The organism is Clostridium hydrogenum, assembly GCF_021432385.1.
Classification (GTDB): domain Bacteria; phylum Bacillota; class Clostridia; order Clostridiales; family Clostridiaceae; genus Clostridium_S; species Clostridium_S hydrogenum.
The window spans coordinates 346,029-576,714 of record NZ_JAEACT010000004.1 but is presented as its reverse complement, the minus strand read 5'-3'; the positions used below and the strand labels follow the sequence as shown (position 1 = coordinate 576,714).

Sequence of the window (230,686 nt, the reverse complement as noted above, 5' to 3'; positions counted from 1 at the left end):
AAAAATATTAATATTAGCATTAAAACTGGTGAATTTATAGGTGTTATAGGTGGAACTGGAAGTGCAAAATCAACTTTTGTTCAGCTTATTCCAAGATTATATGATGTAACGAGTGGATGTGTTAAGGTTGGTGGGGTTGATGTTAGAGATTATGATATAGAAAGCCTCAGAAATAAAGTTTCAGTTGTACTTCAAAAGAATGTATTATTTTCTGGAACTATAAAAGAAAATTTAAGATGGGGAAATAAAGAAGCAACTGATGAAGAGCTAATTGAAGCAAGTAGGCAGGCACAAGCAGATGAATTTATAGAAACCTTCCCTGATAAATACGATACTTTTATTGAACAAGGTGGTAATAATGTATCTGGTGGTCAAAAGCAAAGATTGTGTATTGCAAGGGCGCTTCTTAAGAAGCCTAAGATATTGATTTTGGACGATTCAACTAGTGCAGTAGATACAAAGACAGATGCCCTTATAAGAAAATCCTTTAAGGAAACAATGCCGGATATTACAAAAATCATTATTGCACAGCGTATTTCTTCTGTACAGGAAGCAGATAAAATTATTGTATTGGATGATGGTGAAATAAACGGATTTGGAACACACGAAGAACTTTTAGCTTCAAATGCTATATATCGTGAAGTCTATGAATCCCAAGTAAAGGGAGATGATGATAATGCCTAGAATGAACGGAGCACATGGAAAAGGTAGTAAAAATCCTATGAAAACTTTAAAAAGATTAATTACGTATGTATTTAGCAGGTATAAATTTTTACTTTCCTTAGTTGTAGTATTTATCATCATAAGTTCTGTTGCTAATGTTATAGGTACATTGTTTATAAAAAAATTAATTGATCAGTATATAACACCATTTTTAAATAAACCAGAAGTTAATTTTGCACCTCTTTTAAAGGTGATATTAACTATGGCAGTTATTTATTATATAGGAGTTTTATCAACTTACATATACAGTCGTTTAATGGTAACAATTGCGCAAGGTTCACTTAAGAGAATAAGAGATGACATGTTTGAGCATATGGAAAAGCTTCCTATTAAGTTCTTTGATATACATCCACATGGTGATTTAATGAGTCTCTACACAAATGATACAGATACTTTAAGGCAAATGATTGAGCAAAGTTTACCTCAAATATTTTCAGCTATCATAACTATTGTAAGTTCATTTGCTTCAATGATTTTTTTAAGTATACCTCTGACTATTGTTCAGGTTTTTATTATAATTTTAATAATATATGTTACTAAATTTATTGGTGGAAAAAGTGGTAAATACTTTGGATTGCAGCAAAAAGATTTGGGAATGATAAATGGATATATAGAAGAAATGATGGAAGGACAAAAGGTTGTAAAAGTATTTTGTCATGAAGAGGAATCAAAAGAGAAGTTTGACAAGCTAAATGATGCACTTTTTGATAGTTCCAATAATGCTAATAAGTATGCAAATATATTAATGCCGGTTATGGGTAACATTGGATACATCAACTATGTATTTGTATCTATTTTTGGATCCATTATTGCTATTGCTGGATTTGGAGGCTTTACGCTAGGAGCACTTGCATCATTTTTGCAATTAACTAGAACTTTTAATCAAACTATAAATCAAGCTTCACAACAGCTTAACTTTGTTATAATGGCATTAGCTGGCGCAGAACGTATATTTAAAATCCTTGATGAAACACAAGAAAAAGATGAAGGGTACGTAGGACTAGTTAATGCAAAGGAAGCTGAAAATGGTGAACTCACAGAAGTTAAAGAACATACTGGAACTTGGGCTTGGAAGCATCCACATGGAGATGGAACTATTACTTATACTAAACTTAATGGAGAAGTAGTATTTGACGATGTAGATTTTGGTTACAATGATGAAAAAATAATACTACATAATATAAAACTTTATGCAAAACCTGGACAGAAAGTAGCTTTTGTTGGTGCAACAGGTGCAGGAAAAACTACTATAACAAACTTAATCAATCGTTTTTATCAAATTCAAGACGGTAAAATAAGATATGATGGTATTAATATTAACAAGATTAAAATGGATGATTTAAGAAGATCGCTTGGAATAGTACTTCAGGATACACATCTTTTTACAGGAACTATTGCAGATAATATTAGGTATGGAAAATTGGGTGCAAGTGATGAAGAGGTTTATGCAGCTGCAAAACTTGCAAATGCAGATCAATTTATAAAGCATTTGCCAAAGGGATATGAAACAACGATTTCTGGAGATGGAGGAAGCTTGTCACAAGGTCAAAGACAACTGCTTGCCATTGCTAGAGCGGCTATTGCTGATCCTCCGGTTTTAATACTTGATGAAGCAACCTCTAGTATAGATACAAGAACAGAAATTATTGTTCAAGATGGAATGGACAAACTTATGCATGGAAGAACAGTTTTTGTAATTGCACATAGACTTTCTACGGTTAGAAATTCTGATGTCATTATGGTTTTAGAACAGGGACATATAATAGAAAGAGGAAGCCATGATGAATTAATAGAGAAGAAAGGGCAATACTATCAGCTTTATACTGGAGCTTTTGAACTCGAGTGAAGTAACAGTATTTCGAGACATTAAATAAAATTAATAAATCTAAGAGGGCAATTCTTAAAAGCCTAAGAGCTTTCAATAACTCACATTCGTTCAGACAATTGAAAACTCTAAGTCTTTTAAGAATTGCCCTCTAAGATTTATAAAATTTTATTTAAATCGTCTCTTCAATACTGTTACTTCATTCGAAAAGTGGCATTAAGGAAAAAATTCCTCCGTGCCTACGGAATTTTGAGGTTGATGCATGGGAATGTCCTCAAAAGCCTAAGAGCTTTCAATAACTCGCTGACACTCAGACAATTGAAACTTCTAAGTCTTTTGAGGATATTCCCCTAAGATTTATAAGATGCTATTTAAATTGTCTCTTCAACACTACACCTTCACTCGAAAATGGGTATTAAGGAAAAAATTCCTCCGTGCTTACGGAATTTTGGGGTTTGATGAATTATAGCATATTTCTTTATGTTGAGAAAAGTTGGAAATATAACTATAATTATTAATTAGTGAATAAAATGGTTAGTTCACATTTGTAAAATATTATGTAAGTTAAGGAGAAAATATATGGATATTGAGATTCTAAGACAAAGTGTAAGTACAAATTTAAATCAGATTGATTGTATTCTTAGGGAAGATATACAAAATCTGACTAAAAATTATAAAATCGAATTGAAATCTTTGAGTAAAATAATTGGAATAGATTATACATGGTTAAAAGAGTTTATGGATGGAAAAGATTATACCCTTGATTTTTTTAATAACTCAAGGAATCTTAATGAGAACATAAATAATTCGAATATTCCGAACCCTTCATATTTGTCAAACATGGTTTATATGCTTTCTGATGGGATATTAATAGTAAATGAAGACGACAGAATTAAAGCAGTAATAGATTTATTAATAAGTGAGTTTGAAATTAAATATGAATCTTTAGCAATATATGCGAAACTTGAGTTAGAAGATGTTCAAAATTTTATGAATGATACGAATTCCATTTCCATTGAGAAAAAATATAAGTTAGCAGTAGCAAGTCTATTTTTGCATTATTTATGTAAAAAATAACCTTATTAATTCGCAACTTTCATACAGTACGAACTAAATAATCTGCTTAATCATATGTTAATTTTAATATAAATTTTTGGTTTTTTGAGTGAGAGATTTATTTTTTTATATCAAAAAGCTGTTGCACTAATTTTTTTAGAGATAAACCGCTTGAAAATTTAAAATTAATTTGTATCAAAACGTTATATTTTTAATAGCTTACATTCGTTTAGGTAATTGAAGTTTTTAATGCATTATAGAATATTTTTATGTTGAGAGAAGTTGGAAATATAACTATAATTATTAATTAGTGAATAAAGTATTTAGTTCACGCTTGTAAATTATTGTGAAACAGTTTATTTATATGAAAATATAGGTGGTGAGTCTATGAAAAGCACTCCTTTTAAAAATATATATTAAAAATAAAGGGAGGATTTTATATTGATACTTAAAACAAAACGATTATTATTATTTCCATTAACAGGAAGACAATTAGAATTACTTATAACTGATATAGTTGAATTTGAAAAAGAAACAACTTATAGATATAGTGGGGAACCTTTAGAAGGAGAGATGTATGACATTATCAAAGGACAAATTAAACCTGTTCAAGTATCAGGAGAAGATTTTGTATGGCATACTTTTTGGATGATTGTGCTCAAAAATGATAATACTATTATTGGAAGCATTTGCTACAAAGATATCCCATCATCTAATGGAAGTGTTGAAATTGGATATGGAGTGAGCCAAGAATATGAGTCACGTGGGTATACAACAGAGGCAGTTAGGGCAATGATTGGTTGGGCCTTTCGGCAATCTAATGTTTTGCGAATAATTGCAGAGGTTGATAAAAACAATATCGCATCACAAAAGATACTATGTAGGAATGGATTTCGAGAATTCAAGTCTATAAATAATTTTAATTGGTATACTATTTCAAAAACAGTGTGAACAATAGATGATTTAATTCATTATGTTCTTATATTCAGTATTATAGGTGGACAATTCCACCTATAATTTTTTTATATCAAAAGGCTGTTGCACTAATTTTTTTAGAGATAAACCGATTGAAACTTCAAAATTAATTTGTATCAAAACGTTATATTTTTAATAGCTTACATTCGTTCAGGTAATTGAAGTTTTTAGGACATTATAGCATATTTTTTTATGTTGAGAAAAGTTGGGAATATAACTATAATTATTAATTAGTGAATAAAATGTTTAGTTCACATTTGTAATTAAGTGCGACTGAAGATAATTTATATAACGGAGGTATGAATCATGCAAGAATTAGTCATTTCAAATGTAAGGACAACACAATATAAAGATGTTAATTTGAATAAAATATTTGACCCTGATAAACAACATAAGCGTTGTTATGAATTTCAAAATAGTTATGTAACACAGCCATCTGTATCTGGAGAGGGAAAGTTAACTGTTGTGTTTTATACACTGCAACCAGGAAAAAGCAATTACCCATATCATCAACACACCGGAACAGAGGAAGTTTTCTATATTATTTCAGGGACTGCTACATTAAAAACACCTAAGGGCGATGTCATCGTTACTGTGGGTGATGTTATTGTTATGCCGCCAAATGAAAATGGTTCACATATGCTGACTAACAATTCTGATGAACCTTTTATATATCTTGACGTTCACACGATAAGTTCACCGGAAGTGATTGTATATCCGGATTCAGGCAATGTACGAGTTATGACTGGTAAAATGCAAAAATCTTACAAACTTGCAACAGAGGTAAATTATCTTGATGGAGAATAACATTGTATGTGCAGTATAAGCTAATTTAACTATAAATTTTTCGCTTTTTAAAGGAGAAATTTATTTTTTTATATTAAAAAGTTGTTGCACTAATTTTTTTAGAGATAAACCGTTTGAAACTTGAAAATTTATTTGTACCAAAACGTTATATTTTTAATAGATTACATTCGTTCAGGTAATTGAAGTTTTTAGGGCATTATAGCATATTTTTTTATGTTGAGAAAGGTTGGAAATATAACTATAATTATTAATTAGTGAATAAAATAGTTAGTTCACGACTGCAAATTATTGTGAAACAGTTTATTTATATGAAAATATAGGTGGTGAGTCTATGAAAAGCACTCCTTTTAAAAATATATATTAAAAATAAAGGGAGGATTTTATATTGATACTTAAAACAAAACGATTATTGTTATTTCCATTAACAGGAAGACAATTAGAATTACTTATAACTGATATAGTTGAATTTGAAAAAGAAACAACTTATAGATATAGTGGGGAACCTTTAGAAGGAGAGATGTATGACATTATCAAAGGACAAATTAAACCTGTTCAAGTATCAGGAGAAGATTTTGTATGGCATACTTTTTGGATGATTGTACTCAAAAATGACAATACCATTATTGGAAGTATTTGCTACAAAGATATCCCATCATCTAATGGAAGTGTTGAAATTGGATATGGAGTGAGCCAAGAATATGAGTCACGTGGGTATACAACAGAGGCAGTTAGAGCAATGATTGGTTGGGCCTTTCGGCAATCTAATGTTTTGCGAATAATTGCAGAGGTTGATAAAAACAATATTGCATCACAAAAGATACTATGTAGGAATGGATTTCGAGAATTCAAGTCTATAAATAATTTTAATTGGTATACTATTTCAAAAACAGTGTGAACAATAGATGATTTAATTCATTATGTTCTTATATTGAGTATTATAGGTGGACAATCCCACCTATAATTTTTAAGACTAAATTGCACCACTGTGTGATCGAAGCATTGTTACTTCGTATTTTTCTTAAATGGTTCATCAAGCGTAAATCTGTAATCAATGAATAATTGTAAGATTATGCAAAGTAATAGTGCTTATTTATCTAAAAAGTTAAATAGTAATTTGTAGAGGTGAATAGTGTGAAAGTATTAGTAATGAATTGTAGTCCAGTGAGAAATGGAGCAACTGCTGAAATAGTAAATATAGTCTTTGATTGTTTGAAAGTAAGATATGATGTAAGAAGTATATGTATTGACGATTTTGATATTGGTTTTTGTAAAGGATGTAGAACCTGTCATAATACTTCAAAATGTATTCAGCATGATGATGTTGATAAGATAATTGAACAATATGAATGGGCAGATATTATTATATCCGTATCACCTTCTTATTGGGCAGATGTTCCAGGACAATTTAAGGTTTTCATCGATAGGTGTACACCATGGTGTAATACACATGAACCACATGCAACTATAAGTAGTGGAAAGAAAGGATATTCAATAGCATTAAGAACAGGTCCAAATATGAAGGAATGTAATCGCATTATTGAAAGTATAGAGCATTTTTATGGACATATGGGAATTGACTGCTGTGATAGATTGGGTTTATGTTCAGTGGAATATAAAGAAGCGGTGGAACAAAGAAAAAATGAAATTATAGAATTTTGTAATAAAATATAGATAACCTTCAATTTGTAGAGTTGAATTAACATAATTTTAGGCTAAGTTAATTCACATATTTCGTACAGTACGAACTAAATAATGAGTTTAATCTAGTGGATAAAATGGTTAGTTCACGCTTGCAAACTAGTACGAAGAAAGATTTTTATATTATTGGATTTAAGTGAAGGGTGGGGTAAATGTTGATAGACTTACATATTCATACAAAATATTCTGATGGAACATTTACAGTTGAAGATATCTTAAAAGAAGCAGAAAGAAAGAATATTACAACCATATCAATAACTGACCATAATACCATCGAAGCATATAATCACATAAAGAAAATAAATGCTAAACAAATATACACAGGAGATATTATTTTAGGCACTGAAATAAACTGCGTGTTTCAAGATTTCAGAATAGAACTTTTAGGATACAATTTTAATAACTTTAATTTTCTTGAAAAATGGCTTAAGCTAAATTTTTCTAATGAAAAAGAATTGTTTTTTAGGACAAGAGAATACGAGAAATTGCTTCAAAAAATGAAAGATAATAATATAGTTAATAATTGTCCCACACAATATGATCCTAAAGGATATTTACCTCATACATTAATCTATAATGAATTGAAAACTAATGAACGAAATAAAATATACTTTTCAAAGGATGAGTGGGATGATTTTAGTGTGTTTTTTAGAACAGCTACAATTGATAAAAACTCTCTTTTTTATATTGACTATTCCGATATCCTTCCTTATGCTAAAGAAGTTTCAAAAGCTATAAAAGCGTCAGGTGGAAAAGTGTTTTTAGCACATGTATTTAGTTATAATATGGATAATCATATTGATATTATAGATGATTTAGTAAGCTGTGAAATAATTGATGGAATAGAGGTTTTTTATTCTACTTTTACGAAAGAACAAAGCAAAAAATTATATGACTATTGCAGAAAAAATAATTTGTTTATGTCAGGTGGTTCTGACTTTCATGGAAGTAATGGAAAAAGATATATTAATTTAGGAATTGGGTTTGGAAATTTGGATATACCAGATTATATTTTACGGGAATGGTGCATTTGATAATGTCTGTAAATTATTTGTAAATGATACTATTAAAAATCTAGGGAAGTGTGGCTCATTATGTCAAAAAATGATAATATGCTAGCAATCTTATGGATGCTGAATTCAGGTGCAAAAATAACTGCAAAGCAAATATCCGAAAGGTTAGAAATAAATATAAGGTCAGTTTATCGTTATATGGATGCATTGTGTGTTAGTGGAGTGCCAATAATATCGGAGCCTGGTCATAATGGCGGATATAGTTTGCTTAATAATTTTACCAAAGCACCACTGTTTTTTGACCTTGAAGAGAAAAAATCACTTTTACATGCTGCTATTTTTGCAATGGAAGCAGGATATCCTTTTATGGAAGCACTAAATAGTGCGACATCAAAGTTAAAGATGTTCTCGAATGAAGAACAAGAAAAAGTTCTTAATCGTCATTTAGTCGGATTTGAAGTAGTGAGTCGTATTTGCGATCCAGCCGTCAAACCTATATTAAGTGAGATTGAGCAAGCTGTTGCTAATGAATGTTCTATGGAAATTGAATACTGTACAGGTTATGAAGGGCATCAAAAGCATAGGGTTGTTGACCCATATGGTATTCTTTACTGGAATGATAAATGGTATGCTATTGCATTTTGCCATCTTAGAAAAGAAATTCGCAGTTTTAGGGTAGATAGAATAGTAAATATTATAAGCACTAAAAATAAGTTTAAGCGTCCTGAAGATTTTTCGGCACGTGAGTTTTTTATAAAAAACTTATTATCGAATGATGGAAGCAAAGAAGGACTTTGCACTTTAGTAATTGAGGGCAAGTCAGAAGCATTGAATGACCTTTGTTCACACTGGTTTTTAGGATATCATCTGATAGAACGAACTGAATGCAGAGCGAAATTTTTAATGGATAAAAACTCAATTCATACATATGTTCCTCATATTCTACTTCAATATGGTAAATCAATAAAGGTGCTTGAACCAAATAGTTTTAAAGATGCTATGGCAGCAATTCTTAGAGATTTGATGGACTATTATCTTCACTGACTGAATTTGTCAGTGAAGATAATATATAATAAATCGAGATGAAGTTTGAGACAATCTTGTAATAAATAGCAACAATAAAATTAATGTGGAGGAATAGAAAATGAAGAATACAGTATATCTTTATGTATTTGATACAATGGCAGACTGGGAAATAGGTTATTTAATCGCTGAAATTAATTCAGGAAGGTACTATAAAAAGGGATTAATGCCGCTAAAAGTAGTAACTGTGGGAATTACCAAGACACCTATTACTACAATGGGAGGCCTTACAATATTGCCAGAAATTGAACTTAAGGAGTGTAGTACTAAAGATACTGTTGCCTTGATTCTACCTGGTGGGAATACATGGACAGAAGCAATTCATGCTCCCATTATAAGAATGGTTGAAAAATATTTAGAGAAAGGTATTGTTGTAGGGGCAATTTGTGGCGCTACAATAGGACTTGCTATGGGGGGAGTATTGAATAAGCGCAACCATACAAGCAATGATCTGGGATATCTTAAAATGGTCTGTCCAGACTATGATGGAGAGATGTATTATAAGCAGGAATGTGCAGTAACTGATGGGAGTTTGATTACTGCTTCTGGAATAGCTCCTCTTGAATTTGCTTTGCATATATTGAAAACTCTAGATGTATTCTTACCTCAAACCCTAGATTCCTGGTACAATCTTTATAAAACCCAAGAGTCAAAATATTTCTTTGAGCTTATGAACTCAATTCAATAAAATAGCTTAAAGTGGGTAAGATAGCTACTGTTTACAACTTATATTTTAAAATTATATTGAATTTTATAAATATGGAGGCTTATATATGTCAACCAATAGAAAGTTAGTTTTATATATTGCAACAAGTTTAGATGGTTACATAGCTACAGAAGATGATTCCTTGGAATGGTTGTTTAAAACTGAAGGGGAAGGAGATAATGGATATTCTGAATTCTACAACACAGTTGATACTATTCTAATTGGTAGAAGAACTTATGATTGGATTATTAATAAGGAAAAGGGTAAATTTCCACATAAGGATAAAAAGTGTTATGTGTTTTCTAAATCAGAAAAGGGTAAGAATGAAAATGTAGAATTTGTTAATCAGGATGTAGTGGAATTTACAAACAAAATCAAAAAACTGGATGGAGGAAACATATGGCTTGTTGGCGGTGGTGTCCTTCTAAATTCCTTTATTAAAGAAAGGTTAGTTGACGAATTTATTATTACTATATCACCTACACTAATAGGTCATGGAATACCTTTATTTAAAAAAAATGATTTTGAGTTAGAACTAAAGTTAAAGGGTATAAGGCGATTCAATCAATTTGTCGAACTCCATTACGAGGTGAAATAAAACAATTAATGTTTAGTTCACATTTCTTAAATATTGCGAACAAAGGTGTAGTGCAAAACCAAATAACAAGGGACAGGTACATTAAAAATAATGTGGTCTACGAGTATCTCGAAATCTTAAATAAAATTAATAAACCTAAGTGGCAAATTTTCCGAAAACTTAAGAACTTTCAATAACTCGCTGAGAGGAAGCTCAAACAATTGAAAGTTCTAAAGTTTTCAAAAAATTCCCCACTAAGGTTTATACAATTTTATTTAAAATATTTCTTCGACACTCGTATACCACATCATTTTTTTAATGCACCTGTCCCTTGTTATTTTGATACTTGTACCACATCTTTATTTCCAATGTTTAAATAAGTTCGTATTACAAAGTTTAGATGCAGGAACTTTTGGTAGTTGAACTAGTTTAAATAGATATTAAAAACTTACCCAAACAAGGGTGTAGTACAAAAACTTAAATAATAAGTGGGAGCTCTGCATAAAAAAATGATGTGAGTAATAGCGTTGAAGAAACATTTAAATAAAATTTTATAAATCTTAGGGACTAAATCGCGAAAGTCTTAGAAATTTCAATTGTTTGAGCTGCCTCTTGCGAGTTATTGAAATTTCTTAGAATTTTGTGAGTTAGTCTCTTAGATTTATTAATTTTATTTAAGGTTTCAAGATGCTATTAATCACATCATTTTTATGCAGAGCTCCCACTTATTATTTTGTTTTGCACTACACCTTTGTTCGCAATAATTTTATAAGGAGTAATATTTTAAGGTTGCTAGTACAACCATTCTACATACTTTATTTTATTAAAAATGTAAAAATTGAAAAACCAAAAAGAAGTATTGCCGCACATAAACTAATGTTAGCAACTGATTTGTTTTTCTTCCAATACTGAATAGTTTGAATTAACATTGTCACACCCAACAATGGAGTGAATACATTTTTTGCAGTTTTCCAAATACCTAAAATCTGCATACATACCAATATTATTATGATTATAGAAAAAATATTGCTAAGTACATACAGCACTTTCTCATCTGTTCGTTTTTGACTCCATATACCTCTCATTTTTCCAATTGTACCTCCTATATATTCCGATTTATGGTTTACAATTCAAAATGATTGTCTAATACCATATATTATTATTATATATAATTTGTCGATCATAATTCTAGATGTTATGCAAATAAAATTAAATTTATACAAATGTAACATATTTTTTTAATGTTGAAAAAAGTTGAAAATGTAAATATAATTTTAATTAGTAATAAAATGTTTTGTTGAGGTGAAGTCTATGAATTATATAAAATCTATAATGCTAAAAGTAAGAAAGGGAGTGGACTATGATTACTATTTATGATTGGTTTGGTTATGAAATGCCCATAAAGGAACGTTATAAGCTAATAAAGGAAGCTGGATTTGATGGTGTTTTATTATGGTGGAGTGATGGCTTTGGTCGTGACTGCTTTGGTAGGAATGATTATCGCAACGGGCCACAAATTGCACGTGAAGCGGGTCTTTTTATAGAAAATATCCACACACCAGTCCAAAATCAGAACGACCTCTGGCTTGACAATCTGGATGGTGAAGCCTTAACTGATTGCTATTTGCAATGTGTTGAAGATTGTGCTAAATTCGAGATTCCAACAATGGTGGTTCACCTACCAAGCGAAGACAATCAATGTAATGCATTGGGACTTGATAGAATAAAGAAAATTGCTGAAAAAGCTGAACAGCTTGGCATCAAAGTTGCACTAGAGAATTTACGGAACTTTGCAAATTTGTCATACGTATTGGAACAAGTTGACTCCATGAGTATCGGATTCTGTTATGACTGCTGCCATCACAACAACTATAATCAGGGTTATGATTTATTATCCATGTACGGTTCTCGGTTGATGGCAATACACTTACATGATAATGGAGGAAGTCGTGCTCAACACCAGTTACCCTTTGATGGCAGGATTGATTGGTCTACAACCATGAAAAAAATTGCGCAAACGAATTATTCAGGTGCAACTGCATTAGAACCCATGAATTGGGATTATAAGGACTTATCAGCAGAGGAATTTTTAAAAGAAGCTTTTGAGCGAGCAAAAAGGCTGGAGGCATTGAAATTGCAGATACCAAGTTTATCCTGATAAATTACAATTTGTCGAGCAGAGTACAGATGACAGAGTACAGAGTACAGTGAATGATGATTTACCTTTCGCTTCTCTCAGGTAAATCTTAAACTTAATGTTGTCAGCTTCGCTGAGCACCATGTATGGCGCGATTGCGCAGCAATAAAAAAATAAGTTTTCAGATTTTTCGCAGTGTTAACGGAGAAAAATCATCCTTCGTTGTACTCTGTACTCCGTACTCTGTGTTAAATTGTAATTTAACAGGATGAATTTGGTACAAGCAAGTTTAACTTTTCAAATTGCTTATCTATAAATAAGTATGAACATGTGATTGTTTATATAAGGCAAGATACGTAAAAAGGAGTTGATGGCAGTGAAATTTAGTTATTGTCCTATATGTAGAGAAAAGCTTAGTGAAAAAAATATTGGTGATGAAGGGCTAGTGAAATATTGTATTTCATGTGAGAGACCATATTTTGATAGTCCTTCAAGTTGTGTTGAAGTTTTAGTTATTAATGAGCATAATCAGGTACTATTGCTAAAACAAAATTATATTTCTAAAACTCATTGGGGAGTTGTTTCTGGATACGTAAATAATGGGGAAACTTTAGAGGAGGCAGTAGTTAGAGAGGTTTTAGAGGAAACAGGTCAGCAGGTTGAAAAAATTCAATATGTAGAAAGCTATTATTTTAAGCCAAAAGAATTAATAATGGCTGGATATATTGCTTTTGTTAAGGAAAGACCATTTAATAATTCTAATGAAGTTGATGACCTCAAGTGGTATGAAATTGGGGAGATTAATAAATATATTGCAAGAATTAACAATATGTCAGGTATTCATTTTGACAATTCAATGAGACTACTAAATTTATGAATTGACAAACATAGGAACTTATTGTATTATTTATTTGACTGAACGTTTGGTTAAGTAAATGAGAAAAGGGAGGGTTATATGCCAAAAACTGATGGAGATATTACAAAAGAACGTATTTTACAAGTTGCTGAAAAATTATTTTCGGAAGATGGCTTTGATGGAACAGGAGTAGACAAAATTGCTAAAAATGCAGGCATCAATAAAGGTTCCATATATTATCACTTTAAAGATAAAAATGATATTATGGAGTCGCTGTTTAAAAAGATTATAGATGATATGAGTAAATATGTAGATTCTGTAAGTGATTTAACTGGAAAAAGCTTAGAAGATAAAATTAAAAGTGAAATTCAGTATTTATCCGATAAAAAGAGAATTTTAGCTATTTTATTTATGGAAACCTTGAAAAGTGGAAACAATACAGATTATTTTATACGATGTCTAGAAATTATTATAAAAAATGAACTAGATAGTACTGTAAAAAAAGAAGAATTATCTGATGAAGAGCTTCAAAAATATATTGTTTATGAGTTCTTTACAGGTATGATGCCTATTATATCATTTATTACGCTAAAGGATAAATGGTGTGAGTACTTTAAATATGATGAAAGAAAGTTTTTTGAATACTTTATGGAGGCATTTGTTAATACTCATATAAAATCGCATAAGTTTAAAGAGTAATTTTTTTTATGATTTTATTTAACCGTACGTTTGGTTAAATAAAATAGTCCTGTTTTTATAGATAAACCATTATAAAAAATAAGATAATATTTAGGAGGAATCACTATGAAACGTATTTTACCACCAATTTTGCTTTTGATTTGTATAGTTTTAATGAGTTTATTGCATATAATATTTCCTTTTGCAAAAGTAATTGCTTATCCATTAAATCTTTTGGGAATATTTTGTGCTTTGCTTGGAACAAGTATTGCTTTTATTGGTTCGAATAAGTTTAAAAGAGTAGGTACTACAGAAATGACATTTAATGAGCCAAGTATTTTAGTGACAAATGGAATATATAAAATATCAAGAAATCCAATGTATTTGGGTTTGACTACTATACTTGTAGGTGTTGCAATAATGTTTGGCAATATTACATCGTTTGTAATTCTAGTTGTATTTATAGTAATTATAAATCAATGGTATATAAAATATGAGGAAAAAGTACTTGAAGGAAAATTTGGAGAAGAATATTTGATTTACAAAAGTAAAGTAAGGCGATGGATTTAGAGATAAACTTCTTAAATTTTTAAATACATAACATATTTTTTTAATGTTGAAAAAAGTTGGGAATATAAATATAATTATATTTCCAACTTTCGCATATAAAAATTAAAGCTAAAATTTACAAACTATTAGTACTTCAACAAGATATTTAAAAATTGAAAATGTATATACTGATCCTAAAGCCCTGAAAACTAAGATAGCATCGTATAATTTACAACAATATCTTGCAGAACGAGAAAAAGAGCAAATGCAAAATAAATTGCATTACTCTATTTCTTTTTTATTTCATGTATAATTAGAACAGTTGAACTTGCTACTATTGCAGATAAACAAATTAAAGAAATTACAATTGAGTTTAGATATGAATTTTTTATTGAACCATTACTTAAAAGTTGACTTAAACTAATAGTAATAAATAGTACTAATAAACCTACTAATATCGCTTTAATAAAATGGTTTTTTACTTTTATAATTCCTATCACTAATGGAATTATAAATATATAAATAAAAAGTATAATCAAAAATAATCCTCCTATTTGAAATGCAGTTAGTGATTAAACTGGCATTGTACTTTGTACTTTGGCTTCTCCTCGATAAATTGTAATTTATCAGAATAAACCTAGTATTTAAACTCTGTATTTCCTATAGTAGAAGTAACTATCACTTTCCATATTGGGTTGTTTGTGTCCAATAGGTGTTCGTTTTTCGAATAATTCAAAACCACATTTTTCTGCAAAATGGCAAGAAGGTATGTTTGCACAATCAATAGTCAATATAAGATACTTTATATCTGATACATTAAAGCACCAATTTACTAAAGCATTTACTGCTTCTTCTGTGTATCCTTTTCTTTGATGCTTTTCTGACATAAAATACGCTACCTCAACTTCATTTAATGTATCTTCTAATCCCATACCAACCATTCCTATCATTTCATCTGTATCAGGTAATGCGATTACATATCTTTTGTTTTCATAAATATCTGTTGAATTTTTTTTAGTTTGGTGCCAATCAATATAGCCAAAATAGGATTGTGGAGAATTATGGTCTTCTGCCCAATCTGGCATGAAACGAAGAATATTCTTTTCTCTAACGGTTTTATAAAGAGTTTCTGCGTCTTTCCTCTCAAAATCTCGAATTGTTATGTGATTTGTTTCTATTCTCATGCTATTTTTGCCCCCTATCATATATAAATAATCGTTGTTTTAAATGATAACATTTTCCATATGAGCAAATCAACCTCTTAAATTTTTATGAACCAAAGATGCGCAAGTAACATTAGTTAAATTTTTATCACTCGGAAACTTCTATTGTATAGTGTATAATGGTCTATATAAATGCTAACGTTGAAAAAATTAGGGAGGTAAATTAAGATGAATTATACTGAAGATAACTTAAGCAAAGAATTTGAAAATGATCTAGGATATTTGAAGCTTTTATCAAAGCAATATCCGAGCATAGCAGATGCATGTACGGAAATAATAAATTTGCAGGCAATTCTAAACCTTCCAAAAGGTACTGAACATTTCTTGTCTGATATTCACGGTGAATATGAATCTTTTTCCCATGTTTTAAGAAATGCTTCTGGAGTTATAAAGCGTAAGATAGGTGATGTATTTGGAAATTCTTTAAGGCAAGAAGAGTTAAAAAGCCTTGCAACTTTAATTTATTATCCAGAACAAAAGCTAGAACTTCTAATAAAAGATGAAGAAAATGTTGATGACTGGTATAAAATAACATTATATAGGCTTATAGAGATATGTAGACATGTGTCCTCAAAGTATACTCGTTCAAAGGTAAGAAAGGCGCTTCCAAAAGATTTTGCATATATAATAGAAGAACTTTTACATGAGAAACCTAATAAGGTTGATAAAGAGGAATATTATAATGAAATAATAAAAACTATAATAAGGATAGGTAGAGCCAAGGAATTTATTGTAGCAATATCTAAGCTTATTCAAAGGCTGGTTATAGACACCTTACATATCATAGGAGATATATTTGATAGAGGACCTAGAGCGGATATTGTAATGGATACTCTTATGAATTATCATTCTGTTGATATTCAATGGGGAAATCATGACATACTTTGGATGGGTGCAGCGGCAGGAAGTGAGGTTTGTATTGCAACGGCACTTAGGATATGTGCAAGGTATGGAAATTTATCAACTTTAGAGGATGGTTATGGAATAAATTTACTGCCTCTAGCTACATTTGCTATGGAGGTCTACGGTGATGATGAATGCTTGCAATTTAAACCTAAAATAGAAAGTGATAAGGTTTATAGTGATAAGGAAATAAATCTTATAGCGAGGATGCATAAAGCTATATCTATTATTCAATTTAAATTAGAAGGGGAAGTAATTGATAGACGCCCATATTTTTGCATGAAGGATAGGGTGGTGCTAGATAAAATTAATTATGAGCAAGGTACAATTAATTTAAATGGTAAAACATATAAATTGAAGGATAATAAATTTCCAACTATAAACCCAAAAGAACCATATAAGCTTATTCCAGAAGAAAGGGAGTTATTAGAAAAAATAAAGAGTTCTTTTTTAAACAGTGAAAAGCTTCAAAAGCATGTCGGTTTTCTTTTTGCAAATGGAAGTATGTATCTTAAATATAATTCAAATCTTTTATATCATGGGTGCATTCCATTAAATGAGGATGGAAACTTTAAAAAGGTTAAGATAGGTGCTTCAAGAAAGGAGTATACTGGAAAAGCGCTTTTAGATAGACTAGAGATTTTAGTAAGAGAAGGCTACTTTTATAAAAATAATCCCAAAGCTAAATTATATGGCATGGATATAACTTGGTATTTATGGAATGGGCCTGATTCACCTTTATTTGGAAAGGATAAAATGGCTACCTTTGAACGATATTTTATAGACGAGAAAGAACTTCAAATTGAAAAGAAAGATCCCTATTTTGATTTGGAGGATCACGAAAGAATATGCAACATGATTTTTAAGGAGTTTGGATTGAATCCTAAAACTTCTCATATAATTAACGGTCATGTACCTGTTAAAATAAAAAAAGGTGAAAGTCCAATAAAGGCAAATGGAAAACTTTTAGTCATAGATGGTGGGTTTTCAAGAGCATATCAAGCACAAACAGGCATAGCAGGATACACGCTTATATATAATTCCTATGGACTTTCTTTGGTATCGCATGAACCTTTTGAATCAACTCAAAAAGCTATTGAAGAAGAAAAGGATATCCTTTCAACTTCAATAGTATTAGAACAGGAAGTTGAAAGAAAAAGAGTTGGGGATACGGATATTGGAGAAGAACTTAAGATACAAATAAAGGACTTGGAAAAACTACTAGATGCATATCGTAAAGGAGTAATAAAGGCGAAGTAATATTGCTGTTTAGCATTAAATAAAATCTATAAATCTAAGAGGGTAATTATTAAAAGGCTTAGAAGTTTCAATAACTTACTGAGAAGCTGTTCAGACAATTGAAACTCCTAAGCCTTTAAAAATTTGTAGCCAAGACTTATGAAATTATCTGTGTCAAAAAATGGTACTTTTTGCTAACATTAATTACACATACAGTATTAACATGAATTGCAATATGATGTAAAATGTATGGTGTATATTGTGGTTTTATATTATATGTTGGTAAAGGGGAGAAACTATTGAATGAAATATACTTTGGTAAAATCGTATAGAAACCCAATTTTGTGCAGTAAAAGTGGCATTATTACTGAAATTAATGCTGAGTTTGTAAGTTTTAGTGGATATTCCGAAAGTGAATTGATAGGAAAATCACTTACAGAAATAAGTAGTATGCTCCGTATGGATTCGCAAGTATACCTTGAAAATATAGAAGATGAGTATAAGTGTTATATATTTACGAAGGAACTGAAGCCAAGAGAAGTTACTATATCGTGCAAGTTCTTGGAATTTAATGATGAAAGAAAATATTTTTTTAAAGAAAGAATAAACTCTAGAATTGAGGATAGATTTTTATATTTAGATCAACTTGGAAGGGATAATAAAATTGCAGTTGCAATATACAGTGTTCCAGACCTTATTGTATTAAAGGCTAATACAAAAATTTTACACTATGCTAATAAAAAAAATATTATAGGTAAAAAATTAAGGCAAATAGCCGTAGAATTGAAATTGGGTGATGTTGAAGCACGTTTTCTAGAAATTATAAAAGCGAAGAAGTCTTGTTACAATATAAAGTTTAAGTACAATATACTAGGGTCTGGAACAACATATTGGGATGTAGAATTAATACCAATATATGTGGAGGAAAAAGTAAAATATTTAATTCAAACTATCCGTAATGAAACAGAAAAAGTATTGAATAGAAAAATAATTGAAAAGCAGTCTAAAGTTATTGCAGAACAGAAAGAAGAATTGGAGGCTATTATAGAAAATGTTTCTGATGGAATAATTATTTGTGATAAAAATGGGCAATATAAAAGATTTAATAAAGTACTTAGAAATACTTTTTTTAATGATTATACAGAGAAAATAACTCCTGATACTGTATTTGAAAAAGCTGAATATTTTGATAGATATGGGAAACTTATTTCTAAGGGAGAGTTTCCGTCGAGAAGAGTAATAAAGGGTGAAAAACTCTCAGGATATAGATTTGACATTAAAATTAATAATAAGTTGATTTGCAAAGAGGAAAGTGGAACTCCTATATATGATAATAAAGGCAATTTAATATTTGGTGTATTAATTATTCGCGATATATCTGAAAGACTAAAAAACCAAGAATGCTTATTAATAAAAGCCCAATATGATGTATTAAATAATCTAATAGAAAATTTTGCTTTGGGATATATAAAAATTACATTAACAGATTTTAAAATTAATTATATAAATACTAAAGGATATAATCATTTAAAGCTAGGTTATAATGGCATAGGAACAATAGAATCCATTATTGGGAAAAAATATTTTGATGTTTTTAATTGTGATGCAGAGGAAGAAATACAGTTTAAAACTGGTATTCAAGATTTAACAGATAGAAAAATTGAATCTTTTTCTATGTATAAAAAAGTTATCATATCAAAAGAGGAAAGATTTTTTAGATTTGTATTTCAACCCATATTTGGACTGAATAATCAAGTTACGGAATTGGTTAGTACCATAATAGATATTACTAAAGAGGTAAGAGCTAAAAATAAAATGGAGCGAACTCTTAAAGTTCAGGATGAAATATTTTCTAATATAGCACATGAGTTAAAGACGCCTTTAAATGTAATTTTTAGCACTAATCAATTAATTGAATTGTATTTAAAAAATGACTGTCTTGATGCTAATAAATTAAAAGTTGCTAAGTTTATAAGCATGATTAAGCAAAATTGCTATAGATTTACAAGGCTTATAAATAATATAGTAGATTTATCTAAAATAGAATCTGGAGCTTTTAAGTTAAATTTGTCCAATGAGAATATTGTTGAAGTAACGGAAGATATAGTTCAGTCAGTAGCGGAATATGTTAAAAGTAAGGGACTAAATATTATTTTTGACACGGATACAGAGGAAAAGATTATATCATGTGATCCTGATAAGATTGAGAGGATTATTTTAAATCTTATTTCTAATGCAATTAAATTTACAGATACAGGTGGTGTTATATATATAAATTTAATAGATAAAGGTAATGATGTTGAAATAAGTGTAAAAGATACTGGTATAGGAATGGACAAGAAACAATTAAATGATATTTTTAAAAGATTTCATCAAATAGATAAATCCCTTTCACGTAATGCTGAGGGAAGTGGTATTGGATTATCCTTAGTAAAATCGATTACTGAGATGCATGGTGGTGAAATAAGTGTTGAGAGTGAGGTTGGTAAAGGCAGTATATTTAAAATACAACTTCCAGTAAAAACTTTAAGAAAAACAGAAATCCATAAGGAAATAAAGAATATAAAAAGTAAAATTGAAATGATAAATATTGAATTTTCGGATATATACTCAATATAGAAAGCTTAATATTGTCCAGCCATTCTTATAATATCAATAAAATTTGTAACTATAGTTTGATATATACATATATTAAAACAGAGGTATAAAATTTTTTGGTTTAGATATAAGGATATACCATGCGAAACTTCAAAATTAATTTGTATCAAAATGCCGTCTTTTGGGCATTTTGATGCAAATTGATTTTGGTAGTTGAGCCGGTATATCTTTATAGGAATGGAGGGACATAAATGGCGGAGACTGCAATTAATAATTCGGCTAATATAGGGGGGGCTAGCTTCAGCATTGCTGCTGATAAAAATCAAAATATCACTATATTTACAGAGACTGATGGTGTTCAGTTTAATGTTACAATAACACAAAGCAATTTTAAATTATTTGTAGGTAAAAGCTTAACTTATACTATAATAATTCAAAATAATGGTCCAGTTGATGCTAGTGAAGTAAAGTTTAGAGATTACTTTACCAAAGGCATTAAATATGTAGTGGCGACATCAGGAGATACTGTATTTTATTATGATGCTAAGTCCAAGACTATTGAGGCTAATTTAGGAACAATCAGAGGTAACGGTGGGATAGTTGTAGTTACAATTAAGGCAAACTAACATAAAGCAGATTACAGAGTACAGAGAAGGATAATTTTTTCCCGTCATTGTACTCTGCTTTTTAAATTTATCTGGCTATGTTTTAAAGCTTAAACTTATTTACTTCTTTAAGCATTTCTTTAGTCATAGTGCTAAGCGTTTGTGAGGCTGTAGCAACTTCTTCAGTGGAAGCACTCATTTCTTCAGAAGATGCTGAAATTTCTTCAGAAGATGCTGAAACTTCTAGTGAAACCGTGGACACAGTATCTACTTTAGTTAAGATAGTGTTTTTATCATTTTCTATGTTCTCAGCAGAGGTTTTAACCGTGTTTATTTTTGGGATAATTTTATTTATTTCTTTTATAATCTTGTCAAAGGATAGTATTGAATTTTCTATAATCTTTACTTGATTTAATAGTTCTCCATCCATTTCAACAGAATCTTGAACTATCACATCTGTATTTTTAGATATTTCATTAATTAGAGTAGTAATATCTTCAGCTGACTTCTGAGATCCTTCAGCAAGTTTTCTTATTTCATCTGCAACTACTGCAAAGCCTTTTCCCGACTCTCCAACTCTTGCAGCTTCAATAGCTGCATTTAATGCCAATAAGTTAGTTTGTTCTGCAATACTGTTTATTATATTTGTTATTTCATTTATCTCATTTATATTTTTTCCAAGTCCAATAATTTTACTGTTAAAGTCTTTAAAGGAGGTTCCTACTTTTGTAACAGAGTGGTTGAGTTCCTCCATTTCAGCGCTGCTTTCTTTAGCCATCAAACTAATTTTTCTGGAATTTGTATCCACAGCCTGAATTTCTTCAACCATGTTTGACAATTTACCGCTAAAGTCGTTAAGATTATCGGTTATATCTATCAAATTTTCAGACTGAGAACTTGTACCCTGTGTAACGTCACCTATGGCTTCTGTTACACTTTGTGAAGAAGAGGCCATCTCTTCAGCAATTGAGGATAGGTTTTCCGCTTGGTTATCAATGCTTGCGGAATTTTGTTTTATTCGACTAATCATTGAACTTAACTGTTGCTGCATTACTTTCATTGATTTTGTTATATCACCAATTTCATCTTTTAAACCTAAATATTTCACAGAAACCTCTTCAGATAGATTGCCTTCTGCTAATAAACTTAAATGCTTTGAAGTCGATTTTATTCCTGCAGACATTATATTAGAAATAAAATAAACTGAGGCAAGTCCAATTAACATAAATATAGCAGAAAATAATATAACTAAAACTTTCAAGCTTGTAAGTTGTGACAAAATTTCGGCTTTAGGTACTTGAACTCCTATAAACCATCCTGTTCCTTTAACCGGTGCATAACCTACATATTTTTCTAATCCACCATAATAATATTGATCTAAGCCAGTCTTTCCAGCTGCCATTTTATTTTCAACGTCTGCCAATTCTTTAAGTTTTGAATCTTTTTTTGCTTCATTAATAGGATTGTACATTTTTAAAACAAGACTTCTATTTGGATTGGCAATTACTGTTCCATCTTTTTTTATCATAAATGCACTACCTGTTTTTCCAATCTTAATCTGAGCTATTAAGTTACATAAATAACTGCCATTCCTTACTTCAAGTAATACACCTATAATATCGTTGTTATTTTTGATTGGAACGGCATAGATAAGTGACAGTTTTCCTTCATCATTATCGATTAATGGATCTGACACATTGCTTTCACCAGACAATGCCTTTTTAAAAAATGATTTATCACTAATATTAGAGATAGTTCCATCTGGGTCTTTGACATTACCATCTGTATCTGCAAGCATAATTTTTTCACTTCCATCGCTTCGGCGTACTTCTGAAAGCAGTGAATTTTTACTAGCCCATGGATTGTTAGAATCTTTTATTGGAGTTTCTGCTGCAATAGCTTCTAGTGTATTTAGCTGTCCTTCAATTCGTTCTTGAACTTTGCCAGCTGTTTCCACTGCAATTTCAGGAAGCGTTGTGCTTAAGTTTGATTTTAGTGCATTTGATGAATCTATAAAAGATATAGCACCTAAGCCGATACAAATGACACCAATTAGTATTCCTAGAAATACCATCAATTTTGCTTTAATACTTTTCATATTTTTCTCCTTTGTTTAATAATATAGTGTAAATTATAAATAAAAAATTTAAAAAATTTATTTATTATTTATATAATTAAAAAAAACAATATAAAAATTACTAATAAATGTACATTTTTAATTCATAGCCACAACTTTATATTTCGTAAAAGAAAAAAATAACATAATATAAAATAAAATGTCAAAAAATAAATCTTGATTAATTAAAAAAACAATAAGGATATATTTAATATATTGTTAATCATAATCGCAAGCCTGATAATAATTAATATAATAGCATCAGTAAATTTATCAGTATTCTAATAGAATGATAGTGACGAATTAGAATATTAAGTTCAATTGATTTAAAATGCCTCAAATGTGGTATAATAGTATAATAGGTATAGTATTTCAAGTCCACTATTTACAATAATTAGCCGTATATGTATAATAGTATAAAGAATAATATTTGTAATTGCGTTGAAGGAGAAGAGTATATAGAAATTGATTCTTAGCGAGTTAGGGATGGTGCAAGCCTAATATTTGATTCTATAGAAGCAGGCTCTGGAGCATAAACTGAAAGCATTTTGCAGATGCATTAGTGTGTAGTAAGTTTAGGGTATTTTCCCCGTATAGAAATTGAGTGAAACCAATGTGAAGGTTAAATTGATTCTGTTCTAAAATGCTATGTTAAAAGAATTTTGGGCCATAACCAATTTAATAGTTGAACTGGTTTCACCGAGCGAGTGGGTTAAGTTTTTACTTAATCAATTTAGGTGGTAACGCGGAATTAACTTTCGTCCTATATTTTTTTAGGATGGAAGTTTTTTATATTTTACAGTTTTTGGGAGGAGTTAAAATGAGTTTCGAGAAATTAGCTAATATAATATTTCCGGATATTAAAAATACACCGCAGTATTATATTGAAAAGTATGCAAAAAGAAAATTAAAAGAGGGTGCAAAGGTTACTAGATATGCACCATCACCAACAGGTTTTCAGCATATTGGAGGGGTATTTGCAGCTTTAGTTGATGAAAGATTAGCAAGCCAAAGTGAAGGTGTTTTTTATTTAAGAATAGAGGACACAGATCAAAAAAGAGAAGTTGAAGGTGCAATTGAAGATACAATTCAAACAATGTATAACTTTGGAATGAATTTTGATGAAGGAATGACAGGAAAGGAAACCTTTAAGGGTGAATACGGTCCATATAGGCAAAGCCAAAGAGCGGAAATATATAATACCTTTGCTAAGGATCTTGTTATTAAAGGCTTAGCTTACCCTTGTTTCTGCACACCTGAAGAATTATCAGCTTTAAGAGAAAAACAGACAGCTGAAAAAACAACACCGGGATATTATGGCGAATATGCTAAGTGTAGAAATTTAACTTCAGAAGAAGCTATAGCAAAAATTGAAGCAGGAGAAACATATATATTAAGGTTAAGATCACAAGGAAACATAGAAACTAGAGTTGAGTTTCATGACTTAATAAAAGGAGATATATCCTTTCCAGAAAATAACCAAGATATTGTGTTAATAAAAGGAGATGGCTTGCCAACATATCATTTCGCACATGCCATAGATGATGCATTAATGGGAACAACGCATGTTATAAGAGGAGAAGAATGGCTATCATCTTTACCTATACATGTTGAACTATTTAAGCTATTAGGTTTTGGAAGACCTGAGTATGCACATATTCCAACAATAATGAAGAATGACAATGGCTCAAAGAGAAAGTTGTCAAAGAGAAAAGATCCAGAAGCTGCTGTTTCTTATTATAGAGAAGTTGGATATCCAGCAGTTTCAGTTATTGAGTACCTACTAAATATTATAAACTCAAGCTTTGAAGGCTGGAGAGAAGAAAACCCAACTTTAGATTATCATGAATTTCCAGTACATTTAGATAAAATGAGTAAATCAGGAGCTTTATTTGATATAGTTAAATTAAGCGATATAAGCAAAAATGTTATTTCAAAAATGAAAGCAGATGTGGTTTACGACAATTACATAACTTGGGCAAAAGAGTTTGACGAGGAAATGTATAAGCTTGTTACTGCTAATGAAGAAATGTCTAAAGAAATATTTAATATAGATAAAGAAGGTCCAAAGCCAAGAAAAGATTTTGCTAAATGGGATGAAGTAAAGGATAAAATTTTCTACTTCTTTGATGAATTATTTTACAAGGAAACAGCTGATCAGCTTGAATTGCCAAAGACATTAACATTAGATGCAGCAAAAGAAGTTATAAAAGTGTATAAGGACAAATATAAGGCTGATGCTTCAAGTCAAGAGGAATGGTTTGAAGATTTAAAAGCAATTGGCTTAGAATTAGGCTACTGCGGAAATAAAAAGGAATATAAAGCAAATCCAGATCAATATAAAGGTATGATTTCAGATGTTGCAGGCTCAGTAAGGGCAGCTTTATCACATAGAAGCAATACACCTGATATCTACACTATTATGAGCATTTTAGGACAGGATAAAGTAAAGGAAAGATTTGAAAAATTTTTATTAATATAGAGTGAGGTAATAATATGTCTGATGAAAATATTAAATCAAATTTTATAAGAAATATAATTATTGAAGACTTAAATGCTGGAAAATGCAAAGAAGTAGTAACACGTTTCCCTCCAGAACCAAATGGCTACTTACATATAGGTCATGCAAAATCAATAATTTTAAATTCTGGACTCGCAGAAGAGTTTAAAGGCAAGTTTAATCTAAGATTTGACGATACAAACCCTGCTAAAGAAGACACTGAATATGTTGAATCAATTAAAGAAGATGTTAAGTGGCTTGGCGGAAAATGGGATAATATATTCTTCGCATCAAACTATTTTGATACAATGTATGAAAAGGCAGTTCTTTTAATAAAGAAAGGCTTAGCTTATGTTTGTGATTTATCTCCAGAGCAAATAAGAGAATACAGAGGAACTTTAACTGAACCAGGAAAAGAAAGCCCATATAGGAATAGAACTGTTGAAGAAAACCTTGATTTATTTGAAAGAATGAGAAAAGGCGAATTTAAAGATGGAGAAAAAGTTTTAAGAGCTAAAATAGACATGTCTTCTCCTAACATAAATTTTAGAGATCCTATATTATACAGAATTGATCATGCAGAACATCATAATACAAAAAATAAGTGGTGCATATATCCAATGTACGATTTTGCACATCCCCTAGAAGATGCTATTGAAGGAATAACTCATTCTATATGTACCTTGGAGTTTGAAGATCATAGACCTTTATATGATTGGGTTGTAAGAGAATGCGAAATGGAAAATGTACCAAGACAATATGAGTTTGCAAGATTAAACATGACCAATACTGTAATGAGTAAAAGAAAACTAAAGCAATTGGTTGATGAAAAAGTAGTTGACGGTTGGGATGACCCAAGAATGCCTACTATATCAGGTTTAAGAAGAAAAGGCTATACACCAGAAGCTATGAGAAACTTCTGCAATGCAATTGGAGTTGCAAAAGCTAATTCAGTAGTAGATTCTCAGATGTTAGAGTACTTTGTAAGAGAAGATTTACAATTAAAAGCTCAAGCAGCAATGGCTGTTATGAGACCTCTAAAATTAGTTATTACAAACTATCCAGAAGGACAAACAGAAATGCTTGAAATAGAGAATAATTCTAATGACGAAAATCAAGGTAAGAGACTTGTACCATTTTCAAGAGAATTATATATAGAGAAGGAAGATTTTATGGAGGTTCCAGTTAAGAAATATTTCAGATTATTCCCTGGAAATGAAGTAAGATTAAAGGGTGGATATTTTGTTAAATGCACAGATTGTGTAAAAAATGACAAAGGTGAAGTTATAGAGGTACACGGTACTTATGACCCAGAAACAAAATCAGGTTCTGGCTTTACAGGAAGAAAAGTAAAAGCAACTATTCACTGGGTAGAGGCAAAAACAGCAAAAACAGCAGAATTTAGATTATTTGAACCTCTAATACTAGATGATGTAGAAGAAAATGCAGGAAAGAATTTCTTAGAGCAAATAAATCCAAATTCTATGGAAATATTACAAGGCTTTGTTGAGCCAGTAGCTATACAAAATGCAAAGGTACAGGATAAATTCCAATTTATTAGAAATGGATTCTTTACAGTAGATTCAAAGTACACTACTGATGAAAAATTAGTATTTAATAGAATAGTACCACTTAAAAGCTCATTTAAACCTCAGAATAAATAAGTACTTGGAGTTTATATGCAGATAAAGGTGCTGTTACACAAAAATATTTTATATACAAATAATAAATATTGCGAATTAAATCAATTCACAATTCACGATGCACAATTCACAATGAAGGATGATTTTATGTAGCAAAGCTACATAAAATCTTAAAACTTATTTTTTATTGCTTTCGCAATAGCACCATTTATGGTGCTAAGCGAAGCTTATAATATTTAAGTTTAAGATTTACCTGACGCAAGTTTATTAATATACAAAGTTTTATTGCACTACTATTGAAAGTACTTCTAAAAAGTTAAAGAACCTACATGGGCTTTACGCCCAAACCCCTAGTATGTGTATCCTTCATTGTGCATTGTGAACTGTGAATTGTGAATTGATTTAATTAGTTCACAATAATTTTAAGTTGTGTATTATTAAATTAAAAATGGGGTGTAAAAATGAAGGTATTACTTATTAATGGAAGTCCTAAAGCTAAAGGTTGTACTTATACAGCTTTAGCAGAAGCTGCTAGAGAATTAGAAAAGGAAAATATAGAAACAGAAATTTTCCATATTGGAAACAAGCCTATAAGAGGATGTATGGGCTGTGGGGGTTGCAATACAAGTAATAAATGCGTCTTTAATGATGATACTGTAAATGCAGCAATAGAAAAAGCTAAAACTTGCGATGGATTTATATTTGGTTCGCCTGTACATTATGCTGCAGCATCAGGTGCATTAACATCATTTTTAGATAGAGTATTTTGTGCTAGCGGAAAGAGTTTTTCATACAAGCCTGGTGCAGCAATTGTAAGCTGTCGTCGTGGTGGTGCTACAGCTGCTTTTGAACAATTAAACAAATATTTCACTATTTCAAATATGCCTGTTGTTTCTTCTCAATATTGGAATATGGTTCACGGTAACACTCCAGAAGAAGTTAAACAGGATTTAGAAGGAATGCAGACAATGAGAGTACTTGGCAGAAACATGGCTTGGCTTTTAAAATCTATTAATGCAGGTAGGGAAGCTGGAGTTAATTTGCCAGAAAAAGAAAATAGAGTGGCTACTAATTTTATACGTTAGAATAGTAAAAAAGCATTGATATTAATTTTATCGATGCTTTTTTTGTTTAGTAATTATTTATTTCACTAAAGAAATATAAGTTGTTTATTTTCTAAAGCTCCAAGACAAAACTAAGTAAGCATACTTGTATTGTATGATATATATATGCTAGAGTAGATATAAAGAATATTATATGAAGATGGAGAAAATAAATATGACAAAAGATATGACTATTGGGAAACCAACAAAGTTATTGCTTCAGTTTTCGGCACCAATGCTTATAGGAAATATGTTTCAACAGCTTTACAGTATGGTGGATAGCATTGTTGTTGGAAAAGGAATAGGTGTTAAAGCACTTGCTGCTGTTGGTTCCACAGGTTCGATTAATTTTATGATAATTGGCTTTATAACTGGACTGGCAAATGGTTTTGGAATATTGCTCTCACAAAGATTTGGGGCGGCTGATAAAGAAGGGGTAAAGAAAACATTTACCATGTCAGTATACTTGTCTATTCTTATAGCTGCAATTGTAACTGCTTTGAGTTTAATTGGTTCAAGATGGCTATTAAATTTGTTAAATACGCCGATGGATATAGTAAATGATGCCAACAGATATATAACAATTATTTACATGGGAATCATAGCAACTATATTTTATAATTTGCTTTCTTCAACTTTGAGGGCCTTTGGAAATAGTAAGACGCCTTTATACATAATGATTATTTCATCTATAGTTAATGCAATTTTAAATATTATACTTGTTATAGGATTTAAATTTGGAGTTGCAGGCTCGGCTATTTCAACTGTTTTTGCACAAGTTTTGTCATGTATTCTTTGCTATATAGTTGTTAGTAAACATGAAATGCTTAGAATGACAAGACAGGACTGGAAAATTGATTTTTTGGTTTGCAAAAGGTTGTTTATTTTGGGAATACCTGCAGCACTTCAGAATTCTGTTACTGCAGTTGGTGGCATGATTTTGCAATCAATTGTAAATGGTTTTGGTTCAATATATGTTGCAGGGTATACTGCGGCTATGAAGATTATGTCTCTAGCAGAGCAGCCAGGAGTTACCTTTGGTTTTGCAATGTCTACTTTTACTGGACAAAACCTTGGAGCTAAAAAGTATGATAGAATACGTGTTGGAATTATAAAATGTATTAAAATATCAACTACAGTAAATATTTTTATAAGCTTAATTTTATTTTTATTTAATAGGCAAATTGTTGGATTGTTTGTAGCATCAAGTGAAGTTGGTGTGTTTAAGGTTTCGGGTCAATTTTTAATTGTTATGTCCATGCTTATATGGGATTTAGGCTTGCTATTTATATATCGTTCAGCGCTTCAAGGAATGGGAGATACTATGATTCCCATGATATCAGGTATATTGGAATTAGCCATAAGATTGTCTGTAGCCATGATTTTGACAAAGTATTTAGGCTTCTTAGGAATTTGTATTGCAGAAGTATCTGCTTGGGCTGGGGCAGAAATGTTGCTTATGATTGCATATTACAGGTCTTATAGAAAGTTAATTAATGTATAATAAGAGTATAGATATAAATTAAGGGATGGTTATATGGATAAAAATAGAGTAAGTTTTATTAAATTCATGAGGGCGGCTTTATTTGTAGTGCTTGGAATAAGCATTATATGGGATATACTATGCATTTTTAGCGTTTTGCCATTGAAATATTATACTATAACATATGTATTTGTTTTGATTCCATCTGCTATTATTAGCTTTCGTAGTCTTTTTTTTCAAACTAGAGATATTTCTGTGTATATAGGGGAAGCAGCACAGAAAGAAAAAGCTAAGGCTGCTATTATGGTATTCATGATTTTTATATGGATAGTTTTAATGGGAATTTGTATATATTATAGGAGCATGTGAAAAGTATAGGTATTATTTTTTATGAGCAGCTCATAAGGCTTTATGTGCGGTATAGTAAAATCTATAGAATACTTTTTTCGCATCCGCTTATAAGCTAAAAATGTGGAGAGGATTAAGTGCAATGAAGGTATTAGAAATTAAGAACGTATGTAAAAAATATACTAATAATAAAAATGTTAATACGGTAGTATTAAAAAACATAAATTTAACACTTGAGAACAATGAATTTTTAGGTATTATGGGAGCTTCGGGAAGTGGGAAAACAACTTTATTGAACACAGCCTCAGGTGTAGATAAATGTGATAAAGGTGAAATAAATATTTGGGGCAAGGATATATGCAAAATGAAGAAGAATGAGCTATCCGTATTTAGAAGAAATAATATTGGCATGGTATTTCAGGATTTTAATTTACTTAACAGCTTAACCGTGAAAGAAAATATTATGGTTCCATTAATTTTAGATAAAAAATATGAAATTATGGAAGGAGACACTGTTAGTAAGCTTGCAAATATGCTAGATATAGATGAAATAATGGGAAAATACCCTTATGAAATATCTGGTGGACAACAGCAAAGAGCAGCCATTTGTCGTGCCATAATAAATAACCCTAAAATAATATTTTCCGATGAACCAACAGGAAATCTTGATTTAAAATCGTCTAAAAAAGTGTTGTCATATTTTGAATTGCTGCACAAAGAATATAATGCAAATATACTTATGGTAACACATGACCCACTTTCAGCAAGTTATTGTGATAGAATTGTGTTTCTGCAAGATGGCGTAATTATTAAAGAAATTAGAAAAAAAGCCAATAAAGCTGAATTCTTTGATAATATTTTGCAAGCATTACAGGATTTTAATGCAGATGATATATAGTAGGGGGGAATCACAATATGACCTTTAGTGAAATTGTATTTAAGATGTTTAAGGCAGATGCAAAAAAATACAAGCTGTTTATCCTGTGTAATTTATTTTCAATTGCTATTTTGTATAGTTTTATATCAATAGCATTAAATGGGCAGTTCATGAATTCGTCTATTGTTGACCCGATGATATCCCATAATATTTATGCACCAACCTTTTTAGTTATAGTATTCATGGCTATTTTTATTCCATATGCACAAAGTGTTTTTATGAAAACTAGGCAAAAGGATTATGGTATTTTGTTAACACTTGGCATGACGGAAAATGAGGTCACTAAAAGTGTTATAATAGAAAATTTCATAATGTGTACACTGTCTTTAATAATGGGATTAGTGGCAGGAACTTTTTTATCCTTATTTTTTTTAGGCTTTGCACGCAAGGTAATAGGAATTTATAATATTGATATTAATATTTCATTAAAAGCTTATGAATTAACAGCGGTATATGTATTAGCGTTATTTGCTATTTCGGTGATTATTAATATTTTTGGTATGGCAAAAAGTACTATATTGGATAAGATAAAATATGCAAAAAAAGCTGAGAGTGCAAAACATTACAGCCTTGTATTTTCCTGCATAGGATTAATACTAACAATATCTGCTTTTGTGCTTCTTTTTTTCTGCAAAAATATAGGATTAATTAGTTTTATTTTTTGTAATCTTGGCTCATTTTTAATATTTTTTAATGGTGAAGCTATACTTGAACGTTTTAAAAATAAACATTATAAGAGTTATATGAAAAATGTTTTTTTGTTTTCAGATACAAAATATTATTATGGCAAGAATAAAAAAATATTTTTGGTGAATACTTGGTTATTTTTTTGCATCCTATTTTTTGTTGTACTTAGTTCGGTTCAATATCCATCCATGCTTAAATATTCTAGTACTTATCATCCATTTAATATGGTATATGGAGATATTAAAGGTGACTTTAAACCTTTGGAAAACAAAGAAATTCAAGCAATAGTACATAAGAATAGCAATAGCATAACCGCAAATTATACTGTTAGCTTTGTAAGAAATAATACTTTTACGATATTTTGTGTAGATGATGTAAATAAAACCTTAAAGAAGAATTATAAAGTTCAAGAAAATTCCTTTATATATGTGCATCCCTACGATATAAATGATGGATATGCGCATGAGGATATTAATTCAAATATTCCTAATTTTAATATTAATTCTAAACAAGGTGAAAGAAAATTTATGCGTCAAAAAGTAATTGTAAATCCATTATTTGGTCAAGTAAATTGTATATCGCAGAATATAATTTTGGTTAATAAAAAAGATTATGAATGGATTAGGAAAAATAACATTGATTTTTATGTAGGCACATTGCATTTATATAATTTTAGTGATTGGCATAATTCTAATGGCATAGTAAATGAAGTGTGGAATAAGCTAGTTGAAAGGAATAATATTAAAAGTGGAGATGATTTTTATAAAACAAGTTCGAGAATAGAGGCATATAACACAGCTTTAAGAAGTTCTAATTTTTTAACTTTTCTTTTAATATATGTTGATCTGCTTTTATATTTTTCTGCCATAATAATGCTGCATTATAAATTGAGAATGGAATATGAAGAGGAAAAAGGCAAATACTTTGGACTTTATAAAATAGGAATAGAAGAAGTAGACATAAAAAAAATGATATCTCAAAAAATACTGGTGCTTTATGGTATATCTCTTATATATGCAATAATAATTAACTTTGGCTTTAGCTTTTATTTCTTTGGCTCACATGGGTGGTATGGGATACAAAGCATTTTAGCTACTTTTGTTGCTTCTACTGTTTTGCTTGGAGCACATTTAGGGGTAGGGAGAATGTATTCAAATGCATATTATACTGGTATTTTGGAACATAATTTTTAAATGAAAGAGGGTAATAAATGTGAAGTTGAACTTTAACTGTATTAAATGCAATGTCAATCAAGTAATACAGGTAATGGATTTGTTTAAGGCTGAAAGAAGTAAAAAAGAAGAAGCTATGAGAGAGGTACTTACTTATTTGAGTAAAACTGATTATGATAGGTGCAATCCGGAAGTCATAGAGGGAACTTGGAGAATTATATTAAAGCATATTGAAAAGGATGATCCATATAAAGATATAAAAAAATATTATAATTATGAAGTTTTAAAAATTGAAAAAGAAGTAGAGAAAATTATAGAAAACTCAAAAAATAAATTTAACACAGCATTAAAGATTGTTATAGCAGGAAACTTAATTGATTTTGCAGCAGGACATGAATTCAATATAAAAATGCTTGAAAAACAAATAGCTAATATAGAAAAAACAAAACTTGCTATAGACGATAGTGAGATTTTGTACGAGCACTTAAAAGGTGCAAAAAGTATTATTTATTTAGGAGATAACTGTGGGGAAATTTGTTTGGACAAAATATTTATAAAATATATAAAGAAGGAATTTCCAAACATTAAAGCTTACTTTGGAGTTAGGGGAAAGGCTATAGTTAATGATGTTACTATTGAAGATGCACAAATGGTGAATATGAAGGAAGTTGCTGAAGTAATAGATAATGGAGATGGTTCTTTAGGAACTGTAATCAGCAGAGTAAGTAGCGAATTTAAAAATAAGTTTTATGATGTAGATGTGATAATAGCAAAGGGACAAGGCAATTATGAAAGTTTATGTGAAGTGGATAGAGAAAATATATTTCATTTATTTATGGCGAAATGTGAACCTGTTGCTAAATCTTTAGATGTAAAGACTATGTCAATTGTATGTGTTAAAAATAAAAAGAGGCAAATTTGGGAGTGATTTATGCTATAATTAGGTTATATATTTAAAACATAGCCAAATTGGAAGGATTCGGTAACATGAATAGTTACAGTGTGATTAAAGTAGGTAACTGCTCCATCAAAGTAAATTTAATATCGGTATTACTTTGTCCGGAGCCTAATATAAATTAAGTTTTTAACCGAGATTTATATGAAAAAAAGTCATTTTTATATGGCTTTATTTTGATGTACTTTATAAGCCGCGGAGGAAGTTATGCCATCTGAGGCTTTTTTTGCGTGTTAAAAATTATGAAAGAAGGAAAAATTCATGTTAAAGGATATATTAAAGAAATACAAAAAAATAATATTTATATATATTTTCTTAGGGGTAGGTCAAATATTTGCATCATCAATGAGTGTCATATATTTTCAAAAGTTAATTGATAAAATCCCGAGTTTAAAAGGAATAAAGGGTTTACTAAGTGTATTAATTGCATATGGTGTGTTTATGATTTCAGATTTAATTATTTCATATGTAAATGAGTATCCAGGAAAAATACTTAATGAAGGTATATATCAAACAATAAAAATATTAGCTTTAAAGAAGGTATCAGTAATAGATTATAAGGAATACACAAATATAGGTACAGGGACTCTTGTAAAACTTATAGAAAATGGTGCGGATGCTGGAACAAAGATTATATTTGATTTTTATCTTTATATAGCAAAAGAATTGATTCCTACAGTTGTTATAAGTTTAATTTGTATAGGAGCTTATGATAAAAATATTGCAGTGGCAATAGTGATGGGCTATATTTTAATATTTATAATTACAAATTTGTTGCTTAAATATTTGTACAAGATAAAGGAACATGTACTTACAAATGAAGAGTTTATTTCAAAATATTTTGTACGTGGAATTATGGAAATGCTTGTATTTAGGGTAAACAAAAGATTTAAACATGAAATTGAAAAAATAAAAATCTCTGCTAATAATGTGGTAAAAGCAAAAGCTAAAATTGTAATGCTTCACGAGTTGTTTTTTACTTTGTTTGCTTTAATTGTAGTAGTTATAAAAATTTTAATAATTATTATAAGTGTAAGTAGGGTATCTGGTACCATAACGGTAGGAACTGTTGTTGCATTAATTTCCTTTGTTGATAAAATATATACGCCAATTGCCATATTCAATGTGATTTTTGTGGATTATAAGCTTGATAAATTAACCTATAATAGATTTTTAAAATTTATAAATTCACCTGAGGATAAAAACTTGAACTCAGGAAGGAAAATACAAATTAGAAATGCAGATATTTCTTTTAGAGATATAGAATTTTCCTATGGCGACCGAAAAATTTTAAGAAAAGTTTCCTTTGATATAAAGGGAGGAAGTTCAGTGGCAATTGTCGGTACAAGCGGTGCTGGAAAATCTACTATAATAAAAATAATTTTAGGTCTTTTGAAGCCAAGTTCAGGAGATGTTTTAATCGATAATGAGATGTTAAAGGATATAAAGTTAAATGACTACTATTCATATATATCTTATGTTTCACAGGCTTCACCAATATTTGATGGAACTATAAGAGAAAATATAGTCTTTAATGAAAAAATAGAGGATACTGAAATATTTAAGGTACTAGAACTTGTAAAGCTTAAGGAGCTAGTAACTAAATTTAAAGCTGGTTTAAACACAGAAATAGGTGAAAGAGGAATAAAGCTTTCAGGAGGAGAAAAACAAAGACTAGCACTTGCAAGAGTATTTTTCCAAGAATCTAAAATTGTCATTCTTGATGAGCCAACATCTGCTATGGATAGCATAACTGAAGAGATTATAACTAACAATTTACTAAAAAGGCTTAAAGGAAGAACAGTAATAGTCATAGCGCATAGGCTTAAAACTATAAAAAATACTGATAATATACTGGTTTTTGAAAATGGTGATATTAAGGAAAGAGGAAAGTTTGAAGAATTAATGAGGATAGAGGGAAGCTTTAAGGGGCTTTGGGAAAGGCAGGTTAAATAAAAGTTAAATCAGAGTACGGAGTACAGAGTACAGAGTACAGTGAAGGATGATTTTTCTACGGGAGCGTAGAAAAATCTTAAAACTTATTTTTTTATTGCTTATGCAATCGCACCATACATGGTGCAGAGAGAAGCTGATAATATTTAAGTTTAAGATTTACCAGAGCAAAGTGAAAGGTAAATCATCATTCACTGTACTCTGAGCTAAATTGTAATTTTTAAGGATAAATCCGGATTTAATAATTTCTATGTTTGAGATTGTTTATTAAAAATATGTTACAAAATAGTAACCTTTAATTTGGAATTTTAGTGTATAATAGTAAATGTCATTAACTGGAAAAATATATCAAAGCATAGAGTACAGATGACAGAGTACAACGAAGATACCCATACTAGGGTTTGGGCGTAAGCCCATGTAGGTTGTTTAACCTAATAGAAGCACTTTCAATAGTAGTGTAGTAGAACATTGTATATAGATATACAATTTTAAAGTTTCAAGTGATTTATCTTTAGTAATAAACCTTTCGTTAGGCAAATCTTAAAACCTAATTATTGTTAGCTTCTCATAAACACCATATATGGTGTTCATGAGAAGAATTAAGTTATAAGATTTTCTGTAGCAAAGATTATTAATATACAAAGTTTTATTGCACTACTATTGACAGTGCATCTACTAAGTTAAAGAACCTACATGGGCTTAAGCCCAAACCCCTAGTAAGTGTATCCTTCACTGTACTCTGTACTCTGTCAACTGTACTCTGCTTTACGTATTGGAGGCTAGAATTTTGCTTAAAAAGAAATTAGCTGTATTTACAGCCTTGGTTTTGCTCTTATCTGGATGCGCGGGAGCAAATAACCAAGATTTATCAAAACATAAAACTCCCGATAAAAAAACAAAAATAGCAATTAATAAAAAACATAAAGAAACACAAAAGATTACAACTGCACCAAAATGGTTTACCCCTGTAGTTGTAGCAAATCCCTTAACACTTAGCACTAAGGCCATAGCTTGGTCATGGATGTATTCACCGAGAGATAATGCAGCTTTACTATCAAAATACAAAGGTTATGGTTTTGGAGACACATCAAAAAAGTATATTTATCTTACTTTTGATGAAGGGTATGAAAATGGATACACTTCTAGTATTTTGGATACCTTAAAGGCAAATAATGTCCATGCTACTTTTTTTGTAACTAAGCCTTATGTAATAGGCAGTTTTAAAGGAGTAGAAGATTCTGAATTAATAAAAAGAATGAGCAAAGAAGGACATATAATAGGGAATCATTCTGTACATCATTTATCTATGCCTAAATTTACAAATGAGGCAGCTTATGATGCTGAACTCACTGGGGTGGAACAAGCTGTTGATAGTATACCAGGTTGTAAAATGTCAAAGTATTTTAGACCACCAGAAGGTACCTTTAGTGAATTATCACTGTATTATGCTCAGAAGCTTGGTTATAAATCTATATTTTTTGCACTTGCCCACGAAGATTATGATCCAGATAAACAGCCAAATCCAGAGCAGGCCAAACAATTACTTTTGAAAAATACAAGAGATGGCATGATTTGTTTACTTCATGCTTTATCAAAAACTAATGCTAATATTTTGGATAGCTTAATTAAAGAATGGAAGAGCAGAGGGTATGAATTTAAAACACTAGATGATCTTCCAAATTAAAAGGTAGGAGTGTTTAATTGATGAGGGGAAGAAAATTATACACAATAATTGATAAGAAAAGATTATCCTTCGGCGTATTAGTGTTTTTCATATTAGGTATTTTAATAATAAGCGGAGCATATCATTCGGATAGTAGTAATATTAAGAGCATAAAGAAAGCAGTAAGTACTAATAAAAACAGTAAAATTAATAAAATCATTAATTTTAGCAGAAATTCTGTATCAGCACAAACAAAACAGAAGTTTGTTGTATGTATTGATCCGGGGCATGGTGGGCATGATAATGGCACTAAAGGGATAAATGGCGTGTTTGAAAAAGATGTAGTTCTTAAAGTCGGCTTAAGGGTTGGCGAAATTCTAGAAAAAAATAATATAAAAGTTATATATACACGTAAAGATAATACGACAATATTAGGCTCAAATGTACTTGCGGATTTACAAAAAAGAGTTCAAATTTCAAACGACAGTAAAGCAAATGTATTTCTTTCTATACACTGTAATGATTATAAAAACCATTCAGTTAGAGGAATTGAGTTATGGTGCAATGATCCTAACACAAAAAGTGAAGAATTAGCTAAAAAAATTCAAGACCAGCTTTATCAGTTAAAATATACGGTAAAGCGTCATATTAAATATAGAAGTAATTCTTCCTTATATGTGCTCAAGCATAATAATGCACAAGCAGCGGCACTAGTGGAGATAGGATATTTAAGTAATAGAGAAGATTGCAAATTCATTTCTTCAGAAGATGGACAAGCTAAGTGTGCTGAAGCTATAGCAAAAGCCATTTTAGAATTTGCGGGGGTATAAGGATAAATTACAATTTAACACAGAGTACGGAGTACAGAGTACAGAGTACAACGAAGGATGATTTTTCTCCGTTAGCACTGCGAAAAATCTGAGAACTTATTTTTTTATTGCTGCGCAATTGCGCCATACATGGTGCAGAGAGAAGCTGACAACATTAAGTTTAAGATTTACCTAAGCAGCGCGAAAGGCAAATCATCATTCACTGTACTCTGTTTTTTAGTGTTATAATATAAGAAATTTAGTTTATTAAATGGGGGCTTATAATGCTTAAAGAAAATAAATTTGTTATATGGGGTACTTACTGTGAATGTAAAAATGAATGCAGTATTCTTCAAAATGAACATCATCCATGGGTTGATACTGAATTTACTGTTAAATTAAAATGCAATTGTTGTGGCAAGGAGATAACAATAGATAGGAAAAAGGCTGAAGAATTTTATAATAACAAAATTTATTCATATTATAATAGTTTGTACGGAAATATTGTTGATTTAGGCTGCGGAGATGGTTTTTTAAGTAGATTTTTAATAAAGCAGAATAAAGTAGAGAAAATTTATGGCTTGGATATAGATGATGCATGTTTATATGGAGTAGCGGATATAATCGGAGAAAAATTTCAGTTTATTCAGTCAGATATTAAAAGTATCGGCAGTAACTTTAAAGATAATAACATAGATTTTCTCGTTAGTAGAGATGTATTTATGTTTATTGAGGATACTGATAGATACTTTGATGATGTAACTAAAATTGTAAGTAAAGGTATAAGGCAAATGGGTTGGTACATAGAAGATAATGTTAGAATGAAAAATAAGCTTAAACCAGAACAAATTGCTAAGGAATATATTAAAAGAGGCTGGAAGGTTGAAATGGAGTATTTAGATTGGTATAAGTATGGATATTTCATTAGAGCAAATAAGGTATAAATTGATGATTTTAGTTGTAACATATTTAAGGTATAATAGGTTTATTCATAGATTTTATACAAGGAGAGATATTAATGAAAGAATTTAATGTTACAGGTTTGTGCATACCTCAAAAGCATTACATGGTTGATATAAGCCTTAAATTACATAAAATCATAGAAATGGTTGATAAGGGAACTTATTTTACTATAAATAGACCAAGACAATAAAGTAAACTGGTATACAAATGGATGTAAAACTTTTATCAAGAGAGATAAGAAATTTTACCAGTGGATATCCATATCTTGTGAGTAGATTGTGCAAAAACATAGACGAATATCTTGATAAGGATTGGACATTAGAAGGACTTAAAAAATCTATAAAAATGACTTTAAATGAATATAATACTCTTTTTGATGATGTCATTAAAAATGTTGAAAATTATGATGAAATAAAAAAAGTTGTTTATGAAATATTAGTAGAAGGCAGAGAAATTCCATATAATTCTTTTGCATATGAAAAAGCAATTATGTATGGAATATTAGCGGAAAGTAATGGAAAGCTTGTTATGCATAACAAAATTTTTGAAACCCTTCTTTACGATTATCTCATTGCAAAGGGGAATGTTCAGGATATAGCAGGCGATATTACACAAATCGATAAGGGTGAAATAATAGATGCTGGAAAATTAGATATGGAAAAACTTCTTTTGAAATTTCAAGAATTTATGTATGCAGAGTTAGGAAAAAAGGAATAGATCAACTTTGTAGCTATATGAAAGAACAGGGAGTAGAAAAGGGATACCTGCTTACTTTTAATTTTAATAAGGGTAAAAAATACGAGAGTAATTGGCTTGATGTAGGGGATAGAAAAATATTTGAAGTGACGGTTTAAAGTGGTGAAGAATTAATTTATAATATTTTGGAATAAAAAAAGTTATCTTACTAATTAGTAAGATAACTTTTTTTATTGTAAGCCTTGAGTCATGGAGGTAAATCCGCTCACCGTATATAATAAAATTAAAGAAAAACACAATAGGTTATAAAGTTACAGTTACCTGATATAGATTTGAGGAAGGCGGAGAGGGAAAATGGAAATTTTAAAAGTAGAAAATCTAAATAAAATTTATGGAAAAAAATCAAATAGAGTAGAAGCACTTAAGGGTGTCAATTTATCTGTTAATAAGGGTGAATTTGTTGCTATTGTTGGTGCATCAGGTTCAGGAAAAAGTACACTTTTGCATTTGCTTGGAGGACTTGATAGACCAACTAGTGGAAAAGTTATTATTGATGGTGAAAATATCTATGAATACAAGGAAGAAAAGTTAGCTATTTTTAGGAGGAGAAAGATAGGTTTTATATTTCAATCTTTTAATCTTATACCAGTTTTAGATGTGGAAGAAAACATAGCACTTCCAGCTTTAATGGATAATGATAAGGTAGATAAAAAATATTTGGCAGAGATTATTGAGGTTTTGGGACTTACAGATAGAAAGACACATTTACCATCAGAGCTTTCTGGAGGTCAGCAGCAGAGGGTATCAATTGGAAGAGCACTTTTAAATAAACCTGCAATAATATTTGCTGATGAGCCTACAGGAAATCTAGATAGTAAGAATTCAAGGGAAGTAATAGAACTGCTTAAATTTACGGCAAAAAAATACAATCAAACTTTAATTGTAATTACTCACGATGTAAATATAGCGGCTTTAGCAGATAGAACAATCACTATTCAAGATGGTGAAATAATATCAGATGAATATTTAAAGAATAACTAAAAATAAATCACTTGAAACTTCAAAATTAATTTGTATCAAAATCACATCTTGGGGGCATTATGATGCAAGTTATTTTGGTAGTTGAACAGATTTATCTATAGCAGGGAGGATCGGTTAAAATGATTAAAAGCTATAAACAGCTTACAGGAAGGTATTTAAAGGCAAACAAGAAGAGAAGTGTTCTCACTATTATTGGAATAGCTTTATCAGTGGCTTTGATTGCTACCATTGGATTTTTTCTAAAAGGCATACAAGCAGCGGAAACTCAAACAATGATAGATAATTATGGTTCTTGGGAGGTATCTTATCAAAGGGTAGATAGCAGTTTGTTATCAAAAATTAAGAGCAATCCAAAAGTTTCTATGCTTGGGCTTTTTCAAAATGGAGATGAAATTAAACTTCAAAAAGGAGTCACCCTTAAGCAGCAAATTGTATCAGATGAAGCATTGAAACTATTGCCGTATAAATTAAAAAGCGGCAGGTTTCCAAACGGTGGAAATGAAATTGTAATAGAAAATTGGGTTTTAAAATATTTAAAAAGTGGCACTAAAATTGGAGATACAGTAAACTTAGGCAATAAAAAATATAAGTTAGTTGGAATTTTGCAGGATTGTATTCAAAGTCAGGATACAAATAAGGGAATAATGTTTTCTAAAACTAATAATATAGATTTGGGTAGAGCAACACTACTTGTAAGGATAAGTCCAAAAACAAATTTAAAGAAAGCAGTTAACGAGCTAAATACTTTGGCACCTAAAAAAACTATTGCAGATAATACGTATGTTATAGATTTAGAAGGTGGTGGAAATGATTCTAATAGTAAAGCTATGTATGGAACTGTTGGTGTAATTATTGCAATAGTAGTAATTGCAACTATTGCTGTAATATATAATTCCTTTCAAATAAGCGTCGTAGAAAGAATAAGGCAATTTGGGCTTTTAAGAGCTGTTGGTATGACGCCAAAACAACTTAGACGCATGGTTTTGGGAGAAGCTTCTATATTGGCTGCAATTTCTATACCAATTGGATTAATATTAGGGGTTATAGCAATCAATTGTATAGGAATTGCATTTAAATTAATAGGTGGAGATAATCTTACTGTAATGAAAATTTCTATATCATCGTCGGTAATTGTAATAAGTGCAGTAGTAGGAGTTATATCTGTTTATTTATCAGCAATGTTGCCAGCATATTTTGCGGGAAGAATTTCGCCACTTGTAGCCATAAGCAGTAGAGCGGCTATAACTAAAGAAAAAATAAAAAGAAGAAAAAGCACAGTATTAAAGCTACTCTTTGGTTTTGAAGGTAATTTAGCATCAAAAAATATTAAAAGAAATAAAAAAAGGTATAGAATAACAGTTTTTTCTATAGTTATAAGTGTAGTTTTATTTGTAACCTTTAAATCTTTCATGGACATGGCTTTAAATTTAAATGGTAGTTCAAATGAAGTAGGAAAAATGCAATTGACTATTATGAATAATGATAAATCTAATCAAAATGCTGGTATAGACGATGAAGTTATAAAAGCTGTTAGCAAATTAGACACTGTAAAGAATGTTTACAAATCATACAATGTGTTTTGGTTTAAGGAATATTTTGATACTAATATTGAAATTAACGATGTTAAAAGGCTTGGAAGTTTTTATAAAAGAGAAAATTTAAATGGTAAGGAAAAGACTATGTTTAATCAAAGTTCGGTCAGTGTATATGATGATAACTCTATGAAGTCGGCACAAAGCTATTTAGATAAAGGTAAAATTGATATAGATGAATTAAATAAAGAAAATGGAGTTATTGTTATAAATAAAAATAATATATATGATGCAAAAACAGGTAAAATGTACAAGTATAAAATTTTAAATATAAAACCTGGGGATGAAATATATCTTAAGTATCTAGATAAAACAAAAGGTGCTGAAGCTGCAAAAAAGGTTAAAGTAATTGCGGTTTTAAAAGATGACCCCTTCAATCCTAACTTTAGTCCTAAGGGAGTAAAACTTATAACAACTGAAAGTGTGATTAAAAACTTGACAGGTATTTCAAGTATTAAGCCAGCTGGAGCATATATTAGATTAAAGGATGCAAAATCAGTGGAAAGGGCACAAACTGAAATTGAAACGGCGATAAAAAGTCAGCCTAGTCTTAAGGTTATAAATGATGCTGATGTTAATAGAGAAATGAACTCTTTAACATTGATGATTGAAATATTAATATATGGTTTTGTAATTGTGGTATCTTTAATAGGAAGTGTAAATATAATAAACACCTTAACTACAAATATAATTTTAAGAAAGAGAGAATTTGCAACTTTAAAAGCTATAGGCTTCACACAAAAAGGTCTTAAAAAAATGATTGTTTTAGAGGGAGTTTTGTATGGAATAGTTGGTACTATATATGGTTCTATAATAGCATCAGGACTATCTTATCTTATGTATAAAAGCATGATAAGTATACAAGAGTTCAAGTGGAATATACCTTGGGAAGCCATTGGAATAGCAGGTGTAGCAGCAATAATTATAGGATATGTATCTGTTCTTTCACCTCTTTCAAGAATAAAGAAAGAAAATATAATAGAGACAATAAGAGAAGAAAACTAAAATTTAAGGAGTATTTCATTTAAGATGCCGAAATGAAATACTCCTTGTGCTATAATTGGAAATAGGATTTAAAAGCAGAGTACAGTTGACAGAGTACAGAGTACAGTTAAGGATGATTTTCTTCCGCTTTGCTACAGAAAATCTTAAAACTTAGTTTTTGATTGCTTACGCAATAATTTTAAGTTACGTATTAAATCAGCTTAGTGTGATAACACATTAGAAATTAATATATCACCATATATAATGATTTTTGAGGGGAGGAATTAGAGTATAAAGGATTGAGTGTAGAGTGTAGTGAAGTATGATTTAAAGCTTTTGCGTTTGGTAATCTTTGACGATAGCCCATTAAGTTTTAAGATTTTCTGCGCTAGTAGAAAATCAACCATCACTGTACTCCGTACTCTGTACTTTGTACTCTGAATTATGATGTTTAGAATATTATTAGTAGAGGATGATGAGTCTCTTGCAATGGGAATTGAGTTTACTTTGGAGGAAGAAGGCTACAAGGTTTTTAGAGCAGGAACCTTAGAAGAAGGTAAAAGAATATTTGAAACTGAAGCCTTAGATTTAATTATTTTGGATGTAAATTTACCAGATGGAAGCGGATATGATTTGTGTAAATCCATAAGAGCTAAAAGTGAAATTCCAATAATGTTTCTCACAGCCTTAGATGAAGAGGTAAATATAGTACTTGGACTTGAAATTGGCGGCGATGATTATATGACAAAGCCTTTTGGTGTGAGAGAATTTTTGTCTAGGATAAAAGTGCTAATAAGAAGAAATAAAAAAAATCATGACATAGGCACAAGGCTTGTAAGTGGTGATGTAAAGGTAGATACAGCAACAGCTGTTGTTACTAAAGGAGAAAATAAAGTTGTACTTACAGCACAGGAGTATAAATTGCTTTTGATATTTATGAATAAGTCTGGTGTTCTTCTTAAAAGAAGTGAAATATTAAAAGAGCTTACGGAAGATGATGAGGTTTTCTTTGATGAAAATACGCTTTCTGTTTATATTAAGAGGATTAGAGAAAAGATAGAAGAAGACGATAAAAAACCTAAATATATAATAACAAAAAGAGGACTTGGATATATGTGGAACAAGCCTGTTTTAAAGGAGAAATAATATGGAAGGATATTTTGTAAATCCAGAAATAAAGAAAAGCTCAATAGTGCTTCTTTGTATAAATTTTATATTTTTACTTGGTACTTTAACTGTGACGAAGATAAACACTGATAATTTAAAAAAAGGATATATAAGAACACTTGGGGTGGTAACTACAAAAATAGATGAAAAAAATCCAGAATTATTAAAAGAAATAGTACCAGAGGTAACAAAAAAGGTTTCGGATAAGGAAGCTCGTGATGGAATAAAAATTCTAAGGGAATATGGTCTTACAGATGATTTGCAGGATGATTTGTTCCCATATGTAAATGAAACTATTTTAAGAAATACTTATTATATTATTGCTATATTTTTAGTTATGGCGGTGGTGTTTTTTATTCTCAACTATTTGCAGTGTACTTACTTTTATAAAGGAATAAGACAAATTACTCTAGCTGCAAAAAAAGTAATAGAAGGAGAATATGATATCTCAATCCCGGAGGATTCGGAAGGTGATTTTTCAAAGCTTGCAATTTCTTTTAATTCTATGAGAGGTATAATTCGAAGTAATATAGAGGATTTAAAAAAGGAAAAACAATTTCTAGTAGATTTATTATCAGATATATCTCATCAATTAAAAACTCCAATTTCTTCAATGATTTTATACAATGACATTTTAACTACCAAAGAGCTTTCGAAGGATAAAAGGAATACTTTCTTAGAGAACAATAAAAAACAGCTGTACAGAATGAATTGGCTTATAAAAAGTATATTAAAATTAGCTAGACTAGATGCTAAGGCTATTGAGTTTTCAAAAGAAAATACAAGCTTAAATGAAACTATAGAAAACTCTATTGATGCTATTGTGGAAAAAGCTGAGGAGGCAAAAATAAAAATTAAATTTAATGGAGAAGAACAAATAAATTTTTTGCACGATAAAGAATGGTTTGAAGAAGCACTTATTAACATAATTAAAAACGGAATAGAACATACTAAGTTAGGTGGTAGTATAAATATTATGCTTGTAGAAACACCGGTTTATGTGAGAATAGAAATTGCTGATACAGGTGATGGCATAAGCAAAAAAGATTTGCCAAACATATTTAAAAGGTTTTATAAGGCTCAAAACTCAAAAAGTGATTCGGTTGGCATAGGTTTGGCTCTTTCAAAGTCTATTGTTGAGGCGCATAATGGAGTAATTGAAGCTAAAAGCGAAATAGGCAAGGGAACAATGTTTACCATTACACTTTTAAAGTATTAAAAAATTATTAAACAATATTGATTATTGTTTATGAAATGTGTAATAATACTAATAAGAAGAAATAAAGATAAACCACCTTGAAACTTGAAATTTATTTGTACCAAAATGCCGTCTCCTGGGCATTATGGTGCAAACAAATTTCAATAGTTGAACTGGTTTATCTATACTAATAAAAAATAGTTATAAGATGTAAGGGGGAAAATAAATGAAATTTTCAGTAAATACTATTGAAATTGGAGCATCAGATGTTGTTATAGTCCCAGTAATACAGAAAAACTTTGAAAAATCAGAGGGATTTGAAAACACAATTAAATATTTATTTGATACTAAAAAATTTAAGGGGGAAATAGGTGAAATTTTTAACTTATCTTCTTTAAAAGATGATAAATATGAAAATATAATATTTGTAGGACTCGGCAAGGAAAAGGAAATAACAGGTGAAAAAATAAGAGTTGCATTTTCAAAAGTGATTAAGAAATGTAGAGAATTTAAGGCACAAAAAATATTTATAAATAACTTTAATGTAGATGGCCTGGCTTATGCAGAAGCTATAAATGCTGTAATAGAAGGAACTGGCTTTGCTGCATACAAATTTGATAAGTACAAGAGTGATAAAAAAGTTGAAAAGGATATGGAGCTTTGCATAGGTAATGTGCCTTTGGAAAAGCTTGAAGAGGTTAAAGGTTATATTGACGAAGCCTCTGTATTAGTTGAAGCAACTCTACTTGCAAGAACTCTTGTAAATGAACCAGCAAATATTATGACACCAAAGGTTCTTGCAAAAGCAGCTAGTGATGCAGGGAAGAAATATGGTTTTGAAGTAGACGTATTTGATAAGGCTAAAATTAAAGAACTTGATATGAAAGCTTTTTTAGCAGTGTCATTAGGTTCAGAAAATCCTCCAAGGCTTATTGTAATGAGATATTCTGGCGATAAGGATAATAGGCAAGTATTGGGTTTAGTGGGAAAAGGACTTACTTATGATGCTGGTGGATATTCTATAAAAACTAGTGATGGAATGTCAACAATGAAGTCAGATATGGGCGGCGGCGCAGCCGTTATAGGAGCTATGAGTGCAATAGCAAAAATGAAGCTTAAAGTAAATGTTGTAGCAGTAATTGCAGCTTGTGAAAACTTAATTTCTGGGGGATCATATAAGCCTGGCGATATTATTGGTTCTATGGGTGGAAAGACAATTGAAGTTATCAATACTGATGCAGAGGGAAGACTTACGCTCGCAGATGCTGTTTATTATACTATTTCAAAGGAAAAGGTAACAAAGGTAGTTGACATAGCAACTCTTACTGGAGCAGCTTTATCTGCACTGGGAATAACAACTACAGCGGTTGTTACAAATAATAAAGAATTTTACGGAAAGCTAGAAGAAGCTTCTTATAAATCCGGTGAAAAAGTATGGATGCTTCCTGCTTTCGATGAATACAAAGAACTTATAAAATCCAATATAGCAGATCTTAAAAACATAGGTGGAAAATTTGCAGGAACAATAACAGCAGGTCTCTTTATAGGTGAATTTGTAGGCGATAAACCATGGCTTCATCTTGATATAGCAGGAACAGCTTGGAGAGACAGTGAAAAAGATTATTATTCTATTGGTGGAACAGGTGCTGGGGTTAGAACACTTTATTATTTAGCAAAATTATAAATGCCAAATATGCCTTAATATTGCCGTTGTAGATGATTATTTGATATGGTATAATGATTTAGAAAAAATACTATGCTTAAATAAAGCGGTATTCTTAGGAAACTACATTTTAAGCATACACAAAAATCAATATATTATTCGACTTATATCCTTAAGTGGAATGAGAACGGAGGGAAAAATTGAATAAAAATTCATTAACCAAAACAAGATTTGAGACAAGACAGCTAACAGTTGTTGGACTTCTTTCTGGAATTTCAATGGCCCTAGGGCTTACTGGCTATGGATTTATACCATTTCCAATTGCTCATGCAACAATTATGCATATTCCAGTAATTATAGGTGCAGTTCTAGAAGGACCTATAGTTGGAGTTTTAGTAGGACTTATGTTTGGAATATTTAGCATGATCCAAAACATTATGACACCTAGTGTGCTTTCATTTGCTTTTATGAATCCATTAGTTGCAATTTTGCCAAGGGTGCTTATAGGAATTACTGCTTATTATTCTTATGCATTACTTAAAAAGTTTAACGAACCAGTTAGGATTGGTGCAGCGGCGATAATTGGAACACTTACAAACACTGTTGGAGTTCTTTCAATGATTTATTTCTTATATGCTGAAAGCTATGCGAAGGCTGTAAAAATAAGTGTGAGTGGTGCTGCAAAGGCAATATTTGGTATAGCAGGACTTAATGGTTCTATAGAAGCTGTTGTTGCAGTTGTTATAACAGTGCCAATTATATTAGCTATAAAAAAGATAAGAAAATAAAATTTAGATTATAATTGCACAAACCTTTAGGGGGATGTGCAATTTTTTTGAATATAGTATAAAATTGAATTTTGCAGCATTATTACGAACTATTAAATTAGAGTAAAGAGTAGAGAGTAGAGTGAAGGAAGATTTTTTTCCGCTGTCGCTACGAAAAATCTTAAAGCTTATTTTTGATTGCTTACGCAATAGCGCCATATATGCTGCTCAGCTAAGCTGAGCAATATTTAAGTTTAAGATTTACCTGACGTAAGGAAAGGTAAATCATCCTTAACTGTACTCTGTCATCTGTACTCCGTACTCTGAAAAATGGTTCATAATGGTTAAGTATTTTAAATAAAAAAATTAATGGGGGGGGGCAATTTATCATGATACGTGAAGCAACAGAAAATGATTTGATGGGAATCTTGGAAATTTACAATGATGCAATAATTAATACTACGGCAATATATGCTTATGAACCTCATAATATTGAAGAAAGAAAAAATTGGTATAATGAGAGAAAAGAAAATGGTCATCCAATACTTGTATTTGAAGAAGAAAATAAGGTAGTTGGGTTTGCTACCTTTGAGCAGTTTAGAGCTTATCCTGCATTTAAGTATTCTTTGGAGCATTCAGTATATGTACATAAGGATTATAGAAAAAAAGGCATAGGCAAAAAATTACTGGAGGAATTAATTAAAATTGCTGACAAGATGGAATATAAAATCATGGTAGCGGCAATTGATTCAGAAAATAAGGGCAGCATAGAATTGCATAAAAAGTTTGGCTTTGAGTATTCTGGAACGATAAAAAAATCAGGCTTTAAATTTGGAAAATGGTTAGATCTTGTTTTCTATGAACTAGAATTAACAGGACCTAAAAATGCGAGGTAAGTGTATCTTAGGATATTAAATAAAATTAATAAATCTAAGTATTTCAAGAATATTTCCCTTAGATTTATTGATGCTATTTAATGTTCCAGAATCCCCTTACTTCGCATTATTTTAATAGAATTTAGCGGCGAATCTGCATAATTCATTGATTTTATCAGTCATATTGTGTAAACTATAAAAATTAATTAACTTATACATAATATCGTTTTCTAATTTTGCTTGTGAATTTGATAAAGAAAGAGCTTCGATTGTTATATCATTTATTTTATCTATAGAATCAGAAGACAAATACAAATCAATTAAATTTTTTAATATATCCCTGCTCATTATTGAAATATTTTGCTTTTTAGTGAATTTTAAAGCTTCTAAGTAGTACATCTCAGCTTTTTCTAAGTCATTAATGCTTTTGTAAATATTCCCAAGTTGGAAGTGTACTTCCGGAAGATAACAACTATTACTTCTTATAAGAGTAGGTAAATTATTAAGTGCAATTTTTAAGCTTTCAAGAACTTTTTCTTTATCATCTAAATTGAAATAACATTCCGCCAAATTTAGTAATGATATTACAATAGTATCCATATTATCTTGTTTAGATGCTGTTTCAAAAACGTTGATAAATATATCGCGAGCTTTTTCATATTCATTTAGATGAATAAAACAGGTGCCCTTGGTATTCCAAACCTCAATAAGCTTGTCTGCATCATCTTCGTCAAGCAATGTTTCTATAACCTCAAAATTTGTTATAGCTTTTTTAAAAAATCCAAGCTTTTTTAACGAAATTGAATTGTTAAACAAAAATGTTGCAGCAAATTTTTTTGGCATACTAGGAAAGTGATTAAGCGCAAACTCTCCACATTCAATACTTTCAGAATGTCTATTTATATATGCATATGCTCCTGATAACTTTTTTAAAATAATCAGAAGTTCTGGAGTATAATTAAGCTTATCCATAAAACTAAAGGCTTTTTCATAGTATAATGTACCTCTATGATAATCATTTTTGCTGCAAAAATAATCACCTACAATTTCATATAGCTGTATTTTTTTTTCTTTAATATCCCATTTTATTAAAAAAGCCTCGGCATTTTTTAGTTCTTCATTGAAGTTTTCACTTTTATAAGTAAAAAGACTTTTTAGTTCATTAATATGAGAATCTAATATTTTGCTTGCTTGAGAATATTCACTTTCTAATAAATAATCAACAGTTTCGGTAATATCAAAATTGTATTTTTGGGAAAGACTTTTTAAATTGTCGAGTATTATTTCAGCAGTATTTTTCGTAAGTTTTACCTTACCAGTTTCAATTTCGCTTATTAGATTTCTAGTTATTTTGTCACCAGAAAGTTGCTCTTGATTTAATTTATATTTCTTCCTTAGCAATCTTAATTTTTTACCTGGAGACAATACTTCGATATACTCCATGTTAAAAACTCCTTCGTTATGTAAAAATAATATTCAATGTTTATAATATCATTTATGTAATTTGGTGTAAATGAATTTTAGCCATATTACAGAAAACTATTTCACAATTTGGATTTATTATTTTTTTAATATGCCTTAATAGAAATTAATGCATTTATTTATAGTAACATTTTCAATAGATGTAATATATAATATTAGTAATTTTAATATTTTTATGTTAAAATTTTATATACGATTGCGAAATGGTAACAATATTCAAAGGAGGTGTAGTAATGAAAATTTCACCTATTCCTGTTACTGTAGGTATAATTTATTTTATTAATTTCTTGTCAATTATAATTACAATTTACGTTGAAAGAAAGAAACCACTAACTGCTACCGTATGGATATTGGTGCTTACGTTAATTCCCGTGCTTGGATTTTTGTTGTATTTTACTTTTGGTAGAAATTTAAGACCTAATCAAAAAAGAATATTTAAGTTAAAAGGTGATTATGATGCTTTATATAATAAGTGGCTTATAGAGGAAAAGTATTTACTTAAAAATGATGATAAAGTATTTAATGATAAAAATATGTTAATGTATAAAGATATTATAGAAATGAACATAAATTCAAGTAGAAGTATATATTCCCAGGATAATGATGTTGATATATTTACAGATGGAAAAAGTAAATATGATTCACTTCTAAGGGATATAGAAAATTCTAAGGAAACAATAAACATTTTATATTTTATTATTAAAAATGATGATATAGGTAAAAAGCTTGTAGATGCACTTACGAAAAAAGCTAAAGAGGGCGTTAAGGTAAGAGTACTGTATGATCACATAGGGAGTTTTCATACGCCTTCAAGAATGTTTAACAAACTAAGGAAGGCTGGTGGAAAGGTTACAAGATTTTTCCCAGTTAGTTTTGGAACTTATTGTAGAATAAACTATAGAAATCACCGTAAGATAGTCATAATAGATGGAACTATTGGGTACGTTGGCGGAATAAATATAGGTGATGAATATATGAGTAGAGGAAAAAGCAAGAAGCTTAGGCCGTGGAGGGATACTCATCTTAGGGTTGTAGGTACTGCTGTTGCATTTCTACAAGAAAGATTTTTGATGGATTGGTATTATGCTGCAAAAGATGAAAGTATAAATGAAGATAGCATGTTAAAGAAATTTTTTAGTAATAAAGGTGGCAAAGGTAATATAGGAATGCAGGTAGTTGCAAGTGGTCCAGATTCTAGCGGCGAACAGATAAAAATGGGATACATTAAGATGATTAATTCTGCAAAGGATAGGGTTTATATTCAAACTCCATATTTTATACCAGATGATTCATTTTTAGAAGCAATTAAAATATCAGCTATGTCTGGAGTTGATGTAAGAGTAATGATACCTTTAAAACCAGATAAGAAGTTTGTATATTATGCCACGACTTCATATATTAGAGATTTACTTGAGTATGGTATTAAGGTATACTTGTATAAAGGTTTTCTACATTCTAAAACTATAGCTATAGATGGAAAAGTAGCTTCAATTGGTACAGCAAATATGGATATAAGAAGCTTTTCACTTGATTTTGAAATAAATGTGTTTATTTATAATACCGAGTTTTCAAAAGGATGTATGAAAATTTTTGAAGAGGATATGGTAAACTCAGAAGTTATGACAATTGAAAGATATAAGTCAAGGGGCATAATAGCTAAAATTTTAGAGGGATTTAGCAGGCTTTTTTCGCCTTTATTATAAAAAATTGTGATTAAGAAGAGAATAGGGAGTGAAGTAATGAATTCAGTTGCATTTTCAATTTTTGGATTTAGTATTAAGTGGTATGGTATATTAATAGCCACTGGAGCACTTTTGGGATTTTTTATTGCTAGTTTTAACTGTAAGTTTAGAGACATCGATTATGATACTATAATAGACATTGCACTTCTTTCATTGGTTATAGGTGTAATAGGAGCTAGAGTGTATTATGTTATTTTTCAGTTTAACACATACAATGGAAATGTTTTAGATATGATTAACATAAGAAAAGGTGGTCTTGCAATACACGGAGGACTTATTTTTGGAATAACAACTGCTTTTATAATGTGTAGACATAAAAAAGTAGATTTCCTTAAAGCTGTTGATACAGTTGCTCCTTCTATAATAATTGCCCAGGCAATGGGGAGATGGGGAAACTTCTTTAATCAAGAAGCACATGGTGGTCCTGTAAGTCAGGCTTTTATAAGTCACTTTCCTAAGTTTATTCAAACAGGAATGTATATAGATGGTACATACTATCAGCCAACATTTTTATATGAATCTTTATGGGATTTTGTGACTTTTTTAATATTAATGTTTGTAATAAGAAAGTGCAATAAAAAAGGAATTGTATTTTTCTTGTACATAGGTTTATATTCTGTAGGAAGATTTTTTATAGAAGGACTTAGAACAGATAGCTTAATGCTTGGACCTATAAGGGTTGCACAGCTTATGAGTTGCATAGGTGTGGTAGCTTGCATTGGATTTATATTATTTAGCTATAGAAAAGAAATTGTGAAGAAGTAATCTTACTTCAAATTATAAAATTATTGCGAACCATTAAACCAAAGTACAAAGTATAAAGTACAGAGTACAAAGAAGGATGATTTTCTGTAGCAAAGCTACAGAAAATCTTATAACTTATTTTTGATTGCTTACGCAATCGCGTCATTACTGTTGTCAGCGAAGCTAACAACAGTTAAGTTTAAGATTTACCTGACGTAAGAAAAGGTAAATCATCCTTCTTTGTACTTTGTACTCTGTACTTTGATTTAGTTCGCAATATTTATTTAGTGTGACAACCGCTTGTTTATAGAAGATTATTTGTTTTTTTTGGCATTTTTGGAGTCAATAAATACACCAATAGCTAATCCTACACACATACCTGTTGACATATATGGTAAAGCATTATGAAAAAAAAACTGACCAATAGCCAATCCAATACTCATGCCTAAGCATAATCCGGTTGCCATATATTTTCCGTTTTTCATTTCGTTATTATTTTTGCTATTCATGTATACTTCCTCCTAGCGATTTTTTTACGATAAAAGAATTTAAAAAAGTTGAAAATATTGATATATTTATTATACAATGGTAAGGCAAAAGTTTACAATGGAGATGTAGAAATTTAATTGTAAATAAATGGTTAAAAATATCAAATTAGCCTTTATATTATTCTTTTTATGATAGGCAGCTTCCTAAACATTGAAGCTACAAAATAAGTTACTAATATAGAAAGAATACTAACCAATAAAAACTTACCTAAAGCCCCGCCAATGTCTATTTTATCAAGACTGTATTGTATGCTTAGGACTATAGGAAAGTGAAAGATATATGCCGCATAAGAATTTTTAGCTAAAAACCTAGATTTAGGTGTACTCAAATTAACATGTTCTCTAAAAAATACTATTAGTCCAAAACATAAAAATGCACACATAAAGGACTCATAAATAGCCCAGTTTGAAAAAAATATGTTTATAATTTTAGGTGCAAGCTTGTATGAGTATATGATAATAGCCATTATAATACCTAAAATTAGTGCTAAATAGCCCGCCTTTTTACTAATTTTCGTAAACCAATTTTTTCTATAAGCAACTACTCCAGTGACAATAAGTATTATATATTGTGGTAAATGTGCAATTTCAGATTGTATAAAGCCGAACAGTGCAATCCATTTATCTATGGGATACCATATTCTAACTACTGCTGATGATACTGCTATAAGAAGGGCTATAATTAATATTGAAAAAAATTTAAAATCCTTTGTATCATTTTTTATAGTTTTTTTGAAAATTAATTTTCTTATAATAAAATAGAAAATAGAAAAAACAAGTAAATTTTCAACAAACCAAAGATGTCCAAAATTCATTTCTGGATATGTGACACCTGAATTTGTTTTGTACCAATTAGGTTTGCTACAAAGTCCTAAATATATGTTTTGAAAGTATTGAAAGAAATTCAAAGGTCTATTCCCACTATAATGCATATAATAAAAATACATCTCTAAAGGAGAAATGACTAAAAGACCTAATAATACAGGTATTCCAAGTCTAATAAGTTTATCTTTCAAAAAACTCATATTGTCTTTTCTATCATAAGAACCAGGTAAAAAATATCCTGCTATCATAAAAAATAATCCCATGAAGAAGGAAGCATTTACAGGAAAAAATAATCCAAGCCAAGGAAGGTTTTCATGCAAACTGCTTTTATATTGCCAAAATCCGCCTGTTGGACCATAAGCTTGCCCAACATGATGTACAATTACTAGGATAGTAAGAAATACTTTTAAATTATCAACAAAGAATAGCCTTTTGCTTTCTTCTTTTATATTAGTCAAAAAATTCACTCCCATCATAATTTTTAAAACTCATCTATAGATATACCGGCTCAACCATAGATGATTTTCAGTTTCAACTATAATGGAATTAAGTACTAAAGGAAATAGTATAAACGTACTATTTTTATCTGTAGTATACTTGTACTAAAAATAAATTTCTAGTGATTATGATATTTTGTAGAAATTAAATTTATTAATTCATATCTGTTTTTTATTCCTGTTTTTTTATAGATATTATATATATGATTTCTCACTGTATTTGCAGATATAAATAAATTTTCTGCTATTTCTTGATTACTAAGGCCTGATGATACTAATTTTGTAATCTCTATTTCTCTTTGAGTTAAATTATAAGTATTAGAAAAGTCATCAAAAAAATGAGTTTCGTTGGATATTTTTTTTTGTTCAAATTCTGCTTTAATTAGAATATTGGGAGTTTGTTGTAAATTTTTTTTGACAAAAATAAGTGCTGAAAGATTGAATAAAAAATATTCTATAGGTGAATATGCAATTGGAAGACTAGAAAAATGCCAATATTGAAGCACATTAGTAAGTATAGACATTGGTGTTATTATGCAAGTTAATATTATGAGCACTTTAAGGAATTGCCTAATTGAATTATTAAACTTGTCTAAATTATTTATAATAAAAAACACATCATAAATAATACCTATAGATGTAAATATATTAGGTAGAAAAAAGCATGAATGCACTGCGGCTAATTCTGAAATCAATTGTAAATGGTATAAAATATATAAGCTACTTATGGAGATTATAAAAAAAATAGATGATAATCCGAAATAAATAATTTTTTTATGTTTTGATATTTCAATGTTTAATATCGAATAAGCTGAAAGCGTAAAAAAATAGATTATTAAAATGCCAGATAGTGTCAACCCTAATATTTTAACTATATTCATCCAAAATGGGAACCTATGAATAAAAATATCAGTATAAAAATTTAAGTTGTCAAAAAATAAAAAACTGGTAAAAGCTATATCAGCTATAAGTATATATTTTACATAAAGACTTTTAGTTTTTATATAGAAAAATAATCCTAAAGTAATGGCACCTATACCAGAAGTATATGATATAAAATATAAAAATAATAAAAGATGTTTCATAATAACCTCGTAAAAAAATAAGTTGTGTTTGTATTAAATTTATCATAATTGCAAGGGAATGTCTATGATTTGATAGGGAAGCAGAATGGAAATAAAAAATTGTTTAAATACAAATTTTAAATATTGCGAACCAAAAATCAGAGTACGGAGTACAGAGTACAAAGTACAGTGAAGGATGATTTTCTTTCGCTTTGCTACAGAAAATCTTATAACTTATTTTTTGATTGCTTACGCAATTTTAATATTTCTTGTTTTTATATTAAAATTCCGTAGGCACACTAATATCTTTAATTAATTTATGTCTTTGAAATGGAGCACTAGAAATTAATAATATAGGTTCAAGAATTTTAATGGGCTTAAACCCAAGCCTCTGGTAAGTGTTCTTTCCTTTAAAACCATGTACATTGCGAAGTAAGTGTGTTGTAGGATGATTTAAATAAGATTTATTAATTTTATTTAATATCCTGCAATACACTTACTTCGCAATAATTTTAAAGTATGCATTAGCTAAATATACTAAATTGATAATAAAAAATAAACTATGCTTGCATATTGTAAAATTATTTGAAACATGATAACATATTAATAAAAATATGCATATATAATTAATAAAATACTAATTAATTGTGAAAAATTAGATAGGAGGATACGCACGAGCTTTGCCTTGGAAATATTAATATTTAGCGGATAATTATACACAATCAAAAATGTTTCCATAATTAGCTTGTTGATTAATGTTTAGCTTTTGTATATAATACAAGCAGTGAATAAATATTAATGTAAATGTGAATAAAAATACAAAAAATACATTTATAGATATACTATTAATTTTGAAGTTTTAGGCGGTATATCTCTATACATAAGAATTTTTAGGAGGAGAAGGGCACTATGGATTTTAGCATATTAAACAAACTTATACCAATTCTTTTAAACGGAACTTTGGTAACTATAGAACTTACGTGTTTGGCGATTATTTTTGGCTGTATTATAGCATTGATAATAGCAATTTTTAAAATATCATCTAATAAGGTTTTAAATACAATAGGAAGTTTTTATACTTGGATATTTAGAGGAACACCTCTTTTACTTCAGTTGTACCTTTTTTACTATGGATTTCCAATGTTAACAGGTATTAATCTTACAGCTATGCAGGCGGCTATACTTGGACTTAGTTTAAATTCTGGTGCATATGTTGCTGAAATTATAAGAAGCGGTATTCTTGCTATAGATAAAGGTCAGTTTGAGGCATCAAAGGCATTGGGTTTCACATATCCACAAACTATGAAGAGGATAATACTACCTCAAGCTTTTAGAGTAATTATTCCACCAATGGGCAATGAATTTATAGCTTTAATTAAGGATACCTCTCTTGTTTCTGTTATAACAATGGAAGAACTTTTAAGAAAAGCACAACTTTTTGTTTCATCTTCTGGTGATGCTGTTACTCCATACTTCATGACTGGTATTTTTTATCTAGTACTTACAACTGTATTCACTTTTTTATTCTCACGTGTAGAGAAGAAACTATCAGTTTATTAGTAATATAAATTAGGAGAGTGTTTTAGATATGTTGATGATAGAAGCTAAAAATTTAACGAAAAAGTTTGGCAAGCTTACCGTTTTTGAAGATTTAAGCATAAACGTAAATAAAGGTGAAGTGCTTGTTATAATAGGACCTTCAGGTTCAGGAAAAAGTACTTTCTTAAGGTGCCTTAATCATCTTGAAATCCCAGATGGGGGCAGCGTAGTGATTGAAGGAGAAACTTTGGACAGCAAAGATGGTAAGAAATATAGAAAAGTAATTGAAAAAATGGGAATGGTTTTTCAAGGCTTTAATCTTTTTCCACATATGACAGTACTTCAAAATGTTATGGAAGCACCACTTACTGTAAAGAAAGAAAAAAGGGAAATAGTAAAAGAAAGAGCTGAAAAGATTATTGATAAGGTAGGGTTAAGTGAGAAGCACCAATCATATCCTTCAAAATTATCAGGAGGACAAAAGCAAAGAGTTGCTATAGCTAGATCCCTATGCATGCAGCCAGATATAATGTTGTTTGATGAGCCTACTTCAGCACTTGATCCAGAACTTGTTGGAGAGGTTTTAAGTGTTATGAAGAGTCTTGCAGAAGAAGGAATGACAATGGTGGTTGTTACTCATGAAATGGGTTTTGCAAGAGAAGTTGCTGATAGAGTAATATTTATGGATGGTGGAAAAATAGTAGAAGAAGCTCCACCAGAAGAAATTTTCTCTAATCCTAAAGAAGCAAGAACTAAGGAGTTTTTAGATAAAATTTTATAATTAATAAACATTGAGAAATAAGTGTAGTGGATTAATCAAAGGACCTTTGTCAGGTGTAGAAAAATGATGTTAGTGAATAGCGGCTCAAAATCCTAAATAAAATTAATAAAACTAAGTGGCAAATTTTTTAAAGCTTAAGAGCTTTCGATAACTCACAAAAAGACGCTCAGACAATCTAAAGCTCTAAAGCTTAAAAAAATTTTCCACTAAGTTTTATACAATTTTATTTTAGAAATTTTTTCGCCACTATTCCCTAACATCATTTTTTTCTACACCTACCAAAGGTCCTTTGATTAATCCACTACATCTTTGTTTCCCAATGTTTAAATAAGTTGATCAATTAATATACCAATTAGCGTATTTTAACATATTATTTAGTAAAAAATCAAAGTTTCTGCACTAGCCCCAAATTGTGTAGGAACACTAATATTTTTGATTAATTTATGTCTTTAAAATGGAGCACTAGAAATTAGTAATATAGGTTCAAGAATCTTAATGGGATGACGCCTAAACCTCTGGTATGTGTCCTTTCCCTTAAACAACTGTCTGCAAAATCAAAAGTTGCCATTTCCTTTTCAATCTTTTCCTTTACACTAAGATTTTCCTGCTCATAATCGAATGGTCCATGTTCAAAAATAATATCTTCTTCTGCCACTCGGATATTCGGTTATTCACCTCGTTTCAATTACCCTACATTTATTATAAAGAAAGAGAGAGCGCGTTGCTTGATTTTACTTGTTGCTTTTTATTTATCATGTGGATCAGTATCAAAATCGTATAAACTTGGCTTAGAATAATTATGTTGTTTTTTTCTTCTTTCTTTAAGGTTGGCATCAGATTCTTTAATAAGATTATTAATATAAGTTGTTCCAGAAAGGTCTAAATAAATTTTACCTATTGAATTTACGGCTTTTTTTAAATTCATATTAATACCTTCTTTCGAATATATGATTTATTTATTATTCTATCCAATATTTAGATATTATTTTACCATAAATATAATTTTATTGAAACTAAATATTGGATAGTGTAGTCTAATAGGTATAAAGATAAACCACTGTGAAACTTGAAATTTATTTGTACCAAAATGCCGTTTTCTTGGCATTATGGTGCACATGAATTTCTATAGTTGAACTGGCACTGTACTCTGAATAAAGTTTGGAGGTGAATATTTTGAACATTGACGACCTTATTACAAAGGCTCAAAGTGGCAATACAAATGCTTTTGCAGAGCTTATGTATAGCAAGAAAGAAATGCTATATAAAACTGCATATATTTATGTTAAGAATAAAGAAGATGCACTTGATATAGTAAGTGAAACAGTTTATAGGGCTTATAAAGGAATAAAGAAGCTTAAAAATCCGGAATTTTTTAATACCTACGTAACAAGAATATTGATAAATTGTTCCATTGATATGTTAAAAAAGAAAAATAAATTTGTTTTGGATAGTGAAAGTGTTTTGCAAAGTGAAGCGTCAAAGGATGAAGGCATCGAAGAAAATATAGATTTATATAGAGCTGTGGATATGTTAAACGATAAATACAAGACGGTTATAATACTTAAATATTTTAGAGATATGACTTTTGAGGATATTTCAGAGACTATGCAATGTCCTATTGGAACAGTTAAAACGTATCTTCATAGAGCATTAAAGGTGCTTAGAATGGATTTAATTGAAGAGTAAAGGAGGAAAATCGTTTTGGATGATTTAGATAAAATAAAAAAGTTTAAAACTGATATGGATAATATAGAAGTTCCTACAGAAATAGATTTTGCCATAGAAAAAGGCTTGAAGAAAATCGAAAAGCCACATAGGTTAAAGAAGTTTAGTGTTTATTTTGCAGCGGCCGCAGCTGTTATTTTACTTATAGCTTTAAGCCCATTAAAAGCTTGGATTCAGGATTTTTATTTTGAAAAAACTACGCATGTAAATTCTAAAGGAATAGCTATTGTTGGTTCTTATGGAAATTTAGAGAGTATATTAAGAAGTTATAAAAGTAATATAATGACAAACGGGGCTATGAAAAGTGCTTCAAAATCAAGTGTATCAAATGCATCAAATGATAAACAAGAGATAGCACATTCATCTACAAATGTGCAGGTTAATGGAGTTGATGAACCGGATGTAGTAAAAAATGATGGTAAATTTATATATAGTTTAAGCTTTAAAAACAATAAACTTTATATAATAAATGCGTATCCAGCACAAAGCATTAAGGTTGAAGCTAGTGTATCAATAGACACTAAATTTCATCCTAGCAATATGATTTTAAAGGATAATTATTTAATAATATTTGGAGGTTATTCCATGAGTACTGATAACAATAATCAGGCGTGGTATATGTGGAATAATACTAAAATCCTTGTATATGATGTGAGTGATAAGAAAAATCCTAAATGTGTTAAAAGTTTAATAGCATGTGGTGAGTATAATGATGCTAGACTTATAGGTAATAGAGTTTATGTAATGTCTAATAAGGATATAAACATTGGCTTTAATGGTATGAAGAAAGATGATTACAAACCTTTTTATATTGATAGTAGTTTAAACGGTAAAGAAAAAAGAATTGATTATAAGGATATAGAATATGATCCAAAAGCTACTTATCCCAATTATATGGTTATATCAAGTATAGATCTTTCTAATATAAATAATGAAGCTAAGGTTACAGTAATGCTTGGAGATGACGGAAATATTTATTGCAATGAAAATAATTTATATTTTGCCTCAAGTGATGAAGATAACAAAACAATAATATATAAATTTAACCTTTCAGATGGAAAAGCAGTATTTCAAAATAAAGCAGAAATTGAAGGCAGTACACGTAATCAATTTTCGATGGATGAATACGATGGCTATTTAAGAGTAGCTGTTACTAAAAACAATAATGGATTAGTAATAAGTAAATCCAGTGGAACCTATAGTCCATCAAAAGAACAAATGTCCAGTAGTATTTATGTTTTAGATAAAAATATGAAAATTATATCTCAAATTTCTGGTATAGCAAAAGGAGAAGAGATATATTCAACGAGATTTATTAATGACAAAGCGTATGTGGTAACTTATAAGGAAACAGATCCGCTTTTTGTTGTAGATTTGTCTAACCCAGCAAAACCTAATATAACAGGAAAACTTGAAATGCCGGGATTTAGTACGTATTTGCAGCCCTATGATCAAAGCCATCTTATAGGGTTTGGTAGAAATTCAACAGAAGTTTCCGAGAATGGTACTGTTGTGGTGAAATCAGGTAATATAAAATTTGCTATGTTTGATGTTTCTGATATATCTAAGCCAAAGCAAATGTACAAAACAGATATTAAGGATACTGATTCATATTCAGATGTTTTATATAATCATAGAGCGCTTCTATTTGATAAAAATAAAGAAATTATGGCATTACCCATTTCAATGAGGGATAAGGATAACAAAATGACCGATGGAGTTTATGTGTATAAAGTTGATTTGAAAAACGGTTTTACTTTTATTGGTGAAGTTCTAAATAAATATGATACAGATGCATTAACCTATTATGGAGTTCAGGACGTTAGAGCTATTTATATAGGGGATACATTGTATACAGTATTTGATTCAAAAGTAGTTGCAAGTGACATTAATAATTTAAAGACGGTTAAAGAACTCATATTAAGGTGAAGTAATTGGGCTGTCGCATAAAGAATAAATATTGCGAAGTAATAGTTAAATTTTTTCGCCTAAAAAGAAGGCGAAAAAGCTAATAGTGAAGGGTTTTAACTTGCTTTGCTCGTTAAAAGGTGAACTTTTTCACTTATGTGAAAAGCAAAGGATGATTTTCCTCCGCTTTGCTACGAAAAATCTTTAATTTAAATTTATAATTTTTCCGTAGCAAAGCGGAGGAAAAATAACATTAACTTTCGGATTTATCCGAAAAGTTAACCTTTAACGTGCACAGCATCGTTAAAACCTTCACTTTTCACGTAAGTGAAAAAGTTAGTCTTTTAATGAGCAGGGCGAAATTAAAACCCTTCACTTGATTTAGTTCGCAATAATTTTAAGTTATGTATTAAATAATCTTAATGCAACAGCCACATTACTTCACCTCAGAACGAAAATTTAAGGAAAAAAATCCTCCGTACCTACGGAATTTTGGGTTGATACAGAAAAAGGAGTGAGTCACATTAAAAAAATAATTTGTATTATATTATGAATAAAGTGAAGGAATGAACTGAAATGAAAAGAGTAATATTCTTAATCTCTATTTTTATAATTATGAGCCAATTTCTAGTTGGTTGTTCCTCAAATAGCAATGTAAAATTTAAAGAGGTATATTCTGAAGTAATAGGTTTTAGTAAAACTGATGAGAAATTAAAATCTGTACCACAAAATGCAATTCTTATGATAAATAATGAGGAATTTCAAAAGTTTAAAGATAAATATTTTACTCCGAGAAAACTTTCAATTGAATCGCCAGCTAAAGATAAAGCAGTTTTATATTTGCAGTTTTCTGCAACGGGTTCTAGTATACCTATGTATAAAGTAAAAAGTATAAAAACAAATAAGAATACTTTAATTGTAAATGTAAAACAAACTCAAACTGCTGAGGTTAGTGTATCAAGAGGATTTAATGGTACTTTTAAGTGGGTAATGATTGTAGAACTTGATAAAACGAAATGTAAGACAGTAGTACTAAAAGGAGTTACTCTGAACAATGGCGCACGGTGAATTACACATACTAGGGGTTTGGGCGTAAGTCCATTAAGATTATTAACTAGTTATAACTAATTTCTAGTGATTTATTTCCCAAAAATGAATTACCCCAAAATGCTAGCGCGCCTACGCAATTTTAGGTAATAATGTAGAAATAACAATTGTTACCAAAAGCGTTGAAATTACAGTATTAGGTCGTTAAAAATAATTGTATATTGTGAAATAAAGATGTAGTGGATTAATCAAAGAACCTTTGGTAGGTGTAGGAAAAAAATGATGTTAGGGAATAGTGGCGAAAAAATTTCTAAAATAAAATTGCATAAAACTTAGTGGAAAATTTTTTAAGACTTTAGAGATTTAGATTGTCTGAGCATCTTTTGGCGAGTTATCGAAAGCTCTTAAGCCTTAAAAGATTTGCCGCTTAGCTTTATTAATTTTATTTAGGATTTTGAGCCGCTATTCACTAACATTATTTTTCTACGCCTGCCAAAGGTTCTTTGATTTTGCACTACACTTTGATTCGCAATATACAATATTTGTGCGACAGCCACGTTTTAGAAGGCTTTCGTATATATATCTTTAAGTTGACTTATAAGTGGATATCTAGGATTTGCTGCTGTGCACTGATCATCATAAGCAAGCTCAGACATTTTATCTAATGTGAGATAAAAATCTTCTTTGTCAATTCCAATTGCACTTATATTTTTAGGAATATTTATTTCCTTCTTTAAATCTGAAATAGCTTTTATTAATGCTGCAACCTTCTCATCATCATTGCTGCCTTTTAAATTTAAATAATCTGCGATTTCAGCATATTTTTCTTTTGCATTAGGATATTTATACTGAGGAAATGCTGCTTGTTTTGTTGGGCAATCTGTTGCATTAAACTTAATAACTTCTTCAATTAAGACTGCACAAGCAATTCCGTGAGGAACGTGATGCATTGCTCCAAGTTTATGAGCCATAGAGTGACATATACCTAAGAAAGCATTACCAAAAGCAATTCCTGCAATATTGGATGCGTGTGCCATTTTTTCTCTAGCATCAACATCTATTTTTCCGTTTTTATAGGCTAGTGGTAAATATTTAAATATCATTTTTATAGCTCTTAAACATAATGCATCAGTATAATCTGTAGCCATGCTTGAAACATATGCTTCTATGGCATGAACCAATGCATCTATTCCTGTTGCAGCAGTTAATCCTTTAGGCATGTTCATCATTAATTCAGCATCTATTATAGCCATCTTTGGTGTTAACTCATAAGAAGTTAAAGGATATTTCATTCCTGTTTCATCATCAGTTATAACTGCAAAAGGTGTTACTTCAGAGCCAGTACCAGCAGTTGTAGGAATTGCTACTGAAATTGCCTTTTTGCCTAGTTTAGGGAACTCACATATTCTTTTTCTTATATCTAAAAATCTTATAGCTAGATTTTCAAGGCTTGCTTCTGGATATTCATATAGTAAGTGCATTATTTTTGCGGCATCCATTGCAGAACCACCGCCAATTGATATTATAGCATCTGGTTCAAAGCTTAGCATTTTTTTTGCACCATCTTTTACAGAACTAATGCTTGGATCAGATTTTATATCTGAATATATATCATATTTAATATCTACTTCATCTAATACCTTTGTGATTTTATTAACATATCCGAGTTTAAAAAGATCCTTATCTGTTACTATAAATGCTCTTTTTATATCCATGTCTTTTAATTCTTTTAATGCAAAGCCAAGGCAGCCGTATTTAAAATATATTTTTTGAGGTACTTTGAACCAAAGCATATTCTCCCTTCTTTCAGCAACACTTTTAATATTTAATAAATGTCTAGGGGTTACATTTTCTGATATAGAATTTCCGCCCCAGGTACCACAGCCTAAGGTAAAGGAAGGTGCTATAGCGAAATTATAAAAATCTCCACTTGCTCCTTGTGAAGAAGGCATATTGATAAAGGTTCTTGAAGTTTTCATTGCAAGTCCAAATTTTTCAACCTTTTCTTTATTATTTTCAGAATCTATAAATAAAGAAGAAGTATGTCCATTTCCACCCAAGTATGCAAGTCTTTCTGCTTTTTCAAGAGCCTCATCAAAATCTTTAACTTTATACATTGCCAATACTGGTGATAATTTTTCGTGTGAAAATAACTCATCTCTTTCAACAGATTGAACTTCACCTATTAATACTCTCGTAGTTTTTGGTACTTCTATTCCTGCCATTTTAGCAATTGAACAAGCTGATTTTCCTACTATACCAGCATTAATGTTTCCATCTTTAAACATAATTTCTTTTGCCTTGGCGATTTCGTTTGTATTAAGTATATATGCTCCACGTTTTACAAATTCATTTTTGACCTTTTCATATATTGAATTTGGAACTAATATAGCTTGCTCGGAAGCACATATTACACCATTATCGTAGGTTTTGGATAAAATTATGGAGCTTACAGCCATATTTATATCTGCGCTTTCATCAATTATTGCTGGAGTATTTCCAGCTCCAACACCGATTGCAGGTTTACCCGATGAATAGGCGGCTTTAACCATTGAAGGACCTCCTGTTGCTAAAACTATATCAGCGTCACTCATTAATTCTTGTGAAAGCTCTATTGAAGGTTCATCTATCCAACCTATTATATCCTTGGGTGCTCCAGCTTTAACAGCTGCATCTAAAATTAATTTTGCAGCAGTAATAGTTGATTTTTTTGCACGAGGATGAGGTGAAAAGAAAATTGCATTTCTTGTTTTTAAAGAAATTAGTGATTTGAAAATTGTTGTAGAGGTTGGATTTGTAGTAGGGATTATAGCGGCAACAACTCCAATTGGCTCTGCAACTTTTGATATACCTAATGCTTCATCATGTTCTATTACTCCACAAGTTTTTTCGTTTTTATATTTATTATATATATATTCTGCTGCAAAATGATTTTTTATAATTTTATCTTCTACAAGACCTATTCCTGTTTCTTCTACTGCTAACTTAGATAAACTTATTCTCTCCTTAGCAGCAGCTATAGCGCATTGCCTAAAAATTTCATCAACTTGTTCTTGAGTATATGTTGCAAATTTTTTTTGAGCGTCCCTTAATTGATTGAGTTTTTGTTTTAGCTCTTTTGAATTTGTGACTTTCATTAATATACACCTCTTTTATAAAATTTGAGAAATAGTTTGATATTTAACAAACTATTGCAAATAAAATTGGATGTGTTATATAGCACACATTAGTATTTTATAAATTGAGAAATAAAATATTGTCATACTCAATGATGCGAATATAGTAAACTATTGATATATCAATGACCTGTACACTACTTTTTAAAATAAAACTGTTATATAACATGCTTGATTTTTACAATGTCAGTATATACCACCATTTTATTATTGTCAAACATTTAACAATATTTTTTAAAAATAATTATATTCTAAATTTTATTAAAAATTTTTTAAATTTCTGGATTTTGTAGAATAATTTTTTTGTGTGTGCTATAATTTATCTTAAAATTGGTCATACCAATATACCAATTTTAAAATATGGAGGGATCACAATGGAAATATTAGTATGTATTAAACAAGTTCCAGGTACTAGCAAAGTTGAAGTGGATGAAAAAACAGGAGTATTAAAAAGGGATGGAGTAGATTCTAAAATGAATCCGTATGACTTATATGCTCTTGAAACAGCACTTAGGATTAAAAAAAAGCTTGGAGGTAGCGTAAACGTCATAAGCATGGGACCACCGCAAGCAAAAGAAGTCATTAAGGAAGCTTATATGATGGGAGTAGATAGGGGAGCACTTATCTCAGATAGAAAGTTTGCAGGAGCTGATGTACTTGCTACAGCTTATACAATTTCCCAAGGAATTAGAAAAATGGGAAACTTTGATTTGATATTATGTGGAAAACAAACTACAGATGGAGATACCGCACAGGTTGGACCAGAAATAGCAGAATATTTAAAAATACCGCATATTGCAAATGTAATAAAAATAGAAGAAGCAAGTGAAAAAGCTATAACTGTAGAGATGGATATGCCAGATACAATAGAACTTGATAAAGTTACCTATCCATGTTTGCTTACAGTAGATAAGGACATCTTTCAGCCAAGACTTCCTTCTTATAGGCAAAAGCTTGAAACTAAGGATAGAGAAATACAGACTATTTGTCTTAATGATTTTGAGGATAAGGATGAAAACCAATATGGACTCAATGGTTCTGCAACTCAGGTAGAAAAGATATTTCCGCCTTCAGTAAATAATGACAGAGAAACTTGGACGGGCAGCAGTGATGAAGTATCAAACAAAATAATTGGAAAGCTTAAACAATTAAAATATGTTTAGTGGAGGGGATTATTATGGGAAAGTTAGTTGTTAATCAAAATAAAGTTACAAAAGAAAATATAAATGAACTTTTGAGTATATGTCCATTTAATGCTATAGAAAATCATGATGGAAAAATTGAAGTAAATGCAGGCTGCAAGCTTTGTAAGATGTGCGTTAGAAAAGGCCCTAAAGGGGTAATGGAGTTTGTAGAAGAAGAGGTAAAGGCAATTGATAAAAGCTTGTGGAAAGGAATCTTAGTATACGTAGATCATGTTGAAGGAAATATACATCCAGTTACCTTCGAGCTTATAGGAAAGGCAAAGGAACTGGCTTCAAAAATAAATCATCCAGTTTATGCATTATTTATTGGGCACAATATAAAAGAGAAGGCTGAGGAACTTTTACATTATGGCGTTGATGAAGTTTTTGTATATGATTATGAGGAATTAAAGGATTTTTCAATAGAACCTTATACCGCTGTATTTGAAGATTTAATAAACAAAGTAAAACCAACAGCAATACTTGTTGGAGCAACAACTGTTGGAAGATCTTTGGCGCCAAGAATTGCAGCAAGATTTAAAACAGGGCTTACAGCAGATTGTACAATACTTGATATGAAAGAAAATACAGATTTAGTTCAAATAAGACCTGCTTTTGGAGGAAACATAATGGCACAAATAGTAAATCCAAACAGCAGACCTCAAATGGCAACAGTAAGATATAAAGTAATGAGTGCCCCAGAAAGACAGAAAGAAGAAAGTGGAAAAATATCTTTATGCAGTATAAGTAAAGAAAAACTTGCTTCTAATATAAAGGTTTTAAAGGTAACTAAAAAGCTTCCAGAAAACAGTATTTCAGATGCAGAGGTAATAATTGCAGTTGGAAGAGGTATAAAAACTAAAAAGGATATGGACATGGTATATGAATTAGCAAATCTTTTGAAGGCAAGAGTTGCTGGAACAAGGCCACTTGTTGAAGCAGGCTGGATAGATGCTAAAACTCAAATAGGTTTAAGTGGAAGAACTGTAAAGCCTAAACTCATAATAGTTCTTGGAGTTTCAGGAGCAGTTCAATTTACAGCTGGTATGAACAGCAGTGAATATATATTTGCAATAAACAAGGATGAAAAAGCACCTATATTTAATGCAAGCCATTATGGAATTGTTGGTGATATATACGAAATAGTACCAAAGCTTATTGAAGAATTAAAACAAAATAAGAAAATAGAATCAGCTGTTTAGGAGGGGAAGCTTTATGGTTAATGTAGAAGATATAAAATATTTTAAAGAACTTTTAGGTGAGGATAGAGTACTTAGTGGAGATGAAATAAATGAGGACTTCAGCCATGATGAACTTGGCGGTGTAAGTAAAATGCCAGAAGTACTTCTAGAGGTAGAGACTACAGAGGAAATATCAAAGGTTATGAAATATGCCTATGAAAAAGGAATACCAGTAGTACCAAGAGGCTCAGGAACAGGACTTGTTGGAGCTTCTGTGCCAATGCTTGGTGGAATAATGATAAATATGAGCAGCATGAATAAAATTCTTGAAATTGATGAAGAAAATTTAACACTTACTGTTGAACCAGGAGTTTTATTAATGGAAATAGGAAAGTTTGTTACTGAGCATGATCTTTTTTACCCACCAGATCCAGGAGAAAAATCAGCAACAATAGGAGGAAACATCAGTACAAATGCAGGAGGCATGAGAGCAGTGAAGTATGGTGTTACAAGGGATTATGTAAGAGGTCTTGAGGTTGTACTTCCAAATGGTGATATTATGGAGCTTGGAGGAAAGGTTGTTAAAAACAGTTCTGGCTATAGCATAAAGGATTTAATATGTGGTTCAGAAGGAACACTTGCAATAATAACTAAGGCTATTTTAAAACTTCTACCACTTCCTAAGAAAACTATAAGTCTTTTAGTGCCTTTTAAGAATCTTGATACAGCCATAGGAACTGTACCCAAAATTATAAAATCCAAGTCAATTCCTACAGCTATAGAATTTATGCAAAGAGAAGTAATAATTTCAGCAGAAGAATATTTGGGTAAAAAGTTCCCAGATAACAGTGCTGATGCATATTTACTTTTAACTTTTGATGGAAATAGCAAGGAGCAGGTTGAAAAGGATTATGAAAGTGTTGCAGAAATTTGTCTTAATGAAGGAGCACTTGATGTTTATATAGTTGATACAGATGAAAGAAAAGAGGCAGTTTGGAATGCAAGAGGAGCCTTCCTTGAAGCCGTTAAAGCCTCAACTACAGAAATGGATGAATGTGATGTTGTAGTTCCAAGAAATAAAGTAGCTGAGTTTATAAAGTATACAAATGAACTTCAAAATAAGTTTAATATAAGAATAAGAAGCTTTGGTCATGCAGGCGATGGAAATTTACATGTTTATATTCTTAGAGATGATTTAAGCAAAGAAGAATGGGACAAGAAGCTTGAGGAAATATTTAAATGTATGTACAGCAAAGCTATTGAACTAGAAGGACTTGTATCAGGAGAACATGGTATAGGTTTTGCTAAAAAGAAATATTTGTTTAATCAGTATGGAGAAGAATATATTTCTCTTATGAAAAATATTAAAAAAGCTTTTGATCCTAAAAATATATTAAATCCTGAGAAGGTGTGTGAATAAAGATAGACCATTGTGAAACTTAAAATTCATTTGTACCAAATGCCGTCTTCTGGGCATTATGGTGCATATGAATTTTAATAGTTGAGCTGGTATATCTATATAAAAAAGTGTTATTATATTTGAAACAGATTAGATAATAGAATAAAGTTGAAGAGTTTGTTACATTTAAATATTATAAAGCAACTTAAGTGAAAGTTTTTAACGGTGCTTTGCACGTTAAAAGGTTAACTTTTTCACTATGTGAAAAGTGAAGGGTTTGACATAGCTACGCTTGTCAAAGGTGAAGGGTTTTACCTTTGGTAAAAAGTAAATGTTGATTTTCCTCCGCTTTGCTATGGAAAATCTTTAATTTAAATTATAATTTTCCGTAGCAAGGTGGAGGAAAAATAACATTTATTTTATATTTTTAAAAGTAAGCCAATATAGATTTGCATCATATTCAACTTCCTTAATTAAGGTAAAATATTTTCCTATAATATACTTAGCAAATGCTAAAGTCCAAAAGTATGTTTGATATTCATATATACCTTTGTTTGGAATATCATGAAATGCTTTATGAATACCACTGGATAAATCATAAGTTTCTTTTGAATCTCTTCCAGTTCTAATTCTGCTAATTCCGTCTTGGATTGTAATACAAAATAGACCGTTTGGAGTCAAAATATTCTTAAGTTCCTGACATAAAATCTCTATATCTCCATATTGAAATTCCACAATATTCAATGGAAATAATGCTAAATCAAATGAATTTTCTTTAAACTGCATGTCTAAGATATTCCCCTCAACAAATACGCAATGACTTTTTATATCCTTACCAATTTCTCTGGCAATTTCTAAAGCAACATCTGAAAAATCAATACCTGTTACTTTTGCACCCAATTCTTCCATAAGAAAACTATATTTTCCTGCATTACAGCCTAAGTCCAATGCTGTTATCTTAGCATTTATTAAGTCTTGCAGCAGTGGTTTAATAAGATTAAGTTTCTTGTGGTTGCTTTTATTTCGATAATCTATCATGGGATGATAACCAACTGCATTATATCTATCTTTCATTATTTTAGTATTCATAATCACTCGCTCCCCAATCTATTTGTATACTGAATCAAATTTTCGTAGCTTGTAAAAAGAAGTTTGTAATGTAGCAAATTTCGCTATCAGAGAATTCAATATAGTATTTACTATATAATGGCATATAGCTTTCTTTTACAAGAGTATATAGGTTTGAATTCCTTTCTATAAAATCTTCTTTATCAGGATATTCCACGGCTGCTTGGCCTTTTTTTAATCGGCTTAAGGAAAAAGCAATATGAAGGACAAGACCGATAAAAATATCATCAGTTAATTTGATGTTTAACTTGTGGTCAATTCTGCTAATAAATTGAGTTATGTCTTCATAAAGTTCCTTACCATCTATATTGTCTATATTTTCTTTAAGTATAGAGGACATTTTTTGAACCACAGATTTTGTATCTATTGATTCCTGCAATTCGTCCATAGCTTTCAGGCTAAGCACGTCATGCATGTTATATTGTTTTATATCTAAATCAATTGGAAAAGAAGTCACTATAAAAAGTATTTCGTATTTCTTTTGCAACTTTAATAATTTATGCTTAAAATGATTTCTATCTAAACAATTAAGACAAATTATTTCAAATAGATCCCTGTCATATTTCAAGTTGCTATTTAAAAAGTTTTTTATGGCAAGAGAGCCACCTTCGCCAGTTAAACATGCAGTAATTATTATGGTTTTCTTATTTTTAGTGTCTAAAGAGTTTAAGTGAGAGTCTATATGTTGATATGAATTTACTGATAGTATATCATTGTAAATTTCACCTATAGACAAACCTAAAAGAGATTTCCTTGCAGCTTCGATTACATGGAGTGTTGAAGCAAGTGGGTAAACCTTTACAGGAATTTTGAATTCATTTTCTACTATTTCACCGAAGGTAGTTAGGGATCCCATGTCTACAAGAAGTATATAACCGCTTGTAGTAAAATTACTTTTAATTGTGCTTCGTAATTTCTCTAGTACTACAGAAGGATTAATATCTAGAGGACAATCAATTCCAATAACAAAATTTTCTTCTAAAAGTTCGTTTGTAACTTCTGCCATTGAGGTAGCAGTAGCTTTTCCATGAGCGATTACTATAATGGTTACTTTATCCGTAATTTTTTTTGCTTGTTTTTCATCATTAACTAAAAATAATGTTATATAACCAGCTTCATCATCTGGAATTACGTGGTTTAAGTATTGCTCAAGCTGTTTTTTGGCATTAAGAGCTATTTCATATTCAATTGGATAAAGTTTTTTTATTTTATCAAGCTCTGGATTTATAATGTTTTGATTGCTATATATTCTAGAAAGCAAGGTGTTAATATGCAGAACTAAGGCAGTGTAAATGTTACTACTAATGCGTCTTTTTAAAGAAGTAACTATAGTATAAATTACCTTATCAATAAAATTTAAATTATCTTCTCCAATAATGTTTAAAAGATTTTTCTTGTTCATCTCTTCAGATATTCTGTTTATATACCTATTAAAATACTTTGTTATATCTTTTTCTAAAATATTTTCTATATCGATGTTAGAGATGCCCTTATATTTTAATTTTTCAAGTTTCTGTTCCATGAATTCGTAGATACTTTCGTTATTTTCAACCTTTGAAACTTCTGTATTATCATCACTGTTTGAAAACTTAAAAAATTCTATTTCGTCTCCCATTAGTTTGTTCCACAATATTCTATGTTCTTTTTCTTTATATAAACCTTCTTTAATGTACAGTGGAAGATTAAGACTAGTTATTCTAACATCACGTTTGGCATTAGTTAAAAATTCTGAATATGCCTTGGCACATATAAGTTGTACATCACTCTTTAATTGACCGATGTTATTGGGACAATTATAAGACAAAAATGCACGCATTGTATTTAAAGAAACGGAAATATCCCTATTTAATTTCTTGCTTTCTGTTTTAAAAAAGGATTTAATCAAATATAATCGTTCTTCAAGAGTTCTTTCATTAAGCGATGGAATGTTTATAATCATAGGTATTCTTCTTGTAAAAGTTTTCAAAAGTGCAGAATTAGGATTTTCTGTAGTAGCTGAAATTATTAAAACACTAGCTGTCTTTATTTCGTCATCACCCATTCTTCTAAAAGTCCCTTTGTCTAAAAAGGTAAAAAGTGATTCTTGACCTTCAGGTGGAAGCCTATGAATTTCATCTAGAAAAAGAATACCGCCATTAGCCTTTTCTATGAGACCAACTTTGTTTGTATCTGCACCTGTATAGGCACCTTTTTTTACACCAAAAAGTTGAGATGTTAAAAGTTGAGGATTATTGGAGTAATCTGCACAGTTAAATATTAAAAATGGTGAGCTTTTATCTTTAATATTCATTTCTACAGCATAATCATGCATAATAGATGCAAACATTGATTTTCCAACACCCGTAGGACCCAATATTAAACAGTTCATTCCATTTGGTGGATATAGTACAGCTGCTTTTAATTGTTCAACAGCCTGCTTTAAGCTAATATTGTTTTTTATAAATTCATCCAATTTAGATTTTTTTGATTTTGTGTTTGAAACATAAAATAAAACAGGACGTCCAGAAGTTTTAAACACTTTGCCTTCTTTAAACATAGTGTTTAATTCATGACTAACATTTGATCTACTTATATTTAGTATATCTGCTAGAGTTTGGGCGTCTACACCATCACCATTGGAATTTTCGAGTAATGCATTATATATAATTTCTCGATTATTCATTTTGCGCCTCCCATGGTTATATAGATGTACAACTTGGAACATTGAAATTGCAAATACCAAGTTTATCCTAACAGCAATATTTTTCAATTCACAGTTCACGATGAACAATTCACAATGAAGGATGATTTACCTTTCGCTTTGCTTAGGTAAATCTTAAATTTAAAGATTGTCAGCTTTGCTGAGCACCATATATGGCGCGAGTGCGTAAGCAATAAAAAAATAAGTTTTAAGATTTTTCTACGCTTGCGTAGAAAAATCATCCTTCATTGTGCATTGTGAACTGTGAATTGTGAATTGAAAACATTAGCATAAGGATACATTTGGTATTTATAATTTTGATGTTTCAAGTTATTTATCTATAATACTTATAGTATAATTGAAACATAATGATATTACAATATTTTTACGTTTTTGGCAATGTGTTTAAACACTAAAATGTTTACATTAAACACTAAGAGTTTTAGTTAAACACTAGAAATAAAATGTGAAAAATGTTAATAAATATAGGCTTTTATATTAATTTTAGTGTTTGGCACGGTAATTGCTATATAAAATGGTGTAAGAAGAAAACATAATTATTATCGGGGGTGAAAGAAGTGGACATAGAACAAATAGTGATGAATATAATAATATATTCAGGTGATGCTAGAGCTTATTTATATGATGCACTTAACAAGGCTAAGGAAGGAAAATATGATGAAATAGATGGTTTGATTGAGAAAGCAAACGATGCTATTGGAAAGGCACATGACATTCAAACAAATATGTTACAGCAAGAAGCTAGTGGTGAGCCTTTAAGAGTTTCTGTGTTATTTGTACATTCCCAAGATCATTTAATGACGACTATATCTGAAAAAAATATGATTTTGGAAATGATTGAAATGAGAAAGCTAATAAATACTTTATTAAATAAAAATTAATTAAATTAGGGGGAATTAATATGAAAATTTTATTGTTTTGTAGTGCTGGTATGTCAACTAGTATGTTAGTTACAAAAATGAAGAAAGCTGCTGCTGAAGAAAAAATTGAGGCAGATATAGATGCATTACCTCAAGCACAAATGATAAATCACGCTAATGATGCAGACGTTGTTTTACTTGGACCACAAATAAAATTTATGCTTCCAAAAGCAAAAGGTATATTTGATCCAAAGGGCATTCCCGTAGAAGTAATAAATTCAGCTGATTATGGAATGCTGAATGGCAAGAAGGTACTTCATCAAGCATTAAAGTTAGCTGAAAAATAGTAAATGTATTTGACTATAATGCTAAATAGAGTTAGGAGGAAAAAAATGAGATTTCCAAAAGATTTTTTCTTTGGTGCCGCTTCAGCTGCGTACCAAGTAGAAGGGGCATGGAATGAAGATGGAAAGGGAATTAGCAATTGGGATGTTTTTTCTAAAATTCCTGGTAAGACCTTTGAAGGAACTAATGGGGATGTGGCTATAGATCATTACCATAGATATAAAGAAGATGTAAAGCTTATGGCCGAGATGGGATTAGATTCTTATAGATTTTCAATATCTTGGGCAAGAATTATACCAGATGGTGATGGTGAGATTAATGAAAAAGGCATTGAATTTTACAACAATTTGATAGATGAATGTTTAAAATATGGAATTGTTCCTTTTGCAACTTTGTATCATTGGGATATGCCACAAGCCTTAGAGGAGAAAGGCGGATGGACAAATAAAAAAACTATTAATGCTTTTGTAAAATATGCAAAAACTTGTTTTGAAGCTTTTGGAGACAGGGTAAAGCATTGGATTACTTTTAATGAGACAATAGTATTTTGCAGTTCAGGATATTTAACAGGAACTCATCCACCTGGTATTTCTAATGATATAAAAAAATACTTTACTGCAACGCATAATGTATTTACAGCACATGCTAAGACGGTTATGGAATATAAAAAGTTAAGACAATATGGGGAGATAGGAATTACACATGTATTTTCACCAGCCTTTAGTGTTGATGAAGAAGAAGAAAATAAGTTTGCAGCTTATCACGCAAATCAGTATGAAATTGCCTGGTACTATGATCCGATTTTAAAGGGCAGTTATCCTGAATATGTTGTTAAGCAGCTAGAGGAAAAAGGATGGCTTCCAGATTGGAATGAGGAAGAACTAAAAGTAATAAAGGAAGCTGCAGATCAAAATGGTTTTATTGGACTAAATTATTATCAGCCGCAGAGAGTTATGAAAAATAAGGATTTATCAAGGAGTGTTACAAGGACAAGAGAAAATTGTACTGGTGCACCTGGTAATGTTTCTTTTGATGGAGTCTACAGGACAGTTAAAATGGAGGATAAGGTTTATACCAAGTGGGGTTGGGAAATAGCTCCGGAAGCCTTTTTAGATGGACTTAGAAATTTAAGAGATAACTATGGAGATATTAAAATATACATCACAGAAAATGGTTTGGGGGATGCAGATCCAATAATAGAAAATGAAGTAATGGATGTTCCAAGAATTAAGTTTATAGAAGCACATTTAAAAGCAATAAAGAATGCTATTAGGGAAGGAATAAACTTAAAGGGTTATTATGCATGGTCTGTAATCGATTTATTAAGTTGGCTTAACGGATATAAAAAGCAATATGGTTTTATATATGTAGATCACAAAAATAAATTACAAAGAAAAAAGAAGTTATCCTTTTATTGGTATAAGAGGGTGATTGAAGAAAGAGGAGAAAATATTTAATTTGTTCAGTAGGGTAACTCATGTTTTATAATGTAATAATATATAAGATTTAGTTAAAAATGGGTTATTCTTTGATAAGGTTTGCAAACTATACTTAGGTTTGTGAGCGTATAAATAACTATAATCAAAGGGGGATTATAAAAAAATGAGTAGTAAATCGGAAGCGATTCAAGAGAAGTTAATACCTGGCGTAATGAAATTTGCTAATTCAAAAATTATTATGGCGGTAAAAGACGGTGTTATACTTTCAATGCCACTTACAATTATTGGTTCTTTATTTCTTTTAGTTCAGAACTTTCCATTTCCAACTATAGCTAAATGGCAAGCTTTTATGAATGGAGTATTTGGGCCAAATTGGCAGCTGCCTTTTAATCAGGTTAATATGGGAACATATAAAATACTAGCTTTAGTGTTTGCGTTTGGTATAGCTGCACAGTATGCAAAAAATGAGGGATGTGACCCAATTTCATCTGGAATACTTGGAATTGTATGTTTCTTAGTAGTTTCACCAACATCTGTAGCATATAAAGTTGGAGATGCAATCGGTGCTGTTAAACTTAAACAAGCATTTTCTATAGCAGATAATAGTATTATTCCAACAGATTGGACTGGTACTAAAGGAATGATTACAGCTATAATTGTAGGTTTAATCGTTGGTTATGTATATTCTTTATTTATTAATAAGGATATTGTTATACACATGCCAGAAGGTGTACCTCAGGGTGTTGTAAATGCTTTCTCTGCACTTATTCCAGCAGCAGTACTTGTAATTGGTTCAGCAGTAGTATTTGTAATATTCCATGTATTGGGTGCAGGAACTTTCTCAGAATGGGTATATAAGACATTGGAGATTCCACTACAAGGTATAACAGATTCACTTGGTGGCGCAATTGCAATACCACTTATAATAAGTTTCTTTTGGTGGTTTGGTATCCATGGTGCAGCTCTTGCTAGTGGTGTTATGCAGGCTATATATACAGCAAACTTTACAGCAAATCAAGATCTTGTAAACAAGCATATTGCATTAGTAGCTTCTGGTGCAGGAAGGAATGCTCACATAATAGCTCAGCAATTCCAGGATAACTTTGTTGTATTAGGTGGTTCAGGAATAACATTTGGTCTTGTTCTTTCAATGATTTTATTTGGAAGGTCACAAAGATGTAAGACACTCGGAAAACTTGCTTTAGTTCCAGGTTTATTCAATATAAATGAACCAGTATTATTTGGTTTTCCAATAGTTTTGAATCCATTTATGTTTATACCATTTATAGTAGTGCCTTTAATTTCTGGTTTGCTTACTTATCTTTCTATATATTTTGGCTTGGTTCCATGCTTTACTGGTATATTAGCTCCTTGGACAACACCACCTATAATATCAGGTCTTATAGTTGCAAGCTGGCAAGGTGCTGTATTACAAATTGTAATAATGTTAATTTCAACAGCTATATATTTACCATTCTTTAAAGCACAAGATAAGATATATGTAGCACAAGAAAAACAAGGTGCAGAAGTAGAAGGTAATGGAGTAGATATGTAATTGCATAAAGTGGTGATTTTTTAGAAGAACAATTAAAATTGACGAAAAGGAGGATGAATATGGCTAAAAAGATGTTTAAGTTATTTGTTACAGGAGAGCCAGATAATTTTAATATAGAGTACAAGTTTTCTATAACTTTTGGTGCAAGTTATAATACTTGTACTTATGAAGGAAACGAGCAAGAAAGGTATACAAAATTTTGCGATGACCTCAAGGAGAATGGGGATATTCAACCTATAAATATTAAGGTTAATATGACAACACAGTCAACTGGTAGAGTTCTTCCTAAAAAAGACATATTTGAAATTACAGATGTCAATGAGTTTATAAAAAGATTAGCAAGATAGTTATAAAATTAGAGTACAGATGACAGAGTACAGAGTACAGTGAAGGTACACATACTAGGGGTTTGGGCGTAAGCCCATGTAAATTCACGAACCTAATCCTACTAATTTCAAATGTAACAAGCAAAATATATTTCCATTACTAAACTTAGTCTAGAGGTTTGGGCGTAAGCCCATGTAGGTTCTTTAACTTAGTAGAATTACTTTCAATAGCAGTGCAATAAAACTTTGTATATTAATAAACCTTACGTCAGGTAAATCTTAAACTTAAAGGTGTCAGCTTCGCTGATTGCGTAAGTAATAAAAAGATAAGTTTTAAAATTTTTCAAAGCGTAGCGGAGAAAAATTAACCTTAACTGTACTCTGTGATCTGAATAGATGCTATGGGGGAGATTGTATATAAATATAATTAGATTGGAGATGGCGTGAAGCTGTCTCTAATCTTTTTTTTTGGGATTTTAGGTTGTAAAAAAAGTAATTAAAGGATATTATTTAGGTAGAAAATTAATGGTAGAGTACAGATTACAGAGTACAGAGTACAGTGAAGGAAGATTTATCTTCCTTGCGTCAGAGAAATCTTTAAACTTATGGAATTCAGTTTTGGCAAATATGAAAAAATAGGTTTGGGCGCAGCCCATTAAGTTTTTAAATTTTCTGCTTTAGCGGAAAATTAACCTTCATTGTACTCTGTACTCTGTACTTTGTACTCTGTTACAAGGGGGGACATACAAAGTGATAAAAGCAGTAATATTTGATATGGATGGAGTTATAATAGACAGCGAGCCAATACATTTAAAATATGCAATGGAACTTTTTAAAACTATTGAAATTGATATGAGCATTGAAGAATATAATAAATTTATAGGAACTAATTCTTATTATATGTGGAATAAAATAATAAATGATTACAAGTTAAAATACACAATGGAAGAATTAATTAAAATGGAGAGAAATGGATTTTATGATTTTATATCATCACCTAATATGAAGATAGAGCCAATAAAATACATACCAGAACTATTGAAGGAGCTTAAAGAAAATAACTATAAGATAGCAGTTGCATCGTCATCACCAATGAGGCTGATAGAGTACATATTGGAGGAACTTAAAATAAGAAAGTATTTTGATAACTTAGTTACAGGTGATCTTGTGGAAAGAAGCAAACCTGAACCAGACATATTTTTGTATGCAGCTGAAAAGCTAGGTGCAAGGCCAGAGGAATGTGTTGTTATTGAGGATTCTCATAATGGAGTTTTAGCGGCAAAAAAAGCTGGAATGAAATGTATTGGATATAGAAATTTAAATTCGGGAAATCAGGATATATCAAAGGCAGATATTATAATAGATTCTTTTGAGGAAATAAACAGTAAGAATATTTAAACCTTACAACAATGTAACCTTGGAGTCTTAAAAGTGTAAGGTTAATAAATGGCTTGAATACATAAACTTTCGTATAATTAAATCAATGCACAGTTCACAATTCACAATGCACAATGAAGGAGGATTTTACGTTAATGCGTAAAATTTTAGGATTTAAAATTTCTTAGCAAAGCTAAGAAATTTAGATAAGTTTAATGATTTATCCACGTAAGTGTGGATGAATCTACATTCATTGTGAATTGTGCACCGTGAATTGTGAATTGATTTAAATGTAGGAGGGTTTTTTATGAATGTTTTAAGTGTAAAAAATGTGAAAAAGATATATGGATCAAAAGTTGGTGGAAGTATCTATAATGCTTTAGATGGAGTTAATTTTGAAGTTGAAAAAGGTGAATTTGTTGGTATAATGGGTCCATCAGGTGCTGGAAAATCCACACTTTTAAATGTAATTGCAACAATAGATACACCTAGTTCTGGAAGTATACACATTGGAAACGAAGATATATTAAAATTAAGAGAACCTAAATTATCTTCCTTTAGGAGAAATAAGCTTGGGTTTATTTTTCAGGATTACAATCTTTTAGATACATTAACTTTAAAAGAAAATATAATTTTACCTTTAGTACTTTCAAAGGTAGGTGTAAGAGAAATTGAAAGTTCGTTTGATAAAATAGCAGAAACGCTTGGAATTAAAAATTTAGCTGAAAAATATCCCTATGAGGTTTCTGGTGGACAAAAACAGAGGGCGGCAGCTGCTAGGGCTGTAATTACAAGTCCAGAACTTATTTTGGCAGATGAACCAACAGGAGCACTTGATTCAAAATCTTCAAGAGAGCTTTTAGAGTGCCTAGGTAATTTAAATGAAAAGAATAACTCTACTATTGTGATGGTTACGCATGATCCTTTTGCAGCTAGCTTTTGCAAGAGAATTATATTTATAAAAGATGGAAGACTTTTTGCAGAAATTGCAAAGGGAAATAGTAGAAAGGAATTTTACGATAAGATATTAAATGTACTCTCAACACTTGGAGGTGAGAGTAGTGAGCTTCTTTAATATTGCATCAAAAAATGTAAGAAAAAATATTAATAACTATACAACTTATTTTGTAAGTGCTGTTTTTTCTGTTATGGTTTTATACGTTTTTTTATCAATTGCTTTTAATAAGGACTTCGTAGAGCAAAGTGAGCATAGCATGAAAGTTAAAGTGGTTTTTGAAGCTTCAGCAATTATTATAGCATTATTTTCAGCCATATTTATATGGTATTCCAACAGCTTTTTTATAAAAAAGAGAAAAAAGGAAATGGCCATTTATTCAATACTTGGAATGACTAAAAAGAATATATCAAGAATACTTTTTTATGAAAATATGGTCATAGGTGCATTTTCTATAATTTGCGGTATTTTTTTTGGAATGCTATTTTCAAAGTTTTTCTCAATGCTGCTTGTTAATTTAATGAAGGAAGCAGTTACAATTAGATTTGTTATTGTACCTAAAGCAGCAATTATAAGTATATTTTTATTTGTAATAATATTTATAATAACTTCTGTTCATAGTTATAGTGTAATATATAGGTTTAAATTAATAGATCTATTTATGTCACAAAAAGAGGGGGAAAAGCCACCTAAAGTTTCTTATTTTGTTGGTTTATTATCTATAATTTTAATTTTGATAGGATATTTTCTTGTAACGGGGAAAACATCTATGGAAATTGTAAAATATGCTTTACCTGTTTTAGTTTTAGAATGCGTAGGTACATTTTTACTTTTCAATAGTTTTATAATAATGTTAATTAAGCTTATTAAGGATAACAAGAGCTATTATTATAAAGGGACAAATATGATAGGAACGTCACAAATATTATATAGAATAAAAGGAAATGCAAAAACACTTACTATTATAGCTATATTGAGTGCGGTTACACTTACAGCAGTTGGTACAGCATACTCCTTTTATAAAACTACAGAAGCAGACTTAAATAGTGATTATCCAGCGTCTTACGAATATATTAATTTAGATAACAAAGTTACACAAGAAATTGAAAGTACTATAGGAAAGTATAAGGACAATAATTTAATTTCAAAAAGCAGCCTAAAAATTATTAAAGCAGGTATTAATTTAGAAGCCTATAGAAAGGGCGATTTTGATGGATATATAATATCTGAAAAACAATATAACGATGCAATAAGGGCCAAAAATAGAGGGAAAAGTATAAGTTTAAAAAATAATGAATGCTTTTTTATAGAGAGAAATCAAGGCGATGGTAAAGATAGGAAGCTGGATGGAAAAACAGTTAAAGTTTCTGCAAATGGAACAGCTAAAAATTTTAAAATATCTAAAGCTTCAAATATTCAAGTTTTATATGTATTAATGAGCCAAGGAACAGTTGTTGTTTCAAATGATGTATATGATGAATTTTATAAAACTTCTGAGGATAGTATTTCTGCCATTACGAATTATACTGTAAAAAATGATTACAAAGCAAAAGCACTTACAGAGGAGTTAAATAAAATTGTACCAAAGCAAATGAGCATAATGACCTATTATGAGAATTACAATGGATATTATAAAAGTAGTGGTTCAATTATGTTTATTGGAGTATTTTTAGGGGTATTGTTTTTCTTAGCAACAGGCAGCATAATATACTTTAAGCAGATAATGGAAGCTAATGATGATAAGGATAGGTATCTAACATTAAGAAATATAGGTGTAAGTACTAAGGAAATAAAAGTATCTGTTGCAAAACAGCTTGTAATAGTATTTTTATTACCGCTTTTAATAGCTATTTGCCACAGCACAGTTGCATTGTTTATACTTCAGAAGTTACTTGGAGAAAAAATAATGCTATACTGTATTCAGATGTTTGCGGCCTATATTATAATGTATGTGATTTATTATATTATTACAGTTAATTCATATACGAAAATTGTAAGCGGGAAAAGATAAAACAAATTCACAAGGATGATGCATTGAATAAAGGGGTGTATTATGTTTAAAGTACTTGTAGTTGAGGATGATAATAAAATAAATGATATTATACTTCAAAACATAATTAAAGTTGGATATGAGGCAAAAGGTATAGAAGATTTTAATAATGTTTTTAATGAATTTGTGAATTATGAACCTGATTTGGTACTTTTGGACATAAATCTCCCTTTCTATGATGGCTTTTACTGGTGTGGAAAAATTAGATTAGTGTCTAAGGTTCCAATAATGTTTATATCTTCAAGAAATACAGATATGGATATAATTATTGCAACTAACATGGGTGGAGATGATTTTGTTGTAAAACCATTTTCGATTGAGTTACTTATGACAAAAATAAATGCACTTCTTAGAAGAACTTATTCATACAAAGATTTAAAGGCGGATGTTATAGAGCATAGGGGAGTAGTTTTAAATCTTAAAGATGATACGCTTATATATAAGGAAGAAAAATTAGAGCTTACTAAAAATGAGTTTAAAATAATGTACATCCTTATAAAAAATCACGGAAATATAATAAGTAGGGATAGAATAATGCGGAGTTTGTGGAAAAGTGAAAGTTTTGTGGATGATAATACTCTTACTGTGAATATAACAAGACTTAGAAAGAAATTAAAGGACATAGGGATTAATGATTTTATAGAAACTAAAAAGAATTTGGGGTATATAATTGAATGAGTATTTTAGATTATATAAGGAATAAAAAGTCTTTCGCTTTATTTTATTTTATAATAATTATGTTTATTTGGGGTATGGTTTATTTTGATAGTAAAACCAACTTGTTTAGTTATGATGTAAGCTATGTTATAGCAATTTTAATAATAATGTTTTTAATTTACAGTGTAGTTGATTATTTTCGAGAGAAAACATATTATGATAAACTAAATAAAGCTATGAAAGATGTAGAAATGGATTGGGTTAATAATCTTCCAGAACCTAAAAATTTTCACGAGAAAAAGCTTAATGAGGCACTTAAAAAATTATATAATGAGTCAAATATGCGAATTCAAAAATTTAGTGATAAAAGTAATGAGGATTTAGAGTTTACAACAGCCTGGGTCCATGAAATAAAAACGCCTATAGCTGCTTCAAGACTTATAATTGAAAACAGTATTGATAATCCAAATGAAATGACACTTTACAATATTGAAGAAGAAATTGATAAGGTAGAGGAATATGTTCAAAAGGCATTATACTATTCTAGAATAAATGATTTTTCCAAAGACTACTATATTCAAAATGTAGGGATTTGTAATGTTATAAAGGAATGCATAAAAAAAGAATCTTCAAGCTTTATAAATAAAAATATAAAACTTATGATTGAAAATGTAGATATGGAAGTAAGTACGGATAAAAAGTGGCTTGAATTTATTGTAAAACAAGTTGTTGATAATGCTTTAAAATACACAAGCAAATGTGGAAATATAAAAATTTATGCAGAGGATTTGGAAAAAGAAATCATTTTAAATATTGAAGATGATGGCATTGGAATTAAAGAAGAAGATATAGGAAGAGTGTTTGATAAGAGTTTTACAGGTTACAATGGCAGGAAAGCTAATAATTCTACAGGTATTGGACTATATTTAAGTCAAAAGCTGGCTAAAAAACTTGGACATTATATAACTATATCATCAGTGTTTGAAAGAGGAACTAAAGTTACAATACATTTTCCAAAGTTTTCAAACTATTTTTTTTAGACTATGGTTTATATTTATATGTGGAAAGTCCAGAAAAATAAACATTTAATAAAAACATCATAATTTATACATATTTTTTGTCTATAATATAGATACAGGGGTTACATACACTGTAACAGAAAAATTTCTATATGGAGGCGATAATATGTTAAATTTTATGTATGAACAATCCAGTGGATTAATAAATGGATTTTTTATGAGTGCCTTGATTATTGCAATATCGGTTGGTGCATATTTTGCTTTTAAAACATTTTATGCAACAAAGTTAAATTATAATTTAAATAAAAACTCATCACAAAGCTTAACTAACATATTAAATGAAAAATTTGCAAGAGGCGAAATAAGCAGAAAAGAATATAAAAATCAAATTAGTGGAAGAAGATAAAAAAGGGGCTGTCGCACTAAAAAATTAGTGCGATAGTCTTTTTTAATACAAAAAATAAATCTCTCACTCAAAAGAGTGAAAGATTTATGGTAAAATTAACATATGACTAAACACATTAATTTACATAAAAATTATACTTCAATTCAGGGAGATTATCAATTAAAACTTCCACTAAATATTGAGTACATAATTCCGGCTGATGATTCGGTGCGTTTGCTAAGTCAATTTATTGAGGAGATGGATTTAACATATTTGTATTCGACTTACTCTCGTATAAGGGAGAATCAAGCAACGCCACGTCAGATGCTTAAAATTGTACTTTATTCTTATATGAATCATAATTACTCATCAAGAGAAATGGAACAGTCCTGTAAAAGGGATGTTAATTTTATGTACCTTTTAGGAGATTCTAAAGCACCTGATCATTCTACATTTGCAAGGTTTCGCAGTATACACTTTGCGCTATGCGCAAAGGAAATCATGGCTGAAATGTCTAATTTCCTTTATGAAATTGGAGAAGTTATGGGAAATGATATATTTATTGATGGTACTAAAATAGAAGCTTGTGCTAATAAATATACTTTTGTTTGGAAGAAATCAGTATGCAAAAATTTAGAAAGATTGCTTTCTAAATTGGCTGATTTTGTAGCTGAGTGTGAAGAACTATATGGTATAAAAATTGTATATGAAAACAAGGTTAAAATAAAGCATATAAAAAAACTTAGAAAGAAACTTTATACTTTAAAACAGAAGGAAAATATAGAATTTGTACATGGATGTGGAAAACGAAAAAATCCAATTCAACGTTCTATTGAAACACTTGAAGAATACCTTGAAAAGCTAAAAGAATATACAAAAAAAATCTATACTTGTGGTGAACGTAACAGCTATTCAAAAACTGACAACGATGCAACATTTATGAGAATGAAAGAAGATGCAATGAAAAATGGTCAGTTAAAACCTGCTTACAATGTTCAACATGGAGTAGATTCTCAATACATAGTATGGCTTACTGTAGGCCCTCAGCCTACAGATACCACAACATTAATTCCATTTATAAAAAGTATGGAAAATCTTCTGCATTTTAAGTACTCAAACATAACTGCGGACGCAGGTTATGAGAGCGAAGAAAATTATGTTTACATTAAAGAAAATATGCAGCTATCATTTATTAAACCAACAAATTATGAAATATCTAAAACGAAGAAATATAAAAGTGATATAAGTAGGATAGAGAATATGGAATATAATGAATTTGGTGATTACTATACCTGTAAAAATAATAAGAAGTTAACTGTGAATAAAATAGTAAACAGGAAGAGCAAGACAGGCTATATAAGTGAAAAAACAATTTATACATGCGAAGATTGCAGTAATTGTAAATATAAGAGCAAATGCATAAAAGGACATAATTGTAAAACTCCATTAGAAGAAAGAACTAAAAATCTTGAAACTTCTAAACTATTCAATGAACTTCGTAAAGATAATCTTAAAAGAATTGTAAGCGAGGAAGGTTGTAAATTAAGGATGAATCGAAGCATTCAAGTAGAAGGTTCTTTTGGAGAGATAAAACAAGATATGGGATTTCGCAGATATTTAAGCAAAGGTAAAAATAATGTTTTGGCGGAAAGTATTTTGCTCGCAATGGCACATAATGTAAATAAGTTACATAATAAAATTCAATTGGATAAAACCGAAACACATCTTTTTCCAATCAAAAAAAGTGCTTGATTTTAAAATCTTAAAATCATTTTAATTCGAAAAAAGCCTCAATAGCAAAGGCTTATTAAAGTGAACAGTTTTTTTGATGTTGAACTTGCTATCAATCAGAATATTGCTAAAAAATAGCATAAACAGCTAAAAACAAGGGTGTCGCATTAGCATATTTTTTTATGCTAATGCGACACCCTCTTTTTTATTTTATGTGCGTGGAACAATTGTCTGATACCAAACAAATTCATCTCCGCCAAGGTCATATTCCACATTGTTTCCGGTGTTAGTTGCAGCAACAGATACATAATAATTTTCATTTGGATCTATCATTGTATATGATTTGTAGCCATTACTTAAAGTTGAATAGCCAATCAAACTCATACTGTGCCCTTCATATGAATTTCCATCATCATAGTACATAAGACTATTTATTGGGTCATTATTATTTATATATGAAACTACAGAATTATAAGTTAATGGGTTGTTATACATAACAGGGTTAAGCCCCCAATGTTTATAAGCATTCATAATTTGTGTTGGTGTTCCACCGTCATTAGTTAATTTTCCAAAAGTATAGTTTACTACATCTTCTTCAGTGATATTTGTGCTTTTATCGTAATCAATTAAAGAAGCAGAAGTTGCAGCCCAGCACCAAGGATGATCACCTTGTAAAATGATGGGTACGGGTAGCTTTTTGGATACCGGTGTAACAGAAGTATTAGTGTTGGTTCTATTTGGTTTATTGTTAGGATAAATATTAATATTTGACCAAGGTGTTAATTCTGGACTTAATGGTGGTATATTAAGAACAATATTTATGTATATATACCTTGGATTTTTGTTCTTTATAAGTTTATTAATTTCCCTAATTTGAGAAGATGTCAATGAGGCAGAACTTCCAGTAGTTTTATTTAAGCTTTTATGGATAAGTAGAAATTTGCTGCTGCCTACTGCAAATAAGTTTCCGTTTACATTTATAAGAGAAAAATTATCACTTTTTAGTGAATTTAATTTATCTGCAAATGATTTGGTTAATGTAGACGTAAACTGCCCGTTAGAATTTTGAATAACTGCAAATATTCCCTTAATTTCATTGTTGTATAAAACGGGATAGTAATAGCCTTTCATATCAGAAACTTTGTTATTTTTTAAATAATAAACAGAAAAAGCTTGCCCTAATTTAAAAGCTTGTACTTCATCTTTGTTAAATCCGTATTGCGAAGGGTTTGAAGATATAGAATTAAGTTGCTTTGGAAATTCTGCTGAGGCAAAGGTTGAGACAGATTCTGGTACTTGAGATGTACTTATATTGATTTTATTGTCTGATTTAGTTTTAGCTTGTACATTCATAGCTTTAGGAAAAAGTGTAGAAGAAACAAATATTGAACATAGACAAACAATTGATAATATTTTTTTTCTTTTAATCATAAAACCACCCCTTTTTTCTTCAGTGACTCTTTTATTAAATTATAGCATTTTAGTATAAATGCAATCAATTATGACAATATAATCACTTTGTGAATAATATGTAAATTCAATATATATGATGTAATTAAAAATAAACTTTATAAAAAGTTGAATAAAATTAAAAAAAATATTAAATATATATTGACTTGTACACGTAAAAAATGGTAAAATTCAAAATGTGTTCAAAATGTTTAATTTTAACATATGTATATTGACAACTATAAGTATATTTATATTGGAGGATTTTTATGAGAAAAATTAAAAAAAGTTTATCAGTATTATTGGTGCTATTGCTAATTCCAGCAGTTTTAGCAGGATGTAAACCAAAGGTAGCATAAGATGAATCTGCAAAAATTTTATTTGATTTTGCAGTTAAAGGGGACAAAGCAAATTTATCAAAAATTGGGGGAACTCAAAAAGATTTTGATGAAGGAAAAAAGGAAGAAAAAGATTCCTTTACTTCACAGGTAAAAAGCACTCTCTCATCTAGTGGGTTTTCAATTTCTGATGAGCAGGTAAATGGCATGTATGATGCACTTATGAATTCATTGAAAAAGGTAAGTGAAACTACAAGTGTAGTATCTGAAGATAGTAAAACTGCAGAAGTTAAAATAAAAACTACTTATATAGACTTAAAAGGTTTAGTTTCAAAAGCACAACAAGACGCACTTGCTCAAGCAAAGAGTAGTAATATTACTGATGAAACTCAGCTTAAAGCTAAATTTATAGATGTATATGTGAAAGATTTAGTAAGTGAATTAAATAATGCCAAGCCAGAAACGAATACAAAGGAACAAAATTTTAAATTCGTTATAAAAGATGGACAATGGCTTCCAGAAAACTTTTCTGATTTCTATAAACAAGTTGGCGGCTTAACATATCAAAGTTAATAATATGAAAATGTAAATCGTATTGGAGAAATCTGATACGATTTTGTTCAGTGGCTTTTTTGTGGTCATCGAAATTTTAGAATGTGATTTTGTTGGAGGATAATTTATGAGAAAAGTAAAAAAAAGTATATCTATAGTGATGATATTGCTAGCAAGTGTGACAATGCTAGCTGGCTGTAATTCAAAAGTAATAAAAAATGAAGAAGCTTTTAAGCAGGTTATGGCAACAGTGGATGAACATACGAAAGAAATTGTTCCAGGACAAGCAAAATTAACAGCAGATGAATCAGCTAAAATCTTATTTGATTTTCAAGTTAAAAGTGATAAAAGCAACATAATCAAATTTGGCTGGTCAGATTATTCTTATTCTGATAAAACAAAACAAATGGAAAAAGAAGCTTTTAATTTAGGTTTAAAGAGCAGTATTTCATCAAGTGGGCTTCAAGTAAGTGATCAACAAATAGACGGTATATATGATGCTCTCCAAAATGCCTTAAAAAAACTAAATGAAACTACAAGTATAGTATCTAAAGATGATAATTCTGCACAAGTTAAAATAAAAACAACTTATATAGATTTAAAAGGTATAATTTCAAAAGCACAACAGCAAGCTATTGACGATGTTAAAAGCAGCGGTGCTACAAGTGAAGCTGACCTTAAAAATAAGCTTTTAGATGCATATATTAAAGAAATAGGCAATGATTTAAATAATGCGACACCATCTAGTGATACAAGAGAAGACACTTATAAATTTGTAAAAAAAGAAAACCATTGGGTACCAGAGAATCAAAATGAGTTTTCAAAAGGGCTTTCTAATTTAGCATACATGCAATAAATGATGCGAAGCAAGTGTAGTCTAGGATATTAAATAAAATTAATAAATCTAAGAGTGGAATATTTAAAAGCCTAAGAAGTTTCAATAACTCGCTGAAAAATACGCTCAGACAATTGAAACATCTAAGGCTTTTAAATATTCCACCCTAAGATTTATTAAAATTTTATTTAAATCATCCTAAACTACACTTACTTCGCAATGTACATGATTTATCAAAGGTTCTTTTCAATTTCTTTAATTTTTTCTGCAAACAGTGGTAGATGTTTTTTGTGGGCAACAAGCATTTCATCTAGAAGTTGTTTAGCAATTTGACCACTAGGTACTAAGGGGTTAATTATAAATGCATGAAGTGCTTTATTATAATCACCAGTAACAGCTGCTTTTATAACTGTTTCCTCCATGCCTTTCATATGTTGAAGCAAGGCTCTTGGAGCTGAATCAAATTTACCCCAATTTATTGGCTGAGGTCCATTTGAGGTGATAACTGCTGATACTTCAACAATTGAATCGTATGGTAAATCTGAAATTGTACCATTATTTTGAGTACTTACAACCATTTGGGTTTGCTTGTTGTTATATATAGAGTTTATAATTTCACAAGCAGCATCGGAATAATAAGTACCACCGCGTTTTGTTAATTGTTCTGGTTTATAGTTTAAATTAGGGTCTTTGTATAACTCGAATAATTCAGCTTCTATGCGTTTAACATTTTCAGCTCTTGTTTCACCCTTTTTAAATTCTTCAAGTTCATTTTTTAACATGTCATCTGTAATATAGTAGTAACGATGATATGAACATGGCAAAATTCCAAGATCCTTTATTTGCTCATAAAGCATTGGTATGTCTTTTATGTTTTCCATGCCTTTTAATTTCTTAGTACTGCTTGGATTATAAACAATTTCTATAACTTCCTTCGTTCTTTCAACACCATTCTTGTCCCATACACGGTGCCAGTGAAAATGATTTAATCCTGCAAATTTAAAATTTAAATCCTCCATTGGAGTGTCCAAAGCTTCACTTGCCATCATCATGTAACGTATAGGAACGTTGCATAAGCCAGCAGTTTTTTTCCAGCCACCATATTTAATAGCAGCTTCCGTAATCATACCTGATGGATTAGTGAAATTTATAAGCCAAGCATTTGGACATAATTCTTTCATATCCTTAATAATATCGAGTATTACAGGAATTGTTCTAAAGGCTTTGAACATACCTCCAGCACCATTTGTTTCTTGGCCAATTATTCCATGGCTTAATGGTATTCTTTCATCTTTAATACGTGCATCAAGTAGTCCAACTCTAAATTGAGTTGTTACAAAATCTGCATCTTTCAAAGCTTCACGTCTATCTAAAGTTAAATGAACCTCACAAGGGTAACCAGATGCTTTCCACATACGTTTTGCCATAGCACCTACGATTTCTAGTTTTTCTTTTCCTTCTTCGATATCTACTAACCAAATTTCTGTAAGAGGAAGTTCGCTGTAGCGTTTTATAAAACCCTCCATGAGCTCTGGAGTGTAGCTGCTTCCACCGCCAATAGTAACAATTTTTAATCTTTTCATATATAAAACCTCCTTGTATAAGCAATAACTTTAAAATTAAATTTACAAGTTGATAATATCATATAATGAAAAGGTTTAACCCTTCAAAGTGCAAGTGTTTTTTTCACATTTTGAAAATTTTATATTAATTCATCCTTATAGTAGGTTAAGTAGTACCTGTTTAAAAGAAGTTCGACGAAAACCATGAGTTTGTATCGCCCGCTTTTGGCGGTATCACAGTTGCCCATATACAAAATTTCATCAAACATATTAGATAATCTTATTCTTGGATTTTGAGTAATTAAAATAAGCTTTTTTCCTTTTGCTTTTGATTCTACAATAATATCCCTTGAAGATTCTATGAAATTTCCATCTACTGAAAAAAACAAGGATAATGAATTTTCAGAGGATTTATTAATTAGATTAATATTAGAAAGATCATAGTATTCACAATACTTACCTAAGGAGAGCATAGATATTTGATAAAATTTTGCAAGAGAACCTGGTAGCAAAAATGCATATAATGACACAGAATCACTATTGTGAATTAATTCGTTTATTTTATCTATTTTTTTAAAATCAATATTATTTTTTAAGTTTTGAAGTGAGTTACAAATAGTATCTATGTAAGTGTTAAAAATAGCATCATCCTGTAGCATATCAAATTTTAAGTCTTCAATATTATCATTCATACTCATTAATCTATTTAGCTTGTAAGTTTTTGATACCTCTTTTAATTCAATGAAATTTTTGTAGCCAAGCATTCTAACAAATCTTGAAATAGTAGAAATAGAAGTAAAGGAAAGTTCTGCTAGTTCTTCTATAGTGATATGATTGAGATTTTGGAGATTTTCAATTAAATTTTTTGATATTATTTTATATGTATTATTAGAAGACGAATTATTAATTATTCGTTGCAATTTTAAGAATAATTGACTATTTGAGTTACTCATATAAACCTCCGTTAGTTTTATAGATTAATTATATTTTAGCATAGTTAGTAAAATTAATAAGCCACTTGTTATAAAAAAACTACCAGTTATCCTTAATTTGTAGTTTAAAGATAATTTGTCCTATATAATAAAATTATCAAAGGGGTGAGAAATAGCGTGAAAGTAGATTTAAAAATAGATTCTGAATTTAAAGAAGATAGAGCAATAATAGAAGCGCGAGAGATAACAGATGAGGTAGAGGAAATATTAAAATTTATGAAACATACATCTAAAAGACGTGTTATAGGAAGTAAAAATGAAAAAATGTATGTACTTAATCATGAAAATATATTCTTTTTTTATAGTGAAAGTAAAAAGATAATTGCGCAAACAGAAAATAGTACATATGAAGTTAAACAAAAGCTTTATGAATTAGAGGAACAATTTGAAGGAACAGCTTTTGTGAGAATATCAAAATCGGTCATAGCTAATATGGATAAGATTAAAAATTTTGAAATGTTCTTTAATGGAACTATGTGTGTTAATTTTACAAATGGTAAGCAAGAATATGTTTCTAGGCGATATGTTTCAAGAATAAAGAAATATTTAAGTATTGGAGGAAAATAAGATGAATTATAGTAAGGAAGCTATAAAAAGAGGAGTCATGGGTGCTTCAATAGGAGTATTTATTAATCAAGCGATATTTGTTTGTATAGCATTTAAAGACGGATTAAGTGGAAATGTTTCAGTTCAAATGATGGTGAATGAATTTTTCATTTCTGCAATATTAGGTTTTGGCATAGCAGCGGCGTCTATTGTATTTAGTATAGAAAAATGGAGTGCTTTAAGGAAAACAATAGTACATTTTATTATTATGAGTATATTTTATTTTCCTGCTTCTATCCTAGGAAGTTGGATACCAGAAGATGTGGCTGGTAAAATAGGATATGTGTTTATATTTATTTTGATTTATATTATATGTTGGTTTTCCTATAAAAATTATTGGACTAGAAAGCTTAGAGAGTTGAATTATGAATTGAAAAAAAGAAACTAATTATATTGATTTTTAACTAACAAGTGTTATAATCCTAATATAACAAGATTGGATTATTTTGGGGGGATTATAATGCTTTTTTTAATTTTTGCCATTGCCGGAATAGTAATGCTTATTTTAGGAGTTGTATTATACAAGTATAAAAAAATAGAGCTGCTTTCTGGATATGATTCAAGTAAAAAATACGATAGAGAAGGACTTGCTAAGTTTACAGGGATGACTCTTATGCTTATGGGAATAATACCTATAGTAGTAAGTATACTTTTGCTTATTTTAAATATAGATTATGGTGAACTTATAGCAACAATAATTTTTATAGTTGATGTAGTGGTTTTTACCATAAGTATTGTAATTAAATCACCTAAATATCAATTATCAGATGGAGTAAAAAGCAAAGATGCCAAAAAATTCAATAAAATAATAGGAATCGGATTAGGAATTGTTATTCTACTTGGCACGCTTCCGGTGATATTTTTGCTTGTAGCTGGGCATAATACAGAAACTAAGATTAATATAAGTGGCAACGAGTATGATATAAAATCTGGAGTTATTTCATATCATAATACTTTGGATGAAATAAAGGACGTTTATATGAAAAATACAATTCCCAAATTCCATAGGGTATCTGGATATAGTATGGATAATATAAATAAAGGAAGGTATACTGTTGATGGACTTGGTCACGGAACACTTTTTCTAAATGCAAATAAGGGGCCATACGTATATATAATAACTGATGATGGTTTTGTAATTATTAATGATAAAGATAAGACTAAAACGATGCAAATTTATGAAGAAATAAAAGATAAAGTAAAAAGTAAGGATTAGAGTGGTGATAAATTGTCTATAGGTTATGCATGTATTGCTGTAGGAGTTAAAAATGCTAAACTATCACGTTGTACATTAAAAAATGCTTCTGAAGATAATATCAGAAAAATAACAGAAGCAAATTTAAATGCTCTTGATGCAATGATTGATTATAATATAGAAAATAAAATTAAATTATTTAGAATAAGCTCAGATATTATTCCATTTGGTTCACATGAGGTAAATAAGCTAGAATGGCAGGTAGAGTTTAAAGATAAAATCATGAAAATAGGAAACAAAATAATAACTTCCGGAATGAGGGTATCGATGCATCCAGGTCAGTATACTGTGCTCAATTCAAATAGGCAGGAAGTAGTTTTAAATGCTGTACGAGACTTAAAATATCACAATTTATTTCTTGATACACTTGGTGTAGATAGTACGAATAAAATAGTCCTTCATATCGGAGGAGTTTACGGAGATAAGAAAAAAGCCGCGGAGAATTTTATAAAAAACTATAGGGAACTTCCAAGTGAGATTAAAAAAAGGCTTGTTATTGAAAATGATGATAAAAGTTATACAATTGAAGATGTCCTTAAGATATCTAGTGAAGTTCACATACCAGTAATTTTTGATAATTTGCACAATAAAATAAATCAATCACAAGAGAAAATATCAGAATTTGAATGGATAAATATTTGCAGTAAAACCTGGGATAAGTTTGATGGAAAACAAAAAATTCATTATTCTGAGCAAAAGCAGGGAGGAAGTATAGGATCACATTCAGATGCTATTTGCCTAAATGAATTTTTAGAATTTTACAATAAACTTCCAAATAAAGATATTGATATAATGCTTGAAGTAAAAGATAAGAATCTTTCGGCTGTAAAATGCATAAATTCAATGGTTCGTGGTATATAATATGTTTACCAATTTAGGCATCTTAAAGCAGTAAGTACACTGATTTTACGAATAATTATTGTTTTGCATTACCATAAAATTCCGTAGGCACGACAATATTTTTGCTAATTCATTTTTTCGAAATGGAGCACTAGAAATTAGTTATAACTAGTTAAGAATCTTAATGGACTTACGTCCAAACCTCATGGATGGGTTCTTTCCTTAGACCACTGTATTTGCAAAGTGAGAATATTGCAAGATGATTTAAATAAAATTTTATAAATCTTAGGTAAAAAACTTTAAAAACCTTAGATGTTTCAATTGTCTGAGCATGTTTTCAGCGAGTTATTGAAACTTCTTAGGGTTTTAAAGTTTTTTGCCTTAGATTTATTAATTTTATTTAATATCTTGCGATATTCTTCCTTTGCAAAATTTACTGGATTTTAAAATCTTGATGTATTGCTTTTCCTAAATGTATTCCATTTGTATCAGTTACTGAATCTGAAATATAAATATGATAATTTTTATTTTTAGAATAATTCCCTTTAGGGGTTACTGTTATTGTGTCGTCATTAACAGATAAATCGCAATCAACAATATTAAAATCATCATCAACAATCATAACTGTGGCATCAGTTACTGTTGAAGGGTCTATAGCTCTTTTAAACTTTATTTTCCAAGACTTTTTTGCATCATTTGAAGTTTTGCTTGTAAATTTTGAAGGATTATTTTTTATTTCCAATTGAGCTTTTCCTAATTCGAGGTCCTTTTGTGCTTTGTCTTGATTATCTTTTATGGATTGTGCAAGTATAGCTGAATAATCAATAGAATTATCTGCTGTAATGTTAGGCGCTTGTTCCATAGTTACAGAATTTCCTAAATCGGTCAAGGTGTTTGAAAAATCACAAGATATATCAATATTAGCATTTGCGAAGGCTGATGCAGCAGCATTAGCTTCTGAATCATCAACTTTAGCTTGATTTGAGAAATTTTTTGCATCTACATTTAAAGAAAATGTTCCAGCTTGTCCTGAAATATATCCTTCACTGCCTATAGTGTATTTTATATCTAAATTAAAGGTTACGCCGGATAGAGTCTTTTCTATTGAAGGAAGTTCCTCTTTTATTTGGTTTATGGAAGTTGTAAAAGATTCATTAAGCTTAGCTATATCGCTTTGAGTTAATTCTTTGCCACTATCCTTTGCAGATAATTGAGCTACAGATAGCATATAATCCTGTATTATTTTATGAGTTGCATCATCAGAGACAAATTGTTCTAATAAAGCATTTACAGATGAATTATCTAACTTTAATTCATATTCACTATCAGAATTTTTAGTTATAAGACTGCTATTTTTAGCTTGTGCATTTGAAACAATTTGACCAATTAATTTTTGCACAAAATCTGTTGTAAGGTCACTATATTGCCATGAGCTTGATGTTTTAGGTAATTTAATTGAAGTATCAGAAGCAAGTTCTGAAGAATCATAATAAATGTAATTCTTTGAGCCTAGCTGTGATAGAATATTAGCAGTAGAGGCATCATCACCAGCAGGAATTAAAGATAACATTGATTTTAAAGTGCTAGGTATTTCACAAATAACTTTTTGGTCAGGAATGCCACTGCTCATATCAGTGCTTGTCCATGTCTTGAAAGTAAGAGGAAATCCTGAGATTGTTATACTATTATTACTTTGAGTAGTTGTACCGGTTTCAGTGTTTGTAAATTTTGTATCAGATTGCATTGGAATATTTTTTAATGCACTGAGGATTAAATTTACATAAGTCATATCACTATCGGATATACCTAACTTTGACCAGTCTACATTACTTATATTTATCTTAAGAGTACTAGTATTCTTAGTTTCACCTGCTTTTATAGCTTGAGTTTTAGTCAAGGCACCTATAAAATTTAAAAAGTCAGAGCTATTGGCATTTGAACCAAGCAGATTTTTAGTTTGAGAAGAAATCATTATGCTTTGTTTTGGAGTATTTGTTGCGGCTGAAGCATTTAGACTAGTAGTTCCCAAAATACCTGATGATAAGCTAGCAGCAATTACGAATGAAATGATTTTCTTGTTTTTCATATATACTACCCCCATGTTTTTTTATATACCTAATATTATTATATCAGCTTCCATTGTGGAAAAAAACTTAAAATCCGAATTAGTTAGAAAAATAATACTAATTAACTATTTTTAAAATAGACAAACATATCCTTATGATATAATAGGGAGAATTATGCTAACAGTTGTTCCAGAATTAATTTTGCTTTTTATAGTTACACCATATAGGTCTCCATATAAAAGCTTGATTCTATCATTAACATTTTTTATTCCTATTCTTGAAAAATTCTTATGAGTTGAAGTTTTTGGTGAATATAAATTGGATAACACATTTTCATCCATTCCAATTCCGTTATCAATTATTTCGCAAAGAAGGTTGTTACCTTTTTCTGATATAAATACATGTATATGTCCTTCTTTTTTACCTGTAAATGCATGAAAAAAAGCGTTTTCTATAAAAGGCTGTAGTATAAGCTTTGGAAGTTTGTAACTAATGCATTGTGTAAAAATGTGGAAGGTGACTTTTATATCTTCACTATATCTTGTTTTATTTATAAATACATAATTTTTTAGATTAAGTATTTCTTTTTCAACAGTAACTGTTTCACTTGTATCACTTATGGTATTTTGAAGTAAGGAAATAAAAGCATCCAAGGTATTTGCAGCTACTTCCTTGTCACCCTTTAGTATTAGCCATTTAATGGATGCTAAGGTATTGTACATAAAGTGTGGGTTAATTTGCATTTGAAGGGCTGATAGTTCTGCCTTTCTTTGATTTTTTTGTGACAACATCAGTTCTTTTACATAGCTATTGAGATTATCTAGCATATAATTAAATGAACTGCTAAGTTTTGCTGTTTCGTAATTTCCTTTAAGATTTATGTGGTTATTAAAGTTGCATTCGGTGATTTTTGACATCTCTTTTACTAATATTCTGAGAGGATCAGTAGTTTTTTTTGTTACTAAAAATAAAATTGAAAAAGTTATAAAAATTATTATTGAGCAAATTAATATAATTTGTTTTGTGTTATACATATCGCTTAAAGCTTTATTAGTATCTATTATATTTACAATATAGAAATCATATGTTGGCATATACTCTGATAATATAGTGTATTTCTTTTTATTTAAAGTTAAATTTATATATTCGCTGTGATTCTTTTGGATTCTTTTTGCTGCACTTAAAAAATTTAAATTTTTATTTCCAATTATATTTTCAATGCTAGAAGAAATGATTGTCCCATTAGAAGATATAATTGCAATATCATTTCCAGGAGTAGCTGCGAAATTTGAGTAAAGATTTTTAATGGAGTCTTCATTGATAATTGCATACAATACGCCTAAAGGTTTTTTTGTTAATTCACTAATCAAAACCTTCGTACCTATTAATACATTATTATTATTAGTTACACTTGTAAAACCATAATTATTATATTGATACAGAAGTTTAGTAGGATTTTTAAGTGCGGCTTTTGTTATACTACTATTTTTAATAACCTCAATAGGTGTTGTAATTGATGACTGAGTATTTTTATAAGTAGTATTGTTATTTCCTATAACAAGCATATCAACATAATTGTCATTTAAAATTTCAGCGTTAGTTTTAAATTGTTTACTTAAATTGTATATTACATAAAATAAATCTGGCTGATTAGTTATATTTTCAGTAAGATAACGCCTGAAAGCCCAATTGTTGTCCATGGTGTTTACTGCATCTATTATTTTATTATTTAGATTGTAAAAATTAAACTCAATTTGTTTTAAAGTTTTAGCATTTGAAATACTGAAATTATTTATAAATATTTTCTGTGAAATGTCCATAATGCTTAATGCAGTAATAATAGAAATACTCACACTACTTATGAACATTATTGTAGCTAAAGTAAAAAATAAACTTCTGTTTTTAAAAAAATTTATTAGTCTATACATATGAACCGTTGCCTCTTTTATTTTCTAAAATAAATTTTCTATATTTACTTGGAGTTATTTTCTTTAATTTTTTGAATACCTTACAAAAATAACTATGGTCTGAATATCCAACCATATAACTGATTTCAGAAACGGGTATATTTCCATCAGATAAAAGTTTGGATGCTTTTTCTACACGGATTTTATTTAAGTATTCACTAAAACACTCTTTATTATGAGCACTAAAATAAGATGAAAGATAATAATAATTAAAATGAAATCTATCTGATAATTCTTTTAGGGAAAGCTGATCAGAGTAATGAGCACATATATATTCTATAATTTTGCCTATCATGTGGTTATTAAAGGAGGTCTTTTGAATTTCTAATAATTCATTGAATTTCTTTTTTAAAATATCAACAAAGTTAAGCAATTCATCAGCATACTCTACATCATCTATTTTTTGAAAGTATTCTCTTTTAGAATTATTTATTTCTTCTACGTCAAAGTTAAGCTCATCTAATATATTAATAATGCTATAAAGTGAATTTTCAAAAAGCGTTTTAAGCTCGAATTCATCTGTGGTTAGATTATTTATACAAAATAAAATGTGATTTTTTAAGTAGTTTAATGCGGCGTCAATATTAAGCATATAAACTTGGTCTGAATAATATTTAAAATCAAATTTATCTTTTGAATTACTTTTGATAATATCTTTAGAGTAAATTATAGTTTTGTTTCTTAAATAGAATTTATAGCCTAATAAAGGTTTAAAATCGTGAAGATAGATATCTCTAAGTTTATATATGTTATTAAAAGTTTTACTAACTACAAAAAACATTTCAGAAAACTTATTGGGGCTATTTTTAAATATAGTATTTATTTTATTTAAAATATCGTGTTCATTTCCAAAATTAAAATTTATAAGAAATAAAAATAAATTAGTATCTGTAGTTATCTCATAGTAAGTTACAGTTTCAAAATTATGTTCACAAGTTTCAGAAAAAATGCTCCTTAGCAATGAAGAATTATTGTTAATTGATTTTTTTAAATTGGTACCCAGCAATAAAAAAGATTTATATGGGAAAAATTCATTGATTTTTTCTTCCTCCATTGTTATGTCAAATCCCGATATTAATTTAGTTAAAAAACTTTTTAGATTTAATTCTTTAATATTTTTGGGCGTTGAAAGAATAAAATTTGGAATATTGGCAGCTGTATTTTTTAAAAGGGTAATAAGTTCTTTTGGGTTTAACTTTGGTTTTAATATATAATCGTTTACACCAAGTTTAAAAGTATCCTTAACATATTCAAAATCACTGTAACTGCTTAAAATTATAATTTGTATTTCAGGATACCTTGCTTTTATTATTTTTGATAGATCAACACCATCCATAATAGGCATGACAACGTCTGAAAGGATTATATGAGGTTTAAGCTTTTCTACTAATTCTATAGCTTCCTTTCCATTTGAAGCTTCTCCCACAATCTCAAAGCCTTCCATTTTCCAATCTATAAGATGCTTTATGCCTTGTCTTAATAGGTATTCATCATCTACTATTAAAATTTTGCATAAGTTATCCAACAAGATCCCCCCCACTTGAAGTATATAAATATTATAATTTTATATTTTTATTATAAGTTAATAATCCATTTATTTCAAATTGAAGAAGGCTAAATCACAATAAATACAAAGATATATATAAATATTTTTAGAATCTTAAAAAAGTACAAATTTGTAATTTGAGTAAATCATAGCGGGTTAAAATATAACAAGTTTATATAAATATATTTCTAATTGCTTAAAACGATTTCAATTATAATTATGTTAAGGTTAACAATTAGGTTACCAAAATTAAAATTAGTTTTTAAGGGGGAATAGTTAATGAAGGCAAAAAAAATAATGGCTGTTGTTTTAAGTGCGTTTATGGCAATAGGCTTAGGCGCTTGTGGACAAGACAGCACATCAAAGGATAGTACAGCTAGTAATGGAAGTAAATCACTAGTTGTATGGACATGGGATGAAACTTTTAATGTTCCTGCCGTTAAGGAAGCAATGGCAATTTATAAAAAGAAGCATCCAGATGTAAAAATAAAAATAGTACAAATGGCTCAAAATGATCTAGTTCAAAAGCTAAATACAAATTTAAGTTCAAATACTACTTCGGGATTACCGAATATAGTTTCAATTGAAGATTATAGGGCACAAAATTTTCTTACATCGTATTCAGATTGGTTCGAGGATATGTCTAATAAAATAAATAAATCTGATTTTATGAATTATAAAATTAAGCCAGAAAGTTATGAAGGAAAACTTTATGGAGTTCCTTTTGACAGTGGTGTAACTGGATTGTTTTATAGAAGTGATTTAATAGAACAAGCAGGATATAAACCTTCAGACATGCAAAATATTACTTGGGATAAGTTTATAGAAATAGGTAAGGCTGTAAAAGCAAAAACTGGAAAAGCAATGCTTACACTTGATCCAAGTGATTTAGGAATACTTAGAGTAATGATGCAGTCAGCTGGGCAATGGTATGTAAAAGATGATGGTAAGACTGTAAACTTACAGGATAATCAAGCTTTAAAGGAAGGAATTAAAATATATAAACAAATGATAGATGCTGGAATTGTAAAATTGATTTCAGGTTGGGATCAATTTGTAAGTGCCTTCCAGAAGGGTGATGTTGCAGCTGTACCAACAGGATGCTGGATTTCAAGTTCTATAACTAAATCAGCCGATCAAAGTGGAAAATGGGCAATTGCACCAATACCAAGAATTAGTTCAATACCTACTTCAGTAAACTTTTCTAGTAGTGGAGGATCAGGTTGGTATGTTTTAAAGAAAGTTGGAAATGGTGATTTAGCAGCTAACTTCCTTGCAGAAACCTTTGGAAGCAATAAGGAACTTGCAAATACTCTTGCCGATAAGATTGGTCTTGTAAGTACACTTAAAGCCGCAGCCACTACATCAAACTACCAAAAACAATTTGAATTTTATGGTGGTCAAAAAACTTTACAGGATTTCTCTAATTGGTCACAGCATATACCATCAGTAAATTATGGATTATACACTTATAATATAGAAGATATTTTAACAGAAGCAGTTCAATCTGTAGTTAAAAAAGGTACTGATGTAAACACTGCTCTTAAAAATGCTCAAACTCAAGCAGAAGCAGCTGTATCAAAATAGATAGAGATAAACCGATTGAAAATATAAATACAAAATTTTAGAAGGGGATGTTGCATAAAATAACTTCATGCGGCATCGCCTTCTTAATAAAGAGGAGGTTTAAAATTGAGTGCTAATAAGAAAAGTGCTTTAGAGAAAAAATATAACACTGTAGGATGGCTTTTTACAATATTAAGTATAGTACTCATAGTCATGTTTGTTTTTTATCCTATGGTTCAGGCGTTTATTATTTCCTTAAAATCAGGTATGGGAAATAATTTAAAGTTTACAGGACTTTCAAATTACAAAAGACTTTTTAATGATGAAACCTTTAAAAGAGCTCTTGGAAATACTTTTATTTATTTGGTGGTACAAGTACCTATAATGATTTTACTAGCTTTGTTTATATCTGCTCTTTTAAATGATAAAAAACTTAAAGGAAAAGGATTATTTAGAACAGCAATATTTTTACCTTGTGTAACATCCTTGGTAGCATATTCTATAATATTTAAAAGTTTATTTGCAGATGATGGACTAATGAATAAATTTTTTATGCAAATTCATTTAATATCTACCCCAATACAGTGGCTTACAAATCCAACTTGGGCTAAAGTTGCTATAATTATCGCTATAACCTGGCGTTGGACTGGATATAATATGATTTTTTACTTAGCAGGACTTCAAAATATTGATGCGTCAGTTTATGAAGCAGCCAAAATAGATGGAGCATCAGCAACAAAACAGTTTTTTAATATAACAATACCTCTCTTAAAACCAATAATTTTATTCACTACAATTACTTCCACTATTGGAACACTGCAATTATTTGATGAAGTTATGAATATAACACAAGGTGGGCCAGGAAATGCAACTACTACAATATCGCAATATATATATAATTTGAGTTTTAAATATAGTTCTAATTTTGGATATGCGTCTGCAGTTTCTTATACTATTGTTGTTATGATTGTAATATTATCAGCAATACAATTTAAAGTGGCGGGTGATAAAAAATGAAAAATTTTAAGAAAATACTTGAATATATATTTTTGATTATAGCATCTTTAATTTCAATTTTTCCATTTTTGTGGATGATTATAAGCATGACTAATAAATCAATAGACGTTACAAAAGGTTCTTTAATTCCGGGAAGTAATTTTGTTAAAAATATTAATAGCCTTTTTAACTCCGATTTAAATTTTACTACATCTCTATGGAATTCGGCTAAAATTGCAATTATTACAACAGTACTGGCTTTGGCTGTGTCATCTTTAGCAGGATATGGATTTGAAATATATAGAAGTAAGGCTAGGGATAGAGTATTTGCCATATTATTATTGTCTATGATGGTTCCTTTTGCAGCACTTATGGTACCTTTATTTAAAATGTTCAGTACCTTTAAAATTGCAGGCTTAAATACAATGGCTTCCGTAATAATTCCTAGTATATCAACGGCTTTTTTAATATTCTTTTTTAGGCAAAATACAAAGGCATTTCCAAAGGACATTTTAGAAGCAGGGCGTATAGATGGTTTAAATGAGTTTCAGATATTTACAAGAATTTATGTTCCAATAATGAAATCAACTTATGCAGCAGGGGCAATTATTACTTTTATGAATAGTTGGAATAATTACATGTGGCCTCTTATTGCACTTCAAAGTCCAGAAAAGAGAACAGTACCACTTATTATTTCAACTATGGGATCTTCCTATACACCGGATTATGGAATGATTATGACAGGAGTAGTAATAGCCACGCTTCCAACAGCTTTGGTATTCTTTTTAATGCAAAAACAATTTGTAGCCGGAATGGTTGGGTCTGTTAAAGGATAATTCGTATTGATTAAATACTAAATTATCCTTAAGCTTATGACATTGTTATTTTCTTTAAGATCCCTTATTTAATTAATAGCTTTAATGGAATTTATAATAGTTGGAATCTGTTTTTGCAAATTTATAAAGTCTTTAAATTCAGGGTTGTCTTCTGGAAAGTTTACGTCCGTAGGGCCCCCTAAGAAGTATGAAGTTCCGTTAACAGTGACCTCTCTTTTACCAGCTACGGAGTCGAACATTTCTTCATTTAAGTTAGCAGTTTTCTTAAGAATACAGAAATATAAACCAGTTCCATCACTTACTTTATTTACTGGCTTAAAATAAACTGATATACCATTAGAATTTTCTTTCACAGTATATTTATTGTTCCAATTTGATGGAAAAGTAATTGATAAATTTAAATCTTTATTTTGATAAACTTCTGCGGTAGGTGCAGCTGTAGTAGTACTAGATGGCTTAGTTGTGGCACTTGTTGTGTTTTCATTTGTTGCACTTGCAGTGGTTGTTTTTGGTACATTGTTTTTTGCATTTTTATCAGCTATAGGTGCAGTTGTGATGGTTTTGTCTGTAGTATTGGGTTGCGTATTTTTGCTGGTAGTAGGGACTTTATTGGTGGATACTGCCTTTGGAGGTTGTGGTTCATAATTTTTTAAATCTGGATCAATAGTTGAACTGCAGCTAGTAAGACCTGTTACTGCAACTGAAGCTACTAATATTAGTGAAGCTGTTACTGTTATCCATGATCTTTTTTTAAATCTATTAATCATAATAATTCTCCTCTTATAACTAGATTTATTTTTTAAAATTCCTGATGTTACAGGGATAAAGTTTGATTCTGAAAAAAGCTTTAATAATTTTATTATTGTTTTACCATAATCCTGATATTCTGATTTGTTTAGATAGTTTAATACAGATGCATCACATGATATTTCACAATCCTCATGCATTTTGTAAAAAGCATACCAAATTATAGGGTTAAAAAAGTGAACTATTTGAAGTAATACAATAGTCCAATTTAAAATTATATCTTTTCGCTTATAATGAGATAATTCATGAAGAAAAATATATTTTATCTGACTATTACTTAAAACTTTAATATGTGGTTCATAAACCAGTATTTTAGGATTAAAAAATCCGTATAAAGAAGGAGTTCTTGGTTTATTTGAAGCAAATATTGTTATATCATGCTTTATATTCATAATATTTTTGCATTCTTTTAGTACAGAATTTATTCTTTCATCATTTAGGCTTTTGTAACATCTAATTTTTAGGATAAAGGATATATTTACGAATATAGTGTAAAATAGCAGAAGTAATATACCAGTTATCCATACACAAGTTAATATGAGTGTTATAAAATTATAGTTTTTATATCTATTTGTTTTTGGTTTTAAAGTATTGGAATTAGGCAAATTTGATTGCTTTGAAACTATAGTAGTGTTGGTTTTTGGTGTTAACTTATTATTGCCATCAATAGGTTTTACTAAAAATGAACTATTAGCAGTATTTATATTTCTCACAATATTATTAGGTAAATTAATTTTTTGTGCTGTAGGATAAAATAAATTATATATGCTAATATGGCTTTCCATATAAAATGGAACTAATAATCGAATAATTAACAGAACCCATATATAGTAATGCCATTTTGGTGTTAATGCTTTATTAAATAATTTTTTTACTAAAAGTATAATCAAAGCAAGTACGCTTGCATTAAGTCCTAAATATACAATTTGTTTAAAAATCCAAACAATATTATCCATAATAAATTACCTACTTTTTTTTAGAATCTAACAATTTTTGAAGTTCATCTATTTCTTCTTCTGATAATTTGTCATCTTTAATGAAATTAGCCATCATAAGGTTAAGTGAGCCATTAAAGCATTTTTGAAGAAAAGATTTTGTTTCTTCTTGAACACATTCATTTTCTGATACAGCTGCATAATAGCTATAATAAGTTCCGTTTTTTTCTGCCCTTAAGGCACCTTTTGCTACTAAACGTCTAATTAAAGTGTGAATAGTCTTAGGGTTCCAATCTGTTTCTTGTATTAAGGCTTCAACTATTTGGCTAGCTAGCATGGGGGATTTATTCCAAACAATTTTCATGACCTTCCATTCGGAGTCAGAGATATTTTTCATAATCAATTCAATCCTTTCGTGTATTACAATTGTACTACAATATTATATTACGTTTGTAATACGGTTTTGTCAACAGAAAAATTATGAAAATGAAGGAAATAAAAAACTAGCCTGCTGAGTTTAAGCCCAGTAGGCTAGTCCTTTAATTAGTTACTTTTAAACGGCGAGTTCCGCATAGTAATGAGGAAACTACACCAACAAAGGCATAAGGAAAAATATCCCTATATGATGTTCGCATTTTAGACTGAATATAACATCCTATGCAAAGAAAAACGAAAGAAATCACTGCAATTTTAAGGCTGTCATCTAATTTTAATAGTGTTGCTATTCGCTCTGATAAATTTGTAAATTGATTTATTATATCGTATAAGAAAAAAGCTATAAAAAAAACGATAAGGTTTATCAGAGTATCAACAGTAAAAACGCTGCTCATAGAATTCACTCCCAATTCATGGTATTTATCTTTAATCAATCAATAATTATATCATTAAGTTTTAGTATTTGTAAATAGGCAAAGTTTCATATAAAAATTATATTTTGAAACGCCCTATATTTTGGTTAAGTTTAGTTGATAATGAAGTAAATTGATCTATAGAAGTATTTATTTCTTCAAGGCAAGCAGATTGTTCTTCTGTTGCGGAGGATACTTCTCCTATTAATTCTACATTTGAATTTGTGATATTTGTTATGTCTAGCATTGATTTTTTTACACTTGAAGTATATTTGTTTAAATCATTAGCGTTATTTGAAACATCAGTAATTTGATTAGCTATATTAGTAGAAGCTTTAAGTATATTTTTGAATGCAAGGCTTGTATCATTCATTGCAAGTTCTTGATCAGTAATTACTGTATTTGCTATACTTATATTTGATACTGATTGATTTATGCTGTTTTGTATATCTTTTATTAATGAAGCTATATTTTTCACAGAATCACTAGACTGTTCTGCAAGTTTTTTTACTTCATCAGCAACTACTGCAAAGCCTTTGCCAGCTTCGCCACAGCGGGCAGCTTCTATAGCAGCATTAAGAGCTAATAAATTTGTTTGTTCTGATATGGAGCTTATTATATCAACAATATTACCAATTTCTTGAGATTGCAGTGATAAGTGATTTATTGAAGTATTTATATTTTCAAAAATTTTCTTATTTTCCTGCATTTTATTTTTTTGATATTCAACAGTTTTTGCACCTGTCTCGGAAACGCCTTTAGCCATAATTGCCATTTTCTCTGAGTTATTAACACTTTCAGAAATAATGTGTAATCTATCTATAATATCAAGTACTGCATTATTACTAGTAGTAACTGAAGCTGATTGTTTTGATGCACCATTTGATATATGGGACATGGAATTTGCTATTTGCTCTATTCCATCACTAACATCATTGGAAGCCTTTAGTATTTCATCTGAGGAAGTAGCTACATTTAAGCTCATTTCTTTTGTTGATGCAAAAAATTCTCTAATGTTAGAGATAAATTTATTAAATAGAGAGAGGATTTCACTTAATTCATCATTTGAATTAATATTTCCTTGAATAGTTAAATTACCGGCTCCAACCTCATGTATTAAATTTTTCATCTCTCTAATAAAATTAGATATATTTTTATACGTATTGATAATTAAAAGTGTTAAAAATACTATTAGAACAATACTTGCTAAAATAATAGCTACTAAAATTTCTATATTTCTTGTACTCTCATTTTTTGATTGCTTTATCATGGCAACTGATAATGCATTGGAGTTATTTTTAATCTGTGTTACTAATTTGTCAAGATTATCAGTTGGAATTCTATCCATTCCCTTTACCATGGTATCAACTACTTTATAACTTTCTGCATTACTGGAAGAATAACTTTTTACGGCTTCTGTGTATTTAATATACATATCTTTTTGAGCTATTAATGATTCATTAATTATGGTCATGTCTAACTTATCTTTTTTCATTAAACTTTTTACAGTTTCTAATTTATTTAAAGTGTTTTTATATTCAGTTTGAAATTCATTGTAATATTTATTGTATGCTTGAGGATTTTGACCTCTTAAGAGTAAATCCTTCCATGCTTGTACCTGCTTTTTAAAGTGAACTTGAGCATCTCTTGTTTCATCTACTAATACTGTGTATTCACTTATAGTTTTCAAATTATCATTTGATTCTTGAATTAAATTATTTATTGAAATCCATGAGAAGGTACCTAAGGTTAGAGTAATTAGTATAGTTAAAATTACAAGTAGAGATAGATTAAATTTAATTCCTATTTTTTTCATTTAGCAATTCTCCTTAGTCAAATTTTTAAGTAATAAATTAAGTATACATTATAGAATTAATTTCGTTACTATGATTAATGAACTTGAAAGGGAATGTAATCATTAATTACCATAGTATGTATACAGGGCATGATGAATAATTTGCCAAAGATAAGTAAACCATATTTACAATTAAAAGTCTATATTTAGACCAAAAGAAAATAGGCTTTTTTAGTTGCAATATAGTGTTTAGTAATTTATAATAAAATAGTATTAGTAATTATTAAATTAATAATATTTAACAGTAAGGGGAAGTGAATATTTTGTTTGAATCCTTAAGCATTGGTAAAGTAGCAATGCTATTATCCTTAGCTTCTGAAAGTGATGAAGAGAGTATTAGAAATAAGGCGGAAAGTTCGGGATATAAAGTTTTTAAAGGTTTTGTTGGTGCAATGGATTCTTCTAAGATTTTTGCTTCGATAGAAACAGCTGCAAAAAGAGAAAAATTTATAAAGAATATTTACAGAGAAGAACATTCGCTATATCATGCTGTTTTAGAAGCTTATGAAGGTGTATGTCGTGGACAGATTGGACTTGGAAATGTTCTTAGGACTGCTGGACTTGTATTTACTATTGTTAAAGGTTCAAGACTTCCGGGTGATTCTGAAGATGGTGATTGGATAGCGGTTGTTTTGTATGGAAATATGGGGGCACCAGTTAAAGGATATGAGCATGAAGTAATAGGACTTGGTGTATATCCAGTTTAAATTGCTGATTTAGTCAGGATATATCAAGCTTCATGGGATTTTTCGTTATTTAATATTTTATTTAAAGTGATTTAATGCTCAGAGTTTAAAGTACAGAAATGTATTTTATATAGTTTTTTAGGGAGCAAGATTCATTGTAGTGGGTCTTGCTCTTTTTGCGTTACAGAAAAAATTATTATTATTGTGCAATATGAACTGTAAATTGTGCAGTTATTGGGAGGAATATAAATGAATACTATTTTAATTGATGGAAAAAGTTTAACATTAAAGGATTTAGCATTAATTGCAAGAGAAAATTATGAGGTAAAAATTACTGATGAAGCTAAAAAGAAAGTTGAAAAATCAAGAGCTATCGTCGATGATATTGTTGAAAATGAAAAGACTATATATGGAATTACTACTGGCTTTGGAAAGTTTGCAAATGTAAGTATTTCAAAAGAAGACTGCAAAACGCTTCAAAGAAATCTTATAATTTCACATGCATGTGGAACAGGAAATAATTTTCCTGCTGAAACTGTAAGAGCAATTATGCTTTTAAGGGCTAATGCACTATCTAAGGGCTTTTCAGGAATAAGACTTAGTACACTTGAAACTTTAATTGAAATGCTTAATAAAGGAGTTCACCCTATAATACCTGAAAAAGGTTCCCTTGGAGCATCTGGAGATTTAGCACCTCTTGCACATATGGTACTTCCTATGATTGGAGAGGGTGAAGCTGAATACAAGGGTGAAGTAATGCCTGGAAGAAAGGCTATGGAACTTGCAGGAATTAAAGTGGTAGAACTTGTTGCAAAGGAAGGTCTTGCTTTAATTAACGGAACACAGGTAATGACAGGTGTTGGAGCACTTACTGTTTATGATGCAATTGAACTTTTAAAGGTAAGCGATATTGCCGCTGCATTAAGTCTTGAAGCTTTAACAGGAATTACAGATGCTTTTGACAATAGATTAGATATGGTTAGACCTCATCAAGGACAAATCAATACTTCAAAAAATATTTTAAGCTTAGTAAATGGAAGTAATTTAACAACAAGACAAGGAGAACTTAGAGTTCAAGATGCATATGCCTTAAGATGCATACCTCAAGTTCATGGTGCAAGTAAAGATGCGGTTAATTATGTAAGAGAAAGAGTTGAAATAGAAATAAACTCAGTTACAGATAATCCAATAGTTCTTGAAAATGGAGATGTAATTTCAGGAGGAAACTTCCATGGTCAGCCAATGGCATTAAGTTTTGATTTCCTTGGAATTGCAATTTCAGAGATAGCTAATATATCAGAAAGAAGACTTGAAAGACTTGTAAATAGTCAGCTTAGTAATGGTCTTCCAGCATTTTTAACAGAGCAAGGTGGACTTAATTCTGGTTTTATGATAACTCAATATGCAGCAGCTTCTTTAGTATCAGAAAATAAAGTCCTTGCACATCCAGCAAGTGTGGATTCTATACCATCTTCAGCAAATCAAGAAGATCACGTTAGTATGGGAACAATTGCTGCAAGAAAAGCTAGACAAATCCTTGAAAATGCTAAAAGAGTTTTAGCAACAGAGCTTATGGCAGGATGCCAAGCAGTTGACTTCAGAAAAGAAGCAAAATTAGGAGAAGGTACTTCAATTGCATATAAGACTATAAGGGAAAAAGTTGATTATATTAAAGAAGATAAAGTAATGTATAAAGAGCTTGATAAAGTAACAGATATGATAACAAGCGGTGAAATTGTTAAGAATGTTGAAAGTAATGAAAAAGTAAAAATTATTGTGAAGTAAGTGTAGTTCAGGATATTAAATAAAATTAATAAATCTAAGGGTGGAATATTTAAAAGCCTAAGAAGTTTCAATAACTCGCTGAAAAGATACTCAAACAATTGAAACATCTAAGGCTTTTAAATATTCCACCCTAAGATTTATTAAAATTTTATTTAAACCATCCTAAACTACACTTACTTCACATTTACAGTGGTTTAAGGAAAAAATTCCTCCGTGCCTACGGAATTTTGATTATAAGGTATATTTAATACCATAATCTAAGGCGTGGTGTGTTTTTAGTATAGAAACTGATTGTAGAAAATGTTTGGGTTGTAAGCATAATTTAAATATGCTACAATTTACCTAAGAAAATACAAAAACTATTATTTTATAATTGAACAGATAAGGGGGGAATACTATGAAAAAAGTTGATATTAAAAGTGCGGCTTTAGGTTTAATAGTAGGCGTAGTAGGAGTTGTTATTATTTTTACAGTAGTAGTAAGAAAACCAATAACTGCTAACAGCTTCAATAATGAAGCGGCGTATTCATTAAAACAAAGTAGTAAAACTAGTAATAATCAGAATACTTCAAAAGACTCCGTGATTACATATAATACTTCAAACACTGAAACAAATGATGAAACTACAAAGAGAATACAAAAGGGTATGGAAATTACAGCTGATGACTCAGACAATGAAGTGGATGCAGAAGCTATAGAAACTATGAAGAAAACAGGAAATTGGAGTTATGTTGAAAAATCGTTTCCTAGAATGACGAATGATGGTATAGGAAAAGTTGTTGAAATATATAACTCAAAGCATTCCGATACATCTCAATATAAAAATGCATCGGATTATATAAAAAAATAAGGCTATGTTTTAAATAAGTGTGAAAATCAACACTTATTTAAAACATAGCTTCCTTTAGTAAGTTTAGATATTTTATTTAATATCCTGCAATATACTTACTTCTCATTATCTTTATTAGCAAGCTTTGTTAGGTTTTCACTTGAAGCTTGTATCTTTTTTATGTGCTCATATAGTTTTTGAATTGATGCATTTTGATTTTCAAAAGTTGCAAACATTTCTTCTGTGGCAGCGGAATTTTCCTCTGATATGCTTGCTACATTTTCTGATTCTGTACGTAATTTTTCAAATATAGATTGTGTATTATTAACCATATTTAATTCTTTTTCAATATAATCGTCAATTGTTTGGAAAGAAGTTTTTATATCTTTAAAACTACTACCAACTTCTTTGCCCATTTCTGTTCCTATGGCAACAGCATCATTTCCGTTTTGTGCTGCCGTAATAACGTCGCTTACTTTGTTTTTTATATCTTCTATGATGTTATTTATTAGCTGAACAGTGTTTGTACTATCTTCGGCAAGCGTTTTAATTTCATTAGCAACAACGGCAAATCCCTTTCCATGTTCACCAGCTCTAGCTGCTTCAATTGAGGCATTAAGTGCAAGTAAATTTGTTTGACCAGCAATTTCGGTAATGCTTACTAAAAAACTGTTAATGCTTTCAATACTTTTTTCAAGATTAGTTATTGTAGCTACAGAAGTTCTTACGGTTGAATCTATTATCTGCATTTGATCGCCCATTTTTGTCATTTTATTTGCTGCAGTAATAAGGGTTTTAGTAGATTCCTTTGATACATTGGACATTTCATTTGAAAATTGAACAGTTTTATTAAGTTTATCATCAGCATCGTTGATAGCCGCATTTATTTCAGAGGTACTTTGAGCCTGAGTTGTAACCCCATTTGCTACTTCTTGAACTGTAGCAGTTAATTCTTCGCTTGATTTCTTTGTAAAGTCAAGGTCATTCATTCCAGCAGTGATGTCATTATGTAGGTTTAGAGTATTATCACTAAGAGAGTTAAGAACCTCTTTTAAATTATCTGAGATTTTTTTTGCATTTTGTTCTTTTTCAGAAGCACTCTTAATTAATTCATGCCCCCATTTTGTTACAAAAAACAATAATACCATACAAACATTTAATATACCAAAAGTTAGAACAAAATCAGGAAGCTTCGCAAATTTAGTGACAAAGTATAGTATAATAGCACAAATGTCATATATCACGGCTGATATTGTAAGAAATTTTTCACTAAGATAAAGTGCCGCGTAGCAGATAATTATAAATAAATATATCAAGTGAATAACTCCCATGGTTGGTCCCATTTTCATTATTGAGTTTAAGTACATGGCAATAAATTTAGAAAGACACAGTATACCAGCTATTACATAGTCATTCTTTTTTAAATAAAATAGTATGCTAGCAAATATAATACCTATAAGTTCTATTGTAAGTTCAAAGCTTGAAGCAATCATAAACCTTGAATTTGTAAAAAATTCAACTGCACCTATAAGAACAATAATCCAAGATAGGATTACTAGTATTCTATTTACCTTTTGTATATGAGTTTTTAATACATTCTTGTCCATAGTATCACATCCTTAGAGTTTGATTTTATTATTTAAGCTGGGATTATGTATAAAAAAGATAATTTGAGTGTTAAATTTTACATAATAGTATCTCAATACTTACTATACAACATTTTTATGCAATTTCATATATTTTTCAATAAAATTATTTTATCAAAATGTGATATTATTATTAATAAAGTTTTAAGTAATATATTATTTAAAAATTAGAGGTGTGAAATGAATATTCAAATTTTTGGTACTAAAAAATGTTTTGATACAAAAAAAGCAGAAAGATATTTTAAGGAAAGAAAAATAAAATATCAATTTATAGATTTAAAAGAAAAAGCCTTGAGTAAAGGGGAACTAAGCAGTGTTAAAGCAAATGTTGGATTAAATAATCTAATAAATGTCAAAGCCAAAAAGTATTTAACTTTAAATTTAGATAAAATAAGATCTGAGGATATTAAAACAGAAATACTTTTAAATAATCCAGAAGTGTATGTTACTCCTATAGTTAGAAATGGAAAACAAGCTACAGTTGGGTATAAACCGGAAGTTTGGGGAACTTGGGAGTAAGATGGTTAGAGATATAGCGTTTCAAATGGTTTATCTCTAATTAAATTAATTTAAACTATAAAATTATTGCGAAGCGTTAAATCAGAGTACAAAGTACAGAGTACAGAGTACAATGAAGGATGATTTACCTTTCCTTACGTCAGGTAAATCTTAAACTTAAATGTTGTCAGCTTCGCTGAACAACATTAATACCTCGATTGCGTAAGCAATCAAAAATAAGTTTTAAGATTTTCTGTAGCTTTGCTACAGAAAATCATCCTTAACTGTACTCTGTACTCTGTCAACTGTACTCTGAATAAAGTTTAGCGTTTCTATTTTTTTCAAAAGTTCATAAACAGAATTCACAATATATGTAGCTCCAGATTTCTCTAATTCATCATAAGATCCGTAACCATAAGTAACTCCTATAGCTGCAAGACCATTTTCTTTAGCACCTATCATATCATGTTCTCTATCACCAATCATTATTGCCTCACTGGTTTTTATTTTACATTCCTCTAAGGCAAATTTTATTACATCAGCCTTTTTACTTCTTGAACCATCTAAAGTGCTTCCAACTATAGCGTCAAAGTATTGAGCTAAATTAAAATGTTCCAATATTTTTTCTGAAAATACAGTGGGTTTTGAGGTGGCAACAATTAAATGAAGACCAGTTTCCTTTAGCTTAGTTAACATAGTTTCTACGCCAATATAAACTTCATTTTCAAAAAGACCTCTTTTGCTGAAGTTTTCTCTATAATATGCTACTGCTTCAGCTGCTTTAGATTCACTAAAATTATAATATTCCATAAAACAATCCTTTAATGGCGGTCCTATAAATTTTTCAAGGGAGGTTAAATCATCTACTGATACTCCTAGTTTATTTAAGGCATATTGAACTGATTTTGTTATACCTTCTTTAGAGTCTGTGAGTGTTCCGTCTAAATCAAATAATATGTATTTATACATTAAAGCGCCTCCAATATTAAAGATTAAGTGCATATGAGTAACCATTTTCAGTTCGTTTATATTTTTTAAAGCCAGCTTTTTCAAAAGTTTTTTCTGATCCTATATTATATGAATATATTTCTGCAACATATATTTCGTGAAAGCCTAAAAGTTTAGCCCTTTCAATTAAAGCTTTAATAACCTTCAATCCTATGCCTCGTCTACGATAATCTTTATCACCAATTACAATAGGCATATCCTCATGCCAAAAGGTTACATCACCTATTGGAATAAATTTATCACATTTTTTAACTTCTATAAAGTATAATTCGCCTTTATTATTAAGATAATTATACATTCTTGCTAATTTATCATTGTCATAGAGACTAGAATTTTTGCCATCTACAAGGTCAACAGTTTCTCTATTCTTGTACCATTCTAGAGCAAAAGCATATTTATTATCGAATTTTCGTAATCGCAAGGTTTCATCAATATTTATATAGTCAGGTTGAGGATTTTGTGAAATATCCATAGTATTACTCCTTTATTTTGTTATATAATATATTATATAACAAAATAGTGTAAAAGCAGGGTGAAAAATGAAAAACAATATAAATATTTTGATTGCAGAAGATGATGTTGATATAAATAATTTACTAAACAAGATTCTAACAAAGGAAGGGTACAATGTAAGATGCACATATTCTGGTTCAGAAGCAGAAATGTGTATGGAAAGATATGATTTTCAGCTGATTTTGCTTGATTTAATGCTGCCAGGAATAACTGGAGAGGAGCTTATAGCTAAAATAAGAAAAGTTAAAACTATGCCTATTATAGTAATATCAGCAAAAATGGGACAAGAAGTTAAAATAGATGTACTAAAACTTGGTGCAGATGATTTTATGTCTAAACCTTTCGATGTTAAAGAAGTACTTGCAAGAGTTGAGGCTCAGCTTAGAAGATATATGGTTTTTTCTAAGTCAAATGAAAGGCAAAATATTTTGAAATATAAAAACTTAATATTAAATAAGGAAACCCTTAAGGTTGAGGTAAAAGAAAAAGAGATATATTTAACTGCAAAAGAATTTTCTATACTTGAAATGCTTTTAAGCTATCCTAATAAGGTTTTTACAAAATCCAATTTATTTGAAACCGTTTGGAGAGGAAATTATGTAGATGATGATAATACCATAAATGTTCATGTTAGCAAAATTCGTTCAAAAATAACCGAGGTTGATTTGGATACTGAATATATCCATACAGTTTGGGGAATAGGTTTTAAGCTTGGCAGTTAGATTTAAGACTTTCTTAATACTTTTTTAAAGCTTTCTTGTATTAAGTATTTTAATATACAAGAAAAGGAGTTGATTTAAATGCCAGAGGTTATACTTAGAACCTAAAATTTGACTAAACAATATGGAAATCAAATTGCGGCTAATAATTTAAATATTGAAGTAAAAAGAGGAGAAATTTACGGACTTGTTGGGAAAAATGGTGCTGGTAAAACTACTTTTCTTAGGATGATAAGCGGTCTTTCGAGTCCAACTAGTGGGGAAATTGAATTATTTGATGAAACTTCTAAGGAAGGCTTGAATAAAGCGAGAATGAGAAGTGGCAGCATAATTGAAACACCGTGTTTTTTCCCATATTTATCTGCAAGAAAAAATCTTGAATATTACAGAATACAAAGGGGGATTGTGGAAGTAAATTCAGTTGATTTTGCACTTGAATTTGTTGGACTTAAGAATACAGGAAGTAAAAAGTTCAAAAATTTTTCAATGGGCATGAAACAGCGTTTGGGTATGGCATTAGCTATTATGGCAAGTCCGGATTTACTTATATTAGATGAACCAATTAATGGACTTGACCCTGAGGGAATTAAAGAAGCAAGGGAAATTTTATTGAAATTAAATAGAGAAAATGGTACTACTATAATTATTTCAAGTCATATATTAGGTGAATTATCACAGCTTGCAACTAACTATGGTTTTATTAATAAAGGTGAATTGATAGAACAGGTATCTAGTAAGGAATTGAAGAAAAAATGCAAAAAGTGTTTATCAATCAAGGTTAACAATATTGAGAAAGCTTCAATTATAATTGAAAGAGAATTTCAGTGTAACAAGTATGAAGTTCTAAGTGGCAATGAAATAAGATTGTATGAGAAAATAGACAAGCCTGAAATTATAGCTGAGCTGCTTATGAAAAATGGAATAAAGTTATTCTGGATGTATGAAATTGGATTTAATCTAGAAGATTATTTCATTAGCTTGATTGGTATTATGCAGATAACGGTAAGTCCATATGGGTTTAATTTTCCTATAATAGTGATTTTAATGGTAATAGATATGATTAATGTTGAAGAATATAAAAATGGAACGTTTTTTGGAGTATTTGCTGGTATACCTTTAGTAATTAAATTTCTTTCTTTTTTTATTGGTAAGGGAATTCTTAGAATAAATGATTTTCTTATAACTGGATTAATTACTGTAATGTCAGATTTTAAAGCTACAAGCGAAAATATGATTTATGCCAATGTTTATGGAATGATATATATTGCTATATTTGTAATTTTAGGTTTGGTATGCTTTAACAAAAAAGATATTAAATAAGGAAGGTGAGTTTTATAAATAAAACATTAAAAAGGTGTTATGGGCTAGTAATTGTAACTGTAATAATTTTTATTTCAAGTGTTTTGATATATATATTTTGCCATTCTACGCCAGAAAGAGCTATTAGAGAAGATTTATTTAAGCAAGGTTATTTTATTGGTGCTTTTAACACAAAAATTTATAAATCAAGGTATGATGAACAATACGGACAATCATACTCATGTAAGCAGCCTGTGATAGGTCCAGATTTTTATTCCGTAACTAAGGAAAATGGATTATGGTATATAAATCATGACGGAACAGGGGGAGGCTAATGAGAGCTTTAGCGATTGTTAGTTTTATTATAACAATAATATTTTGTATAGTATGTATTTTGCTTATCCATGATATTAAGGATATAATAAATAAATTGAAAAAAATTAATAACACTGATACCAATTCTAAGGTACTTATTTCGTCGCCATTTAAGGTTATTAGAAAATTAGTTTTGGAAATAAATAAAAGTATTTATGAAAAGCTTGAAACTAAAGCGGAATATAAAAAAATAAATTCTGAAATAAAGCAGTCCATTGCAAATATAGCACATGATCTTAGAACTCCGCTTACATCCATAATTGGATATATTCAGTTAATAGAAGACGGTAAAATATCTGATAGTGAAAAAATGGAGTATATTAAAATAGTAAAAAAGAGAGCTAAAAACCTTCAAGTTTTAATAGAAAGTTTTTATGATTTATCTAGATTAGAGTCAAAAGAATATAAATTTCAATTAGAAAATATAAGCTTGTCACAGATTTTATGTGATACTATAGCTTTATATTATAATGATTTTATAAATAATGATATAGAGCCTGTAATTGATATAGATGAGAAACTTCCGCTTATATATGCAGATAAAAATGCTGTAACACGAGTAATTTCTAACTTAATTTTAAATATGATAAGGCATGGAAGAGAAAAGGTTGAAATACAGTTAAAAAAGCAAGAGGATGGTATCATAACTGTTTTTAAAAATTCTGCACCAAATTTGTCTAAAGAGGATGCTGAACATTTATTTGATAGATTTTTTATGGCGGATAGAACTAGAAATGGAAACAATACAGGGCTGGGACTTACAATATCAAAAGGATTAGTTGAACAAATGGGAAATTCTATTTTTGCAGAATTGGCAGAGGGAAAGCTTAGTATAATAATTAAGTGGAAAATATGTATGGTGAAGCAATAATATTGTAGGACATTAAATAAAGATCACAAGAGAAATATTCAAAGTGCATAAAGAAATTTTAAAGAATTTTTTTAAATAAAAGTGTTGACACTAAACAATGAAAATGTTATCATAAGTACATAAAGTTAATACAAGGGATTGTAACTGGTAAGCAGGCAAAACCCAAATTGAAGTAAATTATATGTAATTTATTTTAATTTGGGTTTTATTTTTTTAAAAATTTGAACTTCGTATATAATATATTGTGGTACAATTTTAGTGAGTTTATTTTACTTTTGCGGAGTGATAGAAATGATTATAAAAAAAATACTAAATAATAATGTAATTACAACCTTAGATGAAACTACAAAGCTTGAAAAAGTTGTTATGGGTGTTGGAATTGCTTTTCAAAAAAAAGCTGGAGATGTGGTAAATGAAAGCAAGATAGATAAGGTATTTGTAATTGAAAATGAGAATGAAAATTTAAAGTTTCAAGAACTTGTACATGAAGTACCTATGGAATATGTGAAGGTTTCAGAAGCAATAATAAGCTTTGCAGCCAGAAAATTAGAAACTAAATTTGATGATCATATTTACATAGCTTTAACAGATCATCTAGCCTTTGCTATTAAGAGACATCAAATGGGTATTGAAATTAAAAATAATATGCTTTGGGATATACAAAGGATTTATAAAAAAGAATACAACATTGGTTTGTGGGCTTTAGAATATATTGACAGGGAGCTTGGAATAAAGTTTAAGGTTGATGAAGCTGGTTTCATTGCTATGCACCTTATTGATGCATCACTTAAAGAAACCATGGACAATACCATAAGTATAACAGAAATAGTTGAAAACATTTTAAACTTAATAAAATATTTTTATTCAATAGAATTTAATGAAAATGACATATCATATGATAGATTGCTAACGCATCTTAAGTTCTTTGCACAAAGAGTTGTTTCTAAAAAGAATATGAAAGATGATGGCGATGAGCATTTTCTAAAGGTCGTTAAAGAAAGCTATAAAGATGCATATAAATGTGTGATAAAAATTAAAAGTTATGTAGAAAAAAATTATGATTACAATGTGAATGATGGAGAGTTAGTTTATTTAACACTTCATATTCAAAGAATATTATCAAGTTTGAAACATAGAGAAAGTTAATATTGAGGGATTGTTACTGGTAAAGATAAACCAACTGAAACTTGAAATTTATTTGTACCAAAATGCTGTCTTCTGGGCATTATGGTGCAAGTAAATTTCAATAGTTGAAGCGGTTTATCTATGTAGGGGCAGGCAAAACCTAAATTGAATTTGTACTTAAGGTTAGTAAAGTACATTTAGTTCAATTTAGGTTTTTTTTATACACTAAAATAAATTATTAATATAGATATACCATTTCAACTACCAAAATCAATTTGAACCATAATGCTTAGAAGATAGCATTTTGGTACAAATTAATTTTGAAGTTTCAATCGGTTTATCTCTATAAAGATTAAGAGGAGGAAAAGATTATGGAGTATAGTAAAGTCGCAAAAGAAATATTAGAACTTTTAGGCGGAGAAGCAAATGTAATAAGTGCAGCGCATTGTGCTACAAGACTTAGAGTGGTTGTTAAAGATGATAAGAAGGTTCAGTCAAAGAAAATTGAAAAATTAGATGATGTTAAAGGCATATTTACAAGTGCTGGTCAATTTCAAATAATAATAGGTCAAGGTAAGGTAAATAAAGTATACAAGGCTTTTGTTGAAGGAACTAATATTAATGAAGCAAGCGTAAGTGATACAAAACAAGCTGCAATGAAAAACATGAACCCTTTTGAAAGATTTGCAAGAATGCTTTCTAATATATTTGTTCCAATAATACCTGCAATAGTTGCAAGTGGTCTTCTCATGGGTCTTTTGGGAATGTTTAATACTTTCCATTGGGTAGATTCAAAAAGCGGAATATATATACTTTTAGATATGTTTTCAAATGCTGCGTTTGTATTTTTGCCTGTATTAATAGCATTTAGTGCAGCAAAACAATTTAATGTAAATCCTTTCCTCGCAGCTACATTAGGTGCTATAATGATTCACCCAAATCTTCAAAATGCTTGGACATTAGGAGATGGAATAAAGCAAACAATTAATGTTTATGGACTTCATGTAGGAATGGTTGGTTATCAAGGAACAGTTCTTCCAATACTTATAGCTGTATGGGTTATGGGATATATTGAAAGAGGAGTAAGAAAAGTTGTACCAGAAGTATTAGATATTTTAGTAACACCTTTTGTAACATTAATGGTTACAGCCTTCTTTGCTATGATAGTAATAGGACCTGCTGGAAGACTTGTAGGTGATGGAATTTCATTTGGACTTCAACATTTATATAATAGTGCAGGTGTTTTTGCTGGAATATTATTTGGTGGTCTTTACTCTTTAATAGTTATAACAGGTGTACATCACAGTTTCCACGCTATAGAAGCAGGACTTCTTGCGAATAAATCAATAGGTGTAAACTTCCTTTTACCAATATGGTCAATGGCAAATGTAGCTCAAGGTGGAGCAGCACTTGCAGTTTACTTTAGAACAAGAGATAAGAAAATAAAAGCTATAGCAGCACCAGCATCTTTATCATGTTTACTCGGAATAACAGAACCAGCAATTTTCGGTGTTAACCTTAGATTTGTAAAACCTTTTATAGCAGGAGCTTTAGGTGGAGCTATTGGTGGAGGTTACGTAGTATTTACAAAGGTTGGAATGACAGCCGTTGGAGTTACTGGTATACCAGGTACAGCAATTGTTAGACAAGGAAATATACTTAATTATTTAATAGGACTTGTACTTGCTTTTGGTTCAGCATTTGTTATTGCAAATGTTCTTGGAATTAAGGAAAAAAATGAAGAAGCAGATGATACAGAAGATGATGCTATAGTTGATGAAGCTTCAAGTAAAATTGAAATGTTAGCAGCACCAGTTAGTGGTAAAATTGTTTCTCTTAAGGACGTTCCAGACCAAACTTTTTCAGATGAGCTTCTTGGAAAGGGAGCAGCAGTTGATCCAGTAGATGGAGTAGTTGTTTCACCAGTAGAAGGAACTATAGTACATTTATTTGAAACTAAACATGCTGTTGCAATAAAAACAGAAAGTGGAATGGAAATTTTAATTCATATAGGAATAGACACAGTTAAAATGAATGGAGAAGGTTTTGAAGGCTTTGTAAATGATGGAGACATAGTTAAGAAGGGTCAAAAGTTAGTTGAATTTGATCTTGAGCTTGTAAAAGAAAAAGCAGTATCTACAATAACAATGGTTATAGTAACTAATTCAGATGATATGAAATTTGTAAAAACAGAGAAATCCGGACAGATTAAAAATGGTGAAGACTTAGTTAAGGTAGGAATTTAATATGTAACTTAAAATTATTGCGAACTATTATTCAGAGTACAGAGTACAGATGACAGAGTACAGTTAAGGATGATTTACCTTCACTGTACTCTGTACTCTGTCAGTTGTACTCTGAATAAAGGTTCGCATTATTTAAGATTTGTGTATAAAATAAATTTTGTGCGGCATCAACTTATATTTAATTATACGAGGAGGATAAATATGAATAACGTTTTATGTATAGGAGAACTTCTTATTGATTTCATATGTTCAGATATAGATACAACACTAGTACAAGGTGAAAATTTTAAGAAAAAAGCAGGAGGAGCACCTGCAAATGTAACAGCTGCAATTTGTAAACTTGGTGGAAGTGCAGCATTTATTGGAAAGGTTGGCAAGGACCCTTTTGGTTATTTCTTAAAGAACACTTTAGATGAAGTCAAAGTAGATACTTCAATGTTAGTTATGGATGAAAATTCAAAGACTACGCTTGCGTTCGTATCATTGCAGGCTAATGGAGAAAGAGACTTTGTATTTAATAGAGGAGCAGATGGTCTTTTAAGATACGATGAACTTGATTTAGAAAAAATATATTCAAATAAAATGATTCATTTTGGGTCTGCAACGGCACTACTTGGTGGAGAGATGACGGACACATATGTTAGAATTATGAAGGAAGCAAAAGAAAAAGAAATATTTATATCTTTTGATCCTAACTTTAGGGAAAATTTGTGGGGAGATAGACTAAAGGAATTTATTCAGATTTCTTTGGAATGTATGGAAAAAGCTGATTTTATAAAGTTAAGTGATGAAGAACTTAAAATAATTACTGGTGAAGCTGATGTAAAAGCTGGAGTAAAAAGCTTAAGTAGTGGAAACAATAAAATTATTGCAGTTACTCTTGGAAAAGAGGGAACTTTAATTTCAAAGAATGGTGAAATGGAAGTAGTAAAAAGTATTAAGATTAAATCTATAGATTCTACAGGAGCAGGAGATGCTTTTGTTGGGGCGCTTCTTTACAAATTATCTTTAATTGAAAATGCTAAAGTAGCAACACATGATTTTGAAAAAATAAAAGAAATAGTTAGCTTTGCAAATAAAGTAGGAGCACTTGTATGTACAAAACTTGGTGCTATAACTTCCATTCCAACTCTTGAAGAAGTAGAAAATTTTTAGTTGGTGATTATAAATGAATAATAAAGAATTTTTAGAACTAGTTAAAAATGTTGAAGTCAAATATGAAAAAGATGTGGGCAAGGATCATTATAGGCAAAACTATCACTTAATGCCGCTGGTAGGTTTTATGAATGACCCTAATGGATTTATTGAATTTAATGGAGAATATCATTTGTTCTATCAGTATAATCCAGTATATCCTGAACCTAAAAAGGTATGCTGGGGCCATGTTAAAAGCAAGGATTTAATAAATTGGGAGAAGCTTCCCGTAGCTTTAGCGCCTCTTGATTGGTATGATAGTCATGGCTGCTATTCTGGAAGTGCCGTAAATGATAATGGTATATTTACTATAATGTATACTGGAAATGTAAAGGATGATGATGGAAACAGAGAAACCTATCAATGCCTCGCAAAAACTTCTGATGGTATAAATTTTACAAAAGATGAAAAAAATCCGGTTATAAGCAACCAGCCTAAAGGATATACGAGACATTTTAGAGATCCTAAGGCATGGAGACACAAGGATTTATGGTATATGGTACTTGGAGCACAAACAGAAAAAAAACAAGGAACAGCAGTAGTATATAAATCCAAGGATTTGTATTCGTGGTATAAAGTTGGGGAAGCAGCAGGCTCCAACTTGCCTGATTTAAATTTCTTAGGATACATGTGGGAATGTCCTAATTTATTTAACATGGGAAATAAAGATATTTTATTGTTCTGCCCACAAGGCGTTGAAGCAAAGGGAGATTTATATAATAATATATATCAATGTGGGTATCTAAGTGGAAAACTAGACTATGACACAGGAAAGCTAAGTTATGGTAAATTTACTGAAATCGACAGGGGCTTTGAATTTTATGCACCTCAAGTAATGGAAGACAGTAAGGGCAGGACACTTATGGTTGGATGGATGGGACTTCCCGATGAAGAGAATAGCCCTAGCATCGAAAGACATTGGCTTCACTGTCTAACTATTATTAGAGAGCTTCAGTTAAGAAATGGCAAAATAATTCAAAAGCCAGTTGAAGAAATGAAACTTTTAAGAAAAGAAGAGATAAGCTATAACGGAATTGTTTTGGAAAATGGAGAAGTTCAATTTCAAAATATAAAAGGTGATAGTTATGAACTCTTATGTGATTTTTCTTATGAAAAAGTCCAAAGTTTTGGTGTAAAATTAAGGTGCAGTGCGGACAGAAAAGAAGAAATTTTATTTTATTACGATGCTTTGGAAGAAAAACTTATTTTAGATAGAAGTAAAGATGGCTTTCATAAAAGTGGGGTTAGGAAATGCAGTGTTGAAAATAGTGGCAAATTGAGATTTAATATATTTATGGATAAGTCTTCTGTAGAGATATTTGTAAATGATGGTGAAGAAACTTTTACTTCAAGAATTTACCCAAGGCAGGGCAGTGAAGATGTAATTTTTTTTGCTGACAATGGTACTGCAGAGTTAAATCTGAAGTATTGGAAAATTTAGGATAAGGATTTGCACGGCAAGGTAACAAGTGTGACACAGGAATATGGACCTTAAATTTTGATAATTTAATTAAAGTCTGAATTTAATGCATTATATATGTAGTAGATTCAGACTTTTTTTATATTCTTTAAAAAGTAATGTCAATGTGCTTATGACAACATATGATTATGTTTAACTTGAATACTTCATGTAATCGATTGTATAATAAATATGTAAATTAAATATGTAATAAAATTACTTATATGTGCAATAATACTATAAGGTAAATCTAAGAAATAATTTATTTTAGTTGGGTGATTCGAAATGATGAATTTAAACTCAAGAGAGCTTAGACTATTAAATACACTTATAGATAATGAGAAAATTACTATAGAAGATTTTTCTAAACATTATCTTATAACAACTAGGACTGTTTATAGAGAGATAGCAAGTATTAATAAAAGCATTAAAGGCTTTAATGTAAAAATTATAAACACTGCAAAAGGTTTAGTTTTAAAGGGGGAAAACAATGACATAATAAATTTAAGGCTAATTGTCCCATGTTTTAAGTTTACTATGAAAGCTAAAACTAGAAAGAATTTGATTTTAATAGAGCTTTTGCAGTCTAAGGACCCAATAAAAATTCAATATTTTGCAAGTAAGTTTAGAGTATCTAGTGCAACAATAAGTAATTACCTTAAGGATATAAAAAATTGGCTAGTGAGTAAACAAATAAAACTTATATCAAGGCAAGGTGTTGGGGTTTATGTTGAGTCTGAAGAAAAGAATATAAGGCATGCAATTATAGATCTTTTATATAAAAATTATAGCATGGGAGAATTAGTTAGTTTTATAGAAAAAAGTAACTATATAAGAGATGAAGAGCAATGCAGGACTAGTGATGAGCTTAATATTAGATTGCTTAACATAATTGACTTTAACACTATTTCTATTATTAAAAAGGTACTTACAAAGGTTAAAATAACAATGAATTATGAAATTGAAGATAGGCTTTATATTGAAATTATAATACATCTAGCACTTGCTATTAAGCGGCTTGAAAATAATGAAAAAATTAATATTGATAAATTGACGCTTGCAAAACTTAAAAATTCTGAAGAATATGATTTATCAGAGAGCATAGCAAATTATATAGAAGATGAAATTGGAATTAAAATACCTGAAGAAGAAATTGGATATATAGCAATACATCTTCAAGGAATTAGGTATGGCAGTGAAAGTTTAAATTTAAACGAAGAATATATAAATACAATGACAGAAAAAATTATAGAAAATGCATCAAAAATTTTTAATATAAATTTAAAAAAGGATTTAATCTTAAAAAAAGATTTAAGTATGCATCTTTTATATTCAATATATAGGATTAAATGTGGATATTCAATAAGAAACCCACTGATTGCAGAGATAAAGGATGAGTACGAAGATGCTTTTAATAAAAGTAAAAGAACACTGCAAATACTAGAAGAAGAGATTAAGGAAGACATAAGTGATGATGAAGTAGGATATATTACAATGCATTTTGCGGCATCTATTGAAAGAATGAAAAGTAAATTAATAAAGTTTAATGCTCTTTTAGTATGTTCCAATGGAATAGGTATATCTAGGATGCTCTCTGTAAAATTAAAAAAAGTTCAAGAACTTAATATCGTAGCGGTTTCATCTATATTAAAGCTTGATGAGATGATAAGAAATAATAGCATTGATGTGGTTATATCTACAGTTCCAATACAAAGAAATGATGTTAAAGTTGTGGTAATAAATCCTATGTTTAATGAAGTGGATATAAAAAAACTTGAAGATGAGTTGAATATTAAAATATCAATAAATGAGGATAAAGATGAAACTTACTTTAATGAAAATATGGAAAAGTTAAAAGCAATAAGTGTTTATAGTTCCGAAATAAACAAAACAGTTAAAAATACTTTTTTTGCAGAGGTTTATTCAAAAAAAGTAGGAGATATAATTAGTGAACTTTTAAATTGTTTAAATGAAAACAAAATAATTAATGATAAGCAGCATAAAAATGTGCAGGCACTTTTAGAGAATAGGGAAAGGCAGGGAACTATAATACTTCCCAATAAAAATTTTGCAATATATCACTGTGTAAGCAAAGATGTAAAGGAACCAACTATTGTTGTTGGAAAACTTAAAACACCAATAAATATGATAAATTTAATGGATAAAAATGAAAAGGTATGTACAGCATTTTTGATGATTGCGCCGTTTGGCAAAAAGGAAAGTCTTGAGGTAATAGGAGATTTATCTGCAGCAATGATAGAACAAGCTGATTTTATACAAAGAATTAATGCAAGTTCAAGTATAGAAGTTTGTGGAAAAATTATTGAGGAGGCACTTTTAAAAAAGCTCTATTATCAAATCGAAAGAATTATGAATTAGGGGGGATAAAATGAAAAGTAAGCGTTCTTTGTATACATCTAGTAAATTGATAAAATTCTTTTTCTGTATAGTTGCATTGATTTGGATAGTACCAGCTGGAAAGTTGTTTTTTAAAGGACAGATTTCTTCTGGATTTAAAGTTTTAATATTAGGAATTATATATATATTAGCTGTGTTTGTTGTACAAACTTATTTTATAAAAATGATAATGTTGTATCAAAAAAATTTAGATAAAGCTACTAAAAATTATAAAAATAGAAAAGTGATAAAAAATAAGGGAGGTTATTTAAAATGAAGGCGATTATTTTATGTAGTTGGGGGGCAACCTCAAGTTCTCTTGCAAAGGCGGTTTCAGATGAGGCTAAAAAAAGAAATTTAGATATAACTGTTGATGCAGGTGGAACTGGTGAATTTAAGAAAAAGGCTCAAAATTATTCTGTTGCATTACTTGAACCACAAGTAAGACATCTTAAAAAGGAAGTTGAAACTGCCGCAAGTAAATATGATATACCAGTTGAAATAGTGAATATGCAGGCTTTTGCAATGCTTGATGGAAGTAAGGTGCTAGATCAGATAATCGATTTAGCTAAAAAGGCAGGAAAGATGTAGGGATACTAAAGTCATTCAACTTGAATTAAAGTTAGTCTTTTATTGCATTTAAAGTTTATTTGCAATAAAGGACAAACTTTAAAATATATAATATTTAGAAAGGATGAATTATAGTGGAATCAAATAAGTTTATGAAATGGATGGATGAAAAGTTAATGCCTGTCCTAGCAAAAGCAGCTCAGAATATATACCTTCAATCTATCCGTGATGCTTTTTGTGTTTTCGCCTTACCACTTATCATTAGTGGAGCTCTGTTTCTAATTATAGCAAATCCACCAACTTCTCTTCACTGGGGAATTATTGATGCTTGGAGTAATGCGATAAAGCCAATTCAAGCTCAAATTGAAATTCCATTTGATTTAAGCTTTGATATTATGGCTATGGCGGTTGCTTTTGGAACAGCTTATAGTTTAGCATCTAGATGGGATATGGATGATGCTTTGTGTGGTATGCTATCATTAATTTGTTTTATAATTGTATGCTTCCCAGCTTCAGATGTTAGTAAGGTTAAATTTGGTGATGTACTCAACTATTTGGGTTCTCAAGGATTATTTATAGCAATAATTTTAGGTATTATAACTACAGTTGTAATGAAATTATTTACGCAAAAGGGGCTTGTAATTAAGATGCCTGCAGGCGTACCACCTTATGTTGTAAGAACTTTTAGGGCACTTGTACCTTTCTTTGTAATGATTACTGCTTCGTGGTTAGTTGAATGGATAGTATGGGCTAACCTTCATATTACATTACCACAGTTGGTACTTGATGCATTTAAACCTCTTGTTGCCGTTTCTAATACTTACCCAGCAGCAGTTCTTGAAATAGTATTAATGATGCTTTTATGGTCACTCGGTATTCATGGAATGAATGTTGTATCTTCAGTTGCATACCCTTTCTGGACAGCACAGCTTGCAGCAAATAGTACAGCACTTAATAATCATCAAGCTTTACATGGTATAATAACAGAGCCATTTTTCCATATGTTCACTCATATAGGTGGTTCAGGGTTAACATGGCCTCTTGTAATAATGTTCTTATTTTCAGCATCAAAACAACTTAAGAGCATTGGAAAAATCGAACTTATACCAGCAATATTTAATATAAATGAACCTCTTATATTTGGTGCTCCACTTGTATTAAATCCACAATTATTTATACCATTTATACTTGCACCAGTAGCTGCGGTAACTGTAAACTATATAGCTTTTGCAACTAATATAGTACCTAAAATTGTTATGCAGCCGCCATTTACCGTCCCAGTTTTCTTTGGTGGAGTAATTGCAACAGGTGGTTATTGGCAAGGTGCCTTGCTTCAACTTGTAAACTTAATTATAGCAGCGTTAATTTACTGGCCATTCTTTAAAGCATATGAAAAACAGCTTGTAGCTAACGAAAAAAAAGCAGCTGCAGAAACTCAAATAGATAATGGATTAACAGAATAATATAAAAAACATTTAAGGAGGCATAAAAGTGGAAGAAAAAGAAAAGCCAACTTTAGAAAATATAATATTTAACTTAGTATTGCATGGAGGTAATGCTAGAGGAAAAGCCTATGATGCACTTGATGCTGCAGAAGAAGGAAATTTTGAATTAGCAGAAAAATGCCTTGATGAAGCAGACGAAGAATTTTATGCAGGTCATGATTACCAAAATATGCTCATTCAAGGACAAATGGACAATGAAACTCCTAATTTTCTTGTAATTCATGCACAAGATCAGCTGATGACTGCTCTTTCTGAAAAGAACCTTATAAAAAGAGAAATAGCTCTTTATAAAAAGGTATATGAATTAGAAAAAAAATTGGAGAATTTGCCACAAAAATAAAAATATATTCTTTGAAATTATTTTACAACTTATAAATAAAAAAAACAATATTATTAAAGGATTGTCGCATGCTAATTTTAGTGCACAATCCTTTCTTATTTAAAATATGTTTCCTTTAAATCCTTCACCGTGCACTTCAGAAATATCAATCACAGATATAAAGGAATTTTCGTCAGTTTGTTTAACTACTTGTTTTAATAGTGGAAGTTGATTAAGACCTATAACACAATATATAACCATTTTCTTCTTAGAGGTGTAGGCGCCTTCGCCATATAAAAATGTAACACCCCTTTTCAAATTATACATTATATTATCACTTATCCTTTTTTCTTCATCAGTTATTATCATAACTAATTTTTGTCTATTAAAGCCTTTTAAAACCTTGTCAATTACAAAGGAAGATATGTATATTGAAAAAAGCGTATATAGGGCACTATATATTCCAAAAAAAACTGCTCCAACGGCAACAATTATCATATTTATAATAAAAGAACTTGTTCCAAATTCAAAATTTTGATGTTTCTTTTTAATAATTGCAGCAACAATATCAAGTCCACCAGTGGAACCATAATTGCTTAGGACAATGCCTGTGCCTAGACCGTTGAGAACTCCTCCGTATACGCACAAAAGAATATTATCATGAAGTTTCAATATGTTTTGCATTGGAGCTGTTATATCGATTGCTACAGAAAATAAAACAGTACCTAACATAGTCATAAGCGTAAACCTTTTCCCCATAATCTTATAGCTAAGTAATAGAAGAGGTATATTCATAACTAAAAATGAAATTCCAGCAGGAAATTTAAGCGTATATTGAAGTATAAGAGCAATACCCGAAAGACCTCCGCTTAATAGATGGGCATTAACCAAAAACATATTTATGCCTATTGCAGTTATAAATACACCTATGGCTGTAAAGAGCAAGTTTAACCAAGTTTGTTTTGTTACTATCTTTTTTAGATGTTCAGACAAAGTAACCATCCTTTCTAGGTAATTTTAAACCTAATATTAATCTAAACTGCTTTATTTGTTATTATATTCAATATTTTTATTTTTAGCAATTTGTCAGATTAAAAGGGTATGTGAAAAAAGGTAGTCTATAGGTTTTGTATGCTGATACATATCAACAGGTGTGGATAATATGTGAGTGTATTGTGAATAAAAACAGAACTTATCAACAGAAATATTTAAAATTGTGAATAAGCTGTTGATAAAGATATAGTACAAAAAATTAAAGGAAATATCCATTTTATGTAAAAACATAATCTATATATATGTAATTATATTTTTTTAGGGGGAATGAGTGTGGATAATAGTATATTAAGAAAATATATTATAAATGTGCTTAATGTTGATAAAGAAAGAATTGATATTAATTATTATACGTGCATTAAAAGAATAAGAAGAGCTGAAAATAAAATATCAAGGTACATGTTACAATATTATGGGGTAAATAACAAAACCCCCAAATTTAATAAAATGAATTTTGCAATAGGAAAGTAATTGAAAATAGAAAATAACATTTTAGAATTTGATAAGCTTTGCAGTGATGCTAAAAGTGGGAATACAGATGCTTTAAAGCTTATTATGGAGAAGTTAAAACCTTTTATTATAAAAAAGAGTTTAAATATACATCTTAAAAATTATGATATTGAGGATTTTATAAGTATATCAAATATTTCCCTGTATAAGGCAATTAAGTGCTTTGATTTTAAAAGAAAAAGAAATTTCTTCCCTTATGCCATTATGACTATAAAGAATAATTTAAATATGGAAATAAGAAAAGCTTCAAAGAATTGGATGGAAAGCAGTTTGGATGAGCATATGGAAAAAGGTGAAAATGTTTTATTATCGAGTACTGAAAGGCTAATGGAAGATGTTTTTTTAAATAAACAAGAGGTTCTTGAACTTATGAAAGTTTTAACCTTAGAGGAAAAGAATATAATATTAGGGGTATACTATAAAAACATGAGTTTGGCAGATTATGCAAGAATAAGCAAAAGAGATTATAAAAAATGTAAAAATTTAAAATTAAAGGCAATAAGAAAAATGAGAAAGTTCATTTGATAAAAAAAATACCACATGGGAAAACATGCGGTATTAGGGGAGTAGGGTTATTATTTGTAATAAGGAATTATTATATTTATTATATTAGAATATTGCAGAAGATATTATATTTATATAATATTCATCAACAAAATTCGACTTAACTTACAATTTTATTTTAGCAATTTTGATATATAAAGTCAATAAAAACAATTCGACATTTAAACATAGTGAAATTATAGTTGACCCAAATATAGCTGGAAAGTACTAATTATAGGAGGTAAGTTTATTTTAAAAATTTATTAGTTTATTTAGTTAATATATTGTTTACAATAGAGTTAAATTTAATAATATGATATAATATTGCTATAATCTAATCATATTTAGACATAATTTATTTAATATGTTTTTTATGCGTTAAATAAATTATGTGAAAATTGTGGGTTTTAAAAAATGGTCTATGTTACAAAAATTGAGGGGAGAGAATTTTATGTCAGAAAAATCATTTAGCATTGGAAATGTAAAATTACAAGATGTAATCGATTTGAATTTTTTACAGAAATTCCAAGACGATTTTGGCGAGAGTTTGGAGATAGCTAGCATAACGGTTGATATGGATGGAAAGCCAGTTACGAAGCCTACAAGGTATACAAGATTTTGTTCTGCTTTAACACAAGGAAGTCAAGCGGGAATAAATAGATGTGCAGCATCTCATAAAAGAGGCGGAGAAGAGGCAGCAAGAACAGGTAAACCATATATATACACATGTCATGCGGGATTAATTGACTTTGCAGCACCTATTATTGTAGATGGAGAGCAAATAGGTACTATTCTTGGTGGACAAGTTACTTATGATAAACCAAATGAGCAAAATGTATTAAAGACGGCTAGTGAACTTGGAATAGACAAAGAACAATATATGGAGGAAGCTAGTAAAATAAGAAGTATAGCTGAAAATAAGGTAAGAGCAGCAGCAGATATTTTATACATTGTAGCAAATAATTTATCAAGAATTGGTTATGAACAGATTAAAATTAAACAAGTAACAAATACTCTTTCAGAAAATTTTAGCCAAATATCAGCGGCTATGGAGGAACTTGCAGCTTCTTCTGTAGAGGTTACAGCAAATCAGGAAAATTTAAATAAAGAAATATTAAAAGTTCAGAAAATATCTGGAGAGATAAATAATATACTTGGATATATAAAAAGTATAGCTGATGAGACAAGAATGCTTGGTTTAAACGCGGCGATAGAGGCAGCACGAGCTGGTGAAGCGGGGAAAGGCTTTGGTGTAGTTGCTTCTGAAATACGTAAATTATCTCAAAATTCTAAAGAAACAGCTGTTAAAATAAGTGAATTAACTGAGAAAATACAGGGTTCTGTAAATAAAACATTAGAATCGGCAGATTCAACATTAAATACAACGCAGCAACAATCAGCTGCCATACAAGAAACAAATGCAAGTGTAGAAGAAGTTATGAATTTAACGGAAGAATTAAAGAATTTAGCAAACATTTAAAAAGATAGTTTGAATAATTATGGTGCAAATAAAGTAAAGCCGTGACAATGTTTATGTCACGGCTTTGTTTTATATGTTTTGTTTCAAATTTTTAGGCCTAAACATTAAAAGTTCCTTTTCAAGCTGTTCAGAAAGTTTTTCAAGCTCAGATGAATAATTAGCAACTTCTTTCATAGATTTAAGTTGACTATCTGCGCTTGCAGCAACTTGTTGTACTGAAGCTGACGTTTCTTGTGTTTCAGAAGAAATTTGTGAAATTAAATCAATGAGAGAATCTTTTTCAGTTGCCATATCTTCATTTGCATTTTTTATTTCACCTACAACAGCACTCATTTCAAATACTACATCTGAAATATCTGTAAAAACTTTTTTTGTTTCAGATGATGATAAATTTTCTTCCTTAACAACTTCAGAAGCGCTTGCTATAGCAGTTACAGCCTCACCTGAATGAAGTTGTATTTCTTTTATTAGGCTTTCAATTTCAACTATGGATGAAGTAACTTGTTCTGCAAGTTTTTTAACTTCATCAGCAACAACAGAGAATCCTTTGCCAGCTTCACCTGCACGAGCAGCTTCTATTGCTGCATTTAAAGCAAGAAGGTTTGTTTGCTCTGCTATTTGAGAAACAGTTTTTGTTATATTGCCTATGTCATTAGAATTTTGATGAACTTTTAAAACTATATCATTAACTTTAGATGTTGACTCTAAAGCTTTTTGAGATTTATCTGTTAAATTAGAAATAGTTTTAAGACCTTGATCTATTAAGCTATTAAAAGTTTCTGCTTCTGAATCCATTACCTCTGTACCAACAAGTACTTTCCCTATTTTTTCAGAAAGAGAATCTCCTTTTTTACAACATTCTTCAGCATTTGCTGATTGTATTTCAGAAGCTTTAGCAATCTCATCTATTGCAGCAGCAATTTCATTTGCAGAATCATCAGCTTTTAAAGTTAAGTTTTTTAGTGATGATGATGTTTTTAAAACTGTGTCAGAAGATGTTTTAACTTGACTAGTTAGAGAATTTATCTTGCCTAATATATTATTAAAACCCTGAGATATAACACCAATGTCATCTTTAGAATTAGAAGTAAGAGCCTCAACGGACAAGTCACCAGAGGATATTTTTTCTAATTTATCTTTTAATAAAGAAAATTTTGAAAATAATGCTTTATAACAAAACATTATTATTGCAATTGAAATAATTAAAGTTACAGCAATAGTTATTGTTATAAAGATACCTATAGACGAAATTGTTTTAGAGAAAACAGCTGAACTTACAGTGGATTTTATAGAGTTATAACATTTAAAATAAATTAAAGACCCTTCAATAATCAATAAAATGCATTCAATAACTAATAAAATAAATACTGGTAAAGCTGTAATCAAAGAAAGTTTTGCTTTTGAATTAGAGTTAAAAAATTTTTTCATTAGATATCACCACCCAAATTAGTGTAAGTTATGGAACATATTATAAATTAACTTTCTCTATAAATCAGAGAAATACTTTGACTTGAAATTCCTGTTTCATTACCTGTAAAACCGAGACCTTCCTCAGTAGTAGCTTTTATATTTATTTTATCGATATTTATGTTTAATGCATTAGAAATACTTTCTCTCATTTGTGGAATATAATTACAAAGTTTTGGCTTTTGGGCTATTATAGTGGCATCTATATTACCTATTTTATATCCCTCATTCAATAAAAGAGCGTTAACTTCTTTTAGAAGTTTTATACTTGAAATACCTTTATACTTCTCATCTGTATCAGGAAAATGTTTACCTATGTCACCTAGAGCAGCAGCACCAAGAAGGCTATCCATTATGGCATGAACAAGTACATCGGCATCTGAATGACCAAGCAATCCCATATTATGAGGAATTAATACTCCACCTAATATTAAATCTCTATTTTCAATTAATTTATGTACGTCGTAGCCAATTCCAACTCTCATTTGAAATCCCCCTATTAGATTTTAAAATAAAAAACCGGATGCTCCGGTTTTTTATTTTGATTTAACATATATTTTAATTATTTTATGGAGAGTGTAAAATGAATTTCTAAATTTGTAACTTCTTCTATTATAAATGTATTTTAAAAAAAAATAAATAGTTTTACAATAAATAATTAAATAAAAGTATAACTTATTCATTTTTTTTAATACAACGGTTGTTGATAAATTTACAAATATAAATTAAAATCATATATTTTGACTTTATTGTACAAAACTAATAACGGTTATTGAAGTGAAAATATATTTATTAATTAAAGAATATTTTTATTTTTAGATCTGGTGTTAGAAAATTGATTTCCTGAAGGCTTAAAACTTCTCTTTTTTATCCTAAGTGTAGTTTTTATAAAATTTAAGAGTTTAGTAAATACATTGTTAGATTTACCCACCCTAGTTTTATTAAAAAAATCTACATAAATAACATTATTTTTCATTTTAAACACCAACCTTTCACTTAAGATATCGTTTTCATTTTTTATAGTTTTAGTATATCACAATTTTCAAAAATTGTTAATATAATTATTAATTTTCTTAAAATAATTTTTAACTTTAATAGCCATAAATAGTATAAAAATATGCTTATTAAATAATTTAAATAATGGTATAATTTTATTTGAGGTGTCATTGATATGGGAAAAAAATTAAAAATATTTGGATTAGCATTAATAATCATTGGACTAGCTATAATTATAGGAGCTTTTTCTATTAAACTTTTTGTAATGCATAAACAGAATACAATGATTAAAAATTATGAGAAAAAAATTGAAGAAAGGAAAAATGCCAAGAAGACAGATGTAGGAAAAACTGATGATTCTGGAGATATGGGGGTTGTAGGTTTACTAAAAATACCTAAAATTGATTTAAAAGTTGCCATAGGTGAAGGTGCGGATTTAGAAACTCTAAAATTTGCAGTAGGACATTTTAAGGGAACAGGGATGCCGGGAAAAAACGGAAATTTCTGCGTTGCTGGACATAGGAGTTATATTTATGGTGAATATTTTAATAGGCTTAATGAATTAAAAATTGGAGATGAAATAACAGTTGAAACACTAAATGGAGAATATAAATATAAGGTATATAGCATTCAGGTTGTTCTTCCAAGTCATACTGAAGTTCTTAATCCAACCACAGATGCAACTATGACTTTAGTTACTTGTACACCTTTAAGAGTTGCTACTCATAGGCTTATAGTAAAGGCACGGCTGGAAAAAAGTAAAAATTTGAATTAAAGTTTTAATGGACTTTTATTCCAACTTATGTTATGCACAGGTTATCAACAGTGTTGTGGATAATGTGAATAAATATAGTAAGAGAAGGTGATTAAAATTAGAAAACTTAAGAAGTTGCTAATAATTATTATTACAGGTTTAATATTATGCATATGCGGATTTGTATTACTAAATTATTATAAAGACTATCAAAGAGTGGCGTATAGTAAAGAAGTAAGCTCTTTGAAAAATAATGTTTATGATAATTCTAATAAAAAATCTAATAATGAGAGTGTGCCTGTGCTTATGTATCATTCGATATGCGATGATAATGATGATAATATTATGAAAGTACCAAAAAAGCAATTCGATGAGCAAATGAAGTACTTAAAGGATAATGGATATCATACACTTTCTGCAAATGAATTTTATAATTTTTTAGTAAATGGTAAGTCCATACCAAAAAAATCTGTACTTATTACGTTTGATGATGGTTATCAAAATCAGTACGATAATGCTTATCCAACGCTAAAAAAATATAATTTTAATGCAGTATTGTTTATCATAACTAATTATTTGGACAAGGGTACCTTATATTTAAAATCAAGTGAGCTAAAAGAGATGAGCCAAAACGGAATAGATATAGAATGTCACACTTTAAATCATGCAAAATTAGATAAATTATCATATGAAGATCAACTTAAAAATCTAGAAGAATCAAAAAATAAGCTTGAGGGGATTACTGGAAAGTCGGTTAGAGCAATTGCATATCCATATGGAGAGTTTAATGTTGATACTGTGAAAGCAGAAAAAAAGGATGGTTATCTTATGGCATTTACTACTAGTGGCAAGTGGGCAAGCAATAGCAAGGGTCTTTATGCAATAAATAGAATATACATATTTCCACAATACAATATGAAGAACTTTATAGATAGGGTAACTAACTCAAATTACTCACTTTTTTCGCAACCTATAAAAATGATAAAAGGAGCTTATGACTCATTTGTGAAGTAATAGTATTTCGTGGCATTAAATGAATTGCATAAATCTAAGAGCCTAAATATTAAAATACTAAGAAGTTTCAATAACTCGCTGGATGCTCAGACAATTGAAACTTCTAACTATTTTAATATTTAGGCTCTAATATTTATTGCAATTCATTTAAATCGCCACTGAAATACTATTACTTCACAAAAACAGTGGACCAAGGAATATTTCCCTCCGTGCCTACGGGAAATGGGGATTTAATAAATATATAGAGAAACTACTTCCAAAATACAAATTGCAGATGCCAAGTTTATACTGATAGCATTAGTAAAATTCACAATTCACCATGCACAATTTACAATGAAGGATGATTTTCTGCTGAAGCAGAAAATCTTAAAATTAAATGTTGTCAGCTTTGCTGAACATTATGAATGGTGCGACTGCGTCAGAATAAGTTTTCAGATTTTTCGTAGTGCTAGAGGAGAAAAATCATCTTTGTGTAACGAAGAAAACCACTTGCTAAGCAAGTGGAAGAAAAAAGGCTTATGACGTTGAGGAGAAAAAAACTCCTATGTTAAATAGATGCATGTCTAGCCAACCGCAAATATGAAAACATAGGAGGATGTCTAATAAAAGACACAAATAGTTTATCTCATATAACATGTAATTGCAAGTATCACATAGTTTCTGCATTAGCTTAAAATTCCGTAGGTACGGAGGAATTTTTTCCTTGATTTATGTTTAGAGAGAGTAATGATATATTGGAACGATTTAAATAAAAATATATAAATCTTAGGGGGATATTTTTAAAAGACTTAGAAATTTCAATTTGTCTGAACGTTAGTGAGTTATTGAAATTTCTTAGGATTTTAAGAATATCCCCCTTAGATTTATTAATTTTATTTAATGTTCCAAGATATCATTGCTCTCTCAATTTTCTCCATTTACGTTTATTTGTAAATTTAAAGAATTAGTTTTTATGTATTTTTTTAAAGAAGATAAATCTACATTTTTACCAGAAATATATAGTCTCATAGTTTTATTTTTATTTTCATAATTTGGATTTATAATATTATCTTTTTTGCATTGATTTATTATTTTAATTAGTGAGTCGTTTAAATTGGCGTTTTTTATATTTATTTCGTTCAATATTTTATAGCCCCTAGAATCTTCTGATGAAATATTAATAACTTTATTAGAAGAGTTACATTTAATTTCGAAAGAAGGACTAACATCTAGTATTGCAGAATAACTTGGCGAAAAATAATTATATATAAAGCCTATTATGCTAATTAAAAATACTATAATAATGGATATAAATATATACCTATATGGATGGACATGACCTTTTATTAAAGAAAAACCTGTTGATTTTCCTGTATATTCTTGTCCTATATTTGGAATTTCATGAGCTCGTATTTTAACCTTTTTAAATTCACCTTGTTTGGTTAAAACGAAAGCTGTATGCTTACTGATGTCTAGTACAATTCCTGTTATTTTCATTTAGTATCACCTACGCATATATTTAAATAGCATTTTAAATAAATAAGATTTTTATCTGAGAATATTATTATTAAAATAAGAAGATAGTTTTGCCACCTTTCAATTAAGTTAAGATCACATTTTGTGAATAGCGATATTTTTTTTACAGGAAGCATTTTTTTTTCTTCAATTAAGTTTAGTATAAATAGCTCATTGCTGCACAAAAAGGCTATATTTAAAAGTTTATTTTTTATAGTGTTATTGTGAGGACAATTCTTTGCAAGATTACTGTAATTTAAATTAAAATTAAATAAAAATTCGTTTAAGGCGATTATTTCATTTTGATAAATTTTAGCTTCAGCTTCTTTTTCGGCAGCTGTTATTTGTATGTTTTTATCATTGAATGTATTTAAGTTGTTGCTAAAACGCAAAGTAGGTGTATATGATGCTTTAGTGAAATAGTCTAATAAATGTGAATGTATTAAAACTTTTGCATAATTGAAAAAGTTGCCATTTTCTAGCTCGTTAAAATATGAATTGCAAGCATAGTTAAATGCAAATACACCTATGTTTAATTCTTCTGACTTTTTCCAATCTAAATTAGTATTTACCATTTCTAAAACGGTATTGTATATAAAATTTTTATTAGATTTTATAAATTCGCTTCTGTTTTTTTTTGATAGAGTATAAAAATCCATTTTACCACCACTTTAATATATATCTATATCTATATAGTATCACAATTTTAATTGAATTTTAATTAAAAAAATTTATATTAAAATTCGACATTTAATATAAATAGCTTGCAATTTTATACAATATATAAATTATAGGTAACGTTTTATACTAAATGAAAAAAGTTATAAAAACGTTAAAAATATAAACATTAAAAATGTTGTCAAAATTTAAGGTATTCTTATTATTGTATTTTATTATAAATAGTAAGATAATATTTAGTGGTCAAAACTACAAGGATAAGGGATAGTGAAATTTATGAGTTGTTTATTTGAAGGGCTTCTGTGTAAGGAAGATGAGATATATAATCATGTTTCCGAAATTGAGAATAAATACGATGTAGATAAGACAATTAGGCATAAAGACTTTTGGATTGATTGCATAAATATAATTAACAAAGAAATGGTTTCGGCGCATTCTAGAAGTGTAGTTGAGTCTGCACGTAAAATAATTTTAACGTGTGCTAAATGGTACAAGCAGGAATATCTGGACTCTATAGTGTACAAGGTTATAAAATGTCTAGAAATTGGGTATAAGAGATATGTCTTAAATAATGTCATTGGTAGGGATGAACTTTGTCAATGGATAGGGGAGTTAGATGATTTTTTTTATAATTATGAAAATGCTATTGGAAAAAATAGAGACTTGCTTGAGAGAAATGATTTTATTATTAAAAAGCAAGAAATTAACTACATAATTGATAGCATTCCTGTCGTAATTATATTAAAAGATAAAAACGGTAAATGGTTAGCGGCAAATAAGATGGCTAAAGAGGTTTATGAATTAAATTCTGATTATATTGGAAAGACAGATAATGAAATAGCTAAAAACAATAAATATATAAATGACTTGCTTAAAGGCACATTTAATTATGATGACGATATTTGGAAAAGCAAAAGTTCGTACTTTTATCCAGAAAAATTAGTTAAGAATAATAAAGAAATGTGTTTTTTTGTTACTAAAATTCCCATGGTTTTTAAAAATGGAGAAATGGTACTTATTGTAATTAAAAACGATACAACGAAAATTAAGTTAGCTCAAAAAAGAGTAAAGGAAAGCGAGAAAATATACAAAAATATTTTCTCAAGCATTAATGAACCAGTATTTGTTGAATTAGGCGATAATATAGTTTATTTAAATAAAAAGGGTATGGAACTCATGGGGGTAAATGATGAGAGTGGTGTTATAGGCAAAAATCATAAAGAGTTAATAGAAATTTCTCCAAAATCTTTAGAACACAAAAAATACAATATGGAGAAATTAATTTACGATGGTGAAAATGTAGAAATGTTCAGCAGCATAAAAAGAAAACTAGATGGAAAAGTATTTGATATGAAAATTATAAGTACTTTATTTCCATATGAAAATCAAGAGGCTGTTTTAAATATAGTATGTGATGCAGAAAAAAAGTATAAATGTTTCTATAAATTAGATAATAAAGATAGTATGGCTAAATTAGTTACATATAATATGACTAGGACACAATTTATGGGTACAATATCACATGAACTTAGAACTCCAATAAATATAATATTAAGTGCTCTTCAAGTTGTAGATTTATATAAAAACTATGATGATAGCGGAGAAAAGTGTAAGGTATATGAAAAATACTATGCTATGATGAAGCAAAATTGCTATAGATTATTAAGAATTGTCAATAACTTTATGGATGTAAGCGAAATTGAGGATGGAGTTGCAAAACCTAATTTGTCTAGAGAAAATATAGTAAATATTATAGAGGATGTAACATTAGCAGCAGCTGCATTTGTAAATGATAAGGGTAAGAATATAATATTTGATACTGATGTTGAGGAAAAGATTATGTTTGTTGATAAAGAAAAAGTCGAGAGGATGATATTAAATCTTTTATCTAATGCTATAAAATTTACTGGTAGTCACGGGAAAATTATTGTAAATATACATGATGAGGTTAGCAGTATTAAGGTTTCAATTAAGGATAATGGAATAGGAATTCCAGAGGGTAAGGAAAAGATAATCTTTGAGAATTTTGGACAAGTTGACAAAACCTTTACTAGAAGAAGAGAAGGCAGTGGAATTGGATTATCTATAGTAAAAAAAATCGTAAAGCTGCATAGGGGTGACATTTGCGTAAGGAGTAAGTTGAATTATGGAAGTGAGTTTATAGTTACGTTGCCTGTAATAAATTCAGTTGATGGTAATAATGCATATTCTGAAAATGTAATTAAACTTAGTAGTGAAGAGAAAGTTAATGTTGAATTTTCAGATTTACTACTATAGATACAGAATGCATTTTTATATTTTGAATAATGGCTCTATATACAAATTTTATATAGAATAGTATAATTTTAAATAATAATAAAATGATATGGAGGCTACTTAGATGCATAAGTTTTTTATGATTGATGAAAAAGAATTAGAAGGTAATTTTCAAAAATTGCTAGATAGAAAAATAAATTCTCCAGAAGATTTAAAAAAATGGTTAGTAGATGAATCAAAATTATATGATGGTGTAAAAGAAAAGCTCAGCAGAAATTATTTCGCTACTAATTGTTATAGTGATAACAAAGAAATAAAAGCTACATATGAACACGATAATGAAGTAATTTGGCCTTTATTAAAAAAATATGGTGAATTATTAGATAAATTTTTTTACAATAGTGAATACAGAAATCAGCTTGGTAGTTACTATGATAATTTAGTTAAAAAAAGAGCAAACTCGATTGAAATTTTTAGAAAAGAAAACATAGATATAGAAGTTAAGGAAGATAAACTATGCACTAAATATTACGATATAACAGGAAACATGTCTGTAATGTGGAACAATGAAGAAAAAACATTACAACAAATGTCTGTTTACATGAAAGATTCAGATAGAGAAATGCGTAAAAATGCATGGACACTTGTACAAAATAGAAGACTTAAAGATAGTAAAGAATTAGATGAAATAATGGATAATCTAGTAAAACTGAGAAATGAAAAAGCTTTGAATGCAGATTGTAAAGATTTTGTGGAATTTATGTTTAAAAAGCTTGAAAGATTTTCATATACACCAGAAGACTGTATAGAACTTCAAGAATCAGTTTTAAAATCTGTTGTGCCGATTGTAAATGAAATAAGGGATAGACATAAAGAGGAAATTAAAGTTGAAGATTATAGACCATGGGATGTGAGTGCTGTAAAAGAGGGGCAAAAACCTTTAAAACCATATAATAATGTAAACGAACTTATAGATGGTGTATTAAAGATATTTAAGAAAAAAGATGAGATATTTTTTAATACGTTAAATAAAATGAAAAATTCTGAAACTCTTGATCTTGAAAGTAGAAAGGCAAAGTCACCTGGTGGATTCTGTGATGTTTTTCGTGTAAGTAATACATCATGTATATTTATGAATGAAGCTCAAAGTCAAGATGATCTTGCGACTCTTACTCATGAGGGAGGACATTCTGTTCATAATACATTAACTTCTAATATTGAAATCGCTGATTATGCAGAAATGCCAAGTGAGACTGCTGAACTTGCTAGTATGAGTATGGAGCTTATATGCATGGATAGCTGGGATGTTTTTTACAAGGATGAAGAGGAGTTAAAAAGAGCTAAAAGAGAACATCTTGAAGGAATAATAGAATTTTTACCTTGGGGAGTTCTTGTAGATAGATTTCAGCATTGGATGTATTCGCATCCAGAACATTCTGCGGAAGAAAGAAATGAAAAGTTTGCTGAAATGGCTAAGCAATTTCAATTTCAAACAGTAGATTTTTCTGGTTATGAAGATGCTTTGAAGAATTTTTGGAAAAAGCAATTGCATATATTTGAAGTCCCTTTTTACTATATTGAATATGTTATGGCACAATTGGGAGCACTTCAAATATGGAGAAACTATAAAAAAGATCCAAAGAGAGCAATAGAAAGTTATAAAAAGGCATTGTCTCTCGGAAGTTCTGTATCGATACCAGAAGTATATGCGGCAGCAGAAATAAAATTTGATTTTTCTGAAAATATGATAAAAGAACTTATGGAATTTGTTAAGAGTGAATTAGATAAACTATACTAAAGGTAGAATAATTGAAATTTAATAGTATGAATTTCAATTGTTGAAGTGATTTAGTTATAGATAAAAAAACGATAGATAATGTTTTGTTCTATCGTTTTTTCATATTGTTTTGGGAGGAGTTTGAGCCACTATTCCCTAACATCATTTTTTTAAACATGCCAAAGAGTTATTTGAATTAGCACTGCACTTTAGTTTACAATGCTAATTCAGAGTTTTACTTTTTAATCCTTTTGCACCTTCAACTAGAAAGGGAGCAGGAAACTCAAAAATTTTTTTATGACCACATTCACTACAAGCACATTCGCATATATCAAATGGTTCGTTATCAATAAATCCAATCCCCTGTTCAGTTGCTTCATAATTTCCACCGCATACATCACAGTGTATTGTGTTTATTATTGTATATTCACTTTCAATATATTTCATAATATCATTTGCATTCATATATCCATCCCCCTTTAATAGTCATTATTATGTTGAAACTAGCAAAATCAATTTGCATAATAATGCCTAGAAGATGGCATTATTATGTAAATAAATTTTAAGTTTTACAGTGGTGTATCTCTAATTAAATGTTAACACTAGCTTAAGGCAAATGCAATAAAATAGGGACAACTATTTGCAGAATACTACCTAGAAAGTAATGTTATAAAATATATATATTAATAATAAAAATAGTTAAGTGTAAATGCTAGAAACAATTACTTTTGATTTTAGTAAAATTAGTATCCATATGATATAATGTGTTTAGAAATTATGGATAATTACTTAATATAATCAAAGTTTAAGAATAAGGAGATGATATTAATGGATACAGTACTTTTGGTAGATTCAAGTAGTGATTTACCATTAAAGTTTATAGAAGAAAGTGAAGTTGAAACTATTGGACTTATGTGTCACTTTAAAGATAAAGAATATGAGGATGATTTTGGTAAGTCACTTAAATATAAAGAATTTTATGATGGGATGCGAAATGGTGAAAAGCCATATACATCTCAGATTAATTCATATAGATTTGAACAAAAATTTAAGGAACTCGTTAAAAAAAATAAGAAGGTTATTTATCTTGCATTTGATTCAGCTATAAGTGGTACATTTGGTAGTGCAGAAGTTGCAAGAGAAGAAGTAATTAAGGAATATCAAGATGCAGATATAAAGATAGTTGACACTAAATGTGCAAGTATAGGTGAGGGAATTTTAGTATATTATGCATGGAAAATGCTTGAAGCTGGGAAAAGTGGCGATGAGGTGATAGAATGGGCCAAGAATAGCTGTTTAAAAGTAAATCATTGGTTTATAGTAGAAAATCTATTTCATCTAAGTAGGGGTGGAAGGCTTTCAATGTCAAAAGCAGTTGTTGGAACCTTACTAAATATAAAGCCAATAATTTGTATAAATGATTTAGGCGAATTGGTAAATGTTATAAATATACGAGGTAAAAAGAAAGCAATTAGATTTTTGACAGAGGAATTAAGGGAAAAAGGATCAGATTATGAAAATATGATAGTTGGAATAAGTCATGGTGATTGCATAGAAGAAGCTGAATATCTTGCTGAAATTGTTAAAAGTGAATTTCATGTTAAAAAGATTATAATAAATCATGTTGGTCCTGTGATAGGGTCTCACGTAGGACCAGGAATGCTTTCCTTATGCTTTTTTTCTGAAAAAGGAAGAATGTAAAAAACATACTTAAAAATATTGACTTAAGAACAAGCGTTCTGTATAATGTAAATATAAGAACGTTTGTTCTTGTTATTGATGTTTTGAAGGAGTGTATACCATGGATGAAAATAATATATTTGTGAGAATAAGTTATAAGGCTAACGAAGGTAAAGGAAATACTGAAACAAATAAAAATGAACATAATTTTATAGAAACAAAAACTACCGTTAGAAATTTTTCAACTGAAGCTAAAAAGTATTTAATTGGTGGTGGTGTTTATAATAGGCATGGAGGAAAAGTATTTTTTAGTGCAAAAAGCCTTAAAGAAGTTAATGATGTTACGTCTTGTGAAAAAGGATTTGTTAAGAATTCATTTGTCAAATATGATATTTTTATAATGCCTAAGGCTTTAATTGGTAGGTAAGGAGAGATATGCATTGATATATAGAATATAGCCAAGCAGCGTTTTGTACAATTAAAGCTACTTGGCAATATTATTTATTAGTCTCTAATGCCAGTTTTCCATGGACGAGGTTTTAATTTATTTTTTACGTGTTTAACACTTTTGATGTTTTCGATTATATCAACAATTCTGTTAATGTCATTTTCATTTTTGGCATATCCATTTAAAGTAACTTCATTTCTAGCAACAGTGTAAGTCATATCAGAAGTATCAATACTTCTATCGGCTAGTTCTTCAAAAATTACATTAGCTAGGCTTATATCTTCGCTGTGTCCAGTTACGGCTATATTATTAACTACATCTTTTATTCCGTAAGTTTTAGAAGCTTCAACTAATGCTGATTTTCTAAGACCTTCTGTATCTGTTTCACCAACAAGAATAGCTGAACCTCCATTTACTTTTCCTGTTATACCAACAAAGTCGCTTTTGTGAGGTTCGCTTCTTAAATTTTTATTTAATAATTCAGTAAGTTCTTTATCTGAAGCACTTCCATCTAGAGTTATTGCAATATCATTTTCAATTTTTGTAACTCCTTCAACTTTTTTTGCAATATCCTCACATCTTAGCTTTTCATATAAAATATTAACAACACCTGTTAGTATAACGCTGCCTTCTCTTGTTTCAACATGAACATCCTTTGATGAATCAGGCATTTCTTTTATAATTTGATTTTTTATTGAGGTTGATATTGAATGGTCAAGAGATGTCATCAAAATCACCTTCTTTTAAATTTTTAATATTAAATATCTTTTCCTATATAGTTTATACAAATTTCATCATATTATATTATTTAAAACAACTCTCATATTGTATAAATAAGTATTTGATAAAATAAATAGGTTATATGTAAAGTTACATATAACCTATTTTGGAAAAAATTTAATTTTGCATGGATCCTATTTATCAGAAATACTAGATTTATTAATATTATCAACTTCGATATTTGTTTTAACTTTTAAGGAAGGCGTTTTTGATGACATAATAAATTGAGTTGGATAAATACTTTCATGTCCAACAATTATGTAGCTTATGCCAATAGCTATTGCAGCATATATTCCAACATTATTTCCAAAAAGCTCCATAGCTATTACTATAGATGCAATTGGAACATTTGAACAAGCAGCCAAAAATGCAGCCATACCTATAGCAGAATAAAAAGCTACATTAGATCCTAATAATTGAGCCCACGTATTTCCAAATGCAGAGCCTATAAAAAGCATTGGAGTTAATATACCGCCACTTCCACCACAGCCTAGAGTAAGCGAGGTTGTAAGGGCTTTAGTTATAAAGGAAAACTTACTTGGAGCATTTCCCATAATAATTTTATTTATAGTTTCATCGCCAATTCCAAGAGAAGTAAAAGAATTGGTTGTATAAACTAAAGCAATTATTATAATACCACCTATAATTCCTTTTAATGGTGGATAAATTTTTATTTTTTTAAAAGCAATTTCAACAAATTTAACTAGTTTTATAAATAAAATAGCTAGAATTCCAATTGAAACTCCAAAAAATAATATTTCTATAAATGCAATTATTTGATTATTAGGCACATATTTTATTTTAAAAATTAAAGGCTTATTTCCCATGTATAATCCAACATAGTAGCTTACAAAGGAAGATATAAGTGAAGGAAGAAGTGATATATAAGAAAGCTTTCCTATATATAAAACTTCACATGCAAATATGGCAGCTCCAACAGGAGCATTAAACACTGAAACAAAACCTGCACTTATTCCGCATACAACAAGTCTTCGTTTATCCATTGTGTTCATTTTAAAAGTATTTCCTATAAAAGATGAGATTGCACCACCTATTTGTGTTGCAGGACCTTCAAGACCTACAGAACCTCCAAATATTATAGTTATAAAAGTTGTTAAGAGTTTTACTGGAACTACTGATATTTTCATATTTCCATTATTTTTATTTACACTTTCAATTGCTTTTTCGGTGCCATGTCCTTTTGCATCAGGAGCTAGCTTAATTATCAGGAAGCTACTTAAAAAAAGTGCAATAGGTAAAAATAAATAATAGTAATTAAACTTTGTAGTAAAACTAGTACCAATATTTATAAGCCTTATAAATAAAGTTGAAAAAGAACCAACTACTAGGCCTATTATGATTGATAAAAAAGTCCATTTGAGAGCACTCCCAATAAATAAGGACTCATAAACTGATAGTCTTTTTAATGATTTCAAAAACAGTCACCTCTTTAGTAAAGATAAACCATTTGAAACTTCAAAATTAATTTGTATCAAAATGCCGTATTGTGGGAATTATGATGCAAATTGATTTTGGTAGTTGAAACGGTATATTTAGATATAATTCACTTTAAATTATGAAAGCAAAAAAGAGGTTTGTCAAATTGCTTTGTCAATTAATTTATCTGTTTTATGTGAGTATGAGAGTTTTAAAAGTATTGGAGTTACTATAGTCGAAAGTATAACAACTACAATTGTTGGAAGAAATATTTCTTCGGAAATAATATGTTTACTAAGTCCTATATTTGCAGTTATAATTGCAACTTCACCTCTTGAAACCATACCAACGCCTATTTGCAAAGCTTCGCTTTTTGACATTTTAAATAATCTAGCTCCAAGACCGCAGCCAACAACTTTACCAATAACAGCAATTACAAACATAGTTAAAGTTATAAGGATAACTTTGGTATTAACTCCTTTTATACTTGCAGATATACCAACTGATGCAAAAAATATTGGAGATAAAAATGAACCAGAAATTACTTTTATTCTTTTTTCAATGTATTCTTTATGCTTTATGGGAGATAAAACAAGTCCGCAGATATAAGCACCTGTAATAGAGGCTAAACCAAGTTCTTCAGCGCCAAATGCACAAATAAGTGCAAAAGCTATTGATAAAAGTGCCAAACCCTGCTGTGGTTTAAATTTTTGAGTTATTTTGTCTATAAATTTAGGTAAAAATAATATAGCTGCTATGGCAATAACGCAAAATACACCTATTTTAATAAAAGCACTTATAAGCGATGAATTACCGGCACCAGATGAGTTTGCTGTGGCTAATATTACTGAAATTAAAATAAGTCCTAAAACGTCGTCTATAACAGCAGCACCAAGTATGTTAATTCCTGAGCGTGTGTTTAATTTCCCAAGTTCAGTTAAAGTTTGAACTGAAATACTTACGCTTGTTGCAGTTAATATTACGCCAACAAATAGGTTTTCCCAAAAATTATTGAAAAACATGTAAGCAGCTACTGTTCCAAGGATTAGAGGAACTATTACTCCTGCACATGCAATTACAAAAGAGCTTTTTCCAGCCTTTTTAAGTTCTTCAAGATTTGTTTCTATACCAGCCAAGAACATTAGCATTATAACCCCTAGGTTTGATAAAAGTGTCAAGTTATCACTTGGCTTGATTAAATTAAATACAAATGGTCCTAAAAGAACGCCAGCGACAAGTTCGCCAAGAACACCTGGCATTTTGAAATGTATGCTTATTATTGAGCCTAGTTTTGTAAAAATTAAAATTAAAGCTATTTCTAATAAAATTTTTTCCATTGGTAACCATACCTCCTTGAATTTTATATGCAAAAAGGGCGGAAAAACCCTTTAAGGAATTTTCCACCCCGAAAATTCAATTCTCTTGAAAGCAAATTTAAGTTTGCCCAACCGAAAAATTAATAAAAATATTAAATTTAATATTATCTTAACAGAATTGTTTTAAAATATCAACAATTTTAGATTTAGAATATGGAATATGAAAGTTGCAGGGTTTGGGCTTATCATTACAAATTACAATTTGTCGAGGAGAAACAAGAGTAAAGAGTAGAGAGTAGAGTGAAGGGTGATTTACTTTTCGATTCTCTCATGTAAATCTTAAACTTAAATGGTTTCAGCTTCGCTGAACGCCATGTATGGCGCCATTGCGCAGCAATAAGAAAATAAGTTTTGAGATTTTTCGTAGCGATAGCGGAGAAAAATCAACCATCACTCTACTCTCTACTCTTTACTCTCTACTCTGATTCAAATTGTAATTTGACAAGATGAACTTTATATTTGCAAATATTCCTGTTGAAAGGATTGCATAAACATATAATGATATTGTTGACAAATATACAAACGAAAATATATAATGTTTGTATAAACTTAAATTAGGAGTGAATTGACATGGATATTTCGGAAGTGTTTTGGAGTTCTTCTATAGAAGATATTAAAAGAGGATATGTATATGATGAGAAAAAAGGTATTTATATCTGCATTATATGTGGAGAGAGTTTCGAAAAAGGAATAATTTATAAGGATGCAGATAATTTTTATGAGGCTGAAAAGTACATGAAACTTCATATAAATCAAAAGCATAATTCTGTTTTTGATTATCTTATAAATATGAATAAGGTTTACACAGGGCTTACAGATATACAAAGTGAATATTTATCATATTATAAAAATAATGTTTCAGATAAAGAAATATCTGAAAAAATGGGTGGAAGTCAATCGACTATAAGAAACTATAGATTTAAATTGCGAGAAAAAGAAAAACAGGCAAAAGTGTTTTTAGCTATCATGGATATAATTAAAGAGGAAAGAGAAAATTTAAAGCAAGACAAAAATGACGAACTTGTAACGGTTCATAAGAGTGCAAATATGACAGATGAACGCTTTGCTATAACTGAAAGCGAAGATGATAAGGTTGTTAAGAATTACTTTGATAAAACAGGTCATCTAAAGGATTTTCCATCTAAGGAAAAGAAGAAAATAGCAGTGCTTAGGCATATTTTACGAAACTTTAAAAGTGGAGAAAAATACAATGAAAAGCAGGTTAATTTAGTGCTTAAGAGGATATATGATGATTATGTTTCTATTAGAAGAGCACTTATAGAGTATGGATTTATGGATAGGAAAGATGACTGCAGTCAGTATTGGGTTAAAGAATAATGGTTTTCTTGTGACATTAAATAAAATTCATAAATCTAAGATTGGAACTCTTAAAAGACTAAGAACTTTCAAGAATTGCAATCAAGATTTATTGAATTTTATTTAAATCGTCACTTCAAAAACCATTATTCTTTTAAACAGGGATTAAGGAGGCAACTAAATGGTGGATGAATATTTAGATGTATTTGATGAAAATGAAAAATTAATTGGAAAAGCCTTAAGAAAGAATGTTCACAAAAATGGATATTGGCATAGAACTTTTCAGTGTTTTGTTATAAAAAAAGAAAATGATAAAAAATTTCTCTTGTTTCAAAAAAGGCATCCGTTAAAGGACACTTCACCTAATCTGTATGATACAAGCTCAGCAGGGCATCTTGTAAGCGGGGAAAGCTTAGAGGATGGGGTAAGAGAACTTAAAGAGGAGCTTGGAATTGATGTGAAATTCAGTGAACTTATTCCTGCTGCAGTTTATAAAGAAGAATATGATGGAAAAACATATATGGACAGAGAGCATTGCCACATTTATTTTTATTTAAGTAATGAAGAAATTGAAAATTACATTTTACAGCTTGATGAAGTGGTGGGGCTTGTGCAAATAGACCTTAAGGAGCTTATAAAATTACTTAAGGATGAGGTAGATAGTGTGCAAGCAGATGGTTTTGAGGTTGATGGTGCCGGAAGTAGGAGAGAAATTCACAAAAAACTTTTTAAAAATCAATTTGTACCTCATGGTGATGAATACTACAGGAAAGTGTTTGAAGAGGCGGAAAAATACTAAATGTAGACATACGAATTTGAATATTAAAATTAGTACGATCAAGCGAATGCTAGAAAACTGGAAGTTGAATCGGTTCACAATTCACAGTTTAAATGGTTCCTAGCTATAGGAGGTGCAAAGTGCATGTTTTTTGAAACAGAAAAATTTAAAGTTGAGTTAGCTCGTGCTGAAGATGCTTATGAAATTGCAGATGTATATAACTCTAATAAGAAATTTTTAATGAATCATATAGGAAAAGATAAAATAGATGGTAATTGGGTTGTTAAAGAATTAGAAGATATGAAAAAAATCGATTTTAATCCCTGCAAAATAATAGAAAAACAATCAAATAAAGTAGCTGGAGTATTGGATTTTAAAGTTGAAGAAGAAACGTATTTGGCAATATTAATATTAAAAAGTGACTATAAAAATAAAGGAATGGGAAAGCTCTTATATGGCGCTTTAGAAAAGTATGCAAAATCACTTGGAAGTGAGACTATGAGGATAGATGTAGTTACAAATTATGATGCTAATGTGCTTAAGTTTTGGAATTCAAATGGATTTATTAAGTTTAAAGATGTTAAATTAAGTTGGGGAGAAAAGGAACTTCCAGCGGTTATTATGAAAAAAGAAATATGAAGGTGATTTTATGGATAAGGTAAAAGAATATATTGATGGTTTTATTGATTTTGATAATAAACAATTGGAGGAAATCTGTAAGCAGGAAGAAAAAAGAAATGATATCAGACCATCTATAGGCTTAGAAACTGGTAGATTCTTGGGTTTATTAATTAGATCAATGCAGGCTAAAAGAGTAATGGAATTTGGTACATGTCTTGGGTATTCTACTGTTTGGATAGCACAGGCATTAAAGGAGACAGGCGGTAAGCTTACATCGATTGAGTGTGACAAGGAACTTTATGAAACTACTAAGAGAAATGTTGAATTAGCTGGATTATCAGATATTGTGGATTTAAGATTAGGTAATGCAAGTAAGATAATTAATGAGGTTGAAGGGCCTTTTGATATAATTTTGCAGGATTCCGATAAAGCTTTATATGTACCAATGTTAGAAAAATGCATAGAGTTAACCCGTAAAAATGGACTCATAATTGCTGACGATGTTCTTTTTAAGCCAATGGGAATACCAGAAGTATTTAGTGCTCCTATGGATCAATATGCTAAAAAAGTTTTCTCTGACAAGAGACTTTATACAACGATACTTCCGATAGGAGACGGGGCTTCTATAAGCACTAAAATTTGTGATTAAAATAAAATTGGAGGTTTATATGGAGAGTTTAAAATTAAAAAACAATTATGAAATTAAAATACTTGGTTTAGATAAAATAATAAGTGTTTATAACTTATGTGTAGCATGTTCAGATTATTATATATTGTCTGATGGTGTAAAGCCAACAAATGAAGATGCAAAGGAAATATTTGCAGAGTTGCCTCCCGATAAGAATTACGAAGATAAATTTGTATTTGGTGTATTCAATAATAAAGAGATGCTTGTTGGAATTGTAGATATTGTAAGAAATTTTCCAGAGGATGGAGAGTGGATGATTGGTCTAATGATACTTGAACCTAAAGAAAGAGGTAGTGGATTAGGAAAAGAAACTCATAATGCAATAGCTCAATGGTCAAAGCAGTTAGGAGCAAAAACTTTAAGAATAGGTGTAATAGAAGAAAATTATAATGGAATTAAATTTTGGACAAAGCTAGGTTATGAAGAAATTAAACAAACTGATATGGAATTTAAGTCTAAAAAGCATATTATTAAGGTTATGAGATTTAATATTTAGATGGTAAATTAGGAGAATAAAATGAAAAAAGGAATTTTGGATATAGTAGAATTAGAAAAAATAATTGAAGATAACTATGATATTGGTGAAATTAAAGAGATAAAGCCAATTTTAGAGGGAGCTTCTTCTGAGTGTTTTCACATTACTGCTGAAAGTGGAGAATATTTATTTAAAGATATAGAAATGGTATTTATGAATCATCCTGATAAAGAGCCATTAATCAATGATGTTTTACTAAAAAATGGAATTGCGGTATCAAAGTTTTATAAAACTAGGCAAGGAAAGTATTTAGGAGAATATTTTGAACATACTTTTCATTTGCAAAGTTTTATAGAAGGTAGGGTTTTAGAAATGAATACAGCTCCTCAGTGGTTTATGGAAGAAAGTGCGGTTATGCTTGGTAAAATTCATAAAGCCTTAGAGGAAATTCCACCATTAAGTGAGGGCATAGGAGAAAACTTTTTTAAATTTGTAAATGTAGATAGTGCAAAACAGTCATATAAAGAATCCTTAGAAAAAGCAATAAAAAACAAGGAAGAACAAAATATTATAGATTTAGAATATAGAATTCAATTATTAGATAAGGTAAAAGATATTAAGCTTGATATTAACAAGTTTACGTACAAGAATACTCATGGTGATTATTTTATAAGTCAAATTTTATGCGGAGAGAATTCTATTAATGCAGTAATTGATTTTACCTCTGCTTGTGTTCATCCAGCCTCGTGGGAGCTAATTAGATCATATAGTTATGCAGATTCTAAATGTGCTAATGGAGGCATAGATTTTGATAACCTCAAAAAATATATATGCAATTATATGAAATATAGTGAGCTTAATGCTTATGACATAAAAATGATGGGATATTTGTACTATTACCAGCTTGCCGTATCAGATTATTTTAGTCAGTACTATGAATCAGAAAATTCTAATAAAAATGTGCTTTGTAGATATGCCAATTGGTCTACAATGCTTTGCAGGTGGTTTGAGGAAAATATTGAGGAATTAACAAAAAGGTTGGTAAAGGAATTTTGTTGTAAATAGTGAACTTTTACATCGCTAATTTTTATTATACGTATTATGTTGGCAAAGTCTAGCATTTTCCAAATGTTTTTTGTCAACTATGGGTTGCAAGTCATAAGATTTTGTATAGTAAATTTAAAATTTTTAAATATTGGTAATATTTTTTGATTGGTAAAAAAAACTTCATAGCGGCTTATCTAAAAAGGCTTACAAATTTGTAAGCTTTTTTTAAGTATAATAAATTTAATAAATCCTCTTAAATATATAAAATTATAGATAATACAATTTTTATACGAATGGAGGATAAAATATTGAACAGATTAACTAAATTTTCTCTTAAAAATGTTTTTGTAATATTTCTTATAATAATACTCATTACAGTTGGTGGATTATATTCAGCAAAAACTATAAATATGGAATCTATGCCTAACATAAGTATACCAGTTGTAACAGCGGTAACTGTATATCCAGGAGCATCACCAGAACAGGTCGATAATGATATATCAAGTCCAATTCAAAAAGCAATTTCAGGGGCTAAGGGAATACAGGATGTAAAAACTACTTCAAATGAAAATGTATCTATTGTGGTGGCTGAATTTGATTATTCGGCGGATATGGATAAGGCAGAAAAAGATGTAGAGGATGCAGTAAATAAGGTTAAGCTTCCAGACTCTGCACAAAAACCAACAATATCAAGAATAAGCATGGGAAGTACACCTATAATGACCTACTCCATAGAAAGCAGTAAGAGTATGGATGAGTTGACAAAGTTGGTGAATGACAAAATAGAACCAAAGCTTAGTGGAATTTCTGGAGTTTCAAGCGTAGATGTTCAAGGAACTTCAAATGGGGATGTATATATAAATGTGGATAATGATAAGTTAAAGAGCAATGGGCTTACTCTCTCAGATGTAAAAACGGCACTTCAAGGTAATAATATATCTTTTCCAGCTGGAAGTGTGAATATAGGTAATAATACACTTCCTATACAAATGACTAAAAAACTTTATACCATTGATGATATAAAAGCTATGCCAATAGCAGTTCTTCCAAATCAAAATAAGGTTGTAGGTGATGCTTTTCAAAAGGTACAAGGTGGAATGAGCCAATTAGGACAAGCAGTTGGACAGTTAGCACAAGGCGAGGGACAATTAGGACAAGCTGTTGGACAAATAGGTCAGGGAGTAGGACAAATGGGCCAAATGCTTGGAGGAAATACCCAAGCTATTGCAATATTAAATCAGATGCAAAAAGCACAGTCAATGATACTTTCTGAGCAATCAATTTTAAGTAATCCAAGTTCTTCTGCTAAGGATAAAGCTTTAGCAAAGGCAACAATAACAAAAATGCAGGCAGGACTTCAGCAGGCACAAGCTCAGCTTGATACTCTTATGAGTCAGCAAGAGGCGGCAGGAAAATCATTATCTAGTGCAGCAGGAGGTTCTAAGTCTTCAGCAACAACTAGTTTACCTCAAAGTAATAATTCAAGTTTAAATTCAAGTTCCCAAAGTTCCAATAGTTCAGTAGCACAGGTTAAAGTTGTATATCTTAAAGATGTAGCAACAGTAACAAGAGGAAATTCTAATGCAACTTATTTTGTTAGATCAAATGCCAAAAATTCTGTAATAATGAATATTTATAAAACTGATGATGGCAATACTGTGGATATTGCAAAAAATGTGCAAAGTGCTCTTACCGATTTGGAAAAGTCTAATAGTGGAGTTAAGTTCAACAAAATAAGCGATTCATCAGAGGCTATTAAACAATCTGTAGATGGAATGGTTAGAGAAGGAGTTTTAGGTGCGCTTTTTGCTGTAATAGTTATAGCTTTGTTTTTGAAAAATATAAGGGCAACTGTAATAGCTGTTGTTTCAATACCGCTTTCAATACTTATAGCACTTATATTACTACCTAGCTTTGGAATAACTTTGAACATAATGTCACTTTCGGGAATGGCAGTAGCTGTAGGACGTATAGTAGATGATTCTATTGTTGTAATTGAAAATATACACAGAAGGATTATAAAGCATGATGTAGCAAAAGAAGAGGTGGTCCAGACAGCGGTAAGTGAGGTATCTTCAGCAATAACCTCATCTACAATAACAACCGTTGCAGTATTTTTACCTCTATCTATGATAAGCGGAATGGTTGGAAAAGTATTTGTTCCTTTTGCTATAACAGTTGTAATATGTATCTTAGCATCGCTTCTAGTTGCATTAACGGTAGTTCCTGTCCTTAGTAGGGTTATGATATTAAATGAGAAACCAAAACCTGAAAAAGGTGAAGGAATTGTGGTAAAGTCATACAAAAAAATATTGAATGGAGCTCTTAACCATAGAATATTAGTTGTTGCAGCTTCAATTATACTATTTGTTTTTTCGCTTTTCCTTATAAAGGGTATAGGAATTCAGTTTTTACCATCAGATACATCTAACACACTGAATGCAACAATAACTATGCCTCCAGGAACTTCAGCAGAAAAAACCAATGAAGAAGCTTTAAAGTTTGAAAAATACGTGGCAGGCAGAAGTGATGTAAAAACTATAGCAAGTACCATTGGAGACAATAGTTCAAGTTCAACCTCGGCTTTGTTTATTCAAGGGAGTAATTCTGGTAAGTTTACTATAGTACTTAAAGATGGTGTTGATTATGATAAATCAGGAAATGAAATTATAAAAAAAGCGCAACAGATGTCGAATAGTGATGCTAAATTTTCTGTTACGCCTCAAAGCTTTACAAGTATGAGTAAGGATAATGTTCAGATATTAGTAAATGGAAATAATATTAAAGATATAACTACAGCTGCTAATAAAGCAACAGATGTGCTTAAGGGCATGAGTGAATTATCTAATGTAACTAATACGCTTTCAGCTAAAAAACCAGAAATTTCTGTTTCAATAGACAGCAATAAGGCAGCAGCAGAGGGAATTTCACCCCTTCAGGCAGCAGGAATGGTTGAGGGAATGATGAACTACACGAATGTTACTACAATGCAATCAGGAAATGATAATGTAAATGTATATTTAGGATATGATAATAAGGACATTAATTCTTTGGATAAGGTTAAAGATATTCAGCTTAATGGAGCACAAGGAAGCTTTAACTTAGGTGATATAGCAGATGTCAAAGTTGATAATGGACCTGTAAGTATAACTGAACTTGATGGAAATGAGTATGCATCTGTTACAGCTGATATAAATGTAAAAGATACTGGGGCAGTATCACAAAAAGCTATGAATAAAATAGAAGCACTTAAAGGAATTCCTAGTGGAGTTACTTTTACGCAAAATGGAAGTGCTAAAAATATAAGTGATAGCTTTTCGCAGATGGGTATGGCAATCCTTGTAGCTATATTTATGGTTTATATGGTAATGGTTGTTACGTTTGGAGAACCTAAAGCACCTTTTGCAATATTGTTTTCATTACCTTTTGCGGCTATAGGAGCAATATTTGCATTATTTATAACAAGGCAGCCTTTAGGAATTCCAGGACTTATAGGAATGCTTATGCTTATAGGTATAGTTGTTACTAATGCAATAGTTCTTTTAGATAGGGTGCAGAGCAATAGAAAGAAAGGTATGAAGGTTAGAGATGCCTTATTAGAAGCAGGTTCTATAAGAATTAGACCTATATTTATGACAGCAATAGCAACAGTAATGGCACTCACTCCACTTGCCGCAGGTTTTTCAGATGGAGCTGTAATTTCACAAGGGCTTGGCATAGTTGTTATTGGAGGACTTGTTGTATCTACAGTACTTACACTTATAATAGTTCCTGTAATGTATAGTGTTTTGGAAAGAGATTAATTTACAGAGATTAAAGAAAACTAAATTTTAATTGTAAAACAGCAGGTTTAATTGTAATCTGCTGTTTTGCTGCTAAAAGTACACCCAAAACGGACAAACACATATTAAATGTAAAATTATTAAAGTTTATTTAGGTTTAATATAAAATAATAAACGTTTGTAAATAGTAAGGTGTGTCTAAGGAAATTTTAAAAATATTAATCTTTTATAGTTTACCTTGAGAATTTAATAAATTATTTTTAGTAACTATTTGTAACTGTTCATCAGATGTGAATCCTGCAAATATTACATCTTGTAGATCATTCACTTTTTTTAAATGTAGTTGAGCCTTTAACCACTCACTATCCTTTCCTGCTAATTTCAAATTTGTTTCTATAATTCTTCCATTAACAATCAAATTTAAAATTAAACCTTTATATGGTGTAGATATATTTAAGTCTTTAGGGGTTGCTGCATTATAGGGTGACTTTTTTAATACACTTAATTCTCCATCGACTTCTAACAATGCAAATTCCACCTCCGATAAATTAAACACATCTTTTTTGCGGAGTTGCATTAGTAAATTGTCAATATTATATCTTGCTTTTTTTAAATTTAAATCATTTACAATTCCATTTTTTATTAAAATTAAAGGTTCACCAACAGTAAGTCTTCGATGTGACAAGCTTTTCGTATTTATATATGAAATAATCATTGGAACAATAATCCAAGTTAATAGACCAACAATACCATTATAGATACTTACATTTTCATTAACACTTGCTGTACCAGCTATCGCTCCAATTGTAATTCCTGATATATAATCATAGTAAGTTATTTCGGATAAATGTTTTTTTCCAGTTATTTTAATAAGTATAAAAAGTACTATAAATATGATTAAAGAGTTATAAAGTGCTGTTATAGATATACTCATAGATATTTATTACCTCCAATTTTTCACTGTAAAATAAATATTATAAATATTATATCCTTCTTGAAGATAACGATTCGTTATTTCAAATATATCTATAGATAGCATAAAACTTAAAGTTTTAGTTGCAATTTTAAGTTGTTTAAACATATACTGAAGTTTATAATATAAAGAAAAAACAATTTAAATCTCAGTATTATAAATTACGTGATTATTTCCATAAGGTGTAGATTAAAGCTATGCACAGTTCGAAGTGGAGGAAAGTTGTCAACGATAGATAAAAGTATTAAAGCAAGGGGAGGTGAAAAATCCTGATTTTTGGATAGTATTAGATGTATAAGTTTGGCTAATATTTAGAAATCAGAAAGCTATGTACAAAATTTTAGTAGTAGAGGATGATAAAAAACTTTATGAATTTACAAAAGAATATCTTGAAAGATATAACTATGAAGTTTTTGGCATAGAAAATTTTAAAAAAATAGAGGAAGAATTTGAGGAAGTAAAACCGGATATTGTGCTTCTTGATATTAATTTGCCTTACTATGATGGGTTTAATTTGTGCAGAATATTTAGAAGAAAGTCAAAAGCACCAATAATATTTATGTCTGCTAGAAGCAGTGAAGTCGAGCAGATAAGAGGGCTTGAAATTGGGGCAGATGATTACATAACAAAACCATTTAGTCTGGAATTATTACTTGCAAAGGTTCAGGCATCCATTAGAAGAGTGTATGGTGAGTATTCAGAAGAAAACCTTGAGATTTTTAGCGTTAACGGTATAACTATAGATAAAAATACTTTTAAAATGACATATGGGAATAAGGTAGTTGAGCTTACTAAAAATGAATTTAAATTAATAAGTAAGCTATTAAAAAACACGGAAAAGGTGGTTACTAGGGAAGAACTTTTAGAGGAACTTTGGGATGAATCCTCCTTTGTAGATGATAATACACTTACGGTAAATGTTACAAGGGTAAAAAATAAATTAAGTGAAATAGGAATAGAGAATGCTGTAAAGAATAAACGTGGTGTTGGATATTACATAACTTTTGAGAAATAAATATTATATTAGGCATTATATTTCTCAATTTGAGCTTATTAAAGGGTAACTGTACCGAAACTTAAGTCATACATGTTTCAAAACGCCATGGTCTGGGCATTATGAAACATGTATAACTTAATAGTTGAGTCGGTAAACCTATATTTTATTTAAAATGCCTTAAGTTAGGAGTTTTTAAATGTATAAGAAAGTTTTTAAAAACTTTTTAAAGGAAAATATTTTCTATAGTATAAGTTTTTTTTTTAGTGCAGGAATAGTATTATTTTATTTTTATGTTTCAATGGATATAACGGATTTTTTTTATCCAATTCTTCTTACTCTTTCAGTATACCTTATATTTATAGGTACTCAGTGGTTTAAGTATTACAGGTTTAATATCAATTTGACTAGAGGTATAGAAAATGAGTACTATAATCTTGAAGCAGTAACCCCAGAACAAAAGATGGCTGAACAAGTTATATTTAAAATGCATAAAAATTATGCTGAGAAAATTAGCAAAATAGATTATAAAAATTCAGATATAAAATACTTTATTTCTCAATGGATTCATAATATGAAAACGCCTGTTTCTGTAATAAACTTAATAATTCAGAGAGAAAAAAATAATATAGATGAGGAAACCATAAAAAACCTTGATGAGGAAAATTACAAAATAAAAAATGGACTAGAGCAAGTTCTTAATATAATAAGGTTAGACCAATTTTCAAGGGACTATGAACCAGAGGTGGTTGACCTTGTAAGTCTCATTAAGTCAATAATAAATTCAAGAAAAAATCAATTTATATATGCAAATGTGTTCCCTAAAATTGAATTTATTAAGGATAAAGTTTTAGTGCTTACGGATAAAAAATGGAGTGCCTTTGTGATAGATCAGGTGGTGTCAAATTCAATAAAGTATTCTAAGAAGAATGAAAAAGGATATGTTTATTTTAATATAGTTCAGTATATGGATAAAACTCATTTGATAATAAGAGATGAGGGAGTTGGCATACCTAAGTATGACTTAAAGAGAGTTTTTGAGCCGTTTTTTACAGGTGAGAATGGAAGAAAATTTGAAAGCTCCACGGGAATAGGACTTTACATGTGTAAAAAAATAGCAGATAATCTTGGACATGAAATATCTATTGAATCTGAGGTTGGTAAAGGCACAGCTATTAAGATTACATATATATCTAAAGTTGATTTTTGATTAAAGCTTACAAAAACGTAAGTGAATATTAATATAAAAAGATTTTTAATGTATACGGAGTTTTTTATAATATTTATATAGAGGACTACTTGAAATTTGAAAATTGCAAATTCTAAGGTTATCCTGACAAATTACAATTTAACACAGAGTACGGAGTACAGAGTACAGAGTACAACGAAGGACGATTTTTCTCCGCGAGCGTAGAAAAATCTGAAAAATTATTTTCTTTATTGCCGCGTAATCGCGCCATATATGGTGCTCAGCGAAGCTGACAACATTAAGTTTAAGATTTACCTGAGAGAATCGAAAGGTAAATCATCATTCACTGTACTCTGTACTCTGTCATCTGTACTCTGCTCTTCAAATTGTAATTTATAAGGATGCACTTGGTATTAATAATTTGGATATTTTAACTGGTATATCCATATAAAAGGGGGTGTAAGTTTTGTATGTACTTCAGGCAGAAAATATAACAAAGGTTTATGGTGGCAAGTTTGAGATTAATTCAAATAATGCGTTAAATGGCATAAGTTTGAATATTGAAGAAGGCGAGTTTACCGGAATTATGGGACCGTCAGGAAGTGGAAAGACAACCCTTTTGAATATATTAAGTGGATTAGATGAGGCAACTCTTGGAAAAGTTAAAATAATGGGTAAGGATATAGCAAGCTTTACAAAAGACGATATAGCTATTTTTAGGAGGGAAAACTTGGGCATAATATCTCAAGATTTTGATTTGCTTGAAGATTTGACTTTGGAGGAAAATGCCATATTGCCTTTATTTATAAAAGATGATATTGATGAAAAAGGCATAAAGGATAAAGTCCAGGAACTTTTTAGATTCTTTAATATATGGGAACAAAAAGATAAATATCCTCACAATGTATCTGGTGGACAGCAGCAAAGAGCAGCTGCCTGCAGGGCACTAATTACAAATCCTAAAATCATAATGGCAGATGAACCCACTGGAAATTTGGATTCAAGGGCTTCTACAAAGTTTATGAAGTATATGCAGATGATAAATGAAAATAAAAATACAACTATAATGATGGTTACACATGATTCTTATGCAGCAAGTTTTTGCAAAAGAGTTCTTTTTATAAAGGATGGAAAAGTGTATACGGAAATTTATAGAAAGGAAGGAGGAAAGGAATTTTTTAATAGAATATTGGATTGTCTTGCTATAATCGGTGGTGAAATAGATGAAATATAAAAATGTTTTATTTAAGAGTTTGAAAATTAATTTTTTTGGATATATAAGTTTTATTTTGTCTTCAAGCTTTGCAATAATGATAAATTTCATATATTCTACAGTAATATTAAACAAGTACATTTTAAAGAATAATGAAAGTACCCTTATAAAGTATGTTGTTAATTTTTCTGTTGTATATATAATGGTAAGCATATGCATATTTATCGTATACTCGTATGATAATTATATGAAATGGAGAACTAAGGAATTTACTACGCTCATTTTACTTGGAACAACAAGGAAAGAGTTAAAAAGGTTACTTTTGATAGAAAGTTTTATTTTGCTAAGCTCGGCACTTATTTTAGGCACATGCTTTGGTATGGTATTTTCTAAAATATTTTTTCTTTCTATAATGAAATTGTGTGGAGTTAAAAATATTCCTTTTGAAATTACATATAAAAATTATCTTAATATTGCAGTATTATTTTTACTAATATATTCAGTAATGCTTTATAAAATATGTAGAATTTTTAAGTTTCTCAATGTTAAAGATATATTAAAGTATAAAAATAAACCAATGATTCTAAAAGGCAACAATAGAGGGCTAAAATCTTTAGTAATAACGATAATAGCATGTGTAATTTATAAAAAGATATCAATAAATATTCCTAAAAGCATGGAGCTTTATGTTACAAATATTTTTATAAGTATGATCGTAGCATATCTAGTTTTTACGCCGTTTGTAATGTTTATAAATATAGTATTAAAAAAATTTAAATTTAAAATTTATATACAAATAAAGAGTATGAAAAGTATTTTGTGTACAAGTAGAAAACTTACATTTTTATTGTCCTTTTTAAGTTTTATGCTTATAGAGTATATTAGAATTAACTACAAGTATAATTTACAATATAAAACTATGGGAAGTTTATTTGTAAGCAGCAAATTTAATTTTATAGTTTTTATATACTTTTTTACTATGGTTTTGTGTTTTATTATTTTTTCAACTATAATTTTTTACAAAATATCTTTTGGCATACCTATGATGAAAAAATTATATAATACATTATTAAAAACAGGAATTACTGAAAATGAATTTAAAAAGCTCATTAAATTTAATTTACATGCAGCTTTTGGGGAACCATTTATATTAAGCTTATTTATGAGCGCAGTGTATATAGAAATTTCTAATGTACTATTAAAATTTTCCTTGGGAACAGTACTCATATATTTAGTGTATTTTTTTGTACTTATTGTTGGATATTTTGCAGCTAAAAGAAAATGTGAAGATGAAATTTTTAAATAAGGCTATGTTTCAAATAAGTGTGAAAATCAACAATTATTTAAAACATAGCCTTATTTAAAAATGTCGGAAGCTTGATTTAGTATGAATAATTTTTTTTATTGGTAAAATACTATCTATATGAATTAAATAAAGTGGGTGAAATATATGATAGTTGTTTACCATGACGTTGGAGGAGCACATTCAACAGCAGCAGCAGCCAATATACATATAAACAGATTGCCAATAGATAGAGTTGCAACTGAAGAAGAATTGTTAAATGTGCCTACCTTCGACAAAGTTACAAAGGCGGATATGGGACACCTTATTTATATTGGTGAAGATGAATTGAAAAACAAAGTATATACATTAGGACGACAATATAAGCCTAATTTAGTTATACCGGCAGTTAAAGATATGTATTCTATTGTAGAGCCGAATAAGGATGAACTTGTTTTAGTTGATACTATGCCAGCTGTAAATTTACTTATGAAAATTGGCGGCTTTAGTTCTAGAAGGTTACACTTGGTTAGTTTTGGAAGACCTATTGTAACTAAGGGAACGCAGCAGGCGTATATGGACATCGTTAATATAGTTAAGGGAGTTAAAAATAGCCTTAAAAATCAGAATTATGGAAATGTTAAGCCGATGTTTCCACATGCTCAATAATTAAACATTGCGAACCTTTTTCCAGAGTACAGCTGACAGAGTACAGAGTACAGTGAAGGATGTTTTTCTTCCGCTTTGCTACAGAAAATCTTAAAACTTAGTTTTTGATTGCTTACGCAATTGTAGTATTTCTTGTTTTTATCTTAAAATTCCGTAGGCACGCTAATATTTTTGATTAATTTATATCTTTGAAATGGAACACTAAAAATTAATAATATAGGTTCAAGAATCTTAATGGGCTTACGCCCAAGCCTCTGGTATGTGTTCTTACATTTAAAATCACTATAATTGTGAAGTAAGAGCGTTTTGGAACGATTTAAATAACAGCTTATAAATCTTAGAGGAATATTCTTAAAAGACTTAGAACTTTCAATTTGTTTGAACGATAGTGAGTTATTGAAAGTTCTTAGGATTTTGAGAATATTCCCCTTAGATTTATTGATGCTATTTAATGTTCCAGAATGCTCTTACTTCACAATAAATTTGTTGACAAGTATGAATTACAGTTGTAATATGTAGTTATGAATTACAATTGTAATATATAAAATAGATTCTAGAATTTATATTTATGGAGAGTGATATCATGTCTATATTGCCGCAGATATCTGATGCTGAGTGGAATGTAATGAATGTCGTGTGGGAAAATGAAAAATGTACAGCAAACAAAATTGTTGATGTTTTATCAGAAACAACCACATGTAGTCCAAAAACAATCAAAACTATGATAAATAGGCTGGTTAAAAAAGGAGCACTTTCTTATGAGGTAGATGCCAAAGATAAAAAAACTTATCATTATTTTTCAAAGGTGTCGGAAGATGAATGTGTTAGAGAGGCTAGCAACTCATTTGTGAAGCGAGTTTTTAAAGGCTCACTAAACGCTATGATGGTTAATTTTGTTAAAGATGCAGAACTTACAGAAGAAGATATAAAAGAATTAAAAAATATTCTTGATAAAAAGAAGGGGTAAGGGTGTAGGCAGGTATGGATTTTATTATAAATAGTTTTCAATTGGTTTTAGGTTCATCAATTATGGCAACTTTTGTAGCAATAGCTATACTTCTTATAAGGGTTATTTTTAAAGGCAAGATTGGCGTTAAGGGAAACTATTTAATATGGCTAGTCCTTATTTTGAGACTAGTTATGCCATATACACCCAAGAGTCAAATAAGTTTTTTTAATTTAATTAATAATAACAAGAGTATTAGTAAGGTTATAAATGTTTCAGAAGCAAAGATAAATAATAAAGTAATACAACCAAGTATTCAAACAGCTAGCGTAAATAATCATAATAATAAAATTAAAAGGGATATAAAGGATACTACAAATGAGTACTTAAAAGTGGCTGCCTTTATTTGGATTTTGGGAGTGATTATATTAGGACTCAAAACAATGATTACAGCTATTTTATTTTCACATAAACTTAGTTTTTATAAAGAACTTAGAGATGTTGAAATTTTGGATATAGTGAGAGAGTGTAAAAATAAAATTAAGATAAATAAAAATATTAGGGTATACAAAACAAGTCTTGTTAAGGTTCCGGGTATATTTGGAGTTTTTAAACCTAAGCTTTTGTTGCCAATGAATTTGGACAAACAGGTAGAATTGAATGAATTGAGATATGTAATATTTCATGAAATTTCTCATATTAAGAGAAGAGATATTGAAATGAGCTGTTTTGTTTTTATTATTCAAACAATACATTGGTTTAATCCAGTATTATGGTATTCTTTTTATAAAATGGGTACTGATAGGGAAATTGCTTGTGATGCACTTGCGATATCAGCTTTGGGAGAAAGTCAAAGTTCAAATTATGGAATGACAATTTTAAAGCTTGTGAGAGGTTTTAAAAGTTCAAGAGCAATATATGGGATGGAGAGCTTTATAAATAGCAAAGATGAGATTAAAAGGAGAATTAAGATGATTTCAAAATTTAAGAAAAAAACATATAGAATATCAATAATAGCAGTAGCAATAATAGCGATATTAGCAGCTGTTATGCTTACAAATTCAAAGGATAAACTATTAACTGAAAATAATACTCAAAATAAAAAAGTAGAAACGCAAAAATCAGAAGTTAGTAATAACGAAAAAGCAAAAAATGATAGTACTGAACAAGTAGCTACATCAAAAGAAAATAATTCGGCAGTACAAAATAAAGTAGCAAGCCAAAATGGTAATAAAACAAATAAATCTGAACAAAGTAAGCAAGCTGCTAACACACAAAAATCATCATCCGTAAATCAGACAAGTTCAAAGGAAGCTTACTATGGAAATTGGCATCTACAAAAAATTGTAGCTACTTCACCAGTTACAGCTATGGATGAAAATCAAATGCAAAGTTACATGGGAACAAAGATAAGTATTTCAAAAGAGAGCTTCAGTAATGCAAAGGTTGGAACTGTAGCAAATCCTAAGTATATAAAAAGTACAATTTCTAATGATGAATTTTATGTAGAAACTAAAAAAGATTTAAAGGATATAGGAGTGGAAGGTAATTCTGTACAAAGATTAGAAGTACAATCAAATGATGGGTCATCGCAAGGTTATATATATATCCGAGATAATGGAAGTATGGTAGCTGGCATAGACGGAGTATTTTATCAAGTACAGTAATTATTAATCAAAATGGAGCTTAAGTACATTATGGCTATTTTCATGGATAATACATTTGGAAAATTGAAATTGCAAATGCCAAGATTATCTGACGAATTACAATTTAACACAGAGTACGGAGTACAGAGTACAGAGTACAACGAAGGATGATTTTTCTACGCGAGCGTAGAAAAATCTAAAAACTTATTTTTTATTGCTGTGCAATTGCGCCATCTATGGCGCTCAGCGAAGTTGAGGAAATTTAAGTTTAAGATTTACCTAAGCAAAGCGAAAGGTAAATCATCATTCACTGTACTCTGTACTCTGTCATCTGTACTCTGCTCTAAAAGTTGTAATTTAACAGGATGAATTTGGTATAAGCAATTTTAATTTTTGGCTATGCTTTAAAATTGTATATCTATAAGCATAGCCTAAATATAAAAAGTAAAATTAATATAATAATCGCTATTGACAATGATTATCAATTACGATAAAATGTAATTAGAGATAAAAAGAGACGATTTTTATTATTGCAAATAAATTAAGGGAGTGGTAATGGAGGTGAATAATATGAGCCTATACGATTTAAATCTTAATGAAGTTGGAGAAATAAAAAATATATCAGGTGATGAGAGATTAGCAAAGAGACTACTTGCTCTTGGATTTATAGAGGGTACTAATGTTAAAGTTAAAAATTTTGCTCCATTTGGAGATCCAATATTAGTAAGTGTAAGAGGATATGACGTTGCAATAAGAAAGAATGACGCAAAAAATATTTTCTTAAGGGAGGCTTAAATATGATAACTGCTGCACTTATTGGTAACCCTAATGTTGGTAAGACATCATTATTTAATATACTTACGGGGTCAAATCAATATGTAGGAAATTGGGCTGGAGTAACTGTTGATAAAACCGTGGGATTTTTAAATGAAGGTGTTCAAATTGTTGATTTGCCTGGAATATATGCTATGGATACCTATTCAAATGAAGAAAAGGTGTCGAAAAACTTTTTATTAAATGAAAAGGTTGATGTAATAATAAATATAGTAGACGCATCAAATTTAGATAGAAATTTATATCTTACAACTCAGCTAAAAGAATTTAAAAAGCCTATTATATTAGTCTTGAATATGATAGATGTTGTAGAGAAAAAAGGAATTATTATAGATTATGATAAATTGTCAGAAGAATTAAAAGTACAGGTTATACCTATAGTAGCAGCAAAAAGTAAAAATATAGATAAGGTTAAAAATGCCTTAACTAAGGGAGAGTTTTTGCAATTTGGAAATGATAGTGATTGTCATTTTCATTCAGAAGAAGAAGCATATAAATACATAGAGGAAATATTGAGCAAATGTATAGATAAGTCATCAAAGATACAAAAATCTACTACGGAAAAAATAGATAAAATATTATTAAATAGATTTTTGGCATATCCTTTATTTGCACTCATTATTTGGATTATATTTAAGTTTACTTTTTCATGGATTGGCGGACCACTTCAAAATTTAGCCGATGGTCTTGTAAATGATTCTTTAATACCATATTTACATTCAATATTAGCGTTTACTAGCCCATGGTTTAGTTCTTTACTTATAGATGGAATAGTTGGAGGAGTTGGATCAATAATTGTTTTTCTGCCAATAATACTTACCTTATTTTTCTGTATATCAATATTGGAAGACAGTGGATACATGGCAAGAGCAGCTTTTCTTATGGATGTAGTTATGAGAAAGATGGGGTTATCAGGTAAAGCCTTTATACCTCTTGTAATGGGCTTTGGATGCTCAGTGCCTGCAATAATGTCAGCAAGAACACTTGAAAGTGAAAAAGATAGAAAATTAGCAGCACTCTTAGTACCGTTTATGTCATGTAATGCTAAGCTTCCTATCTATGCATTACTTACAGCAGCACTATTCCCTAAAAATCAAGGTTTAGTTATTGGATCACTTTATTTATTTGGAATAATTATTGCATTTATAATAGGAAAGATATTTAAGAATTCTTTATTTAAAAAGAGCGAAGAACCTTTAGTAATTGAATTGCCAGAATACAAAGTACCTGGACTTAAAAATTTAATTATGCACACTTGGGATAAAGGAAAAGGCTTTTTAAAGAAAGCAGGAACTATAATATTTTCGATTTCGGTAATAATCTGGTTCCTTTCACACTTTGGTTTTACTGGTATGGTAAGTATTAAAGATAGTTTCTTATCAGATATTGGTCGTATACTAGTCCCAGTTTTTTCACCTTTAGGTTTTGGAACTTGGCAAAATTCAGTTGCATTAATTAGTGGACTAGCTGCGAAAGAAGTCGTAGTAAGTACAATGAGCGTATTATATGGTGCAAATATTTCGGCAGTGGTGCATACGGTATTTACCCCACTTACAGCATATGCATTTTTAATTTTTGTACTTTTGTATCCTCCTTGCATTTCTGCGCTTGGAACTATGAAGAAAGAATACGGAACAAAAATGATGTCCTTCTTGGTAGTTTACCAAATAGCAATTGCATGGATTGCAGCGTTTTTAGTATATAGGATTGGAAGCCTGATATAAAAACAGAGTATAAAGTACAGAGTACAGAGTACAGTGAAGGATGATTTACCTTTCGTTTCACTCAGGTAAATCTTAGAACTTAAATGTTGTCAGCTTTGCTGAACAACATTAATATTGCGATTGCGTAAGCAATCAAAAAATAAGTTATAAGATTTTCTGTAGCTTTGCTACAGAAAATCATCATTCACTGTACTTTGTACTCTGTACTCCGTACTCTGCCTTAGCTTTTTGGTTTTAATAATAAGTATTTTAAAGCAATTATAACTATATATGCATAAAAGAAAAATTGAATAATAAATACATAGGTTACTTTTATTCCGCCGGCGAGACCTATTAAGTAGGTTAAAAACATTGCACCAAGATAATTAAAATTCATTACTATAACAGAGGCAGCTGGGACAGCTTCTTTTGATACATGCTGCATAATGTAACCTTGAAGAGCTGGATATATTAAGGAAATACTTAAACCTATAATTGCAATTCCAAGTACAGCTTGAAACCTTGTTTTACCAAGTAATAATATGAGTATGCCCAAGGAGGAGATTATTGGGGCAATAGAAAGAAATTTAAGTTGACCAACTTTTTCTAATAATTTGTCACCCAAAGCTCTTCCTAAAGTGAATAAAATCCAAAAGCCTAAAAGAATATTTGGAACATCTATTCTACTTAATCCATAATACCTTTCAAGAAAATTTCCTGCCCAGCTTGTTGTTGAAATTTCAGCACCTACATAAAAGAATATTGCAATTGCAATAGATAAAACTAGAGGATTTTTTAATACAGTAAGAGTACTAATATGTTTTGATGTGGTTTTGTGTATTGATATAGAATCAAGCCTAGAAATTAATACTAAAAATAAAGTTAAAGCTATAATATGAACTAAATAAGTATAATTAAAATTTATTTTATTTTTTAAAATGAACCTATCTATTGGTAAAATTAAAATTCCACCTAATCCAAAACAAGCATTTAAAAGACTAAATTTTTGATATTTTTTTGGAAGAAGTGAGATATAAGTACTAAGTAATATGGAACTTAATCCACAAGCCAAGCCTGAAATAAAATATCCAATTAAAAGTACATAAAAAGATTTTGAAAGTAAAATTACAAAACTTGTGCAGATTACAAATAAAAATGATAAATAAAGACCTCTTTTTAGCCCAAAGGTTAACATGAATTTTACTCCAAAAATACTTATAATAAATGAAGCACAATATACAACTGATGGAAGCATTGCTATAACGCCATTTGATACATTATATGTGTTTTTTATTGTAGTTATAAAGGGAGATAAAGTATTTGAAAATAGCGATATAAGAAAGCAGCCTAAAAAAATTATTAACGTGTTTTTTAAGTTTTTGTCCATAAAATCCTCCTTGAAATGTAAATACATATTAATTTTAAACTGCTTTTAATAATTATTAAAGGGGGAAATTATAATTAAGGCATTTTTATAGTTTTATCCTTCATTGCACCCTGATGGCATAGAATATTAAATAGTTTAAAAAGAACTGTATCAAGGAAAATTCATTACGAAAATTGCTATTTAAGCAATTTGAAAATTTATATTAACCAACAGTTGAATTATTCTATAATAATTCGTTTGAATATGAGGGTATATAATGATACGCTTATATCAGTAAATATTTACTTTTATTATTAATTACTGCAGTATAATTAACGGAGGTATTTATGAATATTAAAGTTGGTAAAAAGATATATGAATTAAGAAAAAGTAGGGATATGACGCAGGAAGAATTGGCTTCTGAAATGGGGGTATCCATAGCGGCAGTTTCAAAATGGGAAACTGGCAATTCTATACCAGATATTTTAATGTTATGTTCAATTGCCGACTTTTTCGATGTATCAACAGACGAATTACTTGGAAGGACAAAGAATAGGAAGAAAGTAATAGTTGTTGATGATGTAGAATTTATTAGAAATACACTGAAAAAGGTATTATCTGAAAACGGATGTGAAATTATCGGTGAAGCTGCGGAAGGAAAGGAATTATTAAATATGTTAAAAAAGAAAAAAGCAGATTTAATATTTCTTGATATAAAAATGCCTGGTATGAATGGGATGAAGACACTGGAGTATGTTATGAAAGATTACCAGAAGATTAAAGTAATTATGTGTTCAGCAGTAAAAGACAAAGAAGTTATTGATTCGGCAATAGCATTAGGTGCAGCTGGGTATGTTACTAAGCCATTTTTACCAGATGCAATTATAACAAGTATAAACATGATTTAGGAAAGTTTGTAATCTTTTATATAGATATACTTTTTCAACTACCAAAATCAATTTGCATCAAAATGCCCAGAATACGGCATTTTGATACAAATTAATTTTGAAGTTTCTTAGTTGTATTCATATCGATACGCTCATTGATGCATTTTAATTCAATATATGAATTAAGTGCAAAGACCTTCTATATAGTAAGCCTAAATTGTATACTTCAGGCATTTTAAAGAAAATAACGTTATATAAAAATAGCCAAAAATAAAAATCGATAGAAAACTTTCTATCGATTTTTATTTTATTACTCTAATTCCGCACTAGTTTCTTTAGGTTTAAATAATAAATATTTTCCTGCTACCAATACTATATAAGCATAGAATACTATTTGGATTATGAAAACATAAGTAATTTTTATTCCAGCAGCAAAACCTATAACGTAAGTTAAGGTTGTAGCACCTAAATTATTAAATATGTTTATAATTGCTGAAGCAGCTGGTACATCGTGCTTTGAAACATGTTGTACAATATATCCTTGAAGAGCAGGGTATATTAAAGATATTGTTATTCCAATTATTGCAACACCTAGTATAGCTTGAGTTTTAGTTTTACCAGACAATATTACAAATATACCTATGATTGCTATTAAAGGAGAAATTGTAAGAAATCTAAGTTGTCCGATTTTTTCTAAAATCTTATCTCCTATTGCTCTACCAAGTGTAAATAGAATCCAAAACCCAGAAAGAATATTTGGAACTTCTGTCTTGCTTAGTCCATAGTATTTTTCAATAAAGGTTCCAGTCCAACTTGTAGTTGAAATTTCAGCACCAACGTAAAAGAATATTGCTATTGAAAGCAATAAAACTAATGGATTTTTTAATAATTTAAAAGCACCACCATTTTCTTCTGTATCACTGCTTTTAGCAATTGGTATTGGATCGAGTTTGATTGCCAAAATAAAAAATACAACTATAGTTATAATGTGTATTATATAAGTTTGGTTAAAATTTATACCTGATTTTAAGATAAATTTGTCTATCGGTAAAATTAAAATTCCACCTAGACCAAAGCAAGCATTTGAAAGACCAAATTTTTGATATTGCTTTGGAAGTACTGAAATATAAGTGTTTAATATTAACGAACCCATTCCAACAGCTAATCCAGAGAAGAAATAGCCAACTAAAAGCATATAAAATGATTGCGAAAATAAAATTATTAAACTTGCTAAGATTACAAAAGAAAGACCGAAATACAATCCCTTTTTTAGTCCAAGCATTGGCATTAGCTTTGCTCCAAGCATAGCCATTATGAACGAAGCACAGTATACAACAGAAGGTAGTACTGCTATAAGGTCATTTGATACATGATAAGTGTTTTTTATAGTGGTTATAAAGGGTGACATTGTGTTAGAGAATAAAGACAAAAAAAATAACCCTATAAAAATTATTATCATGTTTTTTAAGTTTTTATTCATATTTTCCTCCTTGGGGGTTTTTATTTGCCATAAGGAAAATATGTACGTTTACATATAACATCATTTAAATTCCCGTTTAAATTGTTTACAATGCATATATTATACCACATCTACAATAAAGTTAAAATACAAATTCAAAAATAAATGCACAAAAAATAATTGAAATGAGCAAAAATGAAAGTAATATAACAATATATTCATATATAGGTTAAGTTATCATTTTTAATAAAATAGATTCAATAATTAATCAACAAATAATTATTGACAAAATATGGAAACGAGAATATAATTAATCATGAAATCGGTTGCATGTAAAAATATGTATGGGGGAATTGTTATGAAAAACTTAAAAAAGTTATTAGCAATTGCATGTGTTTTAGCGATGACATCAACTGTATTTGCAGGATGTGGAAGTAGTGCTGGGACAAAAGATTCTTCGGACAAAAAAGTTACCGTAGATATATTCCAGTTTAAGGTAGAGTGCAAAGATGCTCTGCAAAAGGCTACAAAGGAATATATGGATGAGCACAAGAATGTAACTATCAATTTACAAACTGTAGGTGGTGGACAGGATTATGGTGCAGCATTAAAAGCAAAGTTTGCATCTGGCGAGGAACCAGCAATTTATAATATTGGTGGACCTCAGGATGTTCAGGATTGGAAAGAAAAACTAGAGGATTTATCAGATCAACCTTGGGTATCTAAAGCATATGATGGAACTCTAGATGCAGTTAAGGATGGCAGTAAAATATATGGTTTGCCATTCGATATGGAGGGATATGGGCTTATATATAATAAAGCAATACTAAAAAAAGCAGGTATTGATGCAGATTCAATAAAGACATATGCAGATTTAGAAAAAGCTGTTCAAACTTTAGATTCAAAGAAAAAGGACCTTGGACTAACAGCAGTATTTGGTACAGCAGGAAAGGAAACTTGGGTTGCTGGATTACATGATTCAAATTTACCATTTGCTTTGGAATTAAAAGATGGAGTATCTGCATTTAAAGCTAAAAGCATTAATTTTACTTATGCAAATGGATTTAAAAAATTATTGGATTTACAAAACAAATATGCTTATAAACCTGATGGAACAGATAAATCTATAAACAGTGTTGATTATTCAACTCAAGTTGAAAAGTTATTTTCTTTAGGTAAAGTTGCCCTCATAGAACAAGGTAACTGGATTTACTCAACTGTTTCTGGAATAGATAAAAATATAGCTGACAACATGGGATTATTACCAATGCCAGTTGATGGAGGAAAAGATGGATGCATAGCAGTTGGTGTTCCTATGTATTGGTCTGTAAATTGTAAAAAAGATGCGGCAACTAAAAAGGCTGCTAAGGACTTTTTAAATTGGCTCTATACATCTGATAAAGGTAAATCGATGATAATCAATGATTTTAAATTTATACCTGCATTAAAAGGATATGATGCAGCAAATTTGCAGCCAGTTGATCCAATATCAAAAGAAATAAATAAATTCTCTAAGGCAGGAAATACAATTCCTTGGGTATTCATGGGATATCCAACAGGTTGGGGACAAAATAAATTAGGTGTTGATATACAAAAATATACTGCAGGAGAAATGACTTGGGATAAGCTTGTTGAAGATGCAAAATCAACATGGGCAGACTCGAGAAAATAAAGTATACTTTTTAAATATTGCGAATTAAATCAATTCACAATTCACGATGCACAATTCACAATGAAGGTAGATTTTCTGTAGCAAAGCTACAGAAAATCTTAAAACTTATTTTTTTATTGCTTACGCAATAGCACCATTTATGGTGCTAAGCGAAGCTTATAATTTAAGATTTACCTGACGCAAGGAAGGAAAATCATCCTTAATTGTGCATTGTGAACTGTGAATTGTGAATTGATTTAATTAGTTCGTAGTAAATTTATTTTGTTTACTAAACCAAGATAAGGGGGGAAGTATTGTGAAAAAGGTTAAGTGGTCTTTTTGGGCTTTTATAGCTCCTATTTTTATAGCATATGCCCTAGTCCAGCTTATTCCATTAATATTTGGAATATATTATTCCTTTACAAATTGGGATGGCATAAAATCGAATATTAGCTTTATTGGGTTAAAAAATTATGCTGAAGCTTTTAGTGATAAAACATTTTTGAACTCATTTGTTTTTACTTTTAAGTTTACAATATTATCAGTTGTTGTGTTGAATTTACTTGGTTTTGGTTTAGCGCTTTTGGTTACAAGAAAATCCAAATTTAATAACATATTTAGAACGATATTTTTTATGCCGAATTTAATTGGAGGACTTATTTTAGGATTTATATGGCAATTCATTTTTACTCAAGTTTTTGCAGGACTAGGTCAAGTAACCGGTCAAAAATGGATGCTAGGATGGCTGTCTGATGGCAAAACTGGATTATATGGGTTGGCAATTTTAATGGCTTGGCAAATGGCTGGATATTTAATGGTAATATATATAGCGGCACTTCAAAATATTCCACAGGAGTTAATTGAAGCTGCTGAAATAGATGGAGCGAATGTTTTTCAAAAAGTTAAAAGTATAATAATACCACTTGTTAGACCAGCTTTTACTGTAAGTGTATTTTTAACTTTATCAAATTCATTTAAGTTATATGATCAGAATTTATCTTTAACAGCAGGTGGACCGGCAAAATCAACTGAAATGCTTGCTATGAATATATATAATACAGCATTTCAATTTAATAAAATGGGTACAGCACAAGCTAAAGCGGTTGTATTTTTAGTAATGGTAGGGGTAATTTCTCTTACGCAGGTATACTTATCTAAAAAAGGGGAGGTAGAGGCATAATGAGGAAACATAAAAAGGTTACACCCAAAATTATAATTACTTCAATATTAAGTATAATTTTAGGACTTGTTTTTTTATCCCCCTTTTATATTATTGTTGTAAATTCATTTAAATCCAAGAAAGAACTATTTGAAAGTACACTTGCTTTGCCTCATCAATTTATTTTGGATAATTACAAGGAAGCCTTGAATGAGTTAGAGTTTTTTAAATCTTTTAGCCATTCTTTAATTATAACTGTTGCGAGTATTATTTTGCTTTTAATATTTTCGTCTATGGCAGCATGGATGTTAGAGAGAACGAAAAGTAAGCTTAGTAACATAATTTTTATGATTTTTGTATTTTCAATGATAGTTCCTTTTCAATCAGTTATGCTTCCACTTGTAAAACTTATGGGGCAACTAAATATGTTAAATATGGTGGGTATAGTATTTATGTATTTAGGATTTGGTTCATCGATGTCAATATTCCTGTATCACGGATTTATTAAAAGTATACCTCGTGAACTTGATGAAGCAGCAATGATAGATGGATGTAACAAGTTTCAAACTTTCTTTTATATAATATTCCCACTGTTAAAGCCGATATCCATAACAGTAGCAATATTAAATACAACCTGGATATGGAATGATTATCTGCTTCCTTCACTTGTAATCAATAAGCCAAACACGCTTACAATACCGCTTAAAACCTTCTTCTTCTTTGGGGAGTATACAAAACAGTGGAATTTAGCATTAGCAGGATTAGTACTTGTAGTAATTCCAGTAATAGTATTTTATTTTATAGCTCAAAAATACATTATAAAATCCATAACAGCAGGAAGTATAAAATAGCATGTTCTGGTAAAAATGCAGTATATAGAATTAATAGTTTCTTAACAACACCCCATGATATAATAATTATGAAAGGCGGTGGAAGGATGAAAAAGAAACATTTAAAAATCTATATTACTGCATTATTTGTTATAATTGTGCTTGCTTTTGGAGTATCCTTTTTTGTAAGGAATAAGAAGGTATATGGCAGCAGTGATGAGGCGAAAAAATATACATATGATTTACCGTTTAAGCATTATGAAATTAAGGAAACTAAATTTAAAAATAAGGATTTTAATATAAAGAATTATGGTGCTGTAGAAGGCAATAATGTAAAACAAAATACAGAGGCTTTTAAAGAAGCAATAGAGGCATGCACAAAAAATGGTGGTGGAAGAGTTGTAGTTCCAAGCGGGAAATTTATAACAGGTCCAATTGAGCTTAAGAGTAATGTTAACTTGTACCTTGAAAATGGATCTACAATAGAATTCAGTACAAATCATGCTGATTATCCAATTATAAAAGATGAAGGTTCATCAAAATATGTTGTTGCATCTCCTATTTATGGGTACAAGCTAAATAATGTTGCAATAACGGGTAATGGAACTATAAACGGTAGGGGGGATACCTGGAGACCTGTAAAAAAGGAAAAGGTAACAACAGAAATGTGGAACAGCTTAGTTAAAGGCGGAGGAGTAGTAAGCGGTGATGTATGGTGGCCATCTAAGGAAGCAGAAGATGGAGAAGCGTATTTAAAGGAACATAAAAATAAACTTACTATTGATGATTATAATTATTTGAAGGATTATCTAAGACCATATATGATATATCTTAAAAATTGCAGTTCTATTTTAATAGATGGGCCAACTATTGAAAATTCGCCAAACCTTTGTACAAATATAACAGGTGCTAAGGATGTAATTATAAGAAATACTAAGGTATATAATGAACTATATGCTCAAAATGGTGATGGTATAGATATAAGTAGTTCTAGTAATGTTCTTATATATAAATGTAACGTTAGCGCTGGTGATGATGATATAGCACTAAAATCAAGTAAGAATAAAAATGAGAAATTTGCCCTTCAAAATGTTGTTATTGCAGATTGTACGGTAAACTGGGGACATGGTGGTTTTGTGGTTGGCAGCAATACAGATGGTGGTATGGAAAATGTTTATGTGCATAATTGCATTTACAATGGAACCGATGCAGGAATAAAATTTAAAAGTGCAATTGGAGAGGGCGGTACTGTTAAGAATATATATGTTGATGGAATTAAAATGAAAGATATAAAAACAGATGCAATATCTTTAGATTCTTTTTATGAAAACAATGCACTTGGTGAAAATAATATTTCAAATTCCCAAAAAGATCTTATTCCTATATTTGAAGATATTCATATTAGTAATATAACTTGTAATGGAGCGTTAAATGCAGTTTATATGAAAGCACTACCTAATGCACCCTATACAAATCTATATTTTAATAATGTTGAAATCAACTCAGATAAGGGATTTGAGGCTGAAAATACAAGAAATATAAAATTAACTAATGTAAAAATAGTACCTAAAAATAAAGATATATATACGCTAACAAAAGGTTTAAATTATGAATTTAAAAATGTGTTGTGCCCAAAGAATACAAATATTTTTGTTAAGCTTTATGGTACTGCAAAGGATCAGATTAAACTTGTAGACACAAATACATCAAGTGCAAAAGAAGGAATTAAAGTAGAAAATTAGGATTTGACTCAGAGTACGGAGTACAGAGTACAGAGTACAATGATGGATGATTTTTCTACGCGAGCGTAGAAAAATCTTAAAACTTATTTTTTATTGCTTACGCAATTGCACCATAAATGGTGTTCAGCGAAGCTGACACCATTTAAGTTTAAGATTTACCTGAGAGAAGCAAAAGGTAAATCATTCTTCACTGTACTCTGAGTTAAATTGTAGTTTATCAGGATACATTTTGTATCTGTAATTTCCATTTTTGATGTAGTACATATATATACTTTTTTTCATATACGCCAATAGATTAGCTTGAATTTTTTTTATAAATAAAGTATAGTGACTATATAAACACGGGTTAATTAAAACTTATAGGACGTGATGTTGTGAATAGTAATGATATAGCAAAGCTAGCAGGGGTTTCTAGAAGTACGGTTTCTAGGGTAATTAATAATTATTCAAATGTCCCAGAAGAGACAAGAAAAAGAGTTTTAGAAGTAGTAAAAAAATATAATTATGTTCCCCACGCTTCAGCTAGAATGCTTGCAGGAATAAAAAATAAAACAATAGGCTTATTTATGATAGATATGAGAGAAGATTATAAGGGAAAGCAAGTTTCAATGAGCTCGTATTTTACACCGTTTACAAGTGCTATAATAGATAATGCAAATAAAAAGGGATATAACATACTTGTTTCAATGGTAAGTAATGAAAATGATTTTAAACGAGTTAAAGAAACATTTTATAATAAGAGTATTTCCGGTGGCATATTTATAGGTGTTAAGGATAACGAATTTGCTATTAAAGAAATAATAAAAGAAGGATACAAGGTTGCAATTATAGATCAGGCTGAAAAATCTGATGAAGGTATTTATAGTAAGAGCATAATTGTAAATGCAGATAATTTTAATGGTGCATATAAAGCAACTCAATATTTAATTGATATTGGACATATGAATATAGCTCATATAACTGGAGAAGAAAATCAGTTATCTTCAATTGAGAGATTAAGTGGATACAAAAAGGCTTTATCTGATAATAAAATTAGTATAAATGAAAAGTTAATTATAAAAGGAAAATTTACAGTTGATAGTGGTTATAATGCAACAAAGAAATTATTATCAAAAGAAAAACCAACAGCAATTTTTTTAAGTAATGATAGCATGTCTATTGGTGCTATTCAAGCAATTCAAGAAAGTGGACTTAAGATACCAGAAGATATTTCTATTATAGGATTTGATGATATTGAAATTGCTAAGTATTTAAAGCCTCCACTTACAACTATAAGATTGGATATACCAGAAATGGCAGCGTTAGCAGTAAATGCACTTATTTTATCCATTGATAATAATTCAAATTTTTCAGCAAATTATATAGTAGCTGTTAAATTAATAGAAAGAGAATCTTGTAGGGCTATTAAAAAATAGCCCAATATATACTTGAAAAAAAGAATTCTGTATAGTATAGTATAAAATATAAACACGAGTTTACAGAAAGCTTTTTTAAATTAATGAAGTAAACGTTTTATAAATCAATTGTATGAAATATATTGCAATTTATTTATGTGCATAAACTATATTTATAATGAAAGAAATACTTTTTATAGATATATTACTTGAAAATAGACTATTTTTTATATTTACAAATAAACACGAGTTTACAACTTATATTATAGTAAAGGTGGGAAATTTCAATGATTGAAAAAGAAAAAAAGAATTCATGGGAATTTGAAGGTAATGATGGAGAGTTTGTTTTAAATAATCCAGAAAAAACAAGTGGGTTATATTTTCCACTTGCTAATGAGGCAGGAATGATGAGTTCAATAACTCCTTTATTAAATGGAGATATAAAAACAGGTCAAAATACGTTTTTAATGGCGCCTGTGTCAGTTGATGACTTGCATAATTGCAGAAATAGCAGAAACTTTTGGGTTAAGATTAATAATCATGATGTGTGGTCTGCTTCAGGTAATTCTTTAAGGCAGAAGAGTTTATGTTTTGAAGAGGATAGTGAAGAAAGTGTTAAATTAGAAGCTGGTTTCCTTTGGCAAAAGGTTATACGTGAGAATAAAAACCTTGGAGTAAAAGCTGAAATAACAAATATTGTGCCAGTGAGTGATGATACAGTTGAATTAATGAAAGTAACTATAAAAAATGTTAAAGCTGAGGAAATCTTAATTACCCCTACAGCAGCAGTACCTATTTATGGGCGTTCAGCAGATAACATAAGAGATCACAGGCATGTTACCTCTTTGCTAAACAGAATTTATACTAGGGATTATGGTGTTGTAGTAAAACCTACATTAACTTTTGATGAGAGAGGACATAAACTAAATTCAATGTACTATTCTGTACAAGCTACTGAGGAAAATCAAATAGCTCCACTAGGATTTTTTCCTACAATAGAGGGCTTTATAGGTGAAGGAGGAAATCTTGAATGGCCTGAAGCTGTAGTTAAAAATTTGAAAAACTATTGTGAAAAAGGAAAGCAGATAGATGGTTATGATGCCATTGGAGCAATAAGATTTAAGGATACTATTTTAAAGCCAGGTGAAAGTAGAACATATGTAATTTTAATGGGAATTAGTCAATCTGAAAAAGCTACAGAAGAATACGTAAATAAGTATGGTAGTGTTTCAAAATTTGATTTAGAATTTAAAAAGAATAAAGAATATTGGGATAATAAATTATCAGGTTTAGCTTTTAAATCATCAGATAGCAAGTTTGACTTATGGATGAAATGGGTTGAAATGCAACCGTTTATGAGAAGAATATATGGATGTTCCTTCTTACCACATCATGATTATGGAAGAGGCGGAAGAGGTTGGAGAGACTTATGGCAAGATTGCTTAGCCTTGTTATTAGTTGAACCAAAAGAAGTTAGGCAGCTTTTATTAAATAATTATGGTGGAGTTAGATTTGATGGAAGTAATGCAACAATTATTGGAACAAAGCCAGGAGAGTTTATAGCAGATAGAAATAATATTGCTAGAACCTGGATGGATCATGGCGCATGGCCATATTATACTACTAGACTATATATTGATTTAAGTGGAGATTTGGACTTCTTGTTTGAAAAACAAGTATACTTTAAAGATAAACAGTGTAGCCGATCTAAACAAATAGATGAAGCTTGGACTGAAACTTATGGAAGTAATCAAAGAGATATAGAAGATAAAATCTACAAGGGTACTATACTTGAACATATCTTATTAGAGCAGATAACGGTATTCTATAATGTGGGAGAAAATAATAATATAAGATTAGAAGGTGCCGATTGGAATGACGGCTTTGACATGGGAAGTGAAAAGGGTGAAAGTGTTACTTTTACAGCATTTTACGGCAGTAATCTTATGGATTTAAGCAAGTTACTAAAGAGTGTAAAGGAAAAGTTAGGAATTGAAGAGATTGAAATTGCAAAAGAAATACTAGTTTTAATAGACTCTATTTCGAATAAGATAGATTATAATTCCGTTAAGGAAAAAAATGATTTGTTAAATAAATATTTTGAACTTTGTGTTCATAATATATCAGGTGAGAAAGTTAAAGTTAATATTGATGAGCTTTCAAAGGATTTAGAAATGAAAGCTGCTTGGATAATAAACCATATTAGAAACAATGAATGGGTAAAAAATTCAGAGGGCTATGAATGGTTTAATGGTTATTATGATAACGCTGGAAAGGCATTGGAAGGAGATTTCCCTTCTGGAGTAAGAATGACGTTAACTGGTCAAGTATTTCCTATAATGGGTGGAATAGCCGATGAAGAGCAAATAAAAAAAGTAATTTCATCAACTAATAGATATCTAATGGATACCAATATTGGCGGTGTGAGATTGAATACAAACTTTAATGAAGTTAAGTTAAATATGGGAAGGTGCTTTGGATTCGCTTTTGGACACAAGGAAAATGGAGCTATGTTTAGCCATATGGCAGTAATGTATATCAATGCTTTGTATAAAAGAGGATTTGCAAAAGAAGGTTATGAAATTTTAAGTACTATATATAATCATTGTACTAACTTTGAAAAAAGCAGGATTTTCCCTGGAATTCCAGAGTATATTAATGATAAGGGAAGAGGAATGTATCATTATCTTACTGGTGCTGCAAGTTGGCTCTTACTTACAATGTTAAATGAGGTATATGGAGTAAAGGGTTTGGTTGGAGATTTGATTATAGAGCCTAAGCTTGTTAAGGAGCAGTTTGATAAAAATAATTCGACAAAAGTATTCACTAATTTCAGAAATAAAAAGCTAAGCATAGAATACAAAAACATAAATAATTTAGAGTATGGTGAATATAAAATTGCTTCAGTTACTATAGATAGTGAAAATTTAAAAATGGGTTTACCACAAGTTTGTGTTACTATAAGTAAAGAAATTATGGATAAGCTTGAAGATAATAAGGAACATGAATTAATAATAGAACTTGCATAAAATTTTTTGGTTATGTTTTAAATAAGTATTGATTTTAACGCTTATTTAAAACATAACCAATTTTTTTAGGTTTAAAAAAATTACGAGCAGTTATTCAGAATACAAAGTATGGTGAAGGATGACTTGCTGTTATGGCAGGAAATCATCCTTCATTGTGCCTACTTAAATAGAATATCTTTAAATTTAGGCTACATATGTAATATATTAAGTAAGGTATGCAAATCAGAGGCTGCAATTTGACCTGGCGCTGATGCTTTTTTTGCTGCACCAAAGGTTAAAGCAGATCCGAAAATTTCGCCAGATAAACGACTTATTACACCGATTTTTGACATAGACATAGTGATTATTGGACGGTCTGCATACTTTTGAGCCATTTCATTTGTAGCTGAAAGCAATGTTAATACATCGTTTTGATTTTTAGGCATTACTGCAATTTTAGGTAAATCTGCTCCAAGTTCTTGCATTTTTCTTAATCGGTATATGATTTCCTCCTCTAATGGTGTTTTCAAAAAATCATGGTTAGAAATTATAACTTTAATACCAAAAGTATGAGCTGCAGCTACGATTTCTTTTACAACTTCATCACCCGTAAAAAGTTCTACGTCTATTAAATCTACTAATTTTGTAGCTAAAACTTCCTTATTTAATTTTACATAATATTCTTTTGAAATTTCTTTTTCTCCACCTTCTTTTACGCTGCGAAACGTAAATAAAATAGGTGTATCCATTAAAATTTCCCTTAAGCTTGCAAGTAATTCTTTAACTGCGCTTATATTTTCTACCTTTTCATAATAGTCAACACGCCACTCAACTAAATCTAAATTTATATTTTTTAAATCTTTAATTTCTTTAATAATCTCTTCATTTGTATTCCCTACGATTGGAACACATATTTTTGGTATACCTTCACCAATTGTAACATTTCTTACCTTGACTACATTTTTCATAGTGTCCTCCTTATAAACAACATATTATTATATATAAGTATAAATTATAAAATCAATTTCGGGTACAAAAAATTAATAAAATATATTTAAAACATAGCTAAAAGTTGGACTTGTTATTTTCTTTAATATGCCTAAGTATATGTAGCTTGAAACATTTTTTAAAACCATGCTACAATAATTACAAATTAATCTATCAATAGTTAGCAATTTAAGACAGGATGTAAATAAGTTTTAATTTTATAATAAAGTAGAAAGGGCAGGGAAGATTATGAATTGGATTGGTGATATGAACGATGTTCTAAAATATATTGAAGAAAATATTTGCAATGAAATATCAACTGATGATATTTGCAAGATTGCACACATGTCAAAGTTTCATTTTTTAAGAATATTTAATATTTTAACAGGGATAACGTTGGGGGAGTACATTAGACAAAGAAGGTTGTCATTGGCTGTTAAGGATGTTGTATCAAGTGAACTTAAAATAATAGATATTGCATACAAATATGGCTATGAAACCCCAGAGGCATTTACAAAGGCTTTTAAAAAGCTTCATAAAATATCGCCATCAGAGGCTAGAAAAAATAAAAAGAATCTTAAAGCAATCCCACCCTTGTCTTTTCAAATAATAGTTAAAGGAGAAGAAAGAATGAATTATAAAATTGAAAGCAAAGAGGCATTTAAAGTAGCAGGGGTATCAAGAAAAATTACAACAAAGAATGGAGAAAACTTTAAAATAATACCTAAGTTTTGGAATGAAGTGTGTGAAAGTGGTCAATATGATATTTTAGAAAAGAGCCAAGGTAAACTTGGAGTTATTGGAATGTGTTACGATTTTAAAATGGAAGCTGAAGAATTTAAGTATATGATTGCTGTTGAAGGCACTAAGGTTGAAGGTTTAGAGGCTTGTACGGAAGTTCAAATACCAGCTTTAACTTGGGCGATATTTGAAAGTGTGGGACCAATGCCAACTGCAATTCAAGAAGTCACAAAGAAAATTTTTTCAGAATGGTTTCCTGCAACAAAGTATGAACATGCTGATGGTCCAGAACTTGAAGTTTATTTGCCTGGAAATCCTAATGCAGAGGATTACAGAGCAGAAGTTTGGATACCAGTTGTAGAAAAGTAATAGCCAGAGTACAAAGTACAGAGTACAGAGTACAATGAAGGAGGATTTACCTTTCCTTACGCCAGGTAAATCTTAAACTTAAATGATATCAGCTTCGCTGAGCACCATATGGTGATATTGCGTAAGCAATAAAAAATAAGTTTTAAGATTCTCTGTAGCTTTGCTACAGAAAATCATCCTTCACTGTACTTTGTACTCTGTACTTTGAATAAAGGTTCGCAATGTTTAATTTACTGCTTCTAGCTTAAATTTCTGGCTGTCTGTTCCTTTAAAGTGCTGCTGTACTATAGGTGCAAAATCACTGGAAGTATTGTGTTCAACTTCTAAGCATTTTTGGCTATGCTTAGCAACTATATTATAATATCCTCCACCACAAGGTACTAGTTTAAATCTAGTGCTATTGCTTTTTATATTAGTGCTGGATTGAAAAATTGGTGCTAAATCAGAAGTACTGCTATCCTTAACTTGTAAGCATTTTTCACTGTGTTTAGCAATAATATAGAAATATCCACCACCGCAAGCTACAAACTTAAATTTTTGACTATCATTATTATATGAGTGAAATTGAATTAAAGGAGCAAAATCATTAATATTGTTGTTTTGAATTTGTAAGCATTTTTTACTGTGTTTAGCTATTATACTATAATATATGGTTTCGGGTATATAAGAATTTATAAACCATATAGAATTATCTAATTTAGATGAAGTAGTTTTTAAATAGTAACTTCCATTAAGATATTTATAATAAGCCATGTAAGGTTCATCGGAAAAGTACCTATTTTTTATATAAACAGCATCTCCAGATCGTATTATATTATCTACAGAGCAATCAACTTTTTCTATCTCCCATTTTTGTTTATTGGTGTTGAAATCTTTTTTGTAATAGTAAAAAGATAATTTTGTCCAAGCACCAAGGTAACAATATTCTCCTAATGTGTGATCATTTGTTTTAATTTTGACTATATCTCCGGATTTCAAAACATCCCTATTGGGTTTTATTATAGAAAGCATAGTGCCCGCTTTCCTCATTTTAGGATATATGAGATAATTATTGTCTGAATAACCTATAAACTTTCCGCTTTTATTTTGCAAGGTTACATTTAAAATATTCTCTTCTGGTATTTCGTCTATATATATATGATCCTCTTTTAAACTATTTTTAACAAATTGAAAGTGTAATAATGCAGATAAATTGAAATTATAGTAATCTGTTGAAGTTTTTTCACTAGTATTTCTTGCTTCACCTAGCCATTTATTTGCATTGTAATCTTCAGGTACTTCAAGTGAAGCTCCGTTTATTTTGATTTTACTTATATTTTCTTTCCAAGCGTTACTTTGATCATGTTTTTTTGTAGATAAGATTTGTTTTAATATAGTTTCCGTTTCCTTATTTAAATTAGCATATGAATTAACAAAAAATTTTAAGTGATTTTTTATGCATTTTAGTGCTGTTATCATTTGTTTAAAGGCAGTAAGAAAATCTGAAAGGTTATCTCTTTCTATAAAGGAATCTAACCATTGAGGTTTGTATTTGTACTTTATATATGGATAATCTGGTATATGCCCAATTCTTCTATGGCCAAAATAAACATAAGAATTATATGATGGTTTATCAGGGCTGGCTTCCTCACAATCCTCACATTTACTTACGGTAGTTAGCGGCCAAGAAGTAGTTAAATTAACTGGATTACTGACGGAACTTGTATCGTAGACAGTTTCAGATACATTATTAATGAACCAGGCAGGCATTCCAACAAAATTTGAATGTGCAAAGGTATCTGAAATTACATGTAATCTTAAGCCTATCATATGAAGTAAATAATTTTTTTCACAATGATTGTATACGATATCATTTATTGCTTTTTCAACTAAAATACTGTTCGGAAGGCAAAGAAGTTTAAATTGTTCTTCACATTCAGAATCATATTTAAAAATATAGCCAACATGGGAGTTATCATATATTTTACCGGAATACGATATTTTATTTATATTAGAGCCATAATTGCCTGGCAAAAAGTGAAAAGGAATATATATTCTTGCAGTTTCCTTTAAATGTTCACAAGACCAATTCCAATCAAGATCATAATCAGCAAGTTCATTAAAAGTCTGAGAAGTTGGGATGGGTGTGAAATTAGGAGTACAACTAACATCAAGTTTTTCGCGGCTGGAATCGTTAACATACTGCGCAGCATAGGCTATTGTTTTTGCTTCATCAAAAGTGTAACCAGCTAGTCTTGCAGCGACATAGGTTCCATAGTAGTGAAAGTCCATATCCATGAAGAATTCCCCCTTAACAAATTAAATAGACCCCTATATTTATTCTATTTAAGGTATGTTGAAAATATTACAAATAAAATATAATTAGTATTTAAAAATTTTTCTTGGATATATTGATAATGATGGATATAATAATACTATATGGGTAAAATTACTGTGTAAGGTAGCCTAAAGAAAGGCTATGTTTTAAAAAAATGTTGATATGAGATTATGGCATTAATGCACTCTAAGAATTACTCGTTTATAATTTGCTACCCATTTAGATGCATCATCCTGATGCCTAAATGGCTTTGACCGTCCTAGTCAAAATTACGCAAATTATAAATGAGCAATCCTAAGAGTCCATAAAAGTCAACACATCACATCAACATTCTTTTAAAAATAGCTAAACTTACTAAAGGAAGCTATGTTTTAAATAAGTGTGAAAATCAACACTTATTTAAAACATAGCCTAAAGAATGGAGGAAGATGATTGGAAAAATATAATTATAAGGAAGTTACTAAAAAGATACTGGAAAATAAAGAGGAGTTTAGTGACATAGAAGAAGAACTTATACATGAACTTATACAAGGTAAAATTTCAAAAGATGCAAATATAGTAGATGAGAGTAAGCTAAGTGTTGGCGACAGAATGGCAGATAAAATTTCAGCTTTTGTTGGAAGCTGGCCATTTATAATAGGGGCGGTATCGCTCATTATTATTTGGGTAATAATAAATGTTTCATACATAATAAAGCCATTTGATCCATATCCTTTTATCCTTTTAAATTTATTTTTATCATGTATTGCAGCAATACAGGCTCCAATAATTATGATGTCTCAAAATAGGGAAGGAGATAAGGATAGAATAAAGGCTAAGAATGATTATAAGGTAAATTTGAAATCAGAAATAATTATAGAAGATTTGCATTTAAAAATGGATGAAATTATAAAGAGTCAAAAATTCATAATGGAAAGAATTGATAAGTTAGAGAAAAAATAATGCAAAGTAAGAGTGTCACAGGATATTAAATGAAATTTTACAAATCATCCTGTGACACTCTTATTTTGCAAATACAGTGGTTTAAGGAAAGAACACATACCATAGGTTTGGGCGTAAGCCCATTAAGATTCTTGAACCTATATTATTAATTTCTCGTGCTCCATTTCAAAGGCATAAATTAATCAAAAATATCAGCGTGCCTACGGAATTTTGATGTATTGCAGAAACAAATCACTTCTATACGACTTTTGTAATTTAAAGTCATTCTAGTATTCGCGAGTTGCATTTCCTTGTATTATACAAAATAAATTTATACCTTATGTGATATTTTATGGGAGGAGAAAATATTATTAGTATATAGATAAATAATCTGCAAAATTGAAACTGTTAATACCAAATTCATCCTGTTAAATTACAATTTGTCGAGGAGAAGCCAAAGTACAGAGTACAAAGTACAAAGTACAATGAAGGACGATTTTTCTCCGTTATCACTACGAAAAATCTGAAAACTTATTTTTTTATTGCTGCGCAATGGCGCCATCTATGGCGTTCAGCGAAGCTGACACCATTTAAGTTTAAGATTTACCTGAGAGAAACGAAAGGTAAATCATCCTTCTTTGTACTCTGTACTTTGTACTTTGTACTTTGTACTCTGCTCCCCAAATTGTAATTTATAAGGATAAACTTGGAGTTTAACTCAGACTACGGAGTACAACGAAAGTTAAATCCTCCTTCACTGTACTCTGCATTTTAAGTGGGGTGGTAAATTGATAAACTACATATGGTTTTTATTTATAGCTTTTGGAGCTCTTTTTGGTATTGCTAGTGGCAGGGGAGAAATTTTATCTAAAGCTATAGTTAATTCTTCTGGTTCAACGGTTGAACTTGTAATATCACTTGCTGGAATAATGTGTCTTTGGTGTGGAATTATGAAGATTGCTCAACAAAGCGGACTTACGGACAAGCTGTCAAAGGTGCTGAGACCTATATTAAGATTTGTATTTAAGGAATCAAGTAAAAATGACAGCGTTATGGGGCCAATGGTTATGAATATAACTTCAAATATGATGGGGCTTGGTAATGCAGCAACTCCTTTTGGTATAAAGACTATGGAGGAAATGGAAAAGGTAAATAGAAATAAAGGGACGGCTACAAACGATATGGCAAAATTTCTTGTACTTAATGCTGCGTGTATTCAATTTGTACCAACTACAGTACTTTCAATAAGAGCTGCTTGTGGTTCTAAAAATCCAGCAATTATAATAATTCCAGCTATTATTACTACAGCTACAGCGGCAATTTTAGGAATAGTTTACTGCAAGATATTAGAAAGATACTTTTGAAAGTGAAACGCGATAGTTTTTTTTGCATTAAGCTATCGCTTTAAAGTATATAATTATGCACTTGAAAAAGATAATTTTTATTGTATTATGAATTTATATTTATCGATTGGAGGAAATTAAAATGATATGTTATTTTTCAGGAACTGGAAATTCAGAATATGTAGCTAAGTACATTGGAAATATATTGTCTGAAAAAGTGTTATCAATTGCTGAAGAAAATTTAAAAACTAAAAAGGAATATTTTTTAGAGGAGAATGAAACAATTGGATTTATTTATCCTATTTATGCATGGGCACCACCTAAGTTGGTAATTGATTTTATAAAAGATATAAAGCTAAAAAATTATAATAAAAATTATATCTTTTCAATAGCTACTTGTAGAGCAAATATTGGAAACACTATGGAAATAATGAAAAATGTTTTAAAATTAAAAAATTTAACGTTAAATAGTGGCTTTTCTTTGAGCATGCCAAATAACTATATAATTATGGGGGATGTTGATTCGAAGGAAGTTGAGAATGAGAAGCTTAAAGCTGCAGAACTTAGGCTAAACAATATAAGTGAAATTTTAGTTGAAAGAAAAAACAAGGTAATAGATGTAGAAAAGGGTGCTATGCCTTGGATTTTAAGCAATATAGTTAATCCCCTTTTTATTAGATTTGGCATAAATGCTAAGAAGTTTTATGCTGATAGTAAATGTATAGGATGCAAAATTTGTGAAAACGTATGTCCTACGAGAAATATAGTTATGGACGGCGAAAAGCCCAAATGGGAACAAAATTGTATTTCTTGTTTAGCTTGTATTAATAGATGTCCAGTTAGAGCTATTCAATATGGAAAGGCAACTCAAAATAAAGGTAGATATGTAAATCCTAATATATAGTTTTATTAAGGAATAGATAGTGGGGTATTGAAAATGGATTATATTATAAAAGCATTAATCCCTATAATTATAGTTTTGATAGTTGTTTATGGAATGCTAAAGGGTGTTAAAGTTTATGAGTGTTTTGTAGATGGAGCAAAGGATGGTCTTAAAATTTGCATCAATATATTTCCATATCTATTAGCCATGATTTTAGCTGTTACTATATTTAGGGAATCAAGAGCCATGGATTATGTTATAGCATTTGTTAAGCCAGCAGCGCAGATTATAGGTTTTCCACCGGAGCTTGTTCCGCTTGCAATAATAAAGCCGCTATCTGGCAGTGGAGCTTTAGGTGTTTTTGCGGAGGTGCTAAAAAAATATGGTCCTGATTCTAATATTGGACTTATAGCATCTATAATGATGGGGTCTACGGAAACAATTTTTTATACAATAACTGTTTATTATGGAGCAGTGAAAATAAAGAAAATAAGACATACCCTTTGGGCGGCTATAATGGCAGACTTAACTGCACTTATAATGGCTACTATTATGGTAAATTTTATAACACTTTAATTGCAATTTGAGCTTGAAAGATATATCATATAAATAATTGAATAATATGTAATAAATGGAGATGGAAAAATGGAAGGGAATTTAGAGCAAATAAAAAAAGAAGTATGTAAAGTTTTAATTCTTATTTTTTCAATTACTTATTTTATGGGAATAGTATTATTTTTAGTGTATAAAAATATGGACAAGTCTGCAGGACAATATTTTGCGTTAGTTCAAATGCTTTATCCAGCATTTGCTGTAATTTGTATGAAACTGTATTTTGAAAAGGATAAAATATCAAAAGAAATAGAGAAATTTTTTAAAGCTTATATTGTGTTTTTTGCAATATGTATGATTACTTTGATTACCGGGGTTTTTGCATATAGAAAGTACGTAATGGTAGCATTATATATAATAGTTGGAGTATTTAGCCTAATTTCATTTTTTAAAATTATTTCTGATAAGAAAAAGAATTTTGAGAAAATTAATATGACTTTTAATAAGAATATGAAAGTTATTGTAATAATGGCATTGATTTTTATTGCACTTAAGTTGATAAGTTGGGGGATTTCAGTTGGCATTTCAGGAGTTTCAAATAAAGAAATTGTAAGCCTTATAACATCTATTTTAACTTTACCAGTAAGTTTAATCTTTGGTGTTATATTTAGTTTTATAATGTTCTTTGGTGAAGAACTTGGCTGGAGAGGATATTTACAGCCAAGACTTCAAACTATATTTGGTAAAAAAATGGGGGTTGTATTATTAGGAATAATATGGGGTATGTGGCATTTACCACTTTGCATTACTTTATATGGACCTAAGACACCTATTTATTGTATAATAATGTATCCTTTTATATGCACATTTCTTGGTATATTTTTGGGACTTGCATACATGAAGACAGGAAATTTGTGGTCTACAATAATTCTTCATATAATAAACAATTCTTTAGCAGTATCGGCTAATGGTGGGCAATATGATATGGTAATAACAATAAAGAGCTTAATAATAGGAATAGCAATAGAAGCTATTTTATTTGTACCATTTATATTTGCTAAGGAATATAAGAATAGTGAAAGTAATGAAACCACTCAATTATTACAATAATAGGAGGAAGTTGTTTTGGAATTTACAGAGTTTAAAATTGAAATTTATGTACCAGATGAATATGTAGTCAAATTAAGAGATGAGCTTAATAAGGTTAATGCATGCAGGGTAGGAGATTATGATAACTGTATGTCTATAAATAAAACCAGAGGATATTGGAGACCACTTGAAGGTTCCAATCCTTTTAATGGTGAGGTGGGAAAAATATGTGAAGGAGAAGAATGCAAAGTAGAAATAAGGTGTAAAGGTGAGTATGTTAAGGAGGCACTTAAAGTTATAAGGAAAGTTCATCCTTATGAAGAGCCAGTAATTAATGTTATTCCAATTATGAATGAATTATTTGAATAAGTCATCTTAAAGAAAATAAGAAGTCAAACTTTCGGTTATTTCTTTAAGATGCCTAATACTTAATGGAGATGGTTAAAAATGTACTATGGAGAAAAAGTTTGTTTAAGAGCATATAAGGAAGAGGATATAAAGGTAGCAACAGAGTTTGTAAATGATGCAGAATTGCAAAAATTTTTAACGCCAAGAATTCCTTTTCCTATGAGTTTATGGGTAGAGGAAGAATGGGTAAAATCACAGAAAGCAAATCAAAATGGTGAGTTTAATTTTGCAATAGAAGACATAAAGACAAAGAAATACATAGGTGGCTGTAGCGTTCAAGATGTAAATTGGCTTGTTCGCAAGGTGGAAGTTGGAATAATGATTGGAGACAAAAATTACTGGGGGGAAGGCTATGGAACTGATGCAATGAAGGTGCTTTTAAAGTTTATTTTTCAAAATATGAATATAAATAAAGTAAAATTAAATGTTTTTTCTTTTAATGAGAGAGCCATAAAGTCTTATAAAAAATGCGGCTTTAAAGTAGAGGGGACTTTAAAAGATGAAATATTTAAAGAAGGAAAATATTATGATGAAATACTTATGGCTGTGTTTAAGGATGAATTCGAAAAATAATTACCTTGCAATATCCTGCATAAATTACAATTTGTGACTATAGGAAAACTGAAGGGGCTACATTTCCGTATATGTTATGTGTAGTGGAAAATCCCAAAAGCATAATTGGAAAGTACAAGGAGATAGAAGTCCCAGCATCAACATGGGCTATATTTACAACTGAAAAATCTGAAATTGAGAATGATAGTGGTGAAAGTATTCGAGCTTTAAATGGGTGAATATACTCTGAATGGCTTCCAACTTCTAATTATGAAAAAGTAGATGGATATGACCTGGAAATGTACTATGGAGATGGAAATGGAAAAGGACACTGCGAAGTGTGGATTAGGGTTGTATCTAAATAAAGATAAACAATCTGGAACATTGAAATTGATAATACTAAATTCATTCTGATAAATTACAATTTATCGAGGAGAAGTCAAAGTACAAAGTACAGAGTACAAAGTACAATGAAGGACGATTTTTCTCCGCTAACGCTACGAAAAATCTCAAAACTTAATGCTAACGCAATCGCACCACAAGTGGTGTTCAGCGAAGCTGACATTATATAAGTTCTAAGATTTACCTGACGCAAGGAAGGCAAATCCACCTTCATTGTACTCTGTACTTTGTACTTTGTACTCTGCTTTTCAAATTGTAATTTAACAGGATAAATTTGGTGCAAGTAATTTTAACTTTTCAAATTGCTTATCTATAAGAGTCTTATCTTCTGGCTTTTCCAGAAATATGTTCTATACTAATTTTTATTACTTTAGTAGCATCCCCTGCCTTTTTCAAATATTCTTTTCCTTGTTCAATATAATCTGCTGAATATTTATTTAATATTTCTAATAGAACCGCATTTTTTTCGGTATCAAAAACTTCGGTTGCCTTTCCAAACACAATTACACTCTCATAATTTGTACTAAATTCATCAGGTAAAATGCAAGTTTCACCAACTACACAAAAAGATACTTTATTATTAATTAGTATATTATCTATTTTATGTCCCTTAATAGCACAATGAAAATATATTGAATTATTGAAAAAGATATAGCTTATTGGCAAACCGTAGGGATATCCGTTTTCACTTATGGTTGATAAAATACCATAAGTATTATCTTTTAAAATTTTAATAGCATCCTCATTTGTGAGTTCTCTATCTTTTCTACGCATTTCTTTAAACATGATAAATCTCCTTTTTATTACCTTGACATCTCTTTTTCAATTATAGTTTTAATCTGATATAATGAAAAGTGTAAGTTTTAATATTTTTGTAGTATCAGTTATTCAATCAAATTCTAAGGTTAATACAAAAAAGGAGTAATAAAAAATGAGATATGTCTTAGCTTGCAATATAAATGGAGAAGCAGCAAAGTTAAATGCAAAACTAGCTTCTGAGCTTAAATACAAATTTAATGCAGGACGTTCAAAATTAGGAGCTCATTTTACCATAAAGGCGCCTTTTGAAACTGATGAGAAAAATATATTAAGTTTAAAAAGTACTTTGGAAAAGTTTAAAGATAATTTTAAAAGTTATGATATGGAAGTGAAGGGATACTCTAATTTTAGAGAGGATGTAATATATATGCCTGTTACCTTGTCTAAAGAGGCTAAAGAGGTTCATGATAAATTAATAGATGAACTTAAAAAATTAGATTGGCTCGAATGGAAAAGAAATGAGGGGAAGGAAAAAGTTTTTCATTGCACAATTGTTAGTAAGAGAGTTAAAGAAAATTTTAAGGAAATGATGGATTATGTAAATAAGTATAAATGTAATTTTAAATGCAGCTTTGATAACATAACTTTATATAGATGGGATAAAAATACTTGGGTTTTAGAAGAGAACTATAAGCTAATATAAGGTATCTTTTCAATTTGGATTTATAGGAGGAATCAAGATGAGGAGCACTGTACAATGTTAATTTATCGAATTCAAATCAAAAATATTAAATTTTTTAGGAGATACAATAAATGAATGAAATAAATTGCAAAGTTAAATTTTTAGAAGCAGAAGATATTTATCTTAGACCATTTGAAAAAGAGGATGTGGGCTTTTTTAACCGATGGTATAATGACCCTTCTACAAGAGCGAAAATTGGAGAAGTTGGGCCTACTAGTATTTTTCAAGCAGAAAAAATAATTGAAAGAAATGATAAGGATAGCGTTTGGTTTGCTATCGTCAGGAAAATAGATGACAAGGTTATTGGGGAAACAGGACTTTTAAGAATGTTTTATGCGTGGGGAACTACGGATTTAACAATTATAATTCCTGACAAGGAAGATCAACATAAGGGGTATGGCAAGCAGACAATTAATATGATAATGGACTATGCTTTTGGGTATTTAAATTTTAATAGAATAGCTATAGGTGTAGTTGGCTTTAATGAAAATGCTTTGAAGTTTTATGAGAAGGTTGGCTTCAAAAAGGAAGGAATTCAAGAAGAAGGGTACTACTATAATTATAAATATTATGATTTTGTTATGATGAGAATTTTAAAAAGGGAATTTGTGCAATTAAGTAGGAATAATACGAAATCCAATTAGAATCATGGTGGAGAATATATAATTATTGCGAACCATTAAACCAAAGTACAGAGTACAAAGTACAAAGTACAAAGTACAGTGAAGGATGATTTTCTTCCGCTTTGCTACAGAAAATCTTATAACTTATTTTTGATTGCTTACGCAATTGTGTCATTACTGTTGTCAGCGAAGCTAACAACAGTTAAGTTTAAGATTTACCTGACGTAAGGAAGGGTAAATCATCCTTCTTTGTACTCTGTACTTTATACTTTGTACTTTGAAAAAAGGTTCGCAATGTTTAAAAATTGTGATTGCATTAATTGTTATGAACTGGTAACAAGCTTTTGCTTTCTCTAAAGTGTATTAGTGAGAAAATACCAGTTAAAACTATGGTTATTATACTAGGCAAAAGGAATCCAGACCTTCCTCCAAAAGAATTCATAAATGATCCAACAATTAAATTGCCTATAGGCACACTTCCGGCGTTAAATAAAGTATATATACTCATAACTCGTCCACGGTATTGATCCGAAGAGTTGAGTTGAAGAAGAGAATTACTTCCATTCAAAAATGCTAAATTTGAAAAACCAGCACCTAGAACAAATAAGGCACAAAGATAAAAATTGTTTGAAAATGAAGCTGCAACTTGAAAAATTGCCGTACTAAATCCAGCTATTCTTAAAAGTTTAATATTTAATTTTTTTCTCTTTATTCCTGCCATTTTGATAGTACCGATTAAAGAACCAATTCCCATAGCAGATAATAGATAAGTGTATCCATTTGCACCCATTTTTAAGATCGTTTTTGAAAATACAGGGGCAATTACATCGATATTCATAGAAAATGTACAAACTATTGCCATCATAATAAATGTTTGTACTAATTTAGTATTAGATTTAATGTATAATAGACCATCTTTAACTTCGCTAAGTAAATTATTTGGATGTTTGTTTACTACTTTGCTTTCAGCTGATATGAAGAATAGACCTGTAAGAACAGCCAAAAAGCTTAAAAAGTTTAAAAAGAAACAAAACTTTATACCAAATTTAAGCATAATAATACCAGCGATAGAAGGTCCTATTATTTTTGCAATGTTGAAGATTGAAGAGTTAAGTGAAACTGCATTAGGTAAATCTTCTTTTCCAACGAGTTCTACAAAGTAAGACTGTCTTGTTGGCATATCCAAAGTTGTAGCAAATCCTGAAACAACTGCTAGGATAAAAATAGACCAATAAGTTATATGGTTTGTATAAACTAATAAGAATAATATTAGGGCTTGAATCATATAGGTTGTTTGAGTAAAATATAGCAGTTTCTTTTTTGGAAATCTATCGACTATGGCACCTGAAAATGTTGATAATAAAAGTGTTGGCCCGAATTCAAACACTCCAAGTAAACCTAAAAGAAGTGGAGATTTCGTTAAGGTATATAAAAGCCAAGTTTGTGCTGTTTTTTGAAGCCATGTTCCTATAACTGATATGCCTTGGCCTATAATAAAGCATCTGAAATCTCTATGGCGCAATGATGAAAATGTTTTTGTATTTACTAAAAGCATTAATGTTCCTCCGTTCGATTGATATCTAGTAATATAACAAGCAAAAATCATGCCAATTTTAAAGAAATATAGTGATAAAACGTTTGAAACGTTAAATATAAGTTAAATTAAACAAAGTATAATTGAAAAGAATTCTGTGAATAAGAAAGGAATATATGTTACGTTTCAAAAATGAAATAAAATTATATCAAATTTTGTAATAAAACCATTAAATAAAGAATTATAAGCTATGTTTTATAAATGAAACTTAATTTTTAGAATTAAAACATATAGTATCATGATTAAATATAATTTGTTAAAAATATCGATTAAATTGTAAAAAGTTGAAGTTTAATGATAATTAATGTAAAATTAATAATAAATAACACAATAAGGGGGAATTTTCAAATGAATTTATTACAAAATTTAAAAGGTATAGTAATTAATTTTAAGTTTTTACCTAAAAAAGCATTGTTGAATTCATATGGTGCAGCTGAGAATAACAGTACAAGCATTGTCATGTTTATTATTCTTGCTGTGCTTAGTGGAATTGGCAATGTTTTTTTTAATAATTATTTAGTATCTAAAGCTTTTGCAATTTTAAGTAACTTAGAAAACTCTATAATAGGAGGAAGTAATTCGTATGGAGTAACCTATACAAAAGCTTCACCAAAATACTTTATTATTGGAGTTATAGCTTTTTTTATAGTATATATAATTTGTACATTAGTTACGTATGCTGTAAAAACTAATGTATTTAAAAATTCAGAGGATTTTATTGGGGTTGCGAAGATTACTTTAGTTTCATTAATACCAGCTACTATTCTTATATTCGTGGCTAATGTTGTAATTAATTTAAGCATTATGGCATACTTAATTTTTATGATTATTTCTGTTATAGCATTTGCGGTGTATTATTACCAACATATACGTAATGTATCACCAAACTTATGTGATGGAATTTGTTTTGCGTGCTCAGTATCATTTGTAATAGTGATGATTATATTGGTTAAATTAGATATGAGCACATTTAAAATGAATCTTTTTTAAGCAAGTAAAGGGGGAAACATTATGATATTAGACTTATTAATAAAGCCATTAAATGCTTCAAAGAAACTATTTGATAACATATCACAAAATTTACTTATAGGGTTATCAGTGCTAGTACCATTTTTGATTGTAGTAATACCTGCATTTATAGTAAAACAAACGATACAAGCAGTAGCAAAACCGTTTCAAAGTATTAGTTTAGGACTAGGTGAAAATATAAGTAACGGAGTAAATTCAGTATCATCAGATATAAGTTCGTATATTTTTAAATATTTAATTTCTAGGAATTTAATTTTTGTAATAATAGTAACTGTATTAATTTTTGGAATATTAGTTATAGGATTTAATATAAAAAAGATAGCGGTGGATTATAAATTTATATGGAAATCCATGGTGATAGCTGGAATACAAATTGTATATTATTTGGTTATTGGAGCAGTTTTAAGTTTTGCGTCATATTACTTTATTATAATTTGGTTTATAGGAATAATTAATTCGATAATTTGTCTTTACAGTTTGCTTTTTGATTACTTGGAAATTGGTGAAGCTGTTGTAAGTCAGGAAGCGTATGGAGAAATAGCAGCTCAAAGTGTAGTTTTAGGAAAGGAAGAAAATACCAGTGATGTATCAGAGCCAAAGGCTGCAGTGCTTCAAGTATCACAAGGAAGCAGTATAAGTGAAAGAGTACAAAAAATTAGTTTAAAACAAAAAAAGATATATGGTACTATAGCAACGGTAATATTAATTGGTATTATTTTGCTTTCTATTGGAGCAAATATGACAAGCAAAGGACATGTATCAGAGAAATTAATACAAGCAATAAAAGAAAATAATTATGCTGAAATGTCTAAGTATATAGTAGCTTCTAATCCTAATTTAAAAGTTGATAAAAACAATATTAAAGTGTATGCGGATTTTTTAAATGCTAATCCATCTTATAAGTCTCAAGTTATATCGTCAATAAATGAGGAAGGAAATGGCAATAGTAGTTCTTTTGACAATATAAAACTTATTACGTCAGGAAGAAAGTTTTTATTTTTTACTAACAATGTATATCAGCTTCAAACCTATTTTATTAAAGTAAAAACACCATATAAAAATACTAAGGTGGCATTAAATAAGCAAAATATTTACACATCCAGTGAAGATAATGAAGAAAAGGAATGTGGACCGTATTTACCTGGAAAGTATAAAATGAATTTTGAAATACAAACAAGCTATGCAGACGTTGATAGTAAACAAGATGTTATATTAGATCCTCAAAATACTAGTATAACCGAAGTCAATGTAGAACCTGAAATTGATAATGAAAAGGTTAGCTATCCATATGATTGTGATGATGCTGAAATATTTGTTAATGGAAAAGATACAAAAACGACAGTTAAAGATTCTGATAATATAATACCACTGCCATGGAATGGAAAATACAGTATTCAACTTGAAGATAAGTTTCCATGGGGAAAAATGAAGTCTAGTAAATTAATGCTAAAAGCAGGTAGTGATGATGGGTTAAATTTCGACAAAAATAATGATGAATTAATCAAACTAATAAAACCAGTATTATCTAATTTCTTAAAATCCTATGAAAGTGGAAACAAAGCTCTTGATTCAAGTAAATTTGAAAATGTAACTGATAGGTATAAGGGAGATTTAAGTAATGATATTGATCAATATAAATCTAGTAATCAAAGTTTTTCAGGAACAATAAAGAGTATAATAGTGGATCCAAGTTCGTTAGAATTAAATAAGATTGAGGACAATTATACTCTAAATGTGAATGTTACCTTTAATGCTGATTTGTCAATTGGAGCTACTAAATGTTTTGATGAAAATAGCTATGGTATAGTTTTAACTTATGATACATCTCAAAATAAATGGCTAGTAGATGGGATGGAATCAAATTATTTCACAAGCAAAATACAGGATGGAACAGAAATTGATATAAATTAAGGTGACTATTTATTTTGAGGACACTAATACTAAAGTGTAGGTGAATCTTTATATTTTTTAGGAGTTAAACCTGTAAACTTTTTAAATATTTTTGTAAAGTGACTTTGATCGTGAAATTTTAAAAATTCACAAATTGCTATTATAGAATAATTGGTTGAGGTTAACAAAAACTTAGCCTCTTCAATTTTTTGCTTTTGAATATATTCTGTTAAAGTGATCCCCATGCTTTTACTAAATAAACTAGACAAGTATTTTTTACTAAGACCAAGAAAATTTGAAATATGTGAAAGTGTGATATCATCATATAAATGTTTAGAAATATAGTTTTGGCATAAAAATATGTTTTTGGGGTATTTAAATTCCCTAAGCTTATGAACTTTATCTGCAAAAGCAAAAAGAGCCTTATTTTTCAAGTTTTCAATCTCAGGTATGCTTTCAATTCTCTCTAAGTTTTGTATATATGCATCACTTAAAGAGTATGCAAGTTCTGCGTCTAAACCTCCATCCATTGCAGCTCGAGTGGCTAAAGTAATTACGCATATAACAAGATTCTTTTTATTTCTGAGGGGGTTTATTGAAAGCATACCAGGTTTACCTTGGGGATTTGCATTAATACAACTAAGTAAGCCTTCTGAATCGCCTTTTTGTATGCATTTAAAAATATTTTTCTCATATTGCAATGAGTGGTGAAAAAGTGTATTTTGGCGATTTTCTAAAAAAATTTTGTCATTGCTATTTTTAATCTTTTGTTCCAAATTTTTTATTGAGCTATTTTTTTCAATTACAGTTGAAGGTTGTAGCATTTTATTGTAGATGCAATAATAGAATAGCAGGCTTGCATTTACTAAAAGAAGGTAGTCCATTTCTTTAAGTGAAGAATAAAATTTTATTAAGTTAATCTTGTAATTTAGTTGTATATTATTAACTAATATTATTTTATTTATGGTTTCTTCATTTACTGGTGAAAAAACTGAGGGACCAACTACAAATTTACCTAGAAAATTATTATTGATTTTTAGGTTTATTGAAAAATAGTTTTCTAAGCATTTAGTAGATTTTATGATTGGGAAATTGCAGCTATTTTCGTTAAGAAAGAGTTTGGTAAATATCTCCTTGTTATTTGATAAAGGATTGTTGTTATATTTTTGCTCAAATGAAATTATTAAGTTATTGCTTTCATCCAAGAAATATACTGGGATTTTTAATATATCAAACATCATTTTTGAAATAAATTTAATTTCTTCATATATATTTGTGTTGTTTTGAAAAATCATATAAAAAACCCTTTCTAAATTATAGTAGATATTGTTATATAAATAAGGAATATATACAAAAATTATAGCATAAAAAATGATAGTATAAAGTCAAAATTTAAGGGGAGTGTTTTGTTATGGAGATTTTAGTTTTAGATGTAGGTGGTACTTTTATAAAATATGCTGTTATGAATGAAAACGTTAAGATTATTGAAAAAAGTAAAGTACCAACACCTAAGGATACCATTGAGCATTTTGTGGATGTTATTGGAGAAATTTTTGATAAATATAAAAATAGAATTGAAGGAATGGCCATGAGCTTGCCAGGAAGAATAGATAGTGATAAAGGTTATTTATATTCTGGTGGATCATTACAATACAATTGTGATAAGAATATTGTACAAATACTTCAAAAAAGATGTCCTGTGCCAATAACTATAGAAAATGATGGAAAATGTGCGGCACTTGCTGAAGTATGGGTTGGAAATCTTAAAGATTGTGATGATGGAATAGTTGTTATTTTAGGAACTGGTATTGGTGGGGGAATAATTAAAGATAAAAAACTTCACAAGGGAAAGCATTTTATGGCTGGAGAATTTAGTACGATTTTTAGTGACAGTAAGGAGTTTAATTGTGATGTTAAACAGTTATGGGGAGGGCAAAATGGAGTCCCAGCGTTATGTGCAGCTTTTGCAGAAGCTAAAGAACTTCCTATTGAAGCTGTAGATGGATATAAGGTTTTTGAATATATAAATAGCGGTGATAAAGAGAGCTTAGATATATTGGATAAGTTCTGTAGTAATATGGTAGCACAATTATATAATTTGCAATTTATATATGACCCAGAAAAATTCGCAATTGGTGGAGGTATAAGCCAGCAGAAGATCTTAATTGAATGTATACAGAAAAATATTGAAAAGTATGCTGAAAAATTAGGACCATTCTTAATGGAAAAGCCTAAGGTTGTTCCATGCAAATTTTTTAATGATTCAAATTTAATTGGAGCGCTATATAATTATCTTGTTATGGAAGGAAAACTAAGTGATAAGTAAGCAACTCTCTAAAAACACCCTAATAAATCTTGGTTAAAAAATTATAAAATGCTTAGATATTTTAATTGTCTGAGCATTTTTTCAGCGAGTTATTGAAATCTCTTAGTATTTTATGATTTTTGAACCTTAGATTTATAGGATTTTTTTAATGCGACGAAGCATTGTTACTTTACAATTACGTAGACATTTTTCTCCACAAAGTTGTTCTTCCTATCCCCAACCTTTCAGCTGCTTTTCCGTGGTCATTATCACATCTTATAACTGTTTCTTTTATTATTTGCTTCTCAACGTCATTTATTATATCCTTTAGAGTTCCAAAGTTAGATATATTTAATTTTATTGTATATTTACCTTCATCATTATTTATAACCGTTTGAAGTATTTTTTCCCATTTTATAGGTTCATTGTTTTTAATAAATAGAGAGACCCTTTCCATTATGTTACTAAGTTCTCTTACGTTACCTGGCCAATTGTAGGTTATTAAAATAGGGGTTAAATTTTTTAAAACGGCATCGTAATCAACATTTATTGTATTTAAAGCTTCTAAAAAGTGAGTTGCAAGAAGTTCAATATCTTCGTTTCTGTCACGTAAAGGTGGAAGTTTAATATTAAATACATTAAGCCTGTAGTACAAGTCTTTCCTAAAGGTTCTTTTCTCAATATGAGTGCTTAAATGTTCATTTGTAGCACTTATTATTCTTATATTTACTGGTATAATTTTATCTCCACCTATGTGCATAATTTCCTTTTCTTCAAGGACTCTTAGAAGTCTGGCCTGTAGAGGTTTAGAAAGTTCACCTATTTCATCCAAAAATATTGTACCGTTGTGAGCTAATTCAAAAAGACCTTGTTTTCCTTCTTTCTTAGCGCCAGTGAAAGAGCCACCTTCATAACCAAATAACTCACTTTCAAGTAATTGTTCTGGAAGTGCAGCACAATTTATAGCTACAAAAGGACCATTTTTTCGATTGCTGCTGTTGTGTATACTTTGGGCAAAAAGTTCTTTACCGGTACCAGATTCACCTTGTATCAGTATAGAAGAATCAGTTTTAGAATATAAAAAGGCTAACTTTTTTAGTTCCTTCATGCGTTCGTTTTGAGTTAATATATCTTCAAAATGGTATCTTGCAACAAAGCCTTTTTCGTGAATTTTCTTTCGTATCATTTGCTCCAAGGTTTGTATTTTGGTAACATCTTCAAAAGTATTTACAACTCCTATTATTTTACCCTCTACTTTTATAGGAAGTCTACTTGCGGCAATGGTTAAACCGTGCAAATTTTTAATGACCTTTGTTTCAGTTTTGCCACTTTTTAATATGCTATCTATTTTATAATTTGGAATTATACAATGAATGTTTTTATCTAATATTTCCTTGGTAGTTTTATTAAACATTTTATTTGCAGAAGGGTTACTTGTAATTATTTTTTTATGCTGATCTGTAACTATTATTCCTTCACCTATTGAATCTAGGATTGCCTTAAAACGTGCAGAACGACTGAGTTCTGTTCTTCTTACTTCTATTAAGCTTAAAGCCTCGTCTACAGCTTGTCTAAGGGCTTCTTCACCAGTTTCTACAGTTATACCTATTAGACCATTTGCTATTGCAACATCAGTAGAAGCCATTCCACCAACAATTACCTTAAAATTATTTTGTTTTACTTTGGCAATAACATTATTAATTTCATATTCAGTATCAAATTGAAATTCAGTTAATTTAACATTAAGCATATTTTCTACTTCAAGCTTATTTAGTCTGCTTTCTTTATAAAAAACTAGAGCAATGTTATCGCTAACTTGTTTTGCTCTATAGATAGCTCTAAAAACGTCCATAGATGTTATAGGAATAGAAACCGCAGGAATGTTAGCAACTTTTTTTATTAATTCACCTGTTGCACCTCGACTTATAATTGCATCTACTTCATTTTCTAATTTTAGTGCAATTTTACGGGCTTTTGTAAAGGAAGCTGGTTTTATTATTGAATTAAAGCCTCTTTCTTTAGCGACTATAGGAAATAAATTTGAGAGAGTTTCGTTTTGGGTTATAAGTGCTATGTTTATAGGCATTGCGTCACCTTCCTTTATTTTTATGGACATGCTTTAAATAAGTGTTTCTATGAAGTCATAAACCTTTTCGTCTTCATATCTAGAAATTTTTATATTTCCAAGTTTTTCGTTTTCAGATGAAAAACTCAAGAAATCATTTAAAGCATTATAATTTTTTTCTCTATCGATTTTAGTAGAACTTATTATAATTTTTTGACAGCAGGGTTTACTATTTGCATCAGAAGGCAAGCAGAGAAGAGAGATGCCGCCAACATATTTGCTTTTATTAAGGCTTGGTTTAATCATATTAATATATGCAAAGCCGTTGGTAGAGCTATATAAATTGAAAAATATTAAATTTTCACAAATGCTGTAGCTACCCTTAAATTCTTTAATAATCGTATTTTCACCTAATATTTTAAAAACAGCAATATCTTTAGAAATTGAAAGTGTTCCTTCATGTATAGAACCTTCTTTTGAAGAATTTGTAACGAAAAAGTAGCAGTAATAGTTTTCTTTAAAAATAGAGTTTGAAAGGTTCATGCTTTCTGATATTTGTTCAAAATAAGAGGAGGAAAGTGGTACAGTTAAAAAATTATCAATGCTGATATGGTAATTATGGCACATATAAATAAGTGTTTCAATGGAAGGAAAGGTCTCTCCAGATTTATATTTAGATAATAAGTCTTCCGAAACACCTATTTTTTTAGCTAGATTTTTTTGAGTTTCTTCTAATTGAATTAGTTTTTTTAAGTTATGTATAAAAACTTCAGAGGCTTTTTCGTATATATTATTTTTTATTATTTTTATTTCAAGGTTATCATTTTTCATTATTAAATATCCCTCCATCAAAAAGTTGAATATTTTTCAAGATTCTATTACTATATTATATTTAAAATATGGTTATTTGCAAGATTGTTTTTAATTATTACATAAATATTGAGGTTGAGTTGTATAAGGATTATCATAGGCAAAGAATGAAATTATGGAGGGAAAAGATTATGGTTAGAGAAATTCCAGATACATTAAAAGCAATGTTGAATGAATATGTGTTTAACCTAAAGATTTATTTTGGAAGTAAGGTATATGGAGTTTATATTTATAATTCAGTTGCATTAGGGACTTTTGATGAAGCCAAGAGTGATATTGATTTTGTAACTATTATAAATGAAGAATTTACAGGAGAAGAAATAGAAGCACTTAAAAGGCTACATAAGCAGCTTAACGCAAGATTTAAATTTGCTAAAAGGCTGGAAGGCATGTACATAAGAATAGAGGATATTGGAAAATTAAATTCAGACATAAAGCCATACCCATATTTTGCTGACGAAAAGCTTAAGATAGGATACTATGATATAAACGCTGTAACCTGGTGGACTTTAAAAAATTACGGTATAGGTGTTAAGAGTTCAAGTATTTCTAAGTTAAACATAGAGGTTTCGTGGAAAGAAGTTGTAAAAAATATGGATTATAATTTGAATTGGTATTGGAAAGGAAAATTAAGTTCAAAAATTATATTTCTTTCTGATTATTGGGTTGAATTTTCTGTGTTAACTTTGTGTAGAATTTTGTACACGCTAAAAAAAAGAGATATAACCGCTAAGGTTAAAGCAGCAGATGAAGCATTAAAAGAACTTCCGGATGATTTTAAATTGATAGTTAAAGAAGCTTTGAGAATAAGAAATTGCAGTAGTAAGAAATCTTTATATAAATTTAGAATTATTAGAGCCATTGAAGCTAAGAAACTCATTGAATATGTGATTCGTTACTGCAATAATGCATATTTTCAAATTTCTAATCATGAAGAAATAGCTGAAAGGAGCTGATGCTTTGAACCTTCAAATTTTATTAGTACTAATATTTAATTTTATCATTGCAATTATAGGAACCCTTGCTTATTCAGTTAGGCTAGTTGGAGTAAGGACTGGTAAAATAGCTATATCTTTTACTGTATTTAATATATTATCGTTAATATCTAGAACAGCAGTAACTTTTCAGGAACCTCTTTTAACAAATTACGTTGAAAAAAATTTATATTATGGTAATTTACTACATATATTTGATATAATAATATTAAATTCTGGAATAGCAGCTGCTATTGGAGCATTTTTAATACCAACTTTTCAAAAGATATTTTCTAAAGGAGTAATGAGTTTTTCTGTGGAAAGATCTATTCCTAGATTGCTTTTAAACAGCATTTCTAAAAGTGGAATGTTTACTATGAAAAACTGTATAACAGCTCCGTGCAGGGAAAGTGTAACTGAGTTAAATTATAGAAAGCTGCCAAGGAGAGTAGTGGTTTATAATTTTGCGGCTGTTGCACTTATAACAGTTGGAGCACTTGCACCAATATATGCATTTAGATTAGCACCGGATTTGCGAGCAACCTGTGGTACGCTATCTTCAGTTGTAAATGGGATAGCAACAATACTTATGACACTTTTTATAGACCCACAAATGTCTATTATGACAGAGGATGTAATGGATGGAAAATGCACTCAAGAGGATTTTAAAAGTTGTGTTGTAGCAATGGTTGGAAGTAAAGTACTGGGGACATTTGCAGCAGTATTTCTATTAATACCTGGAGCTTATGCCATAGTATTTGCGGCAAGAGGCATAAACTTTATTTCAAGGTTTTAAATTATAGGGGGGTTGTGTATGATTAAAGCTATTTTATTTGACTCTGGCAGAGTTTTAAATGAACCTGTTTCTGGACATTGGTTTATACCACCGAATTTTTTTAAATATGTAGATAAAAAAACATTTAAGTCTATACCAGCTTCAAATAGAAAAGAGGCATTTAATAGGGCAGGAAACTATATTAATAAGCAGAAATTTATTTTCACTGAAGAAGAGGAATATAAGCATTTTGTTGAATACTATAGGATATTATCAGAACAACTACCAAGGTTGCAGCTAAAAGATAGCGATGCAAAGGCTATTGCAAAAGATATGGTTTATAACTATGACAAATACAGTTTTTATGAAGATGCCATTAGATTAATACCGGAATTAAGCAAAAAGTACAAGCTCGCTGTAGTAACAGATGCATGGCCATCTTTAGAGAAAGTTTTTGAAAAAGCAGAGCTTAGAAAATATTTTTCGTCATTTGTTATATCTTCCATAAAAGGAGTAACAAAGCCAAATGAACTCATGTATAATACTGCCTTATATGAACTTGATGTTTTACCAGAAGAAACAATATTTATTGATGATCATGCAAAAAACTGTGATGGAGCTAGTAGTCTAGGTATTAAACCCGTTGTTTTATGCAGGAATCTTAAGGAGTACATTTATAATAAACTAGTTAGTACAAATTATGATGTGATTAGAAACTTGGATGAGTTAAAGATATTGTGAAGTAAGAGTGCTCTGGAACATTAAATAGCATCAATAAATCTAAGAGGAATATTCTCAAAAGCCTAAGAACTTTCAATAACTCACTAACGCTCAAACAGATTGAAAGTTCTAAGTACACATACTAGGGGTTTGGGCTTTGACCATGTAGGTTCATTAACCCAAGCTCATTAATTTTTTTTGAAACATTTAATAATTTTGTGTACTACTAAAAGCTTGGTTATTCCTCTAAGATTTATAAGATGTTATTTAAATCGTTCCACAACACTCTTACTTCACAATATACGGTGATTTAAGGAAAAAATTCCTCCGTACCTACGGAATTTTGGATATGTTAAAGGATGCTAATTGATTAACTTATTTAAACATTGGGAAACAAAGGTTCTTTGATTTTGCACTACACTTTGCTTCGCAATATTTAATTCTCTCTGAAAGCTATTGCATCAACCTGAAAGTCAATTCCATCTCTAATAAACTTTGTTTCATATGCCTTTCTTGCAGGATATTTTCCTTCAAATCTTTCCTTAATTATTTCTCCTAAAAACGATAAATCTTTAATATCTCTAAATAAACAATCCATTTGCACTACAGATTTTAATGTCAAGCCTACCTTTTCAAGTCTTTCACTCAAAACATCAAATGCACCATTTATTTGGTTTTCAATTGATTGTCCCTCATTCTTCATGCAATAGCTGATATAAACATAATCTCCTGCTTCAACAATCGCAGAGTGTGCCCATTCTTTGTCTATTTCTGTTCTTATAATTTCTTTCATTCTAAATTCTCCTTGTATTCTATTTTCGTTACAAATTCCTATTTATCGATCACCATATTTTACAATTGTAATTTATTTAATTATATACTATATAACAACTAATATTTAATTATTTGCATAATCACATATAAATTATTTCTTTAAATATGATTGACATTAATTGTATATGTATTAGAATTAAAACATAAATAAAGTTTTATAGAAGTTTTAAACGGAGGAAATGTAAAGTTGAGAAAAATTTTAGGGGAAATATTTTTCTATTTGTCTGTATTGACATGTGTGTTTATTTTTATAGCTTTATGTTTTTATAATAGCAAACTGGAGTTTTTGGGCATACCCATTCGTGTTATTATGTTTTTATTTTTTGTTTTTTATATAATATATGGGGTAATTTCTCATACGCTCATTATAACTAAGGAAAACTATAAAAATAAAAAACTATATGCACTTACAAGAAGTCTTTATGTTATTGTAGCAGTTATACCACTTTTTATATTAGGGCATCCAATACATTCTAAAATTTTTGTAGGAGTAATTGGAATCGTATTTATAGCTATAATGTTTATAAATAAAGGCAATGTTTTAAAAGAAAGTTGATATGAGCTTATGAGAGTAGGCATTTTAAAGAAAATAACAAGTCCAATAATTCAAAGGTTATTGGACTTGCTTTTTTATTTTAGAAAGCGAAATTTCTTCAGTTAATGAAATCACTTATTTCGTTTGAGTAATAAATTTTTTATATTCATTTTACTGCCTCTATTTAACATCAGATTTATAATAGTACAAAACACATAGAGAAAGAACTACAGCAAAAACTAACAAATCTACAATTATGCTTGAAGAAGATAGTGGGAAGCTTGTTGAAATTATATGTTCATTGCCTTTTGATTGTTTGATACAATTTGTAAGAGAAAGTAATGGATGATAGGTTGGAATATAATTGCATGCACTTTTGAAAAATAATCCCATTGAATATAAATGCCGTGCTGATATACCAGACCAAATAAACATATTGGATACAGAAATTACAAATGCATAAATTAAAGGTATTATCATGTTTTTGCATAGTAAAGTAATAAATATAGTAATTGGTAATATTGCATATAAACTTAATATATGATATAGATTTATTTTTAAATGAATAAATAAAATTTCACTTGTAAATTGTTCATGGTTAAGAAAAAATCCACACAAAATAGTTAGAAAAAGTTGAAAAAATATGGTTACAGCTATTAAGGCAGCTGCAGCTATTAATTTTGAAAGAAATATTTTTGCTTTGTTAATTGGATAGCAAAATAAACTCGGCATTGTTTTATATGAAAATTCTCGTGAAAATATATAAGCTGTAATTAAAGTGGAAAGCGGCACAGTTAAAAACAGAAAGGTTAGTTGTTCTATTTGAAATATATATTCATGCCAAACTACATAATGTCCTTGAAGCTCCCAGCCTAAAAATAAAGTTAATGGCATAAAGGATGTAATTAATATTATGGAGGAATAAAAATGAGATTTTCTTAGTTTAAAAAATTCACAGTAAATAGAATTAATCATTTACAGCACCTCCTGTTAGCTTTATAAAATGATCCTCAAGGTTATCTAAACTAACAGACATTTCATATAATTCTATACTATTTTCAGCAAGTGTTCTAGAAATATCAGCACTTCTATCTAGCATTCCATAAATTCTTATAATGTTTTTTTCAGTAACTTCGTAATCTTTAAAGTTAAGTTTATTTTCAAGAAGGAAGCAAGCTTTTTTATCGTCATTTACTTTTATTTTTAGGTATTTTCTATTTTTCCTTTGAAGTTCTTTGTAATCTATTTCCTCAAGTAGACGGCCTTTGTGTATAATTGCTATTTCAGTTGCAAGGTGTTCTATTTCACTTAATAGGTGGCTTGATATTAGTATGGTTATACCCTTTTTTTGGGATAAGTTTATAAGTGTTTCTCTCATATTTTTGATTCCAATTGGATCTAGACCATTTGTAGGTTCATCAAGAATGAGGAGTTCTGGCTTGTGAAGAAGAGCTCTTGCAAGACCTAATCTTTGTTTCATTCCAAGTGAGTAATTTTTAACTTTTTTATTTTTTATTGAACTAAGGTCTAAACCAGCGGTATCTAATGCATTCTTAATGTATTCCTTATTTTCTATTTCCATCATTCTTCTGTGGATTTCAAGATTTTCTTCTCCAGTAAGGTTAGGATAGAAACCAGGATATTCTATTATTGAGCCTACTTTCTTGAACACCTCTCTAGAAGGATTAATTTCTCCAAATAATTTTACTTCACCGCTTGATGGTTTTATGAGATTTAAAATCATACGAAGGGTTGTTGTTTTACCAGCACCATTTTGTCCTAAAAATCCATATATTTGTCCTCTTTTTATATTTAAATTTAAGTTATCAACTACGTTAGTATTTTTATAGGTTTTTGTGAGATTATATGTTTGTATTATTGATTCCATAAGCTTCACCTCGGTATATATATTACAGCATTATAATTACATATAAATAACACATATCTTACACATTACTTAACTTTTTTAAGAGAGTTACTTTAAAAGTTGTTTTTTCATAAGGTTTACTTTCTACTTCTACAGAACCATTGTGTTTTTCTACAAGTTTTTTTACTATTGTTAAACCTATGCCACTACCTTTTAAATTGCTGTTTCTAGATTGCTCAACAGTATAAAGTCTTTTGAAGATATAGGGGAGATCTTCTTTTTTAATTCCCTTCCCCTTGTCCCATATTTCTATTGTTATCTTATCTTTGTTTTCTTTTAAACTTATACCAATTACTTTTCCGCTATTGCCGTATTTTAAACTGTTACTTATAATATTTTGAAGTATTCTTAAAATAGATTTTTCATCAGCATCAATGTATATTTCTTTTTCTGGAATTTCGATTACAGGATTAATTTCTTTAGACTCAAAGTCCTTTAAAAAAGAAATAAGGCATTGTCTTATAACTTCAGTTATATCTATTTTTTTTATTTCAAGTTTTATATCGTCAGAATCGATTTTGGAAAGTTTAAAAAATTCATCAATCAAGTTTCTTAAGGTTTCACCCTTATTTTCAATTACCTCAAGGTATTCTTTTTTTTCATTTAAGCTTAGAGAGGTATCGGTTTGAAGCATTTCAATGTAACCAAGCATTGAGGTAAGAGGAGTCCTTAAATCGTGTGATATATTTGAAATCATTTTTTTCCTATCCTCTTCGTATTGCTTATTTAAGGATACGACTTCCTGAAATTTATCAATTAAGCGATTTAAGTTTATAATAAGCAGTTTGACTGATTTATTGTAATCTCTAAATTTAATTCTTTCATTAAAATTTCCATTAGTTATTTCAATTAAAGCTCCTGAAATTTTATTTATTTTGATATTTTGAAATACAATAATTGCAATTAAAATAAAAATAATAAATAAAAATAAGTACATCATTGTATTTTACCTAGCCTATAACCTATTCCCCACACAGTTTCAATATATTTTGGAGAGTTTGGATTACTTTCTATTTTATTTCTAAGTCTTCTTATATGAACCATTACGGTATTATCATCCCCAAGATATTCTTCTCCCCACACAGAGTTAAATAACTGCGCTTTTGTAAATACTTTATTGGGGTTTTGAAAAAATAATTTTAGTATTTCAAATTCTTTTGGTCTTAGATCAATTATGGTATCAACTTTAATTAAGGTATAACTTTCTAAATCAAGTTTTATATCACCATGCTCAAGTACAGAGGAGGTCTTACTATTGGTATTTAAATCATAATACATAAATCTCCTGAGTTGTGCCTTTACTCTTGCGATGAGTTCAGCCACAGAAAAAGGTTTTACCAAATAATCATCAGCACCAAGACCAAGTCCTATGATTCTATCGCTTTCTTCGGCTTTTGCAGATAAAATTAATATTGGAACAGTACTTTTTTCACGTATCCTTCTCATAACTTCTATGCCGTCTATTTTGGGAAGCATTAAATCCAATATGATAAATTTAAAATCGTCTCTATTCCAAATATCCAAAGCTTCTTCGCCATCAAAGGCGTTTCCTATATCAAAACCTTCTTTTAAAAGGGCCTTACTTATCATAGTATTTATAGCTTCATCATCTTCAACTATGAGTATTTTTGTATTTTGCATTAAAATCACCTCTTGAAGATAATTTTAACATATTTTAGGCAAGTAATGAAAATGGGGATATATATAGAACTTGGAACATTGAAATTGCAAGTATTGGGTTTGCCCTGATAAATTACAATTTAACATAGAGTACGGAGTACAGAGTACAACGAAGGATGATTTTTCTCCGTTAGCACTGCGAAAAATCTGAAAACTTATTTTTTATTGCTGCGCAATTGAGCCATATATGGTGCTCAGCGAAGCTGACACATTTAAGTTTAAGATTTACCTGAGCAGCGTTTATTAATATACAAAGTTTTATTGCACTGCTATTGAAAGTAACTCTACTAAAGTTAAAGAACCTACATGGGCTTTACGCCCAAACCCCTAGTATGTGTATCCTTCTTTGTACTCTGATTTTCAAATTGTAATTTAATAGGATGAATTTGGTGCTAGTAATTTTAAGTTTCACAATGGTTTATCTTTAATAAAGGCAGAGAGATTTTAATTGAAAAATTTAATTTTGTGGTATAAGATGTATAAAGATATACAAGTTGAAATAATAAAATTGCCAATACCAGATATATCCTTATGCTAATGTTTTCAATTCACAATGATTGATGATTTTTCTCCGTTAACACTACGAAAAGTCTTATAATTTGTTATTTTTAAGATTTTCTGCTTAAGCAGAAAATCATCCTTCATTGTGAATTGTGCATCGTGAATTGTGAATTTTAACAATGCCAACAGGATAAACTGGGCATCTGCGATTTCTAGTTTGAAAGTAGTTTCACTATATAATGTGATGATATATAAAGGATGGTTTTATGGATAGTTCTGAAAAAGTTTTCCCAAGAGTATATATAAGAAGATCTAAGGTAGTTGAGTTAACTAGCATTGTTTTGAGTATTTTTAGTTCTACAGAAAAATTTAAGCTGCTAGTAGAAAAAAACTATGGAAAGAATTTTGTAAATAATATTATAAAAAAGTATAAGAAAATAGGAAATATACTAACTAAAATCAATGATAGAGGATTTGCCTTATTAGAATTCTTGCTTCTCAATAGAGAATTTGATGAAATAAAAATATATGTAGATAAGATAAAGCAAATGAATGAAATTGACTTCTTTTATTGTTTTTGGGGAAATGATATAGATAGGAAAACTATTATAGAAATTTTAAAAAGCCATAAAAAGTTAGAGGAATTTTGTAATGAACATAATTCTTGGTATGGTGACTTAAAATCAATTCAAGGTATAATGGAAAACAGAGAAGAATTCTTGGAGGAATTTTTGAGTTGTGCACTAGAATTTGATAATAGTGTGTTTGATAATTTAATGGAGGATACCTATAAAACCTATAAAGAGGAACTTTTTGAATTAGAAAATAAACTTAAAATAAATGATCCTCTTGAGATTTCACAGAATATAATGGGAAAAAAGTTTAGAAGGAGAGGACCGTACTCGGAATTTATATTTATTCCAACCTTTTTTCTTGCAGTAAAATCTGTGCGATTCATGGGCGATATTCAGCTGTTACTTTATAAAATGGAAACTAATGATAATGAGGAAACAGAAAAAATGTTTGAAGTTTTAAGGGTAATATCTGATGGAACACGTTTTGCTATCTTAAAACTTCTAACAAAGGAGCCAATGTACGGAAAACAAATTGCTGAGCAAATAAAATTAACGACACCTACAATATCTCACCATTTAGATCAACTTAAATCGGTTGGTATCATAAATGAGGAAAGAGTTAAAAATATAAAATACTTTAGTGCCAACGGAAATGAAATTGAAAAATTTTTAAAGTGGATGACACAAAATTTAGATATTAGTAAGATGCCGCATGATAAATAGTTAAAGTATTAAAAAATATAACAAGTTTAACTTTCAATAATTTTATCAAGTAGTGTGCTGTAGTCTATTCCAAAGGCTGCAGCACTTTTTGGAAATAAAGAGTTCTTTGTCATGCCCGGTAAAGTATTAAGTTCCAAAACATAAGGAATACCTTTACTTACAATTATATCAATTCTAACATAAGCCTTGCATTTAAATATTTTCCAACACTTATCAGCAATAACTTCTATTTTTGATTTTAAATTCAAATCTAAATTTGCAACAATTTCGTCAGTTTCACCCTCAGTGTATTTAGAATGATAGTCGAAAAAGCCTTGCTTAGGTATAATAGAAAGTATAGGTAATATTTCACCATTTAAAATGGGAACTGTGTATTCATCACCAGAAATAAATTTTTCAAGCATTACAGTATCATCATATTTAAAAGCTTCAGTTATGCAAGTCTTTAGTTCATTTATATTTGAAACTATAAAAGTTCCAATACTTGAGCCTCCGTTATTTGGTTTTATAACCATTGGATAGCCAAGCTTTTCCAATAAGTCAAAATTTAAGGTTGTACCCGAATTTATAATATAATGTGGTGCAACATTGATATTCTCTGCCTTTAATATTCGTTTGGTTTGTTCTTTGTCCATGCATATAGCACTTGTAAGCATGTTGCAGCCAGAATAAGGCATTTCAATACTATCAAGTAAAGCTTGAATAGTTCCGTCTTCACCAAATATTCCATGCAGCGCTAAAAAAACAAAATCTAAACCTTTAACCTTTTCAAGTACTTCAGATTTTTTATCTATTATTATTGGAAAGATTTCGTATTTGTTTTTATCTAAATTTTTTATAATTTCCTGCCCTGAAAGAATTGATATTTCCCTTTCAGAAGAAATACCGCCCATAAGAACGCCTATTTTCATATAAATCACTCCTCTTATAGATACACTATTTGAAAAATTTAAATTACTAATTCCAAATGTATCCTGGTAAATTAGAATTTAAATCAGAGTACGGAGTACAGAGTACAGAGTACAACGAAGGATGATTTTTCTACGCGAGCGTAGAAAAATCTAAAAACTTAATTTTTTTATTGCTTACGCAATCATGTCATAAATGGTGATCAGCGGAGCTGATAACATTTAAGTTTAAGATTTACCTGAGAGAATCGAAAGGTAAATCATCATTCACTGTACTCTGTACTCTGTCATCTGTACTCTTATGTATAAATTCAGGTTTAACAGGATACATTCAGTATTTGTGATTTCGCTGTTTGAAAAGGTATATCTCTAATACAATTATTACATACAAGAATTTACTTGGTAAAGCACCACGATGAAGGTATTTACGGTAACAAATGGACTTGTTTTAACATGTGAAATGTTGACAAAAAATCATAATAACTATATATTAGATGTATATCTAATTAGATAATAATAAAATAAGGCGGCGATTTTATGGAAAATATAATTGAAGTAAATAATTTAAAGAGAGATTATAATTCATCTACAGGATTTTTTAAAAAGAGTACAAAAACAATTAGTGCACTTAAGGGAATTTCATTTAAGGTTAAAAAAGGAGAGGTATTTGGACTACTTGGACCAAATGGTGCTGGAAAATCCACAACTATAAAAATATTAACTACACTTTTAGCACCGACTTCTGGTGAGGCAAAAATTTTAGGATATGATTGTTTTGGGGAAGAGAAAAAAGTAAGAGAAAAAATTAATTTTATTTTCGGCGGTGAGAGAGGGCTTTATTTTAGACTTTCTGCTTATGACAATTTGCAGTATTTTGGGGATTTGTATAAAATACCTTCAAAAATATTAAAAAAAAGAATTCCAGAACTTATAAATATGGTTGGACTTTCTGGAAGGGAAAATGAAAAAGTAGAAAATTACTCTAAAGGGATGAAGGAGAAATTGCAGATAGCAAGGGGAATGATAAATGATCCTGAAATACTATTTTTAGATGAACCAACCATAGGGCTTGATCCATTAGCTGCTAAGGATTTTAGAAAGCAAATAAAATATTTGAAAAGTCAGGGGAAAACTATTTTACTTACAACTCATTATATGTATGAGGCGGATGAGCTTTGTGATAGAATTGCAATAATAAAAAATGGAGAACTTGTTGATATGGGAACTACTAGAGAATTAAAGGAGAAGAATTTTAATGATTCAAAGGTAACTTTAGAGGAGGTATACATAAAATTAATAGGCGGTGATAAAATTGCTTAGTTTTAAAGCTTTTATTGCAACTATAAAGATTCATATGGGACAATCCTTTAGCCGTGCAACCTTTCGTTTTTGTGTTATTTTTCAGCCAATAATTTACTCATTTATATTTTATATGATGTACAAAAATTCAAAGCATATTAATTATGTGAACTATGTTGTGCTTGGAAGTGGTATAACAACACTCTGGAGTACAATATGTTTTTCATCTGCTGGAGATATTGAAAGGGAAAGATATATGGGAACACTTGAAAATATATTTTGTGCACCAATAAGGTTTATGAACATAATCCTGGCTAAAGTGGTGGCAAATACAATTATGGGGCTAGGCGGTCTTGTTATAAGTACAGCGTTTATAAAGGTATTTTTTAACGGAAATTTTTATATTGCGGATTTGCCTATGTTTATACTCAGTTTTTTGCTAATGGTATTTTCCTTTATTTGCATATCAATGATGATAGCACCTATATTCACTATTTCAAGAAGCGCAAGAACTCTCATGAATTGCATGGAGGCTCCAATATTTATACTTTGTGGCATGGTTGCGCCAGTGTCAATGCTACCTAACTGGATTAGGCCTTTAAGCTATATATTATCGCCAACCTTTGCTGTAGAGCTAATGAGAAAAACTTCTATTGGAAATTTTAATATGAAAGATATAAGAAATATGATACTTATGCTTATAGTTTTATCATTAATTTATATTGTAGTTGCAAACTTTATGTTTAAAAAAGTAGATAAATTAACAAGAATAAAAGGTACATTGGGGGCGCAGTAGATGGAAGCTTTAAAGAGATTTATAAGACAAAGTTATTATTCCTTTATGGGAATAGCAGGTTTTTTTGGATTTACGAACTACTTGCTAATTAAAATATTAAATCCAATTTTTAATATTATATTTATTGCCTTTGTTGCAAGTAATGCTTATGAGACAAACAATATATCTAAATGGGTACTTGGAAGTGCGTTTTTATTATGCACAACTAATGCATTTTTCGGCGTTGGCGCTATCTTAATATATGAAAGAAGCTTTGGTACTTTAAAACTTATAATAGCATCGCCTGTGGACAAGTTCAAGATTTTTACGAGCAAAATAGTATTTTATATTTTAGATGGGATAATCAATATATCGGTAGGTATAATTGTTGGATATACAATGTTTGGGCTTAGAATACCTGTAGATAAGTTTCCTATATTTTTACTTACTGTTTTAGTTGGCATGTTTTCTTCTTGTGCTATGGGACTTTTAATTGGAAGTATAGGGTTAATAACTAGGGATATAAACTTACTTTTAAATTTATCATCAGCAATATTATCAATTTTTACAGGGGCTAACTTTGCTGTAGATAGGCTTCCTAGTTTTCTTTATAATATTAGTAATATCGTTCCATTAACTAGAGTTATAAAAGCTTCAAGACTGCTACTTGAAAATAAAACTGTAGGGGTATATTCTTTAATTGGACAAGAAGCTTTGGTTGGAATTTGCTATTTAATAGTAGGATATTTTGTTTTGAAATTTATGGAACGTTCTGCTATAAAAGGAGCAAAGATAGAAATCTATTGATGAGGCAGGAGTGGTATTATGAAAATTGATAGCATTATTTTTGATCTAGATGGCACGCTTTGGAATTCTATAGAGGGAGTTTGTGGTGCATGGAAAACCGTATTATCCCAATATCCAAGTATAAAAAAAGAAATAACCCCAACGGATATGGAAGGGTGCATGGGACTTCAAATAGTAGATATAGGTAAAAAATTGTTTCCGGATTTGGAGGAGGCTTTTCAAATAAAGTTAATGAAAGAATGTTGTAGCGCTGAACAAGTTTATTTGGGTGAGCATGGAGGAAGCTTATTCCCTAAATTAGAAGAAACACTTAAAAAGTTAGCTGAAAATCATAAATTATTTATAGTTAGCAACTGTCAGGATGGTTATATACAATGTTTTTTTAAAGCACATAAATTAGACAAGTATTTTGAAGATTTTGAGTGCTCTGGAGTTACAGGCCTACCAAAAGGAGAGAACAACAAGCTTATAATTAAAAGAAATAATTTAAAAAATCCAGTTTATGTAGGTGATACTATTAGTGATGCAGAATCCGCTAAGATAGCAAAAATTCCATTTGTATATGCAAGGTATGGTTTTGGTGATGTAGGGGAATATGATTATGTTATTGATAGTTTTGAAGAAATATTAAATTTAGGATTGTAGATAAATATGTTAAGGTAACTCTTTTTTTTATTGACAAATAAGTATTACAAGTGTAGTATGAAAGTGTAGTACAATTGTAATACGACAAAGGATTAAATAGAAAAGTAATTTGAAATATTTGTGAATAATGCAAATAATGTACCTTTATTATGATATAATAACTACTGTTAAATAAAGTGCTAGAGGGGAAAAATATATGGAAGTAAAAGATGAATTTGTTAAGCGTATAGAGAAATTTAAGGAAGAAGAAACAAAAAACAAAAAAAATTATGGAGCAATAAGTCTTTTAAGGTTTGCGGCATTTATATTAGCAGCATGTTTTACCTATGAGGTATTTAGAAGTCCATCTATATTTACACTTTTAGGGTTTGTTTTATCATGTGCATTATTTATATATCTTGTAAATATTCATAGCAAAATATCGTCGAAATCCATTCGAATAAAGAATATGATTGAGGTAAATGAGAGGTATGTTAAGAGAATTGATGGAACTTGGACATCTTTCGAGGATTCCGGAAAGGAAGAGATAAATGATGATACGCCATATCTATCTGATTTAGACATACTTGGTGAAAAATCATTATTTCAGCTTATTAATATTGCAAAAACTTATACTGGTAGAAAGAAATTGATATCACTTTTAAAGAATCCAGATAAAAATGTTGAAGCTATAAAAAAACGTCAAGAAGCTGTAGAAGAGCTTGGACAAAAGCTAGAATTTACTCAAAGGCTTGAGGGAGAAGGAATTATAAATAAAAATAACATAGAAGATCCATCAAGCATGTTAAAATATGTTGAAGATAAAGCAAGGGTTTTTAAAAATCCCATTATTAAAGTAATAACTTTAGCATTGCCATGTTTATTTATTGCGGCCACAGTTTTAATTTTGAGCTTAAAATTGCAAAATTTATATAGCTTAATAGGAATATTTTTCATAATAGATCTTGCAGTAAATGCAGCAGGTTATCCTAAGATAGCGCCTGTACTTGGACCAGTGCGCAAAATGAAAAAAGATTTAGAGTCGTATTTTAATATACTTAATTTAATTGAAGATGAAAAATTTAAAAGCCCTTATTTAAATGAAATAAAAGATCAGCTTGTATTTAATAAAAAACCAGCCCACGAAATTTTAAAAGAACTTACAAAAATAACTGAAAAGATGGAACTTAGTTCTAATATATTGGGATACATATTTTTTAGTGTAATATTACTTTGGGATTATCATTGTCTTTTTCAATTTGAAAGCTGGAAGCAAAAGAATGGAGCTTGCATAAAAGAATGTATTGAAGTTATTGGTGAGTTTGAGAGTTTATCTAGCCTTTCTGTACTTTATCATTTAAATTCTAAGCTCAATTTTCCTAAGTTTTCAAAGGAGAATTTAGTGCTTTCTGGTAGACAAATTGGCCATCCGCTTATTTCTGAGGAAACTAGAATTTATAATGATGCAAATATGACGGACAGTATTTTTATTATTACTGGTTCAAATATGTCTGGAAAGACTACTTTTTTAAGAACTGTAGGAATTAATCTTGTGCTTGCTTATGCAGGGGCGCCTGTGTGTGCGGATGAGTTTACTTGTTCAATTGTTGATATATACACATCAATGAGGATAACTGATGATTTAAATAGAGGCATGTCCACATTTTACGTGGAACTTATAAGAATAAAAAAAATGGTAGATAATATAAAGACAAAACGACCTATGATTTTTCTTATAGATGAAATTTTCAGAGGTACAAATTCAAATGATAGAATATTAGGTGCGAAAAGTGTGCTTAAATGCTTAAATGAAAAATGGGCATTTGGATTAATATCAACACATGATTTTGAACTTTGTGATCTTGCATACGATGATAAAAATAGAATAAAAAATTATCATTTCTCTGAACATTATTTAGAAAATAAAATACAGTTTGACTACAAACTTAAGGAAGGTCGTTCGGATACAACCAATGCGAAGTATCTCATGAAAATGGTTGGAATCGATATATTAGAGTAGAGAGCAAAGAGTAGAGAGTAGAGTTTTGGTTAATTTTTCGTTGGCACGGAAAATTTTGAATTTAATTGGCTGATGTCAAAACCTTTGCTTTACTCTATATCTTTGGCTCTAAATAAAGGAGAGAAAAACTATGCAGCCTATATTAAGTGCTGGGGATAAAGTCTCTATAATAAGCTGTTCAGATGGAATTAAACTTGAGGAAAAGCAATATGTGGAGAAAATTGTGGATTCTCTAAAAGCTATGGGACTTCAAGTTAAAATTTCAAAATGTATATATAGAAATAAACTTCAATTTGCAGGGTCAGGAAAAGAAAGAGCTTTTGAGCTAATGACATTTTTTAAAGACGATGAAATAAAGGCTATTTTTGATATTTCAGGTGGAGATGCTGCAAATCAAGTTTTATCACATCTTGATTTTGATATGATAAAAAAACACCCAAAGCCATATTTTGGAATGAGTGATTTAACAGTTATATTGAATAGTTTGTATAGCAGTATAGGTTTAAAGGCATATCATTATACAGCATATAATCTTGCAAGGGAAAATTCAGAAAATCAAAATAAGTTATTTAAAGCTTCCTTTATTAATGGGCAAAATGATATTTTTGAATTTAAATACAATTGGCTCAGAGGAAATAAAATAGAGGGTACCGTTATAGGTGGCAATATACGATGTTTTTTAAAATTAGCAGGAACTAAATTTTTTCCAAGTCCAAAGGGAAAGGTTCTTTTGCTTGAGGGTTTGAATGGAAATGTGAGCACTATAAGTTCACTGATTGAGCAAATGTATATAATGGGATATTTTAAAGAGCTTTCAGGAATAATACTTGGTGTTTTCACTGAAATTCAAAGGGAAGGAAACTTTGAGGTTCTAAAAGATATTATATTAGAGAGAACAGAAGAATGGAATATTCCTATAGTTAAAACTGAAGATATAGGTCATGGAAGTAATAGTAAGTGTATAATAATAGGTGACAAAATCAAATTAAGTTAAATAAGGATTTAATGGAAGGTGTTAAGATTTGAATAAAAAAGTAGTAGTATCAGCAATAATTACATTAAGTATTCTTATGCAGGGGTGTTCAGCTAGTTCAACGCCAAAAAATTCTAAAGATAGTAACACTGCAAAAACTACAACAGCCGCAAGTGATAATAAAACAGAGAGTAGCAGTAATAATCAAACAAGTTCAAGTAATCAAACAAGTTCAAGTAGTCAAAGCGATGTTTCTAGTCAAAGTGACTATTCTAAGTATACAGGAAATTGGGTTAAGGAAAGCAGCCTAAAAGAGGATTACAAGTATGGAACTTCAGTTTCTATAAAAGTAGATAAGGATGGTAATTTAACAGGAGCAGTGGGTTCTTTATCAGATAATGCTAGTCACATTGCTAATGTAGATATTAGTGGTAAAATCAGCAATAATGAATTTAATTATGCATTCAAAGAAGATGGATGGGGACATAAAGGTACTATAAATATAAAATTTCAAGATAACAAAATAGTCCTAAGTATGAAATATTCAGAGGGCAGCAGTAAGGAAAACTTGTGGGGAATTGGTGAAGGTACATTTACTTTAGTTAATGATAATTTAAAAGTAGCAAGTAACTTACAAGACTTAAAGAATGGTGGCCTTCAAGTTATAGATAATCAAAGCTTTGGGGTAAAACTTAGCAATTATGGAAATGTAAAATTTATAAGTGGTTTAAAAAGAGAAGAAGGTTATTCTGTAGTTAAGTTTTATTTAGTTGATAACAATGATAATGTATTATATAAGTTCCCAGATTTTTATGGTAACTTTAAAGGTAATTTTACAGGAATAGGTGCAATATCCTTTACGGATGTGAATGGTGATGGAGCAAAAGACGTAGTTGTAATAGGAAATTATGCTACCAACAAAGATAATCATGATACAATAAGCAGTATATATTTTAGTAAAGGAAAGACTTTTGCAAATAATAAAAGTTTAGACGATAAGCTTAATGAGTCAGCAAATAATAAAACTATTTCTTCGGTAATAAAGTTTGCAAAGAACGCGAAGTAATAGTTTGGATAGCAATATATAATATTGAAATTGCTAATATCAAATGTATACTGTTAAATTACAATTAAACACAGAGTACGGAGTACAGAGTACAACGAAGGATGATTTTTCTCCGCTATCGCTACGAAAAATCTGAAAACTTATTTTTTTATTGCTGCGCAATCGCGTCATTAATGGCGCTCAGCGAAGCTGAGGACATTAAGTTTAAGATTTACCGGAGAGAAGCGAAAGGTAAATCATCCTTCACTGTACTCTGTACTCCGTCATCTGTACTCTGCTATACAAATTCTAGTTTAACAGGATGCATTTGTTATTTATAATTTCAATGTTTCAGGTTGTCTATTTATAGATTTACTCTTCTCCCAAACTATCAATATAAAAGAAGCTTAATCCCAGCAAATTAAGAGCACCTATAATTAAAGAAAGTACAAGACTCAAGATACCGCCAAGTGTAGTTCCTCTAAGTAATAAGCTAAGTAAGGCAGGGATAATCCCTAATAAAAAAGTGTATCCAAAAGCTTTAAGTTTGTAACCTTTAGAAAGTTTTGCACTCAAACTAATAATATCTAAAATGCCAAGCTCAGGATTATCAACCATAACAAAAAATGCGAATATAAACATATAGGTAAGTATTATACCAGGTACTATGAACAATATATAACCTACAATTAGTATTATGCCTATAAGTAAGCTCAACCCTATTGATTTTAAAATCATATTTTCTCTAAAGCATATGAGTATATTTGAAAATGTAATCTCTTGTGTATCATGATATTTCCTTGCTACATAATATGTGCCTATACTTAATGGTATGCAAAGTAATAAAATTACTAGAGAACAAACAATTACGATAAGTAAAATTCCACCTACAGATATTCCGCCTATTGCGGCACCTGTAGCTATTAATCCTAAAAGAAAACTCATGACAAGCAAAACCAACCCTGGTACAAGTATAATTCCTATAAACTTTCCTATGTTAGTGGCTCTTATGGAAAAAACTTTTGAGAAAACTTCTCCTACTGATATTTTTTCTTTATACATAACTCTCTCCTAAAAACATTAATTATTGCACTGTATATATATATTAATATTTTTTAATATAATGTTTATTTGAAGAGATTTTTAAGATGCCTTATTTAAATCGTTCCAAAACGCTTTTGCTACGCCTACCAAAGGTTATTTGACTTTGCACTACAATTTAATTTGCAATATTATTGAAGTTTAGTAGTTGCATATCTTCTTAATGCACCAACCATACTTCCATCCACAATTTCTTTTAGTTTATATTCTAAGATTTTTGGAGATAGTTCCATTCCACTTTTTATCCATTGCACGATGATGCCAACAAAGGCGTGAGCATAAAAGTCAGCAATGAAATTCTTATCAGTTTCTGAAATAGTCATATTACTAGATAGGTCATTAACAACTCCAATGATAAGATCAAAGGTGATGCTGAAAAAATATTTATCAAAAGCGTTTTGACCTGGAGTGTTAAGAGCATTTATATAAAATGTTTTATTGTTGGATAGGTATAACAAAGTTTTATACATTCCATCACTCCAATTTTCATAACTTTTGCAATCACCTATACTTTTCATAACTTCAGTGTAATAAATCCAGTTTACGAGATCAAATTTATCCGTAAAATGATAATAAAAGGTTTGTCTATTAAGACCACAGTTATCCACAATTTCTTGTATGGATATTTTATGCAAAGGGATGGTTTTCATTAGCTCTTTAATTGACATGGCAAGAGCTTTTTTAGTTATTTTAGAATCTGACATAATAATCACCTGCACTTATAAATGTTTTCAATTAATGTAGTATAAAATATTTACTTATTCTAATTCAACATTATAGCATATTTTGTACAATTTGAGATATATGTGTAATTTTTATACATATATCTCAAATTGATTATATAAAAGATTCTTATTTGGATTTATATTATAGATATACCAACTCAACTATTAAAATTCATGTGCACCAAAATGCCTAGAAGATGGCATTTTGGTACAAATAAATTTTAAGTTTCACAATGGTATATCTCTAGCAGGATACTTAAACATAAGTTACTGCCTAAATGCTATCTTGAAATTTTAAATTAAAAAAATATATAATTTTTATTATATGTAAACCTTACCAAACCGTGTTTGAAATTTCAAGATAGTTTATAAAATAAAGTTTAGATGGGGGTTTTAAGATGAGATTTAATTTTAATCAAACAATGGATGTGGAAAATACACATGCCTATTTAGTTGGTGGCGGACTTGCATCACTGTCAGCTGCAGTATTTATGATTAGAGATGCTCATGTCCCAGGAAAAAATATTCATATATATGAGCAATTAAAGGTTACAGGTGGAAGCATGGATGGCTGTGGTGATCCTGAGCATGGTTATATGATACGTGGTGGAAGAATGTTTGATGAGGAAGCTTATAAGTGTACTTTTGGAGTTATGGAAAGTATCCCTTCATTAACTGATCCTAAAGTTTCAATACTTGATGAATTTTATGCTTTTAATAAAAAAATACACACTCATGCACAAGCTAGATTAATAGATAATAATGCTAAAATACTTCCAGCCTCACCTTTAGGACTTAATAGTCAAGATAGAATGGAATTAGCACATGTATTTCTTGCTACAGAAGATGCTTTAGGTACAATATCTATTAAAGAATGCTTTAACGATCACTTCTTTACAACTAATTTTTGGTATGAGTGGCAAACACTTTTTGCATTTGAGCCTTGGCACAGTGCCATAGAATTAAAGAGATATATGCATAGATTTATTCAAGAAATGCCAAAATTATATGATTTGTCAGGAATACGTCGTACACCATACAATCAATATGATTCAATGTTATTACCAATGACAAAATGGTTGCAGTCACAAGGTGTTAATTTTGAATTAGGCTGTGAAGTAACAGATGTAGAATTCAAACCATCAAAGACCGAAACTACAGTTACAGCATTTAAATGTGTTAAAGACGGAAAAGAAACTAGGGTGGAAGTTGGCGAAGGAGACTTTGCATTTATTACAATAGGTTCTTTAACAGCTGGTTCAAGTGTTGGAGATATGCATACGCCAGCAAAGGTTAATGATAAAACTGTAGGTGGCGATTGGGATCTTTGGGAGAAAATAGCTGAAGGACGTCCTGAGTTTGGTAATCCACACGTTTTTGATGATCGTGTAGAAGAATCAATGTGGCAATCAATCACAGTTACACTTAAAGACCCAACAATGTTTAATAAAATAATAGAATTCACAGGAAATCAGCCAGGAACTGGTGCTCATATGACATTTAGAGATTCTGCTTGGTTATTCTCACTAGTTCTTCATAATCAACCGCATTTTTTAAATCAGCCTGATAATATACAAGTTTTCTGGGGCTATGCTTTGTATCCATATAAAAAAGGTGATTTTGTAAAGAAACCAATGGTAGATTGTACTGGCGAAGAAATATTAACTGAAATATTATATCACTTGAACTTCAAAGATGATATGGAGAAGATTCTTAAGACATCTATTTGTAAGCCATGTATAATGCCTTTTACAACAGCACAATTTTTAACTAGAGCAAAAGGCGATAGGCCGCAAGTTATTCCAGAAGGTTCAACGAACTTAGCTTTAATGGGGCAATTTGTTGAAATACCAGATGATACAGTATTTACAATGGATTATTCCGTAAGAGCTGCACAAATGGCTGTTTATAAATTCTTTAATTTAAATAAGGAGCTTACACCTATTTATAAAGGCGAAAAAGATGTTCGTGTGTTAATGAATGCTGTTAAGGAATTTATGAAGGATGATAATTTACGTGAAGAGGTAGAAGCACTTAAAGCTTTGCTAAAATAGGGATTAAAGATAAACCTGAAACTGTCAAGCATTTTTAAGAAAGTCACAAAAAGTTTTAATTATTGGTGCTGTTGCACTAAGATTAGTTCATACGTAATTTTTAAAATTTGTGTATAAAATAATTTTGTGTGGCAGCCCTTTATTTGTATTTAAAAATGGTACGTCTGTATATGTCTAACAGTGCAGCCTAACTGAATTGAGGCTCTCTGATTGTTAACGTTGCTATCTATATAATTGTTTACATTTCTAAAATTCTATTGTATAATATTTTCATATTAGGAAAGGAAAAGGTTTAAATGGTTATTTTTCTTTTTAACAACAACAGAATTCGCTAATTAAAATAAAAATTTATAGATAAACCAGTTCAACTACCAAAATCAATTTGCACCATAATGCTTTGAAGATAGCATTTTGATACAAATTAATTTTGAAGTTTCACATGGTATATCTTTAATTCAAGGAAAACTCTGATTTTAAGGGTTTTATTGTTGTGCGATTTTGTTGAAAAAATAAAGAGACTTGTATAAGTCTGTTTGTTATTGTTAGAAAGGAAGATTTTTTTATGTCTAAAAATAAAGAACTAAATTATATATCAGCATTTTCATATCTTTTTAAAGTGATCAAGCCTTATAAAAAGTGGTATCTAACTGCGGCGGCTATTTCGCTTATTTTAGTTGGAACCAATCTTATAAATACAATAATCACACAAATGTTAGTGGACAACTCTATGAATGGTAATTTTTCAAAGATAATGAGTTCACTTATTGTATTTGTTCTTTTGATCTTAACAAATACTTGCTTAAAGTATACCAGCGGCATTTGTGTTTCAAAACTGTCATCAAATACTTCTAGAAATATAAAATGTCATATCGCAAAAACTTTACTTCACGCAGATTATAAAGAAATAATTAAAATTCGAGGAGGAGATACTTTATCGTCAGTAAACTCTGATACAGGAAATGTATGTAATTTTATTGCAGGAGATTTTATAGGGCTTTTTTCTCAATTTACAATGGCTATTGGTGCGCTTGTATATTTAATATATGTTAATCCACTTCTTGCAGTAGTTACTTTTATATATACTCCTATTGGAATGTTTTTTACACTGTCACTTAACAATAAAATGGGTAAGCTGTATTCTGTAGAAGCCGATTATAAGGGAGAAGCGTTGTCAGTAGTTGAGCAAGCCTTATCTCAAATACCGGTCATTAAATCTTTTATGATGGAGAAACAAATCAAAAATAAGATTTATGAAGAATATAACAAAGTATATAAGACCGCAATGAACATATCAATATGGAATTCTCTTATGCAGCCAGCTTGTTCATCAACCGCTCAAATGCCAAAGGTTAGTTATATGATTTTTGCAGGCTATATGGTTATGAGAGGACATTTAACTATAGGTACATTTATTGCTATTTTTGACTTGCTTGATGTCATTATAGCTCCATCTGTGTACTTTCCATTTATGCTCAATGGGTTAAATAGCTCTATTGCTTCAATGAATCGTATAAGTAGATTAGAAAATATATCTCAAAGGGATGATACAAGAAAGATAAGCTATTTTAATGGTTTGCCAGAGATTAAGGCTAATGATATTTCCTTTGAATATTTAGAGAATAAGCCAATCATAAAGGGATTTTCAATGTGCCATAAAGGAAATGGAATTATTGCATTATGTGGAGAATCTGGATCAGGAAAAACTACGCTGCTAGATATAATTTCAGGACTGTATAAGCCTAAAGAGGGGAGCATTGCAGTAAATGGAACAATTTCGGTTATGTCCCAGGAAACATATATTTTTAGCATGTCCCTTATGGAAAATGTAAGGCTTGTTAGTCCAAAGTCAAGTGATGAAGAAGTAATAGAGGCACTTAAGCTTGCTGGTGCAAATGAATTTGCAAAGGCACTTCCAAATGGCTATTATACCATGCTAGGAGAAGGTAACACTTCACTTTCAGGTGGGCAAAAACAGCGTATTTCTTTGGCAAGGACTATTTTACAAAACAGCTCAATATGGCTTCTTGATGAGCCAACTTCAGCACTTGATGCAGAGACCGAAAGCATAGTTATAGCTGCAATAAATAAAGTGTCAAAAGAAAAATTGATTATTATGTCAGCTCACAGACAATCGCTTATTGATATTGCTGATGAGGTTATAAATTTGAAGGGAGCTGATATGATATGAAATTATTTAAAAATTACAATATACCTACAATAATAAAAGCAATAAAGCTTATGGAAAAAAAAGCAAAATTTTTTTAACGTGCAATATTTTATTTTGCGCAGTAGAACTAGGATTTATTATTTTAAATGCTTATGGAACAAAGTGGTTAATAACAGCTATTAGTGAAAAAAGTTACGGACTATTTTGGAAGTCTATAGTAATTATTGTATTTAAGAATGCTATGTGGTGGGTATATGCACCTATTTCAACATATCTTTGCGATTTTGCCTCCAAAGGAACTATTCGTGATGTGAAGACAAATTTTTGCGAGCATATTTTAAATTTACCTATGAAATATCATGATTCAACTGCAAAGGGAGAACTTATTTCAGCAGTTACAAATGATACAGCATGCCTTGAATTAATATACGACTGGAGTTTTTTTCAGGTGCTTCATTCAGCAGTAGGTGGTATTGGAGGAATTGCTGTAATGGCAGCTATGGATTGGCGTTTTGCTATTATTGTAATTTTAATTGGAAGTATTTCTGTATTTACAGCTTCTTACTTTAGTAAAAAACTTGAAAAGGTAGGAACAGCTTTGCAGGATAGACTTGCTAAGACTAGTACAGATGCATATGAACTTGTAAAAGCAGCTAAAACAATTAGAGTTCTTAATTTATATGAGGTTAAAACTAAAAACTTTAATGAAGTTACAAAGCTTGAAGCTGATTTAAAGCTTAAAAGTGGTAAAATATTGTCTAAAATGAATGCTATTAGTGCAGCAATCAGTTCTATATCTTATATAGCAATTCTCTTTATTGGAGCACTATTTATATATTTTAAGCTTTCAGATTGGGGAACAATAATTGCTTTAATAGGATTAAAAGATGCAACTGATATGTTGTTTTTAGAGTGTGGACAGCATATGGCTGGTATGCAGACAAATGTTGCGGGAGTGAAGCGTTTATTTCAAATAACAAACACTCCAAAAGAAAAAATATTAAGAGAAATGTCATATGCAATTAATAAAATAAATAATCCTGTTGTAGTTAAAGATGTTAGTTTTTCATATGATACAGGTGCAGCTGTGCTAGATAAATTTAATATGAATATTGAAAATAACAAATTAACAGCAGTGGTTGGAGAAAGCGGCTGCGGCAAGAGCACGTTAATGAAACTTATGTTGGGACTTTATGAGCCTGAAGCTGGAAGTATTATTTTTAATGGAAGTGAGAAGACTACCCTTAAAAATATACGAAGTAAAACCTCTTATGTT

At 29.7% G+C, this 230,686-nt stretch carries 203 protein-coding genes, 1 pseudogene and 2 other annotated features (2 of these 206 only partly in view); of the genes and pseudogenes, 150 read left to right on the top strand and 54 right to left on the bottom strand.

Annotation, left to right across the window (positions count from 1 at the left end):
- From CUEA01_RS20905 to CUEA01_RS20855, 11 genes are all read left to right on the top strand, one after another.
- Positions 1–684, top strand: partial view of an ABC transporter ATP-binding protein gene (locus CUEA01_RS20905; protein WP_234123942.1) — the 3' portion only. Its footprint begins 1,050 nt before the window's first position; only the last 684 of its 1,734 coding nucleotides appear in the window; the start codon falls outside the window, past its left edge; it ends in the stop codon at positions 682–684.
- Positions 677–2,569, top strand: a complete 1,893-nt coding sequence (locus tag CUEA01_RS20900; protein WP_234123940.1) for an ABC transporter ATP-binding protein — start codon at positions 677–679, stop codon at positions 2,567–2,569. Before CUEA01_RS20905 ends, CUEA01_RS20900 begins: the two co-directional genes overlap by 8 nt.
- A 558-nt stretch (positions 2,570–3,127) precedes the next feature.
- Positions 3,128–3,625, top strand: a complete 498-nt coding sequence (locus CUEA01_RS20895) for an HTH domain-containing protein (RefSeq protein ID WP_234123938.1) — start codon at positions 3,128–3,130, stop codon at positions 3,623–3,625.
- A 420-nt stretch (positions 3,626–4,045) separates the two neighbouring features.
- Positions 4,046–4,555: a GNAT family N-acetyltransferase gene (locus tag CUEA01_RS20890; protein WP_234123935.1), complete on the top strand. Its 510-nt coding sequence runs from the start codon at positions 4,046–4,048 to the stop codon at positions 4,553–4,555.
- A 330-nt stretch (positions 4,556–4,885) separates the two neighbouring features.
- Positions 4,886–5,386 (top strand): cupin domain-containing protein, encoded by a 501-nt coding sequence (locus CUEA01_RS20885; RefSeq protein WP_234123936.1) that lies wholly within the window; start codon positions 4,886–4,888, stop codon positions 5,384–5,386.
- Positions 5,387–5,771: 385 nt separating this feature from the next.
- On the top strand, positions 5,772–6,281 hold the full coding sequence (locus CUEA01_RS20880; RefSeq protein WP_234123935.1) for a GNAT family N-acetyltransferase: 510 nt from the start codon (positions 5,772–5,774) through the stop codon (positions 6,279–6,281).
- A gap of 236 nt (positions 6,282–6,517) precedes the next feature.
- A complete protein-coding gene (locus tag CUEA01_RS20875; protein ID WP_234123934.1) occupies positions 6,518–7,057 on the top strand; it encodes a flavodoxin family protein in 540 nt (179 codons plus the stop codon).
- Positions 7,058–7,236: 179 nt separating this feature from the next.
- The gene (locus tag CUEA01_RS20870) at positions 7,237–8,118 is read left to right on the top strand and encodes a PHP domain-containing protein (RefSeq protein ID WP_234123933.1); all 882 of its coding nucleotides are present in this window, start codon (positions 7,237–7,239) and stop codon (positions 8,116–8,118) included.
- Between the two features lie 60 nt (positions 8,119–8,178).
- Positions 8,179–9,141, top strand: a complete 963-nt coding sequence (locus tag CUEA01_RS20865) for a helix-turn-helix transcriptional regulator (RefSeq protein WP_234123932.1) — start codon at positions 8,179–8,181, stop codon at positions 9,139–9,141.
- 100 nt (positions 9,142–9,241) lie between these two features.
- Positions 9,242–9,868, top strand: coding sequence for a type 1 glutamine amidotransferase family protein (locus tag CUEA01_RS20860; RefSeq protein ID WP_234123931.1), 627 nt, complete (start codon positions 9,242–9,244; stop codon positions 9,866–9,868).
- Positions 9,869–9,953: 85 nt separating this feature from the next.
- Positions 9,954–10,484, top strand: coding sequence for a dihydrofolate reductase family protein (locus CUEA01_RS20855; RefSeq protein WP_234123930.1), 531 nt, complete (start codon positions 9,954–9,956; stop codon positions 10,482–10,484).
- 794 nt (positions 10,485–11,278) lie between these two features.
- Here CUEA01_RS20855 and CUEA01_RS20850 read toward each other — a convergent pair.
- Positions 11,279–11,548: a hypothetical protein gene (locus CUEA01_RS20850; protein ID WP_234123928.1), complete on the bottom strand. Its 270-nt coding sequence runs from the start codon at positions 11,546–11,548 to the stop codon at positions 11,279–11,281.
- A gap of 275 nt (positions 11,549–11,823) precedes the next feature.
- On the opposite strand from CUEA01_RS20850, the gene CUEA01_RS20845 reads away from it, so the two are divergent.
- The 4 genes from CUEA01_RS20845 (at position 11,824) to CUEA01_RS20830 (ending at position 14,704) form a co-directional block, all read left to right on the top strand.
- The gene (locus CUEA01_RS20845; RefSeq protein WP_234123926.1) at positions 11,824–12,621 is read left to right on the top strand and encodes a sugar phosphate isomerase/epimerase family protein; all 798 of its coding nucleotides are present in this window, start codon (positions 11,824–11,826) and stop codon (positions 12,619–12,621) included.
- Positions 12,622–12,976: 355 nt separating this feature from the next.
- Positions 12,977–13,477, top strand: a complete 501-nt coding sequence (locus CUEA01_RS20840; RefSeq protein WP_234123924.1) for an NAD(+) diphosphatase — start codon at positions 12,977–12,979, stop codon at positions 13,475–13,477.
- Between the two features lie 78 nt (positions 13,478–13,555).
- Positions 13,556–14,155 (top strand): TetR/AcrR family transcriptional regulator, encoded by a 600-nt coding sequence (locus tag CUEA01_RS20835; RefSeq protein ID WP_234123922.1) that lies wholly within the window; start codon positions 13,556–13,558, stop codon positions 14,153–14,155.
- Positions 14,156–14,260: 105 nt separating this feature from the next.
- Positions 14,261–14,704 carry a methyltransferase family protein gene (locus CUEA01_RS20830; RefSeq protein WP_234123920.1) on the top strand — a complete coding sequence of 148 codons (444 nt, stop codon included), beginning with the start codon at positions 14,261–14,263 and terminating at the stop codon, positions 14,702–14,704.
- 266 nt (positions 14,705–14,970) lie between these two features.
- On the opposite strand, the gene CUEA01_RS20825 is transcribed toward CUEA01_RS20830, so the two are convergent.
- Both CUEA01_RS20825 and CUEA01_RS20820 read right to left on the bottom strand, forming a co-directional pair.
- Entirely contained in the window at positions 14,971–15,222 is a 252-nt protein-coding gene (locus tag CUEA01_RS20825; RefSeq protein ID WP_234123918.1) for a hypothetical protein, read from the bottom strand.
- Between the two features lie 105 nt (positions 15,223–15,327).
- Positions 15,328–15,867, bottom strand: coding sequence for a GNAT family N-acetyltransferase (locus CUEA01_RS20820; protein WP_234123915.1), 540 nt, complete (start codon positions 15,865–15,867; stop codon positions 15,328–15,330).
- Positions 15,868–16,074: 207 nt separating this feature from the next.
- On the opposite strand from CUEA01_RS20820, the gene CUEA01_RS20815 reads away from it, so the two are divergent.
- The 3 genes from CUEA01_RS20815 to CUEA01_RS20805 all read left to right on the top strand — a co-directional run bounded on the left by CUEA01_RS20815 (position 16,075) and on the right by CUEA01_RS20805 (position 21,272).
- Complete coding sequence (locus tag CUEA01_RS20815; protein ID WP_234123914.1) at positions 16,075–18,069, top strand: fructose-1,6-bisphosphatase; 1,995 nt, start codon at positions 16,075–16,077, stop codon at positions 18,067–18,069.
- A 282-nt stretch (positions 18,070–18,351) separates the two neighbouring features.
- The gene (locus tag CUEA01_RS20810) at positions 18,352–20,667 is read left to right on the top strand and encodes an ATP-binding protein (protein ID WP_234123913.1); all 2,316 of its coding nucleotides are present in this window, start codon (positions 18,352–18,354) and stop codon (positions 20,665–20,667) included.
- Between the two features lie 230 nt (positions 20,668–20,897).
- Positions 20,898–21,272, top strand: coding sequence for a DUF11 domain-containing protein (locus CUEA01_RS20805; protein WP_234123912.1), 375 nt, complete (start codon positions 20,898–20,900; stop codon positions 21,270–21,272).
- A gap of 82 nt (positions 21,273–21,354) precedes the next feature.
- Here CUEA01_RS20805 and CUEA01_RS20800 read toward each other — a convergent pair whose 3' ends face one another.
- Positions 21,355–23,349 (bottom strand): methyl-accepting chemotaxis protein, encoded by a 1,995-nt coding sequence (locus CUEA01_RS20800; protein ID WP_234123911.1) that lies wholly within the window; start codon positions 23,347–23,349, stop codon positions 21,355–21,357.
- 450 nt (positions 23,350–23,799) lie between these two features.
- Positions 23,800–24,136: a binding site (T-box leader), on the top strand.
- Positions 24,137–24,187: 51 nt separating this feature from the next.
- Between CUEA01_RS20800 and gltX the strand changes: the two genes are divergently transcribed.
- From gltX to CUEA01_RS20700, 21 genes are all read left to right on the top strand, one after another.
- Positions 24,188–25,849 (top strand): glutamate--tRNA ligase, encoded by a 1,662-nt coding sequence (gltX, locus tag CUEA01_RS20795; RefSeq protein ID WP_234123910.1) that lies wholly within the window; start codon positions 24,188–24,190, stop codon positions 25,847–25,849.
- A gap of 14 nt (positions 25,850–25,863) precedes the next feature.
- Positions 25,864–27,531 (top strand): glutamine--tRNA ligase/YqeY domain fusion protein, encoded by a 1,668-nt coding sequence (locus tag CUEA01_RS20790; protein ID WP_234123909.1) that lies wholly within the window; start codon positions 25,864–25,866, stop codon positions 27,529–27,531.
- Positions 27,532–27,971: 440 nt separating this feature from the next.
- Positions 27,972–28,595, top strand: a complete 624-nt coding sequence (locus tag CUEA01_RS20785; RefSeq protein WP_234123906.1) for a flavodoxin family protein — start codon at positions 27,972–27,974, stop codon at positions 28,593–28,595.
- Between the two features lie 193 nt (positions 28,596–28,788).
- A complete protein-coding gene (locus tag CUEA01_RS20780; protein ID WP_234123904.1) occupies positions 28,789–30,117 on the top strand; it encodes an MATE family efflux transporter in 1,329 nt (442 codons plus the stop codon).
- 33 nt (positions 30,118–30,150) lie between these two features.
- Positions 30,151–30,465, top strand: a complete 315-nt coding sequence (locus CUEA01_RS20775; protein WP_234123902.1) for a hypothetical protein — start codon at positions 30,151–30,153, stop codon at positions 30,463–30,465.
- A gap of 121 nt (positions 30,466–30,586) precedes the next feature.
- The gene (locus tag CUEA01_RS20770) at positions 30,587–31,342 is read left to right on the top strand and encodes an ABC transporter ATP-binding protein (protein ID WP_234123900.1); all 756 of its coding nucleotides are present in this window, start codon (positions 30,587–30,589) and stop codon (positions 31,340–31,342) included.
- Positions 31,343–31,359: 17 nt separating this feature from the next.
- Positions 31,360–33,261 carry an ABC transporter permease gene (locus CUEA01_RS20765; RefSeq protein ID WP_234123898.1) on the top strand — a complete coding sequence of 634 codons (1,902 nt, stop codon included), beginning with the start codon at positions 31,360–31,362 and terminating at the stop codon, positions 33,259–33,261.
- A 19-nt stretch (positions 33,262–33,280) separates the two neighbouring features.
- Complete coding sequence (locus tag CUEA01_RS20760) at positions 33,281–34,168, top strand: damage-control phosphatase ARMT1 family protein (protein WP_234123896.1); 888 nt, start codon at positions 33,281–33,283, stop codon at positions 34,166–34,168.
- 288 nt (positions 34,169–34,456) lie between these two features.
- The gene (locus tag CUEA01_RS20755) at positions 34,457–36,151 is read left to right on the top strand and encodes an ABC transporter ATP-binding protein (RefSeq protein ID WP_234123894.1); all 1,695 of its coding nucleotides are present in this window, start codon (positions 34,457–34,459) and stop codon (positions 36,149–36,151) included.
- A 784-nt stretch (positions 36,152–36,935) separates the two neighbouring features.
- On the top strand, positions 36,936–37,832 hold the full coding sequence (locus CUEA01_RS20750) for a polysaccharide deacetylase family protein (RefSeq protein ID WP_234123892.1): 897 nt from the start codon (positions 36,936–36,938) through the stop codon (positions 37,830–37,832).
- Positions 37,833–37,852: 20 nt separating this feature from the next.
- A complete protein-coding gene (locus CUEA01_RS20745) occupies positions 37,853–38,641 on the top strand; it encodes an N-acetylmuramoyl-L-alanine amidase family protein (RefSeq protein ID WP_234123890.1) in 789 nt (262 codons plus the stop codon).
- A gap of 263 nt (positions 38,642–38,904) precedes the next feature.
- Complete coding sequence (locus CUEA01_RS20740) at positions 38,905–39,564, top strand: class I SAM-dependent methyltransferase (RefSeq protein WP_234123888.1); 660 nt, start codon at positions 38,905–38,907, stop codon at positions 39,562–39,564.
- Positions 39,565–39,638: 74 nt separating this feature from the next.
- A complete protein-coding gene (locus CUEA01_RS25015; RefSeq protein ID WP_268906370.1) occupies positions 39,639–39,773 on the top strand; it encodes a hypothetical protein in 135 nt (44 codons plus the stop codon).
- A 17-nt stretch (positions 39,774–39,790) separates the two neighbouring features.
- Entirely contained in the window at positions 39,791–40,300 is a 510-nt protein-coding gene (locus tag CUEA01_RS20735) for a hypothetical protein (protein ID WP_234123886.1), read from the top strand.
- A 333-nt stretch (positions 40,301–40,633) separates the two neighbouring features.
- Complete coding sequence (locus CUEA01_RS20730; RefSeq protein WP_234123885.1) at positions 40,634–41,320, top strand: ABC transporter ATP-binding protein; 687 nt, start codon at positions 40,634–40,636, stop codon at positions 41,318–41,320.
- A 119-nt stretch (positions 41,321–41,439) separates the two neighbouring features.
- Positions 41,440–43,917: an ABC transporter permease gene (locus CUEA01_RS20725; protein ID WP_234123884.1), complete on the top strand. Its 2,478-nt coding sequence runs from the start codon at positions 41,440–41,442 to the stop codon at positions 43,915–43,917.
- A 426-nt stretch (positions 43,918–44,343) separates the two neighbouring features.
- Positions 44,344–45,042, top strand: a complete 699-nt coding sequence (locus CUEA01_RS20720; protein ID WP_234124761.1) for a response regulator transcription factor — start codon at positions 44,344–44,346, stop codon at positions 45,040–45,042.
- Between the two features lies 1 nt (position 45,043).
- On the top strand, positions 45,044–46,282 hold the full coding sequence (locus CUEA01_RS20715; RefSeq protein ID WP_234123883.1) for a HAMP domain-containing sensor histidine kinase: 1,239 nt from the start codon (positions 45,044–45,046) through the stop codon (positions 46,280–46,282).
- Positions 46,283–46,487: 205 nt separating this feature from the next.
- On the top strand, positions 46,488–47,945 hold the full coding sequence (locus CUEA01_RS20710) for a leucyl aminopeptidase (protein ID WP_234123882.1): 1,458 nt from the start codon (positions 46,488–46,490) through the stop codon (positions 47,943–47,945).
- A 179-nt stretch (positions 47,946–48,124) separates the two neighbouring features.
- Positions 48,125–48,712, top strand: coding sequence for an ECF transporter S component (locus CUEA01_RS20705; protein WP_234123881.1), 588 nt, complete (start codon positions 48,125–48,127; stop codon positions 48,710–48,712).
- 368 nt (positions 48,713–49,080) lie between these two features.
- On the top strand, positions 49,081–49,587 hold the full coding sequence (locus CUEA01_RS20700) for a GNAT family N-acetyltransferase (protein ID WP_234123880.1): 507 nt from the start codon (positions 49,081–49,083) through the stop codon (positions 49,585–49,587).
- A 111-nt stretch (positions 49,588–49,698) separates the two neighbouring features.
- On the opposite strand, the gene CUEA01_RS20695 is transcribed toward CUEA01_RS20700, so the two are convergent.
- On the bottom strand, positions 49,699–51,009 hold the full coding sequence (locus CUEA01_RS20695) for a helix-turn-helix domain-containing protein (RefSeq protein ID WP_234123877.1): 1,311 nt from the start codon (positions 51,007–51,009) through the stop codon (positions 49,699–49,701).
- 272 nt (positions 51,010–51,281) lie between these two features.
- On the opposite strand from CUEA01_RS20695, the gene cls reads away from it, so the two are divergent.
- A complete protein-coding gene (cls, locus tag CUEA01_RS20690; protein ID WP_234123875.1) occupies positions 51,282–52,751 on the top strand; it encodes a cardiolipin synthase in 1,470 nt (489 codons plus the stop codon).
- Between the two features lie 36 nt (positions 52,752–52,787).
- On the top strand, positions 52,788–53,555 hold the full coding sequence (gene lgt / locus CUEA01_RS20685; protein WP_234123872.1) for a prolipoprotein diacylglyceryl transferase: 768 nt from the start codon (positions 52,788–52,790) through the stop codon (positions 53,553–53,555).
- A gap of 293 nt (positions 53,556–53,848) precedes the next feature.
- On the opposite strand, the gene CUEA01_RS20680 is transcribed toward lgt, so the two are convergent.
- The 3 genes from CUEA01_RS20680 to CUEA01_RS20670 form a co-directional block, all read right to left on the bottom strand.
- A complete protein-coding gene (locus CUEA01_RS20680; RefSeq protein WP_234123870.1) occupies positions 53,849–54,043 on the bottom strand; it encodes a hypothetical protein in 195 nt (64 codons plus the stop codon).
- Positions 54,044–54,195: 152 nt separating this feature from the next.
- A complete protein-coding gene (locus tag CUEA01_RS20675) occupies positions 54,196–55,365 on the bottom strand; it encodes an acyltransferase family protein (RefSeq protein ID WP_234123869.1) in 1,170 nt (389 codons plus the stop codon).
- Positions 55,366–55,523: 158 nt separating this feature from the next.
- Complete coding sequence (locus tag CUEA01_RS20670) at positions 55,524–56,489, bottom strand: response regulator transcription factor (RefSeq protein ID WP_234123868.1); 966 nt, start codon at positions 56,487–56,489, stop codon at positions 55,524–55,526.
- A gap of 888 nt (positions 56,490–57,377) precedes the next feature.
- Between CUEA01_RS20670 and CUEA01_RS20665 the strand changes: the two genes are divergently transcribed.
- Together CUEA01_RS20665 and CUEA01_RS20660 are read left to right on the top strand one after the other, a co-directional pair.
- Positions 57,378–58,028, top strand: coding sequence for an amino acid ABC transporter permease (locus CUEA01_RS20665; RefSeq protein WP_234123867.1), 651 nt, complete (start codon positions 57,378–57,380; stop codon positions 58,026–58,028).
- A gap of 28 nt (positions 58,029–58,056) precedes the next feature.
- Complete coding sequence (locus tag CUEA01_RS20660; RefSeq protein WP_329604015.1) at positions 58,057–58,788, top strand: amino acid ABC transporter ATP-binding protein; 732 nt, start codon at positions 58,057–58,059, stop codon at positions 58,786–58,788.
- Between the two features lie 469 nt (positions 58,789–59,257).
- On the opposite strand, the gene CUEA01_RS20655 is transcribed toward CUEA01_RS20660, so the two are convergent.
- Positions 59,258–59,443: a hypothetical protein gene (locus CUEA01_RS20655; RefSeq protein WP_234123866.1), complete on the bottom strand. Its 186-nt coding sequence runs from the start codon at positions 59,441–59,443 to the stop codon at positions 59,258–59,260.
- A gap of 90 nt (positions 59,444–59,533) precedes the next feature.
- Entirely contained in the window at positions 59,534–59,713 is a 180-nt protein-coding gene (locus CUEA01_RS20650; protein WP_234123865.1) for a hypothetical protein, read from the bottom strand.
- Positions 59,714–59,961: 248 nt separating this feature from the next.
- Between CUEA01_RS20650 and CUEA01_RS20645 the strand changes: the two genes are divergently transcribed.
- The 3 genes from CUEA01_RS20645 (at position 59,962) to CUEA01_RS20635 (ending at position 63,489) form a co-directional block, all read left to right on the top strand.
- Complete coding sequence (locus CUEA01_RS20645) at positions 59,962–60,474, top strand: sigma-70 family RNA polymerase sigma factor (protein WP_234123863.1); 513 nt, start codon at positions 59,962–59,964, stop codon at positions 60,472–60,474.
- Between the two features lie 15 nt (positions 60,475–60,489).
- Positions 60,490–62,442 (top strand): beta-propeller domain-containing protein, encoded by a 1,953-nt coding sequence (locus tag CUEA01_RS20640; protein WP_234123861.1) that lies wholly within the window; start codon positions 60,490–60,492, stop codon positions 62,440–62,442.
- A 555-nt stretch (positions 62,443–62,997) separates the two neighbouring features.
- The gene (locus CUEA01_RS20635) at positions 62,998–63,489 is read left to right on the top strand and encodes a hypothetical protein (RefSeq protein ID WP_234123859.1); all 492 of its coding nucleotides are present in this window, start codon (positions 62,998–63,000) and stop codon (positions 63,487–63,489) included.
- A gap of 539 nt (positions 63,490–64,028) precedes the next feature.
- Here the strand turns inward: CUEA01_RS20635 and adhE are convergent.
- Positions 64,029–66,605: a bifunctional acetaldehyde-CoA/alcohol dehydrogenase gene (gene adhE, locus CUEA01_RS20630; RefSeq protein ID WP_234123858.1), complete on the bottom strand. Its 2,577-nt coding sequence runs from the start codon at positions 66,603–66,605 to the stop codon at positions 64,029–64,031.
- Between the two features lie 413 nt (positions 66,606–67,018).
- On the opposite strand from adhE, the gene CUEA01_RS20625 reads away from it, so the two are divergent.
- Genes CUEA01_RS20625 through CUEA01_RS20615 form a run of 3 tightly spaced genes read left to right on the top strand, consistent with a single transcriptional unit; the run spans position 67,019 to position 70,429 of the window.
- Positions 67,019–67,807, top strand: coding sequence for an electron transfer flavoprotein subunit beta/FixA family protein (locus tag CUEA01_RS20625; RefSeq protein ID WP_234123856.1), 789 nt, complete (start codon positions 67,019–67,021; stop codon positions 67,805–67,807).
- Between the two features lie 14 nt (positions 67,808–67,821).
- Positions 67,822–69,030, top strand: a complete 1,209-nt coding sequence (locus CUEA01_RS20620; RefSeq protein ID WP_234121672.1) for an electron transfer flavoprotein subunit alpha — start codon at positions 67,822–67,824, stop codon at positions 69,028–69,030.
- 13 nt (positions 69,031–69,043) lie between these two features.
- Complete coding sequence (locus tag CUEA01_RS20615) at positions 69,044–70,429, top strand: FAD-binding oxidoreductase (protein WP_234123854.1); 1,386 nt, start codon at positions 69,044–69,046, stop codon at positions 70,427–70,429.
- A gap of 393 nt (positions 70,430–70,822) precedes the next feature.
- Here CUEA01_RS20615 and CUEA01_RS20610 read toward each other — a convergent pair whose 3' ends face one another.
- Positions 70,823–71,497: a class I SAM-dependent methyltransferase gene (locus CUEA01_RS20610; RefSeq protein ID WP_234123851.1), complete on the bottom strand. Its 675-nt coding sequence runs from the start codon at positions 71,495–71,497 to the stop codon at positions 70,823–70,825.
- 34 nt (positions 71,498–71,531) lie between these two features.
- Positions 71,532–74,198 (bottom strand): sigma 54-interacting transcriptional regulator, encoded by a 2,667-nt coding sequence (locus tag CUEA01_RS20605; RefSeq protein ID WP_234123849.1) that lies wholly within the window; start codon positions 74,196–74,198, stop codon positions 71,532–71,534.
- Positions 74,199–74,815: 617 nt separating this feature from the next.
- Between CUEA01_RS20605 and CUEA01_RS20600 the strand changes: the two genes are divergently transcribed.
- The 12 genes from CUEA01_RS20600 (at position 74,816) to CUEA01_RS20545 (ending at position 86,957) form a co-directional block, all read left to right on the top strand.
- On the top strand, positions 74,816–75,118 hold the full coding sequence (locus CUEA01_RS20600; RefSeq protein WP_235700014.1) for a PTS lactose/cellobiose transporter subunit IIA: 303 nt from the start codon (positions 74,816–74,818) through the stop codon (positions 75,116–75,118).
- 20 nt (positions 75,119–75,138) lie between these two features.
- The gene (locus CUEA01_RS20595) at positions 75,139–75,444 is read left to right on the top strand and encodes a PTS sugar transporter subunit IIB (RefSeq protein WP_234123845.1); all 306 of its coding nucleotides are present in this window, start codon (positions 75,139–75,141) and stop codon (positions 75,442–75,444) included.
- A gap of 45 nt (positions 75,445–75,489) precedes the next feature.
- A complete protein-coding gene (locus tag CUEA01_RS20590; protein ID WP_234123843.1) occupies positions 75,490–76,899 on the top strand; it encodes a glycoside hydrolase family 1 protein in 1,410 nt (469 codons plus the stop codon).
- Positions 76,900–77,044: 145 nt separating this feature from the next.
- Positions 77,045–78,436, top strand: coding sequence for a PTS sugar transporter subunit IIC (locus CUEA01_RS20585; protein ID WP_234123840.1), 1,392 nt, complete (start codon positions 77,045–77,047; stop codon positions 78,434–78,436).
- Positions 78,437–78,495: 59 nt separating this feature from the next.
- Positions 78,496–78,783 (top strand): hypothetical protein, encoded by a 288-nt coding sequence (locus CUEA01_RS20580; RefSeq protein ID WP_234123838.1) that lies wholly within the window; start codon positions 78,496–78,498, stop codon positions 78,781–78,783.
- Between the two features lie 729 nt (positions 78,784–79,512).
- Positions 79,513–80,160 (top strand): HAD family hydrolase, encoded by a 648-nt coding sequence (locus CUEA01_RS20575; protein WP_234123836.1) that lies wholly within the window; start codon positions 79,513–79,515, stop codon positions 80,158–80,160.
- Between the two features lie 286 nt (positions 80,161–80,446).
- The gene (locus CUEA01_RS20570; RefSeq protein ID WP_234123834.1) at positions 80,447–81,214 is read left to right on the top strand and encodes an ABC transporter ATP-binding protein; all 768 of its coding nucleotides are present in this window, start codon (positions 80,447–80,449) and stop codon (positions 81,212–81,214) included.
- Positions 81,201–83,105: an FtsX-like permease family protein gene (locus tag CUEA01_RS20565; RefSeq protein ID WP_234123832.1), complete on the top strand. Its 1,905-nt coding sequence runs from the start codon at positions 81,201–81,203 to the stop codon at positions 83,103–83,105. Before CUEA01_RS20570 ends, CUEA01_RS20565 begins: the two co-directional genes overlap by 14 nt.
- A 42-nt stretch (positions 83,106–83,147) precedes the next feature.
- Entirely contained in the window at positions 83,148–83,822 is a 675-nt protein-coding gene (locus CUEA01_RS20560) for a response regulator transcription factor (protein WP_234123830.1), read from the top strand.
- Positions 83,819–84,841, top strand: coding sequence for a sensor histidine kinase (locus tag CUEA01_RS20555; RefSeq protein ID WP_234123828.1), 1,023 nt, complete (start codon positions 83,819–83,821; stop codon positions 84,839–84,841). The genes CUEA01_RS20560 and CUEA01_RS20555 overlap by 4 nt, the downstream gene beginning before the upstream one ends.
- Positions 84,842–84,986: 145 nt before the next feature.
- The gene (locus CUEA01_RS20550; RefSeq protein ID WP_234123826.1) at positions 84,987–85,226 is read left to right on the top strand and encodes an SHOCT domain-containing protein; all 240 of its coding nucleotides are present in this window, start codon (positions 84,987–84,989) and stop codon (positions 85,224–85,226) included.
- 102 nt (positions 85,227–85,328) lie between these two features.
- Positions 85,329–86,957, top strand: coding sequence for an IS1182 family transposase (locus CUEA01_RS20545; protein ID WP_234117334.1), 1,629 nt, complete (start codon positions 85,329–85,331; stop codon positions 86,955–86,957).
- 189 nt (positions 86,958–87,146) lie between these two features.
- Here CUEA01_RS20545 and CUEA01_RS20540 read toward each other — a convergent pair whose 3' ends face one another.
- A complete protein-coding gene (locus CUEA01_RS20540) occupies positions 87,147–88,367 on the bottom strand; it encodes a papain-like cysteine protease family protein (RefSeq protein WP_234123824.1) in 1,221 nt (406 codons plus the stop codon).
- A gap of 392 nt (positions 88,368–88,759) precedes the next feature.
- On the opposite strand from CUEA01_RS20540, the gene CUEA01_RS20535 reads away from it, so the two are divergent.
- Positions 88,760–89,296: a DUF5105 domain-containing protein gene (locus CUEA01_RS20535; protein WP_329604033.1), complete on the top strand. Its 537-nt coding sequence runs from the start codon at positions 88,760–88,762 to the stop codon at positions 89,294–89,296.
- Positions 89,297–89,402: 106 nt separating this feature from the next.
- Positions 89,403–90,131 carry a DUF5105 domain-containing protein gene (locus CUEA01_RS20530; RefSeq protein WP_234123822.1) on the top strand — a complete coding sequence of 243 codons (729 nt, stop codon included), beginning with the start codon at positions 89,403–89,405 and terminating at the stop codon, positions 90,129–90,131.
- A gap of 212 nt (positions 90,132–90,343) precedes the next feature.
- Here the strand turns inward: CUEA01_RS20530 and CUEA01_RS20525 are convergent, their stop codons facing one another.
- Together CUEA01_RS20525 and CUEA01_RS20520 are read right to left on the bottom strand one after the other, a co-directional pair.
- Positions 90,344–91,693, bottom strand: a complete 1,350-nt coding sequence (locus CUEA01_RS20525; RefSeq protein WP_234123820.1) for a 6-phospho-beta-glucosidase — start codon at positions 91,691–91,693, stop codon at positions 90,344–90,346.
- 119 nt (positions 91,694–91,812) lie between these two features.
- Positions 91,813–92,625, bottom strand: coding sequence for a MurR/RpiR family transcriptional regulator (locus tag CUEA01_RS20520; protein WP_234123818.1), 813 nt, complete (start codon positions 92,623–92,625; stop codon positions 91,813–91,815).
- A gap of 156 nt (positions 92,626–92,781) precedes the next feature.
- Here CUEA01_RS20520 and CUEA01_RS20515 point away from each other — a divergent pair, with 156 nt between their 5' ends.
- The 4 genes from CUEA01_RS20515 (at position 92,782) to uvsE (ending at position 95,386) form a co-directional block, all read left to right on the top strand.
- Positions 92,782–93,231, top strand: coding sequence for a LytTR family DNA-binding domain-containing protein (locus CUEA01_RS20515; protein ID WP_234123816.1), 450 nt, complete (start codon positions 92,782–92,784; stop codon positions 93,229–93,231).
- 1 nt (position 93,232) lies between these two features.
- Positions 93,233–93,658, top strand: a complete 426-nt coding sequence (locus CUEA01_RS20510; protein ID WP_234123814.1) for a DUF3021 domain-containing protein — start codon at positions 93,233–93,235, stop codon at positions 93,656–93,658.
- 72 nt (positions 93,659–93,730) lie between these two features.
- On the top strand, positions 93,731–94,486 hold the full coding sequence (locus CUEA01_RS20505) for a DUF3784 domain-containing protein (protein ID WP_234123812.1): 756 nt from the start codon (positions 93,731–93,733) through the stop codon (positions 94,484–94,486).
- A gap of 12 nt (positions 94,487–94,498) precedes the next feature.
- On the top strand, positions 94,499–95,386 hold the full coding sequence (gene uvsE / locus CUEA01_RS20500; RefSeq protein WP_234123810.1) for a UV DNA damage repair endonuclease UvsE: 888 nt from the start codon (positions 94,499–94,501) through the stop codon (positions 95,384–95,386).
- Between the two features lie 412 nt (positions 95,387–95,798).
- Here uvsE and CUEA01_RS20495 read toward each other — a convergent pair whose 3' ends face one another.
- From CUEA01_RS20495 to CUEA01_RS20485, 3 genes are all read right to left on the bottom strand, one after another.
- The gene (locus tag CUEA01_RS20495) at positions 95,799–97,451 is read right to left on the bottom strand and encodes an Ig-like domain-containing protein (RefSeq protein WP_234123808.1); all 1,653 of its coding nucleotides are present in this window, start codon (positions 97,449–97,451) and stop codon (positions 95,799–95,801) included.
- Between the two features lie 132 nt (positions 97,452–97,583).
- The gene (locus CUEA01_RS20490; RefSeq protein WP_234123807.1) at positions 97,584–99,359 is read right to left on the bottom strand and encodes a sensor histidine kinase; all 1,776 of its coding nucleotides are present in this window, start codon (positions 99,357–99,359) and stop codon (positions 97,584–97,586) included.
- Positions 99,352–100,923, bottom strand: coding sequence for a response regulator transcription factor (locus CUEA01_RS20485; RefSeq protein ID WP_234123806.1), 1,572 nt, complete (start codon positions 100,921–100,923; stop codon positions 99,352–99,354). The genes CUEA01_RS20490 and CUEA01_RS20485 overlap by 8 nt, the downstream gene beginning before the upstream one ends.
- Positions 100,924–101,223: 300 nt before the next feature.
- Between CUEA01_RS20485 and CUEA01_RS20480 the strand changes: the two genes are divergently transcribed.
- From CUEA01_RS20480 to CUEA01_RS20470, 3 genes are all read left to right on the top strand, one after another.
- Positions 101,224–102,531 carry an ABC transporter substrate-binding protein gene (locus tag CUEA01_RS20480; protein WP_234123805.1) on the top strand — a complete coding sequence of 436 codons (1,308 nt, stop codon included), beginning with the start codon at positions 101,224–101,226 and terminating at the stop codon, positions 102,529–102,531.
- A 105-nt stretch (positions 102,532–102,636) separates the two neighbouring features.
- Positions 102,637–103,527, top strand: coding sequence for a carbohydrate ABC transporter permease (locus CUEA01_RS20475; RefSeq protein ID WP_407929275.1), 891 nt, complete (start codon positions 102,637–102,639; stop codon positions 103,525–103,527).
- Positions 103,524–104,342, top strand: a complete 819-nt coding sequence (locus CUEA01_RS20470; RefSeq protein ID WP_234123804.1) for a carbohydrate ABC transporter permease — start codon at positions 103,524–103,526, stop codon at positions 104,340–104,342. Before CUEA01_RS20475 ends, CUEA01_RS20470 begins: the two co-directional genes overlap by 4 nt.
- A 68-nt stretch (positions 104,343–104,410) precedes the next feature.
- Here the strand turns inward: CUEA01_RS20470 and CUEA01_RS20465 are convergent, their stop codons facing one another.
- The 4 genes from CUEA01_RS20465 to CUEA01_RS20450 all read right to left on the bottom strand — a co-directional run bounded on the left by CUEA01_RS20465 (position 104,411) and on the right by CUEA01_RS20450 (position 108,748).
- Entirely contained in the window at positions 104,411–106,105 is a 1,695-nt protein-coding gene (locus CUEA01_RS20465; protein WP_234123803.1) for a M56 family metallopeptidase, read from the bottom strand.
- 10 nt (positions 106,106–106,115) lie between these two features.
- Positions 106,116–106,481, bottom strand: coding sequence for a BlaI/MecI/CopY family transcriptional regulator (locus CUEA01_RS20460; RefSeq protein WP_234123801.1), 366 nt, complete (start codon positions 106,479–106,481; stop codon positions 106,116–106,118).
- Between the two features lie 142 nt (positions 106,482–106,623).
- Positions 106,624–106,914 carry a hypothetical protein gene (locus CUEA01_RS20455; protein WP_234123799.1) on the bottom strand — a complete coding sequence of 97 codons (291 nt, stop codon included), beginning with the start codon at positions 106,912–106,914 and terminating at the stop codon, positions 106,624–106,626.
- A gap of 97 nt (positions 106,915–107,011) precedes the next feature.
- Positions 107,012–108,748 (bottom strand): methyl-accepting chemotaxis protein, encoded by a 1,737-nt coding sequence (locus CUEA01_RS20450; protein WP_234123797.1) that lies wholly within the window; start codon positions 108,746–108,748, stop codon positions 107,012–107,014.
- A 302-nt stretch (positions 108,749–109,050) separates the two neighbouring features.
- Here CUEA01_RS20450 and CUEA01_RS20445 point away from each other — a divergent pair, with 302 nt between their 5' ends.
- The 3 genes from CUEA01_RS20445 (at position 109,051) to CUEA01_RS20435 (ending at position 112,108) form a co-directional block, all read left to right on the top strand.
- Complete coding sequence (locus tag CUEA01_RS20445; protein ID WP_268906369.1) at positions 109,051–109,494, top strand: HutP family protein; 444 nt, start codon at positions 109,051–109,053, stop codon at positions 109,492–109,494.
- A 228-nt stretch (positions 109,495–109,722) separates the two neighbouring features.
- Positions 109,723–111,258, top strand: a complete 1,536-nt coding sequence (gene hutH, locus CUEA01_RS20440; protein WP_234123795.1) for a histidine ammonia-lyase — start codon at positions 109,723–109,725, stop codon at positions 111,256–111,258.
- A gap of 397 nt (positions 111,259–111,655) precedes the next feature.
- A complete protein-coding gene (locus CUEA01_RS20435) occupies positions 111,656–112,108 on the top strand; it encodes a hypothetical protein (protein WP_234123793.1) in 453 nt (150 codons plus the stop codon).
- A gap of 95 nt (positions 112,109–112,203) precedes the next feature.
- Here CUEA01_RS20435 and CUEA01_RS20430 read toward each other — a convergent pair whose 3' ends face one another.
- Complete coding sequence (locus CUEA01_RS20430) at positions 112,204–113,694, bottom strand: methyl-accepting chemotaxis protein (RefSeq protein ID WP_234123791.1); 1,491 nt, start codon at positions 113,692–113,694, stop codon at positions 112,204–112,206.
- A 219-nt stretch (positions 113,695–113,913) separates the two neighbouring features.
- On the opposite strand from CUEA01_RS20430, the gene CUEA01_RS20425 reads away from it, so the two are divergent.
- The gene (locus tag CUEA01_RS20425; protein WP_234123789.1) at positions 113,914–114,252 is read left to right on the top strand and encodes an arsenate reductase family protein; all 339 of its coding nucleotides are present in this window, start codon (positions 113,914–113,916) and stop codon (positions 114,250–114,252) included.
- Between the two features lie 243 nt (positions 114,253–114,495).
- Here the strand turns inward: CUEA01_RS20425 and CUEA01_RS20420 are convergent, their stop codons facing one another.
- Together CUEA01_RS20420 and CUEA01_RS20415 are read right to left on the bottom strand one after the other, a co-directional pair.
- Positions 114,496–115,200: an HAD family hydrolase gene (locus CUEA01_RS20420; protein WP_234123787.1), complete on the bottom strand. Its 705-nt coding sequence runs from the start codon at positions 115,198–115,200 to the stop codon at positions 114,496–114,498.
- A gap of 16 nt (positions 115,201–115,216) precedes the next feature.
- Entirely contained in the window at positions 115,217–115,711 is a 495-nt protein-coding gene (locus tag CUEA01_RS20415) for a GNAT family N-acetyltransferase (RefSeq protein ID WP_234123785.1), read from the bottom strand.
- A 67-nt stretch (positions 115,712–115,778) separates the two neighbouring features.
- On the opposite strand from CUEA01_RS20415, the gene CUEA01_RS20410 reads away from it, so the two are divergent.
- The 13 genes and pseudogenes from CUEA01_RS20410 (at position 115,779) to CUEA01_RS20350 (ending at position 129,852) form a co-directional block, all read left to right on the top strand.
- Positions 115,779–116,474 carry a response regulator transcription factor gene (locus CUEA01_RS20410; RefSeq protein WP_234123782.1) on the top strand — a complete coding sequence of 232 codons (696 nt, stop codon included), beginning with the start codon at positions 115,779–115,781 and terminating at the stop codon, positions 116,472–116,474.
- A gap of 108 nt (positions 116,475–116,582) precedes the next feature.
- Positions 116,583–117,458: pseudogene (locus tag CUEA01_RS20405) on the top strand (ATP-binding cassette domain-containing protein); the annotation flags it as partial.
- A gap of 416 nt (positions 117,459–117,874) precedes the next feature.
- Positions 117,875–118,105, top strand: a complete 231-nt coding sequence (locus CUEA01_RS20400) for a hypothetical protein (protein ID WP_234123780.1) — start codon at positions 117,875–117,877, stop codon at positions 118,103–118,105.
- Positions 118,105–119,016 carry a sensor histidine kinase gene (locus CUEA01_RS20395; RefSeq protein ID WP_234123778.1) on the top strand — a complete coding sequence of 304 codons (912 nt, stop codon included), beginning with the start codon at positions 118,105–118,107 and terminating at the stop codon, positions 119,014–119,016. The genes CUEA01_RS20400 and CUEA01_RS20395 overlap by 1 nt, the downstream gene beginning before the upstream one ends.
- A gap of 291 nt (positions 119,017–119,307) precedes the next feature.
- Positions 119,308–120,162 (top strand): BglG family transcription antiterminator LicT, encoded by an 855-nt coding sequence (licT, locus tag CUEA01_RS20390; protein ID WP_234123776.1) that lies wholly within the window; start codon positions 119,308–119,310, stop codon positions 120,160–120,162.
- A gap of 350 nt (positions 120,163–120,512) precedes the next feature.
- Positions 120,513–122,387: a sucrose-specific PTS transporter subunit IIBC gene (locus CUEA01_RS20385; RefSeq protein ID WP_234123774.1), complete on the top strand. Its 1,875-nt coding sequence runs from the start codon at positions 120,513–120,515 to the stop codon at positions 122,385–122,387.
- A gap of 201 nt (positions 122,388–122,588) precedes the next feature.
- Entirely contained in the window at positions 122,589–123,542 is a 954-nt protein-coding gene (locus tag CUEA01_RS20380; RefSeq protein WP_234123772.1) for a carbohydrate kinase family protein, read from the top strand.
- Between the two features lie 13 nt (positions 123,543–123,555).
- Positions 123,556–125,022, top strand: a complete 1,467-nt coding sequence (locus CUEA01_RS20375) for a sucrose-6-phosphate hydrolase (RefSeq protein WP_234123770.1) — start codon at positions 123,556–123,558, stop codon at positions 125,020–125,022.
- A gap of 303 nt (positions 125,023–125,325) precedes the next feature.
- The gene (locus tag CUEA01_RS20370; protein WP_234123768.1) at positions 125,326–127,419 is read left to right on the top strand and encodes a BglG family transcription antiterminator; all 2,094 of its coding nucleotides are present in this window, start codon (positions 125,326–125,328) and stop codon (positions 127,417–127,419) included.
- A 10-nt stretch (positions 127,420–127,429) separates the two neighbouring features.
- The gene (locus CUEA01_RS20365) at positions 127,430–127,714 is read left to right on the top strand and encodes a hypothetical protein (protein ID WP_234123766.1); all 285 of its coding nucleotides are present in this window, start codon (positions 127,430–127,432) and stop codon (positions 127,712–127,714) included.
- Positions 127,711–128,028: a PTS sugar transporter subunit IIB gene (locus CUEA01_RS20360; protein WP_234123764.1), complete on the top strand. Its 318-nt coding sequence runs from the start codon at positions 127,711–127,713 to the stop codon at positions 128,026–128,028. The genes CUEA01_RS20365 and CUEA01_RS20360 overlap by 4 nt, the downstream gene beginning before the upstream one ends.
- Before the next feature lie 113 nt (positions 128,029–128,141).
- Positions 128,142–129,470 (top strand): PTS sugar transporter subunit IIC, encoded by a 1,329-nt coding sequence (locus CUEA01_RS20355; protein ID WP_234123762.1) that lies wholly within the window; start codon positions 128,142–128,144, stop codon positions 129,468–129,470.
- Between the two features lie 28 nt (positions 129,471–129,498).
- Complete coding sequence (locus tag CUEA01_RS20350; protein ID WP_234123761.1) at positions 129,499–129,852, top strand: PTS lactose/cellobiose transporter subunit IIA; 354 nt, start codon at positions 129,499–129,501, stop codon at positions 129,850–129,852.
- 99 nt (positions 129,853–129,951) lie between these two features.
- On the opposite strand, the gene CUEA01_RS20345 is transcribed toward CUEA01_RS20350, so the two are convergent.
- Positions 129,952–130,824, bottom strand: a complete 873-nt coding sequence (locus CUEA01_RS20345) for a YitT family protein (protein ID WP_407929274.1) — start codon at positions 130,822–130,824, stop codon at positions 129,952–129,954.
- 333 nt (positions 130,825–131,157) lie between these two features.
- Here CUEA01_RS20345 and CUEA01_RS20340 point away from each other — a divergent pair, with 333 nt between their 5' ends.
- The 3 genes from CUEA01_RS20340 (at position 131,158) to CUEA01_RS20330 (ending at position 133,417) form a co-directional block, all read left to right on the top strand.
- A complete protein-coding gene (locus CUEA01_RS20340) occupies positions 131,158–131,355 on the top strand; it encodes a hypothetical protein (protein ID WP_234123759.1) in 198 nt (65 codons plus the stop codon).
- The gene (locus CUEA01_RS20335; protein ID WP_234123758.1) at positions 131,356–131,919 is read left to right on the top strand and encodes a sigma-70 family RNA polymerase sigma factor; all 564 of its coding nucleotides are present in this window, start codon (positions 131,356–131,358) and stop codon (positions 131,917–131,919) included.
- A 469-nt stretch (positions 131,920–132,388) separates the two neighbouring features.
- Entirely contained in the window at positions 132,389–133,417 is a 1,029-nt protein-coding gene (locus CUEA01_RS20330; protein WP_234123757.1) for a PocR ligand-binding domain-containing protein, read from the top strand.
- 69 nt (positions 133,418–133,486) lie between these two features.
- Here the strand turns inward: CUEA01_RS20330 and CUEA01_RS20325 are convergent, their stop codons facing one another.
- From CUEA01_RS20325 to CUEA01_RS20315, 3 genes are all read right to left on the bottom strand, one after another.
- On the bottom strand, positions 133,487–134,845 hold the full coding sequence (locus CUEA01_RS20325; protein WP_234123756.1) for a methyl-accepting chemotaxis protein: 1,359 nt from the start codon (positions 134,843–134,845) through the stop codon (positions 133,487–133,489).
- A 47-nt stretch (positions 134,846–134,892) separates the two neighbouring features.
- Positions 134,893–135,369 (bottom strand): 2-C-methyl-D-erythritol 2,4-cyclodiphosphate synthase, encoded by a 477-nt coding sequence (ispF, locus tag CUEA01_RS20320; protein WP_234123755.1) that lies wholly within the window; start codon positions 135,367–135,369, stop codon positions 134,893–134,895.
- 311 nt (positions 135,370–135,680) lie between these two features.
- Positions 135,681–135,860, bottom strand: a complete 180-nt coding sequence (locus tag CUEA01_RS20315) for a hypothetical protein (RefSeq protein WP_234123754.1) — start codon at positions 135,858–135,860, stop codon at positions 135,681–135,683.
- A gap of 195 nt (positions 135,861–136,055) precedes the next feature.
- Between CUEA01_RS20315 and CUEA01_RS20310 the strand changes: the two genes are divergently transcribed.
- Together CUEA01_RS20310 and CUEA01_RS20305 are read left to right on the top strand one after the other, a co-directional pair.
- Positions 136,056–136,655 carry a class D sortase gene (locus CUEA01_RS20310; RefSeq protein ID WP_234123753.1) on the top strand — a complete coding sequence of 200 codons (600 nt, stop codon included), beginning with the start codon at positions 136,056–136,058 and terminating at the stop codon, positions 136,653–136,655.
- Between the two features lie 87 nt (positions 136,656–136,742).
- On the top strand, positions 136,743–137,648 hold the full coding sequence (locus CUEA01_RS20305; protein ID WP_234123752.1) for a polysaccharide deacetylase family protein: 906 nt from the start codon (positions 136,743–136,745) through the stop codon (positions 137,646–137,648).
- Positions 137,649–138,551: 903 nt separating this feature from the next.
- Here the strand turns inward: CUEA01_RS20305 and CUEA01_RS20300 are convergent.
- Both CUEA01_RS20300 and CUEA01_RS20295 read right to left on the bottom strand, forming a co-directional pair.
- Positions 138,552–139,124 carry an anti-sigma factor domain-containing protein gene (locus tag CUEA01_RS20300; protein ID WP_234123751.1) on the bottom strand — a complete coding sequence of 191 codons (573 nt, stop codon included), beginning with the start codon at positions 139,122–139,124 and terminating at the stop codon, positions 138,552–138,554.
- Positions 139,121–139,801, bottom strand: coding sequence for an RNA polymerase subunit sigma (locus tag CUEA01_RS20295; RefSeq protein ID WP_234123750.1), 681 nt, complete (start codon positions 139,799–139,801; stop codon positions 139,121–139,123). Before CUEA01_RS20295 ends, CUEA01_RS20300 begins: the two co-directional genes overlap by 4 nt.
- A 295-nt stretch (positions 139,802–140,096) precedes the next feature.
- On the opposite strand from CUEA01_RS20295, the gene CUEA01_RS20290 reads away from it, so the two are divergent.
- Positions 140,097–142,097 (top strand): sensor histidine kinase, encoded by a 2,001-nt coding sequence (locus tag CUEA01_RS20290; RefSeq protein WP_234123749.1) that lies wholly within the window; start codon positions 140,097–140,099, stop codon positions 142,095–142,097.
- A 103-nt stretch (positions 142,098–142,200) separates the two neighbouring features.
- Positions 142,201–143,874 (top strand): M3 family oligoendopeptidase, encoded by a 1,674-nt coding sequence (locus tag CUEA01_RS20285; RefSeq protein ID WP_234123748.1) that lies wholly within the window; start codon positions 142,201–142,203, stop codon positions 143,872–143,874.
- Between the two features lie 201 nt (positions 143,875–144,075).
- Here the strand turns inward: CUEA01_RS20285 and CUEA01_RS20280 are convergent, their stop codons facing one another.
- Positions 144,076–144,318, bottom strand: coding sequence for a metal-binding protein (locus CUEA01_RS20280; RefSeq protein ID WP_234123747.1), 243 nt, complete (start codon positions 144,316–144,318; stop codon positions 144,076–144,078).
- Positions 144,319–144,681: 363 nt separating this feature from the next.
- On the opposite strand from CUEA01_RS20280, the gene CUEA01_RS20275 reads away from it, so the two are divergent.
- Together CUEA01_RS20275 and CUEA01_RS20270 are read left to right on the top strand one after the other, a co-directional pair.
- A complete protein-coding gene (locus CUEA01_RS20275; RefSeq protein ID WP_234123746.1) occupies positions 144,682–145,554 on the top strand; it encodes a DegV family protein in 873 nt (290 codons plus the stop codon).
- A gap of 100 nt (positions 145,555–145,654) precedes the next feature.
- Positions 145,655–145,960: a hypothetical protein gene (locus CUEA01_RS20270; RefSeq protein ID WP_234123745.1), complete on the top strand. Its 306-nt coding sequence runs from the start codon at positions 145,655–145,657 to the stop codon at positions 145,958–145,960.
- A 77-nt stretch (positions 145,961–146,037) separates the two neighbouring features.
- Here CUEA01_RS20270 and CUEA01_RS20265 read toward each other — a convergent pair whose 3' ends face one another.
- The 3 genes from CUEA01_RS20265 to CUEA01_RS20255 all read right to left on the bottom strand — a co-directional run bounded on the left by CUEA01_RS20265 (position 146,038) and on the right by CUEA01_RS20255 (position 149,535).
- Complete coding sequence (locus CUEA01_RS20265) at positions 146,038–146,709, bottom strand: BON domain-containing protein (RefSeq protein WP_234123744.1); 672 nt, start codon at positions 146,707–146,709, stop codon at positions 146,038–146,040.
- A gap of 186 nt (positions 146,710–146,895) precedes the next feature.
- Complete coding sequence (locus tag CUEA01_RS20260; RefSeq protein ID WP_234123743.1) at positions 146,896–148,197, bottom strand: chloride channel protein; 1,302 nt, start codon at positions 148,195–148,197, stop codon at positions 146,896–146,898.
- Positions 148,198–148,359: 162 nt separating this feature from the next.
- Entirely contained in the window at positions 148,360–149,535 is a 1,176-nt protein-coding gene (locus tag CUEA01_RS20255; protein WP_234123742.1) for a cation:proton antiporter, read from the bottom strand.
- Between the two features lie 57 nt (positions 149,536–149,592).
- Positions 149,593–149,648, bottom strand: a sequence feature (sodium ion sensor (DUF1646 type); this cis-regulatory element may regulate processes involved in with the transportation of sodium ions).
- A 496-nt stretch (positions 149,649–150,144) separates the two neighbouring features.
- Here CUEA01_RS20255 and CUEA01_RS20250 point away from each other — a divergent pair.
- From CUEA01_RS20250 to CUEA01_RS20220, 7 genes are all read left to right on the top strand, one after another.
- Positions 150,145–150,912: a DUF2087 domain-containing protein gene (locus CUEA01_RS20250; RefSeq protein WP_234123741.1), complete on the top strand. Its 768-nt coding sequence runs from the start codon at positions 150,145–150,147 to the stop codon at positions 150,910–150,912.
- Positions 150,913–151,072: 160 nt separating this feature from the next.
- Entirely contained in the window at positions 151,073–151,690 is a 618-nt protein-coding gene (locus CUEA01_RS20245) for an NUDIX hydrolase (RefSeq protein WP_234123740.1), read from the top strand.
- A 123-nt stretch (positions 151,691–151,813) separates the two neighbouring features.
- Positions 151,814–152,308 carry a GNAT family N-acetyltransferase gene (locus CUEA01_RS20240; RefSeq protein ID WP_234123739.1) on the top strand — a complete coding sequence of 165 codons (495 nt, stop codon included), beginning with the start codon at positions 151,814–151,816 and terminating at the stop codon, positions 152,306–152,308.
- A gap of 10 nt (positions 152,309–152,318) precedes the next feature.
- Positions 152,319–152,939: an O-methyltransferase gene (locus CUEA01_RS20235; protein ID WP_234123738.1), complete on the top strand. Its 621-nt coding sequence runs from the start codon at positions 152,319–152,321 to the stop codon at positions 152,937–152,939.
- A 19-nt stretch (positions 152,940–152,958) separates the two neighbouring features.
- Complete coding sequence (locus CUEA01_RS20230) at positions 152,959–153,474, top strand: GNAT family N-acetyltransferase (protein WP_234123737.1); 516 nt, start codon at positions 152,959–152,961, stop codon at positions 153,472–153,474.
- A gap of 21 nt (positions 153,475–153,495) precedes the next feature.
- The gene (locus CUEA01_RS20225) at positions 153,496–154,518 is read left to right on the top strand and encodes a phosphotransferase (RefSeq protein ID WP_234123736.1); all 1,023 of its coding nucleotides are present in this window, start codon (positions 153,496–153,498) and stop codon (positions 154,516–154,518) included.
- A gap of 290 nt (positions 154,519–154,808) precedes the next feature.
- On the top strand, positions 154,809–158,303 hold the full coding sequence (locus tag CUEA01_RS20220) for an efflux RND transporter permease subunit (protein ID WP_234123735.1): 3,495 nt from the start codon (positions 154,809–154,811) through the stop codon (positions 158,301–158,303).
- 205 nt (positions 158,304–158,508) lie between these two features.
- Here CUEA01_RS20220 and CUEA01_RS20215 read toward each other — a convergent pair whose 3' ends face one another.
- A complete protein-coding gene (locus CUEA01_RS20215) occupies positions 158,509–159,216 on the bottom strand; it encodes a YetF domain-containing protein (protein WP_234123734.1) in 708 nt (235 codons plus the stop codon).
- A 367-nt stretch (positions 159,217–159,583) separates the two neighbouring features.
- Between CUEA01_RS20215 and CUEA01_RS20210 the strand changes: the two genes are divergently transcribed.
- The 10 genes from CUEA01_RS20210 to feoB all read left to right on the top strand — a co-directional run bounded on the left by CUEA01_RS20210 (position 159,584) and on the right by feoB (position 169,752).
- A complete protein-coding gene (locus tag CUEA01_RS20210) occupies positions 159,584–160,270 on the top strand; it encodes a response regulator transcription factor (protein ID WP_234123733.1) in 687 nt (228 codons plus the stop codon).
- Positions 160,271–160,448: 178 nt separating this feature from the next.
- Positions 160,449–161,459 carry a sensor histidine kinase gene (locus CUEA01_RS20205; RefSeq protein ID WP_234123732.1) on the top strand — a complete coding sequence of 337 codons (1,011 nt, stop codon included), beginning with the start codon at positions 160,449–160,451 and terminating at the stop codon, positions 161,457–161,459.
- Positions 161,460–161,904: 445 nt separating this feature from the next.
- On the top strand, positions 161,905–162,672 hold the full coding sequence (locus tag CUEA01_RS20200) for an ABC transporter ATP-binding protein (protein WP_234123731.1): 768 nt from the start codon (positions 161,905–161,907) through the stop codon (positions 162,670–162,672).
- Positions 162,662–163,957: an FtsX-like permease family protein gene (locus tag CUEA01_RS20195; RefSeq protein ID WP_234123730.1), complete on the top strand. Its 1,296-nt coding sequence runs from the start codon at positions 162,662–162,664 to the stop codon at positions 163,955–163,957. Before CUEA01_RS20200 ends, CUEA01_RS20195 begins: the two co-directional genes overlap by 11 nt.
- A 144-nt stretch (positions 163,958–164,101) precedes the next feature.
- On the top strand, positions 164,102–164,602 hold the full coding sequence (locus CUEA01_RS20190) for a DUF3189 family protein (RefSeq protein ID WP_234123729.1): 501 nt from the start codon (positions 164,102–164,104) through the stop codon (positions 164,600–164,602).
- Between the two features lie 583 nt (positions 164,603–165,185).
- Positions 165,186–165,569 (top strand): BlaI/MecI/CopY family transcriptional regulator, encoded by a 384-nt coding sequence (locus tag CUEA01_RS20185; protein WP_234123728.1) that lies wholly within the window; start codon positions 165,186–165,188, stop codon positions 165,567–165,569.
- Between the two features lie 14 nt (positions 165,570–165,583).
- A complete protein-coding gene (locus CUEA01_RS20180; RefSeq protein ID WP_234123727.1) occupies positions 165,584–167,215 on the top strand; it encodes a M56 family metallopeptidase in 1,632 nt (543 codons plus the stop codon).
- 12 nt (positions 167,216–167,227) lie between these two features.
- A complete protein-coding gene (locus tag CUEA01_RS20175; protein WP_234123726.1) occupies positions 167,228–167,365 on the top strand; it encodes a hypothetical protein in 138 nt (45 codons plus the stop codon).
- 399 nt (positions 167,366–167,764) lie between these two features.
- Positions 167,765–167,989 (top strand): FeoA family protein, encoded by a 225-nt coding sequence (locus CUEA01_RS20170; protein ID WP_234123725.1) that lies wholly within the window; start codon positions 167,765–167,767, stop codon positions 167,987–167,989.
- 2 nt (positions 167,990–167,991) lie between these two features.
- Positions 167,992–169,752 carry a ferrous iron transport protein B gene (gene feoB, locus CUEA01_RS20165; protein ID WP_234123724.1) on the top strand — a complete coding sequence of 587 codons (1,761 nt, stop codon included), beginning with the start codon at positions 167,992–167,994 and terminating at the stop codon, positions 169,750–169,752.
- A 220-nt stretch (positions 169,753–169,972) separates the two neighbouring features.
- Here feoB and CUEA01_RS20160 read toward each other — a convergent pair whose 3' ends face one another.
- Entirely contained in the window at positions 169,973–171,118 is a 1,146-nt protein-coding gene (locus tag CUEA01_RS20160; protein WP_234123723.1) for an MFS transporter, read from the bottom strand.
- A 326-nt stretch (positions 171,119–171,444) separates the two neighbouring features.
- Here CUEA01_RS20160 and CUEA01_RS20155 point away from each other — a divergent pair, with 326 nt between their 5' ends.
- The gene (locus CUEA01_RS20155; protein ID WP_234123722.1) at positions 171,445–172,005 is read left to right on the top strand and encodes a response regulator; all 561 of its coding nucleotides are present in this window, start codon (positions 171,445–171,447) and stop codon (positions 172,003–172,005) included.
- A 289-nt stretch (positions 172,006–172,294) separates the two neighbouring features.
- Here CUEA01_RS20155 and CUEA01_RS20150 read toward each other — a convergent pair whose 3' ends face one another.
- Positions 172,295–173,464 (bottom strand): MFS transporter, encoded by a 1,170-nt coding sequence (locus tag CUEA01_RS20150; RefSeq protein ID WP_234123721.1) that lies wholly within the window; start codon positions 173,462–173,464, stop codon positions 172,295–172,297.
- Between the two features lie 337 nt (positions 173,465–173,801).
- On the opposite strand from CUEA01_RS20150, the gene CUEA01_RS20145 reads away from it, so the two are divergent.
- The 6 genes from CUEA01_RS20145 (at position 173,802) to CUEA01_RS20120 (ending at position 183,248) form a co-directional block, all read left to right on the top strand.
- Positions 173,802–175,115, top strand: a complete 1,314-nt coding sequence (locus tag CUEA01_RS20145; RefSeq protein WP_234123720.1) for an ABC transporter substrate-binding protein — start codon at positions 173,802–173,804, stop codon at positions 175,113–175,115.
- 295 nt (positions 175,116–175,410) lie between these two features.
- Positions 175,411–176,274 carry a carbohydrate ABC transporter permease gene (locus CUEA01_RS20140; RefSeq protein WP_234123719.1) on the top strand — a complete coding sequence of 288 codons (864 nt, stop codon included), beginning with the start codon at positions 175,411–175,413 and terminating at the stop codon, positions 176,272–176,274.
- The gene (locus tag CUEA01_RS20135; RefSeq protein WP_234123718.1) at positions 176,274–177,104 is read left to right on the top strand and encodes a carbohydrate ABC transporter permease; all 831 of its coding nucleotides are present in this window, start codon (positions 176,274–176,276) and stop codon (positions 177,102–177,104) included. The genes CUEA01_RS20140 and CUEA01_RS20135 overlap by 1 nt, the downstream gene beginning before the upstream one ends.
- Before the next feature lie 86 nt (positions 177,105–177,190).
- Positions 177,191–178,825, top strand: coding sequence for a glycoside hydrolase family 28 protein (locus CUEA01_RS20130; protein WP_234123717.1), 1,635 nt, complete (start codon positions 177,191–177,193; stop codon positions 178,823–178,825).
- Between the two features lie 374 nt (positions 178,826–179,199).
- Positions 179,200–180,240, top strand: a complete 1,041-nt coding sequence (locus CUEA01_RS20125; RefSeq protein ID WP_234123716.1) for a LacI family DNA-binding transcriptional regulator — start codon at positions 179,200–179,202, stop codon at positions 180,238–180,240.
- A 266-nt stretch (positions 180,241–180,506) separates the two neighbouring features.
- Entirely contained in the window at positions 180,507–183,248 is a 2,742-nt protein-coding gene (locus CUEA01_RS20120) for a GH36-type glycosyl hydrolase domain-containing protein (protein ID WP_234123715.1), read from the top strand.
- A 188-nt stretch (positions 183,249–183,436) separates the two neighbouring features.
- On the opposite strand, the gene aroD is transcribed toward CUEA01_RS20120, so the two are convergent.
- The gene (gene aroD, locus CUEA01_RS20115; protein ID WP_234123714.1) at positions 183,437–184,195 is read right to left on the bottom strand and encodes a type I 3-dehydroquinate dehydratase; all 759 of its coding nucleotides are present in this window, start codon (positions 184,193–184,195) and stop codon (positions 183,437–183,439) included.
- Positions 184,196–184,463: 268 nt separating this feature from the next.
- Here aroD and CUEA01_RS20110 point away from each other — a divergent pair, with 268 nt between their 5' ends.
- Positions 184,464–185,324 (top strand): AraC family transcriptional regulator, encoded by an 861-nt coding sequence (locus CUEA01_RS20110; RefSeq protein WP_234123713.1) that lies wholly within the window; start codon positions 184,464–184,466, stop codon positions 185,322–185,324.
- A gap of 225 nt (positions 185,325–185,549) precedes the next feature.
- Here the strand turns inward: CUEA01_RS20110 and CUEA01_RS20105 are convergent, their stop codons facing one another.
- A complete protein-coding gene (locus tag CUEA01_RS20105) occupies positions 185,550–187,601 on the bottom strand; it encodes an RICIN domain-containing protein (protein WP_234123712.1) in 2,052 nt (683 codons plus the stop codon).
- Between the two features lie 472 nt (positions 187,602–188,073).
- On the opposite strand from CUEA01_RS20105, the gene CUEA01_RS20100 reads away from it, so the two are divergent.
- The 9 genes from CUEA01_RS20100 to CUEA01_RS25315 all read left to right on the top strand — a co-directional run bounded on the left by CUEA01_RS20100 (position 188,074) and on the right by CUEA01_RS25315 (position 193,754).
- A complete protein-coding gene (locus CUEA01_RS20100; protein WP_234123711.1) occupies positions 188,074–188,583 on the top strand; it encodes a DUF1003 domain-containing protein in 510 nt (169 codons plus the stop codon).
- A 767-nt stretch (positions 188,584–189,350) separates the two neighbouring features.
- Positions 189,351–189,926: a nucleoside recognition domain-containing protein gene (locus CUEA01_RS20095; protein ID WP_234123710.1), complete on the top strand. Its 576-nt coding sequence runs from the start codon at positions 189,351–189,353 to the stop codon at positions 189,924–189,926.
- Positions 189,927–190,047: 121 nt separating this feature from the next.
- A complete protein-coding gene (locus tag CUEA01_RS20090) occupies positions 190,048–190,809 on the top strand; it encodes an EFR1 family ferrodoxin (protein WP_234123709.1) in 762 nt (253 codons plus the stop codon).
- A 33-nt stretch (positions 190,810–190,842) separates the two neighbouring features.
- Positions 190,843–191,364 (top strand): spore maturation protein, encoded by a 522-nt coding sequence (locus tag CUEA01_RS20085; protein ID WP_234123708.1) that lies wholly within the window; start codon positions 190,843–190,845, stop codon positions 191,362–191,364.
- Between the two features lie 69 nt (positions 191,365–191,433).
- A complete protein-coding gene (locus tag CUEA01_RS20080) occupies positions 191,434–192,450 on the top strand; it encodes a CPBP family intramembrane glutamic endopeptidase (protein ID WP_234123707.1) in 1,017 nt (338 codons plus the stop codon).
- Between the two features lie 15 nt (positions 192,451–192,465).
- Positions 192,466–192,798 (top strand): Nif3-like dinuclear metal center hexameric protein, encoded by a 333-nt coding sequence (cutA, locus tag CUEA01_RS20075; protein ID WP_234123706.1) that lies wholly within the window; start codon positions 192,466–192,468, stop codon positions 192,796–192,798.
- A 78-nt stretch (positions 192,799–192,876) separates the two neighbouring features.
- Entirely contained in the window at positions 192,877–193,410 is a 534-nt protein-coding gene (locus CUEA01_RS20070; protein ID WP_234123705.1) for a GNAT family N-acetyltransferase, read from the top strand.
- 71 nt (positions 193,411–193,481) lie between these two features.
- A complete protein-coding gene (locus tag CUEA01_RS20065) occupies positions 193,482–193,628 on the top strand; it encodes a hypothetical protein (RefSeq protein ID WP_234123704.1) in 147 nt (48 codons plus the stop codon).
- Positions 193,629–193,754 (top strand): GyrI-like domain-containing protein, encoded by a 126-nt coding sequence (locus CUEA01_RS25315; RefSeq protein ID WP_407929279.1) that lies wholly within the window; start codon positions 193,629–193,631, stop codon positions 193,752–193,754. It abuts the gene before it with no gap.
- A gap of 358 nt (positions 193,755–194,112) precedes the next feature.
- Here the strand turns inward: CUEA01_RS25315 and CUEA01_RS20060 are convergent, their stop codons facing one another.
- Positions 194,113–194,577 (bottom strand): pyridoxamine 5'-phosphate oxidase family protein, encoded by a 465-nt coding sequence (locus CUEA01_RS20060; RefSeq protein ID WP_234123703.1) that lies wholly within the window; start codon positions 194,575–194,577, stop codon positions 194,113–194,115.
- 145 nt (positions 194,578–194,722) lie between these two features.
- Here CUEA01_RS20060 and CUEA01_RS20055 point away from each other — a divergent pair, with 145 nt between their 5' ends.
- Together CUEA01_RS20055 and CUEA01_RS20050 are read left to right on the top strand one after the other, a co-directional pair.
- Positions 194,723–195,253 (top strand): 2'-5' RNA ligase family protein, encoded by a 531-nt coding sequence (locus CUEA01_RS20055; protein ID WP_234123702.1) that lies wholly within the window; start codon positions 194,723–194,725, stop codon positions 195,251–195,253.
- Positions 195,254–195,363: 110 nt separating this feature from the next.
- Positions 195,364–195,936 (top strand): GNAT family N-acetyltransferase, encoded by a 573-nt coding sequence (locus CUEA01_RS20050; protein ID WP_234123701.1) that lies wholly within the window; start codon positions 195,364–195,366, stop codon positions 195,934–195,936.
- Positions 195,937–196,231: 295 nt separating this feature from the next.
- On the opposite strand, the gene CUEA01_RS20045 is transcribed toward CUEA01_RS20050, so the two are convergent.
- Positions 196,232–197,470, bottom strand: coding sequence for an MFS transporter (locus CUEA01_RS20045; protein WP_234123700.1), 1,239 nt, complete (start codon positions 197,468–197,470; stop codon positions 196,232–196,234).
- Positions 197,471–197,857: 387 nt separating this feature from the next.
- Between CUEA01_RS20045 and CUEA01_RS20040 the strand changes: the two genes are divergently transcribed.
- Together CUEA01_RS20040 and CUEA01_RS20035 are read left to right on the top strand one after the other, a co-directional pair.
- Complete coding sequence (locus tag CUEA01_RS20040) at positions 197,858–198,499, top strand: hypothetical protein (protein WP_234123699.1); 642 nt, start codon at positions 197,858–197,860, stop codon at positions 198,497–198,499.
- 21 nt (positions 198,500–198,520) lie between these two features.
- Positions 198,521–200,449 carry a TcaA 3rd/4th domain-containing protein gene (locus tag CUEA01_RS20035; protein WP_234123698.1) on the top strand — a complete coding sequence of 643 codons (1,929 nt, stop codon included), beginning with the start codon at positions 198,521–198,523 and terminating at the stop codon, positions 200,447–200,449.
- A 29-nt stretch (positions 200,450–200,478) separates the two neighbouring features.
- On the opposite strand, the gene CUEA01_RS20030 is transcribed toward CUEA01_RS20035, so the two are convergent.
- On the bottom strand, positions 200,479–201,723 hold the full coding sequence (locus tag CUEA01_RS20030; protein ID WP_234123697.1) for a helix-turn-helix domain-containing protein: 1,245 nt from the start codon (positions 201,721–201,723) through the stop codon (positions 200,479–200,481).
- 116 nt (positions 201,724–201,839) lie between these two features.
- On the opposite strand from CUEA01_RS20030, the gene CUEA01_RS20025 reads away from it, so the two are divergent.
- On the top strand, positions 201,840–202,754 hold the full coding sequence (locus CUEA01_RS20025; protein ID WP_234123696.1) for an ROK family protein: 915 nt from the start codon (positions 201,840–201,842) through the stop codon (positions 202,752–202,754).
- A gap of 175 nt (positions 202,755–202,929) precedes the next feature.
- Here CUEA01_RS20025 and CUEA01_RS20020 read toward each other — a convergent pair whose 3' ends face one another.
- Both CUEA01_RS20020 and CUEA01_RS20015 read right to left on the bottom strand, forming a co-directional pair.
- Positions 202,930–204,819, bottom strand: coding sequence for a sigma 54-interacting transcriptional regulator (locus CUEA01_RS20020; RefSeq protein ID WP_234123695.1), 1,890 nt, complete (start codon positions 204,817–204,819; stop codon positions 202,930–202,932).
- A 33-nt stretch (positions 204,820–204,852) separates the two neighbouring features.
- The gene (locus tag CUEA01_RS20015) at positions 204,853–205,629 is read right to left on the bottom strand and encodes a helix-turn-helix domain-containing protein (protein ID WP_234123694.1); all 777 of its coding nucleotides are present in this window, start codon (positions 205,627–205,629) and stop codon (positions 204,853–204,855) included.
- 170 nt (positions 205,630–205,799) lie between these two features.
- On the opposite strand from CUEA01_RS20015, the gene CUEA01_RS20010 reads away from it, so the two are divergent.
- From CUEA01_RS20010 to CUEA01_RS20000, 3 genes are read left to right on the top strand one after another with little or no spacing between them, the layout of a single operon-like run.
- Entirely contained in the window at positions 205,800–206,624 is an 825-nt protein-coding gene (locus CUEA01_RS20010; RefSeq protein WP_234123693.1) for an aminoglycoside adenylyltransferase domain-containing protein, read from the top strand.
- A 4-nt stretch (positions 206,625–206,628) separates the two neighbouring features.
- A complete protein-coding gene (locus CUEA01_RS20005; RefSeq protein WP_234123692.1) occupies positions 206,629–207,438 on the top strand; it encodes a lipid II flippase Amj family protein in 810 nt (269 codons plus the stop codon).
- A gap of 18 nt (positions 207,439–207,456) precedes the next feature.
- The gene (locus CUEA01_RS20000; RefSeq protein ID WP_234123691.1) at positions 207,457–208,158 is read left to right on the top strand and encodes an HAD-IA family hydrolase; all 702 of its coding nucleotides are present in this window, start codon (positions 207,457–207,459) and stop codon (positions 208,156–208,158) included.
- Positions 208,159–208,573: 415 nt separating this feature from the next.
- On the opposite strand, the gene CUEA01_RS19995 is transcribed toward CUEA01_RS20000, so the two are convergent.
- On the bottom strand, positions 208,574–208,930 hold the full coding sequence (locus tag CUEA01_RS19995) for a RidA family protein (protein ID WP_234123690.1): 357 nt from the start codon (positions 208,928–208,930) through the stop codon (positions 208,574–208,576).
- A 228-nt stretch (positions 208,931–209,158) separates the two neighbouring features.
- Between CUEA01_RS19995 and CUEA01_RS19990 the strand changes: the two genes are divergently transcribed.
- Positions 209,159–209,527, top strand: a complete 369-nt coding sequence (locus CUEA01_RS19990) for a hypothetical protein (protein ID WP_234123689.1) — start codon at positions 209,159–209,161, stop codon at positions 209,525–209,527.
- A gap of 159 nt (positions 209,528–209,686) precedes the next feature.
- Here CUEA01_RS19990 and CUEA01_RS19985 read toward each other — a convergent pair whose 3' ends face one another.
- Genes CUEA01_RS19985 through CUEA01_RS19970 form a run of 4 tightly spaced genes read right to left on the bottom strand, consistent with a single transcriptional unit; the run spans position 209,687 to position 213,074 of the window.
- Positions 209,687–210,481, bottom strand: a complete 795-nt coding sequence (locus tag CUEA01_RS19985) for an ABC transporter permease (protein ID WP_234123688.1) — start codon at positions 210,479–210,481, stop codon at positions 209,687–209,689.
- Positions 210,474–211,394 carry an ABC transporter ATP-binding protein gene (locus CUEA01_RS19980; RefSeq protein WP_234123687.1) on the bottom strand — a complete coding sequence of 307 codons (921 nt, stop codon included), beginning with the start codon at positions 211,392–211,394 and terminating at the stop codon, positions 210,474–210,476. The genes CUEA01_RS19985 and CUEA01_RS19980 overlap by 8 nt, the downstream gene beginning before the upstream one ends.
- A 58-nt stretch (positions 211,395–211,452) precedes the next feature.
- Positions 211,453–212,373: a sensor histidine kinase gene (locus CUEA01_RS19975; RefSeq protein ID WP_234123686.1), complete on the bottom strand. Its 921-nt coding sequence runs from the start codon at positions 212,371–212,373 to the stop codon at positions 211,453–211,455.
- The gene (locus CUEA01_RS19970; RefSeq protein ID WP_234123685.1) at positions 212,370–213,074 is read right to left on the bottom strand and encodes a response regulator transcription factor; all 705 of its coding nucleotides are present in this window, start codon (positions 213,072–213,074) and stop codon (positions 212,370–212,372) included. The genes CUEA01_RS19975 and CUEA01_RS19970 overlap by 4 nt, the downstream gene beginning before the upstream one ends.
- Positions 213,075–213,880: 806 nt before the next feature.
- On the opposite strand from CUEA01_RS19970, the gene CUEA01_RS19965 reads away from it, so the two are divergent.
- The gene (locus tag CUEA01_RS19965; protein WP_234123684.1) at positions 213,881–214,912 is read left to right on the top strand and encodes an ArsR/SmtB family transcription factor; all 1,032 of its coding nucleotides are present in this window, start codon (positions 213,881–213,883) and stop codon (positions 214,910–214,912) included.
- A gap of 26 nt (positions 214,913–214,938) precedes the next feature.
- Here CUEA01_RS19965 and CUEA01_RS19960 read toward each other — a convergent pair whose 3' ends face one another.
- The gene (locus CUEA01_RS19960; RefSeq protein WP_234123683.1) at positions 214,939–215,823 is read right to left on the bottom strand and encodes a D-alanine--D-alanine ligase; all 885 of its coding nucleotides are present in this window, start codon (positions 215,821–215,823) and stop codon (positions 214,939–214,941) included.
- 534 nt (positions 215,824–216,357) lie between these two features.
- Here CUEA01_RS19960 and CUEA01_RS19955 point away from each other — a divergent pair.
- The 7 genes from CUEA01_RS19955 (at position 216,358) to CUEA01_RS19925 (ending at position 223,384) form a co-directional block, all read left to right on the top strand.
- Complete coding sequence (locus tag CUEA01_RS19955) at positions 216,358–217,140, top strand: ABC transporter ATP-binding protein (protein WP_234123682.1); 783 nt, start codon at positions 216,358–216,360, stop codon at positions 217,138–217,140.
- Positions 217,133–217,915, top strand: coding sequence for an ABC transporter permease (locus CUEA01_RS19950; RefSeq protein WP_234123681.1), 783 nt, complete (start codon positions 217,133–217,135; stop codon positions 217,913–217,915). The genes CUEA01_RS19955 and CUEA01_RS19950 overlap by 8 nt, the downstream gene beginning before the upstream one ends.
- The gene (locus tag CUEA01_RS19945; RefSeq protein WP_234123680.1) at positions 217,916–218,701 is read left to right on the top strand and encodes an ABC transporter permease; all 786 of its coding nucleotides are present in this window, start codon (positions 217,916–217,918) and stop codon (positions 218,699–218,701) included.
- Between the two features lie 18 nt (positions 218,702–218,719).
- Complete coding sequence (locus CUEA01_RS19940; protein ID WP_234123679.1) at positions 218,720–219,346, top strand: HAD family hydrolase; 627 nt, start codon at positions 218,720–218,722, stop codon at positions 219,344–219,346.
- 196 nt (positions 219,347–219,542) lie between these two features.
- A complete protein-coding gene (locus CUEA01_RS19935; RefSeq protein ID WP_234123678.1) occupies positions 219,543–221,345 on the top strand; it encodes a MutS family DNA mismatch repair protein in 1,803 nt (600 codons plus the stop codon).
- Positions 221,346–221,475: 130 nt separating this feature from the next.
- On the top strand, positions 221,476–222,339 hold the full coding sequence (locus tag CUEA01_RS19930; protein WP_234123677.1) for a S66 family peptidase: 864 nt from the start codon (positions 221,476–221,478) through the stop codon (positions 222,337–222,339).
- 28 nt (positions 222,340–222,367) lie between these two features.
- A complete protein-coding gene (locus tag CUEA01_RS19925; RefSeq protein ID WP_234123676.1) occupies positions 222,368–223,384 on the top strand; it encodes a hypothetical protein in 1,017 nt (338 codons plus the stop codon).
- A gap of 351 nt (positions 223,385–223,735) precedes the next feature.
- Here CUEA01_RS19925 and CUEA01_RS19920 read toward each other — a convergent pair whose 3' ends face one another.
- Both CUEA01_RS19920 and dhaS read right to left on the bottom strand, forming a co-directional pair.
- Positions 223,736–224,425 (bottom strand): DUF975 family protein, encoded by a 690-nt coding sequence (locus CUEA01_RS19920; protein WP_234123675.1) that lies wholly within the window; start codon positions 224,423–224,425, stop codon positions 223,736–223,738.
- Positions 224,426–224,595: 170 nt separating this feature from the next.
- Positions 224,596–225,168: a dihydroxyacetone kinase transcriptional activator DhaS gene (gene dhaS / locus CUEA01_RS19915; RefSeq protein WP_234123674.1), complete on the bottom strand. Its 573-nt coding sequence runs from the start codon at positions 225,166–225,168 to the stop codon at positions 224,596–224,598.
- A 419-nt stretch (positions 225,169–225,587) separates the two neighbouring features.
- Between dhaS and CUEA01_RS19910 the strand changes: the two genes are divergently transcribed.
- The 3 genes from CUEA01_RS19910 to CUEA01_RS25215 form a co-directional block, all read left to right on the top strand.
- Complete coding sequence (locus CUEA01_RS19910; protein WP_234123673.1) at positions 225,588–227,243, top strand: oleate hydratase; 1,656 nt, start codon at positions 225,588–225,590, stop codon at positions 227,241–227,243.
- Positions 227,244–227,805: 562 nt separating this feature from the next.
- Positions 227,806–229,431, top strand: coding sequence for an ABC transporter ATP-binding protein (locus CUEA01_RS19905; RefSeq protein ID WP_234123672.1), 1,626 nt, complete (start codon positions 227,806–227,808; stop codon positions 229,429–229,431).
- A 67-nt stretch (positions 229,432–229,498) separates the two neighbouring features.
- Positions 229,499–230,686, top strand: the 5' portion of a protein-coding gene (locus tag CUEA01_RS25215; protein WP_329604032.1) for an ABC transporter ATP-binding protein. It continues 390 nt past the right edge of the window; 1,188 of the gene's 1,578 nt are visible here — the first part of the coding sequence; the start codon lies at positions 229,499–229,501; its stop codon lies beyond the right edge, outside the window.

Coding starts and splice junctions, on each gene's coding strand:
- CUEA01_RS20885 (WP_234123936.1), top strand. CDS start 4,886: ATGCAAGAATTAGTCATTTCAAATGTAAGGACAACACAATATAAAGAT.
- CUEA01_RS20190 (WP_234123729.1), top strand. CDS start 164,102: ATGATAGTTGTTTACCATGACGTTGGAGGAGCACATTCAACAGCAGCA.
- CUEA01_RS20590 (WP_234123843.1), top strand. CDS start 75,490: ATGAGATTTCCAAAAGATTTTTTCTTTGGTGCCGCTTCAGCTGCGTAC.
- CUEA01_RS20720 (WP_234124761.1), top strand. CDS start 44,344: ATGTTTAGAATATTATTAGTAGAGGATGATGAGTCTCTTGCAATGGGA.
- CUEA01_RS20635 (WP_234123859.1), top strand. CDS start 62,998: ATGAAAAGAGTAATATTCTTAATCTCTATTTTTATAATTATGAGCCAA.
- CUEA01_RS20295 (WP_234123750.1), bottom strand. CDS start 139,801: ATGGATTTTTATACTCTATCAAAAAAAAACAGAAGCGAATTTATAAAA.
- CUEA01_RS20610 (WP_234123851.1), bottom strand. CDS start 71,497: ATGAATACTAAAATAATGAAAGATAGATATAATGCAGTTGGTTATCAT.
- CUEA01_RS20130 (WP_234123717.1), top strand. CDS start 177,191: ATGAAAAAGAAACATTTAAAAATCTATATTACTGCATTATTTGTTATA.
- CUEA01_RS20870 (WP_234123933.1), top strand. CDS start 7,237: ATGTTGATAGACTTACATATTCATACAAAATATTCTGATGGAACATTT.
- CUEA01_RS20755 (WP_234123894.1), top strand. CDS start 34,457: ATGTTAAAGGATATATTAAAGAAATACAAAAAAATAATATTTATATAT.
- CUEA01_RS20060 (WP_234123703.1), bottom strand. CDS start 194,577: ATGTTTAAAGAAATGCGTAGAAAAGATAGAGAACTCACAAATGAGGAT.
- CUEA01_RS20050 (WP_234123701.1), top strand. CDS start 195,364: ATGAATGAAATAAATTGCAAAGTTAAATTTTTAGAAGCAGAAGATATT.
- CUEA01_RS20120 (WP_234123715.1), top strand. CDS start 180,507: ATGATTGAAAAAGAAAAAAAGAATTCATGGGAATTTGAAGGTAATGAT.
- CUEA01_RS20650 (WP_234123865.1), bottom strand. CDS start 59,713: ATGAATTTAAAAAAAGCCGTAAATTCAATAGGTAAAATTTATTTAGAC.
- CUEA01_RS20490 (WP_234123807.1), bottom strand. CDS start 99,359: ATGTATAGACTAATAAATTTTTTTAAAAACAGAAGTTTATTTTTTACT.
- CUEA01_RS20415 (WP_234123785.1), bottom strand. CDS start 115,711: ATGGATATTTCACAAAATCCTCAACCTGACTATATAAATATTGATGAA.
- gltX (WP_234123910.1), top strand. CDS start 24,188: ATGAGTTTCGAGAAATTAGCTAATATAATATTTCCGGATATTAAAAAT.
- CUEA01_RS20735 (WP_234123886.1), top strand. CDS start 39,791: ATGGATGTAAAACTTTTATCAAGAGAGATAAGAAATTTTACCAGTGGA.
- CUEA01_RS20015 (WP_234123694.1), bottom strand. CDS start 205,629: ATGAAAAATGATAACCTTGAAATAAAAATAATAAAAAATAATATATAC.
- licT (WP_234123776.1), top strand. CDS start 119,308: ATGATTATAAAAAAAATACTAAATAATAATGTAATTACAACCTTAGAT.
- CUEA01_RS20410 (WP_234123782.1), top strand. CDS start 115,779: ATGAAAAACAATATAAATATTTTGATTGCAGAAGATGATGTTGATATA.
- CUEA01_RS20160 (WP_234123723.1), bottom strand. CDS start 171,118: ATGGACAAAAACTTAAAAAACACGTTAATAATTTTTTTAGGCTGCTTT.
- CUEA01_RS20480 (WP_234123805.1), top strand. CDS start 101,224: ATGAAGGCAAAAAAAATAATGGCTGTTGTTTTAAGTGCGTTTATGGCA.
- CUEA01_RS20800 (WP_234123911.1), bottom strand. CDS start 23,349: ATGAAAAGTATTAAAGCAAAATTGATGGTATTTCTAGGAATACTAATT.
- CUEA01_RS20895 (WP_234123938.1), top strand. CDS start 3,128: ATGGATATTGAGATTCTAAGACAAAGTGTAAGTACAAATTTAAATCAG.
- CUEA01_RS19975 (WP_234123686.1), bottom strand. CDS start 212,373: ATGATGTACTTATTTTTATTTATTATTTTTATTTTAATTGCAATTATT.
- CUEA01_RS20615 (WP_234123854.1), top strand. CDS start 69,044: ATGGTTAATGTAGAAGATATAAAATATTTTAAAGAACTTTTAGGTGAG.
- CUEA01_RS20275 (WP_234123746.1), top strand. CDS start 144,682: ATGGATACAGTACTTTTGGTAGATTCAAGTAGTGATTTACCATTAAAG.
- CUEA01_RS20665 (WP_234123867.1), top strand. CDS start 57,378: ATGGATTTTAGCATATTAAACAAACTTATACCAATTCTTTTAAACGGA.
- CUEA01_RS19970 (WP_234123685.1), bottom strand. CDS start 213,074: ATGCAAAATACAAAAATACTCATAGTTGAAGATGATGAAGCTATAAAT.
- CUEA01_RS20495 (WP_234123808.1), bottom strand. CDS start 97,451: ATGAAAAACAAGAAAATCATTTCATTCGTAATTGCTGCTAGCTTATCA.
- CUEA01_RS20310 (WP_234123753.1), top strand. CDS start 136,056: ATGGGAAAAAAATTAAAAATATTTGGATTAGCATTAATAATCATTGGA.
- CUEA01_RS20585 (WP_234123840.1), top strand. CDS start 77,045: ATGAGTAGTAAATCGGAAGCGATTCAAGAGAAGTTAATACCTGGCGTA.
- CUEA01_RS20280 (WP_234123747.1), bottom strand. CDS start 144,318: ATGAATGCAAATGATATTATGAAATATATTGAAAGTGAATATACAATA.
- CUEA01_RS20785 (WP_234123906.1), top strand. CDS start 27,972: ATGAAGGTATTACTTATTAATGGAAGTCCTAAAGCTAAAGGTTGTACT.
- CUEA01_RS20395 (WP_234123778.1), top strand. CDS start 118,105: ATGAGAGCTTTAGCGATTGTTAGTTTTATTATAACAATAATATTTTGT.
- CUEA01_RS19940 (WP_234123679.1), top strand. CDS start 218,720: ATGAAAATTGATAGCATTATTTTTGATCTAGATGGCACGCTTTGGAAT.
- CUEA01_RS20470 (WP_234123804.1), top strand. CDS start 103,524: ATGAAAAATTTTAAGAAAATACTTGAATATATATTTTTGATTATAGCA.
- CUEA01_RS20455 (WP_234123799.1), bottom strand. CDS start 106,914: ATGAGCAGCGTTTTTACTGTTGATACTCTGATAAACCTTATCGTTTTT.
- CUEA01_RS20135 (WP_234123718.1), top strand. CDS start 176,274: ATGAGGAAACATAAAAAGGTTACACCCAAAATTATAATTACTTCAATA.
- CUEA01_RS20265 (WP_234123744.1), bottom strand. CDS start 146,709: ATGACATCTCTTGACCATTCAATATCAACCTCAATAAAAAATCAAATT.
- CUEA01_RS20580 (WP_234123838.1), top strand. CDS start 78,496: ATGGCTAAAAAGATGTTTAAGTTATTTGTTACAGGAGAGCCAGATAAT.
- CUEA01_RS20845 (WP_234123926.1), top strand. CDS start 11,824: ATGATTACTATTTATGATTGGTTTGGTTATGAAATGCCCATAAAGGAA.
- CUEA01_RS20510 (WP_234123814.1), top strand. CDS start 93,233: ATGAATTATAGTAAGGAAGCTATAAAAAGAGGAGTCATGGGTGCTTCA.
- CUEA01_RS20250 (WP_234123741.1), top strand. CDS start 150,145: ATGGATATTTCGGAAGTGTTTTGGAGTTCTTCTATAGAAGATATTAAA.
- CUEA01_RS20545 (WP_234117334.1), top strand. CDS start 85,329: ATGACTAAACACATTAATTTACATAAAAATTATACTTCAATTCAGGGA.
- CUEA01_RS20420 (WP_234123787.1), bottom strand. CDS start 115,200: ATGTATAAATACATATTATTTGATTTAGACGGAACACTCACAGACTCT.
- CUEA01_RS20175 (WP_234123726.1), top strand. CDS start 167,228: ATGGAGCTTAAGTACATTATGGCTATTTTCATGGATAATACATTTGGA.
- CUEA01_RS19960 (WP_234123683.1), bottom strand. CDS start 215,823: ATGAAAATAGGCGTTCTTATGGGCGGTATTTCTTCTGAAAGGGAAATA.
- CUEA01_RS20035 (WP_234123698.1), top strand. CDS start 198,521: ATGATATTAGACTTATTAATAAAGCCATTAAATGCTTCAAAGAAACTA.
- CUEA01_RS20775 (WP_234123902.1), top strand. CDS start 30,151: ATGGATAAAAATAGAGTAAGTTTTATTAAATTCATGAGGGCGGCTTTA.
- CUEA01_RS20230 (WP_234123737.1), top strand. CDS start 152,959: ATGGAGAGTTTAAAATTAAAAAACAATTATGAAATTAAAATACTTGGT.
- CUEA01_RS19955 (WP_234123682.1), top strand. CDS start 216,358: ATGGAAAATATAATTGAAGTAAATAATTTAAAGAGAGATTATAATTCA.
- CUEA01_RS20170 (WP_234123725.1), top strand. CDS start 167,765: ATGAGCCTATACGATTTAAATCTTAATGAAGTTGGAGAAATAAAAAAT.
- CUEA01_RS20605 (WP_234123849.1), bottom strand. CDS start 74,198: ATGAATAATCGAGAAATTATATATAATGCATTACTCGAAAATTCCAAT.
- CUEA01_RS20435 (WP_234123793.1), top strand. CDS start 111,656: ATGAAAAAAGTTGATATTAAAAGTGCGGCTTTAGGTTTAATAGTAGGC.
- CUEA01_RS20810 (WP_234123913.1), top strand. CDS start 18,352: ATGAAATATACTTTGGTAAAATCGTATAGAAACCCAATTTTGTGCAGT.
- CUEA01_RS20080 (WP_234123707.1), top strand. CDS start 191,434: ATGGAAGGGAATTTAGAGCAAATAAAAAAAGAAGTATGTAAAGTTTTA.
- CUEA01_RS20715 (WP_234123883.1), top strand. CDS start 45,044: ATGGAAGGATATTTTGTAAATCCAGAAATAAAGAAAAGCTCAATAGTG.
- CUEA01_RS20085 (WP_234123708.1), top strand. CDS start 190,843: ATGGATTATATTATAAAAGCATTAATCCCTATAATTATAGTTTTGATA.
- CUEA01_RS20290 (WP_234123749.1), top strand. CDS start 140,097: ATGAGTTGTTTATTTGAAGGGCTTCTGTGTAAGGAAGATGAGATATAT.
- CUEA01_RS20030 (WP_234123697.1), bottom strand. CDS start 201,723: ATGATTTTTCAAAACAACACAAATATATATGAAGAAATTAAATTTATT.
- dhaS (WP_234123674.1), bottom strand. CDS start 225,168: ATGTCAGATTCTAAAATAACTAAAAAAGCTCTTGCCATGTCAATTAAA.
- CUEA01_RS20540 (WP_234123824.1), bottom strand. CDS start 88,367: ATGATTAAAAGAAAAAAAATATTATCAATTGTTTGTCTATGTTCAATA.
- CUEA01_RS20225 (WP_234123736.1), top strand. CDS start 153,496: ATGAAAAAAGGAATTTTGGATATAGTAGAATTAGAAAAAATAATTGAA.
- CUEA01_RS20090 (WP_234123709.1), top strand. CDS start 190,048: ATGATATGTTATTTTTCAGGAACTGGAAATTCAGAATATGTAGCTAAG.
- CUEA01_RS20325 (WP_234123756.1), bottom strand. CDS start 134,845: ATGAAAAAATTTTTTAACTCTAATTCAAAAGCAAAACTTTCTTTGATT.
- CUEA01_RS20625 (WP_234123856.1), top strand. CDS start 67,019: ATGGAAATATTAGTATGTATTAAACAAGTTCCAGGTACTAGCAAAGTT.
- CUEA01_RS20745 (WP_234123890.1), top strand. CDS start 37,853: ATGAGGGGAAGAAAATTATACACAATAATTGATAAGAAAAGATTATCC.
- CUEA01_RS20815 (WP_234123914.1), top strand. CDS start 16,075: ATGAATTATACTGAAGATAACTTAAGCAAAGAATTTGAAAATGATCTA.
- CUEA01_RS20770 (WP_234123900.1), top strand. CDS start 30,587: ATGAAGGTATTAGAAATTAAGAACGTATGTAAAAAATATACTAATAAT.
- CUEA01_RS20025 (WP_234123696.1), top strand. CDS start 201,840: ATGGAGATTTTAGTTTTAGATGTAGGTGGTACTTTTATAAAATATGCT.
- CUEA01_RS20525 (WP_234123820.1), bottom strand. CDS start 91,693: ATGAAAAGATTAAAAATTGTTACTATTGGCGGTGGAAGCAGCTACACT.
- CUEA01_RS20270 (WP_234123745.1), top strand. CDS start 145,655: ATGGATGAAAATAATATATTTGTGAGAATAAGTTATAAGGCTAACGAA.
- CUEA01_RS20215 (WP_234123734.1), bottom strand. CDS start 159,216: ATGAGTATATCTATAACAGCACTTTATAACTCTTTAATCATATTTATA.
- CUEA01_RS19910 (WP_234123673.1), top strand. CDS start 225,588: ATGAGATTTAATTTTAATCAAACAATGGATGTGGAAAATACACATGCC.
- CUEA01_RS20180 (WP_234123727.1), top strand. CDS start 165,584: ATGGATTTTATTATAAATAGTTTTCAATTGGTTTTAGGTTCATCAATT.
- CUEA01_RS20045 (WP_234123700.1), bottom strand. CDS start 197,470: ATGCTTTTAGTAAATACAAAAACATTTTCATCATTGCGCCATAGAGAT.
- ispF (WP_234123755.1), bottom strand. CDS start 135,369: ATGAGAGTTGGAATTGGCTACGACGTACATAAATTAATTGAAAATAGA.
- CUEA01_RS20865 (WP_234123932.1), top strand. CDS start 8,179: ATGTCAAAAAATGATAATATGCTAGCAATCTTATGGATGCTGAATTCA.
- CUEA01_RS20055 (WP_234123702.1), top strand. CDS start 194,723: ATGAGATATGTCTTAGCTTGCAATATAAATGGAGAAGCAGCAAAGTTA.
- CUEA01_RS20370 (WP_234123768.1), top strand. CDS start 125,326: ATGATGAATTTAAACTCAAGAGAGCTTAGACTATTAAATACACTTATA.
- CUEA01_RS20830 (WP_234123920.1), top strand. CDS start 14,261: ATGAAACGTATTTTACCACCAATTTTGCTTTTGATTTGTATAGTTTTA.
- CUEA01_RS20850 (WP_234123928.1), bottom strand. CDS start 11,548: ATGAGAGGTATATGGAGTCAAAAACGAACAGATGAGAAAGTGCTGTAT.
- CUEA01_RS20145 (WP_234123720.1), top strand. CDS start 173,802: ATGAAAAACTTAAAAAAGTTATTAGCAATTGCATGTGTTTTAGCGATG.
- CUEA01_RS20730 (WP_234123885.1), top strand. CDS start 40,634: ATGGAAATTTTAAAAGTAGAAAATCTAAATAAAATTTATGGAAAAAAA.
- CUEA01_RS20385 (WP_234123774.1), top strand. CDS start 120,513: ATGGAGTATAGTAAAGTCGCAAAAGAAATATTAGAACTTTTAGGCGGA.
- CUEA01_RS19905 (WP_234123672.1), top strand. CDS start 227,806: ATGTCTAAAAATAAAGAACTAAATTATATATCAGCATTTTCATATCTT.
- CUEA01_RS20285 (WP_234123748.1), top strand. CDS start 142,201: ATGCATAAGTTTTTTATGATTGATGAAAAAGAATTAGAAGGTAATTTT.
- CUEA01_RS20000 (WP_234123691.1), top strand. CDS start 207,457: ATGATTAAAGCTATTTTATTTGACTCTGGCAGAGTTTTAAATGAACCT.
- CUEA01_RS20040 (WP_234123699.1), top strand. CDS start 197,858: ATGAATTTATTACAAAATTTAAAAGGTATAGTAATTAATTTTAAGTTT.
- lgt (WP_234123872.1), top strand. CDS start 52,788: ATGAATTCAGTTGCATTTTCAATTTTTGGATTTAGTATTAAGTGGTAT.
- CUEA01_RS20315 (WP_234123754.1), bottom strand. CDS start 135,860: ATGAAAAATAATGTTATTTATGTAGATTTTTTTAATAAAACTAGGGTG.
- CUEA01_RS20235 (WP_234123738.1), top strand. CDS start 152,319: ATGGATAAGGTAAAAGAATATATTGATGGTTTTATTGATTTTGATAAT.
- CUEA01_RS20710 (WP_234123882.1), top strand. CDS start 46,488: ATGAAATTTTCAGTAAATACTATTGAAATTGGAGCATCAGATGTTGTT.
- CUEA01_RS20010 (WP_234123693.1), top strand. CDS start 205,800: ATGGTTAGAGAAATTCCAGATACATTAAAAGCAATGTTGAATGAATAT.
- CUEA01_RS20425 (WP_234123789.1), top strand. CDS start 113,914: ATGAATATTCAAATTTTTGGTACTAAAAAATGTTTTGATACAAAAAAA.
- CUEA01_RS20560 (WP_234123830.1), top strand. CDS start 83,148: ATGTTTAAAGTACTTGTAGTTGAGGATGATAATAAAATAAATGATATT.
- CUEA01_RS20555 (WP_234123828.1), top strand. CDS start 83,819: ATGAGTATTTTAGATTATATAAGGAATAAAAAGTCTTTCGCTTTATTT.
- CUEA01_RS20365 (WP_234123766.1), top strand. CDS start 127,430: ATGAAAAGTAAGCGTTCTTTGTATACATCTAGTAAATTGATAAAATTC.
- CUEA01_RS19985 (WP_234123688.1), bottom strand. CDS start 210,481: ATGATTAATTCTATTTACTGTGAATTTTTTAAACTAAGAAAATCTCAT.
- CUEA01_RS20855 (WP_234123930.1), top strand. CDS start 9,954: ATGTCAACCAATAGAAAGTTAGTTTTATATATTGCAACAAGTTTAGAT.
- CUEA01_RS20255 (WP_234123742.1), bottom strand. CDS start 149,535: ATGGAAAAAATTTTATTAGAAATAGCTTTAATTTTAATTTTTACAAAA.
- CUEA01_RS20150 (WP_234123721.1), bottom strand. CDS start 173,464: ATGAATAAAAACTTAAAAAACATGATAATAATTTTTATAGGGTTATTT.
- CUEA01_RS20240 (WP_234123739.1), top strand. CDS start 151,814: ATGTTTTTTGAAACAGAAAAATTTAAAGTTGAGTTAGCTCGTGCTGAA.
- CUEA01_RS20550 (WP_234123826.1), top strand. CDS start 84,987: ATGTTAAATTTTATGTATGAACAATCCAGTGGATTAATAAATGGATTT.
- CUEA01_RS20065 (WP_234123704.1), top strand. CDS start 193,482: ATGTTATGTGTAGTGGAAAATCCCAAAAGCATAATTGGAAAGTACAAG.
- CUEA01_RS20790 (WP_234123909.1), top strand. CDS start 25,864: ATGTCTGATGAAAATATTAAATCAAATTTTATAAGAAATATAATTATT.
- CUEA01_RS20155 (WP_234123722.1), top strand. CDS start 171,445: ATGAATATTAAAGTTGGTAAAAAGATATATGAATTAAGAAAAAGTAGG.
- CUEA01_RS20780 (WP_234123904.1), top strand. CDS start 28,789: ATGACAAAAGATATGACTATTGGGAAACCAACAAAGTTATTGCTTCAG.
- CUEA01_RS20380 (WP_234123772.1), top strand. CDS start 122,589: ATGAATAACGTTTTATGTATAGGAGAACTTCTTATTGATTTCATATGT.
- CUEA01_RS20600 (WP_235700014.1), top strand. CDS start 74,816: ATGAATATAATAATATATTCAGGTGATGCTAGAGCTTATTTATATGAT.
- feoB (WP_234123724.1), top strand. CDS start 167,992: ATGATAACTGCTGCACTTATTGGTAACCCTAATGTTGGTAAGACATCA.
- CUEA01_RS20670 (WP_234123868.1), bottom strand. CDS start 56,489: ATGAAACATCTTTTATTATTTTTATATTTTATATCATATACTTCTGGT.
- CUEA01_RS20195 (WP_234123730.1), top strand. CDS start 162,662: ATGAAATATAAAAATGTTTTATTTAAGAGTTTGAAAATTAATTTTTTT.
- CUEA01_RS20680 (WP_234123870.1), bottom strand. CDS start 54,043: ATGAATAGCAAAAATAATAACGAAATGAAAAACGGAAAATATATGGCA.
- CUEA01_RS20860 (WP_234123931.1), top strand. CDS start 9,242: ATGAAGAATACAGTATATCTTTATGTATTTGATACAATGGCAGACTGG.
- CUEA01_RS25015 (WP_268906370.1), top strand. CDS start 39,639: ATGAAAGAATTTAATGTTACAGGTTTGTGCATACCTCAAAAGCATTAC.
- CUEA01_RS20465 (WP_234123803.1), bottom strand. CDS start 106,105: ATGGATAATATTGTTTGGATTTTTAAACAAATTGTATATTTAGGACTT.
- CUEA01_RS20765 (WP_234123898.1), top strand. CDS start 31,360: ATGACCTTTAGTGAAATTGTATTTAAGATGTTTAAGGCAGATGCAAAA.
- adhE (WP_234123858.1), bottom strand. CDS start 66,605: ATGAAAGTCACAAATTCAAAAGAGCTAAAACAAAAACTCAATCAATTA.
- CUEA01_RS20740 (WP_234123888.1), top strand. CDS start 38,905: ATGCTTAAAGAAAATAAATTTGTTATATGGGGTACTTACTGTGAATGT.
- cls (WP_234123875.1), top strand. CDS start 51,282: ATGAAAATTTCACCTATTCCTGTTACTGTAGGTATAATTTATTTTATT.
- CUEA01_RS19935 (WP_234123678.1), top strand. CDS start 219,543: ATGGAAGTAAAAGATGAATTTGTTAAGCGTATAGAGAAATTTAAGGAA.
- CUEA01_RS20245 (WP_234123740.1), top strand. CDS start 151,073: ATGGTGGATGAATATTTAGATGTATTTGATGAAAATGAAAAATTAATT.
- CUEA01_RS20070 (WP_234123705.1), top strand. CDS start 192,877: ATGTACTATGGAGAAAAAGTTTGTTTAAGAGCATATAAGGAAGAGGAT.
- CUEA01_RS20205 (WP_234123732.1), top strand. CDS start 160,449: ATGTATAAGAAAGTTTTTAAAAACTTTTTAAAGGAAAATATTTTCTAT.
- CUEA01_RS20725 (WP_234123884.1), top strand. CDS start 41,440: ATGATTAAAAGCTATAAACAGCTTACAGGAAGGTATTTAAAGGCAAAC.
- CUEA01_RS20530 (WP_234123822.1), top strand. CDS start 89,403: ATGAGAAAAGTAAAAAAAAGTATATCTATAGTGATGATATTGCTAGCA.
- CUEA01_RS19995 (WP_234123690.1), bottom strand. CDS start 208,930: ATGAAAGAAATTATAAGAACAGAAATAGACAAAGAATGGGCACACTCT.
- CUEA01_RS20660 (WP_329604015.1), top strand. CDS start 58,057: ATGTTGATGATAGAAGCTAAAAATTTAACGAAAAAGTTTGGCAAGCTT.
- hutH (WP_234123795.1), top strand. CDS start 109,723: ATGAATACTATTTTAATTGATGGAAAAAGTTTAACATTAAAGGATTTA.
- CUEA01_RS20450 (WP_234123797.1), bottom strand. CDS start 108,748: ATGAAAAAAATAGGAATTAAATTTAATCTATCTCTACTTGTAATTTTA.
- aroD (WP_234123714.1), bottom strand. CDS start 184,195: ATGAAAAATGTAGTCAAGGTAAGAAATGTTACAATTGGTGAAGGTATA.
- CUEA01_RS20300 (WP_234123751.1), bottom strand. CDS start 139,124: ATGAAAATAACAGGAATTGTACTAGACATCAGTAAGCATACAGCTTTC.
- CUEA01_RS20020 (WP_234123695.1), bottom strand. CDS start 204,819: ATGCCTATAAACATAGCACTTATAACCCAAAACGAAACTCTCTCAAAT.
- CUEA01_RS20375 (WP_234123770.1), top strand. CDS start 123,556: ATGAATAATAAAGAATTTTTAGAACTAGTTAAAAATGTTGAAGTCAAA.
- CUEA01_RS20695 (WP_234123877.1), bottom strand. CDS start 51,009: ATGGAGTATATCGAAGTATTGTCTCCAGGTAAAAAATTAAGATTGCTA.
- CUEA01_RS20835 (WP_234123922.1), top strand. CDS start 13,556: ATGCCAAAAACTGATGGAGATATTACAAAAGAACGTATTTTACAAGTT.
- CUEA01_RS19945 (WP_234123680.1), top strand. CDS start 217,916: ATGGAAGCTTTAAAGAGATTTATAAGACAAAGTTATTATTCCTTTATG.
- CUEA01_RS20330 (WP_234123757.1), top strand. CDS start 132,389: ATGTCAGAAAAATCATTTAGCATTGGAAATGTAAAATTACAAGATGTA.
- CUEA01_RS20185 (WP_234123728.1), top strand. CDS start 165,186: ATGTCTATATTGCCGCAGATATCTGATGCTGAGTGGAATGTAATGAAT.
- CUEA01_RS20820 (WP_234123915.1), bottom strand. CDS start 15,867: ATGAGAATAGAAACAAATCACATAACAATTCGAGATTTTGAGAGGAAA.
- CUEA01_RS20595 (WP_234123845.1), top strand. CDS start 75,139: ATGAAAATTTTATTGTTTTGTAGTGCTGGTATGTCAACTAGTATGTTA.
- CUEA01_RS20900 (WP_234123940.1), top strand. CDS start 677: ATGCCTAGAATGAACGGAGCACATGGAAAAGGTAGTAAAAATCCTATG.
- CUEA01_RS20210 (WP_234123733.1), top strand. CDS start 159,584: ATGTACAAAATTTTAGTAGTAGAGGATGATAAAAAACTTTATGAATTT.
- CUEA01_RS19930 (WP_234123677.1), top strand. CDS start 221,476: ATGCAGCCTATATTAAGTGCTGGGGATAAAGTCTCTATAATAAGCTGT.
- CUEA01_RS20520 (WP_234123818.1), bottom strand. CDS start 92,625: ATGAGTAACTCAAATAGTCAATTATTCTTAAAATTGCAACGAATAATT.
- CUEA01_RS20360 (WP_234123764.1), top strand. CDS start 127,711: ATGAAGGCGATTATTTTATGTAGTTGGGGGGCAACCTCAAGTTCTCTT.
- CUEA01_RS20110 (WP_234123713.1), top strand. CDS start 184,464: ATGAATTGGATTGGTGATATGAACGATGTTCTAAAATATATTGAAGAA.
- CUEA01_RS20700 (WP_234123880.1), top strand. CDS start 49,081: ATGATACGTGAAGCAACAGAAAATGATTTGATGGGAATCTTGGAAATT.
- CUEA01_RS20105 (WP_234123712.1), bottom strand. CDS start 187,601: ATGGATATGGACTTTCACTACTATGGAACCTATGTCGCTGCAAGACTA.
- CUEA01_RS19965 (WP_234123684.1), top strand. CDS start 213,881: ATGGATAGTTCTGAAAAAGTTTTCCCAAGAGTATATATAAGAAGATCT.
- CUEA01_RS20570 (WP_234123834.1), top strand. CDS start 80,447: ATGAATGTTTTAAGTGTAAAAAATGTGAAAAAGATATATGGATCAAAA.
- CUEA01_RS19920 (WP_234123675.1), bottom strand. CDS start 224,425: ATGTATAAAGAAAAAATATCAGTAGGAGAAGTTTTCTCAAAAGTTTTT.
- CUEA01_RS20505 (WP_234123812.1), top strand. CDS start 93,731: ATGCTTTTTTTAATTTTTGCCATTGCCGGAATAGTAATGCTTATTTTA.
- CUEA01_RS19980 (WP_234123687.1), bottom strand. CDS start 211,394: ATGGAATCAATAATACAAACATATAATCTCACAAAAACCTATAAAAAT.
- CUEA01_RS20430 (WP_234123791.1), bottom strand. CDS start 113,694: ATGGACAAGAATGTATTAAAAACTCATATACAAAAGGTAAATAGAATA.
- CUEA01_RS20620 (WP_234121672.1), top strand. CDS start 67,822: ATGGGAAAGTTAGTTGTTAATCAAAATAAAGTTACAAAAGAAAATATA.
- CUEA01_RS20805 (WP_234123912.1), top strand. CDS start 20,898: ATGGCGGAGACTGCAATTAATAATTCGGCTAATATAGGGGGGGCTAGC.
- CUEA01_RS20460 (WP_234123801.1), bottom strand. CDS start 106,481: ATGAAAAATATCTCTGACTCCGAATGGAAGGTCATGAAAATTGTTTGG.